General features: G+C 62.8%; 212 protein-coding genes, 2 tRNA genes, 1 pseudogene and 1 riboswitch (1 of these 216 running past the window's edge). Of the genes and pseudogenes, 104 read left to right on the top strand and 111 right to left on the bottom strand.

The features are described 5' to 3' along the window. Both secDF and yajC read right to left on the bottom strand, forming a co-directional pair. A protein-coding gene (secDF, locus tag NKI18_RS06140; RefSeq protein WP_352618273.1) for a protein translocase subunit SecDF crosses the window boundary here: on the bottom strand, window positions 1-183 show its beginning. The gene continues 2,370 nt to the left of window position 1, outside the view; only the first 183 of its 2,553 coding nucleotides appear in the window; it begins with the start codon at window positions 181-183; its stop codon lies beyond the left edge, outside the window. Between the two features lie 51 nt (window positions 184-234). Next, window positions 235-576, bottom strand: a complete 342-nt coding sequence (gene yajC, locus NKI18_RS06135) for a preprotein translocase subunit YajC (protein ID WP_352451381.1) — start codon at window positions 574-576, stop codon at window positions 235-237. A 291-nt stretch (window positions 577-867) separates the two neighbouring features. Here yajC and NKI18_RS06130 point away from each other — a divergent pair, with 291 nt between their 5' ends. Further along, complete coding sequence (locus tag NKI18_RS06130) at window positions 868-1,743, top strand: ATP-binding protein (RefSeq protein ID WP_352618276.1); 876 nt, start codon at window positions 868-870, stop codon at window positions 1,741-1,743. Between the two features lie 97 nt (window positions 1,744-1,840). On the opposite strand, the gene NKI18_RS06125 is transcribed toward NKI18_RS06130, so the two are convergent. The 13 genes from NKI18_RS06125 to NKI18_RS06065 all read right to left on the bottom strand — a co-directional run bounded on the left by NKI18_RS06125 (window position 1,841) and on the right by NKI18_RS06065 (window position 18,511). Continuing rightward, complete coding sequence (locus NKI18_RS06125; protein WP_352618279.1) at window positions 1,841-3,373, bottom strand: peptidoglycan DD-metalloendopeptidase family protein; 1,533 nt, start codon at window positions 3,371-3,373, stop codon at window positions 1,841-1,843. A 353-nt stretch (window positions 3,374-3,726) separates the two neighbouring features. Then, window positions 3,727-4,392: a protein-L-isoaspartate(D-aspartate) O-methyltransferase gene (locus NKI18_RS06120; protein WP_023678924.1), complete on the bottom strand. Its 666-nt coding sequence runs from the start codon at window positions 4,390-4,392 to the stop codon at window positions 3,727-3,729. Continuing rightward, entirely contained in the window at window positions 4,389-5,147 is a 759-nt protein-coding gene (gene surE / locus NKI18_RS06115) for a 5'/3'-nucleotidase SurE (protein WP_352467008.1), read from the bottom strand. The genes NKI18_RS06120 and surE overlap by 4 nt, the downstream gene beginning before the upstream one ends. Before the next feature lie 244 nt (window positions 5,148-5,391). After that, complete coding sequence (gene serS, locus NKI18_RS06110) at window positions 5,392-6,699, bottom strand: serine--tRNA ligase (protein ID WP_352618282.1); 1,308 nt, start codon at window positions 6,697-6,699, stop codon at window positions 5,392-5,394. 294 nt (window positions 6,700-6,993) lie between these two features. Further along, window positions 6,994-7,857 carry a twin-arginine translocase subunit TatC gene (gene tatC, locus NKI18_RS06105; RefSeq protein ID WP_023678927.1) on the bottom strand — a complete coding sequence of 288 codons (864 nt, stop codon included), beginning with the start codon at window positions 7,855-7,857 and terminating at the stop codon, window positions 6,994-6,996. Next, window positions 7,854-8,540: a Sec-independent protein translocase protein TatB gene (gene tatB / locus NKI18_RS06100; protein ID WP_352618286.1), complete on the bottom strand. Its 687-nt coding sequence runs from the start codon at window positions 8,538-8,540 to the stop codon at window positions 7,854-7,856. Before tatB ends, tatC begins: the two co-directional genes overlap by 4 nt. Before the next feature lie 45 nt (window positions 8,541-8,585). Further along, window positions 8,586-8,807 carry a twin-arginine translocase TatA/TatE family subunit gene (locus tag NKI18_RS06095; protein ID WP_023678929.1) on the bottom strand — a complete coding sequence of 74 codons (222 nt, stop codon included), beginning with the start codon at window positions 8,805-8,807 and terminating at the stop codon, window positions 8,586-8,588. A gap of 178 nt (window positions 8,808-8,985) precedes the next feature. Next, a complete protein-coding gene (gene scpB / locus NKI18_RS06090) occupies window positions 8,986-9,765 on the bottom strand; it encodes an SMC-Scp complex subunit ScpB (protein WP_352618289.1) in 780 nt (259 codons plus the stop codon). Then, window positions 9,762-10,562: a segregation and condensation protein A gene (locus NKI18_RS06085; protein ID WP_352618501.1), complete on the bottom strand. Its 801-nt coding sequence runs from the start codon at window positions 10,560-10,562 to the stop codon at window positions 9,762-9,764. Before NKI18_RS06085 ends, scpB begins: the two co-directional genes overlap by 4 nt. Window positions 10,563-10,620: 58 nt before the next feature. Beyond that, entirely contained in the window at window positions 10,621-11,640 is a 1,020-nt protein-coding gene (gene nagZ, locus NKI18_RS06080; RefSeq protein ID WP_023678932.1) for a beta-N-acetylhexosaminidase, read from the bottom strand. A 116-nt stretch (window positions 11,641-11,756) separates the two neighbouring features. Further along, window positions 11,757-15,374, bottom strand: coding sequence for an SPOR domain-containing protein (locus tag NKI18_RS06075; RefSeq protein ID WP_352618292.1), 3,618 nt, complete (start codon window positions 15,372-15,374; stop codon window positions 11,757-11,759). Between the two features lie 103 nt (window positions 15,375-15,477). After that, complete coding sequence (gene argS, locus NKI18_RS06070; RefSeq protein ID WP_353019114.1) at window positions 15,478-17,235, bottom strand: arginine--tRNA ligase; 1,758 nt, start codon at window positions 17,233-17,235, stop codon at window positions 15,478-15,480. 61 nt (window positions 17,236-17,296) lie between these two features. Then, a complete protein-coding gene (locus NKI18_RS06065; protein WP_352454504.1) occupies window positions 17,297-18,511 on the bottom strand; it encodes a deoxyguanosinetriphosphate triphosphohydrolase in 1,215 nt (404 codons plus the stop codon). 73 nt (window positions 18,512-18,584) lie between these two features. On the opposite strand from NKI18_RS06065, the gene erpA reads away from it, so the two are divergent. From erpA to NKI18_RS06045, 4 genes are all read left to right on the top strand, one after another. Beyond that, window positions 18,585-18,932 carry an iron-sulfur cluster insertion protein ErpA gene (gene erpA, locus NKI18_RS06060; protein WP_254818314.1) on the top strand — a complete coding sequence of 116 codons (348 nt, stop codon included), beginning with the start codon at window positions 18,585-18,587 and terminating at the stop codon, window positions 18,930-18,932. A 2-nt stretch (window positions 18,933-18,934) separates the two neighbouring features. Beyond that, entirely contained in the window at window positions 18,935-19,324 is a 390-nt protein-coding gene (locus NKI18_RS06055; RefSeq protein ID WP_352618299.1) for a VOC family protein, read from the top strand. A 30-nt stretch (window positions 19,325-19,354) separates the two neighbouring features. After that, window positions 19,355-20,149, top strand: a complete 795-nt coding sequence (xth, locus tag NKI18_RS06050; RefSeq protein ID WP_352454506.1) for an exodeoxyribonuclease III — start codon at window positions 19,355-19,357, stop codon at window positions 20,147-20,149. 77 nt (window positions 20,150-20,226) lie between these two features. Continuing rightward, window positions 20,227-20,544 (top strand): hypothetical protein, encoded by a 318-nt coding sequence (locus NKI18_RS06045; RefSeq protein ID WP_352618302.1) that lies wholly within the window; start codon window positions 20,227-20,229, stop codon window positions 20,542-20,544. Between the two features lie 24 nt (window positions 20,545-20,568). Here NKI18_RS06045 and NKI18_RS06040 read toward each other — a convergent pair whose 3' ends face one another. From NKI18_RS06040 to NKI18_RS06005, 8 genes are all read right to left on the bottom strand, one after another. Then, complete coding sequence (locus NKI18_RS06040) at window positions 20,569-21,405, bottom strand: tetratricopeptide repeat protein (RefSeq protein ID WP_023678939.1); 837 nt, start codon at window positions 21,403-21,405, stop codon at window positions 20,569-20,571. After that, window positions 21,392-23,116: a dihydroxy-acid dehydratase gene (ilvD, locus tag NKI18_RS06035; RefSeq protein WP_352618305.1), complete on the bottom strand. Its 1,725-nt coding sequence runs from the start codon at window positions 23,114-23,116 to the stop codon at window positions 21,392-21,394. Before ilvD ends, NKI18_RS06040 begins: the two co-directional genes overlap by 14 nt. A 279-nt stretch (window positions 23,117-23,395) precedes the next feature. Further along, window positions 23,396-24,616, bottom strand: coding sequence for an OmpP1/FadL family transporter (locus NKI18_RS06030; protein WP_352470410.1), 1,221 nt, complete (start codon window positions 24,614-24,616; stop codon window positions 23,396-23,398). 425 nt (window positions 24,617-25,041) lie between these two features. Next, window positions 25,042-27,825 (bottom strand): valine--tRNA ligase, encoded by a 2,784-nt coding sequence (locus NKI18_RS06025; RefSeq protein ID WP_352618308.1) that lies wholly within the window; start codon window positions 27,823-27,825, stop codon window positions 25,042-25,044. A 390-nt stretch (window positions 27,826-28,215) separates the two neighbouring features. After that, window positions 28,216-29,076, bottom strand: coding sequence for a PopZ family protein (locus NKI18_RS06020; RefSeq protein ID WP_353019110.1), 861 nt, complete (start codon window positions 29,074-29,076; stop codon window positions 28,216-28,218). A gap of 199 nt (window positions 29,077-29,275) precedes the next feature. Beyond that, the gene (locus NKI18_RS06015; protein ID WP_352587844.1) at window positions 29,276-30,667 is read right to left on the bottom strand and encodes a TolC family outer membrane protein; all 1,392 of its coding nucleotides are present in this window, start codon (window positions 30,665-30,667) and stop codon (window positions 29,276-29,278) included. A 186-nt stretch (window positions 30,668-30,853) separates the two neighbouring features. After that, window positions 30,854-31,522, bottom strand: coding sequence for a protein-L-isoaspartate O-methyltransferase family protein (locus tag NKI18_RS06010; RefSeq protein ID WP_352618315.1), 669 nt, complete (start codon window positions 31,520-31,522; stop codon window positions 30,854-30,856). 89 nt (window positions 31,523-31,611) lie between these two features. Then, window positions 31,612-31,685: transfer RNA gene (locus NKI18_RS06005), tRNA-Cys, on the bottom strand. A 217-nt stretch (window positions 31,686-31,902) separates the two neighbouring features. On the opposite strand from NKI18_RS06005, the gene NKI18_RS06000 reads away from it, so the two are divergent. Beyond that, window positions 31,903-32,103 carry a hypothetical protein gene (locus tag NKI18_RS06000; RefSeq protein WP_352451402.1) on the top strand — a complete coding sequence of 67 codons (201 nt, stop codon included), beginning with the start codon at window positions 31,903-31,905 and terminating at the stop codon, window positions 32,101-32,103. Window positions 32,104-32,166: 63 nt separating this feature from the next. Here the strand turns inward: NKI18_RS06000 and NKI18_RS05995 are convergent, their stop codons facing one another. Next, window positions 32,167-32,427, bottom strand: coding sequence for a hypothetical protein (locus NKI18_RS05995; RefSeq protein ID WP_023676401.1), 261 nt, complete (start codon window positions 32,425-32,427; stop codon window positions 32,167-32,169). Between the two features lie 220 nt (window positions 32,428-32,647). On the opposite strand from NKI18_RS05995, the gene NKI18_RS05990 reads away from it, so the two are divergent. Next, window positions 32,648-32,722 (top strand) — tRNA-Asn (locus NKI18_RS05990). Window positions 32,723-33,232: 510 nt separating this feature from the next. Here the strand turns inward: NKI18_RS05990 and NKI18_RS05985 are convergent. After that, window positions 33,233-34,126 carry a LysR family transcriptional regulator gene (locus NKI18_RS05985; RefSeq protein ID WP_352618319.1) on the bottom strand — a complete coding sequence of 298 codons (894 nt, stop codon included), beginning with the start codon at window positions 34,124-34,126 and terminating at the stop codon, window positions 33,233-33,235. Between the two features lie 180 nt (window positions 34,127-34,306). Between NKI18_RS05985 and NKI18_RS05980 the strand changes: the two genes are divergently transcribed. Continuing rightward, window positions 34,307-34,957, top strand: a complete 651-nt coding sequence (locus NKI18_RS05980; protein WP_352618322.1) for a hydrolase — start codon at window positions 34,307-34,309, stop codon at window positions 34,955-34,957. A 430-nt stretch (window positions 34,958-35,387) separates the two neighbouring features. On the opposite strand, the gene NKI18_RS05975 is transcribed toward NKI18_RS05980, so the two are convergent. Then, window positions 35,388-36,257, bottom strand: coding sequence for a LysR family transcriptional regulator (locus tag NKI18_RS05975; RefSeq protein ID WP_352618325.1), 870 nt, complete (start codon window positions 36,255-36,257; stop codon window positions 35,388-35,390). A gap of 87 nt (window positions 36,258-36,344) precedes the next feature. Between NKI18_RS05975 and NKI18_RS05970 the strand changes: the two genes are divergently transcribed. Beyond that, the gene (locus NKI18_RS05970) at window positions 36,345-37,418 is read left to right on the top strand and encodes an alkene reductase (protein ID WP_352618328.1); all 1,074 of its coding nucleotides are present in this window, start codon (window positions 36,345-36,347) and stop codon (window positions 37,416-37,418) included. Window positions 37,419-37,545: 127 nt separating this feature from the next. Then, on the top strand, window positions 37,546-38,526 hold the full coding sequence (locus tag NKI18_RS05965; protein ID WP_352618331.1) for an NADP-dependent oxidoreductase: 981 nt from the start codon (window positions 37,546-37,548) through the stop codon (window positions 38,524-38,526). A gap of 645 nt (window positions 38,527-39,171) precedes the next feature. On the opposite strand, the gene NKI18_RS05960 is transcribed toward NKI18_RS05965, so the two are convergent. After that, window positions 39,172-40,077, bottom strand: coding sequence for a LysR family transcriptional regulator (locus tag NKI18_RS05960; RefSeq protein ID WP_352618334.1), 906 nt, complete (start codon window positions 40,075-40,077; stop codon window positions 39,172-39,174). A 186-nt stretch (window positions 40,078-40,263) separates the two neighbouring features. Here NKI18_RS05960 and NKI18_RS05955 point away from each other — a divergent pair, with 186 nt between their 5' ends. The 5 genes from NKI18_RS05955 to NKI18_RS05935 all read left to right on the top strand — a co-directional run bounded on the left by NKI18_RS05955 (window position 40,264) and on the right by NKI18_RS05935 (window position 46,427). Continuing rightward, a complete protein-coding gene (locus tag NKI18_RS05955) occupies window positions 40,264-41,589 on the top strand; it encodes an alpha/beta hydrolase (protein ID WP_352618337.1) in 1,326 nt (441 codons plus the stop codon). A gap of 66 nt (window positions 41,590-41,655) precedes the next feature. Then, entirely contained in the window at window positions 41,656-42,066 is a 411-nt protein-coding gene (locus NKI18_RS05950) for a cyclophilin-like fold protein (RefSeq protein ID WP_352618340.1), read from the top strand. A gap of 670 nt (window positions 42,067-42,736) precedes the next feature. Then, the gene (locus NKI18_RS05945) at window positions 42,737-43,222 is read left to right on the top strand and encodes a (2Fe-2S)-binding protein (protein ID WP_352618343.1); all 486 of its coding nucleotides are present in this window, start codon (window positions 42,737-42,739) and stop codon (window positions 43,220-43,222) included. Continuing rightward, window positions 43,219-44,208, top strand: coding sequence for an FAD binding domain-containing protein (locus tag NKI18_RS05940; protein WP_023676407.1), 990 nt, complete (start codon window positions 43,219-43,221; stop codon window positions 44,206-44,208). The genes NKI18_RS05945 and NKI18_RS05940 overlap by 4 nt, the downstream gene beginning before the upstream one ends. Continuing rightward, window positions 44,205-46,427, top strand: coding sequence for a xanthine dehydrogenase family protein molybdopterin-binding subunit (locus NKI18_RS05935; RefSeq protein WP_353019103.1), 2,223 nt, complete (start codon window positions 44,205-44,207; stop codon window positions 46,425-46,427). The genes NKI18_RS05940 and NKI18_RS05935 overlap by 4 nt, the downstream gene beginning before the upstream one ends. Here the strand turns inward: NKI18_RS05935 and NKI18_RS05930 are convergent. Then, the gene (locus tag NKI18_RS05930) at window positions 46,405-47,604 is read right to left on the bottom strand and encodes an amidohydrolase (protein ID WP_352618351.1); all 1,200 of its coding nucleotides are present in this window, start codon (window positions 47,602-47,604) and stop codon (window positions 46,405-46,407) included. The genes NKI18_RS05935 and NKI18_RS05930 overlap by 23 nt on opposite strands. Before the next feature lie 84 nt (window positions 47,605-47,688). On the opposite strand from NKI18_RS05930, the gene NKI18_RS05925 reads away from it, so the two are divergent. Together NKI18_RS05925 and NKI18_RS05920 are read left to right on the top strand one after the other, a co-directional pair. Beyond that, window positions 47,689-48,519, top strand: coding sequence for an AraC family transcriptional regulator (locus NKI18_RS05925; RefSeq protein ID WP_352618354.1), 831 nt, complete (start codon window positions 47,689-47,691; stop codon window positions 48,517-48,519). A gap of 70 nt (window positions 48,520-48,589) precedes the next feature. Further along, a complete protein-coding gene (locus NKI18_RS05920) occupies window positions 48,590-49,021 on the top strand; it encodes a cupin domain-containing protein (RefSeq protein WP_352618357.1) in 432 nt (143 codons plus the stop codon). Window positions 49,022-49,058: 37 nt separating this feature from the next. Here the strand turns inward: NKI18_RS05920 and NKI18_RS05915 are convergent, their stop codons facing one another. Genes NKI18_RS05915 through NKI18_RS05905 form a run of 3 tightly spaced genes read right to left on the bottom strand, consistent with a single transcriptional unit; the run spans window position 49,059 to window position 51,153 of the window. Then, on the bottom strand, window positions 49,059-49,610 hold the full coding sequence (locus NKI18_RS05915) for a nuclear transport factor 2 family protein (RefSeq protein WP_352618359.1): 552 nt from the start codon (window positions 49,608-49,610) through the stop codon (window positions 49,059-49,061). Then, window positions 49,607-50,590, bottom strand: coding sequence for an alpha/beta hydrolase (locus NKI18_RS05910; protein ID WP_352618362.1), 984 nt, complete (start codon window positions 50,588-50,590; stop codon window positions 49,607-49,609). Before NKI18_RS05910 ends, NKI18_RS05915 begins: the two co-directional genes overlap by 4 nt. A gap of 59 nt (window positions 50,591-50,649) precedes the next feature. After that, the gene (locus tag NKI18_RS05905) at window positions 50,650-51,153 is read right to left on the bottom strand and encodes a nuclear transport factor 2 family protein (RefSeq protein WP_352618365.1); all 504 of its coding nucleotides are present in this window, start codon (window positions 51,151-51,153) and stop codon (window positions 50,650-50,652) included. A 128-nt stretch (window positions 51,154-51,281) separates the two neighbouring features. Between NKI18_RS05905 and NKI18_RS05900 the strand changes: the two genes are divergently transcribed. After that, window positions 51,282-52,190 carry a LysR family transcriptional regulator gene (locus NKI18_RS05900; RefSeq protein ID WP_352618368.1) on the top strand — a complete coding sequence of 303 codons (909 nt, stop codon included), beginning with the start codon at window positions 51,282-51,284 and terminating at the stop codon, window positions 52,188-52,190. Window positions 52,191-52,217: 27 nt separating this feature from the next. Here the strand turns inward: NKI18_RS05900 and NKI18_RS05895 are convergent, their stop codons facing one another. Then, window positions 52,218-52,673, bottom strand: a complete 456-nt coding sequence (locus NKI18_RS05895; RefSeq protein ID WP_292662971.1) for a carboxymuconolactone decarboxylase family protein — start codon at window positions 52,671-52,673, stop codon at window positions 52,218-52,220. Window positions 52,674-52,916: 243 nt separating this feature from the next. On the opposite strand from NKI18_RS05895, the gene NKI18_RS05890 reads away from it, so the two are divergent. Both NKI18_RS05890 and NKI18_RS05885 read left to right on the top strand, forming a co-directional pair. Beyond that, window positions 52,917-53,681 carry a copper homeostasis protein CutC gene (locus NKI18_RS05890; protein WP_352618371.1) on the top strand — a complete coding sequence of 255 codons (765 nt, stop codon included), beginning with the start codon at window positions 52,917-52,919 and terminating at the stop codon, window positions 53,679-53,681. Window positions 53,682-53,712: 31 nt separating this feature from the next. After that, entirely contained in the window at window positions 53,713-54,201 is a 489-nt protein-coding gene (locus tag NKI18_RS05885; protein WP_352618504.1) for a GNAT family N-acetyltransferase, read from the top strand. A gap of 19 nt (window positions 54,202-54,220) precedes the next feature. Here NKI18_RS05885 and NKI18_RS05880 read toward each other — a convergent pair whose 3' ends face one another. Beyond that, window positions 54,221-55,243 carry an acyltransferase family protein gene (locus NKI18_RS05880; protein ID WP_352618373.1) on the bottom strand — a complete coding sequence of 341 codons (1,023 nt, stop codon included), beginning with the start codon at window positions 55,241-55,243 and terminating at the stop codon, window positions 54,221-54,223. A 375-nt stretch (window positions 55,244-55,618) separates the two neighbouring features. On the opposite strand from NKI18_RS05880, the gene NKI18_RS05875 reads away from it, so the two are divergent. Genes NKI18_RS05875 through NKI18_RS05865 form a run of 3 tightly spaced genes read left to right on the top strand, consistent with a single transcriptional unit; the run spans window position 55,619 to window position 58,051 of the window. Further along, window positions 55,619-56,329, top strand: coding sequence for a fumarylacetoacetate hydrolase family protein (locus NKI18_RS05875; protein WP_353019095.1), 711 nt, complete (start codon window positions 55,619-55,621; stop codon window positions 56,327-56,329). Beyond that, window positions 56,326-56,976, top strand: coding sequence for a maleylacetoacetate isomerase (gene maiA / locus NKI18_RS05870; RefSeq protein ID WP_023676422.1), 651 nt, complete (start codon window positions 56,326-56,328; stop codon window positions 56,974-56,976). The genes NKI18_RS05875 and maiA overlap by 4 nt, the downstream gene beginning before the upstream one ends. Window positions 56,977-57,010: 34 nt before the next feature. Further along, on the top strand, window positions 57,011-58,051 hold the full coding sequence (locus NKI18_RS05865) for a zinc-dependent alcohol dehydrogenase family protein (RefSeq protein WP_352618378.1): 1,041 nt from the start codon (window positions 57,011-57,013) through the stop codon (window positions 58,049-58,051). A gap of 19 nt (window positions 58,052-58,070) precedes the next feature. Here NKI18_RS05865 and NKI18_RS05860 read toward each other — a convergent pair whose 3' ends face one another. Further along, window positions 58,071-58,964 carry a LysR family transcriptional regulator gene (locus tag NKI18_RS05860; RefSeq protein ID WP_352618506.1) on the bottom strand — a complete coding sequence of 298 codons (894 nt, stop codon included), beginning with the start codon at window positions 58,962-58,964 and terminating at the stop codon, window positions 58,071-58,073. Window positions 58,965-59,103: 139 nt separating this feature from the next. Between NKI18_RS05860 and NKI18_RS05855 the strand changes: the two genes are divergently transcribed. After that, window positions 59,104-60,552 (top strand): MFS transporter, encoded by a 1,449-nt coding sequence (locus NKI18_RS05855; RefSeq protein ID WP_502900657.1) that lies wholly within the window; start codon window positions 59,104-59,106, stop codon window positions 60,550-60,552. A 43-nt stretch (window positions 60,553-60,595) separates the two neighbouring features. Here the strand turns inward: NKI18_RS05855 and NKI18_RS05850 are convergent, their stop codons facing one another. Beyond that, the gene (locus NKI18_RS05850) at window positions 60,596-61,474 is read right to left on the bottom strand and encodes a DMT family transporter (protein ID WP_352618381.1); all 879 of its coding nucleotides are present in this window, start codon (window positions 61,472-61,474) and stop codon (window positions 60,596-60,598) included. 104 nt (window positions 61,475-61,578) lie between these two features. Between NKI18_RS05850 and NKI18_RS05845 the strand changes: the two genes are divergently transcribed. Then, complete coding sequence (locus NKI18_RS05845; RefSeq protein WP_352618383.1) at window positions 61,579-62,982, top strand: aminotransferase-like domain-containing protein; 1,404 nt, start codon at window positions 61,579-61,581, stop codon at window positions 62,980-62,982. Between the two features lie 39 nt (window positions 62,983-63,021). On the opposite strand, the gene NKI18_RS05840 is transcribed toward NKI18_RS05845, so the two are convergent. The 3 genes from NKI18_RS05840 to NKI18_RS05830 form a co-directional block, all read right to left on the bottom strand. Beyond that, complete coding sequence (locus NKI18_RS05840) at window positions 63,022-63,519, bottom strand: MaoC family dehydratase (RefSeq protein WP_023676428.1); 498 nt, start codon at window positions 63,517-63,519, stop codon at window positions 63,022-63,024. Between the two features lie 138 nt (window positions 63,520-63,657). Then, window positions 63,658-64,086: a phasin family protein gene (locus tag NKI18_RS05835; RefSeq protein ID WP_352454553.1), complete on the bottom strand. Its 429-nt coding sequence runs from the start codon at window positions 64,084-64,086 to the stop codon at window positions 63,658-63,660. A gap of 83 nt (window positions 64,087-64,169) precedes the next feature. Next, window positions 64,170-65,474, bottom strand: coding sequence for a DUF445 domain-containing protein (locus tag NKI18_RS05830; RefSeq protein ID WP_353019094.1), 1,305 nt, complete (start codon window positions 65,472-65,474; stop codon window positions 64,170-64,172). 191 nt (window positions 65,475-65,665) lie between these two features. Here NKI18_RS05830 and rirA point away from each other — a divergent pair, with 191 nt between their 5' ends. Further along, the gene (rirA, locus tag NKI18_RS05825; protein WP_023676431.1) at window positions 65,666-66,127 is read left to right on the top strand and encodes an iron-responsive transcriptional regulator RirA; all 462 of its coding nucleotides are present in this window, start codon (window positions 65,666-65,668) and stop codon (window positions 66,125-66,127) included. 218 nt (window positions 66,128-66,345) lie between these two features. Here rirA and NKI18_RS05820 read toward each other — a convergent pair whose 3' ends face one another. The 5 genes from NKI18_RS05820 to hemP are packed head-to-tail and all read right to left on the bottom strand — an operon-like array spanning window position 66,346 to window position 70,448. Beyond that, window positions 66,346-67,134 (bottom strand): heme ABC transporter ATP-binding protein, encoded by a 789-nt coding sequence (locus tag NKI18_RS05820; protein ID WP_352618387.1) that lies wholly within the window; start codon window positions 67,132-67,134, stop codon window positions 66,346-66,348. 10 nt (window positions 67,135-67,144) lie between these two features. Beyond that, window positions 67,145-68,248 (bottom strand): FecCD family ABC transporter permease, encoded by a 1,104-nt coding sequence (locus NKI18_RS05815; protein WP_352618390.1) that lies wholly within the window; start codon window positions 68,246-68,248, stop codon window positions 67,145-67,147. Between the two features lie 5 nt (window positions 68,249-68,253). Beyond that, entirely contained in the window at window positions 68,254-69,162 is a 909-nt protein-coding gene (locus tag NKI18_RS05810) for a heme/hemin ABC transporter substrate-binding protein (protein ID WP_352618392.1), read from the bottom strand. Between the two features lie 11 nt (window positions 69,163-69,173). Continuing rightward, window positions 69,174-70,232: a hemin-degrading factor gene (locus tag NKI18_RS05805; RefSeq protein WP_352618394.1), complete on the bottom strand. Its 1,059-nt coding sequence runs from the start codon at window positions 70,230-70,232 to the stop codon at window positions 69,174-69,176. A gap of 9 nt (window positions 70,233-70,241) precedes the next feature. Next, on the bottom strand, window positions 70,242-70,448 hold the full coding sequence (gene hemP / locus NKI18_RS05800; RefSeq protein ID WP_352451949.1) for a hemin uptake protein HemP: 207 nt from the start codon (window positions 70,446-70,448) through the stop codon (window positions 70,242-70,244). 201 nt (window positions 70,449-70,649) lie between these two features. On the opposite strand from hemP, the gene NKI18_RS05795 reads away from it, so the two are divergent. Genes NKI18_RS05795 through NKI18_RS05785 form a run of 3 tightly spaced genes read left to right on the top strand, consistent with a single transcriptional unit; the run spans window position 70,650 to window position 74,634 of the window. Continuing rightward, on the top strand, window positions 70,650-72,863 hold the full coding sequence (locus NKI18_RS05795; protein WP_502900656.1) for a TonB-dependent hemoglobin/transferrin/lactoferrin family receptor: 2,214 nt from the start codon (window positions 70,650-70,652) through the stop codon (window positions 72,861-72,863). A gap of 4 nt (window positions 72,864-72,867) precedes the next feature. Further along, complete coding sequence (locus NKI18_RS05790) at window positions 72,868-73,299, top strand: hypothetical protein (RefSeq protein WP_352618399.1); 432 nt, start codon at window positions 72,868-72,870, stop codon at window positions 73,297-73,299. A gap of 48 nt (window positions 73,300-73,347) precedes the next feature. After that, window positions 73,348-74,634, top strand: a complete 1,287-nt coding sequence (locus tag NKI18_RS05785) for a TonB family protein (protein ID WP_352618402.1) — start codon at window positions 73,348-73,350, stop codon at window positions 74,632-74,634. 68 nt (window positions 74,635-74,702) lie between these two features. Here NKI18_RS05785 and putA read toward each other — a convergent pair whose 3' ends face one another. Further along, on the bottom strand, window positions 74,703-78,314 hold the full coding sequence (gene putA / locus NKI18_RS05780; RefSeq protein WP_353019088.1) for a bifunctional proline dehydrogenase/L-glutamate gamma-semialdehyde dehydrogenase PutA: 3,612 nt from the start codon (window positions 78,312-78,314) through the stop codon (window positions 74,703-74,705). 162 nt (window positions 78,315-78,476) lie between these two features. On the opposite strand from putA, the gene NKI18_RS05775 reads away from it, so the two are divergent. After that, window positions 78,477-78,929 (top strand): Lrp/AsnC family transcriptional regulator, encoded by a 453-nt coding sequence (locus tag NKI18_RS05775; RefSeq protein ID WP_023676441.1) that lies wholly within the window; start codon window positions 78,477-78,479, stop codon window positions 78,927-78,929. A 201-nt stretch (window positions 78,930-79,130) separates the two neighbouring features. Here the strand turns inward: NKI18_RS05775 and NKI18_RS05770 are convergent, their stop codons facing one another. Then, window positions 79,131-80,330, bottom strand: a complete 1,200-nt coding sequence (locus NKI18_RS05770) for a cytochrome-c peroxidase (RefSeq protein ID WP_352618408.1) — start codon at window positions 80,328-80,330, stop codon at window positions 79,131-79,133. Window positions 80,331-80,337: 7 nt separating this feature from the next. Beyond that, the gene (locus NKI18_RS05765; RefSeq protein ID WP_352618512.1) at window positions 80,338-80,784 is read right to left on the bottom strand and encodes a FixH family protein; all 447 of its coding nucleotides are present in this window, start codon (window positions 80,782-80,784) and stop codon (window positions 80,338-80,340) included. A gap of 157 nt (window positions 80,785-80,941) precedes the next feature. On the opposite strand from NKI18_RS05765, the gene NKI18_RS05760 reads away from it, so the two are divergent. Continuing rightward, window positions 80,942-81,871 (top strand): sugar kinase, encoded by a 930-nt coding sequence (locus tag NKI18_RS05760; RefSeq protein ID WP_353019085.1) that lies wholly within the window; start codon window positions 80,942-80,944, stop codon window positions 81,869-81,871. Here the strand turns inward: NKI18_RS05760 and NKI18_RS05755 are convergent. The 3 genes from NKI18_RS05755 to NKI18_RS05745 form a co-directional block, all read right to left on the bottom strand. Next, window positions 81,864-82,808, bottom strand: coding sequence for an NADP-dependent oxidoreductase (locus NKI18_RS05755; protein ID WP_353019082.1), 945 nt, complete (start codon window positions 82,806-82,808; stop codon window positions 81,864-81,866). The genes NKI18_RS05760 and NKI18_RS05755 overlap by 8 nt on opposite strands. Before the next feature lie 63 nt (window positions 82,809-82,871). Next, the gene (locus NKI18_RS05750; protein WP_352618416.1) at window positions 82,872-83,819 is read right to left on the bottom strand and encodes an alpha/beta fold hydrolase; all 948 of its coding nucleotides are present in this window, start codon (window positions 83,817-83,819) and stop codon (window positions 82,872-82,874) included. An 86-nt stretch (window positions 83,820-83,905) separates the two neighbouring features. Further along, a complete protein-coding gene (locus NKI18_RS05745) occupies window positions 83,906-84,721 on the bottom strand; it encodes an oxidoreductase (RefSeq protein WP_352618419.1) in 816 nt (271 codons plus the stop codon). A 107-nt stretch (window positions 84,722-84,828) separates the two neighbouring features. On the opposite strand from NKI18_RS05745, the gene NKI18_RS05740 reads away from it, so the two are divergent. Beyond that, window positions 84,829-85,413, top strand: a complete 585-nt coding sequence (locus NKI18_RS05740; RefSeq protein WP_352618421.1) for a TetR/AcrR family transcriptional regulator — start codon at window positions 84,829-84,831, stop codon at window positions 85,411-85,413. A gap of 12 nt (window positions 85,414-85,425) precedes the next feature. Here the strand turns inward: NKI18_RS05740 and NKI18_RS05735 are convergent, their stop codons facing one another. Further along, window positions 85,426-86,475 carry a LacI family DNA-binding transcriptional regulator gene (locus tag NKI18_RS05735; RefSeq protein WP_352618424.1) on the bottom strand — a complete coding sequence of 350 codons (1,050 nt, stop codon included), beginning with the start codon at window positions 86,473-86,475 and terminating at the stop codon, window positions 85,426-85,428. A 146-nt stretch (window positions 86,476-86,621) separates the two neighbouring features. On the opposite strand from NKI18_RS05735, the gene NKI18_RS05730 reads away from it, so the two are divergent. The 6 genes from NKI18_RS05730 (at window position 86,622) to NKI18_RS05705 (ending at window position 92,297) form a co-directional block, all read left to right on the top strand. After that, window positions 86,622-87,662 (top strand): ABC transporter substrate-binding protein, encoded by a 1,041-nt coding sequence (locus tag NKI18_RS05730; RefSeq protein WP_352618427.1) that lies wholly within the window; start codon window positions 86,622-86,624, stop codon window positions 87,660-87,662. Between the two features lie 127 nt (window positions 87,663-87,789). Then, window positions 87,790-88,827: an ABC transporter ATP-binding protein gene (locus NKI18_RS05725; protein ID WP_352454570.1), complete on the top strand. Its 1,038-nt coding sequence runs from the start codon at window positions 87,790-87,792 to the stop codon at window positions 88,825-88,827. Continuing rightward, a complete protein-coding gene (locus NKI18_RS05720; RefSeq protein ID WP_352618432.1) occupies window positions 88,824-89,711 on the top strand; it encodes an ABC transporter permease in 888 nt (295 codons plus the stop codon). Before NKI18_RS05725 ends, NKI18_RS05720 begins: the two co-directional genes overlap by 4 nt. Then, on the top strand, window positions 89,704-90,495 hold the full coding sequence (locus NKI18_RS05715; protein WP_352618435.1) for an ABC transporter permease: 792 nt from the start codon (window positions 89,704-89,706) through the stop codon (window positions 90,493-90,495). The genes NKI18_RS05720 and NKI18_RS05715 overlap by 8 nt, the downstream gene beginning before the upstream one ends. 80 nt (window positions 90,496-90,575) lie before the next feature. Next, window positions 90,576-91,430: a phosphorylase family protein gene (locus NKI18_RS05710; RefSeq protein WP_352618438.1), complete on the top strand. Its 855-nt coding sequence runs from the start codon at window positions 90,576-90,578 to the stop codon at window positions 91,428-91,430. Window positions 91,431-91,919: 489 nt separating this feature from the next. Next, window positions 91,920-92,297, top strand: a complete 378-nt coding sequence (locus tag NKI18_RS05705; RefSeq protein WP_352618440.1) for a GNAT family N-acetyltransferase — start codon at window positions 91,920-91,922, stop codon at window positions 92,295-92,297. A 55-nt stretch (window positions 92,298-92,352) separates the two neighbouring features. On the opposite strand, the gene NKI18_RS05700 is transcribed toward NKI18_RS05705, so the two are convergent. Next, window positions 92,353-92,553: a hypothetical protein gene (locus tag NKI18_RS05700; RefSeq protein WP_352618442.1), complete on the bottom strand. Its 201-nt coding sequence runs from the start codon at window positions 92,551-92,553 to the stop codon at window positions 92,353-92,355. A gap of 526 nt (window positions 92,554-93,079) precedes the next feature. Further along, window positions 93,080-93,241, bottom strand: a complete 162-nt coding sequence (locus NKI18_RS05695; RefSeq protein ID WP_167522729.1) for a hypothetical protein — start codon at window positions 93,239-93,241, stop codon at window positions 93,080-93,082. A 224-nt stretch (window positions 93,242-93,465) separates the two neighbouring features. Between NKI18_RS05695 and NKI18_RS05690 the strand changes: the two genes are divergently transcribed. The 5 genes from NKI18_RS05690 to NKI18_RS05670 all read left to right on the top strand — a co-directional run bounded on the left by NKI18_RS05690 (window position 93,466) and on the right by NKI18_RS05670 (window position 96,923). Further along, complete coding sequence (locus NKI18_RS05690; protein WP_029356805.1) at window positions 93,466-94,137, top strand: Crp/Fnr family transcriptional regulator; 672 nt, start codon at window positions 93,466-93,468, stop codon at window positions 94,135-94,137. A 223-nt stretch (window positions 94,138-94,360) separates the two neighbouring features. Continuing rightward, window positions 94,361-94,570: a DUF4062 domain-containing protein gene (locus tag NKI18_RS05685; RefSeq protein ID WP_352618445.1), complete on the top strand. Its 210-nt coding sequence runs from the start codon at window positions 94,361-94,363 to the stop codon at window positions 94,568-94,570. Beyond that, window positions 94,567-95,067, top strand: a complete 501-nt coding sequence (locus NKI18_RS05680; RefSeq protein ID WP_352618515.1) for a DUF4062 domain-containing protein — start codon at window positions 94,567-94,569, stop codon at window positions 95,065-95,067. Before NKI18_RS05685 ends, NKI18_RS05680 begins: the two co-directional genes overlap by 4 nt. Window positions 95,068-95,350: 283 nt before the next feature. Continuing rightward, window positions 95,351-95,851, top strand: a complete 501-nt coding sequence (locus tag NKI18_RS05675) for a hypothetical protein (protein WP_352618448.1) — start codon at window positions 95,351-95,353, stop codon at window positions 95,849-95,851. Window positions 95,852-96,197: 346 nt separating this feature from the next. Beyond that, window positions 96,198-96,923 (top strand): phytochelatin synthase family protein, encoded by a 726-nt coding sequence (locus NKI18_RS05670; RefSeq protein ID WP_352618449.1) that lies wholly within the window; start codon window positions 96,198-96,200, stop codon window positions 96,921-96,923. A 547-nt stretch (window positions 96,924-97,470) separates the two neighbouring features. On the opposite strand, the gene NKI18_RS05665 is transcribed toward NKI18_RS05670, so the two are convergent. The 6 genes from NKI18_RS05665 to NKI18_RS05635 form a co-directional block, all read right to left on the bottom strand. Further along, window positions 97,471-98,040 (bottom strand): GNAT family N-acetyltransferase, encoded by a 570-nt coding sequence (locus NKI18_RS05665; protein WP_353019075.1) that lies wholly within the window; start codon window positions 98,038-98,040, stop codon window positions 97,471-97,473. 100 nt (window positions 98,041-98,140) lie between these two features. Continuing rightward, window positions 98,141-99,877, bottom strand: coding sequence for an adenylate/guanylate cyclase domain-containing protein (locus NKI18_RS05660; protein ID WP_352618454.1), 1,737 nt, complete (start codon window positions 99,875-99,877; stop codon window positions 98,141-98,143). 1,316 nt (window positions 99,878-101,193) lie between these two features. Beyond that, entirely contained in the window at window positions 101,194-103,122 is a 1,929-nt protein-coding gene (locus tag NKI18_RS05650) for an adenylate/guanylate cyclase domain-containing protein (protein WP_352618460.1), read from the bottom strand. 335 nt (window positions 103,123-103,457) lie between these two features. Continuing rightward, window positions 103,458-104,483 (bottom strand): aldose epimerase family protein, encoded by a 1,026-nt coding sequence (locus NKI18_RS05645; protein ID WP_352618462.1) that lies wholly within the window; start codon window positions 104,481-104,483, stop codon window positions 103,458-103,460. An 82-nt stretch (window positions 104,484-104,565) separates the two neighbouring features. Next, entirely contained in the window at window positions 104,566-106,023 is a 1,458-nt protein-coding gene (locus NKI18_RS05640; RefSeq protein WP_352618465.1) for an NAD-dependent succinate-semialdehyde dehydrogenase, read from the bottom strand. A 191-nt stretch (window positions 106,024-106,214) separates the two neighbouring features. After that, a complete protein-coding gene (locus NKI18_RS05635; RefSeq protein ID WP_352451970.1) occupies window positions 106,215-107,165 on the bottom strand; it encodes an AEC family transporter in 951 nt (316 codons plus the stop codon). A gap of 149 nt (window positions 107,166-107,314) precedes the next feature. Here NKI18_RS05635 and NKI18_RS05630 point away from each other — a divergent pair, with 149 nt between their 5' ends. The 7 genes from NKI18_RS05630 (at window position 107,315) to NKI18_RS05600 (ending at window position 116,177) form a co-directional block, all read left to right on the top strand. Next, window positions 107,315-110,326: a caspase family protein gene (locus NKI18_RS05630; RefSeq protein WP_352618467.1), complete on the top strand. Its 3,012-nt coding sequence runs from the start codon at window positions 107,315-107,317 to the stop codon at window positions 110,324-110,326. A 106-nt stretch (window positions 110,327-110,432) separates the two neighbouring features. After that, complete coding sequence (locus tag NKI18_RS05625) at window positions 110,433-110,981, top strand: histidine phosphatase family protein (protein WP_352454578.1); 549 nt, start codon at window positions 110,433-110,435, stop codon at window positions 110,979-110,981. Between the two features lie 213 nt (window positions 110,982-111,194). Next, entirely contained in the window at window positions 111,195-111,479 is a 285-nt protein-coding gene (locus NKI18_RS05620; RefSeq protein WP_023676462.1) for an acyl carrier protein, read from the top strand. A gap of 39 nt (window positions 111,480-111,518) precedes the next feature. Beyond that, window positions 111,519-112,706, top strand: a complete 1,188-nt coding sequence (locus NKI18_RS05615; RefSeq protein WP_352618470.1) for a beta-ketoacyl-ACP synthase — start codon at window positions 111,519-111,521, stop codon at window positions 112,704-112,706. A 75-nt stretch (window positions 112,707-112,781) separates the two neighbouring features. Then, complete coding sequence (locus tag NKI18_RS05610) at window positions 112,782-114,071, top strand: beta-ketoacyl-ACP synthase (protein ID WP_352618471.1); 1,290 nt, start codon at window positions 112,782-112,784, stop codon at window positions 114,069-114,071. Between the two features lie 83 nt (window positions 114,072-114,154). After that, entirely contained in the window at window positions 114,155-115,183 is a 1,029-nt protein-coding gene (locus NKI18_RS05605; protein ID WP_352618474.1) for a zinc-binding dehydrogenase, read from the top strand. Window position 115,184: 1 nt separating this feature from the next. Further along, complete coding sequence (locus NKI18_RS05600; protein WP_352618476.1) at window positions 115,185-116,177, top strand: lipid A biosynthesis lauroyl acyltransferase; 993 nt, start codon at window positions 115,185-115,187, stop codon at window positions 116,175-116,177. A gap of 142 nt (window positions 116,178-116,319) precedes the next feature. Here the strand turns inward: NKI18_RS05600 and NKI18_RS05595 are convergent, their stop codons facing one another. Further along, complete coding sequence (locus NKI18_RS05595) at window positions 116,320-116,748, bottom strand: L,D-transpeptidase (RefSeq protein WP_023676467.1); 429 nt, start codon at window positions 116,746-116,748, stop codon at window positions 116,320-116,322. Between the two features lie 222 nt (window positions 116,749-116,970). Between NKI18_RS05595 and NKI18_RS05590 the strand changes: the two genes are divergently transcribed. From NKI18_RS05590 to NKI18_RS05565, 6 genes are all read left to right on the top strand, one after another. Beyond that, entirely contained in the window at window positions 116,971-118,260 is a 1,290-nt protein-coding gene (locus tag NKI18_RS05590; protein ID WP_352468398.1) for an acetylornithine deacetylase/succinyl-diaminopimelate desuccinylase family protein, read from the top strand. 130 nt (window positions 118,261-118,390) lie between these two features. After that, entirely contained in the window at window positions 118,391-119,869 is a 1,479-nt protein-coding gene (locus NKI18_RS05585) for an ABC transporter substrate-binding protein (RefSeq protein WP_352618478.1), read from the top strand. 237 nt (window positions 119,870-120,106) lie between these two features. Then, window positions 120,107-121,054 (top strand): ABC transporter permease, encoded by a 948-nt coding sequence (locus NKI18_RS05580; RefSeq protein WP_352618480.1) that lies wholly within the window; start codon window positions 120,107-120,109, stop codon window positions 121,052-121,054. Further along, window positions 121,051-121,920: an ABC transporter permease gene (locus NKI18_RS05575; RefSeq protein WP_352618482.1), complete on the top strand. Its 870-nt coding sequence runs from the start codon at window positions 121,051-121,053 to the stop codon at window positions 121,918-121,920. The genes NKI18_RS05580 and NKI18_RS05575 overlap by 4 nt, the downstream gene beginning before the upstream one ends. Continuing rightward, a complete protein-coding gene (locus NKI18_RS05570) occupies window positions 121,917-123,536 on the top strand; it encodes an ABC transporter ATP-binding protein (RefSeq protein WP_352618486.1) in 1,620 nt (539 codons plus the stop codon). Before NKI18_RS05575 ends, NKI18_RS05570 begins: the two co-directional genes overlap by 4 nt. A gap of 441 nt (window positions 123,537-123,977) precedes the next feature. Next, the gene (locus tag NKI18_RS05565; RefSeq protein WP_352618489.1) at window positions 123,978-124,616 is read left to right on the top strand and encodes a hypothetical protein; all 639 of its coding nucleotides are present in this window, start codon (window positions 123,978-123,980) and stop codon (window positions 124,614-124,616) included. A gap of 53 nt (window positions 124,617-124,669) precedes the next feature. On the opposite strand, the gene NKI18_RS05560 is transcribed toward NKI18_RS05565, so the two are convergent. Together NKI18_RS05560 and NKI18_RS05555 are read right to left on the bottom strand one after the other, a co-directional pair. After that, the gene (locus tag NKI18_RS05560; protein WP_352618492.1) at window positions 124,670-124,930 is read right to left on the bottom strand and encodes a hypothetical protein; all 261 of its coding nucleotides are present in this window, start codon (window positions 124,928-124,930) and stop codon (window positions 124,670-124,672) included. A gap of 108 nt (window positions 124,931-125,038) precedes the next feature. After that, entirely contained in the window at window positions 125,039-125,470 is a 432-nt protein-coding gene (locus NKI18_RS05555) for a TerB family tellurite resistance protein (protein ID WP_352618495.1), read from the bottom strand. Between the two features lie 154 nt (window positions 125,471-125,624). On the opposite strand from NKI18_RS05555, the gene NKI18_RS05550 reads away from it, so the two are divergent. The 3 genes from NKI18_RS05550 (at window position 125,625) to NKI18_RS05540 (ending at window position 127,227) form a co-directional block, all read left to right on the top strand. Beyond that, window positions 125,625-125,795 carry a hypothetical protein gene (locus tag NKI18_RS05550; protein ID WP_023676480.1) on the top strand — a complete coding sequence of 57 codons (171 nt, stop codon included), beginning with the start codon at window positions 125,625-125,627 and terminating at the stop codon, window positions 125,793-125,795. A 111-nt stretch (window positions 125,796-125,906) separates the two neighbouring features. Continuing rightward, window positions 125,907-126,734: a helix-turn-helix domain-containing protein gene (locus NKI18_RS05545; RefSeq protein ID WP_352617670.1), complete on the top strand. Its 828-nt coding sequence runs from the start codon at window positions 125,907-125,909 to the stop codon at window positions 126,732-126,734. Between the two features lie 73 nt (window positions 126,735-126,807). Continuing rightward, window positions 126,808-127,227 carry a VOC family protein gene (locus NKI18_RS05540; protein ID WP_352617667.1) on the top strand — a complete coding sequence of 140 codons (420 nt, stop codon included), beginning with the start codon at window positions 126,808-126,810 and terminating at the stop codon, window positions 127,225-127,227. Between the two features lie 308 nt (window positions 127,228-127,535). Here the strand turns inward: NKI18_RS05540 and NKI18_RS05535 are convergent, their stop codons facing one another. Together NKI18_RS05535 and NKI18_RS05530 are read right to left on the bottom strand one after the other, a co-directional pair. Continuing rightward, entirely contained in the window at window positions 127,536-129,005 is a 1,470-nt protein-coding gene (locus NKI18_RS05535) for a cobyric acid synthase (RefSeq protein WP_352617664.1), read from the bottom strand. Window position 129,006: 1 nt separating this feature from the next. Beyond that, a complete protein-coding gene (locus NKI18_RS05530; protein WP_353019063.1) occupies window positions 129,007-129,621 on the bottom strand; it encodes a dimethylsulfonioproprionate lyase family protein in 615 nt (204 codons plus the stop codon). A gap of 151 nt (window positions 129,622-129,772) precedes the next feature. On the opposite strand from NKI18_RS05530, the gene NKI18_RS05525 reads away from it, so the two are divergent. Further along, a complete protein-coding gene (locus NKI18_RS05525) occupies window positions 129,773-130,939 on the top strand; it encodes an isobutyryl-CoA dehydrogenase (RefSeq protein ID WP_352617658.1) in 1,167 nt (388 codons plus the stop codon). A 145-nt stretch (window positions 130,940-131,084) separates the two neighbouring features. Beyond that, window positions 131,085-131,969, top strand: a complete 885-nt coding sequence (gene mmsB / locus NKI18_RS05520; protein ID WP_352617655.1) for a 3-hydroxyisobutyrate dehydrogenase — start codon at window positions 131,085-131,087, stop codon at window positions 131,967-131,969. 326 nt (window positions 131,970-132,295) lie between these two features. On the opposite strand, the gene NKI18_RS05515 is transcribed toward mmsB, so the two are convergent. From NKI18_RS05515 to NKI18_RS05505, 3 genes are all read right to left on the bottom strand, one after another. Then, on the bottom strand, window positions 132,296-133,675 hold the full coding sequence (locus NKI18_RS05515; protein WP_352452083.1) for an aspartate aminotransferase family protein: 1,380 nt from the start codon (window positions 133,673-133,675) through the stop codon (window positions 132,296-132,298). 240 nt (window positions 133,676-133,915) lie between these two features. Beyond that, window positions 133,916-135,985, bottom strand: coding sequence for a prolyl oligopeptidase family serine peptidase (locus NKI18_RS05510; RefSeq protein ID WP_352617652.1), 2,070 nt, complete (start codon window positions 135,983-135,985; stop codon window positions 133,916-133,918). A 95-nt stretch (window positions 135,986-136,080) separates the two neighbouring features. Beyond that, complete coding sequence (locus NKI18_RS05505; protein WP_352617649.1) at window positions 136,081-137,238, bottom strand: MFS transporter; 1,158 nt, start codon at window positions 137,236-137,238, stop codon at window positions 136,081-136,083. Window positions 137,239-137,446: 208 nt separating this feature from the next. Between NKI18_RS05505 and NKI18_RS05500 the strand changes: the two genes are divergently transcribed. The 4 genes from NKI18_RS05500 (at window position 137,447) to NKI18_RS05485 (ending at window position 144,747) form a co-directional block, all read left to right on the top strand. Beyond that, window positions 137,447-139,024: a trimethylamine methyltransferase family protein gene (locus NKI18_RS05500; RefSeq protein WP_023676493.1), complete on the top strand. Its 1,578-nt coding sequence runs from the start codon at window positions 137,447-137,449 to the stop codon at window positions 139,022-139,024. Between the two features lie 132 nt (window positions 139,025-139,156). Beyond that, on the top strand, window positions 139,157-141,742 hold the full coding sequence (locus NKI18_RS05495; RefSeq protein ID WP_352617646.1) for a GcvT family protein: 2,586 nt from the start codon (window positions 139,157-139,159) through the stop codon (window positions 141,740-141,742). A gap of 88 nt (window positions 141,743-141,830) precedes the next feature. Then, the gene (locus tag NKI18_RS05490; RefSeq protein ID WP_352617644.1) at window positions 141,831-143,408 is read left to right on the top strand and encodes an ArnT family glycosyltransferase; all 1,578 of its coding nucleotides are present in this window, start codon (window positions 141,831-141,833) and stop codon (window positions 143,406-143,408) included. 25 nt (window positions 143,409-143,433) lie between these two features. Continuing rightward, window positions 143,434-144,747: a M24 family metallopeptidase gene (locus tag NKI18_RS05485; RefSeq protein WP_352617687.1), complete on the top strand. Its 1,314-nt coding sequence runs from the start codon at window positions 143,434-143,436 to the stop codon at window positions 144,745-144,747. 109 nt (window positions 144,748-144,856) lie between these two features. Here NKI18_RS05485 and NKI18_RS05480 read toward each other — a convergent pair whose 3' ends face one another. Further along, window positions 144,857-145,657: a phosphate/phosphite/phosphonate ABC transporter substrate-binding protein gene (locus tag NKI18_RS05480; protein WP_352617642.1), complete on the bottom strand. Its 801-nt coding sequence runs from the start codon at window positions 145,655-145,657 to the stop codon at window positions 144,857-144,859. A gap of 83 nt (window positions 145,658-145,740) precedes the next feature. Then, on the bottom strand, window positions 145,741-146,751 hold the full coding sequence (locus NKI18_RS05475; protein ID WP_352617640.1) for a fatty acid desaturase: 1,011 nt from the start codon (window positions 146,749-146,751) through the stop codon (window positions 145,741-145,743). Window positions 146,752-146,979: 228 nt separating this feature from the next. Here NKI18_RS05475 and NKI18_RS05470 point away from each other — a divergent pair, with 228 nt between their 5' ends. Both NKI18_RS05470 and bmt read left to right on the top strand, forming a co-directional pair. After that, complete coding sequence (locus NKI18_RS05470) at window positions 146,980-147,822, top strand: helix-turn-helix domain-containing protein (RefSeq protein WP_352539665.1); 843 nt, start codon at window positions 146,980-146,982, stop codon at window positions 147,820-147,822. An 88-nt stretch (window positions 147,823-147,910) separates the two neighbouring features. Then, entirely contained in the window at window positions 147,911-148,927 is a 1,017-nt protein-coding gene (gene bmt / locus NKI18_RS05465) for a betaine--homocysteine S-methyltransferase (protein WP_352617637.1), read from the top strand. A gap of 149 nt (window positions 148,928-149,076) precedes the next feature. Here the strand turns inward: bmt and NKI18_RS05460 are convergent, their stop codons facing one another. The 5 genes from NKI18_RS05460 to NKI18_RS05440 all read right to left on the bottom strand — a co-directional run bounded on the left by NKI18_RS05460 (window position 149,077) and on the right by NKI18_RS05440 (window position 155,038). Beyond that, complete coding sequence (locus tag NKI18_RS05460) at window positions 149,077-151,194, bottom strand: vWA domain-containing protein (protein ID WP_353019056.1); 2,118 nt, start codon at window positions 151,192-151,194, stop codon at window positions 149,077-149,079. Between the two features lie 2 nt (window positions 151,195-151,196). Beyond that, window positions 151,197-151,757 carry an RNA polymerase sigma factor gene (locus tag NKI18_RS05455; RefSeq protein WP_352452095.1) on the bottom strand — a complete coding sequence of 187 codons (561 nt, stop codon included), beginning with the start codon at window positions 151,755-151,757 and terminating at the stop codon, window positions 151,197-151,199. Between the two features lie 68 nt (window positions 151,758-151,825). Further along, a complete protein-coding gene (locus NKI18_RS05450) occupies window positions 151,826-152,584 on the bottom strand; it encodes a dienelactone hydrolase family protein (protein ID WP_352617631.1) in 759 nt (252 codons plus the stop codon). A 101-nt stretch (window positions 152,585-152,685) separates the two neighbouring features. Beyond that, on the bottom strand, window positions 152,686-153,357 hold the full coding sequence (locus NKI18_RS05445; protein ID WP_352617629.1) for a hypothetical protein: 672 nt from the start codon (window positions 153,355-153,357) through the stop codon (window positions 152,686-152,688). A 106-nt stretch (window positions 153,358-153,463) separates the two neighbouring features. Further along, window positions 153,464-155,038: a trimethylamine methyltransferase family protein gene (locus NKI18_RS05440; protein ID WP_352617626.1), complete on the bottom strand. Its 1,575-nt coding sequence runs from the start codon at window positions 155,036-155,038 to the stop codon at window positions 153,464-153,466. Window positions 155,039-155,347: 309 nt separating this feature from the next. On the opposite strand from NKI18_RS05440, the gene NKI18_RS05435 reads away from it, so the two are divergent. Then, window positions 155,348-156,046, top strand: a complete 699-nt coding sequence (locus tag NKI18_RS05435; protein ID WP_023676506.1) for a cobalamin B12-binding domain-containing protein — start codon at window positions 155,348-155,350, stop codon at window positions 156,044-156,046. A gap of 81 nt (window positions 156,047-156,127) precedes the next feature. Here NKI18_RS05435 and NKI18_RS05430 read toward each other — a convergent pair whose 3' ends face one another. Further along, window positions 156,128-156,268 carry an entericidin A/B family lipoprotein gene (locus NKI18_RS05430; RefSeq protein WP_023676507.1) on the bottom strand — a complete coding sequence of 47 codons (141 nt, stop codon included), beginning with the start codon at window positions 156,266-156,268 and terminating at the stop codon, window positions 156,128-156,130. Window positions 156,269-156,332: 64 nt separating this feature from the next. Between NKI18_RS05430 and NKI18_RS05425 the strand changes: the two genes are divergently transcribed. Further along, window positions 156,333-156,962 carry a DUF1638 domain-containing protein gene (locus tag NKI18_RS05425; RefSeq protein ID WP_352617623.1) on the top strand — a complete coding sequence of 210 codons (630 nt, stop codon included), beginning with the start codon at window positions 156,333-156,335 and terminating at the stop codon, window positions 156,960-156,962. Window positions 156,963-156,970: 8 nt separating this feature from the next. Here NKI18_RS05425 and NKI18_RS05420 read toward each other — a convergent pair whose 3' ends face one another. Then, complete coding sequence (locus NKI18_RS05420) at window positions 156,971-157,894, bottom strand: NAD-dependent epimerase/dehydratase family protein (protein ID WP_352617620.1); 924 nt, start codon at window positions 157,892-157,894, stop codon at window positions 156,971-156,973. Between the two features lie 122 nt (window positions 157,895-158,016). Here NKI18_RS05420 and NKI18_RS05415 point away from each other — a divergent pair, with 122 nt between their 5' ends. The 8 genes from NKI18_RS05415 to NKI18_RS05380 all read left to right on the top strand — a co-directional run bounded on the left by NKI18_RS05415 (window position 158,017) and on the right by NKI18_RS05380 (window position 165,889). Next, window positions 158,017-158,592, top strand: coding sequence for a DUF4893 domain-containing protein (locus NKI18_RS05415; RefSeq protein WP_352617617.1), 576 nt, complete (start codon window positions 158,017-158,019; stop codon window positions 158,590-158,592). Between the two features lie 79 nt (window positions 158,593-158,671). Next, on the top strand, window positions 158,672-159,454 hold the full coding sequence (locus NKI18_RS05410) for a formyl transferase (protein WP_352617614.1): 783 nt from the start codon (window positions 158,672-158,674) through the stop codon (window positions 159,452-159,454). Window positions 159,455-159,497: 43 nt separating this feature from the next. Then, a complete protein-coding gene (locus NKI18_RS05405) occupies window positions 159,498-160,409 on the top strand; it encodes a fatty acid desaturase (protein ID WP_352617611.1) in 912 nt (303 codons plus the stop codon). A gap of 235 nt (window positions 160,410-160,644) precedes the next feature. Continuing rightward, window positions 160,645-160,947: a virulence factor gene (locus NKI18_RS05400; protein WP_352452105.1), complete on the top strand. Its 303-nt coding sequence runs from the start codon at window positions 160,645-160,647 to the stop codon at window positions 160,945-160,947. Beyond that, entirely contained in the window at window positions 160,940-161,563 is a 624-nt protein-coding gene (locus NKI18_RS05395) for a methylenetetrahydrofolate reductase C-terminal domain-containing protein (RefSeq protein WP_352617608.1), read from the top strand. Before NKI18_RS05400 ends, NKI18_RS05395 begins: the two co-directional genes overlap by 8 nt. Then, window positions 161,560-162,651, top strand: coding sequence for a methylenetetrahydrofolate reductase (locus NKI18_RS05390; RefSeq protein ID WP_023676515.1), 1,092 nt, complete (start codon window positions 161,560-161,562; stop codon window positions 162,649-162,651). Before NKI18_RS05395 ends, NKI18_RS05390 begins: the two co-directional genes overlap by 4 nt. An 80-nt stretch (window positions 162,652-162,731) precedes the next feature. Then, complete coding sequence (locus NKI18_RS05385; RefSeq protein ID WP_352617605.1) at window positions 162,732-163,706, top strand: methyltetrahydrofolate cobalamin methyltransferase; 975 nt, start codon at window positions 162,732-162,734, stop codon at window positions 163,704-163,706. 113 nt (window positions 163,707-163,819) lie between these two features. Further along, the gene (locus tag NKI18_RS05380) at window positions 163,820-165,889 is read left to right on the top strand and encodes an ASKHA domain-containing protein (RefSeq protein WP_023676517.1); all 2,070 of its coding nucleotides are present in this window, start codon (window positions 163,820-163,822) and stop codon (window positions 165,887-165,889) included. Window positions 165,890-166,115: 226 nt separating this feature from the next. Here NKI18_RS05380 and NKI18_RS05375 read toward each other — a convergent pair whose 3' ends face one another. Beyond that, window positions 166,116-166,388: a hypothetical protein gene (locus NKI18_RS05375; RefSeq protein WP_353019046.1), complete on the bottom strand. Its 273-nt coding sequence runs from the start codon at window positions 166,386-166,388 to the stop codon at window positions 166,116-166,118. 137 nt (window positions 166,389-166,525) lie between these two features. Here NKI18_RS05375 and NKI18_RS05370 point away from each other — a divergent pair, with 137 nt between their 5' ends. Further along, window positions 166,526-167,509 (top strand): alpha/beta hydrolase, encoded by a 984-nt coding sequence (locus NKI18_RS05370; protein WP_352617600.1) that lies wholly within the window; start codon window positions 166,526-166,528, stop codon window positions 167,507-167,509. 6 nt (window positions 167,510-167,515) lie between these two features. Here the strand turns inward: NKI18_RS05370 and NKI18_RS05365 are convergent, their stop codons facing one another. Beyond that, entirely contained in the window at window positions 167,516-168,415 is a 900-nt protein-coding gene (locus tag NKI18_RS05365; RefSeq protein ID WP_023676521.1) for a LysR substrate-binding domain-containing protein, read from the bottom strand. A gap of 224 nt (window positions 168,416-168,639) precedes the next feature. Between NKI18_RS05365 and NKI18_RS05360 the strand changes: the two genes are divergently transcribed. From NKI18_RS05360 to NKI18_RS05340, 5 genes are all read left to right on the top strand, one after another. After that, window positions 168,640-168,825 (top strand): hypothetical protein, encoded by a 186-nt coding sequence (locus tag NKI18_RS05360; protein WP_352452109.1) that lies wholly within the window; start codon window positions 168,640-168,642, stop codon window positions 168,823-168,825. A gap of 335 nt (window positions 168,826-169,160) precedes the next feature. Beyond that, window positions 169,161-169,295: a hypothetical protein gene (locus NKI18_RS05355; protein ID WP_013894968.1), complete on the top strand. Its 135-nt coding sequence runs from the start codon at window positions 169,161-169,163 to the stop codon at window positions 169,293-169,295. Between the two features lie 350 nt (window positions 169,296-169,645). Continuing rightward, window positions 169,646-170,584 (top strand): GlxA family transcriptional regulator, encoded by a 939-nt coding sequence (locus tag NKI18_RS05350; protein ID WP_348625928.1) that lies wholly within the window; start codon window positions 169,646-169,648, stop codon window positions 170,582-170,584. 81 nt (window positions 170,585-170,665) lie between these two features. Next, the gene (locus NKI18_RS05345; protein WP_352477597.1) at window positions 170,666-170,956 is read left to right on the top strand and encodes a type II toxin-antitoxin system TacA family antitoxin; all 291 of its coding nucleotides are present in this window, start codon (window positions 170,666-170,668) and stop codon (window positions 170,954-170,956) included. After that, window positions 170,953-171,444: a GNAT family N-acetyltransferase gene (locus NKI18_RS05340; RefSeq protein WP_352568952.1), complete on the top strand. Its 492-nt coding sequence runs from the start codon at window positions 170,953-170,955 to the stop codon at window positions 171,442-171,444. The genes NKI18_RS05345 and NKI18_RS05340 overlap by 4 nt, the downstream gene beginning before the upstream one ends. A gap of 26 nt (window positions 171,445-171,470) precedes the next feature. On the opposite strand, the gene NKI18_RS05335 is transcribed toward NKI18_RS05340, so the two are convergent. From NKI18_RS05335 to NKI18_RS05295, 9 genes are all read right to left on the bottom strand, one after another. Further along, window positions 171,471-172,253: an ABC transporter ATP-binding protein gene (locus tag NKI18_RS05335; protein ID WP_352617595.1), complete on the bottom strand. Its 783-nt coding sequence runs from the start codon at window positions 172,251-172,253 to the stop codon at window positions 171,471-171,473. Next, window positions 172,250-173,026, bottom strand: a complete 777-nt coding sequence (locus tag NKI18_RS05330; RefSeq protein WP_352617592.1) for an ABC transporter permease — start codon at window positions 173,024-173,026, stop codon at window positions 172,250-172,252. The genes NKI18_RS05335 and NKI18_RS05330 overlap by 4 nt, the downstream gene beginning before the upstream one ends. A gap of 71 nt (window positions 173,027-173,097) precedes the next feature. Beyond that, on the bottom strand, window positions 173,098-174,048 hold the full coding sequence (locus NKI18_RS05325) for an ABC transporter substrate-binding protein (RefSeq protein WP_352452114.1): 951 nt from the start codon (window positions 174,046-174,048) through the stop codon (window positions 173,098-173,100). A 114-nt stretch (window positions 174,049-174,162) separates the two neighbouring features. Then, complete coding sequence (locus tag NKI18_RS05320) at window positions 174,163-175,011, bottom strand: DUF1194 domain-containing protein (RefSeq protein WP_352617586.1); 849 nt, start codon at window positions 175,009-175,011, stop codon at window positions 174,163-174,165. Window positions 175,012-175,111: 100 nt separating this feature from the next. After that, window positions 175,112-175,528, bottom strand: coding sequence for a site-2 protease family protein (locus tag NKI18_RS05315; protein ID WP_352617583.1), 417 nt, complete (start codon window positions 175,526-175,528; stop codon window positions 175,112-175,114). 78 nt (window positions 175,529-175,606) lie between these two features. Beyond that, window positions 175,607-175,936: a zinc metalloprotease gene (locus NKI18_RS05310; protein WP_352617580.1), complete on the bottom strand. Its 330-nt coding sequence runs from the start codon at window positions 175,934-175,936 to the stop codon at window positions 175,607-175,609. A 143-nt stretch (window positions 175,937-176,079) separates the two neighbouring features. Continuing rightward, window positions 176,080-178,641 (bottom strand): GcvT family protein, encoded by a 2,562-nt coding sequence (locus tag NKI18_RS05305; protein ID WP_352617577.1) that lies wholly within the window; start codon window positions 178,639-178,641, stop codon window positions 176,080-176,082. Between the two features lie 269 nt (window positions 178,642-178,910). After that, entirely contained in the window at window positions 178,911-179,174 is a 264-nt protein-coding gene (locus NKI18_RS05300) for a hypothetical protein (protein ID WP_352617575.1), read from the bottom strand. Window positions 179,175-179,330: 156 nt separating this feature from the next. Then, on the bottom strand, window positions 179,331-181,820 hold the full coding sequence (locus tag NKI18_RS05295) for a mechanosensitive ion channel family protein (protein WP_352617572.1): 2,490 nt from the start codon (window positions 181,818-181,820) through the stop codon (window positions 179,331-179,333). 250 nt (window positions 181,821-182,070) lie between these two features. On the opposite strand from NKI18_RS05295, the gene NKI18_RS05290 reads away from it, so the two are divergent. From NKI18_RS05290 to NKI18_RS05275, 4 genes are read left to right on the top strand one after another with little or no spacing between them, the layout of a single operon-like run. After that, window positions 182,071-183,330, top strand: a complete 1,260-nt coding sequence (locus NKI18_RS05290; protein ID WP_352617571.1) for a sarcosine oxidase subunit beta — start codon at window positions 182,071-182,073, stop codon at window positions 183,328-183,330. 11 nt (window positions 183,331-183,341) lie between these two features. Beyond that, entirely contained in the window at window positions 183,342-183,638 is a 297-nt protein-coding gene (locus NKI18_RS05285; RefSeq protein WP_023676536.1) for a sarcosine oxidase subunit delta, read from the top strand. Continuing rightward, complete coding sequence (locus NKI18_RS05280) at window positions 183,635-186,631, top strand: sarcosine oxidase subunit alpha (protein ID WP_352617569.1); 2,997 nt, start codon at window positions 183,635-183,637, stop codon at window positions 186,629-186,631. The genes NKI18_RS05285 and NKI18_RS05280 overlap by 4 nt, the downstream gene beginning before the upstream one ends. Further along, entirely contained in the window at window positions 186,624-187,211 is a 588-nt protein-coding gene (locus tag NKI18_RS05275) for a sarcosine oxidase subunit gamma (protein WP_352617566.1), read from the top strand. Before NKI18_RS05280 ends, NKI18_RS05275 begins: the two co-directional genes overlap by 8 nt. Window positions 187,212-187,230: 19 nt before the next feature. Here the strand turns inward: NKI18_RS05275 and NKI18_RS05270 are convergent, their stop codons facing one another. Together NKI18_RS05270 and NKI18_RS05265 are read right to left on the bottom strand one after the other, a co-directional pair. Beyond that, on the bottom strand, window positions 187,231-187,929 hold the full coding sequence (locus tag NKI18_RS05270; protein WP_352452121.1) for a nitroreductase: 699 nt from the start codon (window positions 187,927-187,929) through the stop codon (window positions 187,231-187,233). Next, the gene (locus NKI18_RS05265) at window positions 187,886-188,281 is read right to left on the bottom strand and encodes a hypothetical protein (RefSeq protein WP_353019178.1); all 396 of its coding nucleotides are present in this window, start codon (window positions 188,279-188,281) and stop codon (window positions 187,886-187,888) included. The genes NKI18_RS05270 and NKI18_RS05265 overlap by 44 nt, the downstream gene beginning before the upstream one ends. Between NKI18_RS05265 and NKI18_RS05260 the strand changes: the two genes are divergently transcribed. The 5 genes from NKI18_RS05260 to NKI18_RS05240 all read left to right on the top strand — a co-directional run bounded on the left by NKI18_RS05260 (window position 188,199) and on the right by NKI18_RS05240 (window position 195,871). Further along, on the top strand, window positions 188,199-188,792 hold the full coding sequence (locus NKI18_RS05260) for a helix-turn-helix domain-containing protein (protein ID WP_352617563.1): 594 nt from the start codon (window positions 188,199-188,201) through the stop codon (window positions 188,790-188,792). The two genes, NKI18_RS05265 and NKI18_RS05260, sit on opposite strands and share 83 nt — an antisense overlap. A 77-nt stretch (window positions 188,793-188,869) precedes the next feature. After that, complete coding sequence (locus NKI18_RS05255) at window positions 188,870-191,323, top strand: GcvT family protein (protein WP_352617560.1); 2,454 nt, start codon at window positions 188,870-188,872, stop codon at window positions 191,321-191,323. After that, on the top strand, window positions 191,320-192,219 hold the full coding sequence (locus NKI18_RS05250) for a homocysteine S-methyltransferase family protein (RefSeq protein ID WP_352617557.1): 900 nt from the start codon (window positions 191,320-191,322) through the stop codon (window positions 192,217-192,219). Before NKI18_RS05255 ends, NKI18_RS05250 begins: the two co-directional genes overlap by 4 nt. Next, entirely contained in the window at window positions 192,219-193,400 is a 1,182-nt protein-coding gene (locus NKI18_RS05245) for a pyridoxal phosphate-dependent aminotransferase (protein WP_352617554.1), read from the top strand. Before NKI18_RS05250 ends, NKI18_RS05245 begins: the two co-directional genes overlap by 1 nt. Then, the gene (locus tag NKI18_RS05240; RefSeq protein WP_352617552.1) at window positions 193,397-195,871 is read left to right on the top strand and encodes a GcvT family protein; all 2,475 of its coding nucleotides are present in this window, start codon (window positions 193,397-193,399) and stop codon (window positions 195,869-195,871) included. Before NKI18_RS05245 ends, NKI18_RS05240 begins: the two co-directional genes overlap by 4 nt. 47 nt (window positions 195,872-195,918) lie before the next feature. On the opposite strand, the gene NKI18_RS05235 is transcribed toward NKI18_RS05240, so the two are convergent. The 6 genes from NKI18_RS05235 to NKI18_RS05210 all read right to left on the bottom strand — a co-directional run bounded on the left by NKI18_RS05235 (window position 195,919) and on the right by NKI18_RS05210 (window position 202,127). Beyond that, window positions 195,919-196,500 carry an NAD(P)H-dependent oxidoreductase gene (locus NKI18_RS05235; RefSeq protein WP_352617550.1) on the bottom strand — a complete coding sequence of 194 codons (582 nt, stop codon included), beginning with the start codon at window positions 196,498-196,500 and terminating at the stop codon, window positions 195,919-195,921. Between the two features lie 225 nt (window positions 196,501-196,725). Next, window positions 196,726-198,123, bottom strand: coding sequence for an FAD-binding oxidoreductase (locus NKI18_RS05230; RefSeq protein ID WP_352617684.1), 1,398 nt, complete (start codon window positions 198,121-198,123; stop codon window positions 196,726-196,728). Continuing rightward, a complete protein-coding gene (locus tag NKI18_RS05225; protein ID WP_023676546.1) occupies window positions 198,123-199,421 on the bottom strand; it encodes a cytosine deaminase in 1,299 nt (432 codons plus the stop codon). Before NKI18_RS05225 ends, NKI18_RS05230 begins: the two co-directional genes overlap by 1 nt. A gap of 17 nt (window positions 199,422-199,438) precedes the next feature. Then, complete coding sequence (locus tag NKI18_RS05220; protein WP_352617548.1) at window positions 199,439-200,290, bottom strand: ABC transporter permease; 852 nt, start codon at window positions 200,288-200,290, stop codon at window positions 199,439-199,441. Next, window positions 200,277-201,119 carry an ABC transporter ATP-binding protein gene (locus NKI18_RS05215; protein ID WP_352617546.1) on the bottom strand — a complete coding sequence of 281 codons (843 nt, stop codon included), beginning with the start codon at window positions 201,117-201,119 and terminating at the stop codon, window positions 200,277-200,279. Before NKI18_RS05215 ends, NKI18_RS05220 begins: the two co-directional genes overlap by 14 nt. Before the next feature lie 3 nt (window positions 201,120-201,122). Then, the gene (locus NKI18_RS05210; RefSeq protein ID WP_352617544.1) at window positions 201,123-202,127 is read right to left on the bottom strand and encodes an ABC transporter substrate-binding protein; all 1,005 of its coding nucleotides are present in this window, start codon (window positions 202,125-202,127) and stop codon (window positions 201,123-201,125) included. 276 nt (window positions 202,128-202,403) lie between these two features. On the opposite strand from NKI18_RS05210, the gene NKI18_RS05205 reads away from it, so the two are divergent. Together NKI18_RS05205 and NKI18_RS05200 are read left to right on the top strand one after the other, a co-directional pair. Then, entirely contained in the window at window positions 202,404-202,787 is a 384-nt protein-coding gene (locus tag NKI18_RS05205) for a RidA family protein (protein WP_352617542.1), read from the top strand. A gap of 57 nt (window positions 202,788-202,844) precedes the next feature. Beyond that, window positions 202,845-203,648: a creatininase family protein gene (locus NKI18_RS05200; protein WP_352617540.1), complete on the top strand. Its 804-nt coding sequence runs from the start codon at window positions 202,845-202,847 to the stop codon at window positions 203,646-203,648. Window positions 203,649-203,712: 64 nt separating this feature from the next. Here the strand turns inward: NKI18_RS05200 and NKI18_RS05195 are convergent, their stop codons facing one another. The 3 genes from NKI18_RS05195 to cobD all read right to left on the bottom strand — a co-directional run bounded on the left by NKI18_RS05195 (window position 203,713) and on the right by cobD (window position 206,545). After that, window positions 203,713-204,855, bottom strand: coding sequence for a serine hydrolase domain-containing protein (locus tag NKI18_RS05195; RefSeq protein WP_352999240.1), 1,143 nt, complete (start codon window positions 204,853-204,855; stop codon window positions 203,713-203,715). A 131-nt stretch (window positions 204,856-204,986) separates the two neighbouring features. Continuing rightward, on the bottom strand, window positions 204,987-205,490 hold the full coding sequence (locus NKI18_RS05190) for a tyrosine phosphatase family protein (RefSeq protein WP_353019031.1): 504 nt from the start codon (window positions 205,488-205,490) through the stop codon (window positions 204,987-204,989). After that, window positions 205,487-206,545: a threonine-phosphate decarboxylase CobD gene (gene cobD, locus NKI18_RS05185; protein ID WP_352617534.1), complete on the bottom strand. Its 1,059-nt coding sequence runs from the start codon at window positions 206,543-206,545 to the stop codon at window positions 205,487-205,489. Before cobD ends, NKI18_RS05190 begins: the two co-directional genes overlap by 4 nt. Between cobD and cbiB the strand changes: the two genes are divergently transcribed. Beyond that, the gene (gene cbiB, locus NKI18_RS05180; protein ID WP_352617533.1) at window positions 206,544-207,515 is read left to right on the top strand and encodes an adenosylcobinamide-phosphate synthase CbiB; all 972 of its coding nucleotides are present in this window, start codon (window positions 206,544-206,546) and stop codon (window positions 207,513-207,515) included. The two genes, cobD and cbiB, sit on opposite strands and share 2 nt — an antisense overlap. A 370-nt stretch (window positions 207,516-207,885) precedes the next feature. Here the strand turns inward: cbiB and cobO are convergent, their stop codons facing one another. From cobO to NKI18_RS05160, 4 genes are read right to left on the bottom strand one after another with little or no spacing between them, the layout of a single operon-like run. Beyond that, window positions 207,886-208,503: a cob(I)yrinic acid a,c-diamide adenosyltransferase gene (cobO, locus tag NKI18_RS05175; protein ID WP_352568974.1), complete on the bottom strand. Its 618-nt coding sequence runs from the start codon at window positions 208,501-208,503 to the stop codon at window positions 207,886-207,888. A 1-nt stretch (window position 208,504) separates the two neighbouring features. Next, window positions 208,505-209,026 carry a bifunctional adenosylcobinamide kinase/adenosylcobinamide-phosphate guanylyltransferase gene (gene cobU, locus NKI18_RS05170; RefSeq protein ID WP_353019026.1) on the bottom strand — a complete coding sequence of 174 codons (522 nt, stop codon included), beginning with the start codon at window positions 209,024-209,026 and terminating at the stop codon, window positions 208,505-208,507. Then, on the bottom strand, window positions 209,019-209,801 hold the full coding sequence (locus tag NKI18_RS05165; RefSeq protein WP_352617530.1) for a CbtA family protein: 783 nt from the start codon (window positions 209,799-209,801) through the stop codon (window positions 209,019-209,021). The genes cobU and NKI18_RS05165 overlap by 8 nt, the downstream gene beginning before the upstream one ends. 15 nt (window positions 209,802-209,816) lie before the next feature. Then, window positions 209,817-209,996 carry a CbtB domain-containing protein gene (locus tag NKI18_RS05160; protein ID WP_023676561.1) on the bottom strand — a complete coding sequence of 60 codons (180 nt, stop codon included), beginning with the start codon at window positions 209,994-209,996 and terminating at the stop codon, window positions 209,817-209,819. Between the two features lie 36 nt (window positions 209,997-210,032). Next, window positions 210,033-210,229, bottom strand: a riboswitch (cobalamin riboswitch). Between the two features lie 349 nt (window positions 210,230-210,578). Between NKI18_RS05160 and NKI18_RS05155 the strand changes: the two genes are divergently transcribed. From NKI18_RS05155 to NKI18_RS05145, 3 genes are all read left to right on the top strand, one after another. Continuing rightward, complete coding sequence (locus tag NKI18_RS05155; RefSeq protein ID WP_352617681.1) at window positions 210,579-210,746, top strand: SRPBCC family protein; 168 nt, start codon at window positions 210,579-210,581, stop codon at window positions 210,744-210,746. Between the two features lie 218 nt (window positions 210,747-210,964). Next, window positions 210,965-211,963 carry a heparan-alpha-glucosaminide N-acetyltransferase gene (locus NKI18_RS05150; protein WP_352617528.1) on the top strand — a complete coding sequence of 333 codons (999 nt, stop codon included), beginning with the start codon at window positions 210,965-210,967 and terminating at the stop codon, window positions 211,961-211,963. Window positions 211,964-211,979: 16 nt separating this feature from the next. Further along, window positions 211,980-212,486 (top strand): methyltransferase family protein, encoded by a 507-nt coding sequence (locus tag NKI18_RS05145; RefSeq protein WP_352617525.1) that lies wholly within the window; start codon window positions 211,980-211,982, stop codon window positions 212,484-212,486. A 19-nt stretch (window positions 212,487-212,505) separates the two neighbouring features. Here the strand turns inward: NKI18_RS05145 and NKI18_RS05140 are convergent, their stop codons facing one another. From NKI18_RS05140 to NKI18_RS05125, 4 genes are all read right to left on the bottom strand, one after another. Further along, the gene (locus tag NKI18_RS05140; protein ID WP_023676566.1) at window positions 212,506-212,892 is read right to left on the bottom strand and encodes a MerR family transcriptional regulator; all 387 of its coding nucleotides are present in this window, start codon (window positions 212,890-212,892) and stop codon (window positions 212,506-212,508) included. A 139-nt stretch (window positions 212,893-213,031) separates the two neighbouring features. Further along, complete coding sequence (gene mgtE / locus NKI18_RS05135) at window positions 213,032-214,429, bottom strand: magnesium transporter (protein ID WP_502894205.1); 1,398 nt, start codon at window positions 214,427-214,429, stop codon at window positions 213,032-213,034. A 349-nt stretch (window positions 214,430-214,778) separates the two neighbouring features. Continuing rightward, on the bottom strand, window positions 214,779-215,261 hold the full coding sequence (locus tag NKI18_RS05130; RefSeq protein ID WP_254818127.1) for an SRPBCC family protein: 483 nt from the start codon (window positions 215,259-215,261) through the stop codon (window positions 214,779-214,781). Next, the gene (locus tag NKI18_RS05125) at window positions 215,258-215,575 is read right to left on the bottom strand and encodes an ArsR/SmtB family transcription factor (protein ID WP_023676569.1); all 318 of its coding nucleotides are present in this window, start codon (window positions 215,573-215,575) and stop codon (window positions 215,258-215,260) included. The genes NKI18_RS05130 and NKI18_RS05125 overlap by 4 nt, the downstream gene beginning before the upstream one ends. A gap of 344 nt (window positions 215,576-215,919) precedes the next feature. Between NKI18_RS05125 and NKI18_RS05120 the strand changes: the two genes are divergently transcribed. After that, a complete protein-coding gene (locus tag NKI18_RS05120) occupies window positions 215,920-216,831 on the top strand; it encodes a phosphatase PAP2 family protein (protein WP_352617678.1) in 912 nt (303 codons plus the stop codon). A gap of 326 nt (window positions 216,832-217,157) precedes the next feature. Here NKI18_RS05120 and NKI18_RS05115 read toward each other — a convergent pair whose 3' ends face one another. From NKI18_RS05115 to NKI18_RS05085, 6 genes and pseudogenes are all read right to left on the bottom strand, one after another. Next, window positions 217,158-218,225, bottom strand: a complete 1,068-nt coding sequence (locus tag NKI18_RS05115) for a cyclic nucleotide-gated potassium channel (RefSeq protein ID WP_352617520.1) — start codon at window positions 218,223-218,225, stop codon at window positions 217,158-217,160. A 451-nt stretch (window positions 218,226-218,676) separates the two neighbouring features. Then, window positions 218,677-219,042: a 4a-hydroxytetrahydrobiopterin dehydratase gene (locus tag NKI18_RS05105; RefSeq protein WP_023676573.1), complete on the bottom strand. Its 366-nt coding sequence runs from the start codon at window positions 219,040-219,042 to the stop codon at window positions 218,677-218,679. Window positions 219,043-219,091: 49 nt separating this feature from the next. Next, window positions 219,092-219,166, bottom strand: a pseudogene (locus tag NKI18_RS05100) (NADH-quinone oxidoreductase subunit D-related protein); the annotation flags it as partial. Between the two features lie 42 nt (window positions 219,167-219,208). Further along, window positions 219,209-220,852, bottom strand: a complete 1,644-nt coding sequence (gene groL, locus NKI18_RS05095) for a chaperonin GroEL (protein ID WP_352617517.1) — start codon at window positions 220,850-220,852, stop codon at window positions 219,209-219,211. A 50-nt stretch (window positions 220,853-220,902) separates the two neighbouring features. Next, window positions 220,903-221,217 carry a co-chaperone GroES gene (locus NKI18_RS05090; protein WP_352617515.1) on the bottom strand — a complete coding sequence of 105 codons (315 nt, stop codon included), beginning with the start codon at window positions 221,215-221,217 and terminating at the stop codon, window positions 220,903-220,905. Between the two features lie 640 nt (window positions 221,218-221,857). After that, a complete protein-coding gene (locus NKI18_RS05085; protein ID WP_352617512.1) occupies window positions 221,858-222,295 on the bottom strand; it encodes a hypothetical protein in 438 nt (145 codons plus the stop codon). 413 nt (window positions 222,296-222,708) lie between these two features. On the opposite strand from NKI18_RS05085, the gene NKI18_RS05080 reads away from it, so the two are divergent. From NKI18_RS05080 to NKI18_RS05060, 5 genes are all read left to right on the top strand, one after another. Continuing rightward, the gene (locus NKI18_RS05080) at window positions 222,709-223,083 is read left to right on the top strand and encodes a DUF1488 family protein (protein WP_023676577.1); all 375 of its coding nucleotides are present in this window, start codon (window positions 222,709-222,711) and stop codon (window positions 223,081-223,083) included. A gap of 50 nt (window positions 223,084-223,133) precedes the next feature. Then, on the top strand, window positions 223,134-223,319 hold the full coding sequence (locus NKI18_RS05075) for a DUF3606 domain-containing protein (RefSeq protein ID WP_023676578.1): 186 nt from the start codon (window positions 223,134-223,136) through the stop codon (window positions 223,317-223,319). Between the two features lie 371 nt (window positions 223,320-223,690). Then, window positions 223,691-224,347 carry an ABC transporter ATP-binding protein gene (locus tag NKI18_RS05070; RefSeq protein ID WP_352617509.1) on the top strand — a complete coding sequence of 219 codons (657 nt, stop codon included), beginning with the start codon at window positions 223,691-223,693 and terminating at the stop codon, window positions 224,345-224,347. After that, entirely contained in the window at window positions 224,347-226,755 is a 2,409-nt protein-coding gene (locus NKI18_RS05065; protein ID WP_352617673.1) for an ABC transporter permease, read from the top strand. Before NKI18_RS05070 ends, NKI18_RS05065 begins: the two co-directional genes overlap by 1 nt. Next, window positions 226,745-227,800 carry a lipocalin-like domain-containing protein gene (locus tag NKI18_RS05060; protein ID WP_352617506.1) on the top strand — a complete coding sequence of 352 codons (1,056 nt, stop codon included), beginning with the start codon at window positions 226,745-226,747 and terminating at the stop codon, window positions 227,798-227,800. The genes NKI18_RS05065 and NKI18_RS05060 overlap by 11 nt, the downstream gene beginning before the upstream one ends. Window positions 227,801-228,476: the final 676 nt, after the last annotated feature.

Here is a 228,476-nt window from a genome sequence, read left to right as displayed (position 1 = left end):
CATCCTGAGCAGGATGTGCGAGCCGCCCTGCAGGTCGAGGCCGAGCGTCATCTGCCGCTTCGGCACCCAGTCGGGCAACTTGGCCAGCGTGCTGGCGGAAAAAAGGTTGGGCGCAGCGAGGACCACTGTGGCGGCCACGGCCAGCCAGATCAGGATCATCTTGAAGCGCGAAAAATAAAGCATATGGCGTCGTCCGTCAGGGCGTACTGGCGGATCGTTCCGCCGACAATTCGGTTATTTCTTGGCGTTCTGGTTCGCCACCGGCTCGCCCTTGACGCGCACGTCGGCGATCGTCGAGCGCAGCGCCGTCACCTTGGTACCGCCGCCAAGGTCGATCTCGAGCTCGTTATCGTCGATCACCTTGGTTACCTTGCCGACCAAGCCGCCACCGGTGACAACGGTGTCGCCGCGGCGAACCGCCGCCAGCATCTCGCCGCGCTTCTTCAGCTGCGTGCGCTGCGGCCGGATGATCAGAAAATACATGATCACGAAAATCAGAGCAAACGGCACGATCTGGATAAACATTGCGGACGAGTCCCCGCCGATGCCTTGGGCGTATGCCGGTGTCACGAACATCGAGGTACTCCTGAATTTTAAAAACAGCCGCCAAACCGTTCTGGGAATTTGACGGCCCCGCCAAATTTGGCCGGAATATAGTCGGTAACGTTGCCAATGCAACTGCGCGGCCGGGCAAATCGGCTGCTTTTCCGGCCTGGTGAGCCGTGTTAGAGGGTGATCCCCAAAAGCGACGCTCGGTTTCCGCAAAAGATCATGCCCGAACAAATGCTTGGGACGAGTTTCGAAACCGCTGAAATCAGGTAGGTTGGCCTGCCGCACCATCCTGAAAGCGAAACAAAAAGACAAGAGATGACCGACAGCACCATCGATATCCTGAACCAGAAGCTCGATCGCCTGATCGAGGCGATCGCCCGCCTCGCCCCGCCGCCGGTGCCTCGAACCGACCTGGGCGAGGCCGATTGCTTCGTCTGGCAGGCCGATCCCGGCTATCTGGAACCGGTGCGCAAGGTCAACCGCGTCGACATCGGCCTGATCCGCGGCGTCGACCGCGTCCGCGACATATTGGTCGACAACACCGAGCGCTTCGCCTCCGGCTACGCCGCCAACAACGTGCTGCTATGGGGCGCGCGCGGCATGGGCAAATCGTCGCTGGTCAAGGCGGTGCACGCCGCGGTCAACGCTTCGGCCAAGCCCGACCTGCCGCTCAAGCTTATCGAGATCCATCGCGAAGACATCGACACGCTGCCGAAGCTGATGAGCCTGCTGAAGGCGGCACCCTTCCGCTTCATCCTGTTTTGCGACGATCTGTCATTCGACCATGACGACACGTCCTATAAATCGCTGAAGGCAGCTCTTGAAGGCGGCGTCGAGGGCCGCCCGGCCAACGTCATCTTCTACGCCACCTCGAACCGGCGGCATCTGTTGCCGCGCGACATGATCGACAATGAGCGCTCGACGGCGATCAATCCGTCCGAAGCGGTCGAGGAAAAGGTTTCGCTGTCGGACCGTTTCGGCCTGTGGCTTGGCTTCCACAAATGTTCGCAGGACGAATATCTCGACATGATCGACGGCTATGTCCGCCATCACGGTCTCGCCATCGATCCCGAGACGCTGCGCGCCGAGGCGCTGGAATGGGCGACGACGCGCGGCAGCCGTTCGGGCCGCGTCGCTTGGCAGTTCACCCAGGATCTGGCAGGCCGGCTCGGCAAATCGCTGAAGGATTAGCCGCTCAAGGACTAACAGCAGAAGAAGCCCGCACCTTGCGGAGCGGACTTCCTCGGCGGGCTGAAGGTCAGGTGGCCCGCAAATCGCTTTTCGTCGTCTATTCGAGATAGGTCGAAGGATCGACCGGCGCCGAGTTCTTGCGCACTTCGAAATGCAGTTTCGGCGAGTCGGTGGTGCCGCTCATGCCGGACAGGGCGATTTCCTGGCCGCGCTTGACCTTCTGGCCGCGCTGCACCTCGATCGAGCTGGTGTGGCCGTAGACGGTGACCAGACCGTTTTCGTGCCGCACCAGCACCGTGTTGCCGAATTCCTTGAGGCCGTCACCGGCATAGATGACGACGCCGTTTTCAGCCGCCTTGACCGGCGTCCCCTCGGGCACGGCAATGTCGACGCCGTCCTTGCCGCCGCCGAAGCTTGAGATCACGCGGCCGCGCACCGGCCAGCGCATCTTGCCGATGCCGGTTGCGTCCGGCGCCACCGCATCGTCGTCCTCGGCCTGCTGGATGACTTTCGCGTCCTTCTTTGGCGGCGTGTAGGAGGCGAGCGTCTGCGTCGGCGTGGCCTTGGCCGGCGGCTGGGTGGTAGCCGTCGTCACCGGATCGACCTTTGCCGGCTTCGCACTGGCGACGACAGCGGTTCCGCCTGCCGGCACTTTCAGGGTCTGGCCGATCTTGAGCAGTCCATCCTGCATGCCGTTCGCCTGCTTCAACGCGACGACGCCGACGCCGGTCTTTCTGGCGATGGCCGACAGCGTATCGCCTTGCTGAACCGTGTAGGTGCCGCCGGCACCGGCTGGCTTGGCCGTCGCCGAAGCCACTTTGGGCGCGGTTTTTCCATCCTTCGGCTGGCTCGCCGCAGCCGAGGCGTCCACCTGCGCGGCAGACTTGCCTTCCCTGAGCTTCGGCTGCTGCGGCAGCACGGCCACCTTCTCCGGCGCGTCGGCCGGCTGGTCGTGCCTGGTGCCGTTCGCGGGCTTGGCGTCGGCGACTTTCGGCGTGGCGCCGTTGCTCGAATACGCATAGGCCGGGATGACGAGCTTCTGGCCGGTCTTCAGCCCCTTGGTCGCGCTCAGCCCGTTGACTTTCATGATGGCATCGGCCGGCACGCCGTAGCGCCGCGACAGGCCGGAAATGGTCTCGCCGTCCTTGACGACGATCTCGGTTGCATGCGGTGCGCCGGCGGCGGTCGCCATGCGCGGCGCGTCGGGCTCGGCGTTCTTGAACGGCCTTGCCGCCGGAGCGACGGTGCCGGTTGCCGTCCTGTCGACACGAGGAGCGGCAGGCGCCATCGCCGGCGCGGCAGCGGTACGCACCGGGCGGGCGGCGGGTGCCAGGGCGGGAGCCGGCGGTGGCAACTGCTGCGCCGTAACCGGTTCGAGGCTTGAGCGGCTGACCGACTGGGTGTGGCTGCCGTCGATCGGCGCGGCCGCAACATCGCCCGGATAGGGCTGGGCAGCATCCTGCTTGTCGATGATGGCGCGCTGGTTGTTGGTCGAGGCGGTGAACACGTCATCGACGCTGTTGAACCGCGCCACCTGGGAACTACACCCCGTCGCAGCGCCTGCGATCATGAGGACGGCGCAGCCACGCGCCAGATTGCGTCCGTTTGCCTTCAAAACACTGAATTGCATCGCACTAACCCGCACAGACCCGGTACAACTGAGTGTGATTAAAGCGCGTTAATGTTACCGGTCGGTTAAACCTGTAGAATCAGACGCAAATTTTCTTAAAATATTCGAGGAGGGCTCTCAACTTCGTCGGCCTAGGGCGGAGCAGGAGCGAAGCTCCGTCGCGGAGACCCTGGGATCCATTCCGTGACCTTGGCCGAATAATGCGGCGGAGCAGCATTCTGCACCCTTGCAACGCCTCAAGGGCGCGGCATGGATCCTAGGGTCTGCGCTGCGTCGCTTCGCTCCTCGCTGCGCCCTAGGATGACGAAACGACAGGCTTCGGCTGATCCCCAAGCGGCGCGATGCACCCGGAATCAGATCACCGCGGCGACACCGTGCAGGATCGGCTGCAGGCGCACCAGGCCGATATCCTCGCGTTCGAAGCGGCTGCCGACCTTGGTCAGCTTGGCCAGCACCTGCTCGCCTTCGTCGGGTCCGATCGGCGCGATGACGATGCCGCCGCTCGACAATTGGTCGAGGAGAAAGCGCGGCAGGCTGTCGAAGGCCGCCCAGGCGACGATGCGGTCGAACGGCGCTTCGTTGGCCAGCCCGTTGGAACCGTCCGCCTGGCGCACGATGACATTGCCGATGGCGAGTGCCTCGAGGCGCTGCCGGGCCTGTTCGGCCAGCGTCTTGTAACGGTCGATGGTGACGATCCGCGCGGCAAGCCGCGACATCACCGCCGCCGTGTAGCCGGACCCGGTGCCGATCTCGAGCACCCGGTTGCCCGGCTCGATGGCAAGTGCCGCGATCACCGCCGCCTGCAGGTCGGCGCCTTCGATGGCCTCGCCGCATTCGATCGGCAGCATACGGTCCGACCAGGCTATCGGGTGGAAATGCGGAGACAGAAAGCCGCGCCGCGGCGTCGCCTCGAAGGCGGCGATCAGCGCCTTCGGCACCGTCCCCCTGCCGCGCAGACGAAGCAGGAAGGCAGCGAAACCTTCGCGCTCGTCGACCGTTGCAGCGTGGTTCAAGTTCATGCGAGCGCCTTGGCCAGTTGATCGCGGATTTCATGCGCGGTGAGATCGAGCTGCAGCGGCGTCACCGACACCAGCCGATTGCGCAAGGCATGGAGGTCGGTGCCTTGCTTGCCCTCGACTGGCTCGCGGCCGAAGCGCAGCCAGTAGTAAGGCAGGCCGCGCCCGTCGCGCCGCTCGTCGACCCACAGGCTGTGGACCAGCTTGCCCTGCGAAGTGACTACAGTGCCGGCGATCTCTTCCGGCGCACAGTTCGGAAAATTGACGTTGAGCAGCACGCCGTCCGGCAACGGCATGGCGACGAGCTTTTCGAGCAGGGCCGGCGCCAGCGCTTCGGTGGTCTCGTAGGGAACGACGCGGTCCTCGCCGACATAGGAATAGGCCTGGCTGATGGCGATCGATCGCACGCCGAGCAGCGCGCCTTCCATGGCGCCGGCGACCGTGCCCGAATAGGTGACGTCGTCGGCGATGTTGGCGCCGGAATTGACGCCGGACAGGATCAGGTCAGGCGCTTCGGGCAGGATCTTCTTCACGCCCATGATGACACAGTCGGTCGGCGTTCCGCGCACCGCAAAGTGCTTTTCGCCGATTTTCCTGAGCCGCAGCGGCTCCGAGATCGACAGCGAATGCGCATAGCCGGACTGATCCTGTTCCGGTGCCACCACCCAGACGTCGTCCGACAGCGTGCGCGCGATGCGTTCGAGTGATGCAAGGCCCTCGGCATGGATGCCGTCGTCGTTGGTCAGGAGGATGCGCATGAGACCGCCTTTGCAGAATTGGATTGACGGCAGCGCTCTACGATACCCCCCTCTGTCCTGCCCTCTTTGCCACCACTTGGCATCTCCCCCTCAAGGGGGGAGATCGGCAATACCGTAGCCGCCGCCTTCCTTGCTACGCCAACAGTTGGCGAAAGCTGTGATGACGGCGCAATCTCCCCCCTTGAGGGGGAGATGTCCGGCAGGACAGAGGGGGGCGCGAAGGAACGCGGGGCCGACAATCTTGTCACTTCGATGATTCGATCTTTGCGAGACCGCCCATGTAAGGCCGAAGCGCTTCAGGAATGGTTACGCTGCCGTCCTCGTTTTGGTAATTTTCGATAACGGCAATGAGAGCGCGGCCGACGGCGGTGCCCGAACCGTTCAGCGTGTGGACGAAGCGGTTGCCCTTGCCGTCCTTGTCCTTGTAGCGGGCGTCCATGCGCCGCGCCTGGAAATCGCCGCATACCGAGCACGACGATATCTCGCGATAGGCATTCTGGCCGGGCAGCCAGACCTCGATGTCGTAGGTCTTGCGCGCGCCAAAGCCCATGTCGCCGGTGCACAGCGTCATGGTGCGGAACGGCAGGCCGAGCCGCTTCAGCACCTCCTCGGCGCATTCGGTCATGCGCTCATGCTCGGCAACCGAAGTCTCCTGGTCGGTGATCGACACCAGCTCGACCTTGTAGAACTGGTGCTGGCGCAGCATGCCGCGCGTGTCGCGCCCGGCCGAGCCCGCCTCGGAGCGGAAGCACGGCGTCAGCGCCGTATAGCGCAGCGGCAGTTTTTCGTGCGGCGTGATCTCGTCGCGAACGAGATTGGTGAGCGGCACTTCGGCGGTGGGGATTAGGCCAAGCCTGCCGTCCCCGTGCCGAACGAAGAATAAATCCTCCTCGAATTTCGGCAGTTGCCCGGTCCCGAAAAGCACCTCGTCGCGCACCATCAACGGCGGCTGGATCTCTACATAGCCGTGCTCGGTGGTGTGCAGATCCAGCATGAACTGGCCGAGCGCGCGTTCCATCCGCGCCAGGCCGCTTTTGAGCACGGTGAAGCGCGAGCCGGAAAGCCGTGCTGCCCGCTCGAAATCCATCATGCCGAGCGCTTCGCCGATCTCGAAATGCTCCTTCACCCAGTTCGGCCGCCTCGGCACCTCGCCGACGACGCGCTTGACGACGTTGTCGTGCTCGTCCTTGCCGACCGGCACGTCCTCGAACGGCACGTTTGGCAGCACTGCCAACGCATCGTTCAGCGCCTTGTCGAGTTCGCGCTCGCGCGCCTCGCCATTCTGGATGAAGGCCTTGATCTCGCCGACCTCGGCCTTCAGCCTTTCGGCAAGAGCTGCATCGCCCGAGCGCATGGCATTGCCGATCTCCTTCGATGCGGCGTTGCGGCGTTCCTGCCTGGTCTGCAGCTCGGTCAGATGCTCGCGCCGCGCCTCATCCGCGGCGATCAGGTCGTCGACCGTGGACTGCGCATCCTCGGCCGACCACGAGCGCTTCTTCAGCGCTTCGACAAGGGCCTTCGGGTTGTCGCGAATCCATTTGATGTCAAGCATGGTCTGTTCGTCCTCGGCACGGCGGTTTCGGGGCAAGGAAATGCCCAAAACAAAGACCAGAGGGCGTAAACCGCATCGATACAAGACGTCAAGGCAGAGTTCCTTCGCGCCGACCTCAGGTAGGCAGCACGCGCAACGTTCGATCGAAAGAACCCTGGAAACAAAAACCCGCCTCGAGAGGCGGGTTTTTGGAGCCAATTGGCACCGTACTTAAATTAGTAGCATAGCTGCCGGCACAAAGCAAGAACAAAGTTGCTATGGCCGGCAAAAAAATTCTGCCCGCTTCAACCGAACCTATGTCGAAGACGCGTCCGCCGGCTTTTCGGCCACCTCTTCGGTGGCGTCCTGCTTTTCGCGGGCCACACGGTCGCGCTCCTTGCTGCGTTCGATCAGCCGGGCCGACCAGATCGAGACCTCGTAGAGCAGGATCGTCGGAATGGCCAGGCCGATCTGGCTCATCGGGTCGGGCGGCGTCAGCACCGCCGCCACCACAAAGGCGATGACGATCGCCCATTTGCGCTTCTCGGCCAGGGCCGTGGACGACAGCATGCCGACCCGCGTCATCAGGCTTGTCACCACCGGCAGCTGGAACACCAGGCCGAAGGAGAAGATCAGCGTCATGATCAGGCTGAGATATTCGGACACTTTCGGCAGCAGCGAAATCTGCACCTGGTCGTTGGTGCCGGTCTGCTGCATGGCGAGGAAGAACCACATCACCATCGGCGTGAAGAAGAAATAGACCAGCGATGCGCCCATCAGGAACAGGATCGGCGAGGCGATCAGGAACGGCAGGAAGGCGTTGCGCTCGTTTTTGTAGAGGCCGGGCGCGATGAATTTGTAGATCTGCGTGGCGATCAGCGGAAAGGCGATGACCATGCCGCCGAACATGGCGAGCTTGACCTGGGTAAAGAAGAACTCCTGTGGCGCCGTATAGATCAGCTCGACCTTGTGCGGGTCGAGCCCGGCCCATTGGGTCGCCCATCTGAACGGAATGACCAGAAGGTTGAACAGCCGCTTGGCGAAAAAGAAGCAGACCAGGAAGGCAACAAAAAAACCGCCAATCGACCAGATCAGCCGCCGGCGCAACTCGATCAGGTGCTCCATCAGCGGAGCCGACGATTTTTCTATCTCGTCCTTTTCCTTGTCCGAAACGCTCACTTGGCGGCTCCCGCCGTTTTCCTGGCGGCCGGCTTCTTCGTTGCTGACGCCGGCTTCTTCGCTGCTGACGACTGCGCTTTCGGCTCAGCTTTTTCGGCGGCCTTTGGCGCAGCGGTCTTTGCCGGCTTGGCCGGCGCGGCGGCCGCGGCTTTCGCGGGCGCTGGCTTCTTCTTTGCCGCAGGTGCTTTTTTCGGCACGGCCGCTGCAGCCGTTTGCGCCTGCACTGCCGGCGCTACGACGGACTCGTCCGTCATCGCCGGAAAGATCGGCGTGGCCGGCGTCGGCTCCGGCGGGCTGACGCCCGGCATCGTCGTTGCGCCGTTCTTAAGCGGCTCGGCCGCCTGCTCCGTCGAAGCGGCGGCATCGACGGCCGGCTTGGGTTTCATCACTGCGTCGACGCCGGAACGGACGTCGGCGGCGGCCTGCTCGAATGGATTGAGCTGCTTCCTGATCTCGGCTGCCGGATTGAGGCTTCTCAGCGAATCGACCGACTTCTTGACGTCGTCGAGCTCGGCTTCCTTCAACGCATCGTTGAACTGCCGCTGGAAATCGGACGCCATGGCGCGCAGCTTCGCCGTTGTGCGGCCGAAGGTGCGCAGCATGTTGGGCAAATCCTTGGGCCCGACGACCACGATCATGACGATCGCGATCACCAGCATCTCGGTCCAGCCGACTTCGAACATGGCTATACGTTCCGACTCAAGTTTTGGCCGACTAAAGTTTTGGGCTCAGCTTTTGCTGGCCTTTTCCTTCGGTACCGAAACGGTTTCGTCGGAACGGTGTTCGACGGTGCGCTTGTCCTCGGCAGTCTCGTCGTCGGCCATGCCCTTCTTGAAGCTCTTGATGCCCTTGGCCATGTCGCCCATCAGCTCGGGGATCTTGCCGCGGCCGAAGACCAGCAGCACGATCACCAGAACGATCATCCAGTGCCAAATCGAAAATGAACCCATAGCAAATCTCTCTCGAACGGTTTCCCAGACGCTGATCTATGCGCTTTCGGGTTCGGATTCAAACAGAACTGCGACAGAGTTCATGAATGAGTCGCCGAAGTCACGCACTTTCGGCACGGCGGCCCGCTACCAATCGGCGCAGTTCCATCCTGCCTGTGGCTTTAAGATGGCGCTCGGCTCAATCTTCCGTGACGCGCGGCGTCAAAAGGCCGAGTTCTTCGAGGTCGATGTCGGTCAGCGGATCCTCGTCGTCAGTGAGCGCATCGGGGTCGGCCGGCGGCAGCGGCACCGAGAAATTCGACGGCATGCGGCCGGACAGCAGCCCCGCACCCTTCAATTCCTCCATGCCGGGGAGATCGCGGATCTCCTCCAGTGCGAAATGGTCGAGGAAAATGTCGGTCGTGCCGTAGGTGACGGGACGGCCGGGCGTGCGGCGCCGGCCGCGCATCCTCACCCATTCGGTCTCCATCAGCGTGTCGAGTGTCCCCCTTGACGTCTCGACGCCGCGGATGTCCTCGATCTCGGCACGCGTCACCGGCTGGTGGTAGGCGATGATCGCCAGCACTTCGAGGGCAGCGCGGGACAGTTTGCGCTGCTGCACCGTGTCGCGGCTCATCAGGAAGGCGAGGTCGCCGGCGGTGCGAAAGGCCCAGGCATCGCCGACGCGCACCAGATTGACGCCGCGCCGCGCATAGATCTGCTGCAGTTCGGCCATTGCCGCGGCAATGTTGATGCCGTCGGGCAGTCGCGAAGTGAGCTGTTTTTCGCTGACCGGCTCGGCGCTGGCGAATACGATCGCCTCGGCCATCCGTACGGCCTCCGCCATATGCAGCCGCTCGCCAGGATTCCGCGACAAATTCTGCCCCTGATTTTGTGCCGGGTTTTCGGCGACCGCGCCTTGCTCGGCATCGTCGTCGACCTTGAACGGAATGACCGAAGCGTTGGCGCGTTCGCTCATGGTGTTACCTCGACTATCTTGATGGCCTGGGCGCGGCCGCGCAGATAAAGCGGCGCGAACACCTGGTCCTGCCGCATTTCCATCTTGCCTTCGCGCACCAGTTCCAGCGTCGCCGCAAACGAGCTGGCAACCGCGGTGCGCCGCTCTTCCGGGCCGGCCAGATATTCGACCAGGAAACCGTCGAGCGCCGTCCAGTCGCGCAGCGACCCGATCAGCCTGGTCAGCACGTCGCGCGCATCCTTGAGCGACCACACGCCGCGCCTGGCGATCGTCACATTGGTTATTGCCTGCTTCTGGCGCTGCTGGGCATAGGCGGTCAACAGGTCGTAGAGCGAGGCCGAATAAGCATTGCGCTTCTCGACGATGACCATTTCCGGCATGCCGCGTGCAAACACGTCGCGTCCGAGCCGGTTGCGGTTGACCAGCCGTGCCGCCGCGTCGCGCATTGCCTCCAGCCGCTTCAGCCGGAACTGCAGCACCGCCGCCAGTTCCTCGCCGCTTTCGCCTTCGTCGCCGGGCTGCTTGGGGATCAGGAGTTTCGACTTGAGAAACGCCAGCCACGCCGCCATCACCAGATAGTCGGCGGCAAGCTCCAGCCTCAGCGCCCTCACCTTCTCGACGAAGGCCAGATACTGTTCGGCCAGCGCCAGGATCGAGATGCGCGACAGGTCGACCTTCTGATTGCGGGCAAGATGCAGCAGAAGATCGAGAGGACCTTCGAAGCCGGCCACATCGACGACCAACGCCGGATCGCCGGTCAGCCGGGAATCGTCGTTCTCGGCCCACAAGCGGTCCATCGGTGCGGCCTTGCCGGCCTTCAGGTCCAATGTTTCCGCCACTTCGCTTCCTTTGATGCTAGGCCACCGCGTCGAAATAACCGGCAAATTCGGCCCGAATCTCGGTCTCGTCCGCCACGTCACGGTTCCTGATATAGGTCAGCGCCCGCTCCGCGCGCTCAAACGACTTGCCTTCCAGCCCGGTCGTGCGCGATGCAATGCCGGCCATCTCCTCGAACACGCCGTTGCAGTGAAGGACCAGATCGCAGCCCGCCGCAAGGATAGCGGCCGCCTTTGACGGGAAATCCCCAGAAAGTGCCTTCATCGAGGTGTCGTCGCTCATCAACAGGCCGTCGAAGCCGATTTCGCCTCGGATGATCTTTTCGATGACCTTGCCGGAAGTCGTGGCCGGGTTCTTCGGGTCGATCGCGCTATAGACGACATGCGCCGTCATCGCCATCGGCAAATGGTTGAGCTCCCTGAACGGGGCAAAATCATGCCGCTGCAGGTCGCCGATCGAGGCGTCGACGGTCGGCAGTTCGAAATGCGTATCGGCGAAGGCCCTTCCATGACCGGGAATATGTTTCATCACCGGCAGCACGCCGCCCGCCATCAGGCCTTCCGCCGCGGCGCGACCCAATTCTATGACGGCGCGCGGCTCCTTGCCATAGGCGCGCGCGCCGATGACGTCGCTGGCGCCCTCGATCGGCACGTCGAGCACCGGCAGGCAATCCGCCGTGATGCCGTAGCGCAGCAGGTCGAAGGCATGCAGCCGCGCCATAAGCCATGCGGCACGGGTGCCGGCGTCATGGTCGTCGCGCCACAAGGCGCCGAGTGCACCGGCAGCCGGATAGTTCGGCGCCAGCGGCGGCCGTAGGCGCTGCACCCGGCCGCCCTCCTGGTCGATGAACACCGGCGCATCCGCACGCCCGACGCAGTCGCGCATCGCGGCGACCAGATCGCGGATCTGCTCGGTCTCGCCGATATTGCGCGCAAACAGGATGAAGCCCCACGGGCATTCGTTGCGATAGAAACGGATCTCGTCGCGGGTCAGTGATTTCCCGGCGCAGCCGAGGATCATGGATTTTGATTCGGTCATGCGGAACAGTTTAGAGCTTCGCGCCGACAAAGGGAATCGCCCGCAATTGCCTTCAGAGGTTTCCGTTCACGCAAAAAAGCCGGCGCGGACGCCGGCTTTTCGAGAGGTTTTGGTGCCTAGTGGGACACGAAGCAATTGCCGCCGGCAGCCTTGTAGCTTGTGCACAGTTTGATCGCCTCGTTGCGAGACTGCGCCGGAACGCGGACGCGGTAGAAGGTGCCCTTGCCGGCAATCTCGGCCTTGACGATGTTGGCGGTGCGGCCGGAAAGCACGCTGCCGTAGCGGCGCTGCAGATCCTGATAAGTCGCCTGGGCGCTTTCGACTGTCGGCTGCGAAGCGATCTGTATCGACCACGAACCAGCGCCGGCCGCGGCCGGATCGATGGAAGCGACCTGATCGGGCTTGACCTCGCCGACCACGTCGACCGGCTGGTCGGACGGGCGCTGCGGCGCCACCGGAACCGTGGCCGGGGTGCTGGCGGACTGCTTGCTGGCTGACGGCTTGGCTTCAGCCTTTGTGTCGGGCTTGGGCGCCGGCTGCAGCTTGGAGGTTTCGGCCTGATCGCCGCTCGCCTGGTCGCCACTCGGCTGGTCGCCAATCTTCGGATCACTTGTCAATTGGTCGATCAGGGGCACGGTGCCGGTCTGCGCCGCGGCGTCGGCCTGGGCGGCCGGAGCCACGTGCTGCGGCGCCGGATCGGCCGGCTCGGCAGCAGCCATCTGCGGGGCGGCGGGCGCCGGATCCTCGCGCGCCACGAGCGAGCCGTCAGGTTTCACGACCATGGTCCGTACCTTGCGCGGCGCAACAGCGACGATCTCGGGGGTTGCACCCTTCTCGGCCTCCTGCAGAACCTGCGCGATGCGATCCTCGGACTTGGGCGCCGGTACGGCGGCGGTTTCGGTAGCGCCAGCCGCATTGGCGCCAAGCGCATTGGTGTTAGGCGCGCTGGTGCCGGGCGCATTGGTGCCAGACCCGTCGGTGTCGGACGCCACGGTGCCGGGCGCGTCGATATCGTCTGCGGCATCGGGGTCATTGGGCGAAAGATCGACGACGCGGCTCTCCGGTTCGTCGGCCTTCAGGTCCACGGGCTCTTCGGTGTTGGTGACCAGCTTCTGCTGAACCGGCTCGGCGGGCTTGGCGCCCTTGACCACAGCGTCATAAACCTTGTTGTCCTGGTTCGGCACGACGGTGCCGCCTGGATTTTCCGGCTTGATCTTGATCGGCCTGTTGTCGGCCTTGACGATAACCGGCGCATCGCCGCCACTCTTGCCGCCGAGGGTCAACGCAAAGGCGCCAAGGCCTCCGGCGATCGCCACGGCGCCGACCACCGCTCCTATCAGCAGCCCGCGCCTGCGCGGCTGCCTTTCGGCTCCGCGTTCGGCAAGGCCCGGAACCGACATCTCCTCGTCCAGTTCGGGATCGTAGTCGAGCTCATCGAAGGTGAAATCGTCGGCTTGCGAAACCGGCTGGCCATCGGGCAATTGGCCCAGATCGAAACCGTCCGCTGCATCGGCATAGGAAGCGGCCGCCGCGCTGACGGGGGCTTCCGCAGGCTTGGCGCCATAGGCGCGCGTCTCGCTACGATCTTGCTTATAGCCAGACACGAAGCCGGCATCGTATTCATCGTCATAGCCAGCACTGCGCACCGGGGCAGGCGCTATATCCGTTGCATTCATTTCGGTGAGAAGGCTGGCAAAATCGGCATCGAGATCGTCGTAGGCGGGCGCCACCGGCTCGTCATCGTCGAAGTTGAGCTCCGGAATGTCGAGATCGTCCGCCAGCGCCACGACGCGCTCGGGCACGTCGACCGTCTCGACATCGGGCATCTCGTCATAGGCGGAAGGCTGTTGATGCGAGCTTGGTGCAGCTTCCGTGTAGGCGGGCCGATCTTCATAGGATGGCCTCTCTTCGACCGGTGCGGCCCGATAGGACGGCGTTGCAGCCGGCTGCGGCGGTGGTGCCGGACGCGCCGAAGCTACCGGCTGGCTTGCAAAAGCGGGCTGAGGCTGTGCGACCGGTGTCACGCGGCTCCACGAGCGGGCCGGCTCGGGCGGTGTGGCGCGTGTCGTCAGCCAGTTCAGCGCATCGAGCGGGTCTTCTTCGGCAGCAGCTGCCGCACTCTTGTCGGCCGAGTCATGATCCAGGCCGATGTTCCTGGCGAAGTCGGCATCGAGCGCATCGCTGTCGAGATCATCCGCGGGTCCGGCAGCGGCTTCAACTCCGAAATCCTCGCCTTCAAGCTCATCGAGGAGGACACTGCCAAGATCGGCGTCATCGGCGGCACTGGACTGCTGCGGCTCAGCGGGCTCGTGCTCGTCGAGTTCCCAATCCAGCTCGTCGACAGCATGCACCGGTTCGTTGGCAACGTCTTTGACCGCCGCCATTGGCTGTTCGGCGGCCACTGCTGGCTTCTGAATTACCGGCGCGATAGGCTGCTGAACAGCCATCACGGGCTTCTCGGCAATCTGCGGGCTTGCCTGAGGTTCGTTGACCGCTTGTGCCGGCCGTGTGCTCATCGCACCGAGCAGCGCGTTCAGTTCGTCTTCCAGGCTGCGTTCCTCAGCCACTGGGGCCGTCGGGACGACAGCGGCTGGCGCCACTGGTTCGGCCGCAACTTGCGCCACGGGCTCTTCGGCTTCCTCGGCAGGCGCATCGTCGAAGCTCAGATCGAAATCGTCGTCGAACGCCGCTTCAGCGGCCGTGCCGGAAAGCCGGGCGGCCTCTGGCTCTTCGATCGACTGCTCTTCGATAAACTCTGGTTCTTCGACTTCGGCAGGCTCGTTCGGGCGAACGTCGAAGTCCATGTTGACATCGGCCATGGCATCATCGAAATGGCCGGCAAGATCCTCATCGGCCGAAACCGCCTCAACCGGCGATGCCGGGGCGGCGACGTTTTCCGCCGGCTCATGCTCGTCGAACATCAGCTCGTCTTCGAGCGAGCTTGCAACGGCATCGTCGAACTCGTCATCGAACGCGGCCGCTTGCGCGGCGGTTTCAACGGCGACGGTCTGCTCCATCGGCTCATGCTCTTCGAGCATCAGCTCGTCTTCGAGCGAACTTGCCACGGCGTTGTCGAACTCATCGTCGAAGGCGGGCTCGTCGACCGGCTCGATCGCCTCGGCTGCGGCCCTGGGTTCATCCTCGCCGGTCACCGCGATCTTGGCCGTTACATCGTCGTCGTGCCGAAAATCCTGGTCGAGCGAGGCGGCAAGTTCGTCGTCACTCGAAAGGTCGTCCTCGAACGGCGACACGTCTTCGAGCGAGCCGGCGACAGCGTTATCGAACTCGTCGTCGAGCTCCGGCTCGACGGCGGGAGCAAACGCCCTTTCGGGGGCGGAGGCAATTTCGTCGGCGGCAACAGGAGTTGCTGCAACAGGAGCAGCATCATCCGCCGCACTGTCGTCGAACGCGAAATCCTGTTCGAACGAGGCAGCAAGCGCGTCCTCCATTTCGTCGGCAGCGGCCGGTTCGGGTGTCGGCTCGCGAAGCTTGGCAGGGGAAGCATTGTCATTGGCGTCGGCGCCGGATTCGCCCATCAACTCCTTCTCGAGATCGATCTCGAAATCGCCCTCGTCCACCGACGGTTCGGCGGCAGCGGTTTTCGGCTGGGCCGGCGTTTGCGGTTTGACCGGCTGGCGCGGGTCGAACCCCATGATCCTGGTCAGTTCCGCGAACGGATCATCGTTGGCGATGTCGTTGTGGTCGGCTGCTCTCAGCTGGGTTCTGTCTGCCATTATTGTTCCCGAACTCGCACTCATTCGGACGCCATGGACGTCGCGTAGGGTTGGCCCTTACCAGCGCAATGTGGGCAAAAGGTGACAGGTTTTTTACTCAAACCTAACGCATTTCGGTGGGCGCATTGGCTCCGATCAGCGTCAGGCCGGACGTCAAAACGTCCGAAACAGCCTGCACCAGCCCTAGTCTGGCATGCGTCAATTGTCGGTCGTTAACCTTAACAAAACGTAAGTCGGGATTATCGGTGCCCCGGTTCCAGTGTCCGTGGAAGCTGGAAGCGAGTTCGTAGAGGTAAAATGCCAGCCGGTGGGGCTCGAGCGCGAGCGCCGCGGCTTCGATCAGCCGAGGATATTCGGCGAGCTTCCTGATCAGGCCGATCTCCCCCTCATCGGTCAGCAAAGCCACTTCGGCGGCCAGTTGGTTGCGGTCGAACATGGCCTCGCCCAATTGCTCGCTCGCCTGCCGGAATACCGAATGGCAGCGCGCCGAGGCATACTGCACGTAGAACACCGGATTGTCCTTCGACTGCTCGGTCACCTTGGCGAAGTCGAAGTCGAGCGGCGCGTCGTTCTTGCGGTAGAGCATCATGAAGCGAACTGCATCTCGTCCAACTTCTTCGATGACCTCCCGAAGAGTGACGAAATTCCCAGTTCGCTTTCCCATCCGCACCGGCTCGCCGGCGCGAAACAGCCTCACCAGCTGGCAAAGCAGCACGGTAAGCTTGACCTCGTCGCCGGCAATCGCCCGGGCAAGCGCTTCCAGCCGTTTCACATAGCCGCCGTGATCGGCGCCAAGCACATAGATCAGGTCGACGAAGCCGCGATCGACCTTGTCCTTGAGGTAGGCGACATCGGCGGCGAAATAGGTGAAGGTGCCGTCCGACTTGACCAACGCCCGGTCCATGTCGTCGCCGACCGCGGTCGAGCGGAACAGCGTCTGCTCGCGGTCCTCCCAGTCGTCCGGCTTCTCGCCCTTGGGCGGCGGCAGCTTGCCCTTGTAGATGTGGCCCTTCAGCGTCAGGTCGTTGATCGCCGAGCGGATCTTCTTCGCATTGTTGGCATGCAGCGTCCGCTCGGAAAAGAAGACGTCGTGATGCACGTTGAGCAGCGCCAGATCCTCGCGGATCATCGCCATCATCGCATCGATCGTCCTGTCCTTGACGATGGCAAGCGCCTCTTCGTCCGGCATCTGCAGCAGGGAGCGGCCGAATTCGCTGGCCAGCGCCTGACCAACGGGGATCAGATAGTCGCCTGGATAAAGCCCGGCCGGAATGTCGCCGATCTCATCGCCGAGCGCTTCGCGGTAGCGCAGCATGACTGAGCGTCCGAGCACGTCGATCTGCGAACCGGCATCGTTGATGACGTATTCCTTGGTCACGTCGTAACCGGCGAAGGCCATCAGATTGGCCAGCGCGTCGCCGACCACAGCACCCCGGCAATGGCCGACATGCATCGGCCCGGTCGGGTTGGCCGAGACATATTCGACATTGGTTTTCTTGCCGCCGCCGATAGTCGAGCGGCCATAGTTGCGGCCTTCGCCGAGCAGCGCCGTCAGATGCGCCTGCCAGAAGCCGTCCTTGAGCCTGAGATTGACGAAGCCCGGGCCTGCGATCTCGGCGGCCGCGATATCCTCGTCGGCGCGCAGCGCCTCGGCCAGCCTTTCGGCCAGCGCACGCGGGTTCTGGCCGGTCGGCTTGGCCAACACCATGGCTGCGTTGGTCGCGAGATCGCCATGGCTGGCATCGCGCGGCGGCTCGACGGCGATGCGCGACAGGTCCGGCGACACGCCATCCTTGTCTTTCAAATCAAGCGCTTCGACGGCCTTTATGATTCGCGCGTTGAAATCGGCGAAGATGTTCATTGCTGTGGCTCTGACGGTTTTGCAGGGATCCGGCTCGTTGGCCGGCAAAATCGCGCCCGCCCTAGCTCAAATCCGGCGTATGGTCAAACAAACGCCTGTGTTCCTTAAGCGCATAAGTGTCCGTCATGCCGGCCAGGAAATCGGCAACACTGCGCGCCTTGACGCGGTCCTCTGCCCGGTCGAGCCCTTCGCGCCAGCCATCCGGCATGGCGCGCGGATCGGCGAAATAGACGTCGAACAGGTCCCTGACGATCTGGTCGGCATCGGCGCGCACCCGCATGACCTCCGCATGCCGGTAGAGGTGCTTGTAGAGAAAGGCCTTCAGCTCCTTTTCCAATACGGCCGTCTCGGCGGAGAAGCTCACCATCGGCTCGCCGGCCGCCCTTACCGCTTCGGCGCTGCCGGGCTTGATGCGCGCCAGATTGGCTGTCGTCGAGACGATCACGTCCTCGACCATGATAGTGATCTGCCGGCGCATCAGCTCGTGGCCGGTGCGTACGTCATCGAGCGCCGGATAGCGCTGACGCACGCCCTTGAGGATCGACCCCGGCAGCGAGACGCCCTCCAGCATATCGAGCGTCAACAGCCCTGCCCTCAAGCCGTCATCGATGTCGTGGGTGTTGTAGGCGATGTCGTCGGCAATCGCCGCGCACTGCGCCTCGATACCAGCGAAGCGGTCGAGTTCAAGGTCGTGCAGTTCGGAATAGTCGCGGATAGCCTGCGGCACCGGCCCCTTCAGCCCTTTGCCCTTGGCATCGGTCAGCGGGCCATTGTGCTTGACCAGCCCCTCCAGCGTTTCCCAGGTGAGGTTCAGCCCATCGAACTCGGCATAGCGCCGCTCCAGCCGAGTCACCACACGCAGCGACTGCGCATTGTGGTCGAAGCCGCCCCAGGCGGCCATCTTCTCATTCAGCGCGTCCTCGCCGGTATGGCCGAAGGGCGTGTGGCCGAAGTCGTGCACCAGGGCCACCGCCTCCGCCAAGTCCTCGTCGCCGCGAAGCGCCCGCGCCAGAGCGCGTGCGATTTGCGCGACCTCGATCGAATGCGTCAGCCTCGTGCGGTAATGGTCGCCTTCGTGTGCGACGAACACTTGCGTCTTGTGCTTCAGCCGGCGGAACGCCGTCGAATGGATGATGCGGTCGCGGTCGCGCTGGAACGGCGTGCGCGTCGGGCTTTCCACCTCGTCGAACAGCCGCCCGCGCGACTTCGCCGGGTCGCTGGCATAGGCCGCGCGCGGCCGATAGCCGAATCCGATGTCGCCCAACTCGTTGGTCATAGCGTATGCCGCAGTTGACTTGCCCCGTCGCGCTTCATACCTATCATACGAAACCGAATGCAAGGTGACGCCCATGGGCGCTGATGCCAAGACCGCCATGAAAGTCGAGATGACCGACGCCGCCGCCAGGCGGATCGCCAAGATTGTAGCGAGCGAAGCCGGTAAGACGGCCCTGCGCGTTTCGGTCGAGGGCGGCGGCTGTTCCGGCTTCTCCTACAAGTTCGACCTGGTCGACAGGCGCAATGACGACGACGTCGCCATCGAAAAGGACGGCGCCACCGTGCTGATCGACGACCTGTCGCTGGTCTATATGGGCGGCTCGGTGATCGATTTCGTCGACGATCTGATGGGCCAGTCGTTCCAGATCAGAAACCCCAATGCGGTCGCCTCCTGCGGCTGCGGCACCAGCTTCTCGATCTAGAAATGCCCGACATCGGCGCGGTCCGTCAGGTCGCGCTTTCCGCCGGGCGCGACCTCGATGCGACGCTGGCGTTCTGGCGCGAGGTGCTCGGCATGAACCTGCATGCGCGTTTCGATCCGCCGGGCATCGCCTTTATCATGGCCGGTGACGTGCGCCTGCTTTTCACCGACGGCCTGCCCGCCGGCACCGTCTATCTCGACATATTGGGCCTCGACGAGTTCCACGCTTCGGCAAGGGCCGCCGGTGTTCCCTTCACCGCGCCGCCGGCGCTCGTCCATCGCGACACCGAAGGCCTGTTCGGCCAGGCGGGGGAAAGCGAATGGATGGCCTTCCTAAAGGACCCGGCAGGCAATACGATCGGCCTTGTCGAACGTCATCCACCGGATAGCTAGTCTCCGGATCACCAGCCTATCGAGGCCGCCATGAAAATCGTCACCTGGAACATCAACGGCGTTCGCGCCCGCATCGGCAATTTGACCCATTGGCTGACGGAAAGCGCGCCCGACATCGCCTGCCTGCAGGAGATCAAGACGGTCGACGAGCAGTTTCCTCGCGCCGAGATCGAGGCGCTCGGCTACAATGTCGAGACTTACGGCCAAAAAGGCTTCAACGGCGTCGCCATCCTGTCGAAGCTGCGTTTCGACGAGGTCAATCGCGGCTTGCCGGGCGACGATGCCGACGAACAGGCGCGTTTTATCGAGGGCGTGTTCTCGACCGACAAGGGCGCCTTGCGCGTTGCCTCGATCTATCTGCCGAACGGCAACCCGATCGACGACGAGAAGAAGTTCTCCTACAAGCTTTCCTGGATGGCGCGACTTGAGCGCTGGGCCGAGGAGCGGCTTGCACTGGAAGAGCCGCTGGTTCTGGCCGGCGACTACAATGTCATTCCCGAGCCGATCGACGCGAAATATCCGGAAAACTGGCTAAGCGACGCGCTGTTCCAGCCCGCGACGCGGCAGGCGTTCCGGCGGCTGAAGAATCTCGGCTTCACCGAAGCCGTGCGTGCCGTCACCGACGCCCCGGACGTCTTTACCTTCTGGGACTATCAGGCCGGCGCCTGGCAGAAGAACAACGGCATCCGCATCGACCATTTGCTTCTGTCGCCCGAAGCCGCCAACTGGTTTTCCTCGGCTTCGATCGAAAAGCAGGTGCGCGCCTGGGAAAAGCCCTCCGACCACGTGCCGGTGGCGATCGATCTGGCGCTGCAGCCGGCCTGACCGGAGCTGCTGTCCGGCGGCACATTGATAAGTTGACCTCTTATCGCCACAAATCGCGTGCTTGATGAGAAATCATCATGGTGGCTGGGGTTCCCATGACTACTCGATTTGCACTCTGCCCGATCGGCTGCGCGCTTGCGATGGCGGTGGCGACGCCGGCTTTTGCCGATGCAGAGTGCCTGGCTAACGGAAAATCATTCCAGATCGGCCGGGTCGCCTGCCTGACGCTTGCCGGCCAAAGCCACCTCGCCCGTTGCGAGATGGTGCTCAACAACACGTCCTGGATAAAGCTCCGCGATGGCTGCCCGGAGAACACGCTGGCCCCACATCTGCAGGGCACGCCGATCTCAACACCGGCGCCCAGCGGCATGCCGGCGGAACCGACCGACAATTGATCTAAAAACGGAAATTCTGCCGGCCTATTGGTCGCCGCCACCCTTGGTGAGGATGTCGTCGGCCAGCGAGATCGCGGTGCGGCGGTCGGCTTCGCCGGCGGCCGCAAACGCTTCTTCCTGCATGCCGCGGATCCATGGCTGGTCGGCGGGTGAGGCCCGTTCGAGCGCCGCGGTCATCATCGCCAGCCCCCGCACGATCTTGCCGCTTTGGAAGAGCAGGTTGCCGAGCGTCGCCTGCGCGCCCGCATGGCCCTTTTCGGCCGCCAGCTGGAACCAGCGTCCGGCCTGCTTGACGCTGGCCTTGACGCCGCCCTCACCCTTGAGGAACATCTGGCCCATCTCGAACTGGGCGTTCGGATTGCGGTAGTTGGCGGCGGCACGCATGTAATATTCCTGGGCCGCCACCTCGTTCTCCTCGACGGGGCTGCCGGGAATGCCCTTCCTCAGATAGTCGCCAAGCGCCACCAGCGCGTCCGAAACATAGCTTTCCTCGGGCGAACCGGGCTCGACATCCTGGTCGACGATCTCGCTGAAGAACTTGAATGCCGCGTAGTCGTCTCGCGCCACGCCATCGCCTTCGGCATACATGCGCGCAAGCTTCCAGGTGGCGCCGATCTGGCCGTTCTCGGCGGCATATTTATAGGCTTCCGCGGCCTGCTCCTTATGGCCGTTCTTGTAGGCGGAAAAGCCGAACTGGAACACCGCCCACGGGCTCGACTGCGGCTTCACGCCGGTCTTGTCGTCGAACACCTTGTCGTCGAAGGCCATGGCCTGGCCGACGGCGCCCAAGGTCGCGCCAAACGTGGCGAGCGCAACCAGTGCCGAAAGGACAGACGACCTCAACAACTCAGATGTCCGCATAGCAGTGTGTTTCTTTGGCACCGCCGGGATGGGTGACCGCGCCGTCGCGGGCAGATCCGACCGTCTGTGCGTATTTCCAGATCGCGCCCGACTGATAGTCGGTCGTGCGCGCCTTCCATGCTTTTGCCCTCGCCGCCAGTTCGGCTTTAGACAATGCAACCTCGATCGTGCCATTCACCGCGTCGATCGAGATCAAGTCGCCGTCTTTCAGCAGCCCGATCGGGCCGCCGACAGCCGCTTCCGGCCCGACATGGCCGATGCAGAAACCGCGCGTCGCGCCCGAAAAACGCCCGTCGGTGATGAGCGCCACCTTGCCGCCCATGCCCTGGCCGTAGAGAGCCGCCGTCGTCGACAGCATTTCGCGCATGCCCGGGCCGCCGCGCGGACCCTCGTAACGGATGACGAGAACCTCGCCTTCGCTATAGTTACGGTGCGTAACAGCCTCGAAACATTCCTCTTCCGAATCGAAGCAGCGTGCCGGACCCGAGAATTTGAGTTCCGCCATACCAGCGACCTTCACGATCGCGCCTTCGGGGGCAAGGTTACCCTTCAAGCCCACGACCCCGCCGGTCTGGGTAATCGGCCTATTGGCGGGACGGACCACATCCTGGCTGTCATTCCAGGAAACATGTTCCATATTTTCGGCCAAAGTGCGGCCGGTCACCGTCAGGCAATCGCCATGAAGATAGCCATGGTCGAGCAGCGTCTTCATCAAGAGCGGAATGCCGCCGGCCTCGAACATGTCCTTGGCGACGTATTTGCCGCCCGGCTTGAGGTCGGCGATGTAGGGTGTTTTCTCGAATATCTTGGCCACGTCGAAAAGATCGAACTTTATCCCGGCCTCGTGCGCGATCGCCGGCAGATGCAGCGCCGCGTTGGTCGAGCCGCCGGTGGCCGAGACCACAGTCGCGGCATTTTCCAGCGCTTCTATGGTAACGATGTCGCGCGGGCGGATGTTCCTTGCGATCAGCTCCATGATCTTTTCGCCGGAAGCGAAATTGAAGCGGTCGCGCATCTCGTAGGGTGCCGGCGCGCCGCAGGAATAGGGCAGCGCCAGGCCGATCGCCTCAGCGACGGTGGCCATGGTATTGGCGGTGAACTGGGCGCCGCAGGAGCCGGCCGACGGACAGGCGGCTTGCTCGATCTCGAGCAGCTCGGCGTCGCCGATCGTGCCGACCGAATGCTGGCCGACCGCCTCGAACACGTCCTGCACGGTGATCTGCCGGCCACGGTAGCTGCCGGGCAGGATCGAGCCGCCATAGATGAAGATCGACGGTACGTTGAGGCGCACCATGGCCATCATCATGCCGGGCAGCGACTTGTCGCAACCGGCCAATCCAACCAGCGCATCGTAGCAATGGCCGCGCATGGTGAGCTCGACCGAGTCGGCGATGACCTCGCGCGACACCAGCGACGACTTCATGCCCTGATGACCCATGGCGATGCCGTCGGTGACGGTGATGGTGCAGAATTCGCGTGGCGTGCCGCTGGCGGCCGCCACGCCCTTCTTGACCACTTGCGCCTGGCGCATCAGCGAGATGTTGCAGGGCGCGGCCTCGTTCCAGCAGCTGGCGACACCGACCAGAGGCTGCGCGATCTCGGCCGCCGACAGCCCCATAGCATAAAGGTAGGAGCGATGCGGCGCCCGCTCGGGACCAACGGTCACGTGGCGGCTCGGCAGCTTGGCCTTGGAGATCGCTCTGGCGTCCATACTCGTCCTTGCCGCGGGCGGTGCGGCCTGCCTCTTCGCCTAGCCTTTTGGCGCATGTCCCGAGACAAGTTCGAGGTGCGCCGGGTTTATGGCGGGAAATGGGCAATGTTCCCGGGCGGCCGGGTGGCGCGAGGGTTGTTCAGAAACTGTTGCCAAAACGTCACAATTACAGAAGCGAACATCATGGGGACAATTGTTGCGCCGGCCGAATGCCGGACGCCACGCATCCAACCAACGGCCGGGCAGTGCCCGGCCGTTTTGTCGTTTAAAATTTAATAGTTAGAACTTGATCTTGACGGAAGCCGAACCGGCGAGAAGCAGGTCGTTGCCGTAGGTATAGGTAACGGCATTTGCCACGTCGCCGACACCGCTGAAAGTCGATGACCCGCTCGTCAGCACACCGATCGAGCCGCCGAGCCTGACCTCGACCTGGTCGTTCGGCGAATAGGAGACGCCGCTGGCAACGGCCCAGGTATCCGACTGATAGCCGGAGGTCGTCGAGGTGCCGCGATCCCAGGTCAGCGAAACCACGCCCGACAATTGATCGGTGAACTTGTGCCCGATACCGCCCGTGACCGTCCAGCCGTCGCGATAAAGCAGGTCGAATGAAACGGGCGAGGGCAAACCGGTTACCGGACTGCGCACGCCATTGATGGCAATGACGCCAAGCTTGCTCCACTCCTGCCAGCGGATGGAACCAAAGGCCAGCCAGCCAGGAGCTATACCGCTCTGCAGCTTGAATTCCAGAGCCTGAGGTATTTCAGCCGACGCCGAGACTGGGTACACGCCGGTAGAGCCAGGAATCAGATCCGCTGGAAAGGCGCCCCTGAAGCCGGTCGTGTCGACGGTTCCCGACAGCCCGTCATATTTGTAGCTTGAAGAGTACATCAGGCTGGCGCGCAGGGCGATCTCGGGGATCTCATAGGCTGCGCCCGCACGCCAACCCCATGCCTCGTCGGATAGCTTGAATACGCCGAGGCCGGTATTGCCGAAGGCGAGCAGTGTCTGGCGGGACAGAAACGCGTCGACCTGCTGGTAGGAGACACCGCCGATGAATCGTATGGCGCCCTTGCCGACGTTCACCTTGTAAGAGCAGGTGAGACCGAAATCATCTGTGTCGACGGCGTATTTGACCGCTGTCGGCGAATAGGCGTTGTTCATGCCGAAATTAGCGTCCGCACCATACGGTCTCGTATAGGTGGCAAGACAGTCTACGGGCTCAAAGATGTTGGCCTTGATGCCGACATGCGGCACCGCATAGTCGCCACCAACATCCACCGCCGACGTCGACAATCCCGAGCCATCGAGGCGCTGCACATTCTTGAGTTTGCGCTGTGGCGAAACATAGGTGACGCCTGCGTCGAACGAATATGGCGCCGCGTCGAACAGCTGGTCGATATTGACGCCGCCCCGGTCAAAGCCCCCGGCTTGCACCGTCCCAGCCAAAGCCAGCGAAAAAGCCCCCGCGCCCAGCAGCACTTTCAGACGCGAATAACACATGAATCTCCTCCCCGAAATATCCTTGCATCAAGCTAGAACCAATTCAGGTTAACGGCGCAACAACGAATTCGCCGTGCGTACATGTACACCTTGGCTGAACGCATTTCCGACAAGGTGTCGGCCTTCTTACCGAGGCGGGAAAATGGCCGCCACAATACAGATCGGCGAGAAAACTCGGGAAAACCCCCTAAATCACTAAAGAACAGGGCATTTTGCGTGCCCAGTCAGCCATTGTTACATTATGGCAACAATGGGGCAAAAACATTCAGTTTGCCTCAAGATTTACGCTGCGGAATGCCTGTTTTCGTGGCAGGCGGCCTGTCTGGAAGACAGATTCGTGACCGGCGAATCTATTGCGGCCAGCAGGCCCAATTTGTTTGATCAGCCGGCCCAATCTGTTCGATCAACCGGCCCAATCTGTTCGATCAACCGGCATCGCGCACCCGCGCCAATGCCACCGAAAGCTTCTCTTGCGCCTCGCGATATTCGGCGAGTTTTTCACGCTCGGCCTCCACCACCTCTTCCGGCGCGTTGGCGACGAATTTCTCGTTGGACAGCTTCTTGTAGAGCCGCGCTATTTCCTCGGTCACCTTGGCAAGCTCCTTGTGCAGGCGCGCTGCCTCGGCGGCAAGGTCGATCAGGCTGCCGAGCGGCAGGCAGATCGTCGCCTCGTTGACCACGATCTGGGCGGATCCCCTCGGTGGCGCCTCGGCGAGCGAGATGTCGCCGACCCGCGCCAGACGCTTGATAGCCGAGCCCTGACGCTCGAGCCTTTCGTGTGTCGCGTCGTTGGCGCCGATCACCACGAGCGGTGCGATAGCCGCCGGCGGCACGTTCATCTCCGAACGCACCGAGCGGATGCCGGAGACAAGGTCGACCAGCCAGTTGATATCGGCGGCGGCCGCCTCGTCCTCGAAGTCGGGCGACGGCCACACCGCATGACAAAGCAGCGATTGCCGTTGCCTGCCCTCGCCGGCGGTTTCGGCCCACAGTTCCTCGGTCATGAACGGCATCATCGGATGCAGCAGCTTGTAGATCTCGTCGAGTACGAAGGCGACGCAGGCCCTGCTCTCGGCCTTGGCGGCCTCGTCGGTGCCCATGAACACCGGCTTCAGCAGTTCCAGGTACCAGTCGCAGAACTGGTTCCAGACGAAGCGGTAGGCGGCACCCGCCGCCTCGTTGAAGCGGTATGAGGTGATACCGTCCGTTATGTCCCGCGCGGCTCGCGTCAGCTCCGTCAAGATCCAGCGGTTGACCGCCAGCTTGGCGTCCTGCAGCCAGAAATCGTCGTCGCGCGCCACTTCGTTCATCTCGGCGAAGCGCGTCGCGTTCCACAGCTTGGTGCCGAAATTGCGATAACCGGCAATGCGGGCCGGATCGAGCTTAACGTCGCGCCCTTGCGCTGCCATCACAGTCAAGGTGAAGCGCAGCGCATCGGCGCCGTATTCGTCGATGAGCTCGAGCGGATCGATGACGTTGCCTTTCGACTTCGACATCTTCTGCCCGTTCTTGTCGCGAACCAGCGCATGGACATAGACGGTATGAAACGGCTCCTGATCCATGAAATGCAGGCCCATCATCATCATGCGGGCGACCCAGAAGAAGATGATGTCGAAACCGGTCACCAGCACGTCGGTCGGGTAATAGGTCTTCAGCTCCCGCGTCTGGTCCGGCCAGCCAAGCGTCGAGAACGGCCACAGCGCCGACGAGAACCATGTGTCGAGCACGTCCTCGTCGCGGGTCAGGATCTCGCCAGGCTGGAAATTCTCAAGCTTGTCCTCGACCCAGGCCTTCCACGGCCCTTCCAGCGCCAGATAATATTCGACGGCGGCACCGAGCGCCTCTTCCTCGGTCTTTTCGACAAAGACATGCCCGTCCGGCCCGTACCAGGCAGGGATCTGGTGACCCCACCAGAGCTGGCGCGAAATGCACCAGGGCTGGATGTTTTCCATCCAGTCGAAATAGGTCTTTTCCCAGTTTTTGGGCACGAAATTGGTACGGCCCTCGCGCACCGACGCGATCGCCGGCTTGGCCAGTTCTGCCGCATTGACATACCACTGGTCGGTCAGAAACGGCTCGATCGGCGCGCCGCCGCGGTCGCCATGCGGCACGGCGTGGCGATGCGGCTCGACCTTTTCGAGAAAGCCGCCGGCCTGCATCAACTCGACGATCTTCTTGCGCGCATCGAAACGGTCGAGGCCGTCGAGGCCGTCCCAGACGGTCTGGCGCTCCGGCGTCACGTCCAGTCCGGCGAGAAAGTCCTCATTGTCCTTGAGGCTCACCGCCGCATTGACAGTGAGGATGTTGACCGCCGGCAGCCGGTGGCGCTTGCCGACCTCGAAATCATTGAAGTCATGCGCCGGCGTGATCTTGACCGCACCACTGCCTTTTTCGGGATCGGAATACTCGTCCGCCACCACCGGGATCCTGCGGCCGACGATCGGCAGGATGAGGTTCTTGCCGACGAGATGCCGGAAACGTTCGTCGTCGGGGTGGACGGCGACAGCCGTATCGCCCAGCATCGTCTCCGGGCGGGTCGTCGCAACAGTAATGAAGGTCTTCGGATTTTCCGGATCGAAGGTCATGCCTTCGACTGGATAACGGAAGTGCCAGAGGTTGCCGTTGACTTCCTGCTGCTCGACCTCGAGATCCGAGATGGCGGTCAACAGCTTCGGGTCCCAGTTCACAAGGCGCTTGTCCTTGTAGATCAGCCCTTCCTTGTAGAGCGTCACGAACACTTCGAGCACGGCCTTGGATAGGCCCTCGTCCATGGTGAAGCGCTCCCGGCTCCAGTCGGCCGAGGCCCCGAGCCGCTTCAGCTGGTTGAGGATGGCGCCGCCGGACTCGGCCTTCCACTCCCAAACCTTGTCGATGAACTCATCTCGCGTCAGGTCGCGGCGGTGGATCTGCTTTTCCATAAGCTGGCGCTCGACCACCATCTGCGTGGCGATGCCGGCATGATCCATCCCCGGCTGCCACAGCACGTTCTTGCCGCGCATGCGCTCGAAGCGCACCAGAATGTCCTGCAGCGTGTTGTTGAGCGCGTGGCCCATATGCAGCGAGCCGGTGACGTTCGGCGGCGGGATGACGATGGTGAAGGCTTCAGCCCCCTCCTCGGCCCCGGCGCCGGCCCGAAACGCGTCGGCCTCTTCCCAGATCCTGGCAATCTTCGGCTCGACGGCTTTGGCGTCGTAGGTCTTTTCGAGCATGGGAAAACGGTCCGCGCTGTCCGGAATTTGTGGTCCGGTGTAAATCGGAAGGTTGTTGCCAAGTCAACCGCAAGGGCGGCATGGCCAATAGATAGCGCCGGGATGGTTCGGTGCAACTCGCGGAACTGAATGTTGCAAGGCAATCGCTTCAGGTTTGCGCTGCCCCTCATTGCCCTGCCGGGCATTTCTCCCCGTATAGTGACGGGGAGAAAAACGCCTGTACTGAAGCTTTCGCCAAGTCACGAACGTTGCGGAAAAGGCGCCTAAATTGCGGTCAACCCCTTCTCCCCGTCACTATACGGGGAGAAGGTGCCGGCAGGCGGATGAGGGGCAGCGCCGACTTCGACAACTCGCCGGTCGAGCGCCGCCCATTGGCGGCTCTCCGAATTGCTACTGCGCGCCGCGCGCGACGCGCTCGATTTCCTCGCGCACCAGCCGCTCGACCAGCGTCGGAAGGTTGTTGTCCAGCCAGTCCTGCAGCATGGGCCGCAGCATCTCCTCGGCCATCTCGTCGAAAGTCTTCTTGCTGCGGCTGGCAAACGCGTCGGAAAGCTCGCCGAAGGCGGCGGCAACCTGCCGGCCCGTATGCTCCGAAAGGATTGCCGGACGTGCGGGCGGCGCCTCGCTGGCCGCCGGACGCGCCAATCCGATTTTCGAAGATTCCGGGCCGCTTTCCGAAGATTCCGGGCCGCTTTCCGAAGGCTCCGGCCCAATTTCCGAAGGCTGCCCAGCAGTCGCCTCGTTCTCGAAAACCTCGGCTTTCGGCTCGGCGTCCGGCGTCCGGAGTGGCTCGGCGCGCTCCGGCTTGGCCATCGCGTCGCCGACCGCGGCGATCTCGCGCCGCCAATCGGCGATGATGGTGTCGGTCGTCTCGGCAGCCTTGGCTGTCGCAGGCCGATCCGGCTTTGCGGGCGGTTCGGGAGCGACGTTCACCTCAGCCAGCGTCACCGCTGCTTTTACCGGGCCGGGACGCAGCGGCGTTTCCTGGCGCTCAATGACCGGCGCGGCCGTTGGCTGCACCTCGGCCCGCGTGGCCGGCTTGGCGATCTCCAGTCCGCCGCGCAGTTCGGAGCGGAACGCATCCGCCTCCGCTGTGCGTCCGGCTGCCGGCGCCGGTTGCAGATCCTGGCGCAGCTCGTCCGCGTCGCCCGGCTGCTTGCGGCCGGTATCGCTGTCCTCGATGATCCTTCTGATGGAAGCCAGTATTTCTTCCATGGAAGGTTCGCGCTGTACGCTGCTTGCCGTCGCCATCGTCACATCCGCCGCCCTTGTGACTCGTTCTCAGATTTCCTATCCGGCAATGCCGGATTCGAATCATGGCAACAGCGTAACCGACGGAACGGCTTGCGAGAATCCCCAATCTGGCGACATCTCGGATTTCAACAGATTAGGGTCGGGAGTTGAAAGCCCGCGCGTCGTTCGAGCGCGGGCTGAAAAGACGGCTTGGCGATCAGCGGCCGTCCGGCGTACGCAGGCCGATCCACTTGTCCTTGACGGCGTTGTAATGCTCTTCGGGCCTGTACTTCGTCACGTTGAGCGCAAGGCGGTCTGCCGACAAATGGCCAACCGCCGAGAGGATGGCATAGCTTGCCACCACCACGTCGCGTTCGGCGCTGACAAGATTGATCTTGGCAGTGATGAGGGTCGCCTGCGCGTTGAGCACGTCGAGCGTGGTGCGCTGGCCGACATTGCGCTCTTCGATGACGCCGTTCAGGGCAAGCTGCGCGGCGGCGACCACCTGCCGGTTGGCCGTGACGCTTTGCTGCGCGGCGGTGTATTGCGACCATGCCGAGGTCACCGCTTGGCGCACGGTGTCGCGGCTGACATCGACCTCGATACGGGCCTGGCTAAGTGATTCCTTTGATTGGCGAACCAATGCCGAGGTCCGGCCGCCGGAATAGATCGGTATCGTCAATGTCGCGCCGATGTTCGCCGAATTGGTTACGCCATCCTGTGTCGAGGAGAGCGAGCCGGGCGCGGTGCCGCGAAAGGCGCTCGAAACACCCGCCGACGCCGATAGTTGCGGCAGCAACGCGCCCTCTGCCGACTTCACCGAAAACCCCGCCGCGTCGACCAGATGCGCGGTGGCGAGGATGGCCGGATGCTCGGCCGATGCGATCGCGATCGCCGCATCGAGGCTCGACGGCAACAGCTTCGACACCGGCGAAGCCGGCCTGAGCCTGCCCGGCTCGTCGCCGACGATCTGGCGATAGGTCGCAGCGCTTGCCAGCGCCGTCGCGCGGGCGGCGCTCAACTGCGCCACCGCGGAGGCACGCTGGGCGTCGGCTTGCGCGACGTCGGTGCGCGTACCTTCGCCGACCTCGAAGCGCGAACGCGCCGCACGCGCCTGCTCGGTCAGGAATTGCAGATTCTGTTCGGTCAGCACGGCGACCTGGCGGTCGCGGATAACGTCCATATAGGCGCTTGCCGCGTTGAAAAGAGTGTTTTCTTCGGCGTTGCGCAGGCTTTCGAACGAAGCGCGGACCCGCGATTCGGCGGCCGCCACATTGTTCCTGGTCTGAAAACCGTCAAACAGCGTCTGGTCGATCTCGACGCCGAAGTTGCCGGTGGTCAACGAGATGTTTCGGTGCAACCGGTTGCTGTGGCTGGCGGTATAATCGATGCTCGCGGAACCGGTGATGGTCGGGCGCCAGCCCGACTTGGCGATGGCGACGCCCTCGTCGGTGACGCGAACGCCGGCGCGTGAAGAATTGAGCGAGGAATTGTTCTGATAGGCCTTTGAAAGGGCCCCGATGATCGTTTCGGCCGAGGCGGCCATTGGAGACAGCGCTGTCGCCGAAACGAGGACAGCGGTAAAAAGCAACTTGCGTACAGACGGCACGTTATATTCCCTCATTCGTTTTGCACGGGAACTGCGCCACGCTGGCTTCTCCTTCTGATCAGCCGGCGCCGCGTTTTTTATCGTTCCCCCGCTGAAAGCCCCCAGAAACGCCCGGTTATGCAGATCAGCAACGATTGTTCAAATGCAAGCGATCATGACAGCGCCTTCGCTGCAAGGCAAAATCACTCAGAATTCGAAGGCGGGAATGCGTTCGAATCCCGGTAGTGGCTTAATTGCCGCATTAAATGCGCGTCTTCCCGTTACAACCCCTCCAGTCTTAAAAAAAAGCCGGGCTACGCCCGAATTGCCCTGCCCCTCCACGGCGACGAGTCGGCCGCCTTCGGCAAGCTGGTCGAACAGCGCCGCCGGCACCTCCCCGACGCTGCCGCCGATCAGGATCACGTCGTAAGGTGCCTTGGCGGCATGGCCTTGCGGCAGCGGCCCGTGGACCACGGTGACATTGCCGCAATCCAGCGTCGCAAGCGTCGAAGTGGCGGTCTCGGCCAGCGCCGGATCGCTTTCCAGCGCCACCACGGACCTTGCCAGCCGCGACAGGATCGCCGCCGCATAGCCGGTGCCGCAGCCGACATCGAGTGCCGAATCGCTTGCGCCGATATCGGCCAGTTGCATCAGCTTGGCCAATGGCGACGGCTCCATCAGATAGCGCGGGCCATCGGCCGTATCGGCGATGCGGATGTCCTCGTCGATATAGGCAAGGTCACGCTGGCCGGCGCCGACAAAGGCCTCGCGCGGCACGACAAGCATCGCCTCGAGCAGCGGTGCGCTGGTCACGTCGGTGGTGCGGATCTGGCCGTCGACCATCTTCACCCGGCGTTCGGCAAAATCAGCGCTCATGTTCCAACCATCCGCTTGCCGCGCAAAGGCCGCGGCTGTTTCGACCGGAACTGAAGCCCCCTGGCGCTGACGCGCGGGAGCTCGGGCATTGGAGGCCTCGCCCGGAATCGAACCGGGGTGCAAGGATTTGCAGTCCTCTGCGTAACCACTCCGCCACGAGGCCTCATTGCTCCCGGCGTTCCACCCGGCTCCAATAGGTTGCGGCGAAAATGCCGTCAAGCGGCCACCATGCATTCCCAACGGTTCCTCGACATTCCATGCCCTGCCTTATCAACGCAATGCCCATGTTAGCAATAACATATTAGCTTATCGTTAAGCATGATTCTGGGCGACGGGAACCCGAAACCGGCGGCCACGTTGGGCAAAGAGGAGGCTCCGCCATGCGTCGAGCAGCTACGAAGGACGGCACGTCGCGCGGATTGTCGCAGTCTGCAGAGCTTGTGCGCTATGCCATCGACCGCCTCAGCATAGAAGGCGCAAACACCCTGCCGCCGCGCGACCGGGCGCGGCTGGCCTCGGCTACCGCCGTTCTCAAGGAGCTTTGCGAACGCCTGGAGAGCTGCTTCGACCAACCTCGGTGATGCTTAGACGGGCCACGCCGCTCTCAAACAATTGCCTGTTTCCGGCCTGTCAGCAGGGCAACCTCAATCCGGCCGCCGCCGTCGCTCCCACCAGACGACGAAGCGGCGCCGGTGACGGCGCACCAACGCGAATTCATAGGAGAGCACCAGCAATCCGATCGGTACCATCCAGAAACCCAGGATCGGCAGGAAGCCGAGAATGCCGCCGATGATCAGCACAACGCCGATCGCAATCCTGAGGCCGCGCGAGCGCGGCATGGTGAACTGGCGGCCGAAGACCGAGATTTTCCGGGCCGGTGGCTGTTCGTCGCTCATTGCCGTCATGTGAAATGTCGATCCGTTTGCATCAGTAGCACCGTCAGCCGGAGAAAGCCGCAACGGCCTTTTCTGTTCCGTGACAGGCGAGAGACAGCTCATATGAGGGCGCTCGCCGGCCATTGCCAGCAAGCCCTGCGCCAAAAAGCACCGAAAAAATGCGAAATGCTTCTTTGCAAAGCCGAAACGGGTTTGCTATAGGCTGCCCCACTCACATGAGAGCCTCTGTTCCCCGGTAGCTCAGTGGTAGAGCAACCGGCTGTTAACCGGTTGGTCGCTGGTTCGAATCCGGCCCGGGGAGCCACCGCCTCTTCTACGCCATAGCGCGATATTGCGCGCCAGCGTGCAATTTCTCCCTACGCGTCGATCTCGATAGTCCTGCCTCCAGAGTGTCAGAGCATCGAGGACCGATGAAATCAGGCGTAGAATAGCAGGGCTCGCCCGCCCACGCCATTCGGCGGCTACCGCGCGGAAATACTGATGACCGGCGGCTTCGCAACCGAGTGCGCCGTTCAGTTCGCCGCGGCGGCGTCCGAACGTTGCCGTCCGTTATTACTTGCCGTCGCTGCCTCAACGACAGCAGCTTACAGACGGGCGCGAGGTGTTCGTGGACGGCGGATTGCATAGCTTTGAGCCTGCGCGCGCGAGGCGTCGCTGGGACAAAGCGGAGAGGCCTCGCGCCAGATCTGCACAGGCAAGATCTCAACGCCTACTCGGTTGAACATGATCCGCGTGGACGTCGCGCCTGCGGCGTTGCCTGGAGAATTTACCCCCGTGCCTCCTGCCGGTGGGGAGGCTTCGCACCGTTCGTGTCCTAGTTGTCAAGACCCCAAAGATCCGTGTTCCGTTTGAAGTACTCAATCAGCATCTCGGTGAGCACCCGCACTTTCCGCGTGGGATGCTGACCCGGCGGTCGGACGACATACGCGGCCCCCGGAGGTACCGGATAGCGTGTCATGATCGGGACCAGCGCGCCGGAGGCCACATATTCATGTGTGATGCAATCGGGGAGCCAGGCGATGCCGAGACCTGCCGCCGCCGCGGCGGCAAGCGCCGTGGCGCTATCGGCCTTGAACCTGCCCTGCGGCTGGACCGTAACAATCTTGCTGCCATTTATGAACTGCCAGGCTTCCGTTCCCTGCATGAGGGCCTGATGGGTGACGAGTTCGTCCAGAGTCTCGGGTGACCCGTGCACCTCGATATAATCCGGGCTTGCGACAAGCTTTCCATGGATCGGCCCGACGCGCTTCGCGATCAGGTTGGAGTCTTGAAGGTAGGCGCCCCGGATCGCGCAATCGAAACCTTCTGCGATGAGATCGACGAAGCGATCGCTGTAGGAAGTATGGATGTGAAGCTTCGGGTGCAGACGCGCCATTTCCGCGAGCACGGGGGCGAAGTGGGTCGCGCCGAAAGTAAGCGGCATGGCAACCCTCAGGCGGCCGCGCAGCTCACCGGTGGGGAGGATCGATTCCCGAGCCGTATCGATCTCTGCGCTGGCCCGGGCCGCATGGTCTCTGAACGCGATTCCCGCTTCGGTGAGCGCGGCGCCGCGGGTCGTTCGTGCAAGAAGCTGGACGCCAAGTTCCGCTTCAACCCGAAAGAGCCGCCGACTGACGATTGACTTGGAGACGCCGAGCCGGCGCGCGGCGGCCGATACGCCCCCTGCATCGGCCACTGCGACGAATGTCTGTAGATCTTCGATGTCCAATTCAGCGTTCCTCATTTCGCGACACAGCTTGCCTGATTATGGCACTACTGCATCACCAAAAGGAACGGCAAATTGCGTCCAGGCAACGTCGCCCGCTGGCGCATGTCTCCCGTGAACCCATTGCCGTCCATAGCGGCAGAGAAAGATTGCCGTCCATGGCGGCAGAGAAAGGAAGTCTTGATGACCCCTCGCAACGGCCTTGATTCGCTTCTTCGTCCTGAAGACTCGGTACTCGTTCTGATCGACCACCAGCCTTACCAACTCGCGAACCTGAACAGCCACGATCCGCAAGCTGTGGTCAACAACGCGACCGCGCTGGCGAAGCTAGCAAAAGCCTTCAATGTTCCGACCATTCTCACCAGCGTGATCGCGGGTCGTGGCGGCATCCTCTTCAAGCAGATCACTGACGTCTTCCCGGGGCAGGAAGTGATCGACCGGACTTGGGTGAACACCTGGCAGGACGAGAAGGTGGTGGACGTGGTCAAGGCGACCGGCCGCAAACAACTGATTATCGCAGGCCTTTGGACCGAAGTCTGCGTCGCGATGCCTGTCATCCAAGCCCTCGGCGAAGGCTGGGACGTGTCCGTGATCACCGATGCGTCGGGCGGCGCTTCGACCGAGTCCCACCAGATCGCCATCCAGCGGATGATCGCGGCTGGCGCAAACATGATGACCGTGATGGCGCTCGCTGGCGAGTGGCAGCGCGACTGGGCGCGCACCGAGCATGTCGAAGAGCTGACCGAGATTCTCATCCAGCACTTCGGCGGCAGCGGCATCGCCTTCCTGTGGGAGCAACAACTCCTCAAGACGCCTGTGCCGAGCGAAGGCTGATTCGGGCCGGGATGGCGAGCATTTCGGTGAGGGTCGGAATCGATCCGTTTGCCGGCCCTCGCCATCTCACCTCACAGGGAAGCCTTGTGATGCCGAACCCACCTTCACGAGCAGTCCCTCGTCGCACATCCTGGATAGATAGCATCGGGGATGCCGATGGCCGTGAGTTCAGCCGTGCGCACCTCGCCCCGCCCTCGCGGTAGAGCGATGGCCCGCTCCCTGAGCGTCGGTGTCGGCCCGCCGGCGAGGCGTAGGGCTTCTGCGCCGTCCGGTCACGTTTGCGCATTTTTGGCGACTCTGGTGCATTCTGGTGTAGGGGTATGGCAAATTCGTATTTCTCAGCTTCATCGACTCCGGCGAGCCACCGTCTTTTCGACGCCAAGTCGCGATGCAGCGCGCCGTGCGATTTTTCTCCGCGTAACGATCTGGGTCAAGTTTCCACCAACCTGGCGGACAGGAATTCGATGAAGCGCTGGGTCTTGGCTGGAATGAGGCGAGTTTCGGTGACGGCGTGAATGCTGACCGACGATCCCTGCCATTCGGGCAGGACACGCCGGAGCCTGCCCGAGGCCAAATCTTCGGCGACGATCTTCTCGGCAAGCAGGGCGATGCCCTGGTGGTTGACCGCCAGGGCGCGGATCATCCCGACGCTGTTGACAGTGAAGCGGCCTCCAACCTCGACTTCGACCTTGTTCGTCCCCTGATGCAGGGTCCAGATCTTCGGCATGCAGATGCATTCATGCTCCGCCAGATCCGCCGGTGTCGCCGGCTCGTCGGACGCTTCGATGTAGCCAGGAGACGCATAGAGGTGGCGCGCGTGGCGCCCGATCAGGCGAGCGATCAGGCTGGAGTCTTCCAGCTCGCCGATGCGGACCGCTACATCGAACGGCTCGGCCACCAAATCGACGCGGCGCGGGGTCAGGTCGAACTCGAAGGTGATGCCGGGATAGTGCCGCACGAAATCGACGATGATCGGCGTCAGGTAAAGCGTGGCGAAGTCGACCGGGAGCGAGACCCGCAGGACACCGCTCGGCTGCTCCAGCATGGCGCCGAGCTGCTCGTGTGCGAGCCGTGCCTCGTCGACGATGCGCTTGCTTCGTTCGTAATAGAGCTGGCCGGCCTCGGTGAGCTCGATCTTGCGCGTCGTTCGATGCAGAAGTCTCAGGCCGATCGCCTTCTCCAGCGCGCTGATACGTCGCGACAGAGTCGAGTTGGGCATGCCCAGAGCCTCAGCCGCCTTCCGGAAGCTCCTCGCTCTCGCCACCTCCACGAACAGCGCCATGTCGTTCAAGTGGCTCACACTATTGCTCCATATTTGGAATATTGATTTCACTTTTGCCGGATTTATCCCGACATTGGAATAGTGGACAAGGGCTCCAGCAAAAGAATGGAGATCCCAATGAGTCCCTTATTCACCCCTGTCCGCGTCGGTCGCTACACTCTGCCGAACCGCCTCGTCATGGCCCCGATGACCCGTAGCCGCGCCGGCTTCGACGGTACGCCGGGCGAGTTGGCCACCGAATATTATTCCCAGCGCGCCGGCGTCGGCCTGATCGTCACCGAAGGTACCCAGCCCTCGGATGACGGCCAGGGCTATCTCACCACCCCGGGCATCTACACGCCCGCCCATGTCGCCGGCTGGCGGAAGATCACTTCCGCCGTGCACGACAAGGGCGGCCGCATCTTCATCCAGCTGATGCATGCCGGGCGCATGTCGCATCCCGACAATACGCTGCATCACCGCCAGGGGGTCGCGCCGTCCGCGATAGCGCCGGGGACGGGTATGTTCACCATGACCGGGATGCAGGATATTCCCACGCCGCGCGCGCTTACGACCGAAGAGGTGCGCCAGACGGTCGCCGATTTCCGCCATGCCGCGCGCTCGGCGATCGAGGCCGGCGCCGACGGCATCGAGATTCACGGCGCGAACGCCTACCTGGTCCAGCAGTTCTTCGCGCCCAGCGCCAACACGCGCACGGACGACTACGGCGGGTCGATCGAGAACCGAGCCCGCTTCGCCATCGAAGTCGCCACGGCGATCGCCGAGGAGATCGGCGCGGACCGCACCGCGATCCGCCTGTCACCGGGGACGACGATATGGGGGATCGACGAAGGCGCCGAGGGGCCGGACCTCTACCGCTATCTGGTCGCCGAATTCGACAAGCTCGGGCTCGCTTACGTGCACATCATGCACCAGGGCGACGAGGCGCTGCTGGCCGATATCCGCAAGCTCTGGCACCAATCGCTGACCCTCAATCGGCCAAGTCGTCCGCGTGACCAGATCGGCGCCGACGTAGCTTCGGGGCTGGCCGATCAGGAGTCCTACGGCCAGATGGTCCTGGCCAATCCGGACTTTGTGGAACGGTTGAAGACCAATGCGGCGCTGAATGCGGCAGTCCAAGCCACTTTCTATGGTGGCACCGCCCTGGGCTACACCGACTATCCTGCTTTGAGCGCGTAAAGCGCAAGCAAGTAAATCCCCAAGCGCCGGTAGTCTAATAACATTTCTCACCCGAGGTGGACTGCATAATTCGAAGTTCTTCTTGAGAGACTTCAAACTATATCGTCCAACAGGAAGGAGAAGCCTGATGAACCAACACAATGACTTCAAAAGCGCCCCCGGCCGGCCTGAACCGCTTGGCTCCGGCCGGGCCCTACGTCTTCAAGCATATGGCGGCACAGAGAGCTTGAAAGTCGATTGGCTATCCGCCCCCGAGCCTGGTCCCGACCAAGTGCTCGTCCAGGTCAAGGCTGCCGGAGTAAACGGAATCGACTGGAAAATCCGTGAAGGCTACGTCCGCGACAAGTTCAAGTTATCTTTGCCCGCGACGCTTGGCATCGAAATGGCGGGGATCGTGCTGCGGACCGGCTCCAACGTCGAAGGCGTGAGGGTCGGAGACCGGGTCATGGCCGCGCTGGGTGGCCTGGGCGCTTATGCTGACCACTTGCTGATAAATGCCGAAAAACTCGTCAAGACGCCTGCGGTCCTGTCAGACATTGACGCAGCGGCAGTACCGGTGGCGGCGATGACGGCATGGCAAGTCCTTCAGGTCGCCGATTTCAACCTTCGGGGGCGGCGGGTGTTGATCCACGGCGCGGCTGGTGGGGTGGGCAGCTTCGCTGTCCAGTTCGCCAAGACGGCTGGAGCGACCGTCTATGCTACAGCCTCAACCAAGAGCGTGGCCCATGTCCAAGCCTTGGGCGCTGACGAAGCGATCGATTACCAGAAACAGAACTTCGAGGTTCTTGCGAGCGACATTGACCTTATTGTCGATCTTGTCGGGGGCCAGGTCTTGGACAAATCTTGGTCGGTCCTATCGCCTAGCGGCGTCCTGGCCAGCATCGCTGCAACTGATGTGGTTTCGCGCGCCCCGGCAGGCCGTCATGGCATCTGGTTGTCAGTCAAACCTGACACCGCGCGCCTAGCCACAATCGCTCAAGAGATCGCTGACGGCTCGCTGCGGTCCACGATTGCAGAAGTGGTCGGCTTCGACGATCTGGCATCCGCGATCGAGCGCAATCGCACCGGCCACGCTCCCGGAAAGATAGTCTTAGACCTCACCAGGTGACTTCAGCTCATGGTAATCGTCCCTAAAGGGGGACCGTCTGCATTCGGCTCATGTTGGGACGGCTGTGAACCACAGTTATGCTGCCTCGCGTTCCACTGCCGATGGCGGCCGTAGCCCACTTTGACGAGCAGTGCCTCATCGCACATCCGGGACAGATATCATCGGGGGATGCCGACCGCTGTGAGTTCCCCGTCTGGCCTCGCCCCTCTTGCGAGCCAAGGCAACAGCTCGCTCCCTCAGCGTGGGCTTCGGCCCGCCAGCAAGGCGTAGGGGTTCGGCGCGATCTCGGTCGCGCTTGCGCTGCTTCGGCAAGTGGGGCGCACTCGGGCGGAGGAGAATCGCCAATTCGTATTTCTCAGTTTCGTCGACCCCGGGGGAGCCAGCATCTACGTTGCGTTGCGGTGCGATGCGGCGCGCGGACGTGTTCAATTTCCCTGTAGGATCATGCGCTTCGCTCCAGCCGGCGCGATGGGGAAGAAAGTTGTGGCCAACGCCCGCGCAAGCATCGACGCGATGTTCTGGTTATAACTAACGCTTCAAGTTGGATACCGGACCTCGACCTAAGCCTTTCCTGCTGCGCCTATCGAGATTCAGGAATGAGCCGCTATCGACCACGCCCCTTGAGTGCAATATGACGAAGGGACATCACGATCCCGACGGATCCCGATGCCGCAACGCGTCGACAATGATCTTGAACGCAGGAAGGTTTTGGCGGCGGCTCGGATAATAGAGGAAATAGCCATCGAAGAAGGGTGACCAGTCGTCGAGGACCTTCACCAGCAATCCTGAGACGACGTGCCGCTCCACGATGTTCTCGGGAACATAGGCGATGCCATAGCCACTCGCTGCCGCGTCGATCATGGCGTAGGAGTTGTTGAAGGTAAGTTGACCGTCCACACGGACACGCAGCGCCTGTCCATCCTTCTCGAACTCCCATGCGTACAGACCACCGGCGGTTTCGTGACGCATGTTGATGCAGACGTGCCGGACCAGATCCTGCGGATGCACAGGCACGCCGTGCGCCGCGAAGTATCGCGGCGAAGCCACGGCGACTAAGCGCCAGTCCGGGCCGATGCGGACCGCGATCATGTCTTTCTCGACGCTCTCTCCAAGCCGGACACCGGCATCAAAGCCTTCCTCGACAATGTTGCGGAAGGTGCTGTCCAGGATCAGTTCGACGCCAATGTCGGGATAGCCGCTGAGGACCGGCTTAAGCTTCGGCCAGACCACGCTTTCGAGCGCGTGATCGGACAGGGTCAACCTGATCGAGCCTGACGGCTTTTCGCGGAGCGCCATCAGCGCTGTGATCTCGTCTTCGATTTCACCAATGCGCGGGGTGATCGTCTGTAGCAGCCTTTCGCCCGCAACGGTCGTCGCGACATTACGCGTCGTGCGGGTCAGAAGGCGTATGCCCATGCGTGTTTCGAGCTGCTTGATCGTGTGACTGAGCGTCGATTGCGCGACGCCGAGCTTTGCCGCCGCCTTGGTGAAGCTGCGCTCTTCTGCGACAGCCTGAAACCACGTCAATTGGTTGAGATCGGTTCTGGCCATGAAGTTCCTCTCTCCGTCGCTTGCAGCAGATTATTCGATATAGTCGATAGGTTCATGCCGATTTATACGGGTAATCGCTTTATGGCAAAACCATTAGGTTTGCACTGCAACAATGCATTACCGCGATGTCGGTGATTTGGATGACATGGATGTCGCAAAATGCGGCCGAGGCCGCCGGCAGGCCTGATGGTCGCGGCGATCCAGGCTTCGATCCTTCTGGGCGCGGTAGTCGGAGGGGTGCTGCTGTGTGGTCTGACGATCTCCGCGATCTTCATCGGCAGCTTGGTTCTGGCCGGCTTCGCAATCGCGCTGATCGGCAACGGTCGGCGTCTGCTCAAACTCGAAGAGCACTGGCCAAAGCGGCGAGTGGTTCAATTCCAACCCAAAACTTACAGGAGATCGGAAATGCCTTTGAATACCCCTGATACGAAAACACCAGCGCGTGAAATCCACCGGCGCGAGCTTTTGAAGCTGACCGGCTCCGGCATCGCCGCCTTCAGTGGGGCGTCACTCTTCAACTTTCCCTTCGCAAAGGCTCAAGATATGTCAAACGGTGCAAACAATTTCTATACGAGCGGTCAGGTGACGCTGGAGAAAGTGACCTTCAAGAGCCAATACCAGATGAATGTTGCGGGAAATCTGCTCGTTCCCAAGAACCTCGACCGCAATGCACGTCATCCGGCCATCGTCGTCGGCCATCCAATGGGCGCGGTGAAAGAGCAAAGCGCGACCCTCTATGCCACCAAGATGGCCGAGCAGGGCTTCATCGCCATGGCGATCGACCTGCCATTCTGGGGCGAGAGCGGGGGCGAAGCCCGACAGATCGTTTCGCCGGATGTCTATGCCGAGGCGTTCAGCGCGGCGGTGGACTTCCTCGGGACACACGCGTTCGTGGACCGCAACCGCATTGGCGCGATTGGTGTCTGCGGCAGCGGCAGCTTCGTCATCAGCGCCGCCAAGATCGACCCGCGCATGCGCGCCATCGCCACGGTCAGCATGTATGACATGGGCGCGGCGAACCGAAACGCACTCAATCACTCGCTAAGCGTCGAGCAACGGAAGCAGATCATCGCGGCGGCCGCCGAACAGCGCTACTCCGAATTCGAAGGCGGCCAAATCCAGTATACGGGCGGCACTGATCTCGAACTGACCGCGTCGACGCATCCCATCCAGCGCGAGTTCTACGATTTCTATCGGACACCCCGCGGAGAGTTTACCCCGGCGGGTGTCTCCGACCAGATAACGACTAAGCCGACGCTGACCAGCAACGTCAAATTCATGAACTTCTACCCGTTCAATGACATCGAGACGATCTCGCCGCGCCCAATGCTTTTCATCAGCGGCGATCAGGCGCATTCGAAGGAATTCAGCGAGGAAGCCTACAGACTGGCAGCCGAGCCCAAGGAACTGGTTTGGGTCCAGGGCGCCGGTCACGTCGATCTCTACGACCGTGTGGACCTGATTCCATTCGACAGGCTTACCAGCTTCTTCAATCAGCACCTCTCCGCGTGAGTGACGAGATGGAGCCTGTGTTTGCTGGGGCGGGCTCCATCTGCCTAGAAAACGGAGGAATGACCCGTGCTGAAATCACTGCTGAGCGCTGGCGTTATTGCATTTGGAATGGTTGGACCCACAATGGCTCGAGAACGTATTCGCACTTCATCAGACTGGGGCGAGGTCACGGCCGATCTTGCCGATAACGAAGCCGCAAAATCTCTTGCTCAGATGTTGCCGCTTACCATTGAGATGAGCGACCACCTTCGCCAGGAGAAGACCGGTAATCTACCGGCTCTATTGCCGGAACAGAGACGGCAGCGCGACTTCTCGGTCGGCACGCTCGGGCTGTGGAGTTCCGATCATTTCGTGATCTACTATCGGAATGGTCGCGTCCCGTCGCCCGGCATCGTTGTGCTTGGGAAGGTCGCCGGCGATGTTTCGATCTTTGATCGTCCCGGTTCCGTCACGGTGAGAATTGAACGTGCTGGCTGAGGCGTGTGCAGCGCGGTGGCATCACGGGAACAGCGGCATAAGCCGGGTGCGGATTTCGACAGCGCCTGCCCCTGCGGTCACAGACGCCATGACCGGCATGGAGCACCTCCTTGCCACCGCGGCGATCCGCTCCCTGATTTCCCTCGTGATCGTACTGATCCTCAGGCCGCGTTCAACACTGCCGCGCGATACCGTCCGTAGCCGACCTTCACGAGCAATCCTCCTCGGCCCGCCGGCAACGAGTAGCGCCTCAGTGCGATCACGGTCACGTTTCGTTTCCTGTGCGCTTGCGGCGAATCCTGGCGTCGTCCGATCGCGAACTCGTAGTTCTCAGCTTCATCTTTCATTTGCCGGACGACATTGCCAGTCGCAAGGCCGCCCTGCCATGGAAAGCCGCCTGCCCTAGATTGGACAGCGGCGCGGCAATGTTCTCAATGTAGGCCGCCCAAGCCAATCTGAATTACGGGAATTACGGAATTACGGTGACACTTTTTGCGGCGGCATTCAGGGCCTTTCCGCCGCAAATCTCAAATGCGCTTTTTTAGCCTTCCCTGACCGGCAGCGCCTTTTCACGGGAATCGACCGCCCTATTTTCGCCTCGACAGGTGGGTGGCTGCTTGCTGGACGAGTCCTTGCGGCGAGTACGGCATGTGCTTCGAGGTACCCCCACATGAACTTCCACGATCGGCACCAATTGAGGTTGCGGGTGAACGGAGAGGATCACAGCCTTTCCGATCTCGATCCCCGCGTCACGCTGCTCGACCTGCTGCGCGAGCGGCTTCATCTGACCGGAACGAAAAAGGGATGCAATTTCGGCGAGTGCGGCGCCTGCACCGTGCATCTCGACGAACGGCGTGTGAATGCCTGCATGATACTTGCCGTGTCCTGCGAGGGACGCGAGGTCACGACGATCGAAGGCCTGGCAAACGGCGATGCGCTTCATCCCGTGCAGCAGGCGTTCATCGATCATGATGGTTTCCAGTGCGGATTCTGCACGCCCGGCCAGGTGATGTCGGCGGCGGCGCTGATCGAGGAGGGACACACCGGCTCCGATGCCGAGATCCGCGAATGGATGAGCGGCAATCTGTGTCGCTGCTCCGCCTATCCGCAAATCGTCGAGGCGGTGCGCGCGGCGGCCGGGAGGGTGAGCCAATGACCCCATTCGTCTACGCGCGCGCCGATAGCCTGGGCGAAACGATCGCAGCCGGTGCCGCGCCGGACAGCGCCTTTCTCGCCGGCGGCACCGAATTGCTCAACTGGCTGCGCCTTGGCATTGCCGAGCCGACCCGGATCATCGACATCTCCCGCCTCGACGGGCTGGATCAGGTCGAGGCACTGCCCGGCGGCGGCTTGACGATCGGCGCGCTGACGCATCTCAACGATGTCGCGCAGCATGCGCTGGTCATGCGCGACTATCCGGTGTTGAGCCAGGCGATCCTCAACGCCGCGTCGCCGCAGCTGAGAAACCTCGCAACGATAGGCGGCAATCTGCTGCAGAAGACGCGCTGTGCCTATTTCCGTGCCGAAGAGCAGTTGCCATGCAACAAGCGTCAGCTCGGCTCCGGCTGCTCGGCATTGCATGGCATCAACGACAATCACGCAATATTCGGCTGGACCGAGGATTGCGTCGCCACCCAGCCATCCGACCCGGCGGTGGCGCTGGCAGCACTTGATGCGGTCATCGTCACCGCGCACCGCAGCGGCGGCCGGCGCATTCCGGCAGCGGAATTCCACCTGCTTCCCGACACGCGGCCCGAGGCAGACAATGTGTTGCAGCAAGGCGAACTGATCACGGCAATCGAGTTGCCGGCGCCGGCGCCGCGATCGGCTTACCTCAAGGTGCGCGAGCGCGAATCCTACGAATACGCCATCGTCTCTGCCGCCGCTGTGCTGGAGATGGACGGCCAAACCATCCGTCGGGCGGCCCTGGCGCTGGGGTCCGTCGCGCTGCGGCCGTGGCGGCTGAGCGCCGCCGAGGAGCAGCTCGCCGGTGCCGAAATCGGCGATCGCGAGGCGTTGAGCACCGCTATCGAGCAATCCTTCGCAGAAGCGCGTCCCTTGTCGCAGAACGCCTACAAGATCGAACTGGCCAAGACCGCCGCTTTGCGGGCGATCGAAAGAGCAGCGAGGATGCCGTCATGATGATCAGCCAGCCTGTTGCCCGCCCTGACGGCGGCGTCAAGGTGACCGGCCGCGCCCGCTATGCGGCCGACTATTTTGCCCCCGATCTGCTCCATGCGGTGCTGGTGACCGCGCCCGTTCCGGCCGGCCGCGTGACCTCGATCATGGTCGACGACGCGCTCGCCGAGGAAGGCGTCGTGCGTGTGCTCACGCATGAGGACATGCCAAAATTCGGCCAGTTCGCATCGCCAAGGGCCGAGCCGGATACGCAGATGCAGCAAGCCGAAGGCCCGCCGGCCGCGCAGAGCTTCATGCCCATGCAGAGCGACGAAATACGTCACGAGGGCCAGCCGCTTGCCATTGTGCTGGGCGAGACGCTGGAGGCGGCGGAAGCCGGCGCTCGCCGCGTCGCGTTGCGCTACGAGTTCGCCGAGCCGGAGTTGCCGGCACCGCCGGAGTGGACCGCCATCGACAAGGCTGCGGTCGTGCCGAGGGAGAGCGGCTTCCTGTTCCTGGAGCCGACGTTTACCAAGGGCGAGGTCGACCGCGGGCTTAGCGACGCAGCCGCCATGGTCGAAGCCGTCTACCTGCAGCCGTCGCGTCATCACAACGCCATGGAGCCCTCGGCGACGCTCGCTGAGTGGAACGACGGAGAGCTGACGCTGCACGACGCCACGCAGCACGTCTACGGTGTCCGCCAGGTGGTTGCCGCCCGCATGAATGTCCCCGCCGGGAAGGTCCGCGTGATTTCCCGCCATACCGGCGGCGGCTTCGGCGGCAAGGGCTGGATCTGGCCGCATCAGGTGCTGGCCGCCGCCGCCGCGCGCATCATGCAGCGCCCGGTCAGGCTGGCGCTAAGCCGAGCCAATGTCTATTCCTGCCTCGGTTATCAGCCGCGCATGGCACAGAAGATCGTGCTGGCGGCGGACAGGTCGGGCAAGCTGACGGCCGTGCAGCAGGACGTGGTCAACCTGACCACCGTGACCGACGATTTCGTCGAGTTCGCCACCGAAGCCTCGAAGGGTCTCTACGCCACGCCGGCCATGCGTCTCAGCCAGCGCGTGGAGCGCGCAAACGTCGCCATGCCGACGCCGCTGCGCGCGCCGGTCGAGGGTCCGGGCACCTGGGCGCTTGAAAGCGCGATGGACGAGCTCGCCCACCGCCTCGGCATCGATCCGCTCGACCTGCGTCTGGTCAACCATGCGGACACGGATCCGGCCACCGGCCAGCCCTGGTCGTCGAAGAAGCTGCGCGAGGCTTATGAGGAAGGCGCCCGCCTGTTCGGCTGGCGCGAGCGCCCGCGCAAGCCACAACGCGACGGCGATTGGCTGATCGGCTACGGCATGGCAACCTGCAGCATGGGCTGTTTCCGCAACCCGACGCCTGCAGCCGAGGTCAGGTTGCGCCGGGACGGCACGGTGCTCATCCGCACCGGCACCCAGGATATAGGGACCGGAACACTCACCATCTTTCCGCAGATCGCCGCCGACGTGCTGGGCCTGCCGATGGAGAAGATCGAGTTGGAAATGGGCGATACGCAGCTGCCGGAGGCGGGACCGACCTATGGCTCGTCATCGACCATGGGGGTGGGCGCGGCGGTGCTCGCAGCCGCCGAAGATGCCCGTTCGCAGCTTGCCCGTCTTGCCAATCTGCTGCCCGACGAGGTCGAGATGCAAGACGGCTATATTCGCCGCAAAGGCGCTGCCGGCGGTCAGACGATCGCCGACGTGATGAGTCATACCGACATCGGCGAGATCGTCGGCTCCGGCTCGTTCGATCCGGCGCAGCATGGCAAAGGCCTTGCGATGCGCACTTTCGGCGCGATTTTCATGGAGGTCGGCGTCGATCCGGGGCTCGGCCTGCTCAGGCTTCGTCGCGCCGTCGGCAGCTACAGCGCCGGCCGCATCGTCAATCCCCGCACCGCACGCAGCCAGATGACGGGCGGCATCATCTGGGGCTGGGGCATGGCGGCTATGGAGCAGAGCAGGCACGAACCGGTGCTTGGCCGGTTCCTGTCGAAGAACCTTTCCGGGGTCGCCATTCCGGTCAACGCCGACATTCCCGGCGACATCATAATCCACTTCGTCGACGAGGTGGACGAGCATGCCAGCCCGATCGGCGGCAAAGGCATCGGCGAACTCGGCGCCACCGGCGTTGCCGCTGCTGTTGCCAACGCCGTCTTCGACGCCACAGGCAAGCGGATCCGGGAGTTGCCGATCACGCCGGAAAAACTGCTGTAGAAGGATCGGCCCGCGGAAGCGTCTGCTCGACGAGGTTGACGTAATAGCGCATCACCGTCGGCACGATCTCGTCGTTGAAAACGTAGCGGTCGCCGTGCAGGCCTTCGCCCGGGCCGACCTCGCCGGCACCGATCCACGCATAACAGCCGCCGGCGTCGCGGATCATGAAAGCGAAATCCTCGCAGCCGAGACTGGGGCTGAACTCGGTCAAGACATTCTCCCGGCCGACGACGGAGGCGGCGGCCTCGACGGCGCGGGCCGTCGCATCCGCCGTATTGATCAGCGGCGGATAGCCCTTCCTGTAGTCGAGCCTGGCCTTGAGCGAATGCGCGGCGGCAATACCTTGTGCGATCTCGCCGATCAGCCTCTCGCAATGGTCGGAAAGGCCGGGCTCGAAGAAGCGGCAGGTGCCTTGCAGCCAGACCTTGCCCGGCACGATGTTGCCGACATTGCCGCCATGGATCTGCGTGATGCTGACGACAAGCGCGCTCTGCGGGTCGACCGAGCGGCTGACGATGCGCTGGACGGCTTGCACGAAGGCGCTGACGGCCAGGATCGGGTCGTCGCCGAGCTGCGGCATCGCGGCATGCGCGCCAAGACCCTCGAAGGTCAGCTCGAAATTATCGACGGCCGCCATTTGCGGCCCGACGCGGGCGGCGATCGTCCCCAGCCTGACGCCCGGCCAGTTGTGGACCGCATAGACCGCTTCGACCGGAAAGCGCTTGAACAGGCCGTCCTCGATCATGCGCATGCTGCCGCCCTCGTTCTCCTCGGCCGGCTGAAAGATGAAAGTGACGGTGCCGTCGAAGGTGCGCGATTGACTGAGCAGTTTGGCGGCGCCGAGCAGCATGGCGGTATGGCCGTCATGGCCGCAGGCGTGCATCACCCCCTCGTTTCGGGAGGCATAGGGCAAGCCGGTTTTCTCCACGACCGGAAGTGCGTCCAGTTCGGCGCGAAGGCCGATAGCGCACGTTCCAGCGCCGCTGCGCAGGACACCGACGACGCCGGTGCCGCCGATCCCTTCATGCACCTCGTCGACGCCGAAGGAGCGCAGTTTCTCTGCAACGAAACGCGCCGTTTCGTATTCATTGAATGCGAGCTCCGGATTGGCATGGATATGGTGCCGCCAGCCTACGACCTCTGGTGTCAGCGCGGCGACGGGGTCATTATGCAACATGATGCCTCCTTTCCGCCGACAAAAAGCGGCTTGGTTTGCCAGCCATAGAAGGCCCCGCGAGAGGCGTCTTGAACCGGATTGACCATGGCAAGGACAAACGAAGCGGCAGAGACCGGGAAATACTGGCGCCATCCGTGCTTCCCCGACCTTGGCCTGTTCGAGGCGCGCTTCACCCAGCACCGCTACGACCTGCACACGCACCCGACCTATGTGATCGCCCTGATCACCTCGGGCTGCGAGCGCATTCGCATCGGCCGTCAAAGCGTTCTTGCTCCGGCGGGCACCATTGCCGTCGTCAATCCCGAGGAGTGGCATGACGGCGAACGCGGGGCGGATGAAGGCTGGGCCTACCGGACGTTTTATCCTTCGGTGCCGCTGATGAGCGCGCTTGCCGACGAACTCGGCCGCGACGGCGCTCCGGTGTTTTCGCGCGCGACGATCGAAGACAGCCGTCTCGCCGCAGCATTGACGGCAGCACACCAGGGCTCGACATCCCCGGACACAATGACGGCCGAGACGTCCCTGCTCGTGGCGCTTAGACGGCTGATCGTTCGCCATGGCGACTCGAGCGGGCCGGCCGAAGAGGTCGACGGTTCCGAATCGCAGCGAAGATTTTCGCTCTACCGCGATCTTGTCGAAAGCGAGCTTGGCTCGCAGCTCGACCTCAAGCGGCTTGCCGGCGCGGCTGGCGTGACCCGGTTCCAGGTCATCCGCGACTTCAACAAGGTAATTGGCCTGACGCCGGCGGCCTATATCCGCGACCGGCGATTGCGCCGGGCGAGCGCGCTGATCGAACAGGGATTTGGCCTCGCCGACGCCGCTATTACGGCGGGTTTCGCCGACCAGAGCCATTTTTCCCGTACATTCCGGGCCATGCATGGCATGACGCCGGGCATGTTCAGAAGAGCGGGATAAGGCCCTCCTGAACAGACAAGCTTGCGCCTCAAAGCTTGCTGCGCAATGCTGACGCAGTTCGGGGGGAATCATGCGAAAAATTTTGGCTTCGACGCTGCTGCTCGCGGCAGTTCTATCCGCAACGGCTGCCCAGGCGCTGGATGCCAGCGGCACGCCGGTCATCGTGACCCCGCTTGCCTCTCGCACCGAGACCGCGTCCGGCCAGCCGATCACGCTGCCGCAGAAGAACGTCCAGGTCCTGGTCTCGGCCTATCAGATCGCGCCGGGCGCGACCTTGCCGGTCCACAAGCATCCGTTTCCGCGCTATGCCTATGTCGAGGCCGGCACGCTTCAGGTCACCAACGTCGAGACCGGCAAGAGCAACACCTATCAAACAGGTGATTTCATCATCGAGATGATCGGGCAATGGCATCAGGCGACCAATGTCGGCGCCGATCCGGTCAAGCTGCTGGTCATCGACCAGGTCGAAGAAGGCACCAAGAACACGGTGTTGCGCCAGTAACTGCGGTCGTCGGGCACTCCAGCAAGGAACACCGGATTCACTCCGCAGCCTTCACCCGGTCGGCGGCGGCGGCCAGAACGGCGCGATCCCCCTCCTCGTACAACCGATGGATGGCAATGGCGTTGACGCGCCAGCCTTCAGGCGTCCGCACCAGCCGGTGGAGATAGCTGCCACCGACCGTCCAGAACCGCCCGCCGATCCAGTGAGTTGCGCGGACATGGCTGCGTGCAACCGCGTCATTGCCCGCGCCTTCGACGGTGATGTTGGTGATGAGGTGCTGGGTGGCGTCGAAGCCCGGCAGCAGTCCTTGCCACTGCGCGATCAGCGCGTCGCGGCCGCTGGTGGTGACCTCGCCGCCGAAGAGGCTGGTATAGTCGGTCGTGACACGGGCCGCGAAAAAGGATCTGACCCGATCCCATTCACGCAGATCGGCATAGAGGCCAATCCCGGCAATCGCTTCGGCGATAGCGATCCTGTCGTCGACCGTCAGCGCATCTCCCGATGCGCTCGAGGCGGGCGTCGAGACCGCGGAAATCATCGCAGCGGAAAACGCCGAGACCAGGACATACCGGCGGGTGACGAAGGTCATTGTCCCGCCTCCCCCGCACCGCCCAGCGTTGCGCGGAAATGAGCGGCGACGGCATCGCTCGCCGCCTTCACCGGCGCGGCACGATCGTAGAAATCGAACTGGGTGACGTTGTCGAGCCACAGCTCCTGCTTGGAGCTGGTCAGCCCCGCGTAGAATTTGTGCGCACCACTCGGAATGGCGGCAGCCTCGCTATGCACCATCAGAAAGGGTTGACGCAGGCGCGGGGCGGCCTGGATCGCGTCGAACCTCAGCCAGCCGCGCCAGAACGCCGGATCGGCCTCGTTGCGCCAGGCTGGAATCATGCCGCGATCGGGCTCGGTGTAATAGGGCACCTTGAACATGACCGCGCGCTCGTCGCTCAGGCTGGCGGCCGGCAGTAACGCCTGTCTGCCGGTGCGGCGATACGCGGCCTCCGCCGCATCGCCGGCGGCTTCAAGCCTGGCGACGCCGTCGTTGCCGCCATAGGTCTGCTCGACCACTTCGGCATCCTGCAACCAGGGCGCAACGAGGGCGACCGACTTGATCGCGGCGTTTTCGGCCGCAGCGGTGACCATGTAGCCGGAGCTGGCGCAAATGCCGAGCCCGCCGATGCGGTCCTGATCGGCTTCGGGCCGGCTCGCGAGATAGGCGACCGCCGCTTCGATGTCGGCGATCTTGGCATTAGGATCCTCGTACTGGCGTCGCACGCCGCCGCTTTCGCCCCAGCCGCGAAAATCGAAGGTCAAGGCGACGAAGCCGCGATCGGCCATCTCGCGGGCGTAGCGGGCCGGCATCTGTTCCTTTACCGTCATCCAGGCGCCGGTCACGACCAGCGCCGGCCGAGGTTTCGCCGCGTCCAGATCCTCCGGGAGATAGAGCTCGCCGATGATCTGCTCACCGTACGAGGCAAAAGCGACGCGCTCGACGCGCGGTGCGGCGAAGGCATTGGAGGCGGCGAGCGCGGCGGTGGTTGCTACGGCAAGTGTCAGGGTTTTAAGCATCGCAAGTCTCCTTTGGCTTGGAATGAGAAGCGCGGCGCGTTGCGAGAAAGACCGCCGTCTCAGCGCTCGCCAGCCAGTCGGCCGGGCAGTGGCTTCAGCGGGTAATGCGCCCAGTAGAAAGCGTCCGACTGGTACATGTCGGTCAAAAAATTCTGTGCCTCGGCGATCTTGCCGTCGTGGATGCGAAACATCAGCGCGTAGAGCTGGTCGATCTCCGGACCTGAGCCGACATTCGACCAGCCGCGATGGACGTCGACGACGAGGTCGCCTTGCGCCTGGAAGAAGATCGGCCCGGCCTTGAACTTGCCATCGGCCAGGCCGCGGAAGAAGGCGACCACCTCGTCCGGCCCGCGCTTGTCGCCGGCGAGCGGATGATGGCCGGGAATGCGCCACACGATGTCGGACGCAAGGAAGGGCCGGATGGCCTCGGGATTGCCGGTCGCGTAAGCTGCGTAATAGTCTTTGATGAGCTGGATATTGCGGTCTTCCAGTGGCCCGCTGTGCGCCGGGGCGGGAGACACCGCCAGAAGAGTGCCGGCGGCGAGTAAAGCGAGCCTTGTCATCGGTCCTGTCTCCTTGCCCGTTCGAGCCGTTCCCAACACCGAGGCCCGTTCGTCGGACCCAACGTGACGCCTTTTGTTCGCCGGAAAAACCAGTAGAGTTCGACAGGGCTATTTGGAAAATCCTTACAATGCGCCTCGACCAGTTCAGCGGCATCGTCGCCTTCGTGAAGGTTGCGGAGGCCAAAAGCTTCACCCGCGCGGCCGCCGAGCTCGGCGTCGCTCCGGCCTCGTTGAGCGAGGCGGTCAAGGGGCTCGAGGAGCGCCTGGGGGTGCGGCTGCTCAACCGGACGACCCGCAGCGTTGGCTTGACCGAGGCTGGCGCCCACTACCTCGACCATGTGCGCCCGGCAGCCGAAGACATCTGGGCGGCCGGCGCGGCGCTGCGCGAGGCTCGCGACCGCCCCGCCGGCACGCTGCGCCTCAGCCTGCCCTGGATCGCCGCGCCGCTGCTGATAGAGCCACTGATGCGGCCGTTCATGGATGCTTATCCCGAAGTGCGGCTTAGTCTGATTTTCGACGACAGCTTCGTCGACATCGCCGCCGAGGGCTTCGATGCCGGCCTGCGCATCGGCGAGCTTCTCGAGAGAGATATGATCGGCGCGCGCCTGGGCGGGCCCCTGCAGATGGTCGTGGTGGGCAGCCCCGATTATCTGGCGCGCAACGGCACACCGAAACGGCCGGCAGACCTCGCCGCCCATCGCTGCATCGCATTCGCCCTCACCCGCACGCGCGCGATTTCGCCCTGGGAGTTCACCGTGGATGGACGCGAAGTCGCATTCACGCCGGACGCATGTCTGGTCGTGAACACGCTTCCGCTGTGCATTACCGCCGCCGCGCAAGGGCTTGGCCTCGCCTTCGCCGTCGAAGGCCTCGCCGCGCCGCTTCTCGCCTCAGGCTCGCTGGTCAAGGTGCTGGAACCTTTCTGTCCAGCTTACGAGCCGCTCCACCTCTATTATCCCAGCCGCCGCCTGGTACCGCCGAAGCTGCGGGCCTTCATCGACTTCGTCCGCGCGAATTCGCACAAGCTGCGGATCTGATGTGGCTTTTCGAGAACCCGGCCCCGTTCAGCCCCAGGCGCCGACCATCTGCCTGGTGGTTGCGTTGAGCCGGTTGAATGCGTTGATCAGGGCAATCTGGACGACCAGGGCGGCAAGCGCCTTTTCGTCATAGTGCCGGGCGGCCTCGTCCCAGACCGCGTCCGGCACTGGATCCGGCCGGTCGGCCAACCGGGTTGCCGCCTCGGTCAGCGCCAGTGCGGCGCGTTCGGCGTCGGTGAAGTAAGGTGTTTCGCGCCAGGCTGACACGGTGAAGACGCGCTCGTCCTTTTCGCCGGCCTTCTTCAATTCGCGCGCATGCATATCGACGCAGAGGCTGCATCCGTTGATCTGGCTGGCGCGCAAATGGACGAGCTTGCGCGTCACATAGGACAGGTCGGCCGTCTCCGTCGACTTGTCCAGCGCGAGCAACGCCTGCAAGGCGCCGGGAATGAGCATCACCGGGTTTTTCAATCGTGCTTGCATGGTGGTCTCCTTCGGGCGTGTTTTCGCAGGCCGGACATCTCGGCTTTCGGTCGGCTGTGCTGTTAATCAATCAATAACTCGCTGGCTATGAATCTACATATAGCTGAACGGTTATGGATGTGTCAAGCGGCAAAATTGGAGCACCGCCGGCCGCCCTGTCGCGTGTTGAGCCAACACTTCCGGCTTTCATCGCACCATGCCCGATGCTACCGCTGGCCAGCTGAAATCATCGACGGATCGCCCATGACCGAGACCGAACGCCCTCGCCTCCCGCTGATCGAGATCTGCGTCGAAGGCATAGACGGCCTGCTGGCCGCGCAAGCCGCAGGCGCCGACCGTGTCGAGCTCTGTGCCAGCCTGATCGAGGGCGGCATCACGCCGAGCTTCGGCACGGTGCGCGCCGCGCTCGAGGTGGCGACGATCCCGTTCCACGTCATCGTGCGGCCGCGCGGCGGCGATTTTCTCTATGGCGAAGCCGAATATCGTTCGATGCTCGCCGATGTCGGCGCGCTTGCCGAGCTCGGCGTCGCCGGTGTCGTCGTCGGTTGCCTCGCTGCCGATGGCACTATCGACGAACAGCGCATGAGCGAATTGGTTAAGGCGGCGGGAAGCTTGAACGTCACCTGCCACCGCGCCTTCGACATGACCCGCGACCCGACAGAGGCGCTGGAGACGCTGATCCGCTGCAAGGTCGGCCGCGTGCTGACCAGCGGCCAGCGCGACACGGCGCTCGAGGGCGCTGACCTGCTCGCCGATCTTGTCAGGCAGGCCGGCGACCGCATCATCATCCTCGGCTGCGGCGGGCTTGATCCCGAGAACATCGGCAAGGTGCGGAGGAAAACCGGGTTGAGCGAAATGCACTTCGCCGCGCTCAAGGACGTGCCGAGTGCCATGCGCTACCGCAACCCGAAAGTCGGCATGGGCGGCACCGACCTCGACCGCGAATACCGCAACACCGTGACCGACGAGGCGCTGGTGGCGGCGACCATCGCCGCTGCCCGGACATGATCCTGGAAGATCGAACAAAAACATGATCGAAATGCGTTTGCCGATCGAACGGGTTTCGCCGCAGGATGAGCCCGCCATCCTCGCGCTCAACAACGAGCACGCTGCGGAATTATCATGGCTCGAACCTGAGCGCCTGTCCTTCCTGCTCGGCGAAGCGTTTTACGCGCGCCGTATCGGTGCGCTCGAAGCCTTCATCATGACCTTCGACCAGCACGCGAGCTACGACAGCCCTAACTTCCTGTGGTTTCGCCAGCGCTACCCGCGGTTCGTCTATGTCGATCGCGTCGTGGTCGCCGCCGCAGCGCGCGGGCGCGGCCATGCCCGCCGGCTGTACGAGGATCTGTTCGAGCAGGCGTCACGCGTGGGCCAGGCGATCGTCACCTGCGAAGTCAATGCCGAGCCACCCAATCCGGCTTCGGACGCCTTCCATGCCGCACTCGGCTTTGCGGAAGTGGGCGACGCGGTAATCCACGGCGGCAGGAAAGCCGTGCGGTATTATGCAAGACGGATCGCCGGCTGAACGGCGGGCGCCGTTCGCCCTACCAATTGCGGTTCAGCCAGGAGCGGGCCGGCTTTTCGATGATGTAGTAGCTGCACAGCGCGCAAGCGAACGCCGCCGCAAGCATCAACCACGGCGAACTGCCTTTTATGTCGACGATTTGATAAAAGGGCTGCTGCCAGAGATAGAGCGAATACGACCACAGCCCCAGCATCGTCATCGGCAGGGACGATAGAAACCCGGTCAGATACCGGCTGCTGAAGTCGAGCAAATTGACGGCGAGTGCCAACAGCGGCACCGCGACCAGATAGTGGATCGGGGTTGGCACGGCAGCCATGAAAAGGAGCACAGCCACTACTGAGGCCGCCGGGGCGACATGCGGCCCCTTGAGCAGCGCCGGCAGCCTGTCGTCGGCCTTGAGCAGGCATATCACCGCCGACAGCAGGATCGAGGCGATGTGCACGTCGGTGCGCCAATAGGTGCCCTCGTAGCCTATTGCGAGCACCCAGTAGGAGATGGCGCCGTTTGCCATGGCCAGCACCGACAATGCACCGAGCAACGTGATGACCCGGGACCGCCCCGAGACGACGACGCTGATCAGCGCCAGGATGATATAGGCGTGCTCTTCGACGCAGAGCGACCAGATATGGTCGAGCGCGCCGGCGCGGGTGACGAGAATTCCGGCATAGTTGTAGGTGAACGTCAGCGCCGTCAGCGCCGCCTTCCATTTGAAGGCGATGAATGTGCCGGACAAGGCAACCATCGCGGCGACGACGAAGATGAGTAGTGCCGGGTAGATGCGGGAGAACCGGCGCTTGAAGAATTTCTTTAGCGGATAGTATTCGACAAACAGGATCTCGGCCATCAGCCGGCCGCTGAGCACGAAGAAGAATTCGACGCCCAGGACGCCGAGATTGATGCCGGGAACGGGGAAGAAATGGCCGATCAGCACCAGCGCGATCGACAGGCCGCGCCAGCCGTCGAGATAGGCAAGTCTGGTTCTTGCCGAGCTATCGGCGACAGGCCTGGACACGACAAGACGCGTCGCGGAGATGTCCGTCATGCCGGTCCCTTCATTGAACCTGCGAAAGGCGGGCTGGAGGCCGCATTCCTCCAGCTATATTGCAGCGCACCAGAACTTTGTGCAAGTGCGAGATAACGACACGCCCGAAGTACGGGGGACGGACCGAAAGGGGGCTGTCACGTCCGTTCCCCGAAACCAACGGTCGACAGTCTCAGGCGTTGGCGGCAGGCGCTGCGCGCCATGGCCAGCTTAATGGCAAATAGTACATTGCCATCTTGGCTGGCTAAAGCAGAATGTACCCACGATTTCCGCGGCGCCGTGCGGCAGGCCTGCCCTTCCGCCATCCAATGCCTTGCCCGTTTGCCCAAATCGGCCGAATGTGCCGGGGACAGATCCACTGAACAGAGACAGTGCATGACCGGCTTCGTCCTTCCCCTGCCCGCAACCCCGTCGGTGGCCGTGGCCGGCTGGCCGGAGCGTTTTGCCGTGCGCCGGATCTTCTGCGTCGGCCGCAACTACGCCGCTCATGCCCGCGAGCTCGGCAATGACGAGCGCGACCCTCCCTTCTTCTTCACCAAACCGGGCGACGCAGTGGTCGACGCGGCAGTCGGTTCGGGCACCACGATCCCCTACCCGCCGCTGACCCAAAACCTGCATCACGAAATCGAGCTGATCGTCGCGATCGGCAGAGCCGGCTTTCGCATACCGCGCGAGCGGGCGCTGGACCATGTCTGGGGCTACGGCGTCGGCGTCGACCTGACTCGCCGCGACCTTCAGGACGAGGCGAAAAAGGCGGCAAGGCCGTGGGACTGGTCGAAAGCCTTCGACCGTTCGGCGCCCTGCGGTCCGCTGGTTCCGGCGCAAAAATCCGGTCATCCCGACAAGGGCCGCATCTGGCTCGCGGTCGACGGCGAGATCAGGCAGGACGGCGACCTCGCCGAACTGATCTGGCCGGTTCCCGACATCGTCTCGATTTGCAGCGAGGCGCTAGAGCTTAAGCCCGGCGACCTGATCTTCACCGGAACACTGGCTGGCGTCGGCGCCGTCGGGCCGGGCGAAAAGATCACCGGTGGCGTCGACGGCATCGGCGAAATCGAACTGACCATCGGCCAACCGATCCGATGAGCGACATCGTCCTCCATAACTACTACCGCTCCTCGACCTCTTACCGGGTGCGGATCGCGCTGGAGATGAAGGGCCTGTCCTACGACTACGTGCCGCATCATTTGCGCCACGGCGAGCATCTCGAACCCGCCTACCTCGCGGTCAATCCGCAAGGGCTGGTGCCGGCACTGGTCCTGGACGACGGCACGCTGCTGACGCAATCGCTGGCGATCATCGAATATTTCGACGAGACCACGCCTGAGCCGCCGCTGCTGCCCAAGGATGCGCCTGGCCGCGCCCGCGTCAGGATGCTGGCGCAGATGATCGCCTGCGACATCCATCCGGTGAACAATCTGCGCGTGCTGACCTCGCTGCGCACACTGTTCGGCGCCGGCGACCAGGATGTCGTCAACTGGTTCCGGCACTGGGTCAATGAAGGCTTCCAGCCGCTTGAAAAGATTCTGGCTTCCTCGCCCGAGACCAAGACATTCTGCCATGGCGACACGCCGGGGCTGGCCGACATCTGCCTGGTCGCACAGGTCACCAGCAATGCCCGCTTCGGCGTCGACATGACGCCCTACCCGACGATCTCGCGCATCAATGCCGCCTGCATGGCGCTGCCGGCGTTCCAGAAGGCCGCGCCTGAGAACCAGATCGATGCCGAGTAGACCGCAAATTGCATGAAGTGATGAGGAACTGCCGATGAACGCCGTCGTCTTCGAAAAGTTCGGCGAAACGCCAACGATCCAGACCGTTCCCGATCCGGAGCCGGCACCGGAAGGCGTCGTCATCAAGGTGGAGGCGACCGGCCTCTGCCGCAGCGACTGGCATGGCTGGATGGGCCACGACGACAGCATCCGCCTGCCGCATGTGCCGGGCCACGAACTGGCCGGCGTCGTGGTCTCCGCAGGCAACCAGGTGACCCGCTGGAAGGGCGGCGAGCGCGTCACCGTGCCGTTTGCCGTCGGCTGCGGCCGCTGCTTCGAATGCACCTCGGGCAATCACCAGGTGTGCGAGCACCAATTCCAGCCCGGCTTCACTGCCTGGGGTTCGTTCGCCGAATATGTCGCCATCGACCATGCCGACACCAATCTCGTGCGCTTGCCCGACGAGATGGAATTCGCCACCGCCGCCAGCCTCGGCTGCAGGTTCGTCACCTCGTTCCGCGCCATCGTCGACCAGGGCCGGGTGACGCCCGGCGAATGGGTGGCGGTGCACGGCTGCGGCGGCGTCGGCCTGTCGGCGATCATGATCGCCAGCGCCATGGGCGCCAATGTCGTCGCCATCGACCTCACCGACGAGAAGCTGGACTTTGCCAAAAAGATCGGCGCGGTGGCGACGATCAACGCGGCAAAGACGCCGAACGTGGTCAAGGCGGTCAAGCAGATCACCAATGGCGGCGCGCACATGTCGATGGACGCGCTCGGCCACCCCAGTACCTCGTTCAACTCGATCGCAAACCTGCGCCGCCGCGGCCGCCACGTGCAGGTCGGCCTGATGCTCGGCGACCATGCCAGGCCGCAGATACCGATGGACAAGGTGATCGCATTCGAGCTCGAAATCCGCGGCAGCCACGGCATGCAGGCCTTCCGCTACCAGGCGATGATGGAGATGATCCGCACCGGCAAGCTGAAACCCGAACTGCTGGTCGGCAAGAAGATCAGCCTCGAAGAGGCGCCGGCCGCATTGATGGCGATGGGCGGCTTCGAAGGCATAGGCATCGGCGTGGTGACCAGATTCTAGATCACGCCCTGAGTCTGGATCAGCGAAACGACGCGCAGACCTCCCGCACGCAGGCTCGCAGCCAGCGTTGTGCCGGATCGGCATCGAGTCGCGGATGCCACAGCATCGAAATGGTGACCTCCTCGATATCGACCGGCAACGGGAAGCTGTACATGCCCGTGCGCGCGCCCAGGGTGTGCCGTTCGGGGACGCTGGCGATCAGATCGGAGGCGCGCGCCATGGCGAGCGTGGCCGAGAAGCTGGAAACCATGCACACGATCGTCCGCTGGAGACCGAGCAGTTTCAAGGCCTCGTCGATCGGGCCCTTTTCGCGGCCACGCCGCGAAACGCTGATGTGGCGGCCGGCCGCATAGCGTTCCGGCGTCATTGGGCCCTCGCCCAGCCTGTGACCCGTTCGCACCGCACCGATGAAGCGGTCGCGAAACAGCGCCTGAATGCGCATTTCGGGGCTCGTTTCACTGGCAACCCCGATTTCGAGATCAACCGCCGCGTCACGCAACGACATGTCGTTCTTGTCGGATTTCGGCGCAAAACGCAGCCGCACGCCAGGTGCATCCGCTTCGACACGGGTCAGAAGACGCGGTGCGAACTCCTCGACGAAACTTTCGTTGGCGCGCAGCGTGAAGACGTTGTCGAGAGCAGAGAGGTCGAGGAGCTTGGCCGGGCGCAGCAGCGCTTCCGCATCCTGAACGACTCGGCCTACCTGTTGCTGCAATTCGAGCGCGCGCGGCGTCGCAACCAGGCCACGGCCGGCCCGGACCAACAATGGGTCGCCTGTCGCCTGGCGCAACCGCGCCAACGTCCGGCTCATCGCCGAGGGACTGAGGCGCAGCCGCCCGGCCGCGCGCGCCACACTGCCCTCGGTCAGCAGCACATCGAGGGCGACAAGCAGATTGAGATCTGGCGACGACATGGAAGGACCGTAGCACAGCTCGGCCGCGATGTGGCGTTTCATGCACGAATAAGATGCAAATACTGCGCCTTCCGCCACATCATGCGAGGGAATAGCGTCCGACAGCTCCGATTGGGGGCTGCCGGCAAAGGAGTTCACCTTGGCATCGACCGCTGAAAAGACCTGGGACGAAGTTGCCCCGGTGAGCGCACGCTCGACCCGATGGGCATTGGCAAGCCTGTCGCTTTCAACGCTGCTGTCGTCGCTCGCCACCAGCATCGCCAGCGTCGGGCTGCCATCGCTGATGCAGGCGTTCGGCGCATCGTTCCAGCTCGTGCAATGGGTCGTCCTGGCCTATCTGCTCGCCATCACCACCTTGATTGTCAGCGTCGGGCGGCTCGCCGACATATTCGGCCGCAGACCGCTATTGCTCGGCGGCATTGCCCTGTTCACCTTCGCATCGGTGCTTTGCGGGCTCGCGCCGACACTCTGGCTGCTGATCGCCGCACGGGCGGCACAGGGGCTCGGCGCGGCCATTATGATGGCTCTGACGCTGGCCTTTGTCGCCGACGCGGTTCCCCGGGATAAAACCGGCAGCGCCATGGGCCTGCTCGGCGCCATGTCGGCGATCGGCACCACGCTTGGCCCCTCCCTTGGCGGACTGTTGATCGCCGGCCTCGGCTGGCGCGCGATCTTCCTCATCAATCTGCCGTTGGGGGTGCTGGCCTTTGCGCTTGCCTGGCGCTTCCTGCCGGCCGGAAAAAAGACGCCAGGTCGGCGCGGTTTCGACGGGATCGGCACGGCTTTGCTCGCGCTGACGCTAGCCGCCTATGCGCTCGCCATGACCCTTGGGCGTGGCAGTTTTGGTTCTCTCAATGTCGGCTTGCTGATTGCCGCCACCGTGGCTGGCCTGCTGTTTGTCATTGCGCAGACAAGGGTCCAGAACCCTTTGATCCAGCCTGCGAGGTTCCGCGACCAGGCGTTGAACGCAAGCCTCGCCATGAACCTGATCGTCGCCACGGTGATGATGGCGACGCTGGTGGTCGCACCATTCTATCTGTCGCGCGCGCTTGGGCTAGACGCAGCCATGGTCGGGCTGGTTCTGTCGACCGGCCCTCTGATTACCGCATTGGCGGCGCTGCCGGCCGGACGCCTGGTCGATCGTTTCGGGGCGAACCGGATCATGATCGTCGGCCTGTTCGATCTCGCTATTGGCACCTTTGCTCTGTCGCGGGCGGAATTCGGTATTGCCGGCTATGTCGTACCAATCATCATCGTCTGCACCGGCTACAGCCTGTTTCAGACCTCCAACAATTCGGCCGTGATGACGGGCGTCGCACCCGACCAGCGTGGCGTCGTCTCCGGCCTGCTCAATCTGTCGCGCAATCTCGGCCTGATCACCGGTGCGTCGGTGATGGGCGCGGTGTTCGCCTTCGCATCGGCTGGGGAAGGCACTGGCTTGGCAGTGTTGGCACCTGCGGCAGCGGCACGAGGGATGCAGGTCACTTTCCAGGTGGCGACGGGCCTGGTGCTGATGGCGCTGATCCTTGCGGTATTTTCAGCCCGCGCCACTGCCGGGCGAACTGATATCGTTGCCAAGCATCCTTGAGGATTTCCACCCGGTTCGCATGCAACTCCGGCAGCCGGCGCACCTATCTCGCATATCTCTTGGCACCGACGACGCAAAGTACGACGGCGGCGGTGACGGCGATCATGGCGGGACTGACCTGCTCATGCAGCAGCGCTGCCGCCAGCCCCAGGCCGAAGAAGGGCTGCAGCAGTTGCAACTGCCCGACCGCGGCGATGCCGCCTTGCGCCAGGCCGCGATACCAGAACACGAAACCGATCAGCATGCTGAACAGCGAGACATAGGCCAGACCAATCCATGCGCCCCTGCCGGCACTTTCGAGCGACGGCGGCATAGTGATGAACGTCAGCGCCAGCATGAGGGGCAGCGACAGCACCAGCGCCCACGAAATCACCTGCCAGCCGCCGAGTTTGCGCGACAGCGCCGCTCCTTCGGCATAGCCCAATCCGCACACGATGATGGCGGCCAGCATCAAGATGTCGCCGAGCGGCGAGACCGACAGGCCTTGGGTGACTGCGAAACCGGCGACAAGGGCGCTGCCGAGGCACGAGAACAGCCAGAACGCCGGCTTCGGGCGATCGCCGCCTCGAACCACGCCGAAGATCGCGGTCGCCAACGGCAACAGGCCGACGAAGATGATGGAGTGAGCCGACGTGATGTGCTTGAGCGCCAGCGCCGTCAGCAGGGGAAAGCCGACCACGACGCCAAGCGCCACGATCGCCAGCGGGAACAGATCTCGCCGCTCCGGACGCTTCTGACGAAAAACGAGCAGCAGCGCCAGGCCGAGGATGCCCGCCGAAGCCGCACGGGCGACCGTTACGAACACCGGATCGAAATCCATCACCGCCACGCGCGTCGCCGGAAGCGAACCGCTGAAGATCAGCACGCCTATGAACCCGTTGACCCAGCCACTCGCCGCCCAACTACTCGCCGCCTTGTCCATCGATGCCCCGCTGATTTCGCCCTCTATCGGGCCGGGCGTCTGGCTCCGCCAGAGACAATCAGGTACAGTTTGACAAAACCGTCATGGTAGGGCGAGCAGTACGGATGGATGAGCAGACGACAACAGATGAGAGCAGCCGGACGCTTGTCGAAAGCGTCATGGCGACGATCAGGCACAGGATCGCCGCGCGCAGCCTCACACCGGGAACGCGGCTGCCTTCGATCCGGGCGTTTGCGAAGGCCATGCAGGTTTCCAAATCCACCGTGGTCGAAGCCTATGAGCGTCTTGCGGCAGAAGGCATGATCCGCTCGCGGCCGGGCTCGGGTTTCTATGCCGCCGGACCGTTGGCTCCGTTGTCGCTGGCCGAGATCGGCCCCAGGCTTGACCGTGCCGTCGACCCGCTCTGGGTCTCGCGCCAATCGCTGGAAGCCGGCGACGGCGTCCTGAAACCGGGTTGCGGCTGGCTGCCGGCAACATGGATGCCCGAGGCTGGATTGCGCCGGGCACTGCGGACGACGGCCCGCGCCGACGACGCCGCGCTGACGGACTACGGCACGCCGCTCGGCTTGCCGGCGCTACGCCATCTGCTGGCGCGGCGCATGGCCGAGCACGGCATCGAAGCCTCTCCGGACCAGATCATGCTGACGGAATCGGGCACTCAGGCGATCGACCTGCTGTGCCGGTTCCTGCTCGAACCGGGTGACACGGTGTTGGTCGACGATCCCTGCTACTTCAACTTCCATGCCCTGTTGCGCGCCCATCGGGCCAAGGTGATCAGCGTCCCCTACACGCGCTCGGGTCCGGACATCGAGTTGTTCGCGCAGGCGCTGAACGAGCATCGGCCGCGCCTCTACATTACCAATTCGGCGCTCCACAATCCGACCGGCGCGATATTGTCGCCGGTCGTTGCCCATCGGCTGCTGAAGCTCGCCGACCAGTCGGGGCTGACGATCATCGAGGACGATATCTTCGCCGATTTCGAACACACACCGGCGCCCAGGTTGGCGGCCTTCGACGGCCTCAGCCGGGTCATCCATATCGGAAGCTTTTCCAAGACGCTGTCGGCATCGGTGCGCTGCGGCTTCATCGCCGCTCCTCGCGACTGGATGGAAGGTTTGACCGATCTCAAGATCGCCACATCCTTTGGCAGCGGGCGACTTGCATCCGAACTGGTGCTGACGCTGCTGAAGGACGGCCTCTATCGCAAGCACGTCGATCTGCTGCGCGCGCGGCTCTCGCGCGCCATGGAAGAAACCGGCACCCGGCTCAGGGCAATCGGCATCGTGCCGTGGATAGATCAGCCGGCCGGCATGTTTCTATGGTGCAGGCTGCCGGAGGGAATAGATGCCGCGGACGTCGCCCGTCACGCTTTGTCGGCCAACGTCGTGCTTGCGCCCGGCAATGCGTTCAGCCTGTCCCGGTCGGCCAGCCGTTTCATGCGCTTCAACGTCGCGCAGTCCGGAGATGACCGGATTTTCAGGGCGCTTGAACAGGCGATGTCGCGTTGATTCGCGCTGCCGGAAGCCTGCTCGCCTGAGGCTGTGCTCTCAGGCCCCTGCCCGCTTGCGGCGTGCGTAAAGCATGACGAGCGTCTCGGCGGTCAGCGCCGGCCTCTGCTCGCCTTCGATCTCGACCGTATTGGCGGCCTTCATTAGATATTGCCCCGGACCTTTGTCTTCCATCGACAACAGCGTGGTGCGCAGCCTGATACGCGAGCCGACCCTGACCGGCGCCACGAAGCGCACTTTGTCGAAACCGTAATTGAACGCGGCCTGCGTGTTTTCGGGTACGATCCCCATCTCGAGCGCCAGCGCGCCGATGATCGACAGGGTCAGATAGCCATGCGCGATCGTGGTGCGGAACGGGCTTTGCCGCTTCGCCCGCTCGGGATCGACATGGATCCATTGATGATCGCCCGTGCATTCGGCAAACTGGTCGATGCGGTGCTGATCGACCAGCGTCCAGTCCGAAACGCCCAACTCCTGCCCGGCCATCGCCCTGAGTTGCTCGAAGGTCGGCGGCGTCCTCGGCCGTATCTGCGTCATTCCTGCTTTCCCGATCGCTTGCCTGTTCCGGACCACGACGGGCCGCCCCTGTCAATTCGCCAGTGCGATTCCAGCCCATAATCTTCGGCCGCGAACCGCCAGTCTTCGTCGCCGGCAAGCGTGCTGCTGGGGAACAGCTTATTTCTTGTCGTGGCCGGCGCGGATCTCCTCCATCGCCTCCTTGATGCGGCTGCGCAGGATTTCGATCGATTCGGTGCCGGACGCCCTCGCCAGTTCGGCCATCTCGCCGGCATTCTTCAGCGCGGTCTCGAAGGATTTCCTGGCGAACGCCGCCTGCTTCTGCATCATTTCCTGCGGATTGCCGGGCGCTCTGTAGCTTTGTGCCATGTCGGTGATTTCGCGCAGCGTGTCCTGCAGCATCTCGCGTTGCCTTGACAACAGCGCCGAGGCTCCAGCGGCGCTCGCCCGTGCCGACTTCTCCAGCGCTTCCAGGTTCTTGGCGTGGTGGGCGAGGATCGCCTCGACATCGACATTCGGCAGCTTCAGGTCGCGGCCGAACTTGCCGAACATGTCGATGAAGGACTCGGACTCCGGTCGTTTTGCCATGCTGGTTCTCTCCCCTTGTTGCCGTGAACGCCGCCACTGCACGGAAGATAGTGCAGCGAAGCTCAGCGGTCCATTCGGACGAGTCAGCCGACAAGAAACAGCCGTTCGGCAGTGTAGAGCACGAGCCCGGCAAGGCCACCGATGATCATGCCGTTGAAGCGGATATATTGCAGGTCCTTGCCGATGTTCATTTCGATAAGCCTTGTCAGTTGCGTGAGGTCCCAGCGCTTGACCTGGTCGGCGATGAACTTCGACACGCCGCTCTTCTGGCTTTCGACGAAGGACGCCAGCGCCACGATGAACCCCTGGTTCATGTCGGCCCTGATCTGCGCGTCGTCGGCAAGATGGCGGCCGACCTCGACGAACATGGTGGCGAGATGGTCGCGGATCATCGAATTCGGCGCCTTGGCGTCCTGTTCGATGAACAGCCGCAGGCTGTCCCACATATCGCCAGCCAGCGCGCTGAGCTCTGGCCGGGCAAGGAAATCGCGCTTCAGCTTTTCAGCGCGCCTGGCATATTGTTTGGATGTCCTCAACCGCTCGACGAAGGTTTCGACGAAAAGGTCGAATTCGGCTCGCATCGGATGGTGCGGATCGGCCCGCACCTCATCGAGCAGCGAGCCGGCCGACGCAATGATCTTCTTCAACAGATAGGCGTCGGCGCGAAACAGGTTGAACAGCGACGGCAGTTCCTCGCGGATCTTCTCGCGCATCGTCGCCAGCGCCTGCTCGTCGCTCAGGAAGCGGCCGACCACCTTGGTGAACTCGTCGAATAATTTCTGGTGGCGGCGATCGTCAGTCAGCGCCGACAGCAGCTCGGCGGCGAGCGGCGCCAGCGGCACCTTTTCGATCTGCTCCAGCATACGGCTGGTGACGAAGCCGCGCAGTCCGGATTGCTCGACCGCCGCCAGCGTCTGCGGCACCAGCCGGCCGACGAAGCGCGACAAATCGGCGGCGCGGTTCGGGTCGGCCAGCCAGTCCGCGACCAGCGCGGAAAAGTCGACCTCGGCGAGCTTTTCGCGCACCGGTTCCGGCGCCAGGAAATTCACCTCGATGAAGCGGCCGAGATTGTCGGCGATGCGATTCTGGTTTTCCGGGATGATGGCCGTATGCGGGATCGGCAGGCCAAGCGGCCGCCGAAACAGCGCCACCACCGCATACCAGTCCGCCAGGCCGCCGATCGTCGCCGCCTCGGCGAAAGCGGCGACGAAGTCCAACCACGCATGCCGGCTCTCGAGCGATTTCGCCACCGCAAAGACCAGCACGCAAAACGCAAGCGCTGCGGCGGCAACGAACTTGGTGCGCCTGAGCGCCGAAAGCTTGGCGTCGGCATCGGCGTCGAACCGGACGGACGCGACGGATGCAAATGCCGGGGCTGGTCGTGACATGATGGGCCGCTCCTGATCGTGTATGCGAACTTATCTAGTGTCGCCTGCCCCAGAAAGCGCGCCGCTGGTTCCGGTGCGCGCAATCGTGCACGCAAACTTGACGCCGGAATTCATCTATTATGCAGCGCCAGTCTGGAATTGTTCCAAACTATAGGCCATATTGACGCCAACCACTGTTATGTGAGGACACAATGCGGCTTACCCGTCAGACCAACTACGCCATGCGCATTCTGATGTATTGCGCCGCCAACACCGAGCGGTTGAGCCGCATCCCCGAGATCGCCGCCGCCTATTCGGTATCGGAACTTTTCCTGTTCAAGATCCTGCAGCCGCTGGTCGAAAACGGCCTGATCGAAACGGTGCGCGGCAGGAATGGCGGCGTCAGGCTCGGCCGCGCGGCCGAATCAATCAGCCTGTTCGATGTCGTGCGGGTAACGGAGGAAAGCTTTGCCATGGCCGAGTGCTTCGAGAACGACGCCGCCGAATGTCCGCTGGTCGACAGCTGCGCGCTGAATTCGGCATTGCGCGAAGCGCTCAACGCCTTCTTCGCCGTGCTGTCGCGCTACACGATCGCCGATCTGGTGGCGGCGCGCCCGAATGTGCGCCACCTGCTCGGCATCGACATGCTGGTGCAAAGGGCGCCGGCCGCCTGATTTTTGGTCGCATCTCAGTTGGTGAGGTCTGTTGATATTCAGGTCAGGCCGAGCCGAAAATGGTGGGTTGCGAGAACCGGAACGGAGCGTACGTTTGGTGCGTAAGTACCGGCCTGCGCCGGCCATAGCCTTAACTGCCGCACCCCTCATGAATGCTTCGGCCGGCGAAGGCCGGAAGCGCAGGAAACCGCCATTTGCAGGCCGGCATCACCTGAATATCAACAGACCGACTGCGGCAATACGAACGGCATGTTTGCCGCCGGCAACACGCCGACCTTCAGCCGGCAATCGAAGACCTTTTCGATCAGCTCGTCGCTGAGCACCTGTTGCGGCGAACCTGTCGCGGCGAGCCTGCCGCGATGCATGACGAAAATCCGGTCGGCATACATCGCCGTCAAATTGAGGTCGTGCAGGATGGCGACCACGCCGCCGCCGCGTCTGGCGAAATCGCGGGCGATGTCCATGATGATCAGCTGGTGCTTGATATCGAGGCTGGACACTGGCTCGTCGAGGAACAGATAGCGCGGCTTGCCGTCGAGCACCGGCGCCCAGACCTGGCACAGAACGCGGGCAAGCTGCACGCGCTGCTGCTCGCCGCCGGATAGCTCCTGGTAGAAGCGGCCGGCGAAACCCTCGAGGTCGACGCGAGCCAGCGCCCGTTCGGGCAGGCGCTGGTCCTCGCCGGGCAGCGCGCCGGAACGCCCGCCGACCAGGCCTAGCCTGACGATCTCACGCACGGTGAACGGGAAGGACAGCGTCGTCGCCTGCGGCAGCACCGCGCGCACCGTCGCCGCCTCGACCGGCTTCATCGCCGATAGATTGCGGCCGTTGACGGTGACCTCTCCCGAATAGCCAAGATCGCCGGACAGTGCTCTGAGGAAGGTCGTCTTGCCCGAACCGTTGGGGCCGACGATGGTCGCGATTTCGCCGGGCCGCGCCTCGAAATCGACATTGGCGACAATGCGCTTGCCGCCGATCGCCACCGAGACATCGCGCGCTTCGATCATAGGCAAACTTTCACAAGTCGATGACGCCGCGCTTGCGCAGCAGGATCCACAGGAAGAACGGCGCACCGGCGACCGCGGTGACGATGCCGATCGGCAATTCGGCCGGGGCAACGATGGTGCGGGCAACGGCGTCGGCCAACAGCAGCAGCGCGGCGCCGAGCAGGGCCGATGCCGGCAGCAGGTAACGGTTATCGGGGCCGATCAGCAGACGCAGCAGATGCGGCACGACGATGCCGACGAAGCCGATGCCGCCGCTGACCGCGACGGAGGCGCCGACCGCTGCCGAGACGCCGACGATCGCGGTGTATTTCAGCCGCTGCACCGGGATGCCGAGATGGCCGGCCGTGGCCTCGCCAAGCGCCAGCGCGTTGAGGCCGCGCGCCAGGAACGGCATTGCCGCCAGCGCCAGGACGATGACAGGCCCGACCGAGCTGATCTTCTGCCAGGTTGCGCCGCCTAGCGAGCCGAGCTGCCAAAAGGTCAGGTCGCGCAATTGCCGGTCGTCGGCCATGAAGATCAGGATGCCGGTCAGCGCCATGGCGAGCGCGGCGAGCGCGATGCCGGCGAGCAGCATGGTGGCGACCGAGGTCCGGCCTTGCCGTGTCGCGACCTGATAGAGCAGCAATGTCGTCGCCAACCCGCCGCAGAACGCAGCCAGCGGCAAAGCCATCGTGCCGAGCGCCGTAGTCAGCGGCGCCAGCATGGTCGAGCCAAGCACGATGACGGCGACCGCACCGAGGCTCGATCCCGCCGAAACGCCGATCAGGCCGGGGTCGGCCAGCGGATTGCGGAACAACCCCTGCATGACGGCACCGGAGACGGCAAGCGATGCGCCGACCAGTACGCCCAGAATGACGCGCGGCAGACGGATGTCATGGATGATCAGGCGGTCGCGGGCGCTCAATGCCGCGTCGCCGGGCAACGCGCCGAACAGCCAGTCATGCATGACGCCGATGGCCGAGGCATCGGATGCGCCGGAGGTCAGAGACAACAGCGCGGCGATAGCCAGCCCGACGCAGAGCAGCACGATGACGAGGCGGGCGCGCCGCGAACGGTCACCCTCGGCTGCCGTCGCCATGATGCCCGCCGCACCGGCAATCGAATGATCGGCCATCGCGCTCAATCCGTGACCTGGCCGCCATAGAGCGAGACGGCGAGGTCGTGGATGGCGTCGGCCGTGCGCGGGCCGAAGCCGAGCAGATAGCCGCCGTCCATGCGGATCAGCTTGCGGGCGGCACCCGCCGGCGTCGAAGCCACGGCAGGGTTAGAAAACAATTCGTCATCCGCGGTGGCCGGTCCGGCATTGTTCATCATCAGGATCACGTCGGGCCTGGCGGTGATGACTGCCTCGTCCGACAATTGCTTGTAGCCGGCAAAGCCGTCGACGGCGTTGATGCCGCCCGAAAGCTTGATGATGCCGTCGGCGGCGGTGTCGCTGCCGGCGGCAAGCAGCTTGCCGCCCTGCATCGACAGCACGAACAGGATGCGCCTGCGCTCCTTGATCGAGGCGGTCTGCTTTTCAGCTGCCTTCAGCTTGGCGTCTATCTCGGCTGCCAGCGCATCGGCCTTGGCGTCGGTGCCGAGCGCCTTGCCGACGATGTGGATCTTTTCGAGAATGCCTTGATTATCGTAGCGCTCGGTCACCTCGATGAACGGGATGCTTGATTTCTTCAAGACGTCGACGGCTTCCTTCGGTCCGCTGCCGTGCAGGGCCAATATGCCCGACGGATTGACCGACAGCACACCCTCCGGCGACAGCTGGCGCATGTAGCCGACATCCGGCAGTTCCACCGCCGCTTGCGGATAGCGGCTGGTCGAATCGCGTGCGACAAGGCGATCCTGTTCGCCGAGCGCGTAGACGATCTCGGTGATCGAGCCACCAATAGCCACGATCCTCGAGCGATCGGCGAAAGTCGCGATGCCCTCGGCGGCTTGAGCCGGCATCAGCGCGGCGAACGCCAGGAAAACAGCGGCCACAGGACCAGGCGCCGACCTGGAGACCGATGCCAGCCTGGAGAAAAGAACCATCGTCGTTTTCCTCAGGCTGCGGTCGGGCTTGGGATACGCGGCAGGTTTTCGGCAAGAAAGCGCCAGTCTTCGCGCTCGCTTTCGCCTTCATGCCGCTTGCCGAAGAACTGGATGATCATCTTGCCGTCGGCGCCATAGACTTCGAGCGACGTGACATGGCCGTCCTTAGTCGGCTTGCGCACGGCCCAGACCTCATCGATGTGGTCGGTCCGCAGGTGCAGATGGAAGGTCTGGTCGAGCACGTTGAGCCATGGTCCCATCGGCTTGATCGAGGCGACCGGGCCGGAATGGATCTGGATGCAGCCGCGATTGCCGACAAAGCACATGATCGGCATGGCGCCAGCAGCGGCGTGGTTGAACATGGCGTTCACCGCATCCTTGTCGACCAGCCAGGCGTAGTCCTGGCCGACCATGCGCACCGCCTGTCGGCGGCTGAGCTTCAGTGTCTTCAGCATGCCGAAGAACTGGTGCACGTCGGTCAGCCGGCTCCAGCGGTCGCGCAGATCGTCGATGCTCGCCGGGTTGTCCGCAGTCTCGGTCTCGTCGGCCGTGCCCGCTGAAATCGCCGCCGTCGGCTCCTGGTTCGGCGATTCCAGCCCGGCCACCAGTTTCTGATAGGCGTAAAGGTTGGAGGCTGGCCTGAGATGCACCTTGTGTACCGCCTCGCCTGCGGTATCGAAGAACTGCAGGCTGCGGCGGATATCGGCGCCATCGCGCTTTTCCACGGCAAAGCCGTGCGCCCAGACTTTTGGGAAAATGCGCAGGTCGATATTCTCACCGAGCACCATGGCATTGTGATTACCGGTGACGACCTTGTCGTAGACGCCGATCTTCTCGTGCACCGCGCTTTCGTTGCGGGTCAGCGCCATCACCTCACCGACAGCTTCGAGGCCAGTCAAAAGCTCGTTGACACGCGGCTCGACGCGCACGACGCCGTCGCCGCAATGCGCGGCGACCAGTTCGGCCTCCGAAATACCGAGCTGGGCGGCGAGGTCGCGCTCGCGCATTTTCGGATTGTCTGCCCGTGCCCGCCGGATCTCGTGCGGGGCGGGTTTTACGCGCTGGTCCATTTCTGCCACCTACTTGTTGAGGATGAGCTTGCCCTGCCGGGTGATCTTCAGCCGGTACAGCGCACCATGATGCTCGATGCCGATCTCGTGCTCGCCCTGGAACAGCGTGTTGCTGGACAGCGTTCTCACGGCCGATTGGACCCGGTCGAAACGGACGGAATTTTCGTCGGAACGGCGGACGCGATAGCGAAAGTCGCTGGGATTGTGCGTGTTCATGGGTTCGATCCCTTTCCTGTGCCTGGCATCTGGCTCGGCGCCTGCGTGAAATGCCGATTCAATTCTTGACTCGAATGATCATGTTATCTAGCAGTGCAATACCGGAGTAAATGAGTCAACATTTAAGACGCCGGACGCGATGAAAAATGCCAGCGAGCCCCAAGCCAGCCAGCATCCAACATGGATTCTTGGAGCTGCAGCATGGGGTTGGCGAATTGGGGACGGCTGGCGGGCAGCGGCCTGACACATTGTTCTATGACAAGCAAAATGGCCGCGTTGCTGGCCGGCGCGGCGGCGATCCCGCTGCTCGCCACACCGGCCGGCGCCCAGCAGGCCGCCCAACCGGCAGCCGACCAGCAGCAGACTGACCCGTCTCAACAGCCCGAAAAGGTAAAGCCGGCCCCGGCGGGTACCACATTGCTCGACAAGATCCTGATCCTCAGCCGTACCGGCGAGACGGCGATCGAGTCGCTTGCTTCAGCCAGCCATGTCGACGAGGAACAGCTCGAGCGCCGCATGGCGACGACGCCCAACGAAATGCTGTTCGGTGTGCCGGGTGTCGCCGTCCAGGCCGACGCAAGGCGTGTCAGTTCCAGCATCAACATCCGCGGCCTGCAGGACTTCGGCCGCGTCTCCGTCATCGTCGACGGCGCCCGCCAGAATTTCCAGCGCTCGGATCATGGCACGCAATCGACCTTCTACATCGATCCCGAATTGATCAAATCCGTCGATGTGATCCGCGGCCCGGTCGCCAACACCTATGGCTCCGGGGCGATCGGCGGCGTCGTATTTTTCGACACCAAGGATGCGCAGGATTTCCTCAAGCCTGACGAGACCTGGGCGGCATCCGCGACCGGGCGCTACGAAACCAACGGCGAAGGCTGGACCACCAGCGCCACCGGCGCCTATCGGATCAACGAGAACTGGGACGTGCTCGGCAATATCGTCTACCGCGACTATGACGACTACAAGCATGGCGGCGGCGACACTGTAGCGGGCACCGGCTTCGACGTCTTGAGCGGCCTCCTCAAGACGACCATCCGCCCCAGCGAAAACAGCGAGCTGAAGCTGGGCTGGATCGGCTCGAACGACGGATGGACCGAGACCAGCGGCAGCGCGCCGGTGAACGACGCCGACCTGAAGGCGAATACCTTCACGGCCCGCTACAACATCACCGACGAAGACAAGAGCTGGCTCGACCTCCACATCAACGCATCCTACAACAAGACCAAGCTCGATCTGACGACCCTTGTGGCGCAAAACCGGTTTGATCCGGTCACCGGTCTGCCCGTGGTTTTGCCGGCGGGTTCGAAATCGACGTTCGACATCGGCACCTCCGGCATCGACATTTGGAACACGTCGAGATTCGAGACCGTTGGAATCGCGCATGAGCTGACCTATGGCGGCGATTGGGTCGGCGACGATGTCGAGACAGGCGGCACGGCCGGCGGCGACAGCTTCTATACGCCCTCGGGCAACAGGAACGTCTCCGGCGCTTACGTTCAGGACAAGCTCATCTGGCACTGGCTCGAGGTCATCGCCGGGCTGCGTTACGACAGCTACAAGCTCGACAGCGATGTCGGCGAAACTTCTGGCGACCGGCTGTCGCCACGCATCACAGTGGGCATTTCGCCCTTCGAGAGCGCCAGCCTTTCCGGGCTGCAATTCTACGGCACCTACGCGGAAGGCTATCGTTCTCCGTCGCTGTCGGAGACCCTGATCAGCGGCAACCATCCAGCCGGCGTCAGCTTCCCGTTCCTCCCCAATCCCAATCTCAAGCCCGAAACCGGCAAGACCGTGGAGTTTGGCGTCAATTACAGCACCAACGGCGTCATTGAGGCCGACGACGCGTTGCGGCTGAAGGCGGCCTATTTCAACAACAATGTTGACGATTACATCGATGGCGTAACGCTATCGGCGTTCGACCCGACCAGCGGCTGCCCGTTCGGTCCGGGCATACCGATCTGCTTCCAGTATCAGAATTTCGCCAAGGCCAAGATTCACGGCTTTGAGATGGAGGGCGTCTATGATGCCGCCTGGGGCTTTGCCGGGCTTTCGGCGTCGTTCACCGACGGCCACACGATTTCCTATGAAGGCGAACGGGCGGACCTTGTCACCGTCCCCTCCTCCCAGGTCACCGGGCAACTCGGCTTTCGCTTCCTCGAGGACAGGCTGACCATCGGCGGCGAGGTGCAATACAACGGCAAGCCGCAGGGCAACCCGGTGGCCAGGGACTACACGCTGGTCAATGCCTTCGCCAGCTACCAGGCGACCGACAATTTCAAGGTCGATTTCCGCGCCGACAATCTGTTCGACGTCAAATACGCCAACCCGCTGAACGCATCGACCACCAGTGTTGTCTACGAGCCAGGCGTCACCCTGAAGCTGGCGGCGACCATGAGGTTTGGAGGCTGAGACAATGAAAGGCATGACGGCATCCCTTCATCTGTTCGCCGCGGCGCTGGCAATGTCGCTTGTTGCGGCTCCGGCGTGGACACAACAGCAAGCACCGGCGCTGATCCTCGAGCTGAACGGCGCGCAGCCCTCCGACAAGGGCTGCCGCCTGACCTTCGTCGTCACCAACAATCTCGGCGCCGGTCTTTCCAAGGCGGCGTTCGAGATCGCGCTGTTCAACGAGGCCGGCGTCGTCGACCGGCTGACCGTGCTCGACTTCAAGGAGCTGCCGGCAGGCAAGACCAAGGTGACGCGTTTCGATCTTGCCGGCACGGATTGCGGCAAGGTCAGCCGCGTGTTGATCAACAGCGCCACGGAATGCGCCGGCGCCGAGCCGAATGCCTGCATGCGCGGGCTGAAGACGCAGACCAGGACCGGCATCGCCTTCGGGGTCTGAATTTTGGGACCGGAACCCGCATTCGCACGAAACCCCGTCGCGTGGCCATTGGCCGGTTTCCTGCCGCCGGAACCGGACGATCCGGATTTCGCCATCCCGCGCGGGGCGCTGCTTGTTTCGCCGCGCGACAGGCCGGAAGACACTTACATCGCCGATGCCGACGGCGAATTGCCGACGGTGCCTGCGGAGCCATTGCGGCAGACGCGACAGATGCAGCGGCGCCGCAACTGGACGGTGGCGATCGCCTGCTCTTGCGCATTCCACGTAGCCGTGGCGCTGGCCTTTCTCACGCTGCCGGACGACCGGCCAAGGATCGAAGGTGCCGACCAGCAGGGCGACATGCTGCTCGGCGCCGACCCGCAGCAGGCGGCCGGCGATGTCGCAGACGACCCGGACGTGGCCAACGTAACGATGGTGACCATGCTCGACTCCAAGCCCGTCGAAACGGTCGAGGCGCAGGCGACCGCGGCAGAGGAGACGCTCCAGCCGGTCACCGATGCGGCGGAAGCATCGGACAAAGAAGTGGTCGAGCCGGTCAGCGAGGCGGCCACGGAAACCGCTGCCGTTGCCGACCGGACCGCGCCTGCGCCTGTTCAACCTGTCCAGCCGGCGCGCCAGGCCCCGTCGCCCGACATTCTTGCGACAGACAGGCTGGTGCCCGCCGACGACAATGCGGTGCCGCCGCCAGTCAGTGCGGTCGAAACGGCCGAGCCTGCCGAGACGAGTTCGCCGGCACCAACCGACCCGGCGCCGGCCGAAACGGTTCAGACAGCCGAGACAGTCGGCGCGGCGGAAGAACCGAAGCCGGACAGGCCGGAGCCCAGGCAGCCGAAGAAGGCAACCGCAAAGAACAAGCCGGCCAGGAAGGCCGAACCAAACGAGCCTGAAAAGCCGGCCCTGCGCAAGAAGGCGGGCAAGGCTGCGGCCAAAGCCGACACCAAGAAGAAAAAAGCCGGCTCCGGCGGCCGTGACGAAATGGATGTCGCGCGCGGCATGGCCGACGGCAAGAAGGACGGCAAGATCCTGACCGCCAGCAGGGGCGGCAAATCAGGCATCGGCAATGCAGCCGTCACGAACTATCCCGGCAAGATCAGGTCAAAACTGGTGCGGGCCTTCAATTCGACACGCACGCGCGCCACCGGCACAGCAACCGTTGCCTTTACCGTCGGCTCGAACGGCAGCGTCCGGTCGGCCAGGCTGACGGGCAGTTCGGGTGTTGCCGCGCTGGACAAAGCCGCACTCGACGCAGTCCGCCGGGCTTCTCCGTTTCCTCCCATTCCGGAAGAAGCCGGTCGCTCGGCCTGGCAGTTCGAAGTGCCGCTCGGTATCAGGTAACGATCGTCCTCATGCGGATACCAAAGTCGGCGCCGCCCCTGCCCGCGATACGCGAACCCTGGCGAAACCTACGCAGCGGCCAGCAGGCTGGCATTGCCGCCCGCCGCCGTGGTGTCGACGCAGACGGCGCGCTCGTGCGCATAGGCGGCCGGATAATAGACTTCGCTGACCAGCGGCACGATCGGGCCGGCGCGCTCGGCGATGACCTTGCGCACGATGCGCGCGGCCTCGGGCGTACCGGAAAAGGCGACGACATCGACCCGCAGCGAGCGCGCTTCGACCGGGTCCGGCCGGCCGTCGATCGCCGCCAGCGGCAGGCCCTTGCCGGTCAGTGACGAAAGTGCTGCCGGCGCGCCGGGTGCGACGGCGAGCACGGCATTGCCGGCGGCCAGCGCCTGGATCGTCTGCGCAAGCAGCGTATCCGCGTCGGGACCCAGACACAGCACGCGCCCGCGCGGCGACAGCGACAGCGTGTTGGCCTCGCCGGTCGGCCCGAGCAGGTCGACTTGGCCGAAATCGATGCCGGCGGCAGTGCCGATAGCCGCGGCACCCTTGCCGCGCAGATGTTTCCTCAGGATGGCGACGCGATCCGGCCGCGTCGACCAGCCGCCAAAGGCCGGGTCCGGCAGATTGTCGGCGAGCTCGGTCGCAGTCACCTTGCGGCCTTCGGCAAGATGGGTGCCGGCTTCCGGCCCCTTGCGGAAGCGCCGGAGATAATGTGGCCCGCCGGCCTTCGGCCCGGTGCCGGAAAGGCCCTCGCCGCCGAACGGCTGCGCGCCGACGACGGCGCCGATCTGGTTGCGGTTGACGTAGATGTTGCCGGCGTGGATGCCGTCGACGAAATGCTGGGCGCGGCCTTCGATGCGGGTGTGCAGGCCAAAGGTCAGGCCATAGCCTTTGCGGTTGATCGCAGCGATCACCCCATCGATCTCGTCGGCATCGAAGGTGGCGACATGCAGCACCGGCCCGAACACCTCGCGCTCCAACTCCTCGATGCCCTTGACCCGAAAGACGTGCGGGGCGACGAAGCGGCCCTCCTTCGGCGCTTCGAGCTTGGCGATCAGCCGGCCCTGCAGGCCCATTTTGGTGCAATAGTCGCGGATCGACGCTTGCGCCTCGTCATCGATGACCGGGCCGACATCGGTCGATATCCGCCACGGGTCGCCGAGGCTGAGCGCTTCCATCGCGCCTTTCAGCATCTCCAGCATCTTCTTCTCGACGTCCTTCTGCACGTAGAGAATGCGCAAAGCCGAGCAGCGCTGGCCGGCGCTCTGGAAGGCGGAGGCGAGGATGTCGCGCACCGCCTGTTCGGGAAGTGCGGTGGAATCGACGATCATGGCGTTGAGGCCGCCGGTCTCGGCGATCAGCATGGCGTCGGGCGCGGCGGTCTCGGCCAGCTGCTTTTCGATCAGCTTGGCGACCTCGGTCGAGCCGGTGAAGCAGACGCCGGCAATGCGCGGGTCAGCGGTCAGCGGGCCGCCGACCGAGGGGCCGTCGCCGGGCAGAAGCTGGATGACGTCTTCCGGCACGCCGGCCTCGCGCAGCAGCTGGACGGCGCGGAAAGCGATCAGCGGCGTCTGTTCGGCCGGCTTGGCGATCACCGAATTACCGGTGACGAGTGCCGCCGCGATCTGCCCGGTGAAGATGGCGAGCGGAAAATTCCACGGCGAGATGCAGGCGATGGCGCCGCGCGCCTCGGTGCCCGCCTCGGCATTGGCGGCCTCGGCCGCATAGTAGCGCAGGAAATCGACCGCCTCGCGCACCTCGGCAACGCCGTCGGCCAGCGATTTGCCAGCCTCGCGGGCGGCGAGTGCAAAGAACTCGACGGCGTTCGCTTCGTAGAGATCAGCCGCGCGGTTGAGGATGGCGGCGCGCTCGGCGACCGGGCGTCTTGCCCATGCCGGTTGTGCCTCGACGGCAATGCGCACGGCGGTCTCGACCTGCTTGGTGCCGGCCTCGCTGACCGTGCCGACCACTTCCGAAGGTTTTGCCGGATTGACCACCGGACGCTGCTTGCCGTAGCCGGCGGCGCGGCTGACCGGCTTGGCGTGCCAGCGCTCCGGCCCGGCGAACTCGGCCCTCGCCTTGTCGATCGCAGCCAGCGTCAGCGTGTCGGTGATATCGAAGCCCTTGGAATTGCGCCGGCCGGGGCCAAAGATCGCCGACGGCGGCACGATCGCCGGATTGGCGGCGGGGCCTTGTTTCTCCATCGTGTCGATCGGGTCGCGGGCGATGTCCTCGGGCTCGACCTCTTCATCGGTAAGCTGGTGGACAAAGGAGGAATTGGCGCCGTTCTCCAGCAGCCGGCGGACCAGATAGGCAAGCAGGTCGGAATGCGCGCCGACCGGCGCATAGATGCGGCAGCGCGTGCCTTCGGCCCGCCGCACCGTCTCATGCAGCGCCTCGCCCATGCCGTGCAGCCGCTGGAACTCGAATGTATCGCGGTCCGTCGTCATCGACAGGATGGCGGCGACGGTGTGGGCGTTGTGGGTGGCGAATTGCGGGTAGATGCGGTCGGTCATCGACAAAAGCTTCTTCGCGCAGGCCAGGTAGGAGACGTCGGTGTTGGCTTTGCGGGTAAAAACCGGATAGCCGTCGAGCCCGAGCGTCTGAGCCCGCTTGATCTCGGTGTCCCAATAGGCGCCCTTGACCAGCCGCACCATGATGGTGCGGTCGTATTTCTTCGCCAGCGCATAGAGCCAGTCGATGGTGAAGGCCGCGCGCGGACCGTAGGCCTGGACGACGACGCCAAAGCCGTTCCAGCCGGCAAGCTCCGGCTCGGCCAGTACCCGTTCGATGACGTCGAGCGACAGGTCGAGCCGGTCGGCTTCCTCGGCGTCGATGTTGAGGCCCATGCGCGAATGGCGCGCCGCCAGCGCCAGCGACAGCAGCCGCTCGGCCATGACGGGCAGCATCTTTTCCTTCTGCGTCACTTCATAGCGCGGATGCAGCGCCGACAGTTTTACCGAAATGCCGTGGTTCTGGCGGATGTCGGGGCCGTTGGCGCCGGCATCGAGCGAAGAGATGGCATCGGCATATGCCTTGAGGTAGCGCAGCGCGTCGGCCTCGGTGCGGGCCGCCTCGCCCAGCATGTCGAAAGAATAGAGATAGCCCTTCTGCGTCATCGGCCGGCCGCGCCTGACCGCCTCGGCAATGGTGCGGCCGAGCACGAACTGCTCGCCCATCTCGCGCATGGCGGCGGCGACCGCCTTGCGGATGACCGGCTCGCCCAGCCGGCGCACCATCGCGCGCAGCGTGCCTTCGATGCCGCCCTCGCCTTCGTCGAGCACGCGGCCGGTCAGCATCAGCGCCCAGGTCGACGCATTGATGAAGATCGAGCTCGAGCCGCCCGAATGTGCCGACCAGTCGTGCGGCGCGATCTTGTCGGCGATGAGGTCGTCCATCGTCTCGGTATCGGGCACGCGCAGCAGCGCCTCGGCCAGGCACATCAGCGCCACGCCCTCCTTGGTCGAGAGGCCATAGGCGGACAGGAAGACCTCCATCAGCCGCGGATCGGACGAGCCGCGCACCGCCCGCACCAGATCGGCGGCACGGGCCGAAATCGCGTTGCGGTCTTGCGCGGACAGCCCGGCCGCCTCGGCCAGCCACTTCACGGCCTGGTCTTCGTCGGGCAAATAATTGGCGCGGATCTGCTGGCGGATGGTGTCGAGCGCTGGCATGGCGGTCCTGTAGAGCGAGCATAAGGGAGCAGGCCGGCGGTCACCGGACCGAACGGCGCAAGCTAACATAAGTAGGGATTGAAGTCGGTCCAAAGAAGTCGACAGAACAGATCGATCGATCTATCATTACGACTGATCACCTCCAATTCGACCAGGAATCCAGTGACAGAAGACCAATTGGACCGGATCGACAGGAACATCCTGTCGGCTCTGGGCAGCAATGGCCGGCTTTCCATGTCGGAACTGGCGGCGAAAGTCGGCCTGTCGAAGACGCCGGTGCAGGCGCGGGTGAAACGGCTGGAGAAGGACGGCTTCATCAGGGGCTACCAGGCGATCATCGACCGTGAGCGCATGGGCGAAGGCCATGTCGCCTTCGTCCAGGTGAAACTGTCCGACACCCGCTCTGCCGCGCTCGACGCCTTCAACCGCGCCGTGCAGGCGGTGCCGGAGATCGAGCAGTGCCACATGATGGCATCGAGCTTCGACTATCTCTTGAAGGTCCGCACCACCGACATCGCCGCCTACCGCCGCGTGCTCGGCGAGCGCATCTCCGCTTTGCCGCACGTAGCCCAGACCTCGACGTTTGTCGCGATGGAGACGGTGAAGGACCGGTAGGAAACGCCGGCGGGACAGCGCCCCCCTCTGTCCTGCCGGACATCTCCCCCTCCAGGGGGGAGATCGGTTGTCACTGCCGCTTTCGCCAATCTCTAAACGTCGCAGGAGTGAACGGCGCGCCGAAGCTGCCAATCTCCCCACTAGAGGGGGAGATGTCCGGCAGGACAGAGAGGGGCGCGAAGGATCGCTACCCCGCCGCCTTCACTCCGCCAGCGTCTTCAGGAACGCCACCAGCGCCGCGCGCTCGCGGTCCGAAAGCTGCAGCGGGTGGACCTCCGACACACCCTCGACACTTGCCGGCGCCTTCGAATAATGCGCCACCACCTCGTCCAGCGAGGAAAACTGCCCGGCATGCATGTAGGGCGGACGGGTGGCAGCACCGCGCAGCGACGGCGTCTTGTAGGCGCGGACGAGTTCCGGCCCGGTCTTGACCATGAAGCGCAACTCGCGGCAGGCGCTGGCATCGCCGTCGCGAAAGGCGCCGAAACAGTTGAACGGATCGGCCTCGACCTGCGCCACCGCCTCGACGCGGCCGCGATCCGGCGGCAGGCCCGCGACCGGCGGCACGCCGGTATTGTGGAAGCTGCCGTCGGTAAAACGCGGGCCATTGTGGCAGGTCACGCAATTGGCCTTGCCGATGAACAGCTTCAGGCCGAGGATTTCCTCCGGCGAAAAGGCGGCGTCGCCTTTCGGCTCGGCGCCCGCAGCCAGGTCGAGGGCAAAGCGGTCGAAGCGTGTCTGCGGCGGCGCGATCGAGCGCTCGAAGGCGGCGATCGCCTTGCCGATATTGGCAAAGACGCGGTTGACCTCCTCGGCTTGGCTGGCGGGCATGGCGTTCCAGGCCGCCTTCTCGGCATCGGTGCCGAACGGGCCGGCATTGGCCGGCACGCCCGAAAGGTCAGGCAGCGGCCCGAAGATGCGCTCGTAGCGCTCGCCGAAGCGGGCCTTGATGTAATGCGCGAAGGCGGCGCGGTTGCCGGCCTGCTCCAGCGGATTTTCGAGCGGTGTCAGCGCCTGCGCCCACAGGCTGTCACGCCGCCCGTCCCAGAAGAACCAGGGATCATGCGCGACCCCGGCCAACGGCATGGTACGACGGTTGGTGCGGCCGAGGCCGACCGCTTGCGGCAGGTCGTCCTGGAACTGCCGGTCGATCTTGTGGCAGGTCGAGCACGATACCGTGCCGCCGCCGCTCATCCCGGTGTCGAAAAACAGCGTCGAGCCGAGTGCCGCGGCGGCCGGCACATCGGCGAAGCGATTGGTGGTATCGGGCTTCAGCGGCGGCAGCTTGGACAGGGCCAGCGAGGCAATGGTCTGCTTTTCGGCATCGGAAAACTCTGGTCTGCCGCAGCCGGCAAGTACGGCCACCATCAGCAACGCGAGAAGACTGGAAAACCGGCTCATCAGTGGCTCACAGCACCACGTTGAAGACGACAGTGTCCGAACCGGCCGCAGCGGAAATGGCAAAATGCAATTGCCACCAACCGCTCATCGTGAATTTCACGCCGTCGATGCGATAGCGCCCCGCGCCGAGGTAATCGGTCGCCTGCGGGCTGGTCGGCAGACCGTGCTTGTGCTGCGGCATGCCGCCGGAAATCGTTATCGCAGCACCTTCCACCGGCGCACCTTCGACGGTTTTCAGCGTCAGCAGCCAGGATTCCAGTTCGCCCTGCCGGATGACGCCTTTCTCGGGCTCGAAAGTCGCCACGAACAGCTTGTTCGCCGTCGTCTTGGAACGGCCGACATCCGAGTTTGGTTGCGGCGCACGCGGCGCGGTCAGATAGACGATTGCCAGCACGCCGGCGAGCAAGGCAGCCAGGCCGAGGCCTCCAAGAAGATAACGCCATAACGATGCCAAACCCATCCCTGTTCTGCGGATAACGTTTCGCTGGGCAGATCGCGTCCCACGCCCCTGTGGGAAATCGCGCCCAGTGCAAGAATCCGCCGTCGCCAAGCATGGCGCTGCCGGCTGCAAAAAGCTACAGCACCGCAATTGCAGGATGGAGGAGTGCTTCATGGCAGGAAACGGCATCGCCTCGATCGGCGAGTGCATGCTCGAGCTTTCGGGCCAGGCCGGGCCGAACTGGCGCATGGGCTTTGCCGGCGACACGTTCAATACCTTATGGGCGCTGCATGCCTTGAGCGGCGAGCGGCCGGCAACCTATGTGTCGGCCTTCGGCGACGACCCGTTCTCACGCGACCAGATCAAGTTCCTGGCCGAGAACGGCATCGGCATCGGCGCCAGCCCGGTGATAGCCGGCGCCCGCCCCGGCCTCTATGCGATCACGCTGACCGGCGCCGAACGTTCTTTCACCTATTGGCGGGCCGATGCGGCCGCAAGGCAGTTGGCTTCGGACCCAGCCGCTTTGCAGAAAAGCCTTGAAAACCAGGCGCTTGTCTATTTTTCCGGTATAACTTTGGCAATCCTCGACGACGACGCACGCACGGTGCTGCTGACGGCCGTGGCCAAGGCGCGCGCGGCCGGCTCGCTGATTGCCTTCGACCCCAATTACCGGCCGCGGCTATGGCGCCAAAGCAAGGAAGCGCAGGCCGCGATCCTCGAGGCGCTCGCCGTCGCCGACATCGCGCTCCCGACCTTTCCCGACGAGCAGATGCTGTTTGGTGATACGACACCGCAGAAAACAGCCGAACGGCTGCGAAAGCTGGTCGACGAAGTCGTCGTCAAGAACGGCGAGGAACCGGCGCTGATCGCGCAAAACGGAACCTTGCAATCGGTGCCGGCGGTACACGTCGCTACCCCGGTCGACACCACCGGCGCCGGCGACTCCTTCCACGGCGCCTATCTCGCCGCTCGCCTTGCCAGCCATGCCCCGGCAGAGGCGGTGCTGCGCGCCCATCGCGTCGCCGCCGCCGTCGTGCAGGTGCGCGGCGCCCTGGCGCCGTTCGAGACGCTCAAGGCTGCGTTCGAGGCAACTGCTATCTGAGCTTGATGACGACCTTGCCCTTGGCGCGTCCTGTTTCGACATAGGCCAGAGCGTCATTGGTCGCTTCGAATGGAAAGACCCGATCCACAACCGGGCGGATCGCGCCAGCTTCGATGAGAGCGGTGATTTTGCTCAGCTGATCGCCCTGCGCCCACATGAACAGGAACGAAAACTGCACGCCACGGCGCTTGGCTTTGGCCCGAATTCCGCGACTCAGGAAGCGCAGCACCAGCCTCAGCATCAAGTTCAGTCCCTTGTCCCTGGCAAATTCGGGATCCGGTGGACCGGAGATGGAGATGAGCTTGCCACCCGGTTTCAGCACGCTCAGGGATTCTTCCAGTGTCTTGGCGTCCTGGCTGTTCAAGACGACATCGTAGCCCGACAGAACTTTCTCGAAGTCGTCTTTCCTGTAGTCGACGATGACATCGGCGCCGAGACTTTTGACCAGATCGGCACTCGCCGCGCTCGCGGTTGTCGCAACGGTCGCGCCGAGGTGCTTGGCTAACTGAATAGCAAATGTCCCGACGCCGCCGGAACCAGCCTGAATGAAGACCTTCTGTCCCTTCTTCAGGTTTGCCCGTTCGATGAGCGCCTGCCAGGCGGTGAGACCGACCAGGGGAATCGACGCCGCCTCTTCCATACTGAGATTCTCGGGCTTCAAGGCTACGTCGGCCTCATTCACGGCAATGAATTCGGCGAATGTCCCAATCCGGCCATCGCGCGGCCGCGCATAGACCTCGTCGCCGGCCTTGAACTTGCTGACTTTCGATCCCACGCGGATAACCTTCCCAGCCACGTCGTGGCCCAGGATGAAGGGCCGGCGGTAGGGCAGGATGAGCTTGAATTCTCCGGTTTTGACCTTGGAATCGAGCAGGTTCACCCCTGCGGCATGGACCTCGACCAAGACATCGCTGTCCTGGAGCTCCGGCTCCGGCATTTCGGCCAGCCGCAGGGTGCCCTTTTTATTATACTTATCGACAACGAAATGCCTTCATGGCAGTTACTTTCTAAGAATGTCTGTTGCTGTTCGGGACGAAACAAGCCGAACGTTTTCAGCTGCATGGCCGCCCTGCGGCAAGGCCTCAGCCTCGAGGAAGGACAGGGCTTTCAGGACAAAATCGGCGTAGTTCTGAAATACCCCGCCATGCCCGGCATCCGGATAGATGACCAGATGCGCCCCAGGGATACGCCCGGCGAGATCGTAGGTATTGCTGCTCGGCACCATCCTGTCCTGGTCGCCATTCGCAACCAAAGTGGGAATGCGGATGGTGCTCAGGTCTTGTGGCGCCTGGAGTCCGTAGGCCTTGATCGCCTTGAGTTGCGCGCCGAACGCGCTCAGCGATACCGCTTTGTCCCGGTTATTCCGGCGCTCTTTCAACCGTTGCAGAAATGCGTTTGCGGCGCGGCGCCCATTCGGCGTTCTTGTGAAGAAGAGATAGTACTTCGGATCCCGAAAAGTCAGCGCGCCCTTGATCATGTCCACGATCGTCAGCGGCGTCACCTTGTCGATGCCTTGCCCACCGGCCGGCCCCGTGCCAGCCAGGATGAGTTTGCGCACAAGCTTGGGCTCGGTCAGCACAATCTCTTGCGCCACGAAGCCGCCGAGTGAAAAGCCGAAGAGATCGACTTCTTCGAACCCCAGCGCCCGGACAAAGGCGATTGCATCCCGCGCCATGCCGGAAATGGTCGACGGAGTTTTGCCACCCGAAGCACCGATGCCGCGATTGTCGAAGGCAATTACCCGCCGGGTCGCAGCGAGGCCATCGACGATGCGCGGATCAAAATTGTCCAGCTGAGCAGCCAGATGGTTGAGCAGGATCACCGGCACGCCCGCCCTGGGCCCGAGTTCCCTGTAAGCAAAGGCTGTGCCGCCGATATCGATCGAGAGCGTTGGCGCGTCCTGGAACAATGCCGGTGAACCGGGTAGATGATTGAATCTATGTATCATGCTTGGCGCCTCCGTTTCGTAGGGCCTGGCCAAACGTGTCGTAGTTGCTAGTCGCATGTGCGTGAAATCCTCTGGCTCGCTGTTGTTCAGACCGGCAACCGGAACTGCTTGCGCAGGCTCTTGTCAAAAATCCCCGCGGGGGCAAAGCGGCGCAGCAGGCTGACCTGGCGCGCTGCCTTGCCAGCGGTATAGCGCCGCCGCGGACGGGCATCGGTCGCTGCCTTGACAACCACATCCGCCACCACTTCCGGCCGATCGGCCTTGGGCATCACATCGCCCAGCAGCGCCTTGACCCCGGCTCGAGCCCGATCGTATTCCTTCAACAGCGAATCCGGCTCGATGCCGTTCTGGTCGAAGACGGTGCGGACGAATGCCGGCTCGATGACGGAAACGCGGACGTTGAAGGCGCGCACCTCGTGGTCGAGCGATTCCGAATAGCCTTCGAGCGCGTGCTTGACCGCCGAGTAATGAGCTGAGTATGGCGCGGGTACCAGTCCCAGAATCGAGCCGATATTGATGATGCGCCCTTCGCCGCGCCGCCGCATCGACGGCAACACCGCATTGGTCATCCGCATGACACCGAACAGATTGACGTCGAACAGGGCTTGTACCTGTGCGACCGAGGATTCCTCGGCGCCTCCTAGCAGACCGACACCGGCATTGTTGACCAGGAGGTCGATCCGGCCGGTCTGCGCGAGCACGGTGGCAACGAGCGCATTGACGGCCGCATCATCGGTCACGTCGCATGCCAGCATCGTCACCCCTTCCGGGCCATTACTGGTCTTGCGGCGACTTGTCCCGAAGACAGTGAACCCCGCCCGCGCCAAGGCCTCGGCGCTGGCGCGGCCGATGCCCGAGGAGGCTCCGGTCACGATTGCGGTTTTTTCAGAATTCCCATTCATTTTTGATGTTCCAGGTTCGAGAGGTCTAGCTTATTTCCACGAATTGAATTACGGTCGTAATATCAGATTATGAGCATAATGCAATAGCAGGACAGGAAAGAAGGACCATGCGCTACGAAAAGGGCCGAAAAGACGCGTCACGCAGCCGGATCATGGAGGTCGCCGCCGAACGTTTTCGATCTGACGGCATCGCGGCGTCCGGGCTGGCAACCATCATGAGCGACGCCGGGCTGACGAACGGCGCCTTCTATCCGCACTTCCAGTCGAAGGCGGAGCTCGTCCGTGAAAGCGTCGCGGCGGCGCTCGACGCGCAGTCGCATCAAGTACAGGAAGCGTTGGACGCCGGCGGCCCGGAAATGGCCATAGAGGCATATCTGTCGGCCGAGCACCGGGACAATCCTGGAAAGGGTTGCGCTTCGGCCGCGTTGTTGCCGGAAATCGCGCGGCAGCCGCCTGAAACGCGAGCCCTCTATGCCGAGCGCGCTCAATCCCTGGTGCGCCAGATAGCTGAAGCTCTGCCGCAGACGAACGATCCCGAGGGCGCTGCATTGGGCATGTTTGCAACGCTCATCGGCGCGCTTCAACTCGCGCGCGCCGTGGAAGGAACGGAATTATCGGATCGTATCCTAGCGGCGGGAGCAGCTGCCGCAAAGGCGCTGATCCGGCCGGTTCAAGACGAGGTGGCCTCCTGAGGGCAGCCCGGACTATTCGGCCGGCTCGAATCTGCCTTGCACCAAGACTGTCTCCACCGGCCCAAGCGGATTGATGATCCGGCTCTCCAGGACTTCGATAAGTTTGCGTCCAACACCCGCCATATCCACGGAATGAACTCCGATCTTTGCCGGCAGGAAGCGTGCAAGCCGCGTGCTGTCACGGGTGACGATGTGGACGTCGCGGCCTGGTGTGAGACCCCGCTTGCCGAGAGCGTGCAACGCTCCCAGAAGGCCCAGTTCGTTGGCGCACGCCAAGCCCGTTGGCGGATCTGATGACGCCAGCAAGCGATCGAACCAGCCTGCGCTCGATTCCATGGTGAACATGCCATGACCGATCAACGATTGGTCGATCGGAGTACCAGCCTCGGCCATTGCCCTTCCATACCCGGAAAGACGCATGGCACTCGCCTGGTCCTCCGGAACGAGAAGTTGCAGCGCAATGCGTCGACAGCCCTTATCCATGAGCCGCCGGGTCGCCTCGTAGGCAATCTGTTCATTGTCGACATCGACATAAGGATACGCGATATCCAGGTCGGTTCTTCCAAACGCAACGAACGGCATGCGTTTATCCAGAAGCAGCTTGACGCGCGGATCAGCCGACACCAGGCGCGTGATGACCAGGCCGTCTGCGCTGTGCGCCTGAAGCTGCCGCTGCACACTCTCAACGGGATCGTCGTCGGGAGTGGTGGAATAGATGGACAGACTATAGCCGGCTTGCCGCGCCGCCAGCGTCATGCCTTCGATTAAAGGAAGCTTCAACAGATCGGACAGATGGTCTCGTGTTTCCATCGGGAGTACGGCCGTCAGCGTCTGCGTTCGACCGGTTTTGAGCGCGCGACCATGATGATTTGGTAAATAGCCGACCCGCTTGGCCGCCTCCTTGACGCGGGCTATGGTCGAGGGCTGCACCTCCGGCCCATCCTTCAGAGCGCGGGATACCGTGGTCACCGACAGGGAAAGTTCAGCGGCGATCTGCTTTAGATTGGCCATTGTTCGCCCGACTTCATTTGCGAAAGCGCCGGCTGATTTGCTGACCGCCATAACGTTACCGAATTCGACATCCCGGTCAATCGAAACTCCCGCAGGAAGCAGCTTGACTCCAGCGCATTGAGATGCAATCGTAACGTTACGATTACAAAATAATGGCTCTTTTGAGCGATGTTTGATAAAGTTGGGGAGGAGAACCTATGTCCTGGCTACGCATTTCCTTAACAGCATTCGCAATCTCGGCTGCCCTGCCCGTTCATGCGCAAACAGTCACCATCACGACCGCAGGTGGGGATTATGGTAACGCCATGAAGGAAGCCATGTGGGGGCCTGCTGCAAAAGAGCTTGGCTATGATGTCCGCGAGGAGACCCTAAGCGACGGCCTGGCCGCCTTGAAGATGCAGGTCACCTCGGGTGCGGTCACGACCGACGTCATTCACCTGGGCTCACCGGAAGGTGCCCAGGCGGCCGCACAATCGCTGCTGGAGCCACTCGACTACAAGATCATCGATCCGAAATCCGTGCCGGAGGGTGCGAAGTCCGACTACTGCTATCCGTTTGACTCCTATGGCACCGTCATGTCGTGGAACACCAAGACCTATGGCGAGAACCCGCCGAAGACGTGGGCGGAATTCTGGGATGTTGCCAAATTTTCTGGCCGTCGCGCGTTGCGCGCCAATGCGCAAGACTCGATCGAGATCGCGCTTCTCTCCGATGGCGTGGCACCGGCGGACGTCTATTCCGTGCTCAGCACGCCGGAAGGGCTAGAGCGCGCCATCAAGCGGCTTGAAGCGATCAAACCAAACGTCGCCGTGTGGTGGACCTCGGGCGCTCAGTCCGCGCAGTTGCTGAAAGACGGTGAAGCGGATTTGGTCATTACCTGGAACGGACGCGCCCAAACCGTGAAAGCAGATGGTGGCGCGGCTGACTACACGTTCAAGGGTTCGGTCATCGGCACGGACTGTCTTGGGGTGCCGAAGGGAGCGCCGAACAAGGAAGCCGCGATGAAGCTCATCGCAGCGATGACGCAGCCCGCGCGGGTTGCCAAGCTGACCGATTTCATTGCCTACGGCCCTGTCAATCCTGCGGCATATGAGGGTGGCCTTATTCCCGAGGACCGTCTGAGGACCCTTGCGACAGCGCCTGAAAATGCTGGCACTTCGGTGTTTTCCAATTCAGAATGGTGGGTCAAGAATGGCGAGGCTGCCCAAAGAGCCTTCGATGAAATGATGGCTCGCTGACTCTCAGCTCTGACGCATGTCGCGCAAAAATGTGCAGCGCGCGACAACGACATGCATGAAAACAAGAACCTAAAGCGCGTCGCGTGAAGCCGGTCGAACGCGACGCGCTTCAAGGCTGGAGCACATGATGAAGTCGCTCGCGATCACCATCGAAAGCGTGCACAAGGCTTATGGGTCCTACGTCGCACTGGATGATGTTTCGCTCGACATTCAGGCTGGCGAATTCCTCACGCTGCTAGGGCCATCGGGATCGGGCAAGACCACGTTACTCATGGCTCTGGCCGGTTTTGTCAGGCCGGATTCCGGTAAACTTTTCTTGGGCGATCGAGACATCACCCGCCTGCCGCCCAACAAACGAGACATCGGCATAGTATTCCAGAATTACGCCTTATTTCCCCACATGAATGTCCTGGCGAACGTCGCGTATCCGCTGGTGCTGCGCAAGGTACCGAGAGCGGAGGCGCGTCAGCGGGCGCTTGATACCTTGGCCCGCGTGAAGCTGGATGGTCTGGCGGAGCGCAATATTGCCGCACTATCCGGGGGCCAACGTCAACGGGTGGCATTGGCGCGGGCTATCGTCTTCGAACCGCGCGTGATGTTGATGGACGAGCCGCTGTCGGCGCTCGACAAGAACCTGCGCGAGACCATGCAGTATGAGATCCGACGTCTGCATGATCATCTACGGATCACCACGATCTATGTAACCCACGACCAGCGCGAAGCGCTGATTATGTCTGACCGGATTGCGGTGATGAATTCTGGCCGCATCCAGCAGATAGATACGCCGCAGCGGATTTATGATCGTCCATCGACCCGCTTCGTCGCGGAGTTCATGGGCGAGGCCAACATTGTGGCCCCGGGCTCAGCGCGCAGAATCGACGGCGCCGAAGCATCGCGCGAAACACTGATGATCCGCGCCGAAAGCTTCCATCTTGATGCGAAGCTCGTCGGGGGAGACGGAGTGGCTCTCGAAGGAATACTGCGCGCCAAAGCGTTCCGCGGCGAGAACTGGCTTTTGACGCTGGCGCTTGACGGCGGGCAAGAGGTTCTTGTCTGCATTCCGGCAGCGCTGGCCGGCGGCTGCGCCGAGCTTGCCGCCGGTCAGCGGATGACCGCATATGCACCAGCAGCGAAGGTTCACGCGATACCGGGAGCGATGGCGTGACCGTCGTCCGGGACCCGGCGCTCGCGGCGGATGCGCGGCGCGAGCGGCGGTTTTTTCTTTCACTTTCGCTCCCGGCGCTGTTCATCGTTGGATTGGCGGCGATACTGCCCATCCTTTGGATCATCCGGCAATCCTTCCTGACCACCGGGGGTGAGTACACCGTCGGCAACTACGAGAAGGTCCTTTCGAGCGGACTGACGTGGTCGGCGCTCGTCACGACCCTCGAACTATCCTTGGGTACGCTGGCGGGCTGCATTCTCCTCGGCACTCCTCTGGCGCTGGCTCTGGCCAGCGTCAGACCAAGGCTGGCCAACGTGCTCATGGCGTTCGTCATGCTGCCGCTGTGGACCTCTATTCTGGTGCGTACCTATGGTTGGCTCGTGCTCTTGCGGCGCGACGGCCTGATCAACGCGGCTTTGACCGGTTCAGGCCTGACGGCGGAGCCATTGCCGCTGGTCTACAACTTCACGGGAACGCTCATCGGCATGGTGCACTACATGCTGCCACTTTTTCTGCTGCCTGTTTATGCTGCGATGCGCGATATCGACCCAAATCTCATTCGCGCGGCTGCGAGCATGGGAGCCACTCTCAGGCAGGTCATCCGCACAGTCATTATGCCGCTTTCGGCGGGCGGCATCTTCTCGGGTTCGATCATCGTCCTCATCTACGCCATAGGTTTTTTCATCACGCCGGCGGTGCTTGGCGGCGGCAAGGTAAATCCGCTCTCTACCCGGATCGAGCGTACACTATCGACCTTTCAGGACTGGGGGTCGGCAAGCGTCCTGGGCATTCTGCTCCTCGTTCTTATGGCGCTGATCGGTGTGATGTTGCTGGCGGCACGCCGTCTGGTGGCCCAGAGCACCGTGGAAGCCTCCCATGCTTGAAGCCTATCCGCAAGACAGGCTCGCCCGCATTTTGCTCTGGAGCTTTGCCGCTCTTGTCATGGCATTTCTGATGCTGCCGACGCTCGTGGTGGTGCCGCTTTCCTTTTCGGCGTCGAATCTCCTCGAGTTTCCGCCGCACGCCTACTCGTTGCGCTGGTACGAGAACTTCTTCGGCTCGGCAACGTGGATGGCCGCGCTCAGAACGAGTTTGATCCTTGGGACGTTGACGGCGTTGATCGCGGTGCCTTTCGCGCTGCTCGCCTGCATTTCAATGAATCGGCTGGGCGGAAAGACCGCTGCGGCCATCCAGAGCGTCCTGCTGACCCCCTCGATCACCCCAGGTATCCTGCTTGCGATCGGTCTCTTCTTTGTGTTGGCCGCACAACATCTGATCGGAACGCTATTCGGTGTGCTGGTCGGACATGTGGTGCTGGCCGTTCCGGTCGCCTGCATTGTGTTGCTACCCGCTCTCGCCCGCTTTGACTGGAACCAGGTTCAGGCGGCGCGCAGCCTCGGTGCAAACTGGGCCAGGTCCATTGGCGGAATCATCGTTCCGCAACTTCGGATCAGCTTGCTGTCGGCGACATTGATGGCGTTCCTGACTTCGCTCGACGAGTCTGTGATTTCGATCTTCATCGCAAGTGGTCGCAATAGCACGATGCCGAAGCTTATGTTCCTGTCGCTGCGCGATCAAATCGATCCGACCATTGCGGCGATCTCGACATTGTGGACCGTCATCGTCGTGGCCGTGGTCCTGATTGTGACCCTTCGCCAAAAATCCTGACCGAGACTGGAAACATGCCCACCAATTACCATGCAGCCGACGATCTGACGGATCATTCGACGGACATTCCTGAGGTAGGGTTGGCCATCATCACCGGGTCGGCAAACTGGGGGCTTGCCTTCCCGGAAGATGTCGAATTCGATGGTGTGCGCACCTTGCGGCGCGACATGAGTTTTGAAACACCTTTCGGTCGCACCGACAACTGGAAGCTGCTGGAGTTCGATGCGTCGATCACAGCGGAAGGGAGAGCAAAACGCGCGCTGTGCATGTATTCGCACGGCAATCCCCGCGACCGTATCGACCATTCCTGCCATCGCCGCGCGTTCTGGGTATTGATGCTGGCGGGTGTACGGCAAGTTCTCGCCTGCTCGACGGTTGGCGCCGTCAACAAGGCGATCCAGCCGGGCGACATGGTGGTGACCGCCGACATCATCGAACTGACGCAGACCCCGTTTTCACTGCTTCCTGACCGTCAGAGCTTTGACTGTTCGGGCAAGCAAATCGTGTGTCCAAGATGTGCGGCGGTTCTGGTCGAAACGGCCCGCCGTCATTGGCCAGCCGAATGCCGCGTTTATGGCATCGAACAGCAGTTGGTGGCTGCCCATTGTTATGGGCCCCGGCTGACAACGCCTGCCGAAGCCTTGGCATATCGGGGCATGGGGGCGGATGTACTCAACCATTCCATCGCCCCTGAGGCGACCTTGTCGCGCGAGATCGGCGCGTGTTTCGTGCCTTGCGCGTTCGTGACGGCGGGCTTCAACGACTACATGGATCGCAATCGCCAGAAATTGCTGCAGGAGGACGTGCTGCCCAGTCTCTCCATGACAGCCTCGCGGGTCGCGCTGGAGACCGCCGCGCGACTTCCCGCTGATCCGGAATGCTCCTGTCACGGCTTGAAGTCGCCTCAGCCGAAAGAACGCTCCAGCCGGTTCTGAGACGACCTTGGTGCGCCGGATAGCTGAAGCTCTGCCACCGACCAAGAATCCCGAGGGCGCTGCGCCGGGCATGTTTGCGACGTTCGAAACGCTGAGGGCGGCGTTTGAGGATTAGGGTCAAAACTCAATCAGACTGGCTGCCGCCAATGGCCCAGATGGGCGGAACTTGCCGTTTGAATTAGTCGGCGGGAATGAGCACAGAGCGCCATGTTCAGACATTCGCGGTGCTTCTCCAGAGCGGACGTTAGCTCATCGGTAGGAGTCGACCTGCGGACCATGCTTGATGGTAGGTGTAAGGGAACGGCGTGACCCCCATGCGATGAAGCGGCGGTAGGCCGCCGCTCCGATTTTGAGCGGCCCGTCCGGCAACGCTATAATTGACCGGCAGGGGACGTTATCGATGACGCAAATCAGAGCCATGACTGAGCAGGACGTGCCTTCGGTATCGCTGCTCATTGGAGAGTCTTGGCGCAGGACGTACTCGCCATCATGGGTGCCGAGACCGCGGCCCGGATTTCGGATGAAGATCACACGCTGCAGCGGATTGCGGCGGAACTAACAGACACCAACAAAATGTCGTTCGTGGCAGAACGGCCAGACGGCTCGATTGCCGGCTACGCGATGGCTAAGATGAATGAAGCCGGCGACGTCATGCTTGACCGGCTCCACATCGATCAAAGCGAGTACGGCACCGGGCTAGCCGCTAATATATTGCACGCTGTCTTTGCCGCCCATTCCGGCATCCCGAGCATCGCACTCGAAGTGCTCGAGGGAAACGACCGGGCAATGGCCTTTTACCGCAAACATGGTTCGAAGTGGTCGATCGCAGGGCCGCGTCGCACGGTGCAGAAGGCCATGCATCGTTGATTATGCGCAAACTGCTATCGCGCGCCTAGTCGGAACTCGCGCATCGAACAGTACATCACGTCTTCCGTCCCCAGCGCACCGGCGGCCTCCCCCGCTCGCAAACCAAATAGACGTCTTTCAGCTGTTTGATTGGCATGTCAGCGTGAGCGAACGCGAGGTCCTGAGCGTCAGAAGCCGACAATGAAGCCGGACTGATTGCGATCAGCACGGTGCCGAGCGTCACAGGCGCGAGGGACTTAACAACTGACATGATCATTTTGAGATCCTCCCCAGCTCCCGTCGGTCAACATTCAGTCCTTGGGGTCGCAGGTGTAGTGCCGTTCGAAGGTCCCGTCCGCGCGCCGCTGCTTGTCGAAGCCACGATGTAAGGCTCGATCGCGCGCTCGTGGACCAGCCAAAGGGGATCTCGGCCGAGGCGTAGCCACTGCCGGCGGCCAACCGTCTCGGGATCGAGGCCGAAGCGATCCTGGTGCGCTCGATCGTCGTGCCGGCCGCGCCTGCCTCCGCATGACGGATGGCGCGGCTTGGCAAAGCGCACATGATTTCGTCACGTGAGATGCCGATGTCGCCAAGGACGTCATCGGGTAAACGGCTCAACTGGTCCGTTGCCGACAAGAGAGCTTTTCGCTCGGCGCGAAGGCGTAACCACCTGCGAAATGGACCAATGGCGGCAGCATGAATTATAACCATGATCAGATCATCCCTTCATTGATCTGAATTGACCGGTACGGAACGGCGCGAACGGCGCTCCGGGCGAGAGCGTCAGCCGTCCGCGAGGCAAATTAGGCGTAGTGGTCGATGGATTGGTTTTGCCGCGGCGTGCCCATACGGCGGGCGGTGGCTGGCCCCGGGCCACGCATGTAATAAAGCTCCGGGCGGTAGCGCGGCGCGACGAATTTGCGAAACCCCGCAGCAAGTTTTGTGACGGGAGCCAAGAATTTCATGACTGTTCCCTTTCCCTTCGCCGGCTTGCACACGAGCCGGCGGGCCTGACGTTGCAACAAGGATATGACAGTCGAACCAGGCTCGGCTGTGGGAATTCCCACACCGGGCAAAACATTGGCGAAATCCGCTCCCAGTTTGCATCCCGGAAAGCGGGGCCTGCGGCGATCAAATTTCCTTGGATAGGGAGTAAGGTGAAGTACACTTGATTGAACAAGAGACCGTTGTGACAGGCTCTTTGGCCTTCATCTCAAGACTTTGCGATGCCGACCTCGCCGCGCTGACCAAACGGTGGCACGAGCGCAGCTATCGACACAACGAGCTAATCATTTCCCACGGCGACACTGGTCGCGATGTCTTCTTCCTGCTGGAAGGACGGGCTCGCGTGACACTGGTTTCAGCGGACGGCAGGGAGATAGCGTATCGCGATGTCGAACCGGGTGACATTTTCGGGGAGCTCGGAGGCATTGACGGGATTGCACGCTCTGCCAGCGTAGTCGCGCTGGAGGCAACCCGCGCTGCACGGCTGTCCGGCACAGCATTCCGGGATATCGTGATGACCCACCCGACTTTTGCCTGGATGCTGCTTGAGCATCTGTCTGCCCAGCTCCGGCGCATGACCGAGCGGGTATTCGAATACAGCACTCTGGTCGTGCGAAAACGGCTGATCGTCGAGCTCCTGCATCGGGCGGAGAAAGCCGCACTCGTGGACGGCGAGGTGTCCATAAGCCCGGCACCGACGCATTCCGAGCTGGCGGCAACGATGAGCACGCACAGGGAAGCGGTCTCGCGCGAAATGAGCGACCTCGCCAAGAGAGGCCTGATCGAAAAGCGCGGCAGCAGGTTATTGCTGCATGACGTCTCGGCACTACGGGCGCTGGTCGACAAGAAGGAATAGCGAAGGCTGTCGCTGCGCCGGGGGGCACCGCACGTTTCATACTCCTCGGCCGCAAGTGATTATTCCTTCCGGCAAACCGGGCAACCTAGCGTGCCAGCGCGCGGGTCGGGCTTTGATCGCTTCACCCTTGCAAGAATCATGACTCGGCTTCTTGATGCGGGCACGGAACGTTATCCCCAGCCTGCTTGCAGACTTACAAGGGCGGATCGAAGGGTGAAGCCGCATGGACGTTAAATACCAAATCTTCGTCAGCTCGACCTACGCCGATTTGGTGGACGAAAGACGGTCGGTCATCGAGTCCGTTCTTAACCTCGGGTATATTCCTGTGGGGATGGAGGCATTCCAAGCCAGCGACGACACTCAATGGGATTACATTAAGCGGCGCATCGATGACAGCGACTACTACGTACTCATCGTAGCAGAGCAGAGTTGAAGGGTAAGAGCTACACCCAGATGGAGTACGAGTACGCCGTCGCCCAAGGCGTGCCTACCGTGGCGTTTTTGCTCGAAGGCGGTGCTCGCAAGACGTGGGCCGCGGAAAAGGTCGAGTTCGAGAAAAAGGCCAAACTCGAGAGATTCCGAAAGCTGTATGAAAAGAAGCTCGTCAAATATTGGCGCAACAAGGACGATTTGGCGGGTAAGGTTGCGATGGCTATTAGACGTTATGACCGTGGTCTGAGCGGCGGCCCGCCCTTAGTCTTTGCAGCTGTTAAGCAAACGGGGGTTGCTCGGGAGTGCCGAGCCGAGCCCCAAGCGAAGAAAGGACGGGCCATGGAGCAAGATAACGTTTTTTACGTCGGTGTCGATGTGTCGAAAGCCAAGCATGCTGTCGCGATTGCCGAGGGCGGACGCGGTGGAGAGGTCCGGTATTTCGGCGAGGCGTGTATTTCGGCGAGGCGTTCCCCGCGCGTCGTCACCGCAACGTCGTAGCCGTGAAGCCGAACCGTGACGGTCGCGTCATCGTGAACAAGCGTCACCTCGCCAGTCATCGTGATCGTGTCGCCTTCGGACAGTTTCGCCATCGGCATCGCCCTCGCAAAGGCCGCCGCTGAACTGGACGTGGAAAGCGCCATCATCAACGGTGAGATCGTCGTATTGAACGAGACTGGCCTGTCTGACTTCGGAGCCTTGCGGAAGCCATCACCCGACGCCAGCACGACCTCTATTCGTCGCCTTCGATCTTCTGCATCTCAATGGTCACGACCTGCGCGACATGGCGCTGGAGGACCGCCGCGAGATCCTTGCCGAGATGATCCCGGACGGTGGCCGTATCCAATTCAGCCAGGCGCTTCCCGGCGAGCCTAAGGCGATCTTCCACCTGATAGACCAGGCGGGGCTCGAAGGCATGGTGTCGAGGCGCAAGGACAGCAAATACCGGAGCGGCAATTCGACGGCTTGGCTCAAGACCAAGGCTTACAGCATCGATGAATACGAGTTGCTCGGCGCCGAGCGTGAACCCGGAAAGCCGGCTTTCGCCCTAATGGCCGAGCGTGGCACAGGACGCTATGTCGGGAGCGCCTTTATCACCTTGAACCGGGAGATGCGGGAACGCCTCTGGGAGCGCGTACAGGAGCATTCTGGGCCTGCGCCAAACGGGATGAAACGGCCGGCGACGCAATGGGTCAAGCCGGGGCTGATCGGCCGCGTGAAGCATCTCCGCGGCGAGGAGAATCCGCGCCATGCCTCGCTGCAGGATTTTCGGGAGGAAGACTAGGGTAAAACTCAGTCATTCTGGCTATGCCGCGAATGGCCGAGATGGGCTAATTGCGGGCAACGGCGAGACTGGACTGAAGGGCAGCTCAGGGTCAGATCGCGTCATGCGACGCTCGCAACTGAACGACCGCCAAAAGGGTCGAACTCGGTCGTTCAGAGCGATTTGGATGGTTTTGGCGGCGAGAGCAGCCGGCCATGAGGAGATCCCGAACTTTGAACGAAGTTGTCGGCCGGGCGCGCCTGATACGGCCCCTCCTCTCGAACCCGACCTTCGACCCTGAACGGGGATGGTGATACACGCCCGTCCTTCTGGTATAGTGGCACGATCACCCAGCGGAGACGTTGCCATGTCTAAGCACTTCGTTCATGGGGCAGTGGTCGCATTGGGGCTGTTCGTCACCAGCGCAAGCGCCGAAACCCTGAAGCTTCCTGACAATCTGGCCGGCTTTAGTTCTGATGTTGGCGAAAACTACTTCGTCGAAAGCGATGCACGGGAGGCCTATTTCCCTCTCGCAAGCAACTTTCTGACGCAGAAGACACAGTCCTATTGCGGTGTCGCCAGCATCGTCATGGTGCTGAACGCGCTCAATGTACCGGCGCCTTCGGTTCCGGAGTACGAGCCATATCGCACTTTCACGCAGGACAATGTCCTCGATGAACGAACGGACGCCATTCTCGCCCGAGATGTTTTGGCGAAGAAAGGTATGACCCTCGATCAGATCGGTGGAATTCTTGCGACGCAGCCGGTCAAGGCAGAAGTCCATCATGCCGCCGACAGCTCAGTCGACGAGTTCCGCAAGCTGGCGAGTTCCCATCTCGGCCAGTCGAACCATTTCGTGATCGTCAACTACCTCCGCAAGGCAATCGGACAGGAGAAGGGCGGCCATATCTCGCCGCTAGCAGCCTATGATGGGAAATCAGACCGCTTCCTCATCCTTGATGTCGCACGGTATAAATACCCTCCAGTGTGGGTGAAGACATCTGAGCTTTTCGATGCCATGAACACCCAGGACTCCGACAACGAGAACAAGACCCGCGGCTTCGTCCTGGTATCGGCGGCTTCTGTTCAATAGTGATCACCGCCTTCAACGCGATCATCCAGTCTGTGAGCGAGGGGTCACGCGCATTGATGCGGGGCCCCACAAACCATCCCGCCCCCGCCCGCCGATGAACCCGGTGGGTGCCGACCCGGCATGCGCTCGCCCCGGCGGCGGTGGTCTCACACGCTGGCGTTCTAGGGTCAAACTCTACCAACTGGCTGCCGCCAATGGCCGAGATGGATGGTTTGTTGCTGTTCGCCTCGTCCACTGGAACGAGTAAGGTGCGCCATTTGCTGACAATCATGGCGCTTCACCTTTGCGGTCGTTCTCGCTACGACCTGATGCGGACCCGAAGCGGATGGTCGTTTGATCCGGTTAAACTCAACGCGCCACCCGACCACGTGCGCCATCTCGAGACGTTCGCGAAAACCTCCACGTCGGTCGCGACTCGACCATGGAGCGGAAGTACAGGCGAAGTACTGTTTCGTTCGAGATGGCCTGGTTCAATCTCCAGCATCCTCCTCCTGCCATACTGGCCGGAGCGAGTGCCGGCCGCGAGCGAGTGGCCTTTGAGCGTAGCTCAGAGCGTCTTGCTCATCATCAGGATCTGAACCGGACCGCCGCCACGGTCATCGACGAATTTCTCGGCGGGTTGGTAGCCGCAGGCTCGATAGAGCGGCTCTCCTGCCATCGTGGCTGCCAGATCGGCACGGCGGAAGCCCTCAGCCTTAGCGGCACGTTCACACAGCGAAAGGATAAGGCGGCCGACGCCTCGCCGGACAAAGTCCGGATGCGTATACATGGCTCTGATACGCGCCGCGTCCGTGGCTGGATCAAGCAGTGCCGCGTTGCGTCCCGGTGACTGATCACCACCATACATGGTCGTGCGCCGGCTCCAGCCACCGCACCCTGCCAGGACGCCGTCGTGCTCCACGACGAAATAGGTGCCATCATCGACAAGCTGCGTGTCCAGCCCCATGATTGCGCGGCTGGATCGGATCTGGTCATCGTCGAGAAACGGTTTCTGGAGTTCGGAGATCGCTGCATCCATGAGCGCAATCATGGAGGCGAGGTCCTCGCGTCGCGCTATCCGGTGCCGAAAGTCTTCACTGGCCATGTTCAAGCACACCATGAGGCGAAACAAACGCACGATATGGCGAATTTCGTTCCGTCAGAAGACCAAAATAATCGCTGCTGCGGCAGCCTTGGGACGCCTGTCGACAGCAGGCCGAAGGTATAACCAATGACAGTCATTCTGGCAGCCCCGCCATGCGATAACCTTCCACGATATGCCGGCGCACGTCTTCGGCTGGGAATGGCTGCGAATCCGACCAGTGCCGGATAGTGAAGTGCGGATTGCTTATCATGAACATTTTCGCCTCCCAGCGCGCTTCCTCCAAACGGCCAAGTTGCGCAAGGCTTGCTGCAAGCAGGCGTCGTGAAGTCGTGCGATAGGTTTCGGGCCTGCGCAGCGTTTGGATCGCGGATTCGTAGTCGCCCATGGCATATTGGGCCTGGCCCAACATCCAGTAATACCAACCGGGCGGGTGAGGGTTGAGTCGCAGTGCCCTGCGGACCTGCTCTATGGCTTCGGCAGGTCGGCCCTTTTCCGTCGTCAACTCGGCCTGCATTGCCCAAGCGTCGGCGTGGTTGGGGTCCAACTCGTGGGCAGCATCGAATTCGGCATCCGATTCCACCCAGCGACTCTCATGTCCAAGTATGACGCCCAATACCCATCTGTTCCCGGCGTCGTTCGGGTCGAGTTCGACCGCCAGCTGTGCTTCGGCGAGCGCTCTTGCGCGGTTGGGGTCCATCGGTTCGTCCCAGAACTCCCAGCCCAGCCAGAGGTTGAGTGCCAGCCAACGGTGCGCCTCCGCGTATTCCGGGTCGAGCGCGATTGCCCGGTCTAGCAGCAAAATGGCCTCTTTCGCCGTGAGCGCCGTTTGCAGGCCAAGGACCCGGGCACGCACACAGAGATCATAGGCCTCCAGGTTGCTCGGTCTGTTGCGCGCCGGCGCGGTGGTCAGGCGGCCAACCAGAGCCTCGACAATCTTGCCTGTCACCTCGTCCTGAACGGCGAAGATATCTTCTAGGCTCCGGTCGAATCTTTCGGCCCAAAGGTGGTCACCCGCGATCGCGTCGATCAGTTGGGCGTTGATACGCACCCGTCCAGCGGCCCGCCGTGCACTACCTTCAAGAAGATGGCGAACTCCCAGTTCTCGCGCGATGCGACGCACATCCACGTGCCTGCCTTTGTATGCAAATGCCGAGTTGCTGGCGATAACGAACAACTCGCTTGTCCTCGACAGATCCGTGATCAAGTCTTCGGTGAGGCCATCGACAAATGCCTCCTGCTCCGGATCATTGCTCATGTTCGTAAAGGGGAGGACGGCAATGGAGGGCTTGGCGGGGAGCTGCAGAGGCGCTTTCTCCGCGAGCCCGCCATCGTCCGATGCGGTCGACAGCCGGATCCGGTAGACAGACACTGGTTCGGTGACGTTCTTGATCGCTTGCGGACCAAGTTCGTCGAAGCCGCAATCGAGCTTCCGCTTGACTTGGTCGTAGACGCTGCCGGATACACAGACATCTCCTGCCCCGGCCATTGCCTGGAGCCGCACTGCGACAATGACGCCGTCGCCGAACAGATCGCCGTCCTCGACAACGACATCGCCCAGATTGATGCCGATATGCAGGTAGATTCTCCGGTCGGCGGTCACACCCTCGTTTGCGGCCGCCATCCGCTTCTGAAGGTCCACGGCGCATGACACGGCGTTCACCGCGCTTCCGAACTCGACCAGAACGCCATCACCCATCAGTTTCACAATACGGCCATGACGGTCGCGGACGAGTGGTTCGAGGATTTCCTTCCTCCTCCTCCTTAAAGCGGCCAACGTTCCTTGCTCGTCCAGGTCCAGAAGTCGACTGTAGCCCACCACGTCGGCAGCCAATATGGCGGCAAGGCGGCGTTGGGCGCGTTCTTCGGCCATTTCGCGTTGCTTTCATTGAAAGCAGAAAAGCGAATTTTATGCCGCCCATTTCAAAAGTCTATCAGGTTGACTTCGAGGCTCGATCGTCAAGCAGCTACATAGGGTGATCGCGCCTGTCGATTGTCCCCACTGGGGCCACGACTTGCGCTTGGGGCTCGTCTTGGAGAAGGTCAGCAAGGGGTCAGTGCCGAGTGCCGCGAATGTCGGCTATCGGGCAGTGAAATGGGCTGACGAAGGGCAGCTCAGGGTCAGATCGCGTCATGCGACGCTCGCAACTGATCGACTGCAAGGGTCGGAACTCGGTCGTCTTAGAGTGATTTGGGTTTTGGCGGCTAGAGCGACCCGGCATGAGGTGGTCCGGACTGTGAACGAGGGTGTCGGCAGAGCGCGTCTCATAGGGGGCCACAAGCCAGTGCCCCGCCGCCGACAAACACCGGCGGGCGGGTGCTTCGGGGACACGATGGTAGATTGCCAATGCGTTCGCGGGTGTGGCCTTAAGTCGCAAACTATTGGCTTCAGAAGCAGGGCGTCGGGCTTCATTGACGGTGCTACCAACACCATATAGTCCGTAGCCCTCCCAAACGAGAGAAGCTCGCCCCGACGGGTCGCACTGCGGCCGTCAGCCGGCAATTGCTGTGAACTAGGAAACCATCATGCCTGAAAATATCAGACTAACTTCGAGAGACGTCCCTCTCATTCAGCTAGGCCTCTATCAGTGCCGCTTCCCGGTGAGCGAAGACCTGTCAGTTCCCGGCGGCTATCGTTTTTGTGCTGGGCCAACTTCGCCGGATCGCGTCTACTGCGATCACCACCACCACATTGTGACCGCCGTGGACCCTCGTCGAGCCCGTTCGGGTCTCCACCTCGCTCAACGACGCGCCGCGTAAGTCTGGCTGGCGGCGGCCTCCCGGCCAGGCGCTATGCGCTCCAATGGCTACGACCTTCCCGTCGGCTCGGTCTGGCCCATCCTCCCTTATGCCGTCTTCGCCGATGTCTCCCCCTTCGCCCGATTGAGAACGACGACTTCTCGCCGAAGCGATCGCTTCGGAATGCCGTCGTAGCCCGACCCGAAGCTCAGTGAGCTTTTGTAGAGGTCGAGGGTCCAATCCAACGTCTGGACTCCACTGGAGTGCCTGCACTCGAGAGCGATTGGCTCTCCGGCAGCCGATAAGGACCCAAATTTAAGCGCCACTTGCCGCCATCCGTCGTTTGGCCAGTGAACTGTCGCTTTCGATGCACAGCGGTCGTTCCTGGCAACGCGCGCCGTTCGCGCGCTGGCGAGCAGCGGCCCTCGCCTTTCTTTGCACAGGGGTGTTCTATGGCTGCCCGAGAGGCTTCGCCTCCCCCGCCTCGCATTCCGACAATCGCACAGGTTTGGCGAGTTTCGCCAGCGCCTCGGGCTTGGCGCAAGCCGGAAAGCCGGCGAGCGGCATTGTTTCAATAAACCGGCTGCGCTCTTTAGTGCTCAAGCCCACTTCATTAATCATGCTCTCGACGGTCAGGTCCGGGTACTGCTTGAGAGTTTCCCTAACCGAAGCATTCGCCTCATCCATTCGACCCAGAGCCGCAAGGGAGCTGCTAAGCACCACCCACTTCCACTTGTCGTAGTTGTTAGGCGTCATGCGCTCCAGCATCTTCAACGCGTCCTCATATCGGCCGGCCATAAAATAGGCAGGGGCGAAGAAGTTGGACGTCCACATCGGGTAGTTCGGGTCGAGCCGCATTACTTGGTCGACCATCTGAGCGCCGCGTTCGGGTTCATTGAAGCGTGCCGCAAAGCCGGTATAGAATGTCAGGATTTCGGACGAACCGGGAGCTAGACGAAGGGCCGTGTCCAGCTCAGCCTTGGCGCGGGCGTTGTCGCCCTTCTGGCTGAGGCTCATACCAAACACGGCGTGTGCCTCAGCGTCACTTGGATCGAGCCGCACCGCGCGTTCGGCCACATCGGCAGCCGCCTTGATCTCGCTCTCGGGATTGATACCGAAGCCAGCCAATATACCATGAGCATGATAAAGTTCTACCCAGGCCCGGGCCAGCCCGGGGTCCAGTTCAACGGCGCGGTTGAGAAGCGCGATGGCCTCCTCCTCATCCGCTATGGTGATCTTTTCAATCTTCTCGGTCCCGAGCAGATAATAATCATAAGCATTCAGGTTTTCAGGTCGTTTACGTTTGGCCGCGGCCCGCCCGGCCGCCTGAATCAACCCTACCCCGCCGCCCAGACGGTTGGTGACTTGCTCTGCGATCTCGGTCTGGACGGCGAAAACGTCCTCAGCAGGCCGGTCCCAACGATCCGACCAAAGATGGTTGCCGGTTTGTGCATCGATCAACTGCGCGGTGACCCGCACCCGCCCATTTTGCCGCTGGATAGAGCCTTCTAGTACGAAGCCGACATGGAGCGCACTTGCTACCTGGCGGGCATCCACCGGCTTGCCTTTGTAAACTTCCGTCGAATTCCGGGCCACGACCTCAAGTTCGGGAAACCGCGCGAGGTCGGTTATGATATCCTCAGTCAAGCCATCGGCCAAACGCCCGGTGGCCTCGTCGCCGCCATAATTATTGAAGGGCAGCACCGCGACCGACGGCTTGGCCCCCAGCGGCGCGGGCTGAAAGAACCACCAGGTCCCTCCACCCGCCAGAGCCAGCACGACGATGGCCGCTGCAGTCGTCCTGGTCCAGCGCGGCATCGCCCTGCGTAAGGTCCAACGCACCCGCTTGCCATCGAGCCTCAGTCGGTACATCCGCACGGGGCGGCTGATGTTCTTGACCTGCTGCTCGCCGGCGAAATCGAGGGGCAAATCAAGCTTGCCCTGCAGATGGTCAAAGGCCGTGCCCGATACGATCACGCCGCCCGGCTCAGCGAGTTGCTGCAACCGCGCGGCGACATTGACGCCGTCGCCATAGACATCGCCGTCAACCAGCGCAACGTCGCCCAGATTGACCCCGATGCGGAACACGATGCGCTCAGGCTCTGGCAGACCTTCATTGCGCGCGGCCGCCGCGCTTTGGATTTCCGCTGCGCAGGCGACTGCGTCGACCACGCTTTCGAAGGCGACAAGCGCGCCATCGCCCATCAACTTGACGACGCGGCCATGGTGCTGGGAGATGGCGGGGTCGAACACCTCGGAACGAACGGTTTTCAATCGCTCAATGGTTCCGGCCTCATCGGCCTCCATCGCCTTCGAGTAGCCAACCATATCGGCCGCCAGGATCGCCAGCAGCTTCCGATTGAGAGGGGGAACCGCCATATGCGCCTCTTTATGGCACAACCCTACACCCATGGAAGCATCGGAGCCAGAACGCGCCGTTGGCCGCGCGGTGAATGACCGCTCGTCAGCCGTTCCTGACTTTCGACCGGGTGCGGATGAACGTCTTCAACGGGTCAACTTGCGTCGTCAGGGCTCTCGGCGTCAAAGGTCCGAGAGGGTTCGAAGTCGGTCGTTCAGAGTGATTGCGTTTTGACTCCAGAGCGCCGCGCGTCATTGGACGCGCAAAGGACGCTATAACACTTTGAATTTTGCATGATCCTTTCCGAACCGGAGGTCAGCGCAGCAAAACTATGCCGGTTTCCGGGGGTCATGCCCTAAGGCAGCCGGAACCGGTATTCCGTCACGTGATGGTAGATCTGCCCGGGCCACAGCGTGGCTTGCGGGAAATAGGGCCGGTTGGGCGCATCCGGCCAGATTTGCGGCTCCAGGCAGAAGCCCGAAAACGCCTTGTACTGGCGTCCGCCCAATCCAGGCGAGGACGGCGCCAGATACTGGCCGGTATAGAGCTGGACGCCCGGCTCGGTCGTCCAGAGCTCCATCTCGACGCCGGAATTCGCGCCTTGCGCCCACGACGCCTGCTTCAGCGGCCCGCGCGTCGAGGCGAGGCAGAAATTCTGGTCGTAGGGGAGCTGTTCGCCCTCGGTCTCCATGCGCAGCGGCCGCGCCTGGCGAAAGTCGAAAGGTGTGCCGTCAACCGGCTTGACCGTGCCTGTCGGGATCAGATCGGCGTCGACAGGAAGATAAGCGCCGGCATTCAGCATCAGCCGGTGGTCGAGAATGTCGCCGGCGCCGCCGTCTTCCAGGTTGAAATAGGAATGCTGGGTGAGATTGCAGAGCGTCGGCTCCTCGCAGGTGGCGGTCAGTTCGACGCTGAGCGTGCCGGGGATCTTCAGCCGGTAGGTGCAGGTCACGTCGAGCGCGCCGGGAAAGCCCATCATGCCGTCGGGGTCGTGCAATGTCAGCGTGACAAAATCCCTGCCATGCAGCGAAACCGCCCAGGCACGGCGCGAAAAACCTTGCGAACCGCCATGCAGCGTGTGCTTTTCGAGGAAATTGCGCTCGGTCTGATAGCGTTTGCCGGCAAGCGTGAAGCGGCCGTCGCGGATACGGTTGGCATAGCGCCCGACGACGGTGCCGAAGAAGGCGGTATCCGTCTCATAGTGCTCGAAACGATCATAGCCGAGCACCAATGGCGCCTCGTGCCCGGCCAGGTGCAGATCCTGGATAATCGCACCCAGGCCGATGATGTTGGCGGTAAGGCCGCCGCCACGAATGGTGAAACGGCGGACTTCCTCGCCCGCCTGCGTCGTGCCGAAAACCTCGCCGTCCTTCATTGCCATGCTCGCAAGTTCGTTGCTCGACGCCAGCCTGGCCTTTTCCGAAGCGGCTCAGGGTCTTTTTCGGTATTACCGCATCAGGCTTCTAGAGACCAAGTCCGCCGATGCAGACATATTTGGTGTCGAGATAGTCCTCGATGCCCTGATGGCCGCCTTCCTTGCCGAGGCCCGATTCCTTGACGCCGCCGAACGGCGCCTCAGGGGTGGTGATGAGCCCTTCATTGACGCCGACCATGCCGTATTTGAGCCCTTCCATGACCCGGAAGGCGCGGCCGAGATCGCCGGTGTAGAAGTAGCAGGCCAAGCCGAACTCGGTGTCGTTGGCGAGTGCTACGGCCTTTTCCTCGGTCTCGAACTTGAACACCGGCGCCACCGGGCCAAAAATCTCTTCCTTCATGAAGCGCATCTTCGGCGTCGCATTGGCGATCACCGTCGGCTGGAAGAACGAGCCGCCGAGCGCGTGGCGCTTGCCGCCGGCGACGACCTTGCCGCCCTTGGCGGTAGCGTCGGCAATCAGCTCCTCGACCTTCTCCACCGCCTTTTCGTCGATCAGCGGTCCCTGCTGGACGCCGTCTTCGAGGCCGGAACCGACCTTCAGCCCGTTGCTCGCAGCAGCTAACTTTTCGACAAACTGGTCGTAGATGCCGGCCTGCACCAGGAAACGGTTGGTGCAGACGCAGGTCTGGCCGGAATTGCGGTACTTGGCGGTGATGGCGCCGGCGACGGCCCGCTCGATGTCGGCGTCGTCGAAGACGATGAACGGCGCATTGCCACCGAGCTCCATCGACACTTTCTTGACGGTCACCGACGACTTCTGGATCAGGATCTTGCCGACCTCGGTCGAGCCGGTGAAGGTGATCTTCTTGACCAGCGGGTTGGCACAGATCTCGTCGCCGATCTCACCGGCAGCGCCGGTCAGGATATTGATTACGCCTTTGGGGAAGCCGACTTCCTCGGCAAGCGCGCCCCAGGCAAGGCCGGAGTAAGGCGTCTGCGACGCCGGCTTGACCACGGCGGTACAGCCGGCGGCAAGCGCCGGACCGAGCTTGCGGGCCAGCATCGAGGACGGGAAATTCCATGGCGTGATGGCGGCGATGACGCCGACCGGCTCCTTGGTCACCAGGATACGGCGGTCCGCCCAGGGCGACGGCACGACGTCGCCATAGGTGCGGCGGCCTTCTTCGGCGAACCACAATATGTAGGACGCGGCCGAGCCGATCTCGCCCTTCGATTCGAACAGCGACTTGCCCTGTTCGATGGTTAGTAGTTCGGCCAGCACGTCCTGATTGTCCATCATCGCGTCGTGCAGCTTGCGCAACAGCTTCGAGCGTTCTAGCGCGGTGGTCTTGCGCCATGTCTGGAAGGCAGCGTCGGCGGCTTCGATGGCGCGGCGGGTCTCGGCCTTGCCCGACTTCGGCACGGTGCCGATCTTGAGGCCGGTGGCAGGATTGTTGACGTCGACCGTCTGGCCTGAATCGGCCTGCACCCATTCGCCATTGATGAGATTGGCCTGCCGCATGAAATGGCTGGTTTTCTGAAGCATGATCTCGCCTCCGTTCGGCACCTGGCGGGCCGGTCGCTGATTTCGTGAATGGACGTGCGCGATAGCATCGCTAGAGCCACTGCTCTTAGCCCAGGGCAAGCCCCGCAAGCAATCACAAGATGGCATATAGGGTTTAGGCCAGCCAAAGCGAGAGGCGATGCAGCCGGGTTCTTATCCAAAAACCCGGGTTCTTATCCAAAAACATGGACGACCACTGTCAGCCAAAACGCAGTGGTCACGACCGCACAGGCGGTGGCGATGGTCATCTGGTTCGACGCCAGCGCCTGGCCGGTGTTGAACTGCACCGCGATGAGATAGGAATTGATGCCGGACGGCAACGCCGCAACCATGACCGCCACCTTGGCCGTCAATGGCGGCAGGCCGATCAGCCAGACCAGGCCGAGAACCAGCGCCGGCATTAGGAACAGTTTCAGCGCCGACAGCGCCAGCGCCGGCCTTACATTGCCGGAAATGCCGAAACGGCGCAGGCTGAGCCCCATGGCGAACAGCGCCACCGGGGCGGCCGTGCCGGCCAGCGCGTCGCTCAGCCGCGTCGCAAGCACCGGCAGCGGCGCACCGGTGAAGCGCCACGCCAGCCCGGCCAGTATGCCGATGATCAGCGGATTGATGAATACCCGCCTGAGAAAGCTCCTGACGACGCGGAGCGGATGCACAGGCTCGCTGCCGCCGCGGCCGAACATCTCGAACAGGATGATCGAGGCCATCATCATCACCGGCAGGTGAATGGAGACGAGCAGTGACAGCACTTCGAACCCGGCCGGCCCGAACACGCCGATGATGAAGGGCGCGCCGAGCAGGACAACGTTGGAGTAGGACGACGATACGCCGCCGACGACGCCGGCGCGGGCGTCTCGTCCGAAGATGCGCGTAATAACCAGATGGCCGGTGGCCCAGGTGAGCGCCACCGCCGCGAAATAAGCGCCCCATAGCGACCACGGCGCCACGCCGTGGAAATCAGCCTTTACCATGGTCTGGAACAGCAAAAGCGGCATTGCCACGTTGATGGCGAATTCGGATACGCCCTCGCCGCTCGCCGGCTTCAAATAGCCGGTCAACCCGGCAAGATAGCCGAGCCCGACGAGACTGAAGACGAAGAGGACGGTTTCGGTAAGCGGAGACATTTTTCCCGTGATAGGCGAGCCCCGGCGGCGGCGCAATCGCCCTTCCCTCGCGAATGTACCGGCCAACAATCCGGCCGCTCGGATCTTGCCCGAATTTGCTCATGGTTGGATGCCAGCGCTATACAGGGTTGTCGGGGGACACGCGGCGAATGGGCCTTGTCGGAAATCAGCACTTCTTCAAGCAGGCGTGGCTGACGGCTTTCGTCGGCGCCATGCTTTGCCTCGTGGTGACCTCGGCTCATGCCGCGGAGCCGGCGAGCCTCAAGGGCGTGGCGCTGATTGTCGGCCAGTCGAAATACCAGCACATAGCGGCTCTTCCCAACCCCGCCAACGACGCCCGCGACATCGCCAAGATGCTGACCGATCTCGGCTTCGACGCGCGCAGCGTCACCGACCGCGACACGGCAAAGCTGAAGCGCGACCTCGAGCGTTTCGCCGAGGATGCAGAGGACGCCGACGTCGCCTTGATCTACTATTCCGGCCACGGCATCGAGGCCGGCGGCGAAAACTATCTGGTGCCGGTCGACGCCGACGTTTCTTCATTGAAGGACGCCGATCAGGCCCTGGTGCCGATCTCCGCCGTCATGGACGAATTGAAGACGACCGTGCCGGTAACGATCATGCTGCTCGATGCCTGCCGCACCAACCCGTTTCCGGCGGATGCGGTGCTGCGCCGGGCGCCGACGGCCTCGGCCTCGCCGATCAGCGCCGGCGGATTGGAGCCGGTGCGCGGTGCCAGGGCACTGGCAAACGCGACCGCGACGGAAAATCTGGGAACGGTGATCGGCTTTGCCGCCGAGCCGGGGCGGCCGGCACTCGACGGCATCGTCGGCGAAAACAGCCCCTACGCAGCGGCACTTCTGCGCCACCTAGCGGCAATGAAGGGCACCGAGTTCGGCTCGGTCATGCGCATGGTGACCGAGGAGGTCTATCTCGACACCAAGGCAAGGCAGCGGCCATGGGTCAATGAAAGCCTGCGCCGGCTGCTCTATTTCGGCGTTGCACCGCAGGAGCCGACCGGCGACGACGACCTGATCACCGGCGAGCGGCGGCAATTGCTGCTGACGATCGCCGAGTTGCCTGACCCTAAGCGGGCACAGGTGGAACTGGCCTCGCTGCAGGACGGCGTGCCGCTCGACGCGCTTTATGGCGTGTTGAAGGCGCTCGGCACCGAAAAAATGCCGGAGGACCCCACCGACCTGCAAAAGCTGCTCGATGCCCAGGCCGAGCGCCTGAAGAAGATGATCTCCGAGCGCAACGCGCTGCGCACCGGCGACCCCGAGATCAGCCGCCTCGTCGCCTCGGCCGACAAGGCGATCGGCCAGGGCGCCATCGTCACCGCGCGCAACTTCCTCGACCAGGCGGTGGGCCGGGTCGAGCAGGCCAGCGGCGCGGTCGATCGGGCAGAGGATCTGGTCAGGCAGAAGCGTCTTGCCGACGCGGCGATCTATGCCAGGCGCGCCGACGCTTCGGCGCTGGTCTTCGACTATCTGTCGGCCGCCAACGATTACGGCAAGGCCTTCTCGCTGGTCGAGAAATGGGACGACAGGCTGCGCTGGAACTACAAGAACCAGGAGGCGGAAGCGCTCAACGCGCATGGCAGCGCCACCGGCGACAGGCAAGCGCTGCAGCACGCCATCGACGCCTACCGCGTCATCCTGAACTTCATCCCCAATGGCGAGCAGAACCGCGACTGGGCGATCACCCGCAACAACATGGCTGTGGTGCTGCAGACGATCGGCGAGCGCGAGCGCGAAACCGACCGGCTGGAAGAGGCAGCGAAAATCTTTCGCGATTCGCTTGCCGTGTTCGAGCGCGAGAAGGACGACATCAACTGGGCCGCGGCCCAGAACAACCTGGCCAATGTGCTGTTGAAGATCGGCGAACGCGAGAGCGACCCGAAACGCTTGAACGAGGCGATGGTGGCGATGCGCGCCACGCTGGAGAAGCGGCCGCGCGACAAAGTCCCGCTGGACTGGGCCGCCTCGCAAAGCAACCTTGGCCTTGCGCTTTACGCGCTTTCGGAGCGCGAACCGGACGGCGCGCGCCTGACCGAGGCCGAGGCCGCCTACCGGCTGGCGCTTGAAGAATACACGCGCGAAAAGGCGCCCGTTCAGTGGGCGATGGTCCAGAACAATCTCGGCAATACGCTGGTGTCTCTCGGCACGCAACGCAACGACAAGGCAAAAATCGACGAGGCAGCCGCGGCATTCCGCGCCGCGCTCGAAATCCGCACCCGCGACACCTTCCCGCTCTCCTGGGCGAGCAGCCGTCTCAATCTGGGTAACGCGCTGAACAGTGCTGCACGTTTCGATCTCGGCACCGGCCTGCTCGAAGAGGCGGCTGCCGCCTATGGCGATGCGCTGACCATCTTCACCCGCCAGCGTTTTCCGACGGATTGGGCTTCGGCGGAGAACAATCTCGGCTCGATCTACCAGACGCTTGGCCAGCGCACGCGCGATCCTGCCAGGCTTGAGCAATCGGCCGCTGCATACCGGGCGGCACGGCGCGTCTATACCAAAAAGGAGTTTCCGCTCGACTGGGCGATGACCCACTACAATCTCGGCAACACCCTGCAACTGCTCGGCGGCGTGACCGACAAGCCGGTGCATTACGAGGACGCGATCGAGGCCTATCGCGATGCACTTCGCGAATACAAGCGCGAGACCACGCCGCGGCAATGGGCACTGGCGCAGGCCGGCCTCGGCTCGGCGCTGCAATGGCTAAGCATGAGCGAGGCCGATCCCCGCAAACTGGCCGCTTCGATCGCCGCGCGCCGGGCAGCGCTGGAGGTGCTGACCTTCGAGACCTCGCCCGTCGACTGGGCAAACGCGCAGAACGGCATCGGCATGAGCCTGATCAATCTCGGCAATCTCGAACGCACCGGCAAATATCTGGACGAAGCCGAAGCCGCCTTCGAGGCAACGCTCAAGGTCTTCACCCGCGAAAGCCAGCCGATGCAATGGGCCTTCGAGCAGAACAATCTCGGCGACGTCCACTGGAACCGCGGCAGCTATGGCGGTGGCAATGCCGAATTCGAAAAGGCGATCGAATTCTTCGAGAACGCCAAGCAGGGCTTTACCGAAGCCGGCTACACACTCCCGATCCCGCTGACCGACCGCAAGATCGATCTGGTGAAGAAGCAGATAGCGAAGAAATAGGCGTCTCGGCCGCAGGTTGCACTCGGCTTGTCTTTCAGCCGGCTTTGCCGTCCCTATATGCCGGTCACCGGGGACCTGCCTGCCGGTCACCCGAAAAGGATGTCTGATGCTTCGATTTGTGCTGGCGCTGCTGTTGCTTGCCGTTTCCGCCACAGCCCATGCGACGGAAGCCGGCTGGGCGCTGCTGCGCGACGGCGGGCATGTGGTGCTGCTTCGCCATGCCATGGTCACAGGCACCACCGATGCGGCCAATTTCGACCTCGGCAAATGCGCCACCCAGGTCAATCTCTCGGAGCGCGGCAAGCAACAGGCGCGCAAGATCGGCGCGCTGTTTGGCGCCCGCGCGGCACCGGTCGAGCGCGTGCTGTCCAGCCGTTATTGCCGCTGCCTCGAAACCGCCCGCATAGCTTTCGAAAGCGAACCGGAGCCGTTCGCACCGCTTGACCTGCTGAAGACCGACGAAAAGGAGAAGGCCGCCCAGATCGCGGCGATCCTGGCCGAGATCCGCGGCTATTCCGGCTCCGACAATCTGGTCATGGTCACGCATCTCGAAGACATCAAGGAATTGACCGGCATCTCGCCGCGCGAAGGCGAAGCCGTGGTCGTCGAGCCGCAGGGCGACGGCCTGCGCGTGCTCGGCCGCGTTACCTTCTGACCGGGCCGGTCGCTCCTCGCGTCGAGCGAGATAGGTGTTGCCAAAATGCCACTGCCACGAGAAGCCGTGGTTGGATTCCGATCTCATCTTGCTCTGCCTGGGCAGCAATCCCATCTGCGCGCGGCGCATCAGGCCTTTTCCTGCCCGGAAAAACCGATTAGACAGCCCAAAACACATGCGGACAGATTCCGCCCGCAATCGAAGGAAAAGCCCTTGTCCACCACGTTCGACAAAGTCGCCAAGATCATCGCCGACACCAGCGAGATCGACATCGAGACGATCACGCCCGAAAGCCACACCATCGACGATCTCGGCATCGACAGCCTCGACTTCCTCGACATCGTCTTTGCCATCGACAAGGAATTCGGCATCAAGGTGCCATTGGAAAAGTGGACGCAGGAGGTCAATGACGGCAAGGCCTCGACCGACGACTATTTCGTCATGAAGAACCTGTGCGCCAAGATCGACGCGCTCGTCGCCGCCAAGAACGCCATCTAAGCACTGCGCTTGACGCGCCCTCACCCACAACAGCCGCCCATGAACCCCCGCGACGTCGTCATATCAGGCATCGGCCTTGTCTCGTCGCTGGGCGAGGGTCCGGATGCGCATTGGCAAAAGCTCGTCCAGCCGCGCCTTGAGCCGGTTCTGGAGGCTTCGCGCTTCTCGCCCTATACGGTCCACCCGCTGCCGGAGATCGACTGGAACCTGCAGATCGCCAAGCGTGGCGACCAGCGGCAGATGGAGACCTGGCAGAGGCTCGGCACCTATGCGGCCGGCCTTGCGCTCGACGATGCCGGCATCAAGGGCAATGACGAACTCTGCGCGACCATGGACATGGTGGTGGCCGCCGGCGGCGGCGAGCGCGACGAGGCGGTCGACGCGGCCATTCTCGCGGCATCGGAAAGCCGCAACGACCGCGATGTGCTGCTCAACGAGAAGCTGACCACGGAATTGCGCCCGACGCTGTTTCTGGCACAACTCTCCAACCTGCTCGCCGGCAACATCTCGATCGTCCACAAGGTGACGGGATCGTCGCGCACCTTCATGGGCGAGGAAGGTGCCGGCGTTGCCGCTGTCGAGACGGCGGCCGCGCGCATCCGCTCCGGCCAGTCGACGCATATACTGGTCGGCGGCGCTTTCCAGACCGAACATTCCGACATGCTGCTCGGCTATGAACTGGCCGGCTACCTGCATCGCGGTCCGTGGACGCCGGTCTGGCAAAGGCAAGGTGCCGAAGGCGGCGGCGTGGTGACCGGATCCGGCGGCGCGTTTCTCGTCCTGGAGCAGCGCGAGCATGCGGAAAGCCGTGGCCGGAAGATCTATGCGGAACTCGGCCCGATCCTGTCCGGCCGTGCCAGGCGCCGGCGGGGCGAACTCGACGGTGAGATCGCCGCGCTGCTGAAGCAGGCCGCATTGCCGAATGGCGAGCTGCTGGCGATCTCCGGCGCTTCGGGCGCCCATGCCGCGACCGCCGCCGAGAAATCGGCGCTCGACGCCAATCCGGCGATCGCCGCACGCGGCTTTTCGACGTTGACCGGCCACATGAAGGAAGCGCAGTTCCCCTTTGCCGTTGCGCTGGCGGCCCTGGCTGTCGACCGCAAGGCCGCCTACCCTGTGTTCGACGCCACAGTCGAAAAACCGTTTGCCGGTGTCCCGAAGACCGTCCTTGCAACGGCGATCGGCTATCACCAATTCGAGGGCATGGCGCTGATCAAAGCCGCCTAGAGCATCGGACCGAAACGTGTGACGCGGTTTTCGGGCGATCCGACGCTCCAAGAGAAACAGGTTTTTGGACAACAAATGGCCAATCTGAACGACCACATGGGCAGGCCCATCGTCGCCGTCACCGGCATCGGCGTGGTGACGTCGCTCGGTGTCGGCAAAGCCGACAATTGGGCGGCGCTGACATCCGGCAAATCCGGCATCCATCCGATCAACCGCTTCCCGGTCGATCATCTCAACACCCGCATCTCCGGCATGGTCGATTTCCTGCCGTCGAGTTCCAAGGGCGCCAGTCTCCTCACCTATGAGCTTGCCGAAACCGCCGCCCAGGAAGCGATGTCGGAAGCGGGCCTCGATGCCGGCGATTTCGGCGGACCGCTTTTCCTCGCTTCGCCGCCGGTCGAGCTCGACTGGAGCGAGCGCTTTTCGCTCTACAATTCCGACAAGCCCAATAATTCAGACAGGCACGATTCCGGTGCCGAGAGGCTGCTGCGGGTGGCGCGCGGCCTCAGGGAACTCGACATCTTCGAGACCACCCAGTTCGGCTCGATTGCCGACCGGCTTGCCGACCGTTTCGGCACGCGCGGCCTGCCGATCACGCTGTCGACCGCCTGCGCTTCGGGCGCCACGGCGATCCAGCTCGGCGTCGAGGCGATCCGCCGCGGCGAATGCGACAGGGCGCTGTCGATCGGCGCCGACGGCTCGGCGACCGCCGAGGCGCTGATCCGCTTCTCGCTTCTGTCGGCGCTCTCCACCCATAACGACATCCCTGAAAAGGCCTCAAAACCCTTCTCCAAGGATCGCGACGGCTTCGTGCTCGCCGAAGGCTCGGGCGCCCTTGTGCTGGAATCGCTGGAGGCAGCACTTGCCCGCGGCGCCACCGTTCTCGGCATATTGCGCGGCTGCGGCGAAAAGGCCGACGACTTCCATCGCACCCGCTCCAAGCCGGACGGTTCGCCGGCGATCGCGGCGGTGCGCGCCGCTCTTGCCGATGCCGGCTTGAGCGAGGACGGGATCGATTATGTCAACGCCCATGGCACCTCGACGCCCGAAAACGACAAGATGGAGCATTTGTCGCTGTCGACGGTGTTCGGCGAGCGGATCTCGGCAATGCCGGTCTCGTCGAACAAGTCGATGATCGGCCATACCCTATCGGCAGCCGGTGCCGTCGAGGCTGCATTTTCGCTGATGACCATGCGCGAAAGCGTCATTCCGCCGACCATCAACTACGACAATCCCGACCCGGCGATCGTCCTCGACGTGGTGCCGAACACCAAGCGCAATGCCGAGGTCGGCACCGTCCTGTCGAACTCCTTCGGCTTTGGCGGCCAGAACACCTGCCTTGTCATGGCGCGGGAACCGGTCTAAGCGACCGTTCCGCTCTAGCACTGTTGTCGTGCGCATGATCCCTTCCGAAACGGTTCTCGGTCATGCGCAACCTGGGATCTGGCATGCGCGCATTGCAACTTATCGAGGATCGCCGGCTTGAAACGGTGGACCTGCCGCCACCGCCGCCGCCTTTGCTCGGCGAGGTGACGCTGCGCATCAAGGCCGTGGCGCTGAACCATATCGACGTCTGGGGCTGGCGCGGCATGGCCTTCGCCAAGCGCAAGCTGCCGCTGGTCGTCGGCGCCGAGGCCTCGGGCGAGGTCGAGGCGGTCGGCCCAGGCGTTTCCAGCCTTGTGACCGGGCAATTGGTGTCGATCTATGGCGCCCGCACCTGCGGGCTTTGCCGCGCCTGCCGCGAAGGCCGCGACAATCTCTGCGAGCATGTTTCGGGCGTTCACGGGTTCCATCTCGACGGCTTTGCGCAGGAAAAGATCAACCTGCCGGCGCGCCTTCTGGTCCCCGCCCCGCCCGGCGTGAGCGAAATCGGCGCGGCGGTGGCGCCTGTCACCTTCGGCACGGTCGAGCACATGCTGTTCGACAATGCCCGGCTGCAGCCCGGCGAGACGATACTGGTCCATGCCGGCGGCTCCGGCATCGGCTCCGCCGCGATTCAGCTGGCCAAGAAGATGGGCTGCACGGTCATCACCACCGTCGGCTCGAACGACAAGATCGACAAGGCCAAGGCGCTCGGCGCCGACCACGTCATCAATTACCGCGACGACCGCTTCGAAGGCATCGTGCGCAAGCTGACCAAGAAGAAGGGCGTCGACGTGGTGTTCGAGCATGTCGGCGCCGACACATTTGCCGCCTCGATGCTGTGCCTCAAACGCGGCGGTCGGCTGGTCACCTGCGGCTCGACCTCCGGCGTGTCGACGCAGATCAATTTGATGCAGTTGTTCCAGCAGCAGCTGAAGCTGCTAGGCTCGTTCGGCTGCCGCATGGAAAACATGGCTGACGCCATGCAGAAGATGGCGGCGGGCCTGGTCGCGCCGGTGATCGACACCGAGGTTGGCTTCGACGGAATCGATGCGGCGCTGAAGCGCATGGAAGGCCGCGACGTCTTCGGCAAGATCATCCTGCGCGTCGGCTGAAATGATCGGCAACGCCTTCAGGAAGATCCGCAGGGACGTGGGATTCCGCTATGGCAGGCGGCTTCGCCAGTTCAACTACTGGCTGGTCGCGCGCGTCGCGATGATCATCATCTCCGCGCTGCGCCTGCTGCCGCCCGACAGGGCGCTCAATTTCGCCGACCGCGCTGCCCGCCGCATCGGCCCTTGGGTAGCGCGCCATCAGGTTGCTGTCGACAATCTGCGCAAGGCCTATCCGGAAAAGAGCGATGCCGAGATCGAGGCGATCGCTTCCGACATGTGGGGCAACATGGCCCGCCTGGCCACCGAATACATCTTTCTCGATGCTTTGTTCGACTACGATCCCGCTGCGACGAAGCCGGGCCGTGTCGAGGTCAAGGGCGTGGAGCATTTCGTGCGCATTGCCGGCGAGGACAAGCCGCATATCGTCTTCACCGGGCATCTCGGCAATTTCGAGCTGCTGCCAGTGGCCGCGGCGACCTTCGGCATGAACATCACGGCGCTGTTTCGCCCGCCCAACAACCCTTACCTCGCCGACTACATCCTCTCGACCCGCCGCTCGAGCATGGGATCGCTGCTGCCGTCTTCGACCGGTGCCTCGTTCGCGCTTGCGGCCATCCTCGAGAAAGGCGGCAATATCGGCGTGCTGGTCGACCAGAAATTCACCGGCGGGCTCGAGACGACATTCTTCGGCCGCCCCTGCGAGAGCAACCGGGTTCTCGGCACCCTGGCGCGGCACTACGATTGCGATGTCTACCCGGCGCGCTGCGTGCGCCTGCCGAACAATCGTTTCCGGCTCGAGATCGAGGACAAGCTCACCTTGCCGCGCACCGTCGGCGGCAGTGTCGACGTCCGCGCCACCACCCAGCTTCTCAACGACGTGGTCGAGCGCTGGGTGCGCGAAGACCCCGGCCAGTGGATGTGGTTCCACAAGCGCTGGGAGATCAGCGGCCGCAAAAAGCGTCGGCCGGCGACAGTGCGCGACAAAGCCGCCTGAGCGGAACGATCTTTTTGGGCACCGGCCCTATTTTGTTCTTGCTTTGTGCCGGCAGCTATGCTACTAATTTCGATATGGTGCTATTTGGCCCGACGAACCCGCCGCCCCGGCGGGTTTTTTATTGCGGGCCGAGGAGCAGGCCCTAATTCGTCACGAGGATCCGCGTATTGCCGAAGCCGGCTTTGCGCACCATCGAATAGAACGCGGCGGCATTGCTGGGGTGGAGGCGCACACAGCCATGCGATGCCGGGCGCCCCAATTGCCGGATCGCGCCGGTGCCGTGGATAGCATAGCCGCCGCGGAAGAACACCGAATAGGGCATCGGCGACATGTCGTATTTGCGCGAATACCACATCCGGGCCGTCCGCTGTGGACGATAGCTGCCGCGCGGCGTGATGTAGCCTTTGCGGGCGGTGGAAACGCTCCACCGGTAATACGAAAGCCCGTATCTTACCGTCATCGTCTGTGAGGAAATATCGATGTTCGCGACCAGGCTGGCCGCCCGGCTCTCGAACGACGAACCGAACAGCATCGCCATCAATGCCGCTGCCATGAGAACAGTGTTTTTCATGCAATCAAACCCCTTTGATGCCCCTTGCCTGCCTGCCGTCACGCTGTTCTCCAACGTTTTGATGGCAAGCCAGCGAGCTAACACCTACTCCCTGACGATTTCACCAATCCAAAGCAGCGAATTTGAACGATTTCCCGCAATAGTTGCCGTAACGACACGCAATCGCCTCGCAATTCGCCATCGGGCTTGCAAAACCCCCTCATCCGCTGCTCAATTCGCCGAATGAACGAACCGAACGAACGGCTCCTCAAGGCTATCGATGACCGAGCCGATGATCTGGTTGCACTGACTGCGGATCTGATCCGCTTTCCGACCATCAATCCGCCCGGCGAAGCCTATCGGCCATGTGCCGAATATATCGGCGCGCGGCTGAAGAAGCGTGGTTTTGAGATCGAATTCATCCGTGCCGAGGGCACGCCTGGCGACACTGACCGTTACCCGCGCGTCAACGTCGTCGCCCGCTTCGATGGCCGGGCGCCGGGTGCTTGCGTGCACTTCAATTCGCATATCGACGTGGTCGAGCCCGGCGACGGCTGGAGCCTCGATCCGTTCGCCGGCATCGTCAGGGATGGCAAGGTCTATGGCCGCGGCGCTTGTGACATGAAAGGCGGGCTTGCCGCCTCGATCATCGCCGCTGAAGCCTTCATGGAGGTCTTTCCCGATTTTCCCGGCGCCATCGAGATTTCAGGCACCGTCGACGAGGAGTCCGGCGGCTTTGGCGGCGTCGCGCATCTGGCAAAGCTCGGCTATTTCTCCAGACCGAAGGTCGACCACGTCATCATTCCCGAGCCGCTCAACAAGGATCGCATCTGCCTTGGCCATCGCGGCGTCTGGTGGGCGGAGATCGAGACCAAGGGCGAGATCGCGCACGGCTCGATGCCGTTCCTCGGCGACAATGCGGTGCGCCATATGGGCGCCGTGCTGCGGGCCTTCGAGGACGAATTGTTTCCGGCGCTCGACCGCAAGATGACGCGCATGCCGGTCGTGCCCGAAGGCGCAAAACGCTCGACCATGAACATCAACTCGATCCATGGCGGCCAGACGGAAGATTTCCGGCCCGGCCTGCCCTCGCCCAACGTGCCCGATTCCTGCCGGCTTACAATCGACCGCCGCTTCCTGCTCGAAGAGGATCTCGCTACGGTCAAGAGCGAGGTGACCGATATCCTGGAACGGCTGAAGCGCGAGCGCAAAAAGTTCGACTACGAAATCCGCGATCTGATGGAAGTGCTGCCGCTGATGACCGAGCGCGACGCACCGGTGGTGAAGGCGGTCGCGCAAGGCATCATGGAGATATTCGACCGCGAACCGGATTACGTGATTTCGCCCGGCACCTACGACCAGAAGCACATCGCCCGCATCGGCCACATCTATGACTGCATCGCCTATGGCCCGGGCATCCTCGATCTCGCCCACCGGCCCGATGAATGGGTCGGCATTGCCGACATGCTGGACTCGGCGAAGGTGATGGCCATCGGCCTCGACGTGCTGCTGAGGGGCGCCGGCCCGCGATGATCCGGCCATGGGCGGAAAAACATTCCTCCCGACGTCGGCGGACGGTACGAAACGCAATTTACTCGGCGGCGAATTCACGCTTCTATCCGCCGGGTTTTGAGCACGTGTTTTAGCATATGGGGAGTTGCAGATGAAATTGTGGAAAACCATTCTGGCCGCCGCGGCGCTGGCGTTGGCCGCCGGAACCTCGGCGATGGCCGCGCGCACCGACCTGGTCATCGGCATTACGCTCGAACCCCCGCATCTCGACCCGACCGCGGGTGCCGCCGCGGCAATCGACGAGGTACTCTATGCCAATGTCTTCGAGGGCCTGACCCGCATCGGCCCGAACGGCGAGGTGCTGCCCGATCTCGCCGAAAGCTGGAGCATTTCCGACGACGGCAAGGTCTACACTTTCAAGCTGCATACAGGCGTGAAATTCCATGACGGCAGCGACTTCAACGCCGACGACGTGAAATTCTCGCTCGATCGTGCCCGCGCCGACAATTCCGTCAACGCGCAAAAGAGCCTGTTCGCCGCCATCGACAAGGTCGAGGTCGTCGATCCCACGACGGTGAATGTCACGCTGAGGAACCCGCAAGGCTCGTTCCTCTACAATATGGGCTGGGGCGACGCGGTTATCGTCGCGCCTGAGACAGCCGACACCAACAAGGAAAAACCGATCGGCACCGGCCCGTTCAAATTCCAGAACTGGGCCAAGGGCTCGTCGATCACGCTGGTCAAGTCGGAAAATTACTGGGGCGCCCCGGTGTTCCTCGACAAGGCCGAGTTCCGCATCATTCCGGATGCCGCCGCCGCCGTTCCGGCGCTGCTTTCCGGCGACGTTCAGGCCTTTCCGTTCTTCGACCCCGACAGCGTCGCCCAGGTCAAGGACGATCCACGCTTCAAGGTGGTGATCGGCTCGACCGAGGGTGAAACCATCCTGTCGATCAACAACAAGAAGCCGCCCTTCGACAAGCTGCAGGTCAGGCAGGCGATTTCCTTTGCGCTCGATCGCAAGGCGATCATCGACGGCGCCTCGGCCGGCCTCGGCGTGCCGATCGGCTCGCACATGTCGCCCGCCAGCAAGGCCTATGTCGACCTCACCGGCCTCTATCCGCACAATGTGGAGAAGGCCAAGGAATTGCTGAAGGAAGCCGGCCTGGAGAATGGCTTCAAGGCGACGCTCAAGCTGCCGCCGCCCTCCTATGCGCGGCTTGGTGGCGAGATCATCGCCTCGGAGCTTCGCGAAATCGGCATCGATCTCGAGATCATCCCGGTCGAATGGGCGCAGTGGCTGGACCAGGTCTTCACCAAGAAGGATTACGACCTGACCATCGTTTCCCACACCGAGCCCAATGACATCGATATCTATTCGCGCAAGGACTATTACTTCAACTACGACAATCCGGCCTTCGACAAGATCATCGACGAGCTGAACCTTACCTCCGATGAGGCCAAGCGCACGACGCTGCTCGGCGAGGCGCAGAAGGTCCTGGCAGATGACGCCGTGGTCGGCTTCCTCTACGAATTGCCGAAGGTCGGCGTCTGGGACGCCAAACTGCAGGGCCTATGGGAAAACGCCCCGATCCAGGCCAATGACCTGACCAAGGTGAAGTGGACGGATTGAGCCGCTGACAGAAGGGCGAAAGTTGCACTCCGTCACACCCCCCTCTGTCCTGCCGGACATCTCCCCCTCAAGGGGGGAGATTGAGCCCTCACCGCCGCTTTCGCTAACCACTAGCGTTGCAAGGACAGTGCCGGCGTTGAAACTGCCAATCTCCCCCCTTGAGGGGGAGATGTCCGGCAGGACAGAGGGGGGTGGGCGGGAACGCAAGCTTCGCCCAGTGCTTGCATCAGGCAGCTCATGACCGCCTACCTCCTCAAGCGCCTCGTCATCGCCATCGTCACGCTGGTTCTGGCCTCGATCGTGGTCTTTGCCGTGCTGGAGATCATTCCCGGCGACCCGGCGCGGCTGATGCTTGGCCTGAACGCCAGCGCCGACCAGATCGAATTGCTGCGCAACCAGATGGGTCTCAACGCTCCCGTCGTGCTGCGCTACCTGCATTGGGCCGGCGGCTTGCTGAGCCTCGATTTCGGCCGTTCCTACACCTATTCGGTGCCGGTCATCGATCTTGTCCGCGAGCGCCTCGTCGTCTCGCTGCCGCTGGCACTGATGGCGCTGGCGCTGTCCACCGTCATTGCCATCCCGGTCGGGCTGTTTTCCGCCAGCAGACGCGGCCGGGCCGGCGACACGATTGCGATGGGTGCCGCCCAGCTTGGCGTCGCCGTGCCCAATTTCTGGTTTGCGCTGATGCTGATCTACCTGTTCGCCGTCTGGCTGCGGCTGGTGCCGGGCGGCGGCTTTCCCGGCTGGAGCGCCGGCGTCTGGCCAGCGCTGAAGTCGCTGCTCCTGCCGGCAGTCGCTCTCGCTCTGCCGCAGGCGGCGATCCTCGCCCGGGTCACCCGCTCGGCACTGATCGAAGTGCTGAACGAGGACTACATCCGCACTGCCCGCGCCAAGGGCCTGCCCTATCGCCTTGTCTTGTGGCAGCACGCACTGCGCAACGCCATGATCCCGGTGGTCACGATTTTAGGCCTGCAATTCGCCTTCCTGCTTGCCGGCACCATCATCATCGAAAACGTCTTCTATTTGCCCGGCCTCGGGCGGCTGGTGTTCCAGGCGATCAACCAGCGTGACCTGATCGTGGTCGAGAGTGTCGTCATGCTGCTGGTCGCCGCGGTCATCGTCGTCAATTTCGTTGTCGATCTCTCCTATGCGGTGGTCGATCCGCGCCTGAGAGGCCGGCAATGACGCTGCACATCGACATCCCGGACGAGAACCTTGCCGGCATCCTGACCAAGGCGTTTCGAAACCGTTCGTTCCTCGCCGGCTTCGTCATCACCGCACTGGTGGCCGCGGTCGCGATCCTTTCCTTCTTCTGGACGCCTTACGATGTCACCAGGCTGGTCATATCCGACAAGACCCAGGCGCCATCGCTGGCGCACTGGTTCGGCACCGACCATTTCGGTCGCGACATCCTGTCGATGATCATGGTCGGCGCCCGCAACTCGATCGCCGTGGCGCTGGTGGCGGTCGGCATCGGCATGGGCGTCGGCGTGCCGCTCGGCGCCTTCGCCGCAGCGCGCGGCGGCATCGCCGATGACGTGCTGATGCGGCTGAACGACCTGGTCTTTGCCTTTCCGGCGCTGCTTTCGGCAATCATGATCACCGCCATCTTCGGGCCGGGCGCGTTCAACGCCATCATTGCCATCGGCATTTTCAACATCCCGGTCTTCGCGCGCGTCGCCCGGGCCGGCGCCTTGGCGATCTGGCCGCGCGAATTCATCCTCGCCGCCCGCGCCGCCGGCAAGAGCAGGACGCTGATCAGCATCGAACATGTGCTGCCCAACATCGCCACGCTGCTGCTGGTGCAAGGCACCATCCAGTTCGCGCTGGGCATACTGGCCGAAGCCGGGCTTTCCTATGTCGGGCTGGGCACGCAGCCGCCGATGCCGAGTTGGGGCCGCATGCTGTTCGATGCCCAGACCCGCATGGTGGTGGCGCCGTGGATGGCGATCTTTCCGGGCATGGCGATCGTCATCACCGTGCTTGGCCTGAACCTGCTTGGCGACGGCATTGCCGACATTCTCGATCCGAAATCGCGGCGGCAGCGATGAGCCTGCTCGAAATCGAGAAGCTGTCGCTGACCATCGGCGGCACGCCCATCCTCAGGGACATCGAGCTGTCCGTCGCGCCCGGCGAAGTCATGGGGCTGGTCGGCGAATCCGGCTCCGGCAAGTCGATGACGGCGCTCACCGTGATGCAGCTCCTGCCGTGGGCGGCACGCGCAACCGGACGCGTTACCTTCGACGGCATCGACATCCTGGCGGCGAGCGAGGACCAGATGTGCGCACTGCGCGGCGACGACATCGGCATGGTGTTCCAGGAGCCGATGACGGCGCTCAACCCGGTCAAGACCATCGGCGAGCAGGTTGCCGAGGGTATTCGCTGGCACACCAGGGCGAGCCGCGCCGACGCCGAGGAACGGGCGCGAAAAATGCTCGACCGGGTCGGCTTGCCGGCGGCGCAGTTCCCGCTGTCGCGTTATCCGCATGAGCTGTCCGGAGGCCAGCGCCAGCGCGTCGTCATCGCCATCGCCTGTGCGCTGAAGCCCAAGCTGCTGATCGCCGACGAACCGACGACCGCGCTCGACGTGGTGCTGCAGGCGCAGATCCTCGACCTTTTGCGCGACCTCGTAGCGGAAAACCGCATGGGCCTGCTGCTGATCTCGCACGACCTCGCCGTGGTGACCGAGATGGCGGACCGCATCACCATCCTGCGACATGGCGAGGTGATGGAGGCCGGCGACACGGCGCGCATTCTGTCCGGACAGCTTCATCCCTATACGCGCCAGCTGGCGCAGGCCTCGATGCATGTGCCCGCGCGGGCTAGGCACAGCGTCGGCCAAGGAAAACCTCTGGTTGAGGTAGACAGCGTGACGCGCGACTATCCGGCACGGCGCACATCGCTGCTCAAGCGAGGGGCTCCCATCCGAGCCGTCGACGATGTTTCTTTCTCGATGGCGCCCGGCCAGTCGGTGGCGCTCGTCGGGCGTTCCGGCTGTGGCAAGTCGACGCTTGCTCGCATGATTCTGGCACTGGACAAGCCGACGGCCGGTACGATCCGCTTCCGCGGCGATACCCTCACCGGCAAGAGTGAGGCGGAGCTGAAGCCGGCACGGCGCGACATGCAGGTCGTGTTCCAGGACCCGTACGGCTCGTTCGACCCACGCCAGAAGGTCGAGAGACTGGTGGCCGAGCCGCTGCATGTGCTGGAGAAGAAGCCGTCGCCCGCCGCGCGGCGCGAGATGGTGGCGCATGCGCTGCACGAGGTCGGCCTCTCACCAGGCGACATGGACAAATACCCGCACGAGTTTTCGGGCGGCCAGCGCCAGCGCCTGTCGATCGCCCGCGCCATCATCACCCGGCCGAAGCTGGTCGTCGCCGACGAGCCCGTCTCGGCGCTCGACGTCTCGATCCGCGCCCAGATCCTCGATCTGTTCGCCGACCTCAACCAGAAGCTCGGCATCGCCTATCTGTTCATCACCCATGATCTGACCGTCGCCCGCGCCATCACCGACGAGGTGATGGTCATGCATGACGGCAAGATCGTCGAGCGCGGCAGGACGAACGAAGTGCTCGACCACCCGCAGTCCGAGGCGGCCAAGGCGCTGGTCACTGCTGCTCCAGACCTGCACCGGGCGATTGCAAAACGGCTGCACGAACAGGGGTGAGCGACTTCGTGGCGGGGCTTAGCGTCTTTCCCTTCTCCCCTTGTGGGCTAGTGATGATAATGTAATTGCACCTGGTAAATACAATTTATCTGTCAGACCGCACATTACTGTAAAGGCTGGACTTCTGGAATAAAGCAGGAGATTTGTTCCTTGATAAGTGGTAATGCTAGCATGAACATGAATAAGCATCAGGGGCAATACCAAATTGATAACACTGGTGTTCCGGGCACAACGTTGGAAGCTGATGGAACGTTAGTATCTGGGCGGACCATTCATCCGGGGAGGAGCCCCACGACTGGTGAAGGAGGGATGTCACTGGGTTGTTTGGTGGCGAACACTAAAGACTATAAATCGCTTATGAATTCAATCGGCCCGAACAAGGTGAGTAGTGCGAGTTTACAGGTAAATGATTTCCCAATTGGTCCGTGAGGAGTTGATATCATGCATTTTAAAATAGCATTGCAAATTGCCGGATTTGTTGCAATTTGGTTTTTCGGAGGATCGACCCAGATGCAGGCCGGCGGTACTGTGCCATCAACTCCTGAGATACTGAACTGTTCCAATGGAATCTTTGCCGATAATTGGCCCTTCACTTGGCGAGGAGTTGAAGAGCAATGTATATCACGCGTAACCTCGCAAACTGCGAAGGAGTTCATAGACTGGGATACGAAAGCTGAAGAATTTAATGAGGATACTGGTGCACTTTACCTTTTTATATGGGCAAGATTGATTGATAAGCATCTTGCGACTCCATTGCAATTGGACGAGAGAACGAAAGATTTTGATCAAATAACTCGATCGCTTACGGACTCTTATGTTGGCATTTACGACGGTATTGAAAAGTTGCAGGAAGAATTGAAAATGTCTTTGGCCCAAAAAGGGGGTGGGCATGCGAATTTGCTCTATGCGATAAGGTTTTTAGGTTTAGTCCCAATTGAGCACGCGCGGCCCACCATTTTGTTCCTGAAGAATCTGGTTGATCTTGACACCCACACCATTAAGGTCACGGGACAATACGGGGAAGAGATTGTAGAAATGCAAGAGTTGTTGGATTATCGGGCCAGTGCACAAGGTCGTTAGTTGCCATTCGGAATTTCGGTGACAGTGCACTTTTTATCACGTTCGCCGGGCTGTCACTCTGTGTAGATCGACCGGAAATACAGTGACGTGCACTTTTCAGCAAACTCGCGCGCCAGGATGTCACGATCGGCACGCTGACCCACACCACGACCAGCGTGCGCGATGCCTCCGGCCAGACGCTGCACCCAGTACCTGCCGGTGCAGCTCGACTTCGGCACGGCGGCCGCCCCGCTGCAATACACAGCCGGCAACAAACTGCTCTCGGCTTCCGGCTTCATCACCTCGACCGTGTATGAAGCCGACGGCCAGACCAAGTCGATCGCCTATTCGAGCGAGGTCACGACAAGCTTCCTTTATTCGCCAACCCGCCGCTGGCTGACCCGCGTCACCACGGCCAAGGGCGCCACGATCCAGCCGATGCCTCAGCCTTGCGGCTTCACCACATCGGCCGGGCTGATGTCGAGCAAATCGAGCGTGCGGCGCAACAGCTGCATTTCGCTCCCGGCGAGTTGCGAATCGGCCTTGGCGATTTCGGCCATGTGGCGGGCGAGCAGCTTGCGCCGTTCGACGTCGAGGTCGCGAAACTGCGCGATTGCCTGCGAGCTGTTGGTCTCGTAGCCGAAATCGTTGAGGTATTCGATGACACTGTCGATGCTGGTTTCGGGTATGCCGAAGGCGTCCCGGCAGATACGCCTGAAGGCGGTCATCTCGCTTTCGCTGACCGAACCGTCGGCCAGGATCATGCGGAACAGCATGAGCAGCTCCGCCGACAGCACAGGATCGTCCGCGACCTTGCGCACGCCGGGGTCGCCGTCGAAGATCGAGCGTATCTGGTCCAGCAATCCCATCGCCATCAGCCCCTTCCGATTCGTTCGGAAGGTAGCGCGGAATCGGATTTGCGCAAACGGGGTGCGAATGGTGGAAAAGCCGCCTGCGTGCACTCATTGGTGTGTGACCGCGCGACTGATAGTATGCCGTTGTACGAATCATGTTGAGGAGGGACCGAACATGAATCTCAGTGCGCCTACCCAGCTTATTTTCATTATATCTCTTGTCATCGCCATCATCGGCGTTCTCGCCGCGCTTGGCGTTCTTGCGTTTATCCCTTTGAATGCCGCGTGGATTGTCGTCATCGCCTACATCGTGCTGGCCGCCGGCTGCCTGATGCGCGGCGCCTAAACACGTCCAGACAATTCAGAATCTCAGGCAACTCGGAGCGCCCGGCCAAAAGCCGGGCGCTTTTGATTCCGACGGATGGTCTGTTAAAGTCGCGTGGCGGAAGGAAAGCGCATGCCCGACAGCGAAGACGGCAGCCGCCACGAAAGCCCAGGGCTCGATCGGTTTGAGATGGTGCGGCGCGCGCCGAGCCATCGGCTTCAGGGCGCCGTCACCGACATGTGCGGCTTTCGCGAAACCATGCCAGGCCATTTCCGCGCCATCGAATATGCCTCGCTGACCGTGCCACTGGTCATCAGCTTTGCCGAACCCTTTGCCATCGGGCTCGGCCATGACCCGGGCGACAATGACCGCTTCGCCAGTTTTGCCGCCGGCCTTTATGCCGGGCCGGTAGTGATCGAATCCTGCGGCGGCGCCTGCTGTGTGCAGATCAATTTCACCCCGCTCGGCGCTCGTCGCTTCTTCGGCCGGCCGATGAGCGAACTGACCGACCGCATGGTCGGCCTGGATGACGTGCTCGGCGTCGAAGGCATCGCGCTTCGCGAAAGGCTTGGCAATGGGCCGGATTGGAGCACACGCTTTGCCATCGCCGAAGCCTTCGTCGGTGATCGGTTGGCAACCGCGGACCGCACTCAGGCCGAAATGGTCTGGGCCTATGAGACGATCGTCTCGACGCGTGGGCGGACCCGCATCTCGACGCTGGCCGAAAAGCTTGGCTGGAGCCGCAAGCATCTTACCGGAAAATTTTCGGACGCTATCGGCACCGGCCCAAAAACGCTGTCGCGCATCGTCCGCTTCAACCATGCGCTTGGGCTGTCGAGACAGGCCAACAGCGATTGGGCCGACATCGCCGCCGACTGCGGCTATGCCGACCAGGCGCATCTGGTGCGCGAGTTCCGCGACCTCGCAGGCGTCACGCCGACCACTGTCGCCGCGAGGTAACATTTCTTCAAGACGCGCAACCGGCCTTCGCGCAGACTGGGTTGATCGACCAACCCGCTGAAGGAGATCAGCCATGCCGAACACCACTGAACCACCGCGGCTTTATCCGGCGCTGCGCTGCAGGAATGCCGGCAAGATGATCGACTGGCTGTGCGAGGCCTTCGGCTTCAGCGTTCGCGCCCGCTATGGCGAAGGTGACGTGGTGCACCACGCCGAACTCGCTTTCGGCTCTTCGATCGTCATGCTCGGCACGGCGCGCGACGACGCCTATGGCAAGATGGTCGGCGCGCCGGGTTCGGGTGGCGGCAAGTCGATCTACGTTGCGGTCGCTGACGCAGACGCGGCATACGCGCGGGCAAAGACCGCCGGCGCCGAGATTCTGGAAGAACTCACCGACCGCGACTATGGCAGCCGCGAATTCATCTGCCGCGATCCGGAAGGCAACGTCTGGTCGTTCGGCACCTACTGGCCGAAGGCTGACGAGAAAGCATGAACTGGTAGCGCTGCACATTCGGGATTGGCCGAAGCCTCCCAATTTCGTCATCCCTGGGCGGAGCAGGAGCGAAGCTCCGTCGCGGAGACCCTGGGATCCATGCCGTGACCTTGGCCGAGGAGCCAGCGGAGCAGAATTCTGCGCCGGAGCGGCGCTCCGAAGTCAGGGCATGGATCCTGGGGTCTGCGCCGCGTCGCTTCGCTCCTTGCTCCGCCCCAGGATGACGAAGCCATGGACGTTTCCGCTAATCGCCAAGGCATGTGATCCGTCGAAGCCAACGACCCGTGCAAAACTTCCGCGCAAAGTATCTAACGCGCCAGCCCAAAAATCGCGTCGCAGTCGAGGTGGGTTTCCAGTTCGGCTGCGATCTCGTCCAGTGCCCGTTCGACCTCGGCGCGGTAGTCGATGCCGCCGCCCTTGACGCCGAGGCTTTCGAGGAATTTCGCCCGGAAGGCATCGGCGGAAAACAGCCCGTGCATATAGGTGCCCAGCACCTTGCCGTCGGTCGAGATGGCGCCGTCATCGATGCCGTTGATAACGGCGGACGGCCGTAGCGTATCCGGACCGGTGGTGCGGCCGAGATGGATCTCGTAGCCCTCGAGCGGCAGATCGAACGGCACCGAGCGCGCGCTGACGTTGCGCACCGTCTTTTCCGGCTCAATCACCGTTTCGACGTCGAGCAGGCCGAGGCCTTGCGTCTCGGTAACGCTGCCCTCGATGCCGTCGGGATCGCGCACGACATGGCCGAGCATCTGGAAGCCGCCGCAAATGCCGACGATTTGGCCACCGCGTTTCCTATGCGCGGCAAGGTCGCAGTCCCAGCCGTTCTCGCGAAATTTCAGGAGATCGCCGATCGTCGACTTCGAGCCGGGAATGACCACCAGACCCGCATCTTCGGGCAAGCGCTCACCAGGCGGCACGAACACCACCTCGACCTGCGGTTCGGCCTTGAGCGGGTCGAGATCGTCGAAATTGGCGATGCGCGAGAGCACCGGCACGGCGATCTTCAGCGCGCGCTTCTCGCCGGACGCCAACCGTTCGAGCACGACGGAATCTTCCGATGGCAGCCGCGCCGCCGCCTTCAGCCACGGCACGACGCCAAAACAGCGCCAGCCGGTGAATTTTTCGATCGCCTTGATGCCGTCTTCGAACAGCGAGACGTCGCCACGGAACTTGTTGATGAGGTAGCCGACGATCATGCGCCGGTCCTCCTCCGGCAGGATCAGATGGGTGCCGGCGACCGAGGCGATGACGCCGCCGCGATCGATATCGCCGACCAGGATCACCGGCACGCCGGCGCGCGTCGCAAAGCCCATATTGGCAATGTCGCGGCTCCTGAGATTGATCTCGGCCGGCGAGCCGGCGCCCTCGACAATGACCAGATCGGCGCCCTCGCCGACCTTTGCCCAGGAGTCCAGCACCGCATCCATCAGCCGGCCCTTCAGCGCCTGGTAGTCGCGCGCCCGCGCCTCGCCGAACACCTTGCCCTGCACGACGACTTGAGCGCCGACATCGGTCTGCGGCTTGAGCAGCACCGGGTTCATGTGGACGGTCGGCGCCACGCCGCAGGCGATCGCCTGCAGCCATTGGGCGCGGCCGATCTCGCCGCCGCCTGAATCGCCCGGAATATCGGCGACGGCCGCGTTGTTCGACATGTTCTGCGGCTTGAACGGCCGCACTTTCAAGCCGCGCTTCTTCGCCGCGCGGCAGAGGCCGGCAACCAGCACCGTCTTGCCGACATCCGAACCCGTGCCCTGCAGCATGATCGCCTTGGCCATATCAGTCCCTGCCCTGCGCAACGGTTGCGGTGATCGTTGGCTTGGCCGCCAGTGGCCCACCACGCCAGAGATAGAGCGCCAGCAGCGGCTCTTTGCCGGTGCGCATGGCGTGGTTGATGTCAGAGGCATGGTGGATCACCTCGCCCGCCGATCGAAGGTGAAAACCGCCATCGCCCATGCGCCATTCGGTGCCGCCGGTCAGCGGGATGTAGATCTCCTCCGCGACATGGTGATGATCGGGGTAGACGATGTCGGGTCCAAGGATCAGCAGGCCGGCCGCAACCTCTTCATTGACGAAATGCCCGCGTGTACCGAACACCTCCAGCCAGCCGTAATTGTCGATGAAAATCTTGCCGAAATCCGCCTCGCCATAGGTTTGCCCCCAGCGCAGATCGCCGCGACGCTCCGCAACCAGCCGCGCCAGCGGCTTGGCCGCAGCGGGAGCGAGTTCGACGATACGGTCGAGCTGAAGGAGACAAGGCAGTGCATGCGGTTCGAGCGGCCGGCTTGGCATGTCCCAGCCGATTCGGGCCACGGCGTCGCGCACCAGCGCATCATCGAGCGTCTGGAGATAGGCATGGAAGCGTCCAAGCAGTTCGTCGAAAGTTGTCGTCACACTTTGCTCCAAAGCGCATTCGCACACAGCCGCTGCCCAGATGGTTGGATGGAGACGATCGGGTTGCGCGGCGGCATCATTGGTCTAGATTGGACTGCGCGCAAAGCCAAAAACGACAGGCCAGCAGGCCGGAAACATCAGGGAGCACGCCATGGACGCCGCTGTCGATGCGGGCACCAGCCAGTTCGAACTCAACGAAGACCAGCGCGCCATCCAGGCGATGGCGCAAGCCTTCGCCGCCGACCGTGTGGCGCCGAATGCGCTCGACTGGGATCGCAACAAGTATTTCCCCGCCGATGTGATCCGCGAGACAGGTCCGCTCGGCCTTGGCGGCATCTATGTCCGCGACGACGTCGGCGGCTCGGGGCTCGGCCGGCTCGACGCCGTGCTGATCTTCGAGGCGCTTTCGCGTGCCGATCCGGCGTTTTCCGCCTTCATCTCGATCCACAATATGGCGGCATCGATGATCGACCGCTTCGGCAGCGACGAACAGCGCCGGCGCTTCCTGCCGAAACTGACCTCGATGGAATGGCTGGCCAGCTACTGCCTGACCGAGCCGGGCTCGGGATCCGATGCTGCGGCGCTGAAGACGCGCGCGGTCAAAAGCGGCGGCGATTATGTGCTGAACGGCGCCAAGCAGTTTATCTCCGGTGCCGGCGACAGCGACCTCTATGTCGTCATGGCGCGCACCGGCGCCGACGGGCCGAAAGGCATTTCCACCTTCGTCGTGCCGAACGATGCGCCGGGCCTTTCCTTCGGCGCCAACGAGCACAAGATGGGCTGGCACATGCAGTCGACCCGCCAGGTCGTCTTCGAGGATTGCAAGGTGCCCGCCGAAAACCTTTTGTCGGCCGAAGGCGCCGGCTTCGGCATCGCCATGGCCGGGCTCGACGGCGGCCGGTTGAACATCGCCGCCTGTTCGCTCGGCGGCGCGCAATCGGCACTCGACAAGGCGCTCGCCTACACCGCCGAGCGCAAGGCTTTCGGCTCGAAGATCAACCAGTTCCAGGCGCTGCAGTTCAAGCTCGCCGACATGGAGACCGAACTGCAGGCAGCGCGCGTTTTCCTTTACACCGCCGCTTCGAAGCTCGACCGCAACGCGCCGGATGCCTCGAAATGGTCGGCGATGGCGAAGCGCTTCGTCACCGACACCGGCTTCAATGTCGCCAACGACGCCCTGCAGCTGCACGGCGGCTATGGTTATCTGCACGATTACGGCATCGAGAAGCTGGTGCGCGACCTGCGCGTCCACCAGATCCTCGAAGGCACCAACGAGATCATGCGCGTCATCATCGCTCGCGCCCTGATCGGACGGTAGAGAATTAGTGAATAGTGAATAGTGAATGGTGAATGGTGAATGGTGAGGCTATCATATAGACCATGAGTAATACATGATCCTACTGACTACTGACTACTGACTATTCACTATTCACTATTCACTATTCCACTCACGGAGCGCCATTATGACCACCATCGCCTTCATCGGCCTCGGCAATATGGGCAATCCGATGGCCGCCAACCTGGTCAAGGCCGGGTATGCCGTGCACGGCTTCGACCTGGTGCCGGAGAACCTCGTCATTGCCAGGGAGCACGGCGTCATCGTCATGGCCAATGCCGTTGCGGCGGTGAAGGATGCCGATGCGGTCATCACCATGTTGCCGGCCGGCAAGCATGTTCTGTCGGTTTACGCAGACATAGTGTCCAAGGCGAAAAAAGGCGCGCTGTTCATCGATTCCTCGACCATCGATGTCGAGTCGGCTCGAAAGGCCCATGCTATCGCCGCCAAGCACGGGTTGCTGTCGATCGACGCGCCGGTCTCCGGCGGCACGGGCGGTGCGGTGGCCGGCACGCTGACCTTCATGGCCGGCGGTTCGAAGGATGCCTTCGCCAAGGCCGAACCAATCCTCAAGCCGATGGCCGGCCGCATCGTTCATTGCGGCGACGACGGCGCCGGACAGGCGGCGAAGATCTGCAACAACATGATTTTGGGCATTTCGATGATCGGCGTTGCCGAGGCCTTCGTGCTGGCGGAAAAGCTCGGCCTGTCGCACCAGGCGCTGTTCGACGTCGCCTCGACCTCGTCCGGCCAGTGCTGGTCGCTGACCACCTATTGCCCGGTGCCCGGCCCGGTGCCGACATCGCCCGCCAACAATGGCTATAAGCCTGGCTTCGCGGCGGCACTGATGCTGAAGGACCTGAAACTGTCGCAGGAGGCCGCACAGAGCGTTGGTGCAGCAACGCCGCTCGGCGCCGAGGCAGCCCAGCTCTATGCGCTGTTCAACGCACAAGGGAATGCCGGCGCGGATTTTTCCGGCATCATTAATTTCCTCCGTGGTAACCCGGCGTAAGCTCCAAGTTCACAGGTTTTCGATCTGCCCAAAGCGGAAAGTCGGCAAATTTAGGTTTGCTTAAGCTCTTGCTAACCCTGCAGTAACGATATGCGTTTAAAACGGATTGCGAGGCGGACATCCGCCCGGCGCTCCGGATCAGGTCTCGCGTACCGGAGCCCGTAAGTTTCGCCGTTAGTTTCGCAAGTGTATTGTTGGCGAAGCGCCATGCGTATCTGGCAAAGCCGCGTTCCGATGGAGCGCGGTTTTTGCGTTTCGCATCCTCGCCTGGCGAGCGCCCATTCAAACGCCGGGCGCCCGACATGGAGCGCCCGGCGATCGCCTCCCTAATGCTTGCGCAAATCTGCTTGCGCCAGATCGAGCGCCGTGGCGATGCGGTCGCAGGCCATGTCGATCGTCTCGCGCGTCCAGATCAGCGGCGGCGACAGGATCATCGTGTCGCCGGTAGCGCGCAGCATCATGCCCTGGACAATCGCGTGGTCGCGAACCATCACCGCCGCGCTGCCGGCAGGCAGGAAGCGCTCCTTGGTCACCTTGTCCTTGACGATCTCGATCGCCCCCATCAGCCCGAACGAGCGCACCTCGCCGACCAGATCGTGCCCACCGAGACGTTCCTGCAGCGCCCTGGCGAAGTAAGGCCCGGTGTCGTTCCTCACGCGCTCGACCAGGCCTTCGCGCTCGATGATCTCGAGGTTCTTCAGCGCCACCGCGCAGGCCACCGGATGCCCGGCATAGGTGTAGCCGTGATAGAATTCGCCGCCCTTTTCGACCAGCGTCGCCGCGATGCGGTCGCCGACCAGCAGCGCCGACAGCGGCTGATAGCCAGAGGTCAGCGCCTTGGCCGTGGTGATGGTGTCGGGCTCGACATCGAAGGCTTGTGCGGCGAACCACTCGCCTGTGCGGCCATATCCGGTGATGACCTCGTCCAGCATCAGCAGGACATCGTATTTGCGGCAGATGCGCTGCACCTCCGGCCAATAGCTCATCGGCGGGATCTTCACCCCGCCTGCCCCCATCACCGGCTCGCCGATGAAGGCGGCCACCTTGTCGGCGCCGGCTTCGAGGATCGCGTCCTCGACCGCTTTTGCCGCGCGCAGGCCGAAATCATGGTCGCTTTCGCCGGGCAGTGCGAGCTCATAGGCATAGGGCATCATCACATGGACGATGTTGGGCACGGCGCCGCCGAGCTGCTTGTGCATCAAATCCATGCCGCCGAGCGAGGCGCCGGCGATGGTCGAGCCGTGGTAGCCCATCTTGCGTGAGATGATGCGGTTCTTCTCGGGCCTGCCTTCCAGCACCCAATAGTGACGGACCAGGCGCAGCGCCGTGTCGTTGGCCTCCGAACCGGACGAGCCGTAGAACACCTGGTTGATGTGCCTTGGCGCGATCTCCGCCAGCTTTTTCGACAGCAGAACCGGCGTCGGCGTCGAGCATTTGAAGAAAGAGTTGTAGTAGGGCAACTCCTTCATCTGGGCGTAGGCGGCGTCGGCAAGCTCGTCGCGGCCATAGCCGACATTGACGCACCACAGCCCAGCCATGCCGTCGAGGATTTCCGTCCCTTCGGCATCATAGATGAACGGCCCGTTGGCGTGGGTGATGATGCGCGAGCCGGTCTCGCGCATCTCTTTGTGGTCGGTGAACGGATGAAGGTGATGCGCGGCATCGATCTGCTGAAGCTGCTTCAGCGAATAATTCTGGTAGGTCATGTCTGGTCTTTCCTCTTGAACCAATCCGGCAGCTTTCGCGCCGGGGCGGATTCGTCAGAGGACAGCGGGCGGCGAATAGCCGATGCGAGCGCAGAGCCGCAACAGCTCGGCGCGTAGCGTGCGCGACGACGGCGTCACCGCCACCCCAAATGCGCAACCCGATTTCGCCAGCCGAGCCATGCATGCACCTTAGGCTGCCTCGAGCCCTCAGTTCAAGCCGTGCCGGTCAAACGACGCCGGTCAATTGGTGCCAGTCAGGGCCCGCTGCAGGAAGACGTACTTCATCGCCGCCTGTGCGGCCTGCGGCCGCCGGTCGCCGCGTCCACCATGGCCGCCCTCGGTCTCCTCAAAGAACAGCGTCTTGCCATGGCCGGCCGCCTGCAGCCGTGCCGCCATCTTGCGGGCATGCCCGGGATGGACGCGATCGTCGGCGGTCGAGGTCGTCAGCAACACCGGCGGATAGGCTGCAACCGTGTCTACATGCTGGTAGGGCGAATAGGCGGCGAGCCAGGCTGCCTCTTCCGGCTTCGCCGGATCGCCATACTCGGCCATCCATGACGCGCCGGGCGGCAGCTCGGTGTAACGCAGCATATCGAGCAGCGGCACGTCGATGATCACTGCACCGAACAATTCCGGGTGCTGGGTCAGCGAGACGCCGGTCAGCAAGCCACCATTCGATCCGCCCTGGATGCCCAGCGTGGCGGGCGTAGCGATACCGCGTTTGACCAGATCTTGCGCGACCGCGGCGAAATCGTCGAAGGCATTCTGGCGATTGGCCTTGAGCGCCGCCTGATGCCAGTTCGGGCCGAACTCGCCGCCGCCGCGGATGTTGGCCTGTACATAGGCATTGCCCTTCTCCAGCCACAGCCTGCCGCGCACGCCGGCATAGCCGGGCAGCAGCGGCACTTCGAAGCCGCCATAGCCGTAAAGCAATGTCGGCACGGGTCCATGCAAGTCGCGCCTCCTGACGACGAAGTACGGGATCATCGTGCCATCCTTCGAGCGCGCCTCGAACTGTTCGGAGACCAGGGACGACGCATCGAAACGCGCCGGCTGCGACTTCACCGTTGCCAGCCCCGCGGCGTTGTCGTCCGACCAGATGATCGAGCTCGGCGTCAGGAAATCGGTGAAGGAGAAGGAGACGCTGGAACCGAAATGCTCGGCATGGCTGATGCCGACATTGCCGTTTTCGGGCAACGCCACGGGCTTGAACTCCCAGCCGCTGTCGCTGCGCTCGCCGGCGACGACCTTGCCGCGCACATTGTCCATCAAATTGATGAACAGCCGGTCCTGCGTGCGGGCAACACCGGCGATCGAGACACGGTGCGCCGGCTCGAGCACGGTACCGAGGGATCCGAATAGCCCGGTTTCGATCCAGCGCTCGAAATCGAGTGAATAGAGCCCGTCGGGCTTACACAGCGTGCCGTCCGGCGCAGTCCACGGGGTACGCACGCCGAAGACGAGCTGGCCCTTGAACAGCGCTGTATCGGTGACGTCGTCCGGCAACGGGATGCGCCTGTTCTCGCCGGAAGGCAGCCGCAGGAAACTGTGCGAGGCGAAGAAGTCGATGGTCCGGGCGAGGAAGACATGACGCTTGTCGCCGTCGAATTCGACGGACCCGCCGGCGGCAAGATCCTGCTTCAGCGCCTCGAAGATCGGCATCGCCGCTGCCAGTGGCGTGCCGCGCCGCCAAAGCTTGACCACGCGCGGATAACCGGACTGGGTCTTGTCGTCCTCCTCGAAGGCGGCGGAAACGATAACCGTGTCCTCGTCCAGCCAGCTAAAGCTCGATTTCGAGGCAGGAGCGCGAAAGCCGCCATCGACGAACGATCTGCTTTCGATATCGAATTCGCGCATCTCGCTGGCATCGCCGCCATCCGGCGACAGGTTGAGCAGGCAGCGGCTGAAGTCGGGGTAGAGCCGGCTGGCGCCGCTGAACACCCATTTCACCCCCTCTTTCGCCGCCAGACTGTCGAAGTCGATGATCGTCTGCCATTCCGGCTTGTCGGTCTTGTAGGAGGCGACGGTGGTGCGCCGCCAGAGGCCGAGTACGTTCGTCCGGTCCTGCCAGAAATTATAGACATAGCCGTTGATAGCGGCCCCGACGGCGATGTTATCCTCGGCTGTCATCAGGTCGAGCGCCGTCTCGAACGACGTCTGATAGGACGGATCACCCTGCAGCTCCCCGACCGTAACTGCATTTTGGTGATGCACCCAGTCGAGCGCCTGCTTGCCCCTCCTGTCCTCAAGCCAGAGAAACGGGTCTTCGGCCGCCGAAACCGGCTGGCCCTTGGTATTCGATTTGGTCATGAGGTCTCCGGTTGAGTCGGGTGGCGACATAGCCAAGATCGACATGGGGCCGCTTACATTCAAGTCATTCGTCAGAAACGGCGGCTTTCTGGCATTCACACCATCCGTCTTCGAATGACCGTTACAACTGCCAGCGCCAGGCAAATGGCACCGAGCGTCATTGGCAGGCCGCCGGCGCCAACATCCATGGCGCTGCCCGCCAGCGGCGGCACGGCGATGCCGCCGACGCCCCACATCAGCGAGAAGGCGGCGTTGCCGGCGACCAGTGCCGAGCCGGTGAACCGCTCGCCGAGCTCGATGATCGACATCGTGTAAATGCCGTAGGAAACCGCGCCCCAGATGAAGACGCACGGCCAGATCAGCGGCGTCTCGATGAGAACCGGCAACAGAACGCATCCGAGCACCGTCATCGAAACACAGATGAACCGCACCAGCCGCGCCGTCAGTCGTTCCGCCAGCAGGCCGAGCGGCACCTGCATAGCGATGTTGCCGGCGATCATCACCGACAGCAGCGCCGACATGCGCGCTTCCGCAATGCCGTAATGCGTTCCATAGACCGGCAGCAAGGCGAGCACCGCCTGTTCGAAACCGGCGGCCACGATCACCGCCGATAACAGCAGCCACGCCTGCGGCACGAACCCCAGCACCGAAACGCGGTGCCCGCTCTCGTCGACCTTGGGCAGCCGTGCCAGCACCGAGGCGAGGCAGGCGCCGCAAAACAGGAATGCGGCGATGCCGACGAGAAACGGCGGCCATCCCTCGGTGCCGACCGCAAGCAGGCACAGCGGCCCCGCCGCAAAGCCCGCCGAAATGATGGTCGAATAGATGCCCATGACGCGGCCACGGCGTGTCGGCGGCGCCAGTGCGATCACCCAGACTTCGCTCAGCACGTAGAGCGGGTTGGTGACGGCGCCGATCAAAAAGCGCAGAGGAAACCACAGATAGACATTTTGCGTCCAGCCGATCAGCGCCAGCACCAGCGCGGAAAGTGCCGCGCAAGTAAGCGCGGTGCGCCCTGCCCCGAAACGCCGCGCCAGCGCCGGAACCAACGGCGACGAGACGATGAAGCCGATCGGCGTCATTGCCGCCGACAGGCCGATCATGGCCGGCGAGACGCCCTGGCGCTGCAGGATGAAGCTCAACAGCGGATAGCTCAGCCCTTGCGCGATGGCGAACACCGAGACGGTGGCGATCACGCCAGTGATCGCCGCCCATTGCACTGTCTCGCCGCTGTCCTGTTCCGCCCGGTCCATGATGCAGGACTAGCGTTTCGCTTTCATCGCGGTAAGCACCGGCAACGAAAACCGCTTGCGCCAGCCGGAAGAGATAAGAGCCTGACGATCCCGCCGGCTGCCCTTCAGGCATGTCGCTTCCCTCGTCCTAGTGGTCGCCGCCTCCGCAATGGCTGGCCGGCCGGCAGTCCATTATGCCGCCGCATTGCCGCAGCGTACGAGGACTATCATGACCGCCGCCCTTCAGCCCGCCGAACCTGCATTGGCAAACGACCGCGCCCGTCGCGGCGGCCGCGCGGGAAAGCGTGCCGGCGGATCGGCGGCGTTCGAGCAGCCGCCGTTTCGGCAGTTGAAGAACCCGCTGGCGCCGACCCGGCTGGTTTCCGACGACGAGCTGGAATCTATCCACCTCGCCTCTCTGCGCGTGCTGCGGGAAATCGGCGTCGACGTGCTGCATGACGAAGCCCGGCGCATCATGAAGGCGCATGGGGCCGATGTCCGCGAAGGCAGCGAGCGGGTGCGCTTCGACAGTGACATGATCCTGGAACTGGTTGCGCACTGCCCGCCGGAATTCACCATCCACGCCCGCAACCCGGCGCATAACGTGCGCTTCGGCGGCGATAATCTGATCATCTCGATGATGGCGTCGGCGCCCAATTGCTCCGACGTCGACCGCGGCCGCCGGCCGGGCAACCAGCAGGACTACCGCAACTTCCTCAAGCTTGCGCAGATGCACAACATATTGAACTGCACGGGCGGCTATCCGGTCGAGCCGATCGACATCCATCCGTCCGTCCGCCACCTCGAATGCATCCGTGACCTCGCCACGCTGACCGACAAGATGTTCCACATCTATTCGCTCGGCAAGGAGCGCAACGTCGACGGCATCGAGATCACCAGGATCGCACGCGGCATCAGCCATGAGCAGTTGCTCGCAGAGCCGTCGGTATTCACCATCATCAACACCAATTCGCCGCTCAAGCTCGACGTGCCGATGATGGAAGGCATCATCCAGATGTCGAGCAAGGGCCAGGTGGTCATCGTGACGCCGTTCACCCTGTCCGGCGCTATGGCGCCGGTGACGATTGCCGGCGCGCTGGTGCAACAGAATGCCGAGGCGCTGTCCGGCATCGCCTTCGCGCAGATGGTGCGCAAGGGCGCGCCTGTCGGCTACGGCGGCTTCACCTCGAATGTCGACATGAAGTCCGGCGCGCCGGCCTTCGGCACGCCGGAATATATGAAGGCGCAGCTGGTCGGTGGGCAACTCGCCCGCCGCTACAACATCCCCTACCGCACCTCCAACACCTGCGCAGCCAACACGGTCGACGCGCAGGCCGCCTATGAAAGCGTGTTCTCGCTGTGGGGCGCCATCCAGGGCGGCGGCAATCTGATGATGCATGCCGCCGGCTGGCTCGAAGGCGGCCTGCGCTGCTCCTATGAGAAGACCATCCTCGATATAGACCTGTTGCAGATGGTCGCCGAGTTCCTGACGCCGCTCGATCTTTCCGAGGAAGCACTCGGTTTCGACGCCATACAGTCCGTCGGCCCCGGCGGCCATTTCTTCGGCACCCAGCACACGCAGGACCGCTACAAGACCGCGTTCTATGCGCCTATTATCTCGGACTGGCGCAATTTCGAGAGTTGGGCGGAGGCCGGGTCGCCGACGGCACTCGAAAAGGCCAATCGCGTCTGGAAGGAACGGCTGGCGTCCTATGAAGAGCCCTACATGGATCCGGCAATCCGGGAGGAGCTCAACGCTTTCGTCGACAAGCGCCGGGCCGAAGGCGGCGCGCCGACCGATTTTTGATCATCTGATGAGTAGTCGACCCCCACTCCGTCTTGATGGCAGGCTGGCCGGAAACATCGCTGTATCCGATCTCCGCTTTGTTTTCGCGCCCCGCTCACTCGATTCAATCTCATCAAACACGGATCTATCTTCATGAAATCTCATGCAAAAGCGGTTGTCATAGGCGGCGGGGTCGTTGGCTGCTCGGTGCTCTATCATCTGGCCAAGGCTGGCTGGACCGACATCATGCTGATCGAGCGTTCGGAGCTCACTTCCGGCTCGTCCTGGCATGCGGCGGGCGGCTTCCATACGCTGAACGGCGATCCCAACGTCGCCAAGCTGCAGGCCTACACGGTGCAGCTTTACAAGGAGATCGAGGAGATTTCCGGCCAATCCTGCTCGCTGCACCTGACCGGCGGCGTGATGATGGCCGACACGCCCGAGCGCATGGATTTCTTGCGGCTCGCCCACGCCAAGGGCCGCTATCTCGGCATGGACACCGAACTGATCACGCCGTCCGAAGCCAAGGCGATGTTCCCGCTGATGGACGAGACGAATTTCGTCGGCGCCATGTGGGATCCAGTCGAGGGCCATCTCGACCCTTCCGGCACCACCCATGCGTATGCCAAGGCCGCCAGGAAGCTAGGCGCCGAGATCGTACTGCGCAACCGCGTCGTGGAACTGACGCAGGAGGTCGACGGCACCTGGAACGTCGTCACTGAGCAAGGCACAGTCAAAGCCGAGCATGTGGTCAACTGCGGCGGCCTGTGGGCGCGCGAGATCGGTCGCATGGTCGGCGTCGAACTGCCGGTGCTGGCCATGGAGCACATGTATCTCCTGACCGAGCCGATGCCGGAGGTCGAGGAATTCAACAAGTCGACCGGCCGCGAGATGATTGGCGTGCTCGATTTCAAGGGCGAGATCTATACCCGCCAGGAACGCAACGGCATCCTGCTCGGCACCTATGAAAAGGCCTGCAAGCCGTGGTCGCCGGTCAACACGCCGTGGGATTTCGGCCACGAGCTGCTGCAGCCCGACATCGACCGCATCGCGCCGTCGCTCGAGATCGGCTTCAAGCATTTCCCCGGCATCGAAAAGGCCGGCATCAAGCAGATCATCAACGGCCCCTTCACCTTCGCGCTGGACGGCAACCCGCTGGTCGGCCCGGTGCAGGGGCTGACCAATTTCTGGTGCGCCTGCGCCGTCATGGCCGGCTTCAGCCAGGGCGGCGGCGTCGGCCTGGCGCTGTCGAACTGGATGGTCCATGGCGACCCCGGCTTCGACGTCTGGGGCATGGACGTTGCGCGCTTCGGCGAATGGGCAACGCTGCGCTATACCAACGCAAAGGTCCGCGAAAATTATTCGCGCCGTTTCTCCATCCGCTTTCCCAACGAGGAATTACCGGCGGCAAGACCAGCGCAGACGACCCCGCTTTACGACACCATGCTCGCCAACAACGCCGTCATGGGCGACAGCTGGGGTCTCGAAACCCCGCTCTGGTTCGCGCCGAGAGGCTCGGAGCCGAAGGACGTCGTGTCCTTCCACCGCTCCAATGATTTCCGCCCGATCGGCGAGGAGGTGCGCGCCACCCGCGAGAGGGTCGGCATCACCGAGATCGCCAACTTCGCCAAATACGAAGTCTCCGGGCCAGGGGCCGAGGACTTCCTCAACCGTCTGATGACCAATCGCATGCCGAAGACCGGCCGCATCGTGCTGACGCCCATGCTGAACGAGTTCGGCCGGCTGATCGGCGACTTCACCATCGCCAAGGCGGGCCCAAGGGGTGGGGAAGAACGCTTCATGATCTGGGGTTCTTCGGCAGCGCAAAAATACCACATGCGCTGGTTCGAGAAGCATCTGCCGAAGGATGGAAGCATCCGCATCCACCGCTTCGACCAGACGCTGGTCGGTCTCTCCATCGCCGGGCCGAAATCCCGCGACCTGCTGCAGAAACTGGTCGATGTCGACATCTCGACCAAGGCCTTCCGCTTTATGGATTTCCGCGAGATGGCGGTCGGCGGAGCGCCCTGCATGGTCAACCGGATCACCTACACCGGCGACCTCGGCTATGAGATCTGGATGGCGCCTGCCTACCAGCGCCTTGTCTACAAGGCGATCAAGGAGGCTGGCGAAGAGTTTGGCCTTGTCGATTTCGGCATGCGGGCTTTGCTCTCGATGCGGCTTGAGAAGAACTTTCCGACCTGGTTCCGCGAGCTACGTCCGATCTACGGACCGTTCGAAGGCTCGATGGACCGCTTCATCAAGCTGGAGAAGAACGACTTCATCGGCCGGGAAGCAGCGGCCAAGGAACAGGCAGAAGGGCCGAAACTGCGCCGTGTCTCCTTCATCGTCGATGCCGCGGATGCAGACGTCATGGGCGACGAGCCGATCTGGGCCAAGGTCGGCGGCAAGGATTACGGCACCGTGGAAAAGCCGCATGGCTATGGCGCGCCGCGCTTCGACGCGGGCGGCAAGGAAGTGCGCGGCTCGAACGCCGCCGAAGGCGCGTCTGCCGTGCGCGGCATCGTCGACGGCGACTGGCGCGTGGTCGGCTGGGTCACCTCCGGCGGCTATGCGCATTATGTCAAGAAGTCGATGGCGCAAGGCTATGTACCGGCAGCGCTTGCCGAGAACGAGAGCGCCGGGCTGTTCGAGATCGAAATCCTCGGGCACCGGCGTCCCGCACGCATCAATGTCGAACCGCCCTTCGACCCGAGCGGCGAAAAGATGAGGACGTAGGCGCAGCCAGCCGGTCGCATTGTGCGGAGCATACTCTTCATGCTAGCGCAGCCGGCAACACTCTGCTGGCAAATGCGATGAGATTTCATTGAAGTACAATCTGAGATGGGCCGAGTGGCTGGCCGAGGGACGGATCGGCCCCTTCCCGGCGGCGATCGTCATGGTCGCGGCTTATTTTGCCTTGCAGACCATCATACTGTCCCTGTTGAGCTCTTGGGCGGGAACCGGCGTCGGCATCGATGATGCGGAGCAACTGATCTATGTTCCGCATCTCTGGGCTGGATATGGCGGCTCGCAACCGCCTCTCTACACCTGGATCAACTGGCTGGCCGCGCATGTTTTCGGCACCAGTATCTTCACGCTGAAGCTCGTCAAATACTCCGTGCTGTTCCTTGCCGCCTGCAGCGTGTTCGCCGCCATGCGGCGGTTCGGGTACACCAAAGCGACAGCGGCGGCGGCCATGTTCGGCCTGTTTACGATCCCGCAGATCGTCTGGGAATCGCAGCGCGCCTTGTCGCATTCCGTCGCCGTCGTCGGCTTCTGCTCGCTGCTCCTGCTGGCCATGGCCTATCTTCTCGAGCGGCGAAGCATGATCGCCTATGCGGCGTTTGGCCTGGCCACCGCGGCGGCAATTCTTGCCAAATATAATGATGTCTTCCTCGTGGTGGCCCTTGTTGCGGCCGTGCTGTCGCTGCGCGAATGGCGCAGCGCGATCCTCGATCCGAAGTTCGCGATCAGCATAGCGGTCGCGATATTGGTGCTGGCGCCAACCACCTATTGGAGCCTCATGCATCCCGCCGATTTGTTGTCGAGAGGCGAGAAGTTCGGAATAGACTCGCAACAAGGGCGCATGGCGGCGGCCTTTGTCGGCGCCGGCAAGTTTATCATGGGCACCTTCAATTTCGCGGTCTTGCCCGTGCTCGTTTCCGCGCTGGCTTTCTGGCTGGCGAAGTTCCGTTTCTCCGAGCGGCACCCGAAAGGTCCGGCAAGGGAAATTCTGTTGCGGCGTACCTTGGCGCTCGGCTTGCCCATGCTGGCAATACTTGTACTTGCCACCGGCGTGACGGTGGTCAAGGACCGCTGGCTGCTGCCGGTCCTGTTCATCTTGCCGCTGGCCATCGTCGCCACTATGGAACGGCTGGCGCCGCGCGGCAGGAATGCGCAGCTCCTGGTGATCGCGACTGGAGCGATCATCGCCGTGCTGCTCGCACCGGCCACCTGGTACGTCCAGATAAACGGGACCAGTGGCCTCTCGCGGATGATCCGCGTGGATTACCCCGCCCTCTATCGCCAACTGACTGCGGACGGACCGGTCAAAACCGCAATATCTGATGGTGCATGGGTCGGAAACCTGCGGTTGGTCGACGAAAAACTGGTCGCACTTGACCAGGAAGTGCCTAATTTCGAAACGCTGATGCAGGAGCCAGCCGTACTCGTCTGGCTTGACCGAGACGATCCGCGTCCGGTCATTTTGGAGCAGCTCAAAGCGGCCGGCTATGAGCCGGACGGCCAACCACGGGAAATGATGGTTCCGCTGTTGCGCGGCACCGGCAAGTCCGCCCGGGCCGGCGCCTATGTAAGATTGAAGAGAATGGCGGTGGGAGAAGCCACGGCGCCCAAGGAAGGCGTTAGCGGAGGAGCCGAGGGTGGACAGGAACCCGACTGACCGGCCCCGTCATCACCGCAAGATCATGCCGTTCGAGCCCGACGGCTCGAATGATGTGCTGCGCAAAAAATCGCAGCTGAAGGCCGCTGAACTCAACCAGCATGCGCTGGGCTATGGAGCGCTGGCGGAAGCCGAATGGCAGGCGGCGGGCATTGCTGCTCCTGACCTGCCCGCCATGCGCCGATACCGGCTCGAGCGCATCCGCGCCGAGCTGAAGCGCCGCGACTATGCGGGAGCCCTGCTCTACGATCCGGTCAATATCCGCTATGCCACCGACGCAACCAACATGCAGCTCTGGGTCGCACACAATCGGACCAGGCATTGTTTCGTCGCCACCGATGGCCCGGTGGTGCTGTTCGACTATTTCTCCTGCGAGCACCTTTCCGATCATTCCGGCGTCGTCGACGAGGTGCGGCCGGCGGTGTCGTGGGCTTATCTGTACAGCGGCGAGCTGACCGGTCAAAAAGTCCGCCGCTGGGCAGCCGGCATCGCCGACCTGGTATTGGAACATGGCGGCGGCAATCGCCGCATCGCAGTCGACCACATCAATCCCGAGGGCATCGAAGAGCTCGCCCGCCTCGGCATCTCGACCGGCAATGGCGAGGCGGTGATGGAAAATGCGCGGCTGATCAAATCGCCCGACGAAATCCTTGCCATGCGCCGGGCGATCGCCGCTTGCGAGGCGGCAATGGGCGAGATGGAGAAGGCGCTGAGGCCTGGCATCTCCGAGAACGAATTGTGGGCCGAACTCCATCGCGGCAACATCGCGCGCGGCGGCGAATGGATCGAAACCCGGCTCCTGTCGTCGGGTCCGCGCACCAATCCATGGTTCCAGGAGTGTTCGTCGCGGACGATCAAGGCCGGCGAGCTCGTCGCTTTCGACACCGACCTGATCGGTCCTTACGGCTTCTGCGCCGACCTTTCGCGCACCTGGCTTTGCGGTGACGCGCAGCCGTCGCAGGAGCAACGCGACCTGTTCCGCATCGCCGCCGACCAGATCGCCCACAACACGGAGCTGATGCGGCCGGGCATATCGTTCCGCGACCTCGTCGAGGGCTCGTCAGTGCCACCGGGAGACTGCTTCCCGGCCCGTTACGGGGTGCTCTATCACGGCGTCGGCCTTGCCGACGAATACCCGACTTTGCCGCATGCTAGCGACTGGACCGACGACACACCGGACGGAGTGCTCGAACCTGGCATGGTGCTGTGCGTCGAGAGCTATATCGGTCGGCTTGGCGGCTACGAAGGCGTCAAGATCGAAGAACAGATCCTGATCACTGAAACCGGCAACGAGAAGCTTTCGACCTACCCGCTCGACAATCGGCTGCTTGGCGGCTGAGCGACGCTAATGCATGTCGCGCAAAAGTGTGCAGCGGCTTTGCGATAACGACATGCATAAAACAAGAATCTAAAGCGCGTCGCATGAGGCCGACCGAACGCGACGCGCTTTACGTGAGCGCCGCGATCGCCTCGCGCATCGCAGCGACGATCGTTTCCGGCGTTGTCCTGGCCGTGATGAACGGCAAGCCTTTGCGCCGCCTTGTCCAGCCGACGACCGTCACCTTCTGCGCCGCCGGCTCGAAACTCTGCGCCAGCGCCCAGCTCTCGCAATCGATCGCCGCGACGTCCGCCCTGCCCTCGGCAACGGCAACGATCGAAGCACGGTGCCCACAGCTTTCGCTCAGCGCGGAAAAGATATCCAAACTCTCGCCCAATGCTTGCAGGTCGCGGGCTGGCGCGATGATGCCCGACATGGAATCGAGGCTGTTGAAGGTGAAGCGCTTGCTGCGAAGCTGATCGAGCGGAATGACGGCACCGCCGTCGGCCGGCGCCCTTGCCGGCGGTGCCTCGCCCGCCCTCATGACGATGGCGCTCGAATAGAGTTCGCCCTGTCCACCCTCGAAGGCGTCGTAACGCGGCTGGCCGATGAGCTGGACACGCTGCGACAGGCCGAGTTCCATCGGTCCCCAGCAGGTTTGCGCAAAGAGCAGCGCCGGATGCAGCCAGAGCTGGTGAAAATCCAGTTCGTCCGGCGGCAATGTCGCCGGATCGGGCGCGATGGGTTTTCCCTGATCATCGCGAATACCGCCAGGCACGGGGGGCAAATCGCCGGTGCGGCGGATGATCGTCTCCGGCGCATCGATGCCTTTTTGTCTGAAAGCATCGCGCAGCCGCGCCCATTGCGCGTCGACATCGTCCCGCGCTTCCGGCCAGTCGTACATCGGCAAAGCCGCAATGAATTCGCTCATGCCGGGATTTGACCGTTATGCGGGGAAATTGACAAGGTCAGGAAAGCGTCGTCCGCGCGGCACCGCCTGCAACAACGCAAGAATCATTCTTTCGGCGGCTCGGCGGGTACCGGTGCGCTGCCAAGCCCATTGAGGCTGCGTGCCCTGACGCGCGGCTTGAATGCGCGTCCTGGTTCCGGCATGCGCCGCAGCACGGGATGGACGACCGGCTCCTTCGCCTTGAAGGCATAGGCCTTGAGCAGCGCGAAATAGTTCGGATAGGCGTAGCCATTGTTCATCCGCAGCCACTCGTCGCGGCGGTCGGCAAACAGCTTCGGCAGCCTGTACCAGGCCACCGTCGGGCTCTTGTGATGGACGAAATGCAGATTGTTGTTGAGGAACAGGAAGGACAGCGGCGAGCGCTCGACGATGATCGTGCGGCCTTCCGGATGTTCAGACCATTGGTGCTCGGCGTAGGTGCGGATCGAAATCAGCGACTGCCCAAGCCACACCGGCACCAGTATGTAGAGCCATAACGGCATGCCGAAGCCGAACTGCACGACAGGCAGCACCACGACGAGGCCGATCGCATGCAGCAGCCATGCCTTGCGGATGGAATTGTCGCCCGCGGCAACCTGCCTGGCGTCGTCGATGAAAAAGCCGATGCAGGAAAGCCACGGGCCTAGCACCAAACGCCCGATCATCGTGTTGTTGACCTTCAGCAGGAATTTCATCGCCGACGGCAGCTCCTCGTGCTGCCAGAGAGCCTTGTAATAGCTTTCGGGATCATCGAGCGGATCGGTCAGGCGCTCGTCTGCATGGTGGCGCAGATGAATGGTCTTGAATCGGCGAAACGGCCAGACAAGGCCAATCGGCAGGAAAACAAGGGCTTCATTGAGCCGCGCATTCCGGGTTGGGTGGCCGTGCAGGACCTCGTGCATCAGCGAGGATTGTAGCGCCGCAATCAGGGTCAGAAAGGCGAGTGCCAGCAGCGGGTAAGAGGGCCAGAGCAGGAAGCCGGCAGCGAGCCAGCCGCCGTAGCAGAGAAGTGCGAGAAATGCTGTCGGCCATTCGATGGCCGCTGCGCCGTGTCGCCTGTTGCCCATGCTCGTCATGCTATCGACCACTGCCTTCCAGTCGCCGGAACCCGTTTGATTCCTGACAACATTGTGTCAGGAGCGTTGCGTCGGCGCAACGCGATAAAGCGCACAAACTGTTGCGATTGCGCGTTTTCAGCTGCAGATGTTATCTATTGTAAACAAGCTCGTAGATTCATTTGCGCTCGAAACGCCATGTAGACCGCTTCGGCGCAAAATTTTGCTCACGTCAGGGAGAGTAGAGATTTGGACAAGCGCGACCTGTCGACGATCTTTCGCGAGCGCCTGAAAATGCTCTTGACAAGGTCCGATTTGAACCAATCAGCCTTCGCCGCCGCGGTTGGCATCGACCGTTCGGCACTGTCGCAGCTGCTCTCCGGCGCCTCGACCCGCCTTCCCCGCGCCGAAACGCTGCTCAACATCGCCGCCGAATTCAAAGTCTCGCTCGACTGGCTGCTCGGCCTCAGCCACGATGAGGGCGTCACCGGTGAAATCCGCGAGAGCCTTGAGATCGAGGAGGCGCCGGACGGCTTCGACCGCACGCTGCTGGCTCGCTGGCATGCCGAGGCGGCGGGAACGAAAATCCGCTACGTGCCGGCCGGCATTCCCGATCTTCTGCGCACCGAGGCGCTTGTCGACTACGAAGCCGTCATCGCCAACAAGAGCCGCGAGGCACAGGCCGGCGAAACGCAGTACCGCATCGACTACAACCGACGGCCCGAAACCGACATGGAAGTCTGTATGCCGCGCCACACGCTGGAGATCTTCGCGCGCGGGCTGGGCGTGTGGGACCGCTTTCCGGAGGCCGACCGCCACCAGCAGCTCCTGCACATGGCGACGCTGCTCGACGACCTCTATCCCACCTTCCGCCTGTTTCTCTATGACGGGCGGATGCGCTATTCGATCCCCTACACCATCTTCGGGCCCTATCGCGCCGCCATTTACGTCGGCGACATGTATCTGGTGCTGAACGCCACGCAGCCGATCCGCATCCTAACCAGCCATTTCGACAATCTGATCCGTGCCGCGGACGTCAACGCGCATGAAGCGGCCAGCTTCACACGAAAGCTGGCCGAGATGCGATTTTGACCGGTTGCTCTACGCGCCGACATTGACGGCACATAACGAATTCTTTATATCCTTATCTCAGTTATTCTTCCGGGAAGGCGTATTTCACATGACCAATCCGATCGACGCTCTGCTTGCCGAAAAGGGCGTCCTGCTCGCCGATGGCGCCACCGGCACCAATCTGTTCGCCATGGGCCTTGAGGCCGGAGAGGCTCCCGAGCTCTTGAACGAGACCGCGCCTGACACCATCACCAGCCTGCACCAGAACTTTGTCGATGCCGGCGCCGACATCATCCTGACCAACTCTTTTGGCGGCACCCGCCATCGGCTCAAGCTGCACCATGCGCAGGACCGGGTCTATGCGCTGAACAAGCGCGCGGCCGAGATCGCAAGTGCCGTCGCCGGCAAGGCTGGCCGCAAGGTGATCGTGGCCGGCTCGGTCGGCCCGACCGGCGAGCTGCTGGTGCCGCTCGGCGCCATGACCTATGACGAGGCGGTCGAAGCCTTTGCCGAGCAGATTGAGGGGCTGAAGGCCGGCGGCGCCGAAGTCGCCTGGATCGAAACCATGTCGGCGCCTGACGAAATCCGCGCCGCCGCCGAAGCCGCCATCCGCGTCGGCCTGCCCTATACCTATACCGGCTCCTTCGACACCGCCGGCCGCACCATGATGGGACTGCTGCCGAAGGACATCCACGGCGTCGTCGATGGCCTGTCGCAGACACCGCTCGGTGTCGGCGCCAATTGCGGTGTCGGCGCCTCCGACATTCTCGCGTCGCTGCTCGACATGACCGAGGCGAAGCCGGAAGCAACGGTGATCGTCAAGGGCAATTGCGGCATTCCCGAATTTCGCGGTGCCGAGATCTACTATTCCGGCACACCCGAGCTGATGGCCGACTATGTGCGCCTCGCCGTCGATGCCGGCGCCAAAATCGTCGGCGGCTGCTGCGGCACCTCGTTCCAGCACCTCGCCGCCATGCGCAAGGCGCTCGATGCGCACACCAAGTCGGATCGCCCGACCGTTGAGCAGATCGTCGAACGCATTGGCCCGATGCGCAACAAGCAGGCTACGGTCAACGTCGCCGAGACCAGCGAAGCCCGCCGCGAGCGGCGCCGCGGACGCGCCTGACGCTTTCGTCTGCGACATGGTCCGCGCGAAGCAGTGCGGCCGCAAAAAAAGGCCGGCAAGGTTTCCCTCGCCGGCCTGCCTCACCCGCCCGTAGGCCGGCTCCCCCTATCAGAACGATCCCATCTGAAAGAAACCGGCCGTCATTGCCACTACCGGTTACCGCCGAGCGCCGAGGCAAGGCGCACAAGCGAGAGGAACTCGGACCGGTATCCAAACGGGTCGGCTCCTCTGGCGGCGGTGGCAATCTCCATGATCTTGTCGTAGCCGAACTTCGCGGTCGCATCCTCGTCGCGCAGCTTCTGGCCGAAGGCAGCAACGGCAATGGAGAAACGCTGGTCGGTGCTGGCCTGGTCGAACGACGCCACCTCGTTGGCTGACGTTACCGGCGTGGTGATCAGCTTCGAGGTGTCCTCGTTCGGCAGCTTGTAGCGGATCTTGACGAAAGCATATTCGTCGGCATTGGCGACACCGCCATTGTTCACCGAGGCCTGGCCGTAGCGCAGCTGGTCGATCTGTTCGCCGCCGCTGCCCTTAGGCGTGATCTCGTAGATCGCGGTGACTGAATGACCTGAGCCGATCTCGCCGGCATCGACCCGGTCATTGTTGAAATCCTCTCGGTTCAAAGCGCGGGTTTCGTAGCCAATCAGCCGGTACTCCGAGACCTTGTTCGGGTTGAACTCGACCTGGATCTTCACGTCCTTGGCGATGGTGAACAGTGTCGAGGAGGCATCCTCGACCAGCACCTTCTCGGCCTCCGCCAACGTATCGATGTAGGCAGCAGTGCCATTGCCGTTCTGGGCGATGGTCTGCATCATCTGGTCGTTCAGATTGTCGCGGCCGAAGCCGAACACCGACAGGAATACGCCTGTCTTGCGCTCCTTTTCGATCAGCCGCTTCAGGTCGTCGTCGTCGGTCTGGCCGACATTGAAGTCGCCATCGGTGGCGAGCATCACCCGATTGATGCCGTCCTTGACGAAGGATTTCTGCGCCAGCCTGTAGGCTTCCTTGATGCCGGCCTCGCCTGCCGTCGAGCCGCCGGATGTCAGATTGTCGATGGCAGCGAGGATCTTGTCCTTTTCCGAAGCCTTGGTGGGCTCCAGCACGGTACCGGCATCGCCCGCATAGGTGACGATCGAGACGGTGTCGTCAGGTCTCAGCTTGTTGACCAGCAGCCGGAAAGCCGACTGCAGGAGCGGCAGCTTGTCCTGCTCGTTCATCGAGCCCGACACATCGATCAGGAAGACCAGATTGGCCCTGGGCTGCTCGGCCGGCTTCACGTCGAAACCCTTGATGGCGACATGCATCAGCTTGGTGTGCTCGTTCCACGGCGTCGGCATGACGCTGACGGTCGAGTTGAACGGCGTCGAGGCGGAGTCCGGGCCTCTCCAGTCATAGGGGAAGTAGTTGACCATCTCCTCGACGCGAACCGTGTCGGCCTGCGGGATAAAGCCTTCCTTCAGCGAGCGCCGGACGAAGGAATAGGAAGCGGTGTCGACATCGATCGAGAAGGTCGAGACCGGGTCTTCAAGTGCGGCATGCACGGGGTTGGTCTTGAAATTCTCGACGCGGTCGCGGTTTTCCTCTTGCGGCAGCATCTGGTCGGCCGGCGCAGCGGCGGGCTGCTGTGCCATCAGCTTGGGCTCGGCAACGGTGCCAGGCATGCGTCCGACCCGCGCGCCGCCATCGACTGCCGGAGCCGCGGAGCTTGCACCCCCATCCAACGCGAACTCGCCGCTCTGCGCCGGTTCGGGTGCATTGCGGCTGAGCACATCCTGCTGCGTCAGCCCGCCGACCGCGGTCGATTCCGCCTTCGGCGGCGATGTCGGCGCCACAAGCGCCTCGCCGGTGTCGCGGCTTTCACTGTCGGCGTCCGCCTTCTTCTGCTTGTCCGCTTCGGCAACGACCGGCGGTTTGACGGTCGCCGGTTTGTCAGCCAGCGTTTCGGTGATCTTATCCCCGCCGAATTCGGGCCCGCCGAATTTGGATTCCCCCAGCATATAAATGGTAGCGTATCCGGCGATCGGCAGGGCAACGAGCCCGGCAATGGCCGGCGTGGCGAAGAGTTTCATTTGCATGATTTCGCTCCAGAGCCTTTGTGCTCGCTCTGTGAGACGAAGCCCGCTCACCGATCCTTGGGCGCCCGGCAAAGTTTTTTCTTCCATGTCATAGGCGCGCAGCGCGGCCTGGAGGGCACGCGCCTTTGCGTCCGCGTCCGGCGCCGGTGCTGCGATGTCGCGCAGTCTGTTCAGTTCGTTGTCGTCGACCATGGTCACACTTCCCCGGCTGAACGCATCAGCGTCTTCAGCCGTTTCTTCGCTTCATGGATGTGCCAGGAAACCGTTGTCTCCGAGATCGCCATCGCCTCGGCGGCGGCGGCGTGGCTCAGCCCTTCGCCATAAACCAGCAGCACCGCATCGCGCTGCTTGTCCGGCAGCTTGCGCACCGCTGCCCAGAGCGCCTCGGCCGGGTCTTCCGGCTCAGCCGAGATTTCCCCCGAAATCAGCGCATAGGCGCCATAGGCCTCGGTCTTGACCGTCTCGCGGGCGGTCTTGCGCATCATGTCGCGCGCCGCATTCAGCGTCATGGTGTAGAGCCACGTCGTGAAGGCACCGCTGCCGTGATAGTCGCGGATCGCCCGCCCGAGCCGGACGCAGACTTCCTGGGCGATGTCCTCGGCGTCGGCCTTTTTCCCGCACCAACGATAGGCGGCGCGATAGACGAAACCATAGTGCCTTTCGAGCAACTTGCCGAAAGCACCCCGGTCTCCGCCCTTCGCCCGTCCGATCAGTTCGGCGTCGGAGGCTTCGCTTTCGTCCAGCATCATCGCCATCATTTGCCTGTTGGACGAAGGCTAATGGCGGTTCCTTGGGGCGATGGAAAGAATTTTTTGGCGGGCGGTCACGTCGTAATGGTTGGCGTGCCTTGGCCGAGCGTCTCCGCAAACAGCGTCGTCAGCCGCTTCCAGTGGCGTTCGGCGCCGGCTGCATCGAAGGCACTATGGTCCGGCATGCACCAGCCATGCGCCACACCGGCATAGTTCTCTATGACATGGTCGACCTCGGCGGCGCGCAGTGCTTCGGCGAGCCGCGCCGATTGCTCCGGCGGAAAGCTGCGGTCCACACCGGCAGTGCCGATATAGATCCTTGCCTTGATTGACGCTGCCTTCCGGTACGGACTGTCGGCGGCGTCACCGGCCAGATTGCCGCCGTGGAAACTGGCAGCGGCGGCGATGCGGTCGGAATAGGTGGCCGCGGCGTTCAGCGCCCGCGCTCCGCCCATGCAGTAGCCGACAATGCCGACCGGCCCGGTCAGGCCTTGCGCAGCGAGCGCATCGAGGAAAGCGCCGCTGTCGCGGATCGTCATCTCCTGGGTCGTGCCGCCGACGAGACCTGTGATTGCGGCCTTGCTCCTCTCGTCACTGAACGCAGTCTTGGCTTCGAAAGGGCCGTAGGGCGCGTTGCGGTAAAAAAGGTCCGGCACAAGCACCGCATAGCCTTCGTCGGTAAGCCTTTCCGCCATTTGGTCGAGCGCCGGTCGCGGGCCAAAAGCGTCCATGTAGAGGATGATCGCGGCCTTGGCCGGGGCCGCCGAACGGAACAGCCGGGCCTTGGCAATGCCGTCGCTTGTCTTGATCTGCATCGCTTGCGTGGCCGTCATCCGCTCCGTTGATCTGACGTGCGATAGATACCCGCGGTGACCGTCGCAACAAGCTGTAATGAGGCGATCTGCTTCAAGATTTCGTGCGGCATTCGGCGACGCTACAGACGCGCGAATGCTGCCATGTGAAAGGCCTGAACCTCGGCCGGATAGCGATAATCGGTACCGTAAGGACAGGCGTTGCGTTCGAGGCAGCCGCCGGTCCGGCAGGGCGCGCCGTTTTGCCCGCGCACATGGGCCAGACAGGTTTCATGTGCAAAACCATTCGCAGAATAAGCCTCGACCGGACAGGATTTCAGGCAAGCTTTTTCCAAACATGTATCGCAAAGGTGAATCACGTCGTGGGGTTCTTGGAGCGCAATCTCATTTTCGAACAGCAGCGCGCCGCGATAGGCATGCCAGAGCCCATATTTCGGATGCATGAGAATGCCGAGCGGCGACGGCTTCAGCCCCTCCGCACGCATCGCCCATTGCTGGAATGGCAGATAAGGCCTGTCGGACGGCGACACCGCGCGTGCCCCGAATCTTTCGGCCACCGCGCCGATCACTTCGCGAGACCATCTGTCGAGCGGATCGTCGATCGGCTGTGACTGTCTCTCCAGCCAGCGCAGGAAATGCGGCCAAGGTGCGGCGCCCGCCTGCCCCACCAGCAGAACGGATCTGGCGGCAGCGCCGGAGAGACCGGAAGGTGTTTCCTCACCGCCCGCAAAATCGAAGCCGCCGCGAAGCATAAGGCCGTGGGCGGAAAGCGCAGCCGCGATTGTTTCAGTCATGCCGCGCTCGGGATCACCCCTTCTTGTCCGGGTCGGAGAAGGCACTCCGCCAGACTTCCTTGTGGATGATGTTGGCGACTTTAGCCCCGCCTGATTCGGGCTCCTTTCAGGTGAAGGCGTCGGCCATCGACGCCTTCTTCCTGGCGATGAAGTCCTCCAGCCCGTCGTCGATGCCCGGGTCGAGATACGGCGCCTCGTAGCTCTCCAGCCAGCGGCGGGCGAGCTCGTTGGCGCGCTGCGGCGCGGTTTTTTCGCCTTCGGCCAGCCACTGCTCGTAGGAATTGTTATCGGCGATGTTGGAGCGGTAGAACGCGGTCTGGAAATTGGCCTGGGTGTGATCGCAGCCGAGATAGTGGCTGCCTGGGCCGACCTGGCGGATGGCATCCATCGCCTGGCCGTTTTCCGACAGGTCGACACCCTCGGAGAACTTCTGCGTCATGCCGAGCTGGTCTATATCCATCATGAACTTTTCGTAGCAGGAGGCGAGACCGCCCTCAAGCCAGCCGGCCGAATGCAGCACGAAATTGGTGCCGGCGAGGATCGTCGAGTTCAGCGTGTTGGCGCTCTCGTAGGCGGCCTGCGCATCGGGGATTTTTGAAGCACAGAGCGAACCGCCGGTGCGGAACGGCAGGCCGAGCCTGCGGGCAAGCTGTGCGGCGCCATATGAGACCAGCGACGGCTCCGGCGTGCCGAAAGTCGGCGCGCCCGACTGCATCGAGATCGACGAGGCGAAGGTGCCGAACAGCACCGGCGCACCCGGCCGGATCAGCTGTGTGAACGACGCCCCGGCCAGCACCTCGGCCAAAACCTGGGTCAGCGTGCCGGCGACCGTCACCGGGCTCATCGCACCGGCAAGGATGAACGGCGTGACGATGCAGGCCTGATTGTGGCGCGAATAGACCTTCAGCGCTCCCAGCATGGTCTCGTCGAAGACCATCGGCGAGTTGGCATTGATCAGGCTGGTCAGCACCGTGTTGTTCTCGACGAAATCGTCACCGAACACGATCTTGGCCATCGCCACCGTATCTTCAGCGCGCTCGGGCGCGGTCACCGAGCCCATGAACGGCTTGTCCGAATATTTGATATGGCTGTAGACCATGTCGAGATGCCGTTTGTTGACCGGCACGTCGACCGGCTCGCAAACCGTGCCGCCCGAATGGTGGATCGACGGCGCCATATAGGCGAGTTTCACGAAATTCCGGAAATCCTCGATCGTCGCATAGCGCCGAACGCCGTCGAGATCGCGCACGAAGGGCGGTCCATAGACCGGCGCGAACACTGTCGCGTTGCCGCCGATCTGCACCGAGCGCTCGCCGTTGCGGGCGTGCTGGGTATAGACGGACGGAGCGGTCTTCAACAGCGAGCGGCAGAGGCCCTTGGGGAAATGCACCCGCTCGCCCTTGACGTCGGCGCCCGCCTCTTTCCAAAGCTGCAGCGCCTCGGCGTCGTCGCGGAAGATGATGCCGATCTCCTCCAGCACCGTGTCGGTATTCTTTTCGATCAGCGCCAGCCCTTCCTCGTCCAGCACTTCATAGACGTTGATCTTGCGCTTGATATAGGTGAGCTGTGTGCCGGGGCCGCCGCCCGAACGTGCAGCCCGTCGGGCTGCGGCGCCACCGCTGGCAGCGCGCCCGCGCCGTGCGTTTGACGCTTCCTGATCGACCGGCGCGTTCTCACTCATAATCGTTCTTCCCTGGCTTTCGTTCTGGCCTTGATTTACTCCGGCCGGGCTCTTGTACCGGCCTGAAATCCGTTTGCGGCCGCATATTGCGGTCTCTGGCCGGATCGTAGCCATGCACCCTATTCGAAACGGCCCGCCAGCGCCAACGCCTGTCGCAAAATCGACAAGAATTCCAAGAGATTTACGGTCGCTTTCGTTTTGCGGGAAGTCGCAAATCAGCTATGGACAACCGGCCCGTGCGGGTTAGGTATTGACGCGATATTTTTAAGCTGCCGCGATAGTTGTAGCCGGCAAGGAGCCTGAGAAAAAATGGCCGACGACGAGATCATCCTTTCGGAACTCTCCGACGACGAGTTGGTGCAGCAGATGCACGACGATCTTTATGACGGGTTGAAGGAAGAAATCGAGGAAGGCACCAATATCCTTCTCGAGCGCGGCTGGGCGCCTTACAAGGTGTTAACCGAGGCTCTGGTCGAGGGCATGCGCATCGTCGGCGAGGACTTCCGCGACGGCATCCTGTTCGTTCCCGAAGTGCTGCTGTCGGCCAACGCTATGAAGGCCGGCATGTTCATCCTGCGTCCGCTGCTTGTCGCCACCGGCGCGCCGAAGCAGGGCAAGATGGTGATCGGCACCGTTAAGGGCGACATCCACGACATCGGCAAGAATCTGGTCGGCATGATGATGGAAGGCGCCGGCTTCGATGTCATCGACCTGGGCATCAACAATGCGGTCGAAAAATATCTCGATGCCATCGAAAAGCACCAGCCCGACATCATCGGCATGTCGGCGCTGCTGACGACGACCATGCCTTACATGAAAGTCGTCATCGATACGATGAAGGAAAAGGGCATTCGCGATGACTATGTCGTGCTGGTCGGCGGCGCACCGCTCAACGAGGAATTCGGCAAAGCCGTCGGCGCCGACGCCTATTGCCGCGACGCCGCGGTGGCGGTCGAGACCGCCAAGGACTTCATGAAGCGCAAGCACAACGTCCGCGCTTCGGCCTGAGCCAATAAGTCCGGCACCAACGAGAAAAGCCGCGCCTTGCAGTGCGGCTTTTTTATTCCCAAATGTTTAGAGCCGTGCAGATCAGGGTTTCTTGACGGTATCGTCAACTGCCTTCGCAGTGGATTTGATATCCTTACCGACGCCGCGCACCGTGTTGGCGCAGGCCGAAACAGCCAAGGCGCAGGCGAGAATAGCGATTGGCGCAACGCGGAACAATTTCATGATTGGTGTCTCCCTCAGCATATAAATTCGCTGGACAGCAACGAAGATGGATTAGACTGGTTCCATGACTACCGCGCGAAAACAACAATCCGATCAAGGCGACAGGCTGCTCGTCATCGCCTGCGGGATGATTGCGCGCGAAGTTTTGGCGGTCAAGGAGCAGCTCGGGCTCGACCATCTCGACCTGACCTGCCTGCCGGCGGAGTTCCATTTCTATCCGGACCGCATCGCGCCGGCCATGGACAAGGCTATCGAGAAGGCCAAGACCGACGGCTACAGACACATATTCGTCGGCTATGCCGATTGCGGCACGGGTGGCTTGCTCGATCGGATCTGCGAGAAGCATGGCGTCGAGCGCATGGCCGGGCCGCATTGCTTTGCTTTCTACCAGGGCATGGATGCCTATGCGAAGGTCGCCGATAATGACATGATGTCGTTCTACATGACCGATTTCCTCTGCCGGCAATTCGATGCCTTCTTCATGAAGCCGCTCGGCCTCGACAAGCACCCGGAGCTGATCAAGGACTATTTCGGCAATTACGAGAAGCTGATCTATATCGCTCAGACCGACGACCCGGAACTCGACAAGGTCGCCGAAAAGGCGGCGAAAATGCTCGGCCTCGCCTATGAGCGGCGCTCGACCGGCTATGGTGACCTGACGAAGGAACTGGCCAGCGCTGCAATCCTGGCTTGACGATATTTCTAGGCAAAGCGTTCTTCAGCTTCGAGCCCGGCGAGCACATCGGCAAAGCTCGTCTTGCAGACGAAACCCAGCCGGCTCCTCGCCCGCGACGCATCATAGACCCGGTCGATCGACGAAAACATCGTCCAGCCTTTCTTCGTGTAGAGTGCCGGATAATCCGGAAAATAGCGCGCGACGACCGACGGCGCGTCGGCGATCAAGGCCGCGCAATCTTCGGGCTGGAAAGGCGTCGGTGCCGAGATGATGAAAGTGTCGAAGCCCAATTGCGGCGCTTTCTCCAGGGCAGCGATGTGGGCGTCGGCTGCGTCCTCCACAGTCAGCCGGCGGAACAACAGCTCATTGGCCTTGGTGTTGGCATCCGACTGTTCGATCACGTGCGCCATGTCGTCCGCCTCGGGAAAAAACCGGGCGGTGCGCAACACGATCACCGGCAGGCCGAACTGCAAATGATAGAGCCGGCAGAGCTGTTCGGCTGAAAGCTTGGTGACGCCGTAGATGTTGCGCGGTTCAGGCGACAGGTCTTCCGTCAGCCATGCCGCCTTGCGCGCCCCGCCGGTGAAGCCGGTGCGTATGGACTCGGAAATCATTAGCGATGTCGTCGACGTAAACACGAAGCGCTGAACGCCAAAAGCTGCTGCCGCATCGAGCAGGTTGAGCGTGCCGCGCACATTCGTCTCGACGAAATCCTCGTTGCGATGACGTTCGATGTCAGGCTTGTGCAGCGCGCCGCTATGGACGATAGCCTCGATGCGGTTCTCCTCGACCGCCCTCATGACCAGGTCGCGATCGGCGACTGAGCCGACGATTCGCGTTTCGGCGGACGGAACGGGATCGAGGCCGGTGACGTCATGGCCGAAGGCCCGCAGGCGCGGTGCCAAGGCGCTGCCCAGCCAACCCGACGATCCCGTCAGCAAGATCCGCATTCTTTCCACCTCGTTGCTGCTGTCGATGCTCAGGCACGGATGACAGAACGCGGCGAAACATTAAGGTATGCGCCAGACAAGAAAACAGCCTGCTCCAGCCATCAAAAAGGGAAACGCCACCGATGATCGTTCGCCTCATGTTTGCCACAGCAACTGTCCTCTGCTTGACCATGCCCGCGTTCGCCGATGGCGAGGTGCAGAAGCTGATAACGGCTGCCGACAAGGCGCGGCTCGACAAATATGGCGAGACGCGCAAGGCAGCGCTTGACGAGGCGAAGGCCGGCGATCCCGCCGAAGTCAAGCAGCTCGACGCCTTGCTGGCAAAGCCGCTGGTTCCCTTCTCCGACAAGGACCTGACCGGCAATTGGCAATGCCGCACCATCAAGGCCGGCGGATTGAGCCCGCTCGTCATCTATGGCTGGTTCAAATGCAAGGTGAGCGACGACGGTTCCGGCTGGAGACTGGAAAAGATCACCGGCTCGCAGCGCACCAAGGGCCGCTTCTTCGACGATGGCGAGAAACGCGCGATCTATCTCGGTTCCTTCTACGTCAACGACGATCCGGCAAAGCCCTATGGCAGCGGCCCGCAAAGCGATCAGGTCGGCTATGCCTTCCGCAGCAGCGCTAGCGAATGGCGCATCGAGTTCCCGGCGCCCTATTATGAATCGAAGCTCGATATCCTCGAATTCAAGCGCTGAGCCCCGATCACCAAGGATTAACCCGGCCGACGTAGCATTCGCGCGCAAAAGAACAGGTTCTTTGCGGGGGTCGCAGAGCATGGCACGGTCGAAAACAAACCAACGGCCGATCGTCGTCGTCACCGAAGGCGGCCCGCATATCTGGGCGATCGTCAACGCCCTCGCCGATCAACTCGGCCCGGTCAGCGTCATCCTCGAAGCTCCTGAATCCAAAAAGCAATTGCTTCTCGCGCGGGCGCGGCGGCAAGGCTGGACCTCGGCCATCGGTCAACTCGGCACGATGGTGCTGACGCGCCTCGGTAAGCGCTTCTTCGCCGGCCACGCAGCACGGCTTGCCGCCGGGCAGAAGCTGCAAACCGAACCGAAGCCTGGGCAAAAGATCATTTATGTCTCGTCGGCCAACGCGCCGGAGTGCCTGCAGGCGATCGCGGAAATCCAGCCGGGTGTGGTGCTGCTCGCCGGCTGCCGCTTGCTGTCGCGGCAGACGCTGGCGAAAATCCCTTGCCCGGTCCTCAACTACCATGCCGGCATCGCCCCGAAATATCGTGGCATGAACGGCGGCTACTGGGCGCTGGCTTCAGGCGATGCGGAGAACTTCGGCACCACCGTGCATCTGGTCGACGCCGGCGTCGACCCTGGCGGCGTGCTGCGGCAGACGCGTGGCAAACCGCAGCCGGGCGACACAATTTCAAGCTACGCGTTGCGGCAGGCGGCCTTCTCGCGCGACATCTGCGTCGAAGCGGTCAGGGATGCGCTGGTCGGCAAGGTCGGCACGGTGGATCCCGGCCTGCCTTCGAAGCGATGGTATCATCCGACGGTATGGTTTTATCTCTGGACGGGGATAAGGAACGGCGTCTGGTGACGCGCCGATTTACCGGACAGCCACCCGCCACTAACATTGCATCATGAGCGACATCGACCACCGCACCATCATTGCCGGCCTTTCGGTCGAGGACCGTCGCGACCTCACCGCCAGGCTGGACGGACCCGGCATTATCCGGCTGGCCGTCCATGGCGGGCTGGTTGTCGTGCTGGGCGCGCTGATCGCCGCCCGCATTCCGTTCTGGCCGCTTCTCATCTTGCCGCAGGGAATCCTGATCGTCTTCTTCTTCACGCTGTTGCATGAGACCATCCATGAAACGGCGTTCAGAACGGCGTTGCTCAATCGCACCATCGCCACCGTGGCCGGCTTCCTGATCCTGCTGCCGCCGGCATGGTTCCGCTACTTCCATTTCGCCCACCACCGCCACACGCACGACCCGGACAACGACCCCGAACTCATGGCCCCGAAGCCGGAGACCATCGGCCAGTACCTGCGTTATCTCTCCGGCGGGCCCTACTGGAGCGGCATGGCCCGCGTGGTCATAACCAACGCGGCTGGCCGCAACCGCGATGGCTTTGTGCCGGAAAAGGGCCGCGGCAAGGTGGTTGCCGAAGCACGGCTGTTCCTGATCGGCTATGCGGCATTGCTGATGATCTCGCTGGCCGCGCAGTCGGCGCTGCTGCTTTGGGTCTGGATCGTGCCGGTGCTGGTCGGACAGCCGTTTTTGCGTGCCTACCTGCTGGCCGAGCACGCGTTGTGCCCGCATGTCGCCAACATGCTCGAGAACACCCGCACCACCTTCACCACAAGGCTGGTGCGCTTCGTGGCTTGGAACATGCCGTACCATTCCGAGCACCATTCCTATCCGGCCGTTCCCTTCCACCGCCTGCCGCGCTTCCATGACATCGTCGCGGAGCATTTACGCACGACCGAACGAGGTTACGTGCGCTTCCACAGGAAGCTGGTCGGCAGCTACGATGGCCGCGCCGGCTGACCAGTGCTGGAAGAAACCCCGCTTTCAACCGCGGCCGTCGATTGCGTCGCTTTTGAAGGCCCCCGCGTCGTCCCATAACAAGCAGCCCAACAGCGCTTCCGGCAATGCTCGAAACCACTGCATTGGCCAAAAGATCGGAATCGATCTTCGGAGAGCACGATGCAGCGGAGTTAAATGGTAGAGCATCGTTTGTGCGTCCGATTGGACGCACGGCGCTCTGCAGGAGCAGGAAATTATGGCCGATCTGATCGTCGTCTACTGGCGCGACATCCCCGCCCAGGTCATCGTCAAGAAGGGCCGGCAGAACGCCAAGCGCGAACTGCCGCTGCGCTTCACCGAGGCGATCGACATGTGCGCCATGCGCACCGGCGCTGGCGGCACCGACGACTATCTTGCCGAATGGCGCAAGGCAGAACCCCTCCCGGTCAGTGACGATCTTGAAGCCGAGGCCGAGAAGGCTCTTCAGGAACTTGATGCGAAATACGACCGTGAGCGGCTGGTCGCTCTGGTCAAGGCGGGGGGCAAAGAGAATGTCTGATCCCCAATCAATGCCGGCGACGACGGCTCAAGCCGGCGTGACCCAGGCGACCATCGTCAAGAAGGCGGCGCCGAAATCCGACTACAAGCCGGCCGACGTGTCGCCGCAGCGACGTGTGCAGCGCTCTTTCGCGGTGCGGCTTTGGTCTGTGCGGCATTCGCGGCTGCTCGAATGGTTCTACGGCAAATTCGCCGACATGTTCCTGCTCCTCCATCCGCTGTGGAAGGGCATCGGCTACAGCCGGGTCGAAGGGCCCGTGAAATTCGTCGAAAAGCGCGTCAAGGGCTTCATGTTCGACTGCCGCATGTGCGGCCAGTGCATCCTTTCCTCGACCGGCATGTCGTGCCCGATGAACTGCCCCAAACAATTGCGCAACGGCCCTTGCGGCGGTGTCCGCGCCAACGGCAATTGCGAGGTCGAGCCTGATATGCCTTGCGTCTGGGTCAAAGCTTGGGAAGGCTCGCGGAACATGGCGCATGGCGACAAGATTTTTGACGTGCAGAAGCCGGTGGATCAGTCCTTGCGCGAAACCTCCGCCTGGCTGCGGGTCACCGCGCAGGCCGCGGCCGCCCGCGATGCGGCCCGGAATACTACGAAGACCGGAGCGTCGGCATGATCGGCCGTCAGCCAGACGAGAATCCGGCCGGCATCCATTTGCCGCTCGATCCCCTGCCCGGCCACACCTCGCGCGGCCGGCTGGAACGCGTCCTCAGGCGCGGCGAGTTCGCAGTGACGACCGAGCTCAATCCGCCTGACAGCGCCGATCCGGAAGACGTCTACAACCGCGCCAGGATTTTCGACGGTTGGGTCGACGCCATCAATGCCGTCGACGCATCCGGCGCCAACTGCCACATGTCGTCGGTCGGCATCTGCGCGCTGCTGACCCGCATGGGCTATGCCCCGATCATGCAGATCGCCTGCCGCGACCGGAACCGCATCGCCATCCAGGGCGACGTGCTTGGGGGTGCTGCGATGGGCGTCGCCAACATGCTGTGCCTGACCGGCGACGGCGTGCAGGCCGGCGACCAGCCCGGCGCCAAGCCGGTGTTCGATCTCGACTGCATGTCGCTGCTCGAAACCTGCCGCGTTATGCGCGATAACGGCAAATTCCTGTCCGGCCGAAAACTCACGACGCCGCCGCAGCTTTTCCTTGGCGCGGCCATCAACCCGTTCGCGCCGCCGATCGATTTCCGGCCCTATCGGCTGGGCAAGAAGATCGCCGCCGGGGCACAGTTCGTGCAGAGCCAGTACTGCTTCGACGTACCGATGTTCCGCACCTACATGCAGAAGGTCCGCGATCTCGGCTATACCGAGAAATGTTTCATCCTGTGCGGCGTCGGGCCGCTGGCCTCGGCCAAGACGGCCAAATGGATCCGCTCCAACGTACCGGGCATTCACATTCCCGATCAGATCGTCAAGCGCCTGGAAGGCGCCCAGGATCAGAAGAAGGAAGGCAAGCAGCTCTGCATCGACATCATCAATGAGGTGAAGGAAATTCCCGGTGTATCCGGCGTCCATGTGATGGCCTACCGCCAGGAAGAATACGTCGCCGAGATCGTCGACGAATCCGGCGTGCTGAAGGGTCGCCGGCCGTGGAAACGCGAAATCCGCCGCGACGACCAGCTCGTTGCCGACCGGCTCGACCACATACTGCATGACGACCTCACTGAAACCCAGGTCGACATGGTCAAGACCGCGCATTGACAGCGCGAATCGTGAGCATTCGCTTGATCAGAAACAGATAACGATATAAAGAACTCTTTATATCACGATGGAGAGATTTCATGACCCGGACCATCGTCGCGTCGGCGACACGAGAAATCATCATCGGCTTCGATCAGCCCTTCTGCGTGATCGGCGAGCGCATCAACCCGACCGGCCGTAAGAAACTGGCCGCCGAAATGATCGCCGGCAATTTTGAGACCGTCATCAAGGATGCGCTGGAGCAGGCCGCCTGTGGGGCGACCATGCTCGACGTCAATGCCGGCGTCACTGCAGTCGATCCCAACGCCACCGAGCCGGCGCTGCTGGTGCAGACGCTGGAGATCGTGCAAGGCCTGGTCGACCTGCCGTTGTCGATCGACTCCTCCGTGACTGCGGCAATCGAAGCGGCGCTGAAGGTCGCCAAGGGCCGGCCGCTGGTCAATTCCGTCACCGGCGAGGAGGAAAAGCTCGAAGCCATCCTGCCGTTGATCAAGAAATACAACGTTCCCGTCGTCGCCATTTCCAACGACGAGACCGGTATTTCGATGGACCCCGATGTGCGCTTCGCCGTCGCCAAGAAGATCGTTCAGCGCTGTGCCGACTTCGGCATTCCGGCGCATGATGTGGTCGTCGACCCGCTGGTCATGCCGATCGGCGCGCTGGGCGATGCCGGCCGCCAGGTATTTGCCTTGCTACGCCGGCTGCGCGAGGAGCTCAAGGTCAACACCACCTGCGGCCTCTCCAACATCTCGTTCGGCCTGCCGCACCGTCATGGCATCAACGCCGCCTTCATCCCGATGGTGATCGGCGCCGGCATGACCTCGGCGATCATGAACCCGGTGCGGCCGCAGGAAATGGAAGCGGTGCGCGGCGCCAACGTGCTGAACGGCACCGACGAGAACTGCACCAACTGGATCAGGACCTACAAGGACTACAAACCTGCTGAAGGCGGCCGAGCCGTTGCCGCCCGGACGCAGGTCAACGCGCCGGGCGATGGCAATGGCAATGGCGGACGCAGACGCGGCGGCCGCGAAGCGCGTATGGCCCGGGGTTGAGCCAGGTCTTGGCCGACACGATATGGGGCCTAGGACTGGGGAGGAACCGAGACACAGCGGCATCGCTGCCGTGGCCAAGACCCGAGCTGCGTAGAAAGTAAAGTCTGGAACGTATGAACTCTCCCGTCAACATCACCGATCCGCTCGTGCTGTTCATGCCGTCGGGCAAGCGCGGGCGGTTTCCGGTCGGCACGCCGGTTCTGGATGCCGCGCGCCAGCTCGGTGTCTATGTCGAGAGCGTGTGCGGCGGGCGTGCCACTTGCGGGCGTTGCCAGATCGAGGTGCAGGAAGGCAATTTCGCCAAGCACAAGATCGTTTCCTCCAACGATCACCTCTCGCCCAAGGGCGCCAAGGAAGAGCGCTACGAGCGCGTACGCGGCCTGCCCGAGCGCCGCCGGCTGTCCTGCTCGGCGCAGATTCTCGGCGATCTCGTCGTCGACGTGCCGCAGGACACCGTCATCAACGCGCAGACCATCCGCAAGGACGCCGACACCAGGGTCATCGCCCGCGATGCGGCAATCCGCATGTGCTATGTCGAGATCGAAGAACCCGACATGCACAAGCCGCTCGGCGACCTCGACCGTCTGAAGATCGCGCTGATGAAGGACTGGGGCCTCAAGAGCCTCGATTTCGATTTCCATCTGTTGCCGCAGGTGCAAGGCATTTTGCGCAAAGGCAACTGGACCGCGACCGCCGCCATCCACAAGGACACCGACAGCGAGACCGCACGGGTCATCGCTTTGTGGCCCGGCCTCAAGAACGAGGCGTACGGACTTGCCTGCGATATCGGCTCGACCACGATCGCCATGCATCTGGTGTCGTTGCTGTCGGGCCGCGTCGCCGCCTCGTCGGGCACATCCAATCCGCAGATCCGCTTCGGCGAGGATCTGATGAGCCGTGTCTCGTACGTGATGATGAACCCGGACGGCCGCGAAGGCATGACGGTCGCCGTGCGCGAGGCCATTTCGGGGCTTGTGGACAAGGTCTGCACCGAAGGCAACGTCCAACGCAACGACATCCTGGATTCCGTGTTCGTCGGCAATCCGATCATGCACCATCTGTTCCTCGGCATCGATCCGACCGAGCTCGGCGGCGCCCCCTTCGCGCTAGCCGTCTCCGGCGCCGTGCACATCAAGGCATCGGATATCGGTTTGAAGCTCAACCAGGGCGCCAGGCTCTATATGCTTCCTTGCATTGCCGGCCATGTCGGCGCGGACGCTGCCGCAGTGACGCTGTCGGAAGGGCCGCACCGCCAGGACGAGATGATGCTGATCGTCGATGTCGGCACCAATGCCGAGATCGTGCTCGGCAATCGCCAGCGGGTCGTGGCGGCCTCATCGCCAACTGGCCCGGCCTTCGAAGGTGCGGAAATCTCCGGTGGCCAGCGCGCCGCACCGGGTGCCATCGAGCGCGTCCGCATCGATCCTGAAACGCTGGAACCGAAATACCGCGTCATCGGCTCGGAACTCTGGTCCGACGAGCCGGGCTTCCTCGACAGCGTGCAGGCGACCGGCGTCACCGGTATTTGCGGCTCCGGCATCATCGAGGTGGTCGCCGAGATGTATCTCGCCGGCATCATCTCCGAGGACGGCGTCGTCGATGGATCGCTGAGCGGCCACTCGCCTCGCGTCGTCGCCAATGGCCGCACCTTCTCCTATGTGCTGAAGGAAGGCGAGCCCAAGATCACCATCACCCAGACTGATGTGCGCGCTATCCAGCTTGCCAAGGCCGCCCTTTATGCCGGCACCAAGCTTTTGATGGAAAAGCAGCACACCGATCATGTCGACCGCATCCACTTCGCCGGCGCATTCGGCTCGTTCATCGACCCGAAATACGCAATGGTGCTGGGCCTGATTCCGGATTGCGACCTCGACAAGGTCTCGGCCGTTGGCAATGCGGCCGGCGCCGGCGCCCGCATGGCGCTGTTGAACCGTGGCTATCGCCGCGAGATCGAGGAAACCGTTAGCAAGATCGAGAAGATCGAGACGGCGCTAGAGCCGAAATTCCAGGAACATTTCGTTTATGCCATGGCGCTCCCGAACAAGATCGACCCGTTTCCCAAGCTGTCGGCGGCGGTGAAACTGCCGCCGCGCAAGACGGTGAGCGAAGACGGCATTGCCGGCGACGCTGCCCCGCGGCGGCGTTCGCGCGAAGGCCACGCCGCGCGGCGCGGGCGGGGATGACTCGCCTCCGCTAGGCGGTCAGACCTTCCATTTTCATTTGTATGCAAATGTTTCCAGATCGCGCCGATCTGGAAACGAAAACGCGTTTTCGTGAAATCCGCCAGATACATAGGCGGAGCATTTAACCGGCATCGAACGGCAGGCGGAAACAGTTTTCGGCCACCGCAACGCTCCAAGGAGATCAAGATGTCGATGTTCGAAAGCCTCGGCCGCTATGGTGCGGCCTTCAAGAAAACACGCGAAGGCGCAAGTCGCTGCGCATCCTCAACAGCTTGCCGCCTGAGATCCAAAAGGACATTGGCTGGCCGGTGTCGCCGCGTTCGAGCGAAAGGCAGCTTTCGGTCGGATGGGGCGTGCAGCGCGGATGAAATTCATCGACAAATGCAAGCTGCTCGCTATTCGCCGGAGCCGCAATGCGGCTCCGGCTGCACCCAGCAATTGGCTGCGCGCCGCGTTGCTGCCGCGGCGTTGAGCTGCGCCGGTAGGCCAGAGACTTCATGGCCGGACGCTTTCTCGACAGCTGGGATCAAACGACCGTGTTGAGATTGCATCAATCTTGACTTTTTTGGTGGCGACACAATCTTCGAAATAGTCGGGGGTTCTCTTAGTCGGCTCAGCCGAAGTCCGTGTATCTGCATGCCCAGTCTCAAAAGCCACGTCGTGTCGTTCGTCCTCAGGTACAGCCGCAAGAAGGCGTTTTCCAGCCCCGAGAACCTGCAGCGCTGGATCGCCTATGCGCGCAAGACGGAAAACCATCAGCCGCCTGCGTCGCTGCGGTCACGCCTGGAGATCACAATCCGCACGATCAACGGCTTTCCCGTCTACGAGATCGCGCCCCAGGCTGGTGAGCGGAGGCGGATTCTCTACCTGCACGGCGGCGCTTATGTCTTTGAAATCACCCCCTATCATTGGCGGCTGATCGCCGACATGGCCGACCGCCTCGGGTTCGGTATCACCGTGCCGATCTATCCCATTGCTCCCGAACACAATTTTCACGCCATGTTCGGCATGGTCGGCGCCGTCTACCGCCAGATGTTCGGCGAAACCAGGGCGACTGATATCATCTTCATGGGCGATTCCGCCGGCGGAAACATGGCCGTCGTGCTGACCATGATGGCTGCGCAAAATGGCCTGCCCTTGCCATCACGCCACGTGCTGATTTCGCCCGGTCTCGACGTGTCGCTCGCCAACCCAGAAATGTATGAGGCCGAACGCAACGATCCGTGGCTGGGCATTGCCGGCGGCCGCGAGGCGATCCGGCTTTACAGCGCCGGCATAGATCCCACCGACTGGCGCATCAGCCCGGTTTACGGCGACCTGTCGGTGCTGCCCAAAACGCTGCTGCTGACCGGTTCACGCGATCTGCTCACCCCCGACAATCTGATCTTCGCGGAAAAGGCACGCGCGGCCGGCGTCGAAATTGAGGTCGTCCACGAGCAAGGCATGTTCCATGTCTGGCCGTTGATCGACATGCCGGAGGCGCGACGCGCGCGGGACAGCATAGTGGCCTTCTTGACCAACGAAACTGACAGTTATCATGCCAAGGCAGGAGAGTTGTCGCTGCAAAGGGCAGACCGCGACGGAACCCCTCGCGATCTGGTTGCGCCGCTCAGGTCGTAGTTTGGCTCAGAACTTCCCAGTTTCCCTGAACATCTCAAACGTCGCGCGGATATGGTCGGCGACCGCCTTCACCGGCGCGCTGGCGTCCGGCGTCACCACCATGGCGAGGTTGTAGGTGCCGATGTCAGGCATGCCGTCCTTCGGGCACAGCTCGACCATGTCGCTGCCGAGGAAGGATTTCGGCAGCGGCGCCACCGCAAGATCCGCCATGATCGCGGCGCGCTGGCCGGCCGTGTGCGCGCTCATATAGGCGATACGGTAGTTGCGGCCCTCGCGGCCAAGCGCCTCCAATGCCCCTGCCCGCCAGGCACAGCCCTCTTCCCACAATGAGACCGGCAGCGGCTCGCGCAGATGCGCGCAACCGCCCTTGGCACCGGCCCAGACGATCGGCTCTGTGAGCAGCACTTCGGCGCCGATCGCGCTGGTCTTGTAGGAGTTGGTGAGCAGCGTGATGTCGAGCGCCCGGTCGTCCATGCGCCGGCGCAGATTGACGCTCTGGTCGATGGTGACGTCGACCGCGATCGATGGATGCGACTGTGCGAACCGCTTCAGCACATGCGGCAGCACACGTTCGCCGTAATCGTCCGGCGAGCCGAGCCGCACCACCCCGACAATGTCTGGAATGATGAACTTCGACACCACCTCGCGATTGATCGACAGCAGCCGGCGCGCATAGCCGAGCAGCATCTCGCCATCGGTGGTCAGCGTCACCGAACGGGCGTCGCGCGCGAACACCGAGCGGCCGAGAATGTCCTCCAGCTTCTTGATCTGCATGGAGACGGCCGACGGCGTGCGGAAGACCGCATTGGCCGCAGTGGTGAAGCTGCCGGTCTCGGCGATCGCGACGAAAGTGCGCAGAACATCGAGATCGAGCAGCGGCAGCGGATGATTGAGTGGGGCGTTCATGGCAAGCGACCTTCAATTTTTCTGATGCAAACCATCATTCCATTTCGTTTGATTGAACACCAGTTTGGGAGGATAGTCAACTCCATCGAAGGCAGGACGCATCGAAGTGGTCCCGAAACAACCATGACACGGACCTGCAATCGACACGAAATGAAGCTGAAACAAACCCGGTGTACCGCCTGACGCTGCAAGTGCCGGCCCGGCCCAACGCGAAGGAGAATGAGATGTCTATCCTGTCATCCATCGGTCGGATCGCGACCGAATTCAGCGAGGCCCGTGCCCGCTACCAGACGGAACGCGCCATCCGCGCGCTGCCGATTGAACTGCAGAAGGATATCGGCTGGCCTGAAGCTGCCGATGCCAAGGCCGGCACTCGCCATGGTGTGGGATCCTGGGCTGGAGCAAAGTAAACCGTGTGTATCAACAGCTGAAGGCCTGCCGCGCAGATCAGCCCGGCAGGCCTTTTTGTTTGTACTCCAACAATTTTCCCGAGCCATGTCGCCGTCGCATGCCGCATATGAGCAAGTCGCATAGCAGCCCGCACTGGCAATCAACACATTGTAAATAATCGAAAATCCTGGGCAGAATGCCCAAATTTGTCGCATTCCGTGTCGCTTTTCATATCAAGTGCTTCGCTTTTGCGATTTAGTTTCCCCTCACGTAAGCCTATATCATCATCAACAAACGAGCTGCCCCACTCCATCAAGCGAAGGCGACCCGTCTGAGCAACCGAATGGAGATGATCATGAAGCTTTTTGCCCGCCTCTTTGCCCGTCGCGAAATGAACCTGACGACCGCGCTCGAGCGCCAGCGCCTGGCCAACACCATGCCTGGCCAGACCGGTGCCATGGCTGCCGCGCGCCTCGGCTTCGTCGCCTGAGACGCGGCAATCCCGGCGGAAGCAGCCTAGCGCTGCTTCGAAGTCGATCCAGCGCCGCTTCGGTTTTGCCGAGGCGGCGTTTTCGTGTGCGCAGACTGCGTAGGCTCGTTTGCTCGATCCGGCGGCATGTCGCGTCCTTCGCCGCATAGCGATTGCCCATTTGCGACCCGTGTCGCAAATAAAGTCGCTCCGTTGCCATCTAGCCAATTGACAGGAAACGTCTTTCCTGATGTCGCTATGCTAATCGCGACATCCTGTTCGCGCCATTGCAGCGTGAGGATCTACCCGTGAACGTCGTAAAGCACCCGATCCGGCGATCGTTCGTATTCTTCCTGGTCCCCGATTTCACCATGATCGCCTTCGCGACGGCGCTCGATCCGTTGCGTTCGGCCAACCGCATGCTCGGCTATGAAGCCTATCGCTGGCGGCTCGCCAGCATCGACGGCAAGCCGGTGCGCGCCTCGAACGGCGTCGAATGCGCCGTCAACACCTCGCTGGAGGAAGAGCGCAAGAAAATGTCCGGACCGGACCGGCCGAACATGGCCATCGTCTGCAGCGGCATCAATGTCGAACGCTACCAGAACAAATCGGCCTTTGCCTGGTTGCGCGAGGAGTACAATCGCGGCGTTGCCGTCGGCGGCCTGTGCACCGGCGCGCATATCCTGGCCGCCGCAGGCCTGCTGTCCAACAAGCGCTGCGCCATCCATTGGGAGAACCTGCCGGGCTTTTCCGAGGCGTTCCCCAAGGCCAATGTCTTCGCCGACCTCTTCGAGATCGACCAGAACATCTACACCTGCGCCGGCGGCACCGCCGCGCTCGACATGATGCTGAAGCTGATCGGCGACGATTTCGACGAAAGCCTCGTCAACCGCGTCTGCGAGCAGGTGCTGACTGATCGCGTGCGCAGCCCGACCGACCGCCAGCGCCTGCCGCTGCGCGCCCGCCTTGGCGTGCAGAATTCCAAGGTTCTGACCATTATCGAGCTGATGGAAGCCAATCTCTCCGAGCCGCTCTCGCTGATCGAGGTCGCTGACCATGTCGACCTGTCGCGCCGGCAGATTGAGCGCCTGTTCCGCACCGAGATGGGGCGCTCCCCTGCCCGTTACTATCTGGAGATCCGCCTCGACCGCGCCCGGCACCTGCTGATCCAGTCGTCGTTGCCGGTGGTCGAAGTGGCGGTCGCCTGCGGCTTTGTTTCCGCCTCGCATTTCTCCAAATGCTATCGCGAGTTGTACGCCCGCTCGCCGCAACAGGAACGCGTCGACCGCAAGCAGCTTCTGGCGGCTTGATCCAGCACGTTTCGTGGGCGCGGCCGAAATTGTCATGACATTGTCTGGCGAAATGTGGTATCCTTCAATCGAGAGGTACCAATGACGACCAGAACCACCAGATCGGAAAAACTGGACTTGCGCCTTACCCCCCAGGCAAAGCGTACACTCGCAACCGCCGCCGCGACTGAACGCCGTTCGCTCAGCGATTTCGTGCTTGAAAGCGCGCTTGCGCGAGCCGAAGAAACATTAGCCGACCGGCGCAGCTTCCATCTCGACGCCGAAAAATGGGTCGCGTTCATGGCAGCGCTCGACGCGCCAACGCGTGATCTCCCCCGCCTCAAGCGCCTATTGAACGAACCAAGCATCTTTTCCGGTCGCGATCCAGCGTGAGCGAATTCCAGATCGAGAAACTGGCCCGCAAGCATTTGGTGGACATGTTCGACTGCGGTGAAGAACCGCTCAATCGCTTTCTCGTACGCTATGCATTCCAAAACCAGCAAGCCAATGCTTCGCAGACCTACATTGGTCTCTCTGGCGAAGATGTGATCGGCTTTTATACCCTGGTCGTTGGTGAAGTTAAATATGAGGGTGCGCCCGAGCGATTGACGAAAGGTCTCGCACGCCATCCGGTGCCTGTAATGCTGCTGGCGCGTCTTGCGGTCAGTCTGGACTGGCAAGGCAAAGGCGTCGGCGGCGGACTGTTGCGCGATGCCGTCCTGCGCAGTTTGCAGGCGGCCGATATTGCAGGTATCCGCGCGGTCGTCGTCCACGCCAAGAACGACGGCGCCCGCACGTTTTACGAGCGCTACGGATTCGCGCAATCGCCGACGGACCCGCTGCATCTTTACGTGCTTATCAAGGACTTACGAAGTCTCTGAGCCGTTCAGGCGCCTTGCTGACCCGACTATATCTGCGCCGTGCGCATCGCCTCGACGCGGATATCTTCCGTCAGCCGCGCCTTCAGTGCCGAAAACTCCGGGCTGGTCTTCAGCGTGTAGTGGCGCGGATGCGGCAGGTCGACGGCAACGTCCGATTTGATGCGGCCCGGCCTTGCCGTCATCACGACCACGCGCGACGCCATGAAGATCGCCTCCTCGATGTCGTGGGTGACGAACAGCACCGTTTTTTGCCGCCGCTCCCAGATGCCGAGAAGCAGTTCCTGCATCAGCCCGCGGGTCTGGTTGTCGAGTGCGCCGAACGGCTCGTCGAGCAGCAGGATCTCCGGATCGTTGGCCAGTGCCCGGGCAATCGCGGTGCGCTGCTGCATGCCACCGGAAAGCTGCTTCGGCCAATGGTTTTCAAAACCTCTCAGCCCGACGAGATCGACGTAAGAAGCGACGATTTCGCTGCGGTCGTGCTCGGCCATTCCACGTTCGCGCAGGCCGAAGGCGATGTTCTCGGCGACCGTCAGCCACGGAAACAGCGTATAGGACTGGAAAACCATGCCGCGGTCTGGACCGGGCCGGTCCACCACCCTGCCGTCGAGCAGAACACGTCCCCCACTCGGCGCTTCGAGGCCGGCGACGATCCTGAGCAGCGTCGACTTTCCACAGCCGGATGGCCCCAGGATGGTGATGAAGTCGTTGGCGGCGACCGCCAGATCGATCGGCATCAGCGCCTTGACCGGCTGCCCACCGCCGACACCGGCGAAGGTGCGCGAGACGCCTTCGATGAGCAGCTTGCTCACGCCAGGCTCCATGGAAACAGCCAACGGTTGAGCGCCTTGAAGGCGAAATCGGACAACAGCCCGATCAGGCCGATGACGATGATGCCGAAGATGATCTGCCCTGTCGCCAGCCGCGACTGGCTGTTGATGATCATGTAGCCGATGCCCGACGACGAGCCGATCAGCTCGGCGACGATGACATAGGTCCAGGCCCAGCCGAGCACCAGCCGCAGGGTCTCGGCAATCTCCGGCGCATTGGCCGGCATGATCACGCGCCGCACGATGCCGTTGTCGGACGAGCCAAGCGTGTAGGCCGCCTCGACCAGGTCGCGCCGTGTGCCGCCGACCTTGACCGCGATGATCAGGATAATCTGGAACACCGAGCCGACGAAGATCACCAGCAGTTTTTCGAGCTCGCCAACGCCCGCCCACAGGATGAGCAGCGGGATGAAGGCCGATGCCGGCAAATAGCGGGCGAAGGAGACGAACGGCTCCAGGAACGCCTCCACGGGCTTCCAGGCACCCATCACGATGCCGAGCGGCACGGCAACGATGGCCGCCATCAGGAACCCGCCGAAGACGCGCCAGATGGTGATAAGGATGTCGACCCAGAAGCGGTCCTCGACCAGCAGCCGCCAACCGTCTCTTACCATCGACAGCGGATCGGCAAGGAAAATGCGATTGACGTGGCCGCCAAGCGTGATCCACGCCCAGAACGCCACGAACAGCACGAAGAACGAAATGCCGAGCACGGTTCGAATGCCCGGCGAGACCGGATGCAAGGGGCGCGGCATCTTCGACCGTCCTCTGATCTGAATGAAAAAGCGGCGGCGCACGCGCCGCCGCCGGGCGACAATCCTGCCGGTTAGTCGGCGACGGCGCTGGTGTCGGCCAATGTCGAGACGTCAGGCGCTTCCTTGATCAAACCCATCTGCAGCAGAAGCTCGCCGGCGGTCTTGGAAAAGTCCTGGAATTCCTTGGTGAAGAACTGCTTGTTTTCAGCCTTGTCGGCCCATTTCAGGTATTTGGCCGACTCTTCGAATTCCTTGGCCGACTGCTTCACGTCGGCACCCATCGTCTCATAGGATTTCGCCGGATCGCTCTTGATCAGGTCGAGTGCCTCGAAATAGCTGTCGGCAAGCGCCTTGCCCGCATCCGGATTGGCCTTGAGGAACTCCGGCGTGCAGCCGACCGTATCGAGCACCATCGGATAGTCGAGAGTGGTCACAAGGATATGGCCCTGGTCGGACTTTTCGCGCACCGCCGAGATGAACGGCTCATAGGTGACCGCCGCATCGTTCTGGCCGGCGAGAAACGCCTGCGCCGCCGCATCCGGCTCCAGGTTGACGACCGTCACGTCCTTGGTCGACATGCCGTTCTTGTTGAGCACCCAGGCCAGCATGAAATAGGGCGAGGTGCCCGGCGCCGAAGACGCGACCGACTTACCTTTGAGATCGGCGACGGTCTTGATGTCGTTGCGGGCGACGATGCCGTCGGCGCCGTAGGATTTGTCGAGCTGGAATATCTGCTTGGTCGTCACGCCATTGGCGTTCCAGACCAGCCAGGTCTCGACCGTGGTGGCGGCGCATTGCAGGTCGCCGCTGGCGATGGCGAGCGGCCGGCTGGCTTGCGGCACCTTCTTCAAGGTGACGTCGAGGCCGTGCTTTTCGAAGATGCCGGCCTGCTTGGCGAGCGTCAGCGGCGCAAAGCCGGTCCATCCACTGATGCCGATGCTGACCGATGTGGCGGCCATCGCCGGCGCGGACAATCCGACGGCAAGCGTCAAGCTTGCGGCAAGAATTCCGATCCTGTTCATGTGGGTTCCCCTTTTATGTGTTCGGATGGGGAATTGTGTCACAGACGCCCGCAGGCTTGTCAATGAAGCAGATGCTGCACTGCGGTATGTCACCATCGACAGCAAACTCCGCCATCAGCGGCTGTTGTACATCCAGCTGCGGTCGCGCCACATTTTTTCGCCGACCAGGCAGTCGGTGACGGGGATGTCCTGTGCCAGCACCAATGGCGGATGCGCCGCCTCTTCCGCCGCTCGCTGCGGCGAGGCCGGACCGGCAAGCTCCAGCACCAGCTTGCGGCGGATGGCCTCCGGAAACTGCGTCCAGTCATTGACCGGGATCATGAAGGAGCCCGGCCCGCCGATGACGCAGTCGCTGTAGTAGCGGTCGAGATTGTTGACATCGTAAGCGCTGCTGAACCCGCCCCTGGTCATCAGCGGCAGGCCGTTGACGGTGATGCCTTGCTTGATCACGGCGTCGCGGGTGATATCGACAGGTGCGCCCTGGTTGTTGGGGCCGTCACCCGAAATGTCGATCACCCGCTTGACGCCCTGGAAGCCGCTTTCAGCAAAGAGATCGCTGGCGAATTCCAGCGCGCCGGAGATCGAGGTGCGCCTGGCACTGGCCGGCGGATGAGCGGAAAGCTGCGCTGCCAACCGCTCGGCGTCGGCACGATTGGCGATCACCGTCCACGGCACGACGACCTGCTGCCAGGTCGCGCCAGCCCATTCGACATAGGTGACGGCAATCTTGCCATGAGTGCCTTCGCCGATTGCCTGCAGGACATCGTCATGCGTCAGCGCCGCCGCATAGCCATGACGCTGGATTTCGAGCTCGTCCGGCGACATGGACAGCGAAACGTCGACTGCCAGCACCAGTTCGACGTCGACCGGCTCGGCGGCGCTGGAGTTTGCAGTCAGCCATAGCACCGACGCCAGCGCGGCGGCACCCGAGACGAGATGTCTTGCACGGGCAAAACCAGCCATGCCGCACGGTAAGCGAAAATCGCCGATCGACAAAGAGAAAAGCCCGGTGGAGAGCCGGGCTCATTCGGTCACATTTTTGCGAACCGCCGGAAAACGAATTTCATTTGTGGATGCGGTGCCCGCCCCGTCCCCGCCACTCCACGGCCTTCTCGACATCCGTCTCGGAGGATGGGTCCGGCTTCGGTTTTCTAGCACCGACTCCGCGCGCTGCCCTCCAGTTCGGCTTGAATGACGGCGGAAGCCACAACAGAATACCTGCAACCGCGGCAGGCAAGATGATCGCAAAACGCAGAATTGAAAGTACGATGCCGCAGATGCCGACGATCTGCGCGGCCCGGCGGACGCCGAAGCGTCTCAGGAACAAATGTCTTGCAATCGCGCCGCCATCCAGATCGTAGGCGGGCAGGATGTTGAGAATGATAAGTGACACGTTCAACAATGCGCCAATCCAAAGCGTCCATACCAGAGGACCGACCGACCTTGACGGCAGCCACCCGAATTGGCCTTTCGGGCGCAACTGGGATGAGTTCTCCAAAAACCAGATAATAGGCCGCATCGAAAAACGCGGCGAGCGCGACGTTCGCCAGGGGACCCGCTATCGCAATCCGCGCCCAGGCAGGCGATGGCGCTGCGGCGCGTTTGAAACGCGTGAGCCCGCCGAAGAGATATATTCTATCCTGTCGGTGGCGACGCCCTGTCGGCGTCCGATCCAGGCGTGTGCCAGTTCGTGCAGAAATATCGACGCAAACAGAAGCGCTGCAAAGATAGAGGTATGGATCAGTGCATCCTTGGGTCGGCTCGCCCACTCGTTCAGGAAGGGCAGCACAATGGGAATTGCGAAGGTCCAGCTGACGCGAACCGGGATATTCCGGTTCAGCTGAAACACAAGCGTATCGTTTTTTCTGTCCCAGCCGATCCGCCGCAAAGGCACCCCCAATCGCAGCGCGACGGTAAGCGAGAATCATCGCTCCACAAAGCGAAAAGCCCGACGATGAATCGGGCTTCTCATTCAGGTCCTGCTGGCACTGCTCGGCTTGCCTGTGTGGAGAATCGGCAGGCAAGCAACGCTTAGCTGCGCGGATTGAGGTTCTCCGGGTCGTAGAGCGGCCTGTAGCCGACGGCGGCCACTTCGACCGGGTACTTCTCGCCGAAATATTCGACGCTCAGCTTGCGGCCCTCCTGGCAATACGCCCAGGGCAGGTAGGCGAGCGCGATGTTCTTGCCGAGGGTCGGACCATAGGCCACCGAGGTCGTGAAGGAGCGGCGGCCGAGCTCGTCGACGAGCGTCTCACCGGTTTGCGGGTCCATCACCGGCATCGTGCCGACCGGATAGCGGGGAACACCATTCGAATCTGTATTGTCCGTCATGATAAGCGTGCAAAGCATGGCCGGCTGATGCACCCGGGCGCGATATTCCAGATGCTTTGCCTTGCCGCAGAAATCGGCCTCCTTGACTTTCGGACGGGCAAGGTCGGCTTCCAGCAGATTGTATTCGGTCAAGAGGTCCGCATTCTGCAGGCGCAGGCTCTTCTCCATGCGGCGGCTGTTGGCATAGGTCTCGACGCCAAAGGCCATCACGCCGGTCGACCGCAGCGCGTCCCAGACAGCCAGGCCGTCCTCGTAGCGCATATGCAGTTCCCAGCCTTGCTCGCCGACATAGGAGATGCGGAAGGCGGTCACGTCCTTGCCGGCGATCCTGACGGGCTTGATCGCGGCAAAGGGAAAATTCTCAGGCGTCAGTCCGTCGGGGTTTTCCACGACCTTGCCCAATGTTGCCCGCGCGTTCGGACCCCAGATGCCGACGGTCACATATCTCTCGGTCACATCGGTGACGGTAACGTCGAAGCCTTTGTCCTCTGCCGTCCGGCGCATGTACTGGAAGTCGCGCGGCCCGGCATCAGCGCCGTCGATGACGCGGCAGCGGTCGGCCATGCGGATGACGGTCAGGTCGGCGCGCACCATGCCTTCCTCGTCGAGGAAATGGGTATAGATGCCCTTGCCGATATTGCCGTCGCCGCCGATCTTTGCCGCGCACAGCCATTCCATCAGCGCGACATGGTCCGGGCCTTCCACGTCGTACATGGCGAAATGCGACAGGTTGACGATGCCGCAATCCTCGCTCATCGCGAGATGCTCGGCGTTCGAGACGCGCCAGAAGTGGCGGTTATCCCATTCGTTTTGGCGCACCGGCACCCGGTTGCCGTATTTCTCGAGCAGATGCTCGTTGGCGGCGTAGCCATGGGCGCGCTCCCAGCCGCCGAGCTCCATGAAATAGCCGCCGAGTTCCTTCTCGCGCTCCCAGAAGGGCGAGCGGCGGACATTGCGAGCCTTGGAGAAGGGCTCGCGCGGATGGACCGCCGGGTTGTAGACCTTCATCGCGGTTTCGGTGCAGCGATCCCAGATGAACTGTTCTTTCGTCTGGTGCGGATAGAAGCGCGAATAGTCGATGGCGTGGTGGTCGATCGCCGTGCGGCCGTCCGTCATCCAGTCGGCGATGAGCTTGCCCATGCCGGGGCCGTCTTTGACCCAGATGGCAACGGCATACCAGAGGCCCCTGACCTTCTGACTTTCGCCCATCGAGGGGCCGCCGTCCGCCGTCACCTGCAGCAGGCCGTTGAAGGAATGGCTCTCATTGTAGCCCAGCTCGCCCAGGATCGGCGTCAGTTCCATGGCGCGCTCGAGCGGCGCCAGGATCTGCTCCATGTCGAGATCGCGTTGCGACGGCGAAAGCCGTGCCTGGTTTTTCTCGAGAAGATCGCGCGGATGGCAAAGGCGCGGATTGGTCTCTTCGTAATAGCCCCATTCGATCTGCCCGCCTTCGGCGGTCTTTGGGTCGCCGGTATCGCGCATGTAAGCCGAGTTGCCCTGGTCGCGCAGCAGCGGCCAGCCGATCTCCTTGCCGGTGCCGGCGAACTCGGTGTACGGCCCGAAGAAGGTAAGCGGATGGTCGATCGGCATGACCGGCAGGTCCTCGCCCGCCATTTCCGCGATCAGCCGTCCCCAGATGCCCGTGCAGACCGCGACATAGTCGGCTTCGATGGTGCCGCGGTCTGTCACCACGCCCCTGATGCGGCCGTTCTCGATGACGAGCGACCTGGCCGACGTATTGGCAAACGCCCTGAGTTTGCCGGAAGCTTCCGCCTGGTCGACAAGCTTGCCGGCGACGGTCTGCGAGCGCGGGATGACGAGGCCGGCGTCGGGATCCCACAGGCCGCCCTGTACCATCTGTTCTTCGATCAGCGGGAATTTTTCCTTGATCTCGGCGGGATCGATCAGGCGGGCGCGTGTGCCGAAGGCCTTCGCCGAGGCGATCTTGCGCTTGATCTCCGCCATGCGGGCGTCGTCGCCGACGCGGGCAACCTCGAGGCCGCCGATGCGCGCGTAGTGACCCATCTTTTCGTAGAAATCGATGGAATAGAGCGTCGTCCAGCACGACAGGAAATCATGGCTGGTCGTGTAGCAGAAGTCGGAGGCATGCGCCGTCGAGCCAATATCCGTCGGGATGCCCGATTTGTCGATGCCGACAATATCGTCCCATCCGCGCTCGATCAGGTGATGGGCGACCGATGCGCCGACGATGCCGCCCAGCCCGACGATGACGACCTTCGCCTTTTCCGGAAACCCTGCCATTGCCCGCGACTCCAAGATGCTATTGCGAGCAGACTATAGGGCGGCGCGGCGCCGCGCTTGCAGCCTGTTTGCGACATCGCCAAAAAAGCCCGCGCCACCAGCCTGTCGAATGCAGTTAGACCTACGCCTTCGCCCTGCTCGGTACGAAGGCGCTGCTAGAGCCCGCCCCTGCGCAGCTTCGAAGAAAAGTGCATACCTTCATCGCCGATTACCGGAAGCAAATAAAAGGCCGGGCGTTTGCCCGGCCTTCAAAAATCATGGCGTCGACTTTACTTGATGCGCGCGACGCCGCCCGAGATCTCAATCGTCTCCGAACCGGTAAGCGCCTCGAGGTCGCCATTCGGCAAGGTAACAAAACAGCCGCTCGGGCAAAATTCCACGGTTTCGCCGGCGGCCAGCGCCAGCTCGGTCTTGCCGCCGCCTTCCGTCACGATCAGGGTGCGGGTCTCGGCGTCCTTGTTGACCGCGCTGGCGGCATGGGCCGAACCGCCCACGGCCAGAAAAGCGATGGCGCCGACGAGAGACTTCCACATTTTGCAGTATCGGTGTTGCCACCGCCTCTGTTGCATTTCGCAAGGCATTCTCGCCGTTTGCAGGTGAGCTTATATGCAATGCAAGCTGAACGGCAACTGAATGCCGCATTCATGCCGCAATTGGTTTCCGAAGGCTTGAAGGCAAGCTCCAAACAGCTAGTCAGGATCGGGCTTCCGCACCTTGCGTCCCGACTTGGCGAGACGTTTCGCCTCGACCGCCGCCAGTGCTTTTGCTTGTTCCCGCTCGACGAATTCGACTTCGATCTTGTCGTCGTCGATCGGCCACGCTTCGTGCTTTTTGGTCTCGACGACGGCGCGCGGTGTCGACGGAATTTCGATATGCTGGTCGGCGAACACATCGAAGATGGCAAAGCGGATGTCGTTCTGGACGATATTGCCACTAAGAACGTCTGCCAGGAATACGCGGATCTCGAATTCGAGCGCGGCCGGGCCGAAATTGGAAAACAGCACGAAGGGTTCGGGGTTTTTCAGCACCAGCGGATGACTGCGCGCGATCTCCAACAGGACGCCATGCACGTGCTTGATGTCGCTGCCATAGGCGACGCCGACCTTGATATCGATGCGGCCGAGCTTGTTGCGGTGCGTCCAGTTCCCGACCGCATTGTTGATCAGGTTTGAATTGGGCAGGATCACCGACTGCCGCTGGAACGTTTCGATCTCGGTGGCGCGCACGCTGATCTTCTTGACCGTGCCGCTGATGTCACCGGCGACGATCCAGTCGCCGACCTTGAACGGCCGCTCGGCCAAAAGGATCAGGCCCGAGACGAAGTTGGAGACGACATTCTGCAGGCCAAAGCCGATGCCGAGAGACAGGGCGCCGGCGACCAACGCGAGATTGGAGAGGTCGATACCGGCCGCCGAGATGCCGACCAGTGCCGCGACCGCGACGCCGGCATAGCCGACCGCCAGCCGGATCGAATTGCGCACACCGGTGTCGACCCGGCCGCGCGCCATCACCGAACCGTCGAGCCAGCCCTGGAACCAGCGCGTCAGGAAATAGCCGATGATGAAGACGACGACGCCGGTGAGGATGCCGGTGACCGAGATCGTCACCGAGCCTATAGTGAGGCCCGTCGCCAGTTTGTAGGCCCAGGCCTGGATGTCGCCGGGCTGGAAGCCCCACATCAACAGGATCAGCGGCAGGAACACCAGCACGATCATGATGTTGATGGCGGCGCTGACGACAAGCCCGAGCTGGTCGAGCGCGGTCTCTTCGTAGCTTGAATTGGCCGCTAGCCAGCGCCCGATCGAAGTGTTGGCGAAACCACCTTCCATGCCGATCGCCCGCGCCGACAGGAAGCCGATATAGGCGGTGACCAGGATAGTGCCGGTAACCACGACCTGCACCGAGACGAAAATAGCAAGGCCGATAAAGCCGAGCAGCGCCGACGCTATGGTGAATAGCCCTAGCGCGACGGCGGTGTAGCGCAGCCATGCCGGCCACGGGCGCCAGCTCCCGTCGGCAGCCTTGAACGGCTTCAGCAGCCCCATCAGGATCAGGATGACGCCGACGCTGATGGTGGCGACAAAGCTTCTGGCGATGGTCAGCGATAGCGGCGAGCCCATCTTGTCGTTGACGACCGACAGGAAATAATTGATGCCGATGGCGACGGCCATGGCAGTCGTCAGCCGCACCAGCCAGCGCGCCGGGCCGGTTTCGACAGGGATCAGACGCCAGTTCGGCAATCGCGGTTCCAGCGCCGCATTGGTCAGCCGGTTGACGCAGAACACCACCGCGATAACGGCAACCAGCGAATTCAGGAAGATGCCGATGTCGCCGCGCAAGACATTGTAATAATTGAAGAAGAAGACCGTCGAGATAAGGAAGGCGCCAACCGCCAGCGACGGCAGCAATGTCGACCAGAACGCCACCGACAGGCGGCTGAGATAGGATGGATCTTCGACGGAAGGATCGGCTTCGAAGACGCGGCCGAACAGGCGCCGCCCGCCGACAAAAAGCACGGCGGCCAGCGCAAGCGCCATCAACGTCGCGGCAAGAATTGCCTGGAACTTGAACTTGAAGGCGAAGCTCAGCCAGGACGACACCGCTTTGTAGAAACTGGTAAATTCGTCGTTGGCATCGGAGATGACCTCCGGGCTCAATGCATCGGACAGCACGTAGCGCTTGGTGAGCTGATTGCGGAACAGCTCGCTGCGCATGTTGCCGATCTTCTCGATCAGCCCGCTGATGCGGATCGACAGGTTCTGCGCGCTGGCAATGACGGCGTTGATCTCGGCTTTTTCGGAAGCCAGCGCCTGGCGTTCACCGGTCACGATGTCGGGCTCGGCCGGCTGGCCCGTGGCCGGCGGAGGTCCCAGCGTCTCGATCCGATCGTTGATATCGCCGAGACGCGAGCGGAACGCCAGCGCGCTGGTGAGCGCCGCCCGCGACAGATCCTCCAATTGCAGGCGGATTTCCACGAGGGTGGCATCGTCTTGGCCATCCTGCTCTATCTTCTTCTCGAGATCGTCGGTTTTGGCCGTCAGGCTCTGGATGACCTTCTGCTGGTCTGTGACCAGCCCGGCGGCACCCTGCCCGAGCGCCTGCGCCATCGCGTCGAACGACGGCGGCGCCGAGACAACAAGTGCAGCGATCAGGACCAGGCGGAGTAAACGAAAGAACATGATTTTTCTGGCGACTCGCGGGCGGCAGCGGCAGTTTTGAAGCACGTCCTTGATAAAGACGCTCATATCACGGGGCAAGTCATCCCAGGCGGCTCGTTTTCGAAGTCCGCCAATCGAAGTCGGCCAATCCAGTCGAAGTCGGCCAATCCAGTCGAAGTCGGGGAGTCGAAAAGCGATGGCGCAATCTTGGCTTTGCGTTGGCAGCCTGCTCTATAGTCTGCCGCAAAGCCTGAAATGGATGACAATAAGAATGGCGGAATATTCGGCCTTTTCGCTTCTCAAGAACGCGCTGACCGGAAACAAGGACTGGAAGCCGGCCTGGCGCAAGCCCGACCCGAAGGCGTCCTACGACGTGATCGTCATCGGTGGCGGCGGCCATGGCCTGTCGACCGCTTACTATCTCGCCAAGGAGCACGGCATCACCAATGTCGCCGTGGTGGAGAAGGGCTGGCTCGGTTCCGGCAATGTCGGCCGCAACACCACGGCGGTACGTTCCAACTATCTCCTGCCGGCCAACACGCGCTTTTACGAGCATTCGATGAAGCTGTGGGAGAACCTGGCCCATGACCTCAACTACAACGTCATGTTCTCGCAGCGCGGCTGCCTGAACCTCGCCCACACACCTGCTCAGCTCGACGACTATGCCCGGCGCGGAAACGCCATGCGCCATCTCGGCGTTGACGCCGAACTGATGACAACGGCCGAAATCGCGCGCCTGGTGCCGGCGCTCGACGTCTCAGCCGCCGCGCGTTTCCCGATCGTCGGTGGCCTGATGCAGCGGCGCGCCGGCACCGCCCGCCACGACGCCGTCGCCTGGGGCTATGCGCGCGGCGCAGATCGCCGCGGCGTCGACATCATCGAAAATTGCGAGGTCACCGGCTTCCTGCGCGACGGCGACCGCATCACCGGCGTCACGACAACGCGCGGCGAAATCCGCGCAAAAAAGGTAGCGGTCGCGGTTGCCGGCAGCACCGGGCGGGTCATGCGGCTTGCCGGCATCGAGACGATGCCGATCGAGAGCCACGTGCTGCAGGCCTTCGTCACGGAATCGCTAAAACCGTTCATCGATACGGTCCTGACCTTCGGCATGGGCCATTTCTATATGTCGCAATCGGACAAGGGCGGCCTTGTCTATGGCGGCGATCTCGACGGCTACAACAGCTACGCCCAACGCGGCAGCCTGCCGATCGTCGATGAGGTGATGAGCGAGATGCTGGCGCTGTTCCCTGGGCTGGCCCGTGTCCGCATGCTGCGCTCATGGGGCGGCGTCTGCGACATGTCGATGGACGGCTCGCCAATCATCACCACCGGTCCGCTGCCGGGCATGTATCTCAACTGCGGCTGGTGCTATGGCGGCTTCAAGGCGACGCCGGCTTCCGGCTGGTGCTTTGCCTGGACCATTGCCAAGGACGAGCCGCACGGTCTCAACGCGGCCTTCACGCTCGACCGCTTCTACCGTGGCCTGGTGATCGACGACAAGGGCCAGGGCGCCACGCCCCGGCTGCATTAGGTTAGAGATCCATGCTCATCACCTGCCCCTATTGCGGCCCGCGCGACGTGATCGAATTCACCTATCAGGGCGACGGCAATCGCCAGCGCCCACAGCCCGCCTCGCAGAACCTCGACGCCTGGAACGCCTATGTCTACGACCGGCTTAATCCAGCCGGCGACCACAATGAGATCTGGCAGCATTCCGGCGGCTGCCGCGCCCATCTCAGGGTCGTGCGCAACACGCTGACGCATGAGATCTCCAGCACCGCGTTCGCGCGCGGCGACCACAACTCGGTTGCGCGGCACCGGGCCGAGGACAAGCCATGAGCCCGCGCCGTACAGAGGCCGGGGGCCGCATCGACCGGCTGCGGACCATCCGTTTCACCTTCGACGGCGCGCCTTATACCGGCCATGCCGGCGACACGCTGGCTTCGGCGCTGCTGGCCAACGGCGTCACCCTGTTTGGGCGTTCGTTCAAATATCATCGCCCGCGCGGCGTGCTGACCGCCAGCGTCGAGGAACCGAACGCGCTGGTCACAGTGTTGAGGGGCGAGGTTCGCGAGCCGAACATCCCCGCCACAATGGTCGAGATTTATGACGGGCTGGCCGCAATCAGCCAGAACCGCTTCCCTTCGCTTGCCTGGGACGTCAGTGCCGTGAACCAGCTCGGCGGCAAGCTTTTGTCGGCCGGCTTCTACTACAAGACCTTCATGGGACCGGTGATCGGTCCGCTGAAGGGCACTCGCTTCTGGATGTTCTGTGAGCATTTCATCCGCCGTGCCGCCGGCCTGGGCAAGGCAGGCACGGCTCCCGATACGGCGCGCTACGAACGCATTAACTCGTTTTGCGATGTGCTGGTAGTCGGCTCCGGCCCGGCGGGGCTGATGGCCGCCAGGGCGGCTGCCGATCAGGGTGCACGCGTCATCCTGGCCGAGCTCGAGCCGCATTTCGGCGGCTCGGCCAATTGGTCGGGCGAGACGATCGATGGCATGCCGGCCGCCGACTGGGCAGCGCGCGCCGCTGGCCAGCTCGAAGGCCGTGACAATGTCCGCCTGCTGCCGCGCACCACCGTCTGGGGCTATTATGACGGCAACACGCTTGCCGCGCTCGAACGTGTCACCGACCACAAGGAAACGCCCGGCAAGGGCGAATCGCGCCATCGCTACTGGACGATCCGCGCCAAGTCGGTGGTGCTGGCCACCGGATCCCTGGAGCGTCCGCTGGTCTTTCCAGGCAATGATCGGCCAGGCGTAATGCTGGCGCATGCTGCCGAGCGTTATGCCATTGAATATGGCGTGCTGCCCGGCGACAGGATCGGGCTGTTCACCAACAATGACAGCGCCTATCGCGCGGCCCTGGCGCTGAAGAAGGCCGGCGCCGTGGTCGTCGCCATCATCGACGTGCGCCCTGAGCTTTCGAGCGAAATGCGCAAGCTGGCCGGCGAGACCGAGGCCGAGATCCTTTCTGGCCACGCGGTGATCGCCACCGAGGGCGGCAAGGCGCTTTCCGGCTTCAAGGTGCAGCGCTTCGACATGGTCAACGGCGCGCTTTCCGGCGATGCGCGCAGCATCCACGCCGATTGCCTATTGATGTCGGGCGGCTGGTCGCCGACCATTCATCTGGCCAGCCAGGCCGGAGCTAAAGCGGAATGGAACGAAGCATTGCAAGCGTTCCTGCCGCCCAAGCCGACGACACGGCAATGGATCGGCGCCGGCGCCTTCACCGGCAGTTTCTCCACCGCCGAGGCGATCGCCGAAGGTCGCGCCGCCGGTCTTTCCGCTGCGGGCGCAACCGCCACGCCGGCGGCCTTGCCTGCCGTCGAGGCAGCACCTGGCGATCCCGATCCGGCGCCGGTGTTCGAGATCAAGGCCGAAGGAAAAAGCTTCGTCGACTTCCAGCATGACGTGACGGCGGACGACGTGCGGCTGGCGCATCGCGAAGGCTTCGTCTCGGTCGAGCATCTGAAGCGCTACACCACACTCGGCATGGCAACCGACCAGGGCAAGAGCTCCAACATACCCGGCCTCGCCATCATGGCCGAGGCGCTGGGCAAGCCGATCCCGCAGGTCGGCACGACGCGCTTTCGCCCGCCCTTTTCGGCGGTGTCGATCGGCTCGCTAGCCGCCGAACGCTTCGGCGATCTGAAGCCCGAGCGGCTGACGCCGATGCATGATTGGCACGTCGCCAATGGCGCCACCATGTATTCCGCCGGCCTGTGGTATCGGCCGATGATCTACGGCCATCCCGGCGAGACGATCGAGCAGGCCTATGTGCGCGAAGCGAGAGGCACGCGCGAGAGCGCCGGCATCGTCGATGTCTCGACATTGGGCAAGATCGCGGTGCAAGGCCCCGACGCGGCGGAATTCCTCGACCGCGTATACACCAACATGTTTTCGACGCTGGCCGTCGGCAAGGCGCGCTACGGGCTGATGCTGCGCGAGGACGGTCTCGCCTTTGACGACGGCACCACGTGGCGCCTCGGCGAGCAGGATTTCCTGATGACCACCACCACCGCCAATGCCGGCAAGGTGATGCAGCATCTGGAGTATTTCCTCGACGTGATCTGGCCGGCGCTGAAAGTCCACGTCACCTCGGTCACCGACCAATGGGCCGGTGCCGCCATCGGCGGGCCGAAGGCAAGGCAGATATTGGCTGCTTGCGTCAGCAGCACCGCCGTCGACAATGCCGCCCTGCCCTTCATGGGCATCGTCCACGGCGAAATCGCCGGCGTGCCGGTGATGATCTGCCGGCTGTCCTTCTCCGGCGAAATGGCCTTCGAGATCTATTCAGGCGCCGGCTACGGCACCCATGTCTGGGAGGCGCTGATCGAAGCCGGCAAGCCGTTCGGGCTGGTGACCTACGGGCTGGAGGCGCTGGGCACCATGCGCATCGAGAAAGGCCACGTCACCGGTGCCGAGATCGACGGCCGTACCACGGCACGCGACCTGCATCTCGACTGGATGCTGTCGAAGAAGAAGCCGTTCATCGGTTCGGCGATGATGGACCGCGAGGGGCTGATCGCGCCCGACCGCCTGGAACTCGTCGGTATTGTTTCGCTCGACAACCAGCCGCTCAATGGCGGCGCACACATCGTCGAGGAGCTTGACGAAGCCAATCCGCACGGCTCGCTTGGCCACATCACCGCCTGCTGCTATTCGCCAGCGCTGGGCAAATATATCGCGCTTGCCCTGGTCAAGGGCGGCAAGGCGCGGCGAGGCTCGCGCGCTTATGTCTCGGACCCGCTGCGCAACCGGTTCGGGCCGGTCGAGATCGTCTCCAACCATTTCTTCGATCCGGACGGGAGCCGCATGCATGGTTGAACGCCAATCACCGCTTGAGCCGGTGCTGCATCCGGGCTCGCATGGCAATTTCGAGCACGGTGTCGAAATCATCCTCTCCGAAACCAGGCCGGGGTCGATCCTGCAGCTCGCCGCCTGGCCCGGCGAGGAGAAGACGTTGATGGCCCGCATCCATGCGGTCACCGGCCTGGCTTTGCCCGACGGCGCCGGTGGCGGTGTGACGAACGGCGCCAGGTCGGTGTTCGGCTTTGCGCCGGGAAAGTTCACTGTGGTCGATGAAGCCGAGGGATTGGCGCCGGCCTTTGCCGATGTCGTCACTTCGGCCATCGGTACGGTGACCGATCTTTCGCACGGCCGCACGGCGATGCGCATCGCCGGGCCGAAGGCCGAGTGGGTGCTGGCGAAATTCTTCGCCATCGACTTCGCGCTGCCGGCCTTCCCGATCGGCGCCGGCCGCTCGACCATGCATCACGACATCTTCGCGCAGATTCAGCGCACGGGCGCCGATCAGTTCGACATCTATGTGTTCCGCTCGTTTGCCCGCTCGTTCTGGAAAGCGCTCTGCCATGCGAGCGAGGAAGTCGGCTACGAAGTGCAGTAGAGCCGGACGGCGCTTCACGTCACTCCGCGAACGTCACCCACTCTTCCAGCGGCGCGCGGTCGGTGCGGAAGGCATTTTCGGGCTTGGACGTATCCTCATGGCCGAGCGCCATGCCGCAGACGACGATCTCCTCGTCGGGAATGTTGAGCACCGGCCTGATCTGCCGGTGATAGGGCGCGAAGGCAGCTTGCGGACAGGTGTGCAGGCCCCTGCCCCGCGCGGCGACCATGATGTTTTGCAGGAACATGCCGTAGTCGATCCACGACCCCTTGTTCAGCCGCCGGTCGACGGTGAAGATCATGCCGACCGGCGCATCGAAGAAGACGAAGTTGCGGTCGTGCTGCGCACGCATCCTGTCGACCTCGCGCCGGCCGATGCCGAGCACGCCGTAGAGGCCGAAGCCATTGGCCCGCCGTCGCGTCAGATAGGGTTCGAAGAACTGGTCGGGATAGTAGCGGTACTCGTCCCACTCGGCCTTTTCGGCGCGGATGCCCGAGCTGAGGATGGCATCGGTGATGCGCTGCTTGACCTCGCCCTTGGTCACATAGACTTTCCAGGGCTGCATGTTGGTGCCTGAGGGCGCGCGCGCGGCAACGGCGAGAATATCGCGGATGGTCTCGTCGTCGACCATATCGGGCAAGAAGGCGCGTACCGACCGCCGCGAGGTGATCGCGTCATCGACGATCGCCGCCGCAATCCGGGAGTTGTTTTCCAGCATGGCCGTCCTTTTGCGTATGATCCCGAACCCGATTTTCCGGAAGGATCATGCGCCGACTAGAAGTGATGGAGCATCCTTGCGCGTCTTTTTGAACGCCCGATAGCCTACCCGCCTCGACCGGACGCCCCACTCGCAGCTCGTGCGCCGAGCCTTTGCCCGAACCGTCAAAATGGCGCAAGTAAATCTTGTGATTTCGTGAAAATCCTCTTGATTTTTTCATGAACCCGCCATCAAATGAAATTTGCTGGGAATTTTTCATCGAGACAGGGATGGCTTTGCCCTCAACCGCCGCCAGATCGGAACAGGACAGCGGCGAACGGCTCCTGGCCGGCGACATTCGCGCGTTGCGCAAGGCGCGCTGCTTGACGCTTGCTGAAATCGCACTGAAGCTCGGCCGTTCCGTCGGCTGGGTCAGCCAGGTCGAGCGCGGTCTGTCGGTCCCGTCGCTCGGCGATCTCAGGGCCTTCGCCGAATTGTTTGGCGTGCCGGTCAGCCTGTTCTTCAGCCATGACGTGCCTGTCGAGACCGAGCGCGGCGTGGTCGTGCGCGCCGGCAACCGGCGCACGCTTGGCACAAGCGATTCCGGCCTGGTGGAGGAGCTTCTGTCGCCCGATCTCGGCGGTAGCTTCGAGATGCTGCGTTCGGTCTTCGCTCCGGGTGCCGAGATGAAGGCCGAGGCGCGCCGGCCGACCGAGGAAGCCGGCTACGTCGCTTCGGGCAGTTTCGACATCGAAATTGCTGGCGTCTGGCACCGGCTTGGCGAAGGCGACTCCTTCCGCTTCGAGGGCAAGCCGTTCCGCTGGCGCAATCCTGGAGTGGAACCGGCTGTGGTGATCTGGGTGGTTTCGCCGCCTGTCTATTGAACGAATGCATGTCGCCCAAAAGTGCGTGGCGGTTTTGGGACAACGACATGCATCAAAACAAATAGTCGGAGAAGAACATGGCCGGTTTGCCGACCACGGCACGCGTTGTGATCATCGGAGGCGGTGCCGTCGGCGCCTCCTCGCTCTACCATCTCGCCAAGGCGGGCTGGACCGACTGCGTGCTTCTGGAGAAGAACGAGCTGACTTCCGGCTCGACCTGGCATGCCGCCGGCAACGTGCCGACTTTCTCCTCGTCATGGTCGCTGATGAACATGCAGCGATATTCGACCGAGCTCTATCGCCGGTTGGCCGACGAGGTCGGCTATCCCATGAACTACCACGTCACCGGCTCGCTCAGGCTGGCCCATAGCGCGGAGCGCATGCAGGAATTCCAGCGCGCCAAGGGCATGGGCCGCTACCAGGGCATGGAAATCGACGTGGTCGGGCTCGACGAGATCAAGCGCCGTTACCCCTTCATCGAGACGCATGAGCTGAAAGGCGCGCTCTACGATCCGAATGATGGCGATATCGACCCCGCGCAGCTGACCCAGGCAATGGCCAAGGGCGCGCGCGACATGGGCGCGAAGATCATCCGCTTCTGTCCGGTCACCGGCGTGAGCCGAGACAATCACGAGTGGGTGGTCGAGACGGCGCAAGGCGAGATCCGCTGCGAGATCGTCGTCAACGCCGCCGGCTACCGCGCCGCCGAAGTCGGCAGGATGTTCGGCCGCGAGGTGCCAATGATGGTGATGAGCCATCAATATATCCTGTTCGAGGAAATCCCCGAACTGGCGGCGTGGTCGAAGGAACAGGGCAAGAAGCTGCCGCTGCTGCGCGACGTCGATACGTCCTATTATCTGCGCCAGGAAAAGAACGGCATGAATCTCGGCCCCTATGAGCGCAATTGCCGCGCCCACTGGGTCGGCCACAACGACCCAATGCCCGACGACTTTTCGTTCCAGCTGTTTCCCGACGATCTCGACCGGCTGGAACATTACCTGGCCGATGCCGTCGCCCGCGTGCCGATCCTCGGCACCGCCGGCCTGTCCAAGGTCATCAACGGGCCGATCCCCTATGCGCCGGACGGCAACCCGCTGATCGGCCCGATGCCCGACGTGCCCAACGCCTTCGAGGCCTGCGTCTTTACCTTCGGCATCGCCCAGGGCGGCGGCGCCGGCAAGGTGCTGGCCGAATGGGTGACCGAAGGCCAGACCGAATGGGACATGTGGTCGTGCGATCCGCGCCGTTTCACCGCCTTTGCCTCGGCCCCGGATTATTGCGTCGCCAAGGGCATGGAGATCTACGGCAACGAATATGCCATCCAGTTCCCGCGCCATGCCTGGCCGGCAGGGCGCGACCGCAAGCTGTCGCCGCTCCACGACCGCATCAAGGCACTCGGCGCCCGGTTCGACGCCTATAATGGCTGGGAACGCGCCACCTGGTATGCGAAGCCAGGCGACGACATCTCCGAAGAATCCACGCTGACTTTCCGCCGCGACGGGCCGTGGCAGCATCGTGTGCGCGAGGAATGCCTCGCCGTCCGCGATGCCGCCGGCATTCTGGACCTGCCGGGGTTTTCCCGTTTCAATCTCGATGGTCCGGGTGCCGCCGAATGGCTGAGCCTCCAGGTGACAGGCCTGGTGCCGAAACCCGGCCGCATCGGCCTCGTCTATTTTGCCGACGACAAGGGCCGCATCGTCACCGAAATGTCGGTGGTCCGCCACGACGAGAACCTGATGACGCTGATCACCGCCGCTGTGGCTCAGTGGCATGATTTCGAATGGCTGAAATCGCGCATCCCGAAGGACGCCACATTCAAGCTGGTCGACCGGACGGAGGAATACTCCACCCAGATCCTCGCCGGCCCCAACTCGCGAAGAATCCTCGCCGAACTCTGCGCAGCCGACCTCACCCTGCCCTGGCTGACGCATCAGGAAACCAGTATCGCCGGACGTTGGGCAAAGCTGGTGCGCGTGTCCTTCGCGGGCGAGCTCGGCTGGGAAATCCACAGCAAGGTCAACGATACCGCAGCCATCTTCGACGCCGTCTGGGCGGCCGGCCAGAAGCACGGCTTGAAACCGTTCGGCATGTACGCGCTGGATTCGCTGCGGCTCGAAAAAGGCTACCGTACCTGGAAGGGCGACCTGTCGACCGACTACTCGATCCTGCAGGGCGGGCTGGAGCGATTCGTCAGATGGGATAAGCCCGACTTCCGCGGCAAGACGGCGCTGCAAAACGAGAAGCAGCAGGGCATCAAGAAGCGCTTCGTCACGCTGGTTGTCGAAAACCCCGGCGACTGCGACGCGCCCACCATGTCGACGCTGTGGCATGACGGCCGCATCGTCGGCGAGACGACATCCGGCGGCTGGGGTCATCGCATCGACAAGTCGATCGCGCTCGGCATGCTGCGCGCCGACCTCACCGAGCCGGGAACCGCGGTCGAGGTCGAGATCTTCGGCGAACGTTTTCGGGCGATCGTGCAGAAGGATGAGCCGTTATGGGATCCAAAGAACGAGAGGCTCAGAGCATGAAGAAAGTGATCCTAACCGATGGCGGCATGGGCCAGGAGCTGGTCCGCCGCGGCAGTTCCGAGCCGACGCCGCTGTGGTCAGCCAGGGTGCTGATCGACGAACCGGATCTGGTGCGCGACCTGCATGCGGAATTCATCCGCGCCGGCGCCCGCGTCATCACCATCAACACTTATTCAGCCACCCCGGAGCGGCTGGCACGCGAAGGCGCGGAAGAGCTCTTCAAGCCGCTGCAGAAGCGTGGCATCGAACTGGCAAGGCAAGCACGCGACCAGGCCGGCGACGCGGCGATCGCCGGCTGCCTGTCGCCGCTGTTCGGCAGCTATGCGCCGGCGCTGACGATATCCTTCCAGGATACGCTCGACATCTATCGCCGCATCGTTGCCGAGCAGGCGGACGGCGTCGATCTGTTTCTGTGCGAAACCATGGCGTCGGCCGAAGAGGCACGCGCCGCCGTCACCGCCGCATCGGAAAGCGGCAAGCCCGTATGGGTGTCGTGGACGCTTGCCGACCACGGCACGCCGCGCCTGCGCAGCGGCGAAGCCATTGCGGCGGCGTCGGGCGCTCTTGCCGGCCTGCCCGTCGCGGCCCGGCTGATCAATTGCTGCCGGCCCGAAGCGATCGCTGCAGCGCTGCCCGAACTGATCGCTCTCGGCGGTCCGGTCGGCGCTTATGCCAACGGCTTCACCTCGATTGAGGCGCTCAAGCATGGCGGTACCGTGGAAGTGCTGCACGCCCGCCACGACCTTGATCCGGATGCCTATGCCGGCCAGGCGGTCGGTTGGGTCGAGGCCGGCGCCGGCATCGTCGGCGGCTGCTGCGAAGTCGGACCGGCCCACATCGCCGCGCTGCGCGACCGGCTCGAACAGGCCGGTTATGAAATTTCGGGAGCAGCATAATGCCCAGGCCATCATCGCGCATTTCCGGCATCGTGCCTTCGGGCAAGGATGGCTGGGAGGTTCATTCCGCTGCCTGGGCGCGCAAGCAGGCCGGCGAGGACATCATCATGCTGTCGGTCGGCGACCATGATTTCGACACGCCGAGCGAGACGATCGAAGCCTGCGTGACGGCGGTTCGCGCCAGCAATCACCACTACACGCCGCTTGCCGGCGTTCCGCGCCTGCGCAAGGCGATGGCGGCGGCTTCGACGCTGTGCACCGGCGTTGCGACAAATCCCGACCAGGTCATCGCCACGCCGGGCGGGCAGGCCGCGCTTTACGCGGCCATTCAAGCGGTTCTCGACCAGGGCGACCATGCTATCGTCGTCGCGCCCTATTACGCCACCTATCCCAACACCTTCAGTGCGGCGGGCGCCGAGTTCAGCGTCGTCGAGACCCCCGCCGAGGATGGCTTTCAGCCGCGCGCCGCCGACATTCGCGCCGCCCTTCGGCCGAACACCCGCGCCATCCTGATCAACACGCCCAACAACCCCACGGGCGCCGTCTATTCGCGAGAGCGCCTGGAAGATCTGGCGCAGATCTGCCGCGAGCATGACCTATGGCTGCTGTCGGACGAGGTCTACTGGACGCTGGGCGGCGGCGAGCACGTCTCACCACGCTCGCTGCCCGGCATGGCGGAACGTACGCTGGTCATCAATTCGATGTCGAAGAGCCACGGCATGACCGGCTGGCGCATGGGCTGGCTGACCGGGCCGGAATCAATGGTCTCGCTGTTGACCGACCTCAATCTGGTGATGACCTACGGCCTGCCGGCCTTCATCAGCCTCGCCTGCGCCGAGGCGCTCGAAAATGGCTACGGCGTCAAGGAGATCGCCGAGCGCTACGCCGCGAGACGCACCGTCGTCCTCGATGCCATGCGCGGTATGAACAACATCACCGTGCGCGGCTCCGAAGGCGGCATGTACGTCATGCTCGACATATCGGCGATCGAGCCGGACGACGAAAAATTCGCCTGGGCCTTCCTCGACCAGGAAAAGGTCGGCGTCATGCCCGGCTCGAGCTTCGGCGAGGCTGCAGCCGGCCACATCCGCTTCAGCCTCTGCCAGCCTGAGCCGGTACTGATGGAGGCTGCCACGCGCCTGCGCCGCTTCGCCTCCTTCTATGGTCGCGAGGCCGCATGAACGCCCCGCCCACCAAAACCATTCCGACCAAGGCCATTCCTCCCAAAGCGAGGGCGGTCATCATCGGTGGCGGCGTCTCCGGCTGCTCGGTCGCCTATCATCTGGCCAAGCTCGGCTGGACCGATATCGTGCTGCTCGAGCGCAAGCAGCTGACGTCGGGCACGACATGGCACGCCGCCGGCCTGATCGGCCAGCTGCGCGGCTCACAGAACATGACGCGGCTGGCGAAATACTCGGCCGACCTCTACGTCAAGCTGGAGGCCGAGACCGATGTCGGCACCGGCATGCGCCAGGTCGGCTCGATCACGGTGGCGCTTACCGAGGAGCGCAAGCACGAGATCTATCGGCAGGCGTCTCTCGCCCGCGCCTTCGATGTCGATGTGCGCGAGATTTCGCCTAGTGAAGTCAAGCAGATGTACCCGCATCTCAATGTGTCAGATGTGGTCGGCGCCGTGCACCTGCCGCTCGACGGCCAGTGCGATCCGGCCAATATCGCCATGGCGTTGGCCAAGGGCGCGCGCCAGCGCGGTGCAACGATCGTCGAGAATGTGAAGGTCACCGAGGTCCACACCAAGGCCGGCCGTGTCGCCGGGGTTTCCTGGGCGCAAGGCGACGAGCAGGGCGCGATCGAAGCCGATATCGTCGTCAACTGCGCCGGCATGTGGGCACGCGAACTTGGCGCCCAGAACGGCGTCACCATCCCGCTGCACGCCTGCGAACATTTCTATCTCGTCACCGAGCCGATCGCCGGGCTCTCCCGCCTGCCGGTGCTGCGCGTGCCGGACGAGTGCGCCTACTACAAGGAAGATGCCGGCAAGATGATGCTCGGCGCTTTCGAGCCGGTGGCCAAACCCTGGGGCATGAACGGCATAAGCGAGGATTTCTGCTTCGACCAGTTGCCGGAGGACATGGACCATTTCGAGCCGATCCTCGAAATGGGCGTCAACCGCATGCCGATGCTGGCCACCGCCGGCATTCACACCTTCTTCAACGGTCCCGAGAGTTTTACGCCCGACGACCGCTACTATCTCGGCGAGGCGCCGGAGCTTTCCGGCTACTGGATGGCGACCGGCTACAATTCGATCGGCATCGTCTCCTCCGGCGGCGCCGGCATGGCGCTGGCGCAATGGATCAATGACGGCGAGGCGCCCTTCGACCTCTGGGAGGTCGACATCCGCCGCGCCCAGCCGTTCCAGAAGAACCGCCGCTATCTCAAGGAGCGCGTCTCCGAAACGCTCGGCCTGCTCTACGCCGATCATTTCCCCTACCGCCAGATGGCAACCTCGCGAAATGTCAGGCGTTCGCCGCTGCACGAGCATCTGAAGGTGCGCGGCGCCGTGTTCGGCGAGGTCGCCGGCTGGGAGCGCGCCAACTGGTTTGCGCGGGAGGGCCAGGAGCGCGAATACCGCTATTCCTGGAAACGGCAGAACTGGTCCGATAACCAGCGCGAGGAGCATCTGGCGGTCCGAAACGGCGTCGGCCTGTTCGACATGACCTCGTTCGGCAAGATCCGCGTCGAGGGCCGCGACGCCTGCGCCTTCCTGCAAAGGCTCTGCGCCAACGACTTGGACGTGACGCCGGGCAAGATCGTCTATACCCAGATGCTCAACCAGCGCGGCGGCATCGAGAGCGACCTCACCGTCTCGCGATTGTCCGAAACCGCCTTCTTCCTCATTGTGCCGGGCGCGACGCTGCAGCGCGATCTGGCCTGGCTGAGAAAACACCTTGCCAACGAGTTTGTCGTCATCACCGATGTGACCGCTGCCGAAGCGGTGCTTTGCCTGATGGGCCCGGATTCGAGGAAGCTGATCCAAAAGCTGAGCCCGAACGATTTCTCCAATAACAACAATCCGTTCGGCACGTTTCAGGAGATCGAGATCGGCATGGGGCTGGCCCGCGCCCACCGCGTCACCTATGTCGGCGAGCTCGGCTGGGAGCTTTATGTCTCGACCGACCAGGCTGCCCATGTCTTCGAGGCGATCGCGGAGGCAGGCACCGATGTCGGGCTAAAACTATGCGGCCTGCACACGCTGGATTCCTGTCGCATCGAAAAGGCGTTCAGGCATTTCGGCCACGACATCACCGACGAAGACAATGTGCTGGAGGCCGGCCTCGGCTTTGCCGTGAAAACGGCCAAGGGCGACTTCCTTGGCCGCGATGCGGTGCTGAAGAAGAAAGAAACTGGATTGAACCGGCGCCTGGTGCAGTTCCGCCTGAACGACCCCGAGCCGCTGCTCTTCCACAACGAGGCGATCCTGCGCGACGGCAAGATCGTGGGTCCGATCACCTCGGGCAATTACGGTCATCATCTCGGCGGCGCAATCGGGCTCGGTTACGTGCCGTGCCAGGGCGAGAGCGAGGCGGACGTGCTGTCGTCGTCCTACGAAATCGAGATCGCCGGCGAGCGCTTTGCGGCGGAAGCGTCGCTTAAGCCGATGTACGATCCGAAATCGGAACGGGTGCGGATGTAACTCTTTTCCTTCTCCCACAAGGGGAGAAGGAAAAGTCCCCTCCCGCGTCAGAACGCGTCCATCCTGGCCGCGACCTTCGCGATGAACCTCGTCCGCGTCTCGTCCGTCGACAGGTTCATCGAGTAATGCGCGAGGTAGGAAACCGACCCGCCGGGCTTGATCGTCGCACGCAGCACCCGCTTGACCAGCTTGCGCGGCGGGTCACCCATCAGCATGGCTCGGAACCGGCTGCCGCCATAGGTCGTGACCGCGACCACCTTGCGAATATTGTGCAATGACGGCTGCACCTTGCCGTCGACCAGCTTGAACGACACGCCGGGCAGGAAGACGCGATCGAAAAAGCCTTTCAAAATGGCCGGATAGCCGAAGTTCCACACCGGAAACGACAGCACCAGCGCCTCGGCCCGCAGAAGGCGCTCGACATAGGCTGACGCCGGATCGCCTTCGCTGCGTTCGTCGTGATAGGACAGCCGTTCGGCCCGCGTCAGCCTGGGATCGAAACCCTCCGCATAGAGATCGCAGTCGTCGACGACATGGCCGGCGGCCTTCAGCCGCTCGATGATCGTCCGGTGCAGATCGGCGTTGAAGCTGGTCTCGACCGGATGAGCATAGAGGACGAGGACGTTCACAGGAGAACATCTCGCAAGTCGGCACCAAGCACCCCCCTCTGCCCTGCCGGGCATCTCCCCCTCAAGTGGGGAGATCGGCTGTCAGTATCGCTTTCGCCAGTTGACGACGTTGGAAGATGGTCGAGACGATGGAACTGCCAATCTCCCCCCTTGAGGGGAAGATGCCAAGTGGTGGCAAAGAGGGCAGGCCAGAGGAGGGTACAGCGCCATACGCCCGTCATCGTCTCAACCCGCCTTCTCCAGTCCCTTGAACAGGAACGACTTGCCCGAGCGATAATCATAGTCCGGGTTCTCCCAGGCGATCATCTTGCCCGGATTGAGCAGCCCTTGCGGGTCGGTCTCGCGTTTGAAGGCGAGTTGCACCTCGTCGGTGCGCTTCATGCCGCCTTCTTCCAGCGTGTAGCGGTGCGGGTTGAAGATCCAGCAGCCATTGTCCTCGTGGATGCGGATGATCTCGTCGAGCCGCTCCGCCGTGGTGAAGCGGACCAGCGGCAGCCCTGCGATGCCGATGGCGCCGTCGAAGCGGATGAACTCGAGATGCGCCGGCACCTCGTCGCCGAAGCGGTCGACCATCGCCTTGACGTGGCCGAGGTGGTCCGGCGACGGATAGCGGGTCTGCAGATAGGTGATCGTCGGATCGACCCGGATGGCACGCAGCGTCGTGTGGTTCCAGGTCAGCTCATAGGCCGGCGGCAGCCCTTTGAGATCGGCCTCCTTGTCGGCGCGAAAGACGATCTCGCCCTTGCTGCGCGCCGTGAAGGCGAGGAAGGCATCCATCGCATGCGGCGCGATCATCAAGACGACGATGCTTTGGCCGCGCCGGAAAAACCGCTGGTGGCGCTTGAAGTAATCGTAGGGGATGGGTGCTGCGATCGGCGTGATCAGTTTCGCCAATATGCCGTCCTGGATGGCGAGATCGTTGCCGAAGCCAGCCGCATCCATGAAATCGTCGAAGCCGACGATGACGTCGATCCAGTCATAGCTGGCGGTCAGAGGCATCTCGACTTCGGTGATGATGCCGTTGGTGCCGTAGGCGTGCATCACCTTCAGCACGTCCTCGCCGGTGAGCTCCATGACCCGCGGCTCAGCCTCCATCGTCACGGTCCTCAGCCGGATGACGTTGCCGAGGTCGCGCAGTCCGCCCCAGCGGATCGAACCGATGCCGCCGGAGCCGCCGGCGACGAAGCCGCCGATCGATGCGGTGTTGTAGGTCGACGGCGACATGCGGAGCTCCTGGCCGGAATGCGCCCGCGTCGCTCTGTCGATGTCGGCGAGCACGGCGCCGGGGCCGGTGACGACACGGCCCGGCGCGATCATCTTGACCGCGTTCATCTCGGCGAGATTGAGCACCACGCCGCCGGACAGTGGCATCGCCTGCCCGTAATTGCCGGTGCCGCTGCCGCGCGGCGTCACCGGGACGCCGTGCCGGTGGCAGGCGGCGAGAATGCGGACGACCTCGTCTTCGGTTTTCGGCGTCACGATCAGGTCACCGGTGACGTGCTCGAGCTGCTGCTTCAGCACCGGGCTGTACCAGTAGAAGTCGCGGCTCTTCTGCTGGACGATGGCCGGATGGTCATCGACCTTGAGGCCGTCCAGGTCGCGCTTGAGCGCCGCAATATCCATCATTCCACCATCAGATCATCGAGTTCGGCATAATCGGGCAGCTGGCGCTCGATCGCATGCCCGTCGCGCACGACGATGCGATCCGATTCGGGCCGCGACAGCAATTCCGTCCAGCTTCGCCCCCTGAAGACGACGAAATCGGCCGGCGCTCCGGCGGCAAGCGTGCCGAAATTATCGAGCCGCATCACCTTGGCCGGCGTTGCGGTGACAGCTTGCGGCCAGTCCGCGACGGGATGGTCGAGATGCAGGACGCGCGTCGCCATGCGATAGACCTCCAGCATGTCGAGATCGCCATAGGCGTAGAACGGGTCGCGCGTATTGTCGGAGGCGACGGCGACGGCAATGCCGCGCGCCTTCATCTCGTGCAGCAGCGTCACCCCGCGCCAGCGCGGCGTTGTCCTGTCGCCTCGCCGGTCCTGCAGATAGAGATTGCACATCGGCAGCGACACCACCGCCAAGCCGGCCTTGGCGACCTTATCCAGCGTGTCGAGCACGTCGAGGTCGGGCTGGCGTGCCAGCGAGCAGCAATGGCCGACCAGGATGTTCCCGTCAAAACCGTTCCAAAGGGCTGCTTCGGCGATTTTCTTCAGCGAGATCGCCGAGACATCGTCGGTCTCGTCGGCGTGGAAATCGAGGTCGAGGCCATGCTTGATCGCCTGCGCAAACACCTGGTCGAGCAGTTCTTCGAGATCCGGCACCATATAGGTGACGACGCCGAGGACACCCTTGGCGGCAGCCACCCGTTTGGCCAGCCTCTCGAACCATTTCCTGTCGCGCACGCCCTCGATGCCGAGCAGGCAGGCCGCCTGCAGCTCGATGCGGCCGCGCCATTTCTCCCGCATCGTCTCGAACACCGGCCAGGAGATCTCTTCCTGCGGCGCGACGCTGTCGAGATGCGTGCGCAGCGCCCTGGTGCCGTGCGCGTAGGCGCAGCGCAGCGAAAAATCCATGCGGCGGGCAACGTCGTCGGCGCTCCAGCGCGCCGCGCGGTCGGCGCCGGTGGCGTTCAAAGCGGCCATGAAGGTGCCGTCCGGGTTGGGCTTTCGGGGCCAGATATGGCCCTTGTCGATATGGGTGTGGCAGTCGACAAAGCACGGCAGCACGATGCGGCCGCCGAGATCGGTGGCGTCCGCCGGTGCGTTGGATCGATGCGCCGTAATCCCGGAGATCTTGCCATCGGCGACGGCAACGTCCGCGAGCGCAAATCCGTCGGCGCCAAAGGCAGCCGCAAGCCCCGGCGTCAGCGACGCGTGAAGCCGGACGTTGGAAAGATGGTAGGAACCAGAAGCTGGTATCAAGGCGGCGCTGCTCACCATCACCGCTCCTGCCTCAGCGCGCTCTCGTGCCAGCGCCGCAAAATGAGATGCGAAATCAGCGACAGCACCAGGAAGATCAGGACGCCGGTGAGCGAGATCAGGATCAGCGCCGCGAACAGTCTTGGTGCGTTGAGCCGGTAGCCGGCCTCGATGATGCGCGAGGCGAGGCCGGACGACTGGCCGGTGGCGCCGGCGACGAACTCGGCCACCACCGAGCCGATCAGCGACAGGCCGCCGGCGATCTTCAGCCCGCCGAGGAAATAAGGCATCGCCGCCGGCAGCCGCAGATAGCGCAATTGCTGCCAGCGGGTCGCGCCGTTGAGCTTGAACATGTCGCGCAAATTGCGATCGACGGAATTGAGGCCGAGCGTGGTGTTGGAGAGGATCGGAAAGAAGGCGACGATCCAGGCGCAAAGCAAAAGCTTCGTCGTCTGGTTGTCGACATAGATATTGATCAGCGGAAAGATCGCGACGATCGGCGTCACCTGCAGCACGATGGCGAACGGAAAGAACGACATCTCCACCCATTTCGACTGAGCGAACAGCACTGCCAGCCCGACACCGCCGACCACGGCGAGAAGCAGGCTCAAGAAGGTGATCCTGAGTGTCACCAGCAGCGAGGAGAACAGCAGCCCGGCATCGTCGTGCAGCGTCTGCAACACCACGCCGGGGCGCGGCAGGATGTATTTCGGAATGTCGTTCCAGACACAGACGCGGTCCCACAGCCAGATGGCCAGGATCATGATCGCCAGCGGCAGCAGCCATCTGCCGATGCGCTCGAAGCGCTCCTGGCGGACGCGGCGCGCCTCCTCCGGGTCGAGCGCCAGGACTGGTTCTTCAATGGCCGTCATGATGCGGTCCGGCAGTTGAGTTGATGGCGCCGATCAGCACGTCGGATGCCTGGCGGCAGAGCGCGGCATAGTCGGGCGAGGTGCGAAACGCCTCGTCGCGCGGATAGGATGCATCGACGGCAAGCTCGGCAAACACCCGGCCCGGCCGCGCCGCCATGACGACGATGCGGTTGGAGAGGAATACGCTTTCGAAGACGCTGTGGGTGACGAAAACGACGGTAAAACGCTCATCCTGCCATAGCTCGAGAAGGTCGTTGTTGAGCTTGAAGCGGGTGATCTCGTCGAGTGCGGCGAACGGCTCGTCCATCAACAGAATGCGCGGCTTGGTTACCATGGCGCGGGCGATAGAGACGCGCATCTTCATGCCGCCGGACAGTTCGCGCGGCACGGCATTCTCGAAGCCGGTCAGGTGAACCCGCGCCAGCATCTCCATCACCGCCGGCGCCGCCTTGGCACGCGACACGCCCTTCAGCCGCAGCGGCAGCCAGACATTGTCGAAGACGTCGGCCCAGGGCAGCAGCGTCGGCTCCTGGAAGACGAAGCCGATATTTGAACGGTCGCCGATAGTCGAACGCTCGAGGGCGCCGCTGCCGCGCCAGTCGAGCACGCCCGAGGTCGGCGTCGACAGGCCCGCAATCAGCCGCAGCGCCGTCGATTTGCCGCAGCCCGACGGCCCGAGCAGGCTGAGGAAATCGCCCTCCCGGATCGTCAGCTCGACATTGCTGAGCGCGGTGACGCCGTTGGAAAAAACCTTGCCGACGCCACGCAGCGCCAACAGCGTCGGCCCCGATACGCTTCCTGGCTGTTGCGCCACTTTCTCCAGCTTCACGGCCTACTTCTTCAGGTCGAGCCCGACGCTCTTGTTGACGAAGGCCAGCGTGTAGGCCTTCTTGATGTCGATGCCCGCCGGTGTGACCTTGGCCTTGACCATCTTGTCGTAAAAACTCTGGATGCGCGCATCGGTCATGGCGCCGATGCCGAGCTTTTCGCTGTCGCCGGAATCGACCACGCCGAACTTCTTCAGCTGCTCGATCGAGAAGGCGATCTGCTCATCCGTCATGTCCGGATTTTCCTTCTTGATCATCTCGTTGGCGGCCTTGTTGTCGCCGTAGAGATAATTGTACCAGCCCTTGGCCGAGCCATCGACGAAGCACTGGACCACCTCGGGCCGCTTGTCGACCGTCTCCTGCATGGTCTCGACCGTCGTTGCATATGTGTCCCAGCCATAGTCGGCCAGCAGGAACTGGTTCGGCGTGAAACCGCCCTGCTTCTGGACGGCGAATGGCTCCGAGGTGACGTAACCCTGCTGGATCGACTTCTTGTTGGCGATGAACGGCGCCGGGTTGAAGGTGTAGGGCGCGCGCTTGGCGGCGTCGAAGCCGAGGTCGGTGACCATCCACTGGAAGAAGGTCTGCGCACCTTCGTCGCCGAGGATGTACTGGTCGGCGTTCTTCAGGTCTTCCCATTTGTCCAGCCCCTGCCCGGGATGGGACATGATGACCTGCGGGTCCTTCTGGAAGTCGGCCGCCACGACGCGCATCGGTATGCCTTGCTGCACGGCATCGAAGGCCGACAGCAGATTGCCGCCCATGTAAAAATCGATCTTGCCGGCCAGCAGCAGCGGCCGGCCGCTGACCTGTGGGCCGCCCTGCATGATCGTCACGTCGATGCCGCAGGCCGCATAGGTGCCGTCCGCCACGGCCTGGTAGTAACCGCCATGCTCCGGCTCAGCCAGCCAGTTGGTGCCGAAGGTGACTTTTTCGTTCGCTGCCGCGGCAAGCGTGCCTGCGCCAAGCAGCACGATCACGCCCGCCGAAATCTTGAGTTTTCCGTACATCCACACCACCCTTTGTTCGCTCCGGCGCGTCACGCGCCGGGCTCGACACCATTGTTTCAAGAAGCAAGACACATGCCACCGGCGCGTTGCGCCGGGACCGCCCGCTTGTGCAATGCCCGCCTGAGCAATGGCGGCGCGAAGGCCGGACGGGTCATGCTGTACGAAAGGCATCGTGCCTATTTTTTGATCGCCTGTCCACAATCGCCCTCGTGACATGCACCGCCATCTTGATGCCCGCATCGATCCCGCTTTAGGCTGCCGTGAACGGAGATTGCCATGTTCAAATTTCTCACGCCGAAGTCGATCAAGCCGCCCTTCGCCCGCTACAGCCATGGCGTCGAACTGCCGCCCGGCAAGCGGCTGGTGCTGTGTTCGGGCCAGGTCGCAATCACCCCGGACGACCAGATCCCCGAGGAGGCCGGCGCACAGGCCGAGCTTTGTTTCCGGAACATATCGGCGATTCTCGGCGAGGCCGGGCTCGGCCTGTCCGACATCGTCCGCATCAACACCTACGTCACCGACCGCGCCTTCCTGCGGCCCTATATGGAGGTTCGCGACCGGCTGTTCGCCAGCCCGGCGCCGGCCTCGACGCTGATGATCGTGTCCGGTTTTGCCCGGCCGGAATTCAAGGTCGAGATCGAGGTCATTGCGGCGGGATGATCGACAGCCGATCGTTCCCGCGTTAGGTCTGGGCTTGTCGGTTCAAGAGGGCATGACATGACCGCTGCAAAAAAACGCGTATGGTGGGGTGACTACCGGACCACCGAATACGCGACCGTCGATCCTGAAGCGACCATTGCCGTTCTGCCGCTGGCGGCGATTGAGCAGCACGGCCCGCATCTGCCGGTCTCGACCGACACCTCGATCATGAACGGCATGCTGGAAACGGTGATCGCGCGCCTGCCCGGCGATCTCGACATCCGCATCCTGCCGGTCCAGGCGGTGGGCAAGTCGAACGAGCATTTGCACGCACCGGGCACCCTCACTTTGCCGGCGACGACCTTGGTCGAGGCGTGGACCGAACTTGGCCTGTCGGTCGCGCGCGCCGGCGTCCGAAAACTGATTGTCGTCAACTCGCATGGCGGCAATGAGGAGATCATGGGCATCGTCACCCGCGAATTGCGTGTGCGGGCAAAGATGCTGGCGGTAAAGACCAGCTGGCAGCGCTTTGGCCGGCCGGCCGGCATGTACACCGAGCTCGAGGACCGCCACGGCATCCATGGCGGCGACGTCGAGACCTCGCTGATGCTGCACTTCCGGCCCGACCTCGTCGATATGGGGAAGGCCGACAATTTCGTGTCCAAGGTCGCCCGCGCCGAAAAGGAATTTGCGCTGCTGCGCCACACCGGAACGCACGCCTTCGCCTGGATCGCCAGCGATCTCAACCCGAATGGCGTCGTCGGCGACGCCAGCATTGCCACCGCTGAAAAAGGCCGGCTCACCGCCGAGCATCAGGCCGACGGCTTCATCGGCCTGCTGAGGGACGTGGGCAAGGCAAAGCTGGCGGATTGGCTGGCGTAGGTGTTTGATCCCACCAACTCAGGCCTCGCTCACGAGGGGCGATTCCATTCGCGCGCGAGGATCCTCACTTCACCTCTTGAAGCGGCGACACCGTGTAGATTTCGTCCAGTATCTTCACCATCAAGGTGTTGGCGGTCGCCTGGCCGTGGAGCGCGAGAGTCAGGTTGGTCCATATGACCAGGGTGACGTCATTGGCCGGATCGTAGCCCATGAAGGACTGGTAACCGGGCATCTCGCCTTCGTGATAGTAGATTTCGTTAGGCCCGAAGGTCAGCGTTAGGATGCCATAGCCGTATTTTTGCATGGCGGGTTCGCCCGGCGCCGGCGCCTCAGGGCTTGCAAGCCACTGGCGCTGGAAGTCGGCATTGAAGAGCTTGCCCCCGACCAGCGCGCGCATCCAGGTAGCGAGGTCATCCGCGGTGGAGATGACTCCGCCAGCCGCAAAGTAGGCGGACGGGTTCTGCCATGTGTCGTCGTTGGGCTTGAGCGTTCCCGCCCTGGCCGCAGCCTGGAGGTCGTCCGGATAGGGCGCATCAGCCAGGGCGTACGAAGTACTGCCGTAGAGATAGCCGTTTGAGTATGGCTCGGGGATGGCGTTCGACGTGCTCGGCGGCAACGCCGTGTTCTTCATGCCGAGCGGCCCGAACAGGCGGTCCCGGAAGATGGTCGAGAGCGGCTTGCCGTCGATCTTCTCGGCAACAAGGCCGAGCAGATAGTAGTTGGTGTTGTTGTACTCGAATTCGGCACCCGGCGCGAAGTCCGGCGGCCGTTTGAACGCCATGCCGAGTACTTCATCAGCGGTCCATACCCTGTAAGGATACTTGTCCAGGCTTTCGGCAAGTTCCGGCGCATTGGTGAAGTTAGGGAGGCCGCTCCGCATTGTTATGAGCTGCCGAATGGTTATCTCGTCGCCGTTGGGAACGCGCTGGACGTATTTCGAGATCAGATCGGCGAAGCTCAGTTTCCCTTCCTGCACCAGTTGCACGATGACAGCGGCCGTCATCGTCTTGGTGTTCGAGGCCGCACGGAAGTGGGTATCGGCGCGCGGCGGGTTCGTGGCACCCAGTTCAGTCGTACCGTAGCCGAAGACGAGGTTGCCCCGCGGAGTCTTGAGCAAAACCATGGCACCGGGCAGCATAAGTTCCTTGGCCAAACCCTCGACAGTGGCTTGGAGCGCTGCCAGGTCGATCGACTTGAGAGCCGGCATGGACGCGGCCATGGCGCTGCCTGTCGCGCAGACCACGCCAACAACGATGGCCAAAATTCTCCCGATCATCATTCGCCCCTTGGCCGTGTCCTAGAACTCCTGCGCACTTTTCCTGGAATTTGTTTTTAGGCTCAGATTTTCAATTCGAACGGCGTGCCTTCGAAAGCATCCGCGCCGCGCCCGATCGCCTGGATCGCTTCGATCATCCTGCCCCTGCGATCGAGCAGCGTGTCGGCGATCGCGATCAGCCGCGGATTGGGTGTCGCCGTGGGCGACAGCCTGCGCAGCGTCTCGGCCAGTTCGGCCTCGTCGCGCTTCGGCGCCAAGGCTGCCGCGATGATGTAGGCCGAGGCGGTCGAGCGGCTGATGCCGGCATAGCAATGCACCACCAGCGGCCGCGAGCGATCCCAGTGGCGGGCGAAATCGAGCACGTTCAGGACATGCTCCTCGCCCGGCATGGTCATGCCCTCCTGCGCCACCGCAATGTCATGCATGACCAGATGCAGATGGTTTTCCCTGGTGATCGAGGCCGGTCGCATCACCTCCGTTCCGGCGGCAAGCAGCGAAAGCAGCCGGCCGGCCCCGGTCTTCGTTACCGTTTCCTCGACTTTGGACAGCGAGCAGACATGGATCATTGGATCGTTTCTCCCTTGGCATCATCGTCGCGCCGCGAGGCCCAGCCGGCAAGCGCCGATTCGAGCCGCCGCCATGCTTCGTCGGCTCCCGGCAGGCCGGCGCGCAGCACATCCGGACGATCGGCGAAATGCCGAAGCAGGATGCCGCGCTGGCCGAGCACCGAAAACAGGCCGGCGGCGCCCGCCAGCCTGATATAGCGGAACAACGCGGTGCCACCGGCGACAGGCACGCCGAAGCGGCCGAACAGCGTATCGAGCCGTGCGGCATCCTCGGCCAGACGGCGCCGCATCCCGGCCTGCCAGCCGGTATCGGCAAGCGCCCTTATGCCATATTCGAGCGCCGGCCCGGCAACCGCCCATGGCCCGAATTGCGCCTCCAGCCGCTCGACCGTCAGCGCATCGGCCAGTGCAAAGCCAAGCCGCAGGCCGGCCAGGCCGAAGAACTTACCGAACGAACGCAGCACGACGATGCCGCCCTGGTCGACGTCGCCGGCCAGGCTTTCGCTGCGCGGGCCGACATCCATGAAGGCCTCGTCGACCACCAGCAGCCCACCTCTGGCGCGTAATGTCCCGGCAAGTCGAAGCAATCTTTCGCGCTCGACGACGCGCCCGTCCGGGTTGTTGGGATTGACGACGACGGCAAGGTCGGCCGCCGCCAGGGCTTCGAAATCATCGACTTCAGCCGCCGCATGGCCGGCGATCGCCGCTGCCCGCCGATGCTCGGCATAAGTCGGCCCGAGCACCAGCGCCGTGCCCGGGCTGACCAGCGAAGCGACGCGCGGCAACAGGATCTGCGTGCCGGGCGCCGCTGCGACATTCGCCGCCGACGGGGCGCCATAGGCGCTTGCCGCGCGTTCAGCCAAGTCGCGGCTGCGCGCTGTTTCCGGCAATCGCGACAGGGCGGTGGCGGGCAAATCGAAAAGCGGGTAGGAGTGCGGATTGATCCCGGTCGAGAGGTCGACGAAAGGCAGCGGCGCGTGAGGGAAAAGCGCCCTCGCCCGGCCAAGGCTTCCGCCGTGGTCCACTGCCGCCGTCACTCCATCAAGAGACTTCATGCCGATCCTGATCACTTTCCTGTCGCTGGCCATCGAACTTGTACTCGGCTACCCGGCCCGGCTCTTCGATGCCATTGGCCATCCCGTCACCTGGTTCGGCAGGCTGATATCCTTTCTCGACCGCAGGCTCAACCGCGCCACTGATTCCGACGCCCACCGTCGCCGCTGGGGCGTCTTCGCGCTGCTGGTGATCGTGCTGGTGCCGGCCGCCCTCGCCCTCTGGCTCGAAACCTTGCTTTCGAGCATTCCCCTCGGCTTGTTGGTCACCGCAATTCTGGCGACGTCGCTGCTGTCGCAGAAGAGCCTGGCCGAGCATGTCGAAGCGGTCGCCGACGCACTCGACAGCGGCGGACTGGATATGGGCCGCATTGCCGTCTCGCGGATCGTCGGTCGCGACCCGGAACAGCTCGACAGGGCCGCTGTCTGCCGCGCCGCGATCGAAAGCCTGGCCGAGAATTTCTCCGACGGCGTCGTCGCTCCGGCCTTCTGGCTCGGTATCGGCGGGCTCGCCGGCGGCGTCGCCTACAAGGCCGCCAACACCGCCGATTCGATGATCGGCCATCGCACCCCGCGCCACGAAGCCTTCGGCTGGGCGGCTGCGCGCTTCGACGATTGGATCAATCTGCCGGCGTCGCGGCTGACGGCGCTGCTGATCGTACTCGCCGCTTTTCTGGTCAAGGGCGCCGACGCCAAGGACGCCTGGCACGCCGTGCGGCGCGATGCGAAAAAACACCGCTCGCCCAATGCCGGCTGGCCGGAAGCAGCGATGGCCGGCGCGCTCGGCCTGGCGCTCGCCGGCCCCCGTTCCTATGACGGCGTCATGGTCGAAGACGCGTTGATGGGCGAAGGCGGCCGGCACGATGATGTCGAGAGCACCGACATCCGACGGGCGCTGAAACTCTACCGCGTCGCCGACTTACTGCTGATCGCGCTGTTCGGCGTGGTCGCGGTGGTTGTTATCTTGGCGTGATCTGCGCTCGAGATCGAGCGGAAACAAAGAACCCGCCAAGCGACGGGTCGTTGGAGCCCAATTAGCACTATAGCCAAATTAGTAGCATAGCTGCCGGCACAAAGCAAGAACAAAATAAGGCTACGCCTCAAATAATCGCGTCAGGTCGGCGCCGCCCCTCACCCTTACCATTCCAGGGGCGAGCCGCTTCGTGCGGCTTTCCCTTCTCCCCTTGTGGGAGAAGGTGGCCGCGAAGCGGCCGGATGAGGGGTGTTCCAGCTTGGCACCAACAGCGCTCCGGCCAGCACCCCTCAACCGTCTTGGCGCTGCGCGCCAATCCACCTTCTCCCACAACAAGGGGAGAAGGAAGAAGAGGCGCCAGCAACACCCCTCAGAACTCGATCCCCTGCTGCGCCTTCACGCCGGCGGAGAAGTGGTGCTTGGTCACGCCCATCTCGGTGACCAGATCGGCCGCCTCGACCAATACCGGTTTGGCGTTGCGGCCGGTGACGACGACATGCAGGCCTTCGCGACGCGCCTTCAGCGCCGCGACCACCTTTTCGAGATCGAGGTAGTCGTAGCGCAGCGCGATGTTCAGCTCGTCGAGCACCACGAGGCTGATCGACGGCTCGGCCATCAGCTCCAGCGCTTTCGCCCAGGCAGCCTCGGCCGCCGCGATGTCGCGCTTCAGGTCCTGTGTCTCCCAGGTAAAGCCCTCGCCCATGGCGTGCCAGACGACACGGTCGCCGAAGGCGGCAAAGGCGTCTTTCTCGCCGGTGTGCCATTTGCCCTTGATGAACTGAACGACGCCGACGCGCTTGCCATAGCCGAGCATCCTGAGCGCCAGCCCAAAGGCGGCCGTGGTCTTGCCCTTGCCCGGTCCGGTGTTGACGATCAGCAGCCCCTTCTCGACCGTCTTGGCCGCGACCTCGGCGTCCTGCACCGCCTTGCGCTTGGCCATCTTGGCGCGGTGGCGTTCCTCGTCCTTGGGATCGATAGTATCAGCCATGTCATTTCACCTTGAGCGGCAGCCCCGCCACCATCAAAAGCACGGTGCCGGCAACAGCCGCGACGTCCTGGTTCAGCCGGCCGGCGGCGTCGCGAAACCGTCTTGCCAGCGCATTGTCCGGCACGATGCCCTGGCCGACCTCGTTGGACACCACGAACCACGGCCCACGCGGCCGCGACAGCACATCGGCCAGCCTCCGGCATTCGGCCTCGACATCATGGTCGGCCAGCATATGGTTGGTCAGCCACAGCGTCAGGCAATCGATCAGCACCGGCTGGCCGTCAGGCAGCGCTCCGATCGCGCCGGCAAGGTCGAGCGGCGCATCGATGGTCGTCCAGCCGGCGCCGCGGCGCGAGCGGTGCAGCGCGATGCGCTGGCGCATCTCGTCGTCATAGGCTTGCGCCGTGGCGATATAGCTCCAAGGCGGCGGGCCGACCGTCACCAGGCTCTCGGCATGCGCGCTCTTGGCGGCGCGCGCACCGCCGATGACCAGGGTCAGTGCCCCGGCAGCGCGGTCAGGCAAAGCTGTCGCGCAGGCTGGTCGCCGTGCCCGTGAAGCGTCCGCGCACCACGCCGACGACCGCGCCGAGCACCAGCCAGAACACCAGATTGGTCAGCGTCACCGCCACCACGAACTGGTGGTGCAGGCCTTCCGGGATCGCCGTCTCGAAGCTATCGGGCTGCGGCGCGCCGACGATATGCGGCGCAACGATCAACGCCACGGCAAGAGCCACCAGCGGCAGCGATCTGCGGAAGACTATAAGGCCGAGACCGGCCGCTGTCGCCACCACTGTTGCCCACCACCAGATCTGGCGTTGGACAAGGTCGGCCGACGGCATCGCCGGCAGTTCCGGCGGCAGGCCGAGGCCCGGCGCCAGCGTGAACGCGGCAAAGCCGGCCAGCCCCCAGAACAGGCCCTGGCGCCAATTGCCGATGCCGCCGGCGAATTCCGAAACCGCAACCAGGACCAGCGCAAAGCCGATGCCGGTGACAATATTGGCAACGACGCTGAAGCCGAAGCGCTCGAAACCGTCGGCCGGCGCCCAGCCTTCGTCTTCCGCCGGAGCCATTGCTTCAGCCGGTGCCGGCGCGGCGCTGCTCATAACCGTCGTGCCCGCGGCGTTTTCGGCCGGTGCCGCAGGTGCCGCGGCATGGTCATGGCCGCCGCCGGCCTGTTCGTAGACTTCCGCCTTCAGGATGAGCGGCACCGTGGCATAGGCTTGCATGCAGGCGAGAGCCACGCCGGCCACAAGCCCTGCGATCGCCGCGATGAACACGACGTTGCGAAACAGTGTCATGATGTCAGCCCCTTGTCAGTGGCAGGGAAAGCCCATCGAATGGCGATAGTCGTGCGCGGCATTGTGGACCGCATCGATATGCGAGAAGCCGACAAAGCCCATGACGAAAATGCCGAGGAATGCAGCAAGCGCCAGCTGCATGAGACGCGACTGCGAGGAGGCGGAAGCGCCGAGCGAAACGGAAGCGGTATTCATGTCTTGTCCTTTCGCCCTCCACCCGAGGGCATAGAAGTCAGTTTCCTGTCGCCGGCAGGTCTCCTGGCTCGCGGATCAGCGCCCTTCCCCACCTTCCCGAAGGCGAACCTTCAGTGGCATATGGAGAGGACTACCGCACACAGTTGCGGGGGCAGCCACGGCATTGGGCAAACAACTTGCCCTCACCGCATTCCCTCTTGGTTCCAAACGGAACCGACGACATCAGCGACTATAGGCAGAATCGCCCCGCCCGGCAAACCAAATTCCGCCGGATCGTGTGGCGAATGCGCCGCCTCGCCAAGCCGGTCGGCCGGCGCCGCGATTGACAATTTTCGCAGCCGGGTGTCGGCTGGCGGATGGGGAGGAAGCCGGCATGCAACCCAGCCCGAATGAGCGCGGTCCCTACAACGGCCTGATGCGGGCCGAGCCGACGCTGCCGTCGCCGGCCTATTGGGACATCGCGGCCTATCAGCGCGATCTCGAGGCCATCTGGTATCGCAACTGGTTGCTCGTCTGCCGCGAGGCGAAGCGCTTGCCGATCCGGCCGCGGATATCGACAACATCGTCGCCTTCGGTACCCAGGTGCTGGAGGAGGATGCTGATATCTGCGAGGTCAACCAGATGGGCCTGCGCTCGATGCGCCACAAGGCCGGCGTACTGATGCCCGAGGAATACGACTTGCACCGCTTCCACAACTGGGTGGGCGAGCGCCATGCGGCGCTCGAACATCAAAGCGATTTGGGCAGATAACGCCAGGTGACGAAGCCGCAGACTGCCGCCAGCAGGCCGAGTGTCGCGAAAACCGCGCCCAGTCCGAAAAACGCCAGCACGCCGGCCAAAGGCTTTCCGGCTTTGGCCTAAAGCAGCTCTGATGCCGACCGGTACCAACGCGACGCAAGGCCCTGCTTCTTTTGACGGTGGCAACCGTGATAGTCGTCTTGCCGGGGCTGAACCAAGACAGCGAGATCATGAGCATCGACACGCCGAGCGCAGCCGTTCAGGATCAACCGAAGTCGAAGCGCATCGCCGCTATCGACATTGCACGCGGCATCGCTTTGCTTGCCATGGCGAGCTATCATTTCACCTGGGACCTCGAATTCTTCGGCTACACCGATCCCGGCCTCACCGCCTTCGGCTGGTGGAAAATCTACGCGCGCTGCATCGCCTCGAGCTTCCTGTTCCTGGTCGGCATCAGCCTCTATCTCGCCCATGGCAAGAAAATCCGCTGGACCGGCTTCTGGAAGCGCTTCGCCATGGTTGCCGGGGCAGCGCTCGCAATATCGCTGGTCACCCGCATCGCCACGCCCGACGGCTTCATCTTCTTCGGCATATTGCACGAGATCGCGCTCGCCAGCCTGCTCGGCCTGGCGTTCCTGCGCCTGCCGGCGCTGCTGACGCTTGCCGTGGCGGCCCTCGCTATTGCCGCGCCTTTCTACCTGCGATCTGAGCTTTTCGATCATCCGGCTTTGTGGTGGGTCGGCCTGTCGGCGACCAACCCGCGCTCCAACGACTACGTTCCACTGCTGCCCTGGTTCGGCGCCGTACTTGCCGGCATCGCGGTTACCAAGCTCGCCGCCACCTCCGGCGCGCTGACGCGGCTGTCGGCATTGGCGCCCGGCCGCTGGGCAAATCCGCTGGTCTTCATCGGCCGGCACAGCCTAGCCTTCTATTTGATCCATCAGCCGGTGCTGATCGGCTCGGTCTGGCTGTTTTCGCAATTCATGCCGGCGCAGGCCGAAACCAGGGAGGTGAGTTTTCTGAAATCCTGCCAGATATCCTGCGAGCAGGCACGCGACACCGAGTTCTGCTCCAGCTATTGTGCCTGCATGCTGGACACTCTCCAGGGCGAAGCCTCGCTTGACCGGCTCTACAGCAACGACCAGTCCCCGGAGTGGAAGGCGCATATTGGCGAGCTCGCCGGCACCTGCACCGCCCAAACCGAGGCGGCGGAACCGGGAACGCGCTAATCGAGGGAGGACAATAATGAGCGACAGTCACCCGAAACCCGTGCAGCAAAATCCTGGGCAGCCGAAGCTGGGGCACATCCCATGGCCGCCGCTGATCTATATCGCTGCCATCATCGTCAGCGTCGCGCTAGGGCTGTTCTATCCGCTGCCGTGGATCGGCGATCTTCTCGGCGACATCCTGTTCGCCGCCGGCCTTGTGGGGTTGGTGGCGGTTGCCGCGCTCTGGTTCACGGCAATCCGCACCATGATCCGCGCCAAGACGACGCTCAACCCGAACGGCGTGCCTGACCATCTGGTGACTACCGGAGCCTTCGCCGTCAGCCGCAACCCGATCTACCTCGCCAACACGCTGCTGCTGGTCAGCCTCGCCTTTGTCACTGGGATCGCCTGGTTCCTGCCGCTGGCGGTCATCGCGGCGTTCCTGACGCAGAAGCTGACGATCGAGAGCGAGGAGAAGGTGCTGACGGCCAAATTCGGCAAGAAATACCGGGACTACGCCAAAAGGGTGCGGCGCTGGATTTGAGCCGGCGCTGACGCCACGCTCATGTGGTGACGCCGAGCTCCACCAGCCGCTCGACGCAGGATTCCTCGGCCTGATCGAGCTCGGCCAAGGTCTCTTCGAGGTCGCGGCGTTTCTGGCGCAAATCCTCGCGCTTTTCCTCGATGCGCTTGATCATCAATTTGAGCTGGCCGACCTCGCCGGGCGGCTCCCTGTACATCTGGATGATTTCGCGGATCTCGTTGATCGAGAAGCCGAGCCTCTTGCCGCGCATGATCTGGCGGATGAGATGCCGGTCCGACGGACGGAACAGCCGAGTGCGGCCGCGTCTTACTGGCTGCACCAGCCCTTCGTCCTCATAGAAGCGCAACGTCCGCGTCGACACGTCGAATTCGCGGGTCAGCTCCGTGATCGAATAATATTCCCGCATCGTCACTCCAATGCCCCGGCCACGCCGCGAGTTCCAACTGGCCGGCGCCGCCAGCGCCCAGGCGCGTACCAGAATCGGCGGACAAGGCACCTTTCAAAGCCTCGCATGGCATTTACGTAAAAGTCAATTGAGGTGACGTTCAGCGCACGCCGAACCACCATGTGGCGAGCCCGAGAAAGGCAAAGAAACCGACGACATCGGTGACCGTGGTGACGAAAACCGCCGAAGCCACAGCCGGATCGATCTTGAAGCGGTCGAGCAGCAGCGGGATAAGGATGCCCGCCAGAGCCGCCACGAACATATTGATGATCATCGCAGCCGCAATGATGCCGCCGAGATTGCGATCGTGGAACCAGGCAGCAGCGACGAGGCCGATCAGGATGGCAAAGATGATGCCGTTGATGAAGCCCACCCCGATTTCGCGGCGGATGATGCGGCCGGCATTGTAGATGTCGAGGTCCCTGGTCGCCAGCGCCCGCACCGTGACCGTCATGGTCTGCGAGCCGGCATTGCCGCCCATGCCGGCGACGATCGGCATCAGCACCGCCAGCGCCACGATATGCTCGATGGTGCGGTCGAACAGGCCGATCACCGAGGCCGCCAGGAAAGCCGTCAAAAGATTGACCAGCAGCCAGGGCACGCGCGAGCGCGAGGTCGAAAAGATGCTGTCCGAGAGTTCTTCGTCGCCGACGCCGCCCATGCGCAGCAGATCTTCCTCGGCCTCCTGCTGGATGACGTCGACGACGTCGTCGATGGTCAGCACGCCGACCAGCCGCTCGTTCTCGTCGACGACGGCGGCGGACAGAAGATCGTATTGTTCGAATTCGCGTGCCGCCTCCTCCTGGTCCATGGTGGCCGGGATGGCATGCCTGGTCTCATGCATGACCTCTTCGACCTTGACCGAGCGCTTGGTACGCAGGATCTGGTCGAGGTCGATGGCGCCGAGCAGCTTGAAGCTCGGATCGATGACGAAGATCTGGCTGAAACGGTCGGGAAGATTGTTGTCCTCGCGCATGTAGTCGATGGTCTGGCCGATCGTCCAGAACGGCGGCACCGCGACGAACTCCGTTTGCATGCGGCGGCCGGCGGTCTCTTCGGGATAGTCGAGCGAACGCCGCAGCCTGATCCGCTCGGTGAACGGCAGCTGCGACAGGATCTCGTCCTGGTCCTCCTGGTCGAGGTCTTCGAGAATGTAGACCGCGTCGTCGGAATCGAGATCCTGCACCGCCTGGGCGATCTGCGCATTGGGCAGACTGTCGACGATGTCGCGGCGGATCGCCTCGTCAACCTCGGTCAGCGCGGAAAAATCGAAATCCTTGCCCAGCAATTCGACCAGCGCGCGTCGCTGTTCCGGGTGCAGGGCCTCGAGCAGGTGGCCGAGTTCCGACTGGTGCAGATCGTCGACTTCACGCTTCAGCGTCAGCGTATCGCGATCGGCGATCGCGGCACCGATCTGGGCGAGGAACGACGACAGGATGACGCCGTCCTCGTCATAGATGTCGGCGCGGCGCTCCTCAGCCGCCCTGGCGCCGGTCATCTGTTCGTCCTGGCCTTCCACCAGCGCCTCCCGCCATCGGATTTCCGGATAAGGTGCCTGTCTGGTCTAACGCATGACCCTGACAATCGGAATCGATTTTGCGAAAGGACCATGCACAACGACAAATTGCTACAGCGCCGTTCGCGCGTCCAAACGACGCGGCGCATACCGGATGGTAGGAGGAGAGGACGTTCTACAAACCTGCGGCGCTGCAGACCTTCGCGGCGGCAGGTAAAGGGCAGCGTATCTCCCCGCCCCGGTCAACCAGATGGGCAGATCGACACTGATTCAAAACGGCGAGGCCGACAGTGCGAGGGCCTCGCTGGTATTGGACTTAACGGCTTCCCGATCAGGCGGCGTGGCGCTTGGCCTCAGCCGCATAGCGGTCCAGGAGACCGCTCCAGCCACCCTCGGACTCGAAGGCCTCGCGCATCGCCTCTGCGGTTTCGCCCATGTTCTCCAGAAGCCTGTGCTCGAGTTCCACACGCGTCGCGTTCTCGCCGAGCGCGACAAAGCGGATCTCGACTTCGGTCAGCAATGCCGGATCGTAGCGCCAGCCGGCTCCAATCCGCCAGGCGAGCGTCAGCCTTGACGGCGGATCCCAGGCGAGAACCTCGCCCCAATCGCATTGTGACCCATCCTCGCCGATCTCGTACCAGCGGCCGCCGGCTTTCGGTTCGATCACCGCGGTCGTCAGGGCGGATTTGCCGATCGAGTGCGAAGCCGGCCACCAGCGCCCGAATCCTGTGGTGAACACATCGAATGCCTTGTCGAGCGGCACCTCCACCGTCACCGACTTCCTGACCGGCGCGGGCTTGATCATGGTCGTCATTTCCTCTTCTCCTTGCTGTTGTCGACTTCCCGTTTGAAGGCGTCGAGCGCATCGCCCCACATGCGGTCGAGCCAGGCACGCATCTCGCCGAGCCCATGCGGGTCGAGATGATAGATGTTGCTGGCACCTTTCGGCTCTGCGCGGACCAGCCGGGCTTCCTTCAAAACCTTGAGGTGCTGCGATACCGCCGGCTGCGAGACCGGAAGCACTCGCGTCAGATCGATGACCGAGCGTGGCCGATCGGCGATGAGCTCGAACACCTTGCGGCGCGTCGGATCGGCCAAGGCCACCATTCCTGCATAATCATAAATCATGACTTATGATAAGCTAAAACTTATGATAAGTCAACCGAGGGCGTGGCGGGCCGTGTTCAAGCAACCGGCCGGCTCGGCCCCGAGGCTCCGGGCAATTCCTTCACGCGGGGGCATGGACAGCGATGCGGATGCAAGACTGCTCAGGGAATCGATCCACCGCATGCGGGCCGGCCGGCAAATGTCGACCACCGGGGAAAAGTAAACCTGGCGGCAAGGTTTTTACCTTATCGGTGTATGTGTCTCTCCGGCGAAACGTTAAGAACGGGTAAATTGGTTTGGCCCTAACCACGGAAGCCTCTCGCTACAGGCCCTCCGCCATATGGCAATTGCGCCTCTCCTTGTTCATGGCGACATACGTTTTAGGCGCATCTGCACTATATCCAGAAGTATTCTATACGTCAGCCTTAATCTATTCTCACAAATTTCTTGTTGGCATTCCGGTGTTGTTTATCGGTGGCGTCTGCTGTGCCGCGCTAGTCCATGGCCGGCGGCAACCGGTTCGCTACGCACTGGATTTGGTTCAAGGGCGCTGGCGCGGTTGCCTGCTGGTGCTGCTGTTCTTCTTTGCCAGCTTGACCGCGTTCTCTACCTACAAGATCGCCATCCCGTCCGTCGTCCCATACTATGCCGACAACTGGTTGGCCGACGCTGATGAATGGCTGCACGGGATGCCGCCATGGGAGATCGTCCATAAGCTCGACGGCAACAATTGGTCGTTCGTCGTCTTCAACAGCTACGAAGTCATTTGGTTTTACCAGTGGTTCGGCACCATCCTTTTCGTGTCGCTCTGGTCGGACGAGATTGCCCGCATCCGCTATCTCTGCGCAGCAGCGCTGACGTTGTCCGTCCTCGGAACGGTCTTGGCCCTGGCGCTGGCATCGGTCGGACCGGTTTACTACCACCACTTTGTCGGCGTGGATCGCTTCCACGGATTGAATGCGGCCCTGGACAGGCTGGACCATAGTTACATGGTGCGGGAACCCGCGGCATATCTCCTGATGGCTTACCAAAGCGGCCGGCCAAGTCTTGGCGGCGGCATCTCGGCCATGCCAAGCATGCATGTCGCCTTTGCCGCATTGAACGCCTATTTGCTGTCATCGATCAATCGCTGGCTTGGCGTTCTGGGTTGGACCTTTGCAGCCCTGATCCTGTACGGATCGGTGTTCACTGGCTGGCACTATGCCGTGGACGGCTACGCATCGATCGTTGTTGTGTCGGTGATCTGGTGGGCGACCGGACGCCTGGTGCGCGAATAGTTATGTGCGCTTGTCGATAGATGGCCATGCCCGCCGATGGCCACTTCGCATAAGCAAAACTCGCGACCGCAATCAGGCAAAAAGCACGTGCCCCGACAAGGACGCTCCCTGCCGTGCTCGAATTCAACGGGCAAGAGATTCCGCTTTCGAATTTAATGGTGCGGTCGAGATGCCGCGTTGATTTTAAAGCATTTTTCTACGATTCCGTGGCGATTTGTATTGAGGGTGGTTCGGCAGCGGCAAAGCATGTAGTTCCAGCCAGCCACCATCGGCAGGCAGCTGGCAGCCTTGGCATCGCATCCTCCTCTGACGAACACCTAGTACGGTCAAGCCTTAGGTGCCGCGCCGCGCCGCTCGAGCGCGGTCTTGCGGATGGTTTCTGCGATCTCCGGGCTGCTGCTGCACAGCATCTGGAAATCCGCCGAGTGTAGCGACAGGAGTGAGACCACCGTTGTGGCGCTGACGGTCGCCGAGCGCGGTTCGCCGGTGATCAGCGCCATCTCGCCGAAGAAGGCGCCAGGGCCCAGATCCACCGGGTTCGGCGTCGCGACGCTGACGCGCCCCTCCACGACGAAGAACATCTGGTCACCGGTCTCGCCATTGCGGCAGATCACAGCGCCCGCCGGCACGATGCGAGGTCGTAATGCGCGCACGATCTCGACTAGTGTGGCCGGGCCGAGCTTCTGAAACAACGGCACGGCGGCGACCAATTGCCAATTGCGGACGAAATCCTCGCGACGGACTTCTTGATAAAAGCCGGTGGCAAGAATGCCAGCCCAGAGCGCGAAGATGCCGATGCCACTCATCATGACCGCCCCGGCAAGGACGCGGCCGGCGAAGCTTTCCGGAATAGCGTCGCCATAGCCGGTGGTGGACAGCGTGACCACCGCCCACCACATTGCCTGGGGGATGCTGCCGAACTGTTGCGGTTGGACGTCGCGCTCGATGACATAGGCTGCGAGCGCAAAACCGAAAAGAACGATGCCGAAGACGGTGGCGACGCCGATCAGGTTGCGCGCTTCGTTGGTCAGGATTCTGCCCAGCAGCGGGAAGAAAGTTGAATCGCGCAGCGGTTTCAGCAGCCAGACAGCACAGTAGAGGCTCCGGTCGGGCGTGCCGACGAGCAGAAATGCGGCGAGTGGAACCAAAACCGCGAGCACATCAATGGCGATTGCCGGCGTCCTGTCCCGAACGTCTCCCGCCCGGCGCTTGAGCAGTTTCTCGGCCAATTCCAGGAGATAGACGCCCCAAATGACCGCGAGCACGGCAGCCAAAGCCAGTCTGCTTCGTCCGGACAGGTCCGGTGTCGTGAGCGTAGCCACCGCCACAAGCCCAGTCGCAGCCAGCACCGCGTTGAGCAGCGCGTAAATTCTTAAGAAAGGCAGTACCGACATTCTATGCCCACGAGCGGATACTACCCTCCAGAATAGGAGCCTTCAAGGCAAGCGCAAAGGTGCTAATTCGATATGGAGATTACCGGGCCACCCTTGGTCGTCGCTGGACCATAGGCCATGAACCATCCGATCAGGGTCGAGATCGAGCTGCCCCTCGAACCACACCCAGCGCCGGCTCGTTCTGGGTTGGACCTTTGCAGCCCTGATCCTGTACGGATCGGTGTTCACTGGCTGGCACTATGCCGTGGACGGCTACGCATCGATCATTGTTGTGTCGGTGAGATGAACCCAGGCTGGCGCGCCATAAAGCGCGCTCGCTCGGTCACGACGGACATGCCTCGGCCTGCTTGTCCGGTTCGGGCTCGATAACAGTGATCTGAGTTGCGGGCTGATCGTCGGTACGGATGTGTGGCATAAACGACCTCACTTGATTGGCAATGGATTTGCCGTGTCACCGTTGGCGGTCGAGGGGCCGCCCCGCGCGATCGAGCATCCGATCGATCTTGCTCGCCATGATGAAATCGTTCTCGTGCAGTCCTTTGATCTTCTTGGTGCTCAGGGAAACCGTCACATAACCCCAGCCGAAGCTGATGTCGGGGTGATGGCCCTCGGTTTCGGCGAGCTCACCGATCTCCTGAACAAGGGTGAGCGCGTCCCGGAAATTGCGGCATCGAAAGCTCCGCTGGATGCGGTGGGCATCGTCACCCAGCTCCCAATCAGGAGCCTGTGCCTGGAAGCGTTGGGCTTCATCACGCGTGAGCGGCGGGACGCCGCCGCGACAAGGCGTACATGTTTTCTCGGCAAGAGTGTCGGTCATGTTCTTGTCTCCAAGACCATTTTTAGCAGCAAATACGACAGCGACGAGCCTATCGATCGATCTCCCCGAACACGATGTCGAGCGAACCGATGATCGCCGAGATATCGGCTCGCATGTGCCCGCGTCGCTGGCCTTCCGTCGTCCTGGCTATAGTTTCAGGCGCCGCTCAGTAGTCCATTCCGCCCATTCCGCCCATACCTCCCGCGCCACCCATAGCGGGCGAAACCTTCTGCGGAATGTCCGCGATCATTGCTTCAGCGGTGATCAGGAGCGCGGCAATCGAGCCGGCATCCTGCAGGGCCGTCCGAACGACCTTGGCGGGGTCGACGATACCGGCCTTGATCATGTCGACATAGACTTCGTTCTGGGCGTCGAAGCCCTGATTGTGATCCTTGCTGTCGGAGAGCTTGCCGACGACGATCGAACCTTCAACGCCGGAATTCTCGGCAATCTGGCGGATCGGCGCTTCAAGTGCTCTCAGCACAATCGAAATACCTGCCGTCATGTCAGCATTCGCGCCAGTAAGCTTAGTCAAAGCTGCCTTGGCGCGCAAAAGCGCAACACCGCCGCCGGCAACGATGCCTTCTTCCACGGCTGCACGAGTGGCGTTCAGCGCATCATCGATGCGGTCCTTCTTTTCCTTGACTTCCGTCTCGGTCGCGCCGCCGACGCGAATGACAGCAACGCCGCCAGCCAGCTTGGCGAGACGTTCCTGGAGTTTCTCCTTGTCGTAATCCGAGGACGTTTCCTCGATCTGCAACTTGATCTGCTGGACGCGCGCCTGGATGGTGGCTTTCTCGCCGGCGCCGTCGATGATCGTCGTCGTATCCTTCTCGATGAGCACGCGCTTAGCCCGCCCGAGCATGTCGATCGTGACGTTCTCGAGTTTGATGCCGAGATCCTCGGAAATCATCTGGCCGGCGGTGAGCACGGCAATGTCTTCCAGCATCGCCTTGCGCCGGTCACCGAAGCCTGGCGCCTTGACGGCTGCGACCTTGAGGCCGCCGCGCAGCTTGTTGACGACCAGCGTTGCTAGCGCCTCGCCTTCGACGTCTTCCGAGATGATCAGCAGCGGCTTACCGCTTTGCACCACAGCTTCGAGGATCGGCAGCAACGCCTGCAAATTGCCGAGCTTCTTCTCATGGATGAGAACGTAAGGGTCCTCCAGCTCCGCGCGCATCTTCTCGGCATCGGTGACGAAATAGGGCGAGAGATAGCCACGGTCGAACTGCATGCCTTCGACGACATCGAGTTCGGTTTCGGCTGTCTTGGCTTCTTCGACGGTGATCACGCCCTCATTGCCGACCTTGTTCATCGCCTTGGCGATCATGGCGCCGACCGACGCGTCGCCATTGGCGGCGATCGTACCAACCTGGGCGATCTCGTCCGAAGATTTGACTTTCCTGGCCCTGGCTTGAATGTCCTTCACCACAGCAGCCACAGCAAGATCGATGCCGCGCTTGAGATCCATCGGGTTCATGCCCGCGGCAACGAATTTGGCACCTTCGCGCAGGATGGAAGCGGCCAGCACCGTGGCTGTCGTCGTGCCGTCGCCGGCGAGGTCGTTGGTCTTCGAGGCCACTTCGCGCACCATCTGGGCGCCCATGTTCTCGAACTTGTCGGCAAGCTCGATTTCCTTGGCGACGGCGACACCATCCTTGGTGATGCGCGGCGCGCCATAGGCCTTGTCGATGACGACATTGCGGCCTTTGGGGCCGAGCGTCACCTTGACGGCGTTGTTCAGAATTTCGACGCCGCGAAGCATCCGGTCGCGGGCATCGGTAGCGAATTTGATTTCCTTGGCAGACATGATTTTACGTCCAGTTCAGTCTTGAAATTGCGGGATCGGAAATCGCCCGGTCAGGCGGCTTTCTTGGCCGCTCTGATCTTCTCGACGATGCCCAAAATGTCGCTCTCCTTCATGATCAGAAGGTCCTCGCCGTCGATCTTGACCTCGGTGCCGGACCATTGGCCGAACAGGATGAGATCGCCGGCCTTGACGTCGAGCGGGATCAGCTTGCCGCTCTCGTCACGCGAGCCCGGGCCCACGGCGATCACTTCGCCTTCCTGAGGCTTTTCCTTGGCGGTGTCGGGAATAATGATCCCGCCCTTGGATTTGGTATCGCCTTCCGCGCGCCGAATGACGACGCGGTCGTGGAGTGGCCGGAATTTCATTGGGGGTTCTTTCTGCCGCCGCACATAGAGCGACTGCAACACTTAACATAGCCCCTTTGGCACTCGAATGATAGGAGTGCCAAATTTTTAATTCCTCAAACCGAAAATATTTGAAATGAAATCAGTCGTTTTTACCGGCGCTTTTGGCCGTCCGAAAGGCGGAGCCATAAGCAATTTTATTGTAATTCATCCCTCTTAATTTTGCCGACAACAGACTATATTAATCCGCAATTACGAGACAAACCTATCGAGCCTTGATTGAATGTGCATCGAGAGATATATACAGTTCGCGAAAATTTGGCACGATTTGGCTTTCCCGGTCCCGATCGACATAGGTCCGCGACCTTCGACCCACCATGAAGCACCGAATTTTCGACAGCGAATGTATAGCGCTTATCCGGCGCGCATGTCGCTCTGTTCGAGCCTTTGAACCACGGCGCTGACCACGGATGTACTGGCAGCATTGGGATCTTTCCGGTTCGGATGGAAAAGATGCAGGAGGGGCGTCGGCGTGCTCCTGCGGAAAGCCGCACCCCCTCACGCAACGCAGCCTCCCCGCGTGGGTAGCGCTTGCCCGCGCTACGGCGGCGGCTTTCCATGCGAGCCGCTTCAAAAATGATGCTGCGAAACGGCTCCGGCTTTATCCGACGAACGCCTCACGCATCCGAGCGAACATGCCGGGCTGTCTCCCAGCAATCGCCGCACGGATGTGACGGGCGGCCGTTACGGCGCTCACCGTCGCGCCGAAATGACAATAGCAGATGATCTCATGCAATTGCCTGTCGGTCAGTTCGAAGAACCGCTTCGCTTCGCCGTAGTTGTCGCTTTCCAACCCGGCGGCGCGGAGGACAGGATCCTCGAAAGCGACTGAGATCGGCGAGCCGTCGCCGCGCATGGCCCCGCGTGATCTAACCGGCTGATACTCGGTTTGGTGTAGCGTCGAGAGTCGCCGGTCAGGGTTCCGTTCAAGGAGCTCCGCCCAGCGTTCAAGACGTTCGCTGCGCGACATGGCCTGGCGCAGGTAGGCCTGATCGATCTCGGCGACGATCTGCAGTTGCTCAAGCGTCTGGTGCTTCATTTTAGCCTCCTATTCGGACGATAGTTGGCCGTCCCATATCCTTCTTATACCTGCGGCCAGCGTGACTCCGACCGATCGTGAAGTCCAATCACGATGATGCTGGGAGGGCTTCCCCCCACAAAAATGCGGAGGCTTCGCAAAGATCCGGGCCATTAATTTGGCGAACGCGGTCAAATGCGCGGCTGTTCGACGATGTCGGTCTGGAGTCCGTGCCGATCGAGGTGATCGACGGGCAGAGTCTGTGCTGGAGTAGCCCGGCTCCATCGCTGGCCGGGCAGCGGGATCAAGCGAGTGGCAGTTTAGCTTCGAAACCGCCGTAATTCTGAACGCGCACAATGCGAAGAGACGCAAGGCCGCGAGCCTGCAACAGACGTTCGCTACGCGGTTCTTGACGGCTTGAGGTATGTTCAACCTTGGCGCTGACTTTTCCGAACCGAAGCCGCAGCTACGACGAGGCCGGACAATACCTCCATTTTCTCGGCTACGATGGCATGTTTGAAATGCCGTTCTTGATTGAGATTGAAGCGCTCGCGAACGCAAAACCGGAAGCAGCCACAGCCGAAGCGGGTTATTTGGCGACCTTCGATGCATCAAGGGACTCCATTCGTGATGTCGCGCGGAAAGCTTCCTCCCACGGCCGCAAGAACGTGTACCAGCCCAGAAGACCTCGACGCTTCGAACGGCGGACGAGCAAAGCGTTCCCCGTAAGGGATCGGCTTATCCCTGCGACCGCGGAGTTGTGCGGTTTCGACATGGTTGGCGACTACGTCCTTGTCCCCGTCGATTAGAGGATTATCCTTGACACGTTTGGGCGAGGCGATCGCCCATGGAGGTTGTCATGGCAGACGACAAGTCAAAGCGTGGTCCGCAAGACAGAGCACGGGTCGACGGTGGCGAAGACTATGAAGTCGGGTACCTCATGAAGAAGCACCATCTCGAACGGGCTGATGCCCTCAGGCTGGTAAAAAAGTATGGAAACAACCGCGCAAAGATCGAAGAGGAACTCTTTGCCCGAAAGGTTTGATCGCGTATTCCCGTGAGGCTGGCATAGAGCCAAGCACGCCTGAGTGTGACCAGGCTGCAGGCATAATCATGGCGCTTTTCAGCAACGGCATCGGCACTGCTGAGGAATTGAAGGCAGCGCTCCAGTTCCGTTTGGAGAGTGAGTTGCGACGGCACGGTCAACGCCTATCCCGCCTAGCTGAGAACCGCTCTAGATCGTAATTGTACATCGAATTCCAAGTGGAGGTCGCGTTAGATGCAAAACGCGAGCCTCTGAAGAAAACCATTGTCCAATTAAGGCAGTGGGTTTGGAGGCTGTATGAAAGGGGTCGTTGTTTGGCGCTATTTCACTGGCATGCCGTGTCAGAAGCACGCGGGCCTCCAGGGAGTAACATGCTGCTGAGGCTGGACCAGATCGACAAATTCTACCCCACTGGCGAAGGGCCGTTGCATGTTCTGCACGGGATCGATCTTTCGCTGGAGGCGGGCAAGAGCCTTGCGCTGACCGGCGAGTCTGGCAGCGGCAAGAGCACGCTTTTGCACCTCGTTGCAGGGCTCGACAGCCCTGATGCGGGAGAAATCCACCTTGGCGGTACCAATATTGTGGAGCTGAACGATACGGCCCTTGCCGCCCTGCGGCGGGGAACAGTCGGACTTGTGTTCCAGCAGTTCAACCTGATCCCTTCGCTTGATGTGGCAGCCAACCTTGCCTTTCAGGCTCGACTTGCCGGCCGTCCTGATCCGGCGTGGCTGAAGGTCCTTGCTGAACGGCTGGGCCTGGCCAAGGTCCTAACGCGCTACCCTGAACAGCTGTCGAGTGGGCAACAACAGCGGGTGGCGATTGGGCGGACCCTAGCCGTTCGGCCACGGCTGGTTTTGGCCGATGAGCCCACGGGCAATCTCGATGAGGCAACAGGGGACGCTGTACTCGATCTTATGCTGTCGCTGGTGGCTGAAACGGGTGCCGCCCTGTTAATGGTTACCCATTCCAACCGTCTGGCAAACCGGCTGAACGCCCACGTTCACCTGCACGCGGGACGGCTGGCTTGATGGTGTGGACCGGGTTGTCAGCGCTCTTGTCGCATTGGCGCAGGCGGCCTGTCCAACTGGCGATGCTGCTTTTGGGGCTATCGCTGGCAACGGCGTTGTGGTCAGCGATTCAGGCGATCAACGGTGAGGCGCGGGCGAGCTATGACCGTGCAGCGGCGATCCTTGGGCAGGACCGGCTCGCGCAACTGGTGCGTGAGGACGGGACCCGGATGGATCAACAGGTGTTTGTGAGACTGCGGCGAGCAGGCTGGCTGGCTTCGCCGGTGATTGAAGGTGAAATGCGGTTTGGGGATGTGCGGTTGCGCGTCCTCGGCATTGACCCACTGACTTTGCCGCCGCAGGCGCAGCAGGTGGATGTTGCAGTGGGTGATGAGCTATTGCCGTTCATCACGGCGCCCGGGGTGCTCTATGCAACTCCGGAAACCGCGGCACGACTAACCGAGCAAGCAACACCTCCCGTGCGCGTGGCCGAGGGTTTGCCGCCTGGCACAGTCCTCACCGACATCGGGCAGGCGCAGGTCTTGCTTGGGGCAAAGGACAAGATCTCTCGTCTTTTGCTCTGGCCGGACCAACCGATTGGCCGTGCCCCTCTAGAGGTGACAGCCCCCGGCCTGACCCTGCGCGAGCCGAGTGAAACGGGGGATCTTGCCAGGCTGACCGACAGTTTTCACCTGAACCTGACGGCTTTCGGTTTTCTTGCCTTTGCGGTGGGGCTCTTCATCGTGCATTCCGCCATCGGTCTGGCTTTTGAACAGCGCCGCCCGGTGTTTCGCACGCTGCGCGCACTGGGCTTGCCGGCCCGCGTGCTGGTCCTTTTGCTGATCGCCGAGCTGCTGATCTTCGCCCTCCTCGCGGGATTGGTGGGCGTGGCATTTGGCTATGTAGTCGCCTCGGCCCTTTTGCCCGACGTCGCCGCCACCCTGCGCGGACTTTACGGGGCCGATGTGCCGGGAACGCTGTCGATCCGCCCCGCAGTGTGGGCAGCGGGGCTGGCGATCGCGGTAATCGGCACGCTGGTAGCGGCCGCACAAAGCCTCTGGCGGCTATGGCACCTGCCGCTGCTTGCGCCGGCCCAGCCTCGGGCCTGGGCGCGGGCTTCGGAGCGGGCCCTGCGCGCGCAAGGCGTGGCTGCGATGGTGCTCCTGTTGACGGCGGCGGGAATTGCACACTTCGGATCCGGCCTCGAGGCGGGCTTTGCGCTTCTGGCGGCACTGCTGATGGGGGCGGCACTGGCGCTGCCGCTCGTGCTGACGGGGATATTGCACCTTGGCGGCCGCTTGGCGCGTGGACCATTGGCTGAATGGTTTTGGGCCGACACGCGTCAACAGCTTCCCGGCCTGTCATTGGCGCTAATGGCACTGCTGCTTGCGCTGGCCGTCAATGTGGGCGTCAGCACGATGGTGTCGAGCTTTCGGCTGACCTTCACCGGCTGGCTCGATCAGCGTCTCGCCTCAGAGCTTTACGTGACCGCCCGCACCGAAGCAGAGGCCACGGCGATACGCGACTGGCTGGCCCAGCGCAGCGACGCGGTCCTGCCGATCTGGAGCATTGAGGGCCGGGTCGCAGGCCAGCCCGCGGCAATATACGGCGTGGCCGATCATGGCACCTATCGCGACAACTGGCCGATCCTCTCTGCAGTGCCGGGGGTGTGGGACCGGATCGCCACAGGCGACGGCGCCCTGATCAACGAACAACTGGCGCGGCGCCAGGAGTTGGGCTTAGGGGACCAGATCACGCTGCCCGGTGGCTGGCGGGCCAGCATCGTCGGCGTCTATGCCGACTATGGCAACCCGATCGGCCAAGTGATCATCGGGATCGACACACTGCTCCAGCACTATCCTGACGTCTCCCGCCTGCGCTATGCCATTCGGATTGCCCCCGGCAAGGCCGAAGCACTGGCTGCGGGTTTGCGGGCGGAATTCGGGCTGCCCGCGCAGAACGTGATTGACCAGGCCGGGATCAAGGTCTTTTCGCTCAAAGTGTTTGAGCGCACATTCAGAGTGACAGCCGCGCTGAATGTGCTGACGCTGGGAGTCGCGGGGCTGGCGATGTTTGCGAGCCTCATGACCCTGTCGGGGATGCGCCTACCGCAACTGGCGCCGGTCTGGGCCATGGGTCTGCCCCGCCGCCACCTCGTATGGCTGGAGCTTTGGCGCGGCTTGTTGTTGGCAGCCTTGACCATGCTGGCCGCTCTGCCTGTAGGTATCGGGCTCGCCTTTGTTCTACTGGCGGTGGTGAATGTGGAGGCTTTTGGCTGGCGTCTGCCGATGCACCTTTTTCCCGGTGACTGGGCGCGGCTGGCGGCGCTCGCGTTGCTGGCGGCCGGACTTGCAGCCGCCGTGCCTGCCTGGCGGCTGGCGCGTCTTTCGCCATCGGATTTGCTGAAGGTATTTGCACATGAGCGTTAGAGCATTGCTGATCTACATGAGCTTGGCCGCACCTGCCTTTGGCCAGGGTTTTGCTGGGCTTGGCACAGAGGCTGACGGGTTTTCAGTGCCGCAGCCGGGGACTGCATTCAACTTTCCGGCAGACCACGGCCCGCACCCCGGTTACCGGATCGAATGGTGGTATTTGACGGCCAACCTGCAAGCTGCGGATGGAGCGGACTATGGCGTGCAATGGACTCTTTTCCGATCCGCCCTGGCCCCGGTGGAGCGGTCCGGCTGGTCCAGTCCGCAGCTTTGGATGGGCCATGCCGGGCTGACGACGCGAACGCACCAATTCGTGGCCGAACGGCTGGCGCGGGGCGGCATCGGCCAGGCGGGGGTTTCGGCTGCACCCTTTGCGGCCTGGATTGACAACTGGCAGATGGCAGGTCGGGCCCTGCCAGAGGCGGATTCGCTGTCGGCGCTCGATCTGCACGCGGCGGGACAGGCGTTTTCCTACGAACTGGCACTGGACGCCAAAGGCCCTCTGGTGCCGCAGGGAGTGCAGGGCTACTCGGTGAAATCCGAGAAGGGGCAGGCGAGCTATTACTACTCGCAACCATTCTACCACGTGACCGGTACACTGACCCTTCCGGCGGGCGTGATCGCGGTGTCCGGTCAGGCGTGGTTGGACCACGAATGGTCCTCGCAGCCGCTGGCTGAGGATCAGACCGGGTGGGACTGGTTCTCCTTGCATTTCGACAGCGGCGAAAAGATGATGGGCTTTCGCCTGCGCGACGGAGGCGCGGGCTTTACATCGGCCACATGGATCAAGGCCGACGGCAGGCCGCAGCCGCAGGCCCCCGGCGCGCTAAGGGTGACGCCGCTCGAAACGGCGGCAGTCGCGGGACGTAGCGTGCCGATCCGCTGGAGGGTGCAATTGCCGGAAAACGGAGTGGATGTGACCATCCGGACGCTAAACCCAGAAGCCTGGATGGACACACGCTCTCCCTATTGGGAAGGCCCGATCCGATTTGAGGGCACCCATGCCGGGCGCGGCTATCTCGAGATGACAGGCTATGAGTGACTGGAGGACACTGCTCAATCGCGAGATCGCGACGGTTGGCGAATTGCCGAAAATGGAGAAGGTTAGTTTCCAGCGCCCTTCCCTCTACCACCACCTCAAACCCACTATCTCAGGTAATGGCTCTGGCGATGTAGCGGTCCTGCGCCGCCACCTACCACTACATGGCTCCGAATTGCGGATCGATGTTGCGTGGCCGGAGATGGGCGCGCATCTGCGTAGCGCAGAGTTGCCGCGAGCGTGTTTTCCGATTTCTACGTCGAAGCACCACCGTTGCACGCGTCAATCTTGTCGGTGTCGATCTCCATGCCAAGCAGTCTAACACGCGAAACGGCGTCTGCCGCGGTCCACACCGGATGGTTACGCTGCACGGCGCATTCTGCCGGTGATTGAGGTTCACGAAGGCCTTCCCGCAAAATATGCGCCTTAATGCCCGGCCTCACGGCCTCACGCAATCCAGACATTTTCAAACTCGCCACACGAAAAAACCGCCTCGGTTAGACCGAGACGGTTATCGTACTATGACAGAAGTGGTTGCGGGGACACGCAACCACCGATACCGACATCATTAACGTGACGATTTGACAGGTCCAGGCCAGCATTGCAGGGAGGCGACTTGGTGGGCTCGGAGGGATTCGAACTCCGCGCTTGGAAAAGCGTCCCTCTCGTCTTCACCGTG

Source organism: Mesorhizobium sp. M0800 (genome assembly GCF_040320095.1).
GTDB lineage: Bacteria > Pseudomonadota > Alphaproteobacteria > Rhizobiales > Rhizobiaceae > Mesorhizobium.
Note: the sequence above shows the minus strand (reverse complement) of the source record. Positions and strands in the feature narration are given on the sequence as shown.

Coding starts and splice junctions, on each gene's coding strand:
- yajC (WP_352451381.1), bottom strand. CDS start 576: ATGTTCGTGACACCGGCATACGCCCAAGGCATCGGCGGGGACTCGTCC.
- NKI18_RS06130 (WP_352618276.1), top strand. CDS start 868: ATGACCGACAGCACCATCGATATCCTGAACCAGAAGCTCGATCGCCTG.
- NKI18_RS06125 (WP_352618279.1), bottom strand. CDS start 3,373: ATGCAATTCAGTGTTTTGAAGGCAAACGGACGCAATCTGGCGCGTGGC.
- NKI18_RS06120 (WP_023678924.1), bottom strand. CDS start 4,392: ATGAACTTGAACCACGCTGCAACGGTCGACGAGCGCGAAGGTTTCGCT.
- surE (WP_352467008.1), bottom strand. CDS start 5,147: ATGCGCATCCTCCTGACCAACGACGACGGCATCCATGCCGAGGGCCTT.
- serS (WP_352618282.1), bottom strand. CDS start 6,699: ATGCTTGACATCAAATGGATTCGCGACAACCCGAAGGCCCTTGTCGAA.
- tatB (WP_352618286.1), bottom strand. CDS start 8,540: ATGTTCGAAGTCGGCTGGACCGAGATGCTGGTGATCGCGATCGTCATG.
- NKI18_RS06095 (WP_023678929.1), bottom strand. CDS start 8,807: ATGGGTTCATTTTCGATTTGGCACTGGATGATCGTTCTGGTGATCGTG.
- scpB (WP_352618289.1), bottom strand. CDS start 9,765: ATGAGCGAACGCGCCAACGCTTCGGTCATTCCGTTCAAGGTCGACGAC.
- NKI18_RS06085 (WP_352618501.1), bottom strand. CDS start 10,562: ATGGACCGCTTGTGGGCCGAGAACGACGATTCCCGGCTGACCGGCGAT.
- nagZ (WP_023678932.1), bottom strand. CDS start 11,640: ATGACCGAATCAAAATCCATGATCCTCGGCTGCGCCGGGAAATCACTG.
- NKI18_RS06075 (WP_352618292.1), bottom strand. CDS start 15,374: ATGGCAGACAGAACCCAGCTGAGAGCAGCCGACCACAACGACATCGCC.
- argS (WP_353019114.1), bottom strand. CDS start 17,235: ATGAACATCTTCGCCGATTTCAACGCGCGAATCATAAAGGCCGTCGAA.
- NKI18_RS06065 (WP_352454504.1), bottom strand. CDS start 18,511: ATGACCAACGAGTTGGGCGACATCGGATTCGGCTATCGGCCGCGCGCG.
- erpA (WP_254818314.1), top strand. CDS start 18,585: ATGGGCGCTGATGCCAAGACCGCCATGAAAGTCGAGATGACCGACGCC.
- NKI18_RS06055 (WP_352618299.1), top strand. CDS start 18,935: ATGCCCGACATCGGCGCGGTCCGTCAGGTCGCGCTTTCCGCCGGGCGC.
- xth (WP_352454506.1), top strand. CDS start 19,355: ATGAAAATCGTCACCTGGAACATCAACGGCGTTCGCGCCCGCATCGGC.
- NKI18_RS06045 (WP_352618302.1), top strand. CDS start 20,227: ATGGTGGCTGGGGTTCCCATGACTACTCGATTTGCACTCTGCCCGATC.
- NKI18_RS06040 (WP_023678939.1), bottom strand. CDS start 21,405: ATGCGGACATCTGAGTTGTTGAGGTCGTCTGTCCTTTCGGCACTGGTT.
- ilvD (WP_352618305.1), bottom strand. CDS start 23,116: ATGGACGCCAGAGCGATCTCCAAGGCCAAGCTGCCGAGCCGCCACGTG.
- NKI18_RS06030 (WP_352470410.1), bottom strand. CDS start 24,616: ATGTGTTATTCGCGTCTGAAAGTGCTGCTGGGCGCGGGGGCTTTTTCG.
- NKI18_RS06025 (WP_352618308.1), bottom strand. CDS start 27,825: ATGCTCGAAAAGACCTACGACGCCAAAGCCGTCGAGCCGAAGATTGCC.
- NKI18_RS06020 (WP_353019110.1), bottom strand. CDS start 29,076: ATGGCGACGGCAAGCAGCGTACAGCGCGAACCTTCCATGGAAGAAATA.
- NKI18_RS06010 (WP_352618315.1), bottom strand. CDS start 31,522: ATGAGCGCTGATTTTGCCGAACGCCGGGTGAAGATGGTCGACGGCCAG.
- NKI18_RS06000 (WP_352451402.1), top strand. CDS start 31,903: ATGCGTCGAGCAGCTACGAAGGACGGCACGTCGCGCGGATTGTCGCAG.
- NKI18_RS05995 (WP_023676401.1), bottom strand. CDS start 32,427: ATGACGGCAATGAGCGACGAACAGCCACCGGCCCGGAAAATCTCGGTC.
- NKI18_RS05980 (WP_352618322.1), top strand. CDS start 34,307: ATGACCCCTCGCAACGGCCTTGATTCGCTTCTTCGTCCTGAAGACTCG.
- NKI18_RS05970 (WP_352618328.1), top strand. CDS start 36,345: ATGGAGATCCCAATGAGTCCCTTATTCACCCCTGTCCGCGTCGGTCGC.
- NKI18_RS05965 (WP_352618331.1), top strand. CDS start 37,546: ATGAACCAACACAATGACTTCAAAAGCGCCCCCGGCCGGCCTGAACCG.
- NKI18_RS05960 (WP_352618334.1), bottom strand. CDS start 40,077: ATGGCCAGAACCGATCTCAACCAATTGACGTGGTTTCAGGCTGTCGCA.
- NKI18_RS05955 (WP_352618337.1), top strand. CDS start 40,264: ATGGTCGCGGCGATCCAGGCTTCGATCCTTCTGGGCGCGGTAGTCGGA.
- NKI18_RS05945 (WP_352618343.1), top strand. CDS start 42,737: ATGAACTTCCACGATCGGCACCAATTGAGGTTGCGGGTGAACGGAGAG.
- NKI18_RS05940 (WP_023676407.1), top strand. CDS start 43,219: ATGACCCCATTCGTCTACGCGCGCGCCGATAGCCTGGGCGAAACGATC.
- NKI18_RS05935 (WP_353019103.1), top strand. CDS start 44,205: ATGATGATCAGCCAGCCTGTTGCCCGCCCTGACGGCGGCGTCAAGGTG.
- NKI18_RS05930 (WP_352618351.1), bottom strand. CDS start 47,604: ATGTTGCATAATGACCCCGTCGCCGCGCTGACACCAGAGGTCGTAGGC.
- NKI18_RS05925 (WP_352618354.1), top strand. CDS start 47,689: ATGGCAAGGACAAACGAAGCGGCAGAGACCGGGAAATACTGGCGCCAT.
- NKI18_RS05920 (WP_352618357.1), top strand. CDS start 48,590: ATGCGAAAAATTTTGGCTTCGACGCTGCTGCTCGCGGCAGTTCTATCC.
- NKI18_RS05915 (WP_352618359.1), bottom strand. CDS start 49,610: ATGACCTTCGTCACCCGCCGGTATGTCCTGGTCTCGGCGTTTTCCGCT.
- NKI18_RS05910 (WP_352618362.1), bottom strand. CDS start 50,590: ATGCTTAAAACCCTGACACTTGCCGTAGCAACCACCGCCGCGCTCGCC.
- NKI18_RS05905 (WP_352618365.1), bottom strand. CDS start 51,153: ATGACAAGGCTCGCTTTACTCGCCGCCGGCACTCTTCTGGCGGTGTCT.
- NKI18_RS05900 (WP_352618368.1), top strand. CDS start 51,282: ATGCGCCTCGACCAGTTCAGCGGCATCGTCGCCTTCGTGAAGGTTGCG.
- NKI18_RS05895 (WP_292662971.1), bottom strand. CDS start 52,673: ATGCAAGCACGATTGAAAAACCCGGTGATGCTCATTCCCGGCGCCTTG.
- NKI18_RS05890 (WP_352618371.1), top strand. CDS start 52,917: ATGACCGAGACCGAACGCCCTCGCCTCCCGCTGATCGAGATCTGCGTC.
- NKI18_RS05885 (WP_352618504.1), top strand. CDS start 53,713: ATGCGTTTGCCGATCGAACGGGTTTCGCCGCAGGATGAGCCCGCCATC.
- NKI18_RS05880 (WP_352618373.1), bottom strand. CDS start 55,243: ATGACGGACATCTCCGCGACGCGTCTTGTCGTGTCCAGGCCTGTCGCC.
- NKI18_RS05875 (WP_353019095.1), top strand. CDS start 55,619: ATGACCGGCTTCGTCCTTCCCCTGCCCGCAACCCCGTCGGTGGCCGTG.
- maiA (WP_023676422.1), top strand. CDS start 56,326: ATGAGCGACATCGTCCTCCATAACTACTACCGCTCCTCGACCTCTTAC.
- NKI18_RS05865 (WP_352618378.1), top strand. CDS start 57,011: ATGAACGCCGTCGTCTTCGAAAAGTTCGGCGAAACGCCAACGATCCAG.
- NKI18_RS05860 (WP_352618506.1), bottom strand. CDS start 58,964: ATGTCGTCGCCAGATCTCAATCTGCTTGTCGCCCTCGATGTGCTGCTG.
- NKI18_RS05850 (WP_352618381.1), bottom strand. CDS start 61,474: ATGGACAAGGCGGCGAGTAGTTGGGCGGCGAGTGGCTGGGTCAACGGG.
- NKI18_RS05845 (WP_352618383.1), top strand. CDS start 61,579: ATGGATGAGCAGACGACAACAGATGAGAGCAGCCGGACGCTTGTCGAA.
- NKI18_RS05840 (WP_023676428.1), bottom strand. CDS start 63,519: ATGACGCAGATACGGCCGAGGACGCCGCCGACCTTCGAGCAACTCAGG.
- NKI18_RS05835 (WP_352454553.1), bottom strand. CDS start 64,086: ATGGCAAAACGACCGGAGTCCGAGTCCTTCATCGACATGTTCGGCAAG.
- NKI18_RS05830 (WP_353019094.1), bottom strand. CDS start 65,474: ATGTCACGACCAGCCCCGGCATTTGCATCCGTCGCGTCCGTCCGGTTC.
- rirA (WP_023676431.1), top strand. CDS start 65,666: ATGCGGCTTACCCGTCAGACCAACTACGCCATGCGCATTCTGATGTAT.
- NKI18_RS05820 (WP_352618387.1), bottom strand. CDS start 67,134: ATGATCGAAGCGCGCGATGTCTCGGTGGCGATCGGCGGCAAGCGCATT.
- NKI18_RS05815 (WP_352618390.1), bottom strand. CDS start 68,248: ATGGCCGATCATTCGATTGCCGGTGCGGCGGGCATCATGGCGACGGCA.
- NKI18_RS05810 (WP_352618392.1), bottom strand. CDS start 69,162: ATGGTTCTTTTCTCCAGGCTGGCATCGGTCTCCAGGTCGGCGCCTGGT.
- NKI18_RS05805 (WP_352618394.1), bottom strand. CDS start 70,232: ATGGACCAGCGCGTAAAACCCGCCCCGCACGAGATCCGGCGGGCACGG.
- hemP (WP_352451949.1), bottom strand. CDS start 70,448: ATGAACACGCACAATCCCAGCGACTTTCGCTATCGCGTCCGCCGTTCC.
- NKI18_RS05795 (WP_502900656.1), top strand. CDS start 70,650: ATGGGGTTGGCGAATTGGGGACGGCTGGCGGGCAGCGGCCTGACACAT.
- NKI18_RS05790 (WP_352618399.1), top strand. CDS start 72,868: ATGAAAGGCATGACGGCATCCCTTCATCTGTTCGCCGCGGCGCTGGCA.
- putA (WP_353019088.1), bottom strand. CDS start 78,314: ATGCCAGCGCTCGACACCATCCGCCAGCAGATCCGCGCCAATTATTTG.
- NKI18_RS05770 (WP_352618408.1), bottom strand. CDS start 80,330: ATGAGCCGGTTTTCCAGTCTTCTCGCGTTGCTGATGGTGGCCGTACTT.
- NKI18_RS05760 (WP_353019085.1), top strand. CDS start 80,942: ATGGCAGGAAACGGCATCGCCTCGATCGGCGAGTGCATGCTCGAGCTT.
- NKI18_RS05755 (WP_353019082.1), bottom strand. CDS start 82,808: ATGCCGGAGCCGGAGCTCCAGGACAGCGATGTCTTGGTCGAGGTCCAT.
- NKI18_RS05750 (WP_352618416.1), bottom strand. CDS start 83,819: ATGATACATAGATTCAATCATCTACCCGGTTCACCGGCATTGTTCCAG.
- NKI18_RS05745 (WP_352618419.1), bottom strand. CDS start 84,721: ATGAATGGGAATTCTGAAAAAACCGCAATCGTGACCGGAGCCTCCTCG.
- NKI18_RS05740 (WP_352618421.1), top strand. CDS start 84,829: ATGCGCTACGAAAAGGGCCGAAAAGACGCGTCACGCAGCCGGATCATG.
- NKI18_RS05735 (WP_352618424.1), bottom strand. CDS start 86,475: ATGGCGGTCAGCAAATCAGCCGGCGCTTTCGCAAATGAAGTCGGGCGA.
- NKI18_RS05730 (WP_352618427.1), top strand. CDS start 86,622: ATGTCCTGGCTACGCATTTCCTTAACAGCATTCGCAATCTCGGCTGCC.
- NKI18_RS05725 (WP_352454570.1), top strand. CDS start 87,790: ATGAAGTCGCTCGCGATCACCATCGAAAGCGTGCACAAGGCTTATGGG.
- NKI18_RS05715 (WP_352618435.1), top strand. CDS start 89,704: ATGCTTGAAGCCTATCCGCAAGACAGGCTCGCCCGCATTTTGCTCTGG.
- NKI18_RS05705 (WP_352618440.1), top strand. CDS start 91,920: ATGGGTGCCGAGACCGCGGCCCGGATTTCGGATGAAGATCACACGCTG.
- NKI18_RS05700 (WP_352618442.1), bottom strand. CDS start 92,553: ATGATCATGTCAGTTGTTAAGTCCCTCGCGCCTGTGACGCTCGGCACC.
- NKI18_RS05695 (WP_167522729.1), bottom strand. CDS start 93,241: ATGAAATTCTTGGCTCCCGTCACAAAACTTGCTGCGGGGTTTCGCAAA.
- NKI18_RS05685 (WP_352618445.1), top strand. CDS start 94,361: ATGGACGTTAAATACCAAATCTTCGTCAGCTCGACCTACGCCGATTTG.
- NKI18_RS05675 (WP_352618448.1), top strand. CDS start 95,351: ATGGCGCTGGAGGACCGCCGCGAGATCCTTGCCGAGATGATCCCGGAC.
- NKI18_RS05670 (WP_352618449.1), top strand. CDS start 96,198: ATGTCTAAGCACTTCGTTCATGGGGCAGTGGTCGCATTGGGGCTGTTC.
- NKI18_RS05660 (WP_352618454.1), bottom strand. CDS start 99,877: ATGGCCGAAGAACGCGCCCAACGCCGCCTTGCCGCCATATTGGCTGCC.
- NKI18_RS05650 (WP_352618460.1), bottom strand. CDS start 103,122: ATGGCGGTTCCCCCTCTCAATCGGAAGCTGCTGGCGATCCTGGCGGCC.
- NKI18_RS05645 (WP_352618462.1), bottom strand. CDS start 104,483: ATGGCAATGAAGGACGGCGAGGTTTTCGGCACGACGCAGGCGGGCGAG.
- NKI18_RS05640 (WP_352618465.1), bottom strand. CDS start 106,023: ATGCTTCAGAAAACCAGCCATTTCATGCGGCAGGCCAATCTCATCAAT.
- NKI18_RS05635 (WP_352451970.1), bottom strand. CDS start 107,165: ATGTCTCCGCTTACCGAAACCGTCCTCTTCGTCTTCAGTCTCGTCGGG.
- NKI18_RS05630 (WP_352618467.1), top strand. CDS start 107,315: ATGGGCCTTGTCGGAAATCAGCACTTCTTCAAGCAGGCGTGGCTGACG.
- NKI18_RS05625 (WP_352454578.1), top strand. CDS start 110,433: ATGCTTCGATTTGTGCTGGCGCTGCTGTTGCTTGCCGTTTCCGCCACA.
- NKI18_RS05615 (WP_352618470.1), top strand. CDS start 111,519: ATGAACCCCCGCGACGTCGTCATATCAGGCATCGGCCTTGTCTCGTCG.
- NKI18_RS05610 (WP_352618471.1), top strand. CDS start 112,782: ATGGCCAATCTGAACGACCACATGGGCAGGCCCATCGTCGCCGTCACC.
- NKI18_RS05605 (WP_352618474.1), top strand. CDS start 114,155: ATGCGCGCATTGCAACTTATCGAGGATCGCCGGCTTGAAACGGTGGAC.
- NKI18_RS05600 (WP_352618476.1), top strand. CDS start 115,185: ATGATCGGCAACGCCTTCAGGAAGATCCGCAGGGACGTGGGATTCCGC.
- NKI18_RS05595 (WP_023676467.1), bottom strand. CDS start 116,748: ATGAAAAACACTGTTCTCATGGCAGCGGCATTGATGGCGATGCTGTTC.
- NKI18_RS05590 (WP_352468398.1), top strand. CDS start 116,971: ATGAACGAACCGAACGAACGGCTCCTCAAGGCTATCGATGACCGAGCC.
- NKI18_RS05585 (WP_352618478.1), top strand. CDS start 118,391: ATGAAATTGTGGAAAACCATTCTGGCCGCCGCGGCGCTGGCGTTGGCC.
- NKI18_RS05580 (WP_352618480.1), top strand. CDS start 120,107: ATGACCGCCTACCTCCTCAAGCGCCTCGTCATCGCCATCGTCACGCTG.
- NKI18_RS05575 (WP_352618482.1), top strand. CDS start 121,051: ATGACGCTGCACATCGACATCCCGGACGAGAACCTTGCCGGCATCCTG.
- NKI18_RS05570 (WP_352618486.1), top strand. CDS start 121,917: ATGAGCCTGCTCGAAATCGAGAAGCTGTCGCTGACCATCGGCGGCACG.
- NKI18_RS05565 (WP_352618489.1), top strand. CDS start 123,978: ATGCATTTTAAAATAGCATTGCAAATTGCCGGATTTGTTGCAATTTGG.
- NKI18_RS05555 (WP_352618495.1), bottom strand. CDS start 125,470: ATGGCGATGGGATTGCTGGACCAGATACGCTCGATCTTCGACGGCGAC.
- NKI18_RS05550 (WP_023676480.1), top strand. CDS start 125,625: ATGAATCTCAGTGCGCCTACCCAGCTTATTTTCATTATATCTCTTGTC.
- NKI18_RS05545 (WP_352617670.1), top strand. CDS start 125,907: ATGCCCGACAGCGAAGACGGCAGCCGCCACGAAAGCCCAGGGCTCGAT.
- NKI18_RS05540 (WP_352617667.1), top strand. CDS start 126,808: ATGCCGAACACCACTGAACCACCGCGGCTTTATCCGGCGCTGCGCTGC.
- NKI18_RS05535 (WP_352617664.1), bottom strand. CDS start 129,005: ATGGCCAAGGCGATCATGCTGCAGGGCACGGGTTCGGATGTCGGCAAG.
- NKI18_RS05525 (WP_352617658.1), top strand. CDS start 129,773: ATGGACGCCGCTGTCGATGCGGGCACCAGCCAGTTCGAACTCAACGAA.
- mmsB (WP_352617655.1), top strand. CDS start 131,085: ATGACCACCATCGCCTTCATCGGCCTCGGCAATATGGGCAATCCGATG.
- NKI18_RS05515 (WP_352452083.1), bottom strand. CDS start 133,675: ATGACCTACCAGAATTATTCGCTGAAGCAGCTTCAGCAGATCGATGCC.
- NKI18_RS05510 (WP_352617652.1), bottom strand. CDS start 135,985: ATGACCAAATCGAATACCAAGGGCCAGCCGGTTTCGGCGGCCGAAGAC.
- NKI18_RS05505 (WP_352617649.1), bottom strand. CDS start 137,238: ATGGACCGGGCGGAACAGGACAGCGGCGAGACAGTGCAATGGGCGGCG.
- NKI18_RS05500 (WP_023676493.1), top strand. CDS start 137,447: ATGACCGCCGCCCTTCAGCCCGCCGAACCTGCATTGGCAAACGACCGC.
- NKI18_RS05495 (WP_352617646.1), top strand. CDS start 139,157: ATGAAATCTCATGCAAAAGCGGTTGTCATAGGCGGCGGGGTCGTTGGC.
- NKI18_RS05485 (WP_352617687.1), top strand. CDS start 143,434: ATGCCGTTCGAGCCCGACGGCTCGAATGATGTGCTGCGCAAAAAATCG.
- NKI18_RS05480 (WP_352617642.1), bottom strand. CDS start 145,657: ATGAGCGAATTCATTGCGGCTTTGCCGATGTACGACTGGCCGGAAGCG.
- NKI18_RS05475 (WP_352617640.1), bottom strand. CDS start 146,751: ATGACGAGCATGGGCAACAGGCGACACGGCGCAGCGGCCATCGAATGG.
- bmt (WP_352617637.1), top strand. CDS start 147,911: ATGACCAATCCGATCGACGCTCTGCTTGCCGAAAAGGGCGTCCTGCTC.
- NKI18_RS05460 (WP_353019056.1), bottom strand. CDS start 151,194: ATGGTCGACGACAACGAACTGAACAGACTGCGCGACATCGCAGCACCG.
- NKI18_RS05455 (WP_352452095.1), bottom strand. CDS start 151,757: ATGGCGATGATGCTGGACGAAAGCGAAGCCTCCGACGCCGAACTGATC.
- NKI18_RS05450 (WP_352617631.1), bottom strand. CDS start 152,584: ATGACGGCCACGCAAGCGATGCAGATCAAGACAAGCGACGGCATTGCC.
- NKI18_RS05445 (WP_352617629.1), bottom strand. CDS start 153,357: ATGACTGAAACAATCGCGGCTGCGCTTTCCGCCCACGGCCTTATGCTT.
- NKI18_RS05440 (WP_352617626.1), bottom strand. CDS start 155,038: ATGAGTGAGAACGCGCCGGTCGATCAGGAAGCGTCAAACGCACGGCGC.
- NKI18_RS05435 (WP_023676506.1), top strand. CDS start 155,348: ATGGCCGACGACGAGATCATCCTTTCGGAACTCTCCGACGACGAGTTG.
- NKI18_RS05430 (WP_023676507.1), bottom strand. CDS start 156,268: ATGAAATTGTTCCGCGTTGCGCCAATCGCTATTCTCGCCTGCGCCTTG.
- NKI18_RS05425 (WP_352617623.1), top strand. CDS start 156,333: ATGACTACCGCGCGAAAACAACAATCCGATCAAGGCGACAGGCTGCTC.
- NKI18_RS05420 (WP_352617620.1), bottom strand. CDS start 157,894: ATGCGGATCTTGCTGACGGGATCGTCGGGTTGGCTGGGCAGCGCCTTG.
- NKI18_RS05415 (WP_352617617.1), top strand. CDS start 158,017: ATGATCGTTCGCCTCATGTTTGCCACAGCAACTGTCCTCTGCTTGACC.
- NKI18_RS05410 (WP_352617614.1), top strand. CDS start 158,672: ATGGCACGGTCGAAAACAAACCAACGGCCGATCGTCGTCGTCACCGAA.
- NKI18_RS05405 (WP_352617611.1), top strand. CDS start 159,498: ATGAGCGACATCGACCACCGCACCATCATTGCCGGCCTTTCGGTCGAG.
- NKI18_RS05400 (WP_352452105.1), top strand. CDS start 160,645: ATGGCCGATCTGATCGTCGTCTACTGGCGCGACATCCCCGCCCAGGTC.
- NKI18_RS05395 (WP_352617608.1), top strand. CDS start 160,940: ATGTCTGATCCCCAATCAATGCCGGCGACGACGGCTCAAGCCGGCGTG.
- NKI18_RS05390 (WP_023676515.1), top strand. CDS start 161,560: ATGATCGGCCGTCAGCCAGACGAGAATCCGGCCGGCATCCATTTGCCG.
- NKI18_RS05385 (WP_352617605.1), top strand. CDS start 162,732: ATGACCCGGACCATCGTCGCGTCGGCGACACGAGAAATCATCATCGGC.
- NKI18_RS05380 (WP_023676517.1), top strand. CDS start 163,820: ATGAACTCTCCCGTCAACATCACCGATCCGCTCGTGCTGTTCATGCCG.
- NKI18_RS05375 (WP_353019046.1), bottom strand. CDS start 166,388: ATGAAGTCTCTGGCCTACCGGCGCAGCTCAACGCCGCGGCAGCAACGC.
- NKI18_RS05370 (WP_352617600.1), top strand. CDS start 166,526: ATGCCCAGTCTCAAAAGCCACGTCGTGTCGTTCGTCCTCAGGTACAGC.
- NKI18_RS05365 (WP_023676521.1), bottom strand. CDS start 168,415: ATGAACGCCCCACTCAATCATCCGCTGCCGCTGCTCGATCTCGATGTT.
- NKI18_RS05360 (WP_352452109.1), top strand. CDS start 168,640: ATGTCTATCCTGTCATCCATCGGTCGGATCGCGACCGAATTCAGCGAG.
- NKI18_RS05355 (WP_013894968.1), top strand. CDS start 169,161: ATGAAGCTTTTTGCCCGCCTCTTTGCCCGTCGCGAAATGAACCTGACG.
- NKI18_RS05350 (WP_348625928.1), top strand. CDS start 169,646: ATGATCGCCTTCGCGACGGCGCTCGATCCGTTGCGTTCGGCCAACCGC.
- NKI18_RS05345 (WP_352477597.1), top strand. CDS start 170,666: ATGACGACCAGAACCACCAGATCGGAAAAACTGGACTTGCGCCTTACC.
- NKI18_RS05330 (WP_352617592.1), bottom strand. CDS start 173,026: ATGCCGCGCCCCTTGCATCCGGTCTCGCCGGGCATTCGAACCGTGCTC.
- NKI18_RS05325 (WP_352452114.1), bottom strand. CDS start 174,048: ATGAACAGGATCGGAATTCTTGCCGCAAGCTTGACGCTTGCCGTCGGA.
- NKI18_RS05320 (WP_352617586.1), bottom strand. CDS start 175,011: ATGGCTGGTTTTGCCCGTGCAAGACATCTCGTCTCGGGTGCCGCCGCG.
- NKI18_RS05305 (WP_352617577.1), bottom strand. CDS start 178,641: ATGGCAGGGTTTCCGGAAAAGGCGAAGGTCGTCATCGTCGGGCTGGGC.
- NKI18_RS05300 (WP_352617575.1), bottom strand. CDS start 179,174: ATGTGGAAGTCTCTCGTCGGCGCCATCGCTTTTCTGGCCGTGGGCGGT.
- NKI18_RS05295 (WP_352617572.1), bottom strand. CDS start 181,820: ATGTTCTTTCGTTTACTCCGCCTGGTCCTGATCGCTGCACTTGTTGTC.
- NKI18_RS05290 (WP_352617571.1), top strand. CDS start 182,071: ATGGCGGAATATTCGGCCTTTTCGCTTCTCAAGAACGCGCTGACCGGA.
- NKI18_RS05285 (WP_023676536.1), top strand. CDS start 183,342: ATGCTCATCACCTGCCCCTATTGCGGCCCGCGCGACGTGATCGAATTC.
- NKI18_RS05280 (WP_352617569.1), top strand. CDS start 183,635: ATGAGCCCGCGCCGTACAGAGGCCGGGGGCCGCATCGACCGGCTGCGG.
- NKI18_RS05275 (WP_352617566.1), top strand. CDS start 186,624: ATGGTTGAACGCCAATCACCGCTTGAGCCGGTGCTGCATCCGGGCTCG.
- NKI18_RS05270 (WP_352452121.1), bottom strand. CDS start 187,929: ATGCTGGAAAACAACTCCCGGATTGCGGCGGCGATCGTCGATGACGCG.
- NKI18_RS05260 (WP_352617563.1), top strand. CDS start 188,199: ATGGCTTTGCCCTCAACCGCCGCCAGATCGGAACAGGACAGCGGCGAA.
- NKI18_RS05255 (WP_352617560.1), top strand. CDS start 188,870: ATGGCCGGTTTGCCGACCACGGCACGCGTTGTGATCATCGGAGGCGGT.
- NKI18_RS05250 (WP_352617557.1), top strand. CDS start 191,320: ATGAAGAAAGTGATCCTAACCGATGGCGGCATGGGCCAGGAGCTGGTC.
- NKI18_RS05245 (WP_352617554.1), top strand. CDS start 192,219: ATGCCCAGGCCATCATCGCGCATTTCCGGCATCGTGCCTTCGGGCAAG.
- NKI18_RS05240 (WP_352617552.1), top strand. CDS start 193,397: ATGAACGCCCCGCCCACCAAAACCATTCCGACCAAGGCCATTCCTCCC.
- NKI18_RS05230 (WP_352617684.1), bottom strand. CDS start 198,123: ATGGATATTGCGGCGCTCAAGCGCGACCTGGACGGCCTCAAGGTCGAT.
- NKI18_RS05220 (WP_352617548.1), bottom strand. CDS start 200,290: ATGACGGCCATTGAAGAACCAGTCCTGGCGCTCGACCCGGAGGAGGCG.
- NKI18_RS05210 (WP_352617544.1), bottom strand. CDS start 202,127: ATGTACGGAAAACTCAAGATTTCGGCGGGCGTGATCGTGCTGCTTGGC.
- NKI18_RS05205 (WP_352617542.1), top strand. CDS start 202,404: ATGTTCAAATTTCTCACGCCGAAGTCGATCAAGCCGCCCTTCGCCCGC.
- NKI18_RS05200 (WP_352617540.1), top strand. CDS start 202,845: ATGACCGCTGCAAAAAAACGCGTATGGTGGGGTGACTACCGGACCACC.
- NKI18_RS05195 (WP_352999240.1), bottom strand. CDS start 204,855: ATGCCGGCTCTCAAGTCGATCGACCTGGCAGCGCTCCAAGCCACTGTC.
- NKI18_RS05190 (WP_353019031.1), bottom strand. CDS start 205,490: ATGATCCATGTCTGCTCGCTGTCCAAAGTCGAGGAAACGGTAACGAAG.
- cbiB (WP_352617533.1), top strand. CDS start 206,544: ATGCCGATCCTGATCACTTTCCTGTCGCTGGCCATCGAACTTGTACTC.
- cobD (WP_352617534.1), bottom strand. CDS start 206,545: ATGAAGTCTCTTGATGGAGTGACGGCGGCAGTGGACCACGGCGGAAGC.
- cobO (WP_352568974.1), bottom strand. CDS start 208,503: ATGGCTGATACTATCGATCCCAAGGACGAGGAACGCCACCGCGCCAAG.
- NKI18_RS05165 (WP_352617530.1), bottom strand. CDS start 209,801: ATGACACTGTTTCGCAACGTCGTGTTCATCGCGGCGATCGCAGGGCTT.
- NKI18_RS05160 (WP_023676561.1), bottom strand. CDS start 209,996: ATGAATACCGCTTCCGTTTCGCTCGGCGCTTCCGCCTCCTCGCAGTCG.
- NKI18_RS05150 (WP_352617528.1), top strand. CDS start 210,965: ATGAGCATCGACACGCCGAGCGCAGCCGTTCAGGATCAACCGAAGTCG.
- NKI18_RS05145 (WP_352617525.1), top strand. CDS start 211,980: ATGAGCGACAGTCACCCGAAACCCGTGCAGCAAAATCCTGGGCAGCCG.
- NKI18_RS05140 (WP_023676566.1), bottom strand. CDS start 212,892: ATGCGGGAATATTATTCGATCACGGAGCTGACCCGCGAATTCGACGTG.
- mgtE (WP_502894205.1), bottom strand. CDS start 214,429: ATGACCGGCGCCAGGGCGGCTGAGGAGCGCCGCGCCGACATCTATGAC.
- NKI18_RS05130 (WP_254818127.1), bottom strand. CDS start 215,261: ATGACGACCATGATCAAGCCCGCGCCGGTCAGGAAGTCGGTGACGGTG.
- NKI18_RS05125 (WP_023676569.1), bottom strand. CDS start 215,575: ATGATTTATGATTATGCAGGAATGGTGGCCTTGGCCGATCCGACGCGC.
- NKI18_RS05120 (WP_352617678.1), top strand. CDS start 215,920: ATGGCGACATACGTTTTAGGCGCATCTGCACTATATCCAGAAGTATTC.
- NKI18_RS05115 (WP_352617520.1), bottom strand. CDS start 218,225: ATGTCGGTACTGCCTTTCTTAAGAATTTACGCGCTGCTCAACGCGGTG.
- NKI18_RS05105 (WP_023676573.1), bottom strand. CDS start 219,042: ATGACCGACACTCTTGCCGAGAAAACATGTACGCCTTGTCGCGGCGGC.
- groL (WP_352617517.1), bottom strand. CDS start 220,852: ATGTCTGCCAAGGAAATCAAATTCGCTACCGATGCCCGCGACCGGATG.
- NKI18_RS05090 (WP_352617515.1), bottom strand. CDS start 221,217: ATGAAATTCCGGCCACTCCACGACCGCGTCGTCATTCGGCGCGCGGAA.
- NKI18_RS05085 (WP_352617512.1), bottom strand. CDS start 222,295: ATGAAGCACCAGACGCTTGAGCAACTGCAGATCGTCGCCGAGATCGAT.
- NKI18_RS05075 (WP_023676578.1), top strand. CDS start 223,134: ATGGCAGACGACAAGTCAAAGCGTGGTCCGCAAGACAGAGCACGGGTC.
- NKI18_RS05070 (WP_352617509.1), top strand. CDS start 223,691: ATGCTGCTGAGGCTGGACCAGATCGACAAATTCTACCCCACTGGCGAA.
- NKI18_RS05065 (WP_352617673.1), top strand. CDS start 224,347: ATGGTGTGGACCGGGTTGTCAGCGCTCTTGTCGCATTGGCGCAGGCGG.
- NKI18_RS05060 (WP_352617506.1), top strand. CDS start 226,745: ATGAGCGTTAGAGCATTGCTGATCTACATGAGCTTGGCCGCACCTGCC.